Raw genomic sequence first — 221,854 nt, forward strand, 5'->3', positions numbered from 1 at the left:
GTCACCGCCGAGGCCGGCCGAAAGGAATCCCATGTCCTCGCCAGCGCCTGAGCACTTCACCGTCCCCGTGGTCGACATCTCCCCCTACGTGCGGGAAGGGCCGGAGGCGGAACGCCGCAGGGTCGCACAGGAGATCGACGATGCCTGCTCCAGCGTGGGCTTCATCCAGGTCCTGGGCCACACGATCCCGGACTCGGCGATCGCCGGCCTGGCCTCGGCGATGGACGCCTTCTTCGCCCTGCCCCTTGAGACGAAGAAGACCTACCGCGTCACGGGCGCCAACCGCGGCTACAGCCCGCCCGAGAGCGAGTCCCTGAGCCTGAGCCTCGGCGTCGAGCCGGCCGGCCGCATGAACGACTTCTTCGAGGCGTTCAACGTCGGCGTGGAGGCACGCTCCTTCGCCGCGCTGGACCTGTCGGAGGAGGACTACGGGATCAACGTGTGGCCCGAGATCGGCGGTTTCACCGAGGCCGTCCAGGCCTACTTCGACCACGCCGGCCGGGTCGCACGCACTCTTACCCGGATCTTCGCCGACGCCCTCCGCCTGGATCCCGGATTCTTCGCCCGGCTCACCGGCCACTCCATCGACGTGCTGCGTATGAACAACTACGCCCTGCCGGAAGGAACGATCACCCTCGACGGCGACCTCATCGGGATGGGGGAGCACACCGACTACGGGATCGTCACCGTCCTGTGGGCCGACCAGGTTGCAGGCCTCCAGGTCCTCGGCCGGGACGAACGCTGGCACGATGTCGCGCCGGCCGACGGCGCTCTGCTGGTCAACCTCGGCGACCTCACGGCCCGGCTCACCAACGACCGGTGGATGTCGACCCTGCACCGCGTCAAGCCCCCCATCGTGGACGGCACGATCAAGCGCCGCCGCTCAGCCGCCTTCTTCCACGACGGCAACCCCGACGCCGTCATCGAGACGCTGGCCAGTCACCATGACGCCTCCGGGCTGGCCTACGAACCGATCACGGTCCGGGACCACATCAAGGCCAAGCTGGCCGGGTCACGGCAGGGCAAGAAGAACCTCGCCGCGGTACGCGAAGCCGCACGCGTCCTGGCCGCCGCCCGCACCCAGCCCTAGAACCGCGGCACAATGGCGTCACCATGCCTCTTACGCTCCAGCGAATCCCCTTGCCGGGATTCCTCGGCACGGCGAGCATGCTCGTCGCCGCGCTCGCGCTGTCCATGTCCGGCGGGCAGAGCCACTATCTCGCTTTCGGTGCCTCCCTCGGCGCGGGCGGCGTGATACTCGCCTGGCTGGGCTTCACCGCGCGCCGGATCGGATGGATCGCCTGGGCAGCCACCGCCGCGCTGGGCACGGCCGGACTGTTCCTCAGCCTGCTGGTGGTCCGCGAGACCGTCTGCTGCATGTTCGGTTACCATCGCGGGACGGGCTACCCATGGGGATGGCTGGACAGCGGCGCATCCGCGGAGACCATGGAGATGATCGAGACACTGCGGGCCGACCCCGGCCGGCTGGAGAAGACGGTCGACTGGCCGAAGGTCTTGCTCGACGGGTTGTTCTGGTGGCACGTCGCCGTGGTGGTCGTCGCGCCGGTCGCACGGGTCCTTCAACGCACCGCGCTACTTTACGATGTAGATCACGACTAGCACTGTCCTGTGCAAAGCGTCACGCGGGGCGGTGGAAGGTGGCGCGCCAGCGGTGGCGCTCGCCGTCCCGGAGGTCCTCGATCTCCCCGGTCACCAGCCCGTCCGTCGCGAACGCCGCGATCTCCGACGGGGTCAGCGGCCACGGCGGCGCGAACACCGGCCCGCCTTCCTCCCTCCCCGAGGCGATCACCAGCAACGTGCCCCCGGTCCGTACGAACTCCGCGACCCGGGCGATGGCCTCGGCGTGCAGCTCCTCCGGCAGAGCCTGCACGGTCATGATCTCGACGACCAGGTCGAAGGCGTGCCGCCACTCGGCGGGCGGATTCAGCAGGTCGGCAACCTGGTAGCGCACCGCGCTCTCCGGAAAACGCTCCTGCGCCAGCCGCACGGCCGATGCGCTCACGTCGAACGCCACCGTCTCGTAGCCGAGCCCCGCTACGTATTCGGCGTCGTCCCCCAGCCCGGCCCCCACGACCAGTGCCCGCCCCCGCCCGGCGGCGTACTCGGAGGCCCACCCGGTCAGCAGGACGTGCGGCGACCGCGAGTCCCACGGCACGATCGCCTCCCCGGTCGCCGACTCGGCGTACAGCCGCTCGAACCAACCCACCGCATCTCCCGCGGCCAGCGACTCGGCAGCCAGCCTGATGGCGTCCTCGTCCGGATCCTTCCCCGGCATCCCCGCCCCCAGCAAGATCCCGTACGGCTCGCCACGTTCCGCTTTCGCGGCCAGTTCTACCAGATTGACCCGGTCACCCAGCGGGCCGACCAGCTCGCGCTGCGCGAACGGGTGCTCGTGCACATAGCCCTTGCGCCGCAGCGCCACATCGAACAGCGGCAGCAGGACGCACACGCCGCGCGAGGGGTGCGGACAGGGTAGTTCAGTGTGCAACCACTTGAGCTCGCCCGCCCGGCCCGCGACCGCCAGGTCGACGACGTCCAGCGCCGTGGCGGTCCGGCCGAGCAGCGTGCTCGCGGACGCGATGACGGCCTGGCGCTCGTGCTCCATGGCGGCGCGCCACTCGGAAGCCGGGAGCTCGCGCAGCCGGTAGAGCTTCAGGACGGGCGAGAAGCCGCCGCGGCCCAGCAGCCAATGGCTGATCACGATCCCCAGCCGGCGCTCGATCCGGCCGTCCACCTGTGACACCATTCCCGAAGGCGCGGACGCAGCATGATCGGCGGTGCTCCACGGTCGCTCGCCGAACAGCTCCTCGTCGTCGGGATGAATGTCGGCAAAAGCCTGGACCTTCACGCGCCTCAGCAGGCCATCGTGCTGGATCTTCCACAGAAAGCTCTCATGGACGTCCAGGGCACCGCCTCGGTGGGCGAACGCCGCGACGTACCGGGACAAGTGCCACTCGAAAGCGGACTGGATGGAGGCCTCGGCACGTGAGGCGGCGGCTATGCGTTCCGCACCGACCAGAGAGCGCGTCTCGGCCCGGAGCGCGCGCCGTAGCGGCCTGCACGCCTTCCGCAGATCCTCGTTCCCGGGTGCGTGGTCGAGGAGCAGTGCGACGGCCCAGTGCTCGTACGGTCGCCACCGCTTGATCGCCAGCAGTTCCCTGACGATGAGTGCGTGCAGGTCCAGCTCGCTCATGGCCATGACCAAGGGCAGTCCCAGCATGAGATCCGGCCTGCGGCCCCTTCTCAGACTGGCGTGCACGGTGGCCCGGCGCCCACCAGCAGCATCGTCTCGACGGTCCCCAGAGTCCCGCTGACCAGGACTGCGCCGGCACCGGCACCCACGATCGCGACCACGCCGATGACCAGCTTCGCGGGTTGCGACAGCAGGCCGGACGGGTCCAGAGCCAGCCGGAGCCGTAACACGTTCCATCGAGTCAGCCGCATGCCCAGCCCTCACCCGCGAAATGATCAGGTAGGCACCTTATGCGTGAAACGAGTCCTTCGCCATCCGCCGCAACCTGGTCTCGTCGATGTCGTGCCCGAGGCCGGACTGCGTCAAGGGGACGGCGATGACGCCGGCGTTCGCGCCGACGATCGGCGTGACGATCTGGTTCTGGCGGGGCGGCTGCGTGACGTCGCACGGCAGCGTGCACCCGGGCAGGCTGGCGACCGCCACCGTCGCCGCCCTGGCCAGCCCGGCCCCCTGGCCTCCCGTGCACTGGATGTCCCAGCCGGCCGCCGCCGCGCGGTCGTGCGCGCGGCGGGCCTCGGTCAGCGACGGGAACGCGGTCGGCCGCAGCAGCAGCACACGGGCCGCCCGCAGCGTCAGATAGTCATCCAGCTCGGCGGTCGAGCCGAGCTCGACCGCGACCGACGCGGCCACCTGGTCCTGCAGCGAGGCATGCGTGTAGGCGTCGCCCGCGGCGAAGGGCCGCTCGATCACCTCCAGCCCGTAGGAGTCGAGCGCGACGAGTTGTTCGAGGTCGGTGTAGGCGTTGCCGCAGTCGACGGCCAGGGTCAGCGCGGGGTACGCCTGCCGCACGGCCCGCACCGGCTCGACGTCCCACCCGGGCCGGATGTCCAGCGTGACGTGTCCGTACCCGGCGCAGACCTGCTGGTTGACCCGGCTCACGAGGCTCTCGGGCGACGGGTCGGGCGCCAGGCGCACGGTGGCCATGAGCGAGGTGCGGGTGCCGCCGATGGCCTCCGCGAGCGGGACCCCGCGCATCCTGGTCCACAGGTCCCAGCAGGCCATGTCCACCGCGGAGTCGCCGCTCGGCACGGTGTCGGGATGCTCCCAGTCGACGCCGATGATCAGGGCGGCCAGCGTCTCCTCGAGCCTCGACCACGTCTTGGGCTGGGGGGACAGCGCCTCGCCCCAGCCGGTCATGCCACCGTGGTCGGTGAGCTTCACGAGCAGGGTCTCCGACCTCCTGCCGAACGGCAGGACCACCCGGAAGACCTCAAGCTCCCGCACTCGCGGCATGTACCCCCCTTTTATGACGCGGTCCCCTCCATAGTGCCTGCTGACGGGGAACGGACCAAACGCGGGGCCAGGACCAGGGCCAGGACGGCGAGCGCGACGGTGAACAGCAGGCCGGCCGCGTAGGACTCGCCGGTGGCGGTGAACAGGGCGCCGCTGACCGCGACCGCGACCACGGTGAACACCGACTCGCCGACGCCCACGGCCGCGCTGTTCTGGCCTTCCTCGCCCGCCTTCGACATCTCCAGCACCAGCACGGACACCGTCGGGTGCAGCGCGCCGATGCCGAGCCCGGCCACGGCCATGGCCACGTACGCGACCGCGATCGGCACCGCGTCCACCAGCACGAGCGTCACCAGCGCCAGCCCAAGCGCGATCATGGTGGCGCCGCCGCGGACGGCGGTCATGTGGCCGATCCGGCCCCGGCCCTTGATCCAGGAGCCGGTGGACCAGCCGAGGGCGCCGATCGTGAGCACGACGCCCGCCCCGGTGGCGCTGAGCCCGCGCTCGTTGATCAGCATGAGCGGGATGAGGATGTTGGCCGCCGTGAGCGAGCCGAACGCGAGGCCGCGCAGCACGGGCGCGGTCGGCAGGCCGGGCGCGGCCCGGAGCGAGCCGGGCAGCAGCAGCTTGGGCAGGGCCACGGCCAGCAGGACGACGCCGGCCGCGAGGAGGGGCAGGCCGGCGAGCTTCAGCGCGCTGCCGTACTGGATGAGCGCGGCGGCGACGGCGGTCAGCGTGGCCCAGACGAGTTTGCGGCCCAGGCTGCGGTCGCCCGAGTCGGGGGCCGGCTCGCCGGTGCCGGTTCCCAGGTCGCGGCCGGCGGTGCCGCGCCAGAGCAGCAGCGCCGACGGGACGACGATCAGCGAGGCGCCGAGGAAGATCCACCGCCAGTCGGCGTTCTCGACCACGAATCCGGCGATCGCGGGCCCCACCATGGACGGCACCACCCAGGCGGCCGAGAACAGGGCGAACACCTTGGGATGCAGGGCGCCCGGATAGATCCGGGCGACCAGCACGTACAGCGCCACCTGGGTCAGCCCGGTCCCGAGCCCCTGCACGAACCGGCCCGCGACGAACACCTCCATGGTCGGCGCGAACCCGGCCAGCAGCAGCCCGGCCACGAAGGCCACCACGCCGGCCGAGATCGGCCGCACCGGGCCCCGCCGGTCGCTCCACCGCCCGCCCAGCACCGTCGCGATCACGCTGGCCGCCAGGGTGGCGCTGAAGGCCAGGTTGTACAGGTGCATGCCGCGCAGCTCGCGGGCCACGACGGGCATGGCCGTGGCCACCGCCATCGCCTCGAACGCCAGCAACGTGACGATGGCCACCAGCCCGAAGCTCAGCGCGCGGTACGGGGCCGACACCACGCCCGCGGTTTCCGATCGTTCAACAGTCGTCGTCATGCCGCGCAGGCTATGGCGGACTCGCAGGTCAGCACATCGGGCGCGGGTCCTAGGCGCGCTCGGCCATTGGACCTAGATCAGCGCCTGGGCATGCGTGCCTCGATGCCGTCGAGCAGCAGCTCCAGGCCGTACCGGAAGCGGTCCTCGCCGTCGCCGGCGATCAGGTCGTCGATGAATTCGCGCAGGTGCGGGAACCTCGCCACCGGCAGCGTCCGGTAGTAGTCGGCGATCTGGCCGGCAAAGGCCTCGAAGTACTCCCCCGGGTCCGTCAGCCCTGCCGCCCGCATGCGCGCCCAGTGCAGGGAGCCCTCGTAGGCATCGCCGACGATGTACAGCGAGAGCCGGTCCACCGCCAGCGACGCGTCCCGCGGCGGCATCCCGGCCTCGATGAGCAGCCCGAAGAGGAACTCTCCCGCGCGGAGGGAGTTCTCCCCCGTCGGGATGTTGGCCAGCGCGGCCCTGGCCACGTCGCCGTGCACGCCGAACACGCGGTGCACTTCCATGGCGTACGCGCGCAGCTGCTCCTTCCACCGCAAGGGGTCGCGCTCGGGCAAATCGATCTCGCCGAGCACCCGGTCGTAGACCAGCTCCAGCAGTTCGTCCTTGTTGGCCACGTGCGCGTACAGCGAGGCGGGACCCGTGTCGAGCTCCTGGGCGACGCGTCTCATGCTCAGCGCGTCGAACCCCTCGGCGTCCAGGATCCGCAGCCCGGCCTCGACGATGAGGTCCTGGCTCAGCTGCCGCTTGACCTGCGCCTGCTTGCGCGGCGTGCGCCATGGAGGCACCGGCACGCCTCCGGCTTCCGTTCGATCCGGCTTCAGTCCATCCGCACCCATACGAACACTGTACTTGACACGAACGCCGTTCGCCCTTAAAACAGTGTTCGTAACGAACACTGTTCGTCCATAGAACACCGTTTGTAAGGGAGTCCCCATGACAGTCACCGCCTCCGCGGCGACGACCGAGGTCCAGCCCTACCGCTGGCGCTGGATCGCGTTGTTCGTGATCCTGGCCGCCGAGGTCATGGACCTGCTCGACGCGCTCGTGACCACGATCGCCGCACCCACCATCCAGCAGGAGCTCGGCGGCTCCGAAAGCCTCGTGCAGTGGCTGGGCGCCGGCTACACGCTGGCCATGGCCATCGGCCTGATCACCGGTGGCCGGCTCGGCGACCTGTACGGCAGGAAGCGCATGTTCCTGATCGGCGCGTTGGGCTTCACCGCCGCCTCGCTGCTGTGCGGCATCGCCGTCAACCCCGCCATGCTGGTCGGCAGCCGGGTGTTGCAGGGCCTGTTCGGCGCCGTGATGATCCCGCAGGGGCTCGGCCTGATCAAGGAGATGTTCCCGCCACGCGAGATCGGCAAGGCGTTCGGCATGTTCGGCCCGGTCATGGCCATCTCGTCCGTCGGCGGCCCCGTCCTGGCCGGCTGGCTGGTCGACGCCGACTTCTTCGGCACCGGCTGGCGCATGATCTTCCTGATCAACCTGCCGATCGGCCTGGCCGCCGCGCTGGCCGCGATGCGGTTCCTGCCCGAGTTCCGGCTCTCGAACGCGACCAGGCTCGACCTCGGCGGCGTCGCCCTGGTCTCGGCGGCCGCGTTCCTGCTGATCTACCCGCTCATCCAGGGCCGCGAGCTGGGCTGGCCCGCGTGGACGTTCGTGTCGATGGCCGCCTCGGTGGTGTTGTTCGCGGTGTTCGGCCGCTACGAGTCGCGCCGCGTCAAGGCCGGCAAGGACCCGCTGGTCACGCCCGGCCTGTTCCGCAAGCGCGCCTTCACCGGCGGGCTGGTGGCCGGGCTGGCGTTCTTCTCCGGCCTGATGGGCTTCGGCCTGGTCTTCAGCCTCTACACCCAGCTGGGCCTGGGCTTCACGCCGCTCCAGGCCGGCCTCGCCGGGCTGCCGCAGGCCGTGGGCGGCGTGCTGGGCTTCGGCATCGCGATGTCCGGCCTGCAGGAGAAGCTCGGCCGGGGGCTGCTGCAGATCGGCGCCATCGTGATGGCGGTGGGCGCGGCCGCGCTCGCGGTGACCATCCACCTCGCCGGGCTCGACGTCACCGCCTGGCAGCTGGCCCCCGGGCTCGGCCTGGTCGGCATCGGGATGGGCCTGACCATGGCGCCGTTCTTCGACATCGTGCTGGCCGGCGTCGAACCGCACGAGTCAGGCTCGGCCTCGGGCACGCTGACCGCGACACAGCAGCTCGGCGGCGCGTTCGGCACCGCCGTCCTGGGCACGATCTTCTTCAACCTGCTCGCCCGCGAGTGGGGGTTCGGCTCGGCCATGCAGGTGACCGTGTGGGTCGAGGTAGGGCTGCTGGCCCTGACCTTCGCCCTGTCGTTCCTCTTGCCGCGGTCCGCGCGAGCGGCTTGACGATCATCGTACGGGGCCTCTATGAGGGGATGTGGCGTTCGGCCCACCGTCCGATGTCACGCCTCTCGATGGCGGCGGCCATCAGGTCGGGGAACGCGTCGGGGGTGCAGGCGAACGCCGGCACCCCCATGGCGGCCAGTGCGGCGGCGTTCTCGTGGTCGTAGAACGGCGCGCCCTCGTCGGACAGCGCCAGCAGCACGATCACCTGGACGCCGGCCTGCGTCATCGCGGCCACCCGGCGCAGCATCTCCTCCCGGACGCCGCCCTCGTACAGGTCGCTGATCAGGATGAAGATCGAGTCGGCCGGGCGGCCGATGAGCCCCTGGCAGTAGGCGATGGCCCGGTTGATGTCGGTGCCGCCGCCGAGCTGCGTGCCGAACAGCAGCTCCACCGGATCGTGCAGCTGGTCGGTGAGATCCACCACGGCCGTGTCGAACACCACGAGCGACGTCTTCAGCGACCGCGTCGACGCCAGCACCGCCCCGAACACGCTCGAATACACCACCGAGGCCGCCATCGACCCGCTCTGGTCGATGCACAGCACCACCTCGCGCTGCACCGATCGCTGACGGCGGGCGTAGCCGACGAGCCGCGACGGGATGACGGTGTTCCGCTCCGGCAGGTAGTTCTTGAGGTTCGCCCGGATCGTCCGGTTCCAGTCGATGTCGGCCACCCGCTTGGGGCGGTGCGTCCTGGCCGCGCGGTCCAGCGCGCCCGTCACGGCCGCCCTGGTCTTCTGCGCGAGCCTGCGTTCCAGCTCCTCCACCACCTTGCGCACGACCGCCCGGGCCGACTCGCGGGCCTGGTCGGGCATGACCCGGTTGAGCGCGAGCAGGGTGCCGACCAGGTGCACGTCAGGCTCCACGGCCTCGAGCATCTCGGGCTCCAGCAGGAGCCTGGTGAGGTTCAGCCGCTCGATGGCGTCCTTCTGCATGACCTGGACGACCGTGGAGGGGAAGTACGTGCGGATGTCGCCCAGCCAGCGGGCCACCCGCGGCGCGGACGCGCCCAGCCCGCCTTCCCTGCCGTCCTGCTCGTAGACGGCCCCCAGCGCCGCGTCCATCTGCGCGTCGGCGCCCCGCAGGCCGAACCCGGTGCCGTCGGCGTCCCCGCCGCCCAGCACCAGCCGCCACCGGCGCATCCGCTCGTCCGTCCCCTCCACGGCTCCGGCCGCCTCCTCCGGTCCCCGCGTGGCCGCGCTCATCCGCCCGCCTTCCCGCCCGCTCTCCCGATGATCGACAGCACGGTCGCGGCGGCCGCCGCCGCGCGCCGCTCGTCCACGTCCTGTGTCCCCCACTCCTTCGTCCGCCCCGGCGAGCGCAGGCGCTCGCCGACGGCCCGGCGCTCCGGCGCGGCGAAGCTCCCGAACGTACGGCGCAGCAGCGGCAGCACGTCGGTGAACTGATCGCCGGACAGCCCCGTCAGCCAGCCGTCGACCAGGCCGAGCAGACGCGGGTCGTGCACCAGCAGGAGCCCGCCCCCGGCCAGGAACCCCTCGACCCAGGCCGCCGCCCTGGCCGGGGTCTGGCCGCGGGACATCGCCCTGGACATGCGGTCACCGGCGTCGTCGAGCTCGCCGGAGTCCAGCAGGATCCTGGTCAGCCGGCCCTCGATGAGGCCGTGCAGGTCCGGCCGGTCGCTGATGCCCCGCAGGGTCGCCAGCCACCGGTCCCGCTGCGCCGCCCCGCCCTCGGCGGGGACGTCGGCATCGGCCGGGGACTCGCTGAGCAGGGCGACGGCCGCGTGCACCGCGTCCACGTGATTGAGCACGTCCGCCGCCGCGTCGTCGTCCAGCCCCGTCACCGCCACCGGCAGCCCGACGCGGATCCGGTCCAGCATCGACCGCACGATCACGGCCAGCCCCTCGGCCGAGGTGCCGCGGACGTCGCCGTACCGGTGGGCGCGGACCATCGCGGGCAGCGCCGCCATCAGGTGCGTGACGTCGGTGTCCAGCGCCGCCTTGGCCGACAGGGCCGCCAGCACCTCCGGCAGCGCCTGCGGCAGGTCGGCCAGCAGGCACTGCTCGACCAGCGACGTCAGGTCCGCCAGCGCCGCCGCCTGCGCCCCCGCCAGATCCCCGGCCCGCCGCGCGGCGGCGGCGACCACGGTCGTGCCGAGGGCGGCGTGCTCGATGAGCGCGAGATCGTGCTCGGGCCGCCACCGCAGCGTCCACGTCTCCCTGAACGTGCCCTTGCCGCGGGCCTGCCCCGGAGTGCCCCAGTCCACCCCGAGCAGCCGCAGCCGGTGCAGCAGGTGACTGCGGTCGAGGTCGAGCGGTTTGCGCAGGTCGAGGTCGATCTCGCGGTCGAGCGCCTCGGGCTTGAGCTTCAGCCGCCGCTGCTCGTCACGCAGGTCACGCTGGAGCGGCACCATCGGCGTGCCGTCGCTGACGTGGCCGAGCCGGTCGCCGACGACCATGCGCCGCTGGATCAGCTCCACGGCCAGGTCGTCACCCTCGCACAACACGGCCCTGGCCGCCTCGGTGACCTCGCCGAGCCCGGCCAGGGGGCGGCCGCGCAGGGCGGCCAGGCTGCCGGCGAGGCGTACGGACTCGATGACGTGCGCGGACGACACCGCCAGGCCCTCGTCGCGGAGCACGGCGGCCGCCGCGGCGAGCCACCGCTCCACGGGGCGGTCGGGGGCGGTGAACAGATGGTGGTACCAGCCGGGCGAGGTGATGCCCGCCCCGTAGCCGCTCCGGGAGGCCAGCCGCCCGTACGTCCACGGCACCCACGTCAGCTCGGCCTTCACCTTGGGCAGCCCGCGCAGTGCGGCGTTGTCGGCGGCGGCGGACGGCAGGGGGCCGGTCAGCGCGGGGACGTGCCAGGCGCCGCAGATCACCGCGATCCGCGTGTGGCCCTGCTTGAGCGCCGCGCGGAGGGTCTTGCGCATGTACGCCTCGCGCCTGGCCTCCCGCTCGTCCGGCTCGTAGCCCTCGCGTACGGCGGCCATGGCCTCGGCGACCGCGTCGAACGGCGGGTCGTCGCGGTGCTCGACGACGTCCTCCCACCAGCGTTCCGGGTCGTCGTATCCGGCGGCCGCGGCGAGCGAGCCGATGGGGTCGGCCTGCATGTCGGATTTTTCCCCATCATCGCGGTCATCGGCGAGCGTGTGTGCCGCGGGCAGGTCGCAGAAGCGCACCGGGATGCCGGCGGCGGTGCCGTACAGGATGGCCTGCCATTCCGGCGAGAACCCGGCGAACGGCCAGAAGGCGGCCCGCGCGGGCGCACCCGGCACGTGGGCGAGCAGCGCGACCGGCGGTTCCAGGTCCGGGGCGAGCCGGACGAGCGCGTCGGCCTCGGGCGGACCCTCGATGAGGATCGTGTCGGGCCGCAACCGCTCCAGTTCCGCCCGCACGGCCCGCGCCGAGCCCGGCCCGTGATGCCGCACCCCCAGAACGTGAACACTCATGAGATGTCGCGGCAGGCGCGGTAGAAGTCCCGCCAGTCGGAGCGCTCGCGGACCACGGTCTCCAGGTATTCCCGCCACACCACCCGGTCCGACACCGGCTCCTGCACCACCGCCCCCACGATCCCGGCGGCCACGTCGGCCGGGCGCAGGACCCCGTCGCCGAAGTGGGCGGCCAGCGCGATGCCGTTGGTGAGCACCGAGATCGCCTCGGCCGTGGACAGGGTGCCGCTCGGCGACTTGAGCTTGGTGCGCCCGTCCTCGGTGACGCCCATGCGCAGCTCCCGGAAGACCGTCACCACACGCCGGATCTCGGCCGCTCCCGTCGTCGTCTCCGGCAGCTCCAGCGACCGCCCGAGCTGGCCGACCCGCCGCGCCACGATGTCCACCTCCTCCTCGGCGGTGGCCGGCACCGGCAGCACGACGGTGTTGAAGCGGCGGCGCAGCGCGCTGGACAGCTCGTTGACGCCCCGGTCGCGGTCGTTGGCGGTGGCGATGACGTTGAAGCCGCGCTGGGCCTGCACCTCCCGGTTGAGCTCGGGGATCGGCAGCGTCTTCTCCGACAGGACGGTGATCAGGGCGTCCTGTACGTCGGACGGCATGCGGGTCAGCTCCTCGACCCGGGCGATGCGGCCCTCGGCCATGGCGCGCATGACGGGCGACGGGGTCAGCGCCTCCATCGACGGGCCCTCGGCCAGCAGCCTGGCGTAGTTCCAGCCGTACCGGATGGCCTCCTCGGCGGTGCCTGCCGTGCCCTGCACGAGCAGCGTGGAGTCGCCGCTGACGGCGGCGGCCAGGTGCTCCGACAGCCACGTCTTGGCGGTGCCGGGCACGCCGAGCAGCAGCAGCGCGCGGTCGGTCGCCAGGGTGGCGACGGCCACCTCGACGATGCGGCGGGCGCCGACGTATTTGGGGGTGACGAGGTCGCCGTCGCCCAGGATGTAGGTGGTGACGGCCCACGGCGACAGCTTCCACCCCGGCGGCCTGGGCCGGTCGTCGTCCTTGGCGAGGAGGGCCAGCTCCTCGGCGTACTGGTCTTCCGCGTGCGGACGCAGAACGGTCATCGGGTCTCCTCAGGCAAGAACAGCTCCTTGTGCATGTCGGCGCGGAAGCGCAGCAGCGCGGCGACCTGCTGGATGGGCTCGACCGGCGAATAGCTCTCGGCCAGCGGGAACAGGGCCGGGTCGATGTGCTCGCCGGCCAGCTTGACCAGCTCGCCGAGGTTCCACGGCTGCGTCGTGGCCACCTTCACGATCTTGCGGAGGACGGCCGTAGCCAGGCCCTCGCGCCAGTGGGACGACACGCCGCCCAGGACCATGATGAGCTGGCTGTCCAGGTCGTGCTCGCGGACGAAGCCTGCGGCGAGCTCCTGCTGCTCGTCAGGCGGGAGCGACTCCAGAAGGTCCGCGATCGGGTCCCAGCCGAACATCGCCCGCGCCCACTCCGGGTCCTTCTGCAGCACGGCGGCGCGTACCCAGGCGGTCTTCACATCGGCGTCCCAGTCGGGGATCTTCATCTTGAGCAGCCGGGCGGCCGGCCGGCCCCACACCGACAGCGGGGCGCGGGCGATGATCTGCTGGAGCCACCAGGCCCGCTCGCCGAAGCCTCTGGGCGGTTTGGGCCGGACGCCATCGCGTTCCATCGCCTTGTCGCATGCGCCGGGGGCCTCGATGGTGATGGAGTTCCCGGCGATGGTCACGAACGTCCGCACCCGTTCGGCCATGCGCTGGGACAGGCGCGAGCCGGGGAGGCGGGTGAGGAGGTTGGCGGCGGCCTGGCGCACCTCTCTGCGGCGGTCGTCCAGCGCCGACTCCAGGAACGGCTCGTCGTCCATGCTCAGCCCGTCGGCCAGCACCTCCACGAACTCGGCGCGGTCGTCCGGCGTCTCGCGCTCCCACGTGCTCTCCAGCAACTGCCTGGCCTGGGCCGGGTCGGCCGCCCTGAGCGCTTTGAGATGTGCCCGCCGGTCGGCCGCGCCGCCCAGCTCCCACGTCTCCCCCGTCGGCTCCTCCAGGAGGTACGCCCACGCGGGGTTCCGCCCGGCCAGCCACCTGCCGCGCCGGCCCGCCAGCACGCCCAGGCAGACCCGGATCGAGCGGTCGCGGCGGCCGCGTTCGAGCAGGTCGGGCAGCACGTACGCGGGCACCCTGCGGCCGGTCCCCGCCGCCGCGGTCAGCCACTCCGTCAGCAACCTTTCGTGCTCGCCGCCCATGATCCTGACCAGCCGATCGGCCGCGCGCCCGGCGACGGCGGGGCGCTCCTCCCCGGGCGCCGGCTCCGGCGGCGCGGCCTCGTCCGGCCGTCGCCCGGCCCGCCGCCTGGCCACCTCGACGGCCGCGTCCTCGAGCAGCACGCCGTGGTACGGCCTGCGGTCGGTGCCCACGAGCGCCGCGGACGCCAGCTCCTCCCAGGTGCTCATCGCAGGATCACCGCCGTTCCTTCGTCGTCCCACGTGGTGAGGGGGCGCAGCCCCTGTGGGGTCCATTCGGCGGCCACCGTGAGCGGGTGTCCGCCCGAGACGGCGATCAGCCGCCATGGGTCACGGCACCGGGGGTGAAGCGGGAGACCTCCGAGTGAGGTCCGCTCGGGAACCACCCCGGCCAGGACGAGGGGCCAGGACTCGGTCCACGGATCCCCGGACAGCGCCCCGGCCACCTCGTCGAGCGCCTCCTCCGGCGACACGCCCGGGGGGACGGTCGCGGGGACCGTGCCGTTGCGTGCGGCGACCAGGGCGCGCAGCGGCGCCGCACCCGGATAGAAGGTCACGTCGGCGTCGATGGTGGTGCCGGTGACCAGGGAGGCGTCCAATGGCTGGCCCTGGGGGGCGAAGGAAAGGATCAGGGCCGGTCGGCCGGTGCGGCGCGCGCGGAGCCACACCCGGCGCGCCGTCAGCCGGTCCTGCGCCTCGTCGCGGCTGCCCAGCACGTCCCACTGGTCGCGCACCACGGGCCCGGCCAGCACCTCTTCCCTGGTGACGGGGAAGCCTGCGCGGATCAGGACCGTCTCGGCGAGCGTGGCGGGCAGCTCGGCCCGCCGACGGTAGGCGACGGCGAGCAGATTGATCATGGCGTATTCCTCCAGCAGCCGCCCCGGCCAGTCGTCCTCCGCCCGCACCCGCGCCAGCCGGGAGACGACGCCCGCGACCCCGGGAGCCTGGGCGTCGATGAGGCGCTTGGCCAGGCCCTCCCACTCAGGCTCACCGGCCCCGGCGAGGCCCTGGCGCACCTGGTCGGCCAGCCAGCGCTCCAGCTCGGCCAGGCCGGCGGCGACCCGCGCATGGCGTACGGACTCCGGACGCGAGGCACCGGCCCGCTCCGTCCCGTCGACGCCGGGCCGTCCGGAGCCTGCGACGTCCTGCTCGCCGGAAACACCGGCATCGTCGTTCCCGTTCGCGCGGGCGGCCTCCAGCCGGGCCGCCGCCTTGGCCGCGCGCTCGGCGCGGGACTCCAGCCACTCCGTCACCCACTGCGGCGCCGCCGCCGCCTCGGGCACGCCGTCGCCGGACCACATGAGCAGCAGTCCCAGCGCGTGCTTGCATGGGAACTTCCGGCTTGGGCAGCTGCACCGGTACGCGGGTTCGGTCAGGTCGACGCACGCCAAATAGGGCGTGGCCCCGCTGCCCTTGCACTCGCCGTACAGGACCGTGCCCGTCGCGCCCCGCGACGACCATTTCCCGGGCGCCGCCACGCCCTGGGCCGCCTTCTGGGAGGAGGCGTCGGGGGCGAGGGCGAGCACCTGATCACGGCTCAACCTTGCGATCACCTGCCGCAGACTAGCCAGCCCGACCGACATTTCGCCGCGAGTCCTGAGATCTCGCGCCAGGCCGTCCGACCGGGCCCCTCACGGGGAGGGCGCGCGGGAACCGCCGAGGTTCCCGGCCCACGACGACCCCGCCTGTCCGGACATATTCGTCCGGACATATCCATCTAAACTCTCCTAGGTGGAGCTGAAGACCTACCCCAACGGCCCGTCCGTCCAGGTGCCCGACGAGGCCGCGGCCCTGGCCAGCCCGCTGGAGGGCCAGCTCGTCCTCGACGGCACCCGCTTCCTCCGCCGGGACGTCACCGGCGCCCCGATCGCCTTCGTCGAACGCCCGCCCGTCGCCGCGGCACTCGACCTCCTCCCCCACCCGGAGGGTGGCTGGTTCCGCGAGACGTGGCGATCGGCGGTGACCTTCCAGCCGGACGGGTACGAGGGACCGCGCGCCAGCGCCACCGGCATCTACTTCCTCCTGAACCCGGGCGAGGAGTCGGTGCCGCACCTGGTCAAGTCGGACGAGGTCTGGCTGTGGCACCGCGGCGGCCCGCTGAGCCTGACGATCGGGGACGCCACGGTCACGCTGGGGCCGGGGGTGGAGGACGGCGAGGTGCCGCAGGCGATCGTCCCCGGCGGGGTCCGGCAGTCGGCCCGCCCGGCGGGCGCCGAGCCGGTGCTGGTGAGCTGCATCGTGTCCCCGGGCTTCGATTTCGCCGATTTCACCGCATAGGCGGGTCTGTGAGGCGGGGCGGTTTCACCGAGCCGCCGAAGGGCAGCCCGTGTGGCCATGAAAGCAAAAGAATGGACGGTGCGCATCGAGCTGACCGAGGACGGCGACGACACTGCGGCGCGGGCGGCTCTCACCACCGGCGACGGCACGGAAATCACCGGGAACGGACGCGCCCGGCGCAACCCGTCCGACCCCATGGTGCCCGAGATCGGGGACGAGCTGGCGGCCTCACGCGCCCTGGCTGACCTGGCCGAACACCTCGCGGTCATCACTCAGAGGGACATCGCGGGCTCGGCGGACGCCCCCGCCCCGATCCGCTCGTGGTAAAGACACGCATTTAACGAATAATGAAATTCCGCACTTTTACTAATGGGCGCTAATTGCTAAATTGACGACCACGGTTGCGTTCGAGGAGACATTCGCTCCCGCTCGACCACGGCGCGGCGTCGCCCGCACCGGCGTGATCACCGCAAAGTCGCTGAGGTAACGTCGGCACTCTCCCCACCCGATCAAGGAGAGTCGCATGGTCCGCAAAGCCGTGATCCCGGTGGCCGGCCTGGGCACCCGGCTGCTTCCCCTGACCAAGGCCTTGCCCAAGGAGATGCTGCCCATCGGCGACAAGCCGGTCATCGAGCACACCATCCGCGAGCTCGTGGACTCCGGCATCGACGAGATCACCATCGTCACCTCAGCCCGCAAGGACCTCGTCCAGAAGCACTTCGCCCCCGACGCCGACCTGGAGCTGCAGCTGCGCGCGGCCGGCAAGGACGACCTGGCCGACGCGGTGGCCGAGCTGTCGTCGCTGGCCCACATCACGTACCTGTACCAGAACGGCCCGTACGGCAACGGCACGCCCGTGCTCAACGCCGCCCGCGTCATCGGCGACGAGCCGTTCATGGTGCTGTGGGCCGACGACGTGTTCGTGGCCGAGGTGCCGCGCGCCAAGCAGCTCAAAAGCGCGTACGAGGCCACTCAGGCCCCTGTCCTGGCCCTGATGCCGATGGCGGTCGAGGACGCCTCCCGCTACGGCGTGCCGATCGTGGAGGAGGACCTCGGCGGCGGCCGGCTGCGCATCTCGGGCCTGATGGAGAAGCCGTCCCCGGAGGAGGCCCCCTCCCGGTACGCCGCCATCGGCGGGTACGTCGTCACCCCCGGCGTCGTCGAGGAGCTCGAGGCCGCGACGCGCCGCTGGCACGACAAGCCCGAGGGCGAGATCTACCTCACCGACGCCCTGCACCGCCACGCCGCCGGGCACCCGGTGTACGGGCAGGTCATCGACGGCACCTGGTGGGACACGGGCTCGCCGCTCGACTACCTCAAGGCCCAGTTCGCCGCGGCCCTCGCCGACCCGGCCTACGGCCCGGAGCTGCGCAGACTGGCCTTGGAGGGCTAGCGTCGTGTCCGGAGAACCTATGAGGAGGCCACCGATGAGCCGTCAGATCGTTTCCGTCGTGGGTGGCAAGGAGGCCGCCACCGCGACCGCATATGAGTCGACCAACCCCGCCCGGCCGGGCGAGGTCGTGGCCCGGGTCGGCCTGGCCGACGCCGGCGCGTTCGCCGCCGCCTGCCGCACGGCCAAGGAGGCCCAGCGCGAATGGGCCAGGGTGCCCGCGCCCGTGCGCGGCCGGGTGATCGCCTCCATCGGGCGGCTGGTCGAGGCCAACACCGAGCGGCTGGCCCGCCTGGTGACCGAGGAGATCGGCAAGCCGTACGCCGAGTCCCTGGGCGAGGTCAGGGAGATCGTGGACACCTGCGACTTCTTCCTCGGCGAGGGCCGCCGGCTGTACGGGCAGACGGTGCCGTCCGAGATGCCGGACAAGAACCTGTTCACCTTCCGCAACCCGGTCGGCGTGGCGGCGGTCGTCACCGCGGGCAACTTCCCGGTGGCCGTGCCGTCGTGGTACCTGGTCCCGGCCCTGCTGTGCGGCAACGCCGTCGTCTGGAAGCCCGCCGAGTACGCCGCCGCCTCCGCGCACGCCATGTTCCAGCTGTTCACGGCGGCGGGGCTGCCCGACGGCGTGCTGAACGTCGTCTTCGCCGACGGCGCCGAGACCTTCCGCGGCCTGGAGCTGGCGCTGGAGGAAGGCAACGTGCACAAGGTCGGGTTCACCGGCTCCAGCGCGGTCGGCAGCAAGATCGGCGAGCTGACCGGGCGGCACCTCCAGTCGGCCTGCCTGGAGCTGGGCGGCAAGAACCCGATGGTGATCATGCCGGACGCGGATCTGGACCTCGCGGTGGAGGGCGCGCTGTTCTCCGGCTTCGGCACCGCCGGCCAGCGCTGCACCAGCCTCGGCACGGTCATCGTGCACGAGGACGTCCACGACGCGTTCGTGGAGCGGTTCGCCCGGGCGCTGGCCGGAGCCAGGATCGGCGACCCGGCGCAGGACGTGCTGGCCGGGCCGCTGCTGGACCAGAAGTTCGCCGACCGCTACGAGGAGTACCTGACCTGGCTCCAGCCCCACCACACGGTCGTGTCAGGAAAAATCGGAAAGATCACCAAGGACAACCCGCGCGGCGACTTCGACGGCGACAGTATCCATGGCGGGGGCCTCTACTACCACCCGGTCGTCGTGGACGGCGTGCGGCCCGGCGACCGGCTGTTCATGGAGGAGACGTTCGGCCCGATCGTGGGCGTGACCGCGTTCCGCACCCTCGACGAGGCCGTCGAGCTGGCCAACCTGCCCGGCTACGGCCTGTCGAGCTCGATCTACACCACGAACCCGAAGCACGCCTTCCGCTTCCGCGAGGGCGTCTCGGCCGGCATGGTCAGCGTCAACAACTCCACGTCGGGCGCGGAGGCGCACCTCCCGTTCGGCGGCAACGGCAAGTCGGGCAACGGCAGCCGCCAGTCCGGCATGTGGGTGCTCGACCAGTTCACCCGCTGGCAGGCGATGAACTGGGACCACTCCGGCCGCCTGCAGAAGGCGCAGATGGACGTCGCCGAGATCGTCCCCGATCTCGGCTTCCGCCTCGCCTGACGCACCCCGCCGCGAGCGTCGCGGCCGGCGCGAAGGGCTGTCAGGCAAGAGAGAGGGGCGCCGCCCGTGCGAGCCGGGTGGCGCCCCTGTCATCAGCCTTACCAGCCGCGGGAGTGCGGTCAGACCAGGCCGGCCTTCTCCAGCGCCGAGCAGCAGGTGTTCACCAGCAGGCGGGTGACGACGTACGGGTCGACGTTGGCGTTCGGGCGGCGGTCCTCGATGTAGCCCTTCTTCTCCAGCTCGACCTGCCACGGGATGCGCACGGAGGCGCCGCGGTCGGAGACGCCGTAGCTGTACTTGTTCCACGGGGCGGTCTCGTGGGCGCCGGTCAGGCGGGCCTCGACGCCGGCACCGTACTGGGTGATGTGCTCCAGCGGCTTGTCGCCCTCACCGAGTGCCTCGCAGGCGGTGATGATGGCGTCGTAGCCCTCACGCATGGCCTTGGTGGAGAAGTTGGTGTGCGCGCCGGCGCCGTTCCAGTCGCCGCGGGCGGGCTTGGCGTCGAGCGTGGCCTCCACGCCGAACTCCTCGGCCGTGCGGTAGAGCAGCCAGCGGGCCACCCACAGGTGGTCGGCGACGTCGAGCGGGCTCGCCGGGCCGACCTGGAACTCCCACTGGCCGGGCATGACCTCGGCGTTGATGCCGGAGATCGCCAGGCCGGCGGCGAGGCAGCGGTCGAGGTGCAGCTCGACGATCTCACGGCCGAAGATGGCGTCGGCGCCGACACCGCAGTAGTACGGGCCCTGCGGGGCGGGGAAGCCGCCCTCGGGGAAGCCGAGCGGGCGGCTGCCCTTGAAGAAGGTGTACTCCTGCTCGATGCCGAACCAGGACTCCTGGTCGGCGAACTGCTCGGCGATCGGGCGCAGCAGGGCGCGGGTGTTGCTGACGTGCGGGTCGCCGTTGATCTCCTCGACCTCGGCCAGGACGAGCACGTTGTCGCCGCCGCGGATCGGGTCGGGGCAGGTGAACACCGGGCGGAGCACGCGGTCCGACGAGTGACCCTCGGCCTGGTTGGTGCTGGAGCCGTCGAAGCCCCAGACCGGCGGCTCAGCCCCGTCGGCAAGGATCTTGGTCTTCGAGCGCAGAAGAGCCGTGGGCTCGGTGCCGTCGATCCAGATGTACTCAGCCTTGTAGCTCACAGCGATCCTTTCAGGGTGTTTCACAGCCACGCCGAGTCTTATGGACGGCCGTTTCCCGGTTTTTGCCCGCATGTGAACGCCGTGTTAATCAGACGGTCTTTGCCAAGCCAAATGCAGGTCCGGGCATCACCCTTCGCGTACCACGCCGTCGCCCTCGACGGTCAGCGCGGCGTTCGGCCCGCCCCCGCCGCAGTCCGGGCCGTTGGGATAGCGCAGGCGCGGGGTGACGTCGATCGCGCGCTCCAGGACCGGCTCCCCGCCGGCGTCCAGCAGCGCCAACCGTACCCGCACCGGCCGCTCGGGCAACCCGGGCACGTCGCCGAACGCGTGCTTCCCGCCGTCCGGGACCGAGGTCGCCGAGCATGTGTCCCCCGCGCAGGTCTCCGTCACGGTCCGGCTGGTCGGCTGCAGTTCGACGCGGGCCTCCTCGCAGCCGCCGTCCCAGCACACCTCCATCGAGGCGGACACGGCCTGGGCCGCCAGCGGTCCCTTGATCTGCACCCCCACTCCGACCGGCGTGCCGATGAGCGTGCACTCCTTGACGGACGAACATGCCGTGAGCAGGGCACAGACGATGGCGAACCAGGCGATCCGATGCATAACCCCTAAGACGTGGGTCAGAGATTCAGGGTTCACGGCGCCATGCGACCATGTCACTCAGGGGGATTGCTCATGCACGATCTGTGGTTCGGCGCATTCCTGTCACCCGAGGCCGAAGGCCGGGACCGGCTGCTGCGCCAGGTCACGCTGGCCGACCGGCTCGGCCTCGATCTGATCGGTGTCCAGGACCATCCCTACCAGGCGGGATTCCTCGACACCTGGACGCTGCTGCCGGCGATCGCCGCGCGCACCCGGCGGATCCGGCTGGTGCCCGACGTGGTCAACCTGCCGCTGCGGCCGCCCGCCGTGCTGGCCAGAGCCGCCGCCTCGCTCGACCTGCTCAGCGGCGGCCGGGTGGAGCTGGGGCTGGGCGCGGGCGCGTTCTGGGACGCGATCGCGGCGATGGGGGGACGCCGGTTGTCCCCGGCCGCGTCGATCGAGGCGCTGGCCGAGGCGATCACGGTGCTGCGGGCGCTGTGGACGCCGGGCGACCCCGTGGTGTTCGAGGGCGACCACTACCGGCTCGGCGGGGCGCGGCCCGGGCCGTTCCCCGCGCATCCGATCGGCATCTGGATCGGCGCGATCAAGCGCAGGATGCTGGAGCTGACCGGGCGGATGGGCGACGGCTGGCTGTCGTCGTCCTTCTACAGCCCGCCGGAGGCGGTGGCCGCGCAGGCGAAGGTGCTCGACGCGGCGGCCGCGGACGCGGGACGCGACCCGGTGGAGATCCGCAAGGTCTACAACATCGGCGGCACGTTCGCGCCGCTGCCCGGGCCGGGGTTCCTCGACGGTCCCCCCGCGCTGTGGGCCGAGCAGCTCACCGAGCTGGCGCTGGAGGTCGGCATGACCGGGTTCGTGCTCGCGCCGGGGCCGGAGGCCGAGCGGGACCTTCGGACGTTCGCCGCGGAGGTCGCGCCCGCCGTACGCGAGGCCGTGGCCAGGGAGCGGGGGCGGCCCGCGCCGGAGCCGGCCGAGCGGCCGGTCACGCTCGCCGACCTGGACGAGGCGGGCCGGCCCCGCGCGCCCAGGCGGGACCCCGCGGCGCTCACGCCGGAGCAGCGGCGGCTCGGGCGCCACCTGGTGGAGGTGCATGACGGCTACCGGCACGAGATGCGGCAGGTCCAGGACGCGATCGAGCAGGTCGCCGAGCTGCGCGAGAGCATCGACCGGCTGTCCGCGCGGCAGAACCAGTGGACGCTGGGCACGTACTGCGCGACGTTCTGCCGGCTGCTGACCGTGCACCACACGACCGAGGACGAGGCCATGTTCCCGGCCGTCCTGGAGGCCGACCCCACGCTGGCACCGGTGATCAAGAAGCTGGAGCAGGAGCACGAGGTCATCGCCGAGCTGCTGGCCCGGCTCGACGAGGCGTGCGTGCGGCTGCTGCGCGACCCGGCCGGGATCGAACTGGTCAGGGCGCGCGCGGACCGGCTGGCGGCCGTTCTGGCGTCGCACTTCGCCTATGAGGAGGAGGAACTGGTGGAGCCGATCGGCCGGCTCGGAGTGCGTGTCTGATGGACGTCTCCCCCCTGGTGTGGTGGCTGACGATCAGCGGGATCCTCGCGCTGCTGCTCCTCGACTTCTTCTTCCACGTACGCCGGGCGCACGCCCCCTCGCTGCGCGAGGCGTCGGTCTGGTCCGCCCTGTACGTCGGCATCGCCCTGGTGTTCGGCGCGGGCGTGTGGATCTTCGGTGGCGCCGATCCCGGGACGGAGTATTTCGCCGGCTACGTCACGGAGAAGGCGTTGTCGGTCGACAACCTCTTCGTCTTCCTGGTGATCATGTCGAGCTTCAAGGTGCCGCGCGCCGACCAGCAGAAGGCGCTGCTGTTCGGCATCGTCTTCTCGCTGCTGGCCAGGAGCGGTTTCATCCTGCTCGGCGCGGCCCTGATCAATTCCTTCAGCTGGGCGTTCTACGTGTTCGGCCTCATCCTGCTGGTCACCGCGGGCAACCTGCTCAAGCCCGAGAGCGAGGAGAGCCACCAGCCGGACAACGTCATGGTCCGCCTGGCCCGCCGGCTCTTCCCGGCCACCGACACGTACGACGGCGACAAGCTGTTCACCGTCCAGGACGGCAAGCGGGTCATGACGCCGATGCTGCTCGTCATGATCGCCATCGGCGGGACCGACATCCTGTTCGCCCTCGACTCCATCCCGGCCATCTTCGGCCTCACCCAGAACGTCTACCTGGTCTTCACCGCCACCGCCTTCTCCCTGCTGGGCCTGCGGCAGCTCTACTTCCTCATCGACGACCTGCTCGACCGGCTGATCTACCTGGCCTACGGGCTGGCCGTCATCCTCGGCTTCATCGGCGTCAAGCTCGTCCTGCACGCGCTGCACGAGAACAACGTGCCGTTCGTCAACGACGGCGAGCCCGTGCCGGTCACCGAGATCAGCACGGGCCTGTCCCTGTCGGTGATCGTCGGCGTGCTGGTGATCACCGTGATCGCCTCGCTGACCAGCGCCAAAGGCCGCGCGCAGAACACCGTGTCGGCCGCGCGGCGGCACGCCCAGCACTACCTGGAGGTCGAGCACGATCCGGCGCTGCGCGAGGAGCTGTTCGGGAAGTTGTGCGCCGAGGAGCAGCAGCTCAGGAAGCTGCCGGAGAAATACCGCAGGCGCATTCGCGAGGAGGAGAAGCTGATGGCGCTGCTGCGCAAGGTCCACGAGGAGCACGACCGGGACTGCTGAGAGCCCCGGTCGCGCCACCTGTCACGTACGCCCGTCGCGCCCGTTGCCGTCGTAGCCGAGCAGCCGCATGGCGGTGTCCGGGTCCATCGCCGCGGCCAGGAGCTGGGCCCGGGCGTGGGCCTCGTCCCGCTCGCGTTCGGCCTTGGCCTGCGCCGCGCGTACCCCCTTGATCGCGACCAGCGCCAGCCCGGCGCCCACGATGACCGCGACGATCACCACGAACAGCAGGAACAGCAGCCCCGGCGAGGCCACCATGCCGGAGGCCGCCGTGTTGGCGCCGTTGCCGCCCGCGCCCGTCACGGCCAGCGCGGCGATGATGGACAGGGCCACGAGCCCGAGCAGGCTGGCGATGACCAGCCACACCCTCCCCGCGGTCCGCTTCCGCGCGGGCAGCGGCGGCGCGGCCGCCGCCTCGACCACGACGGGCACCGGCGAGGGCGTCTGCGGAGGCGCCGGCGTCGCCGTGTTGGGCGCCCACGGCATGAACTCTGGCCGGTCGGCCGAGTCGGCGGCCGGTGTGACCGCCGTGGGCGGCGGCGCGATCACCGGCGTCGGCGGCGGCTCGATGGTCACCACCTGCGGCCCCGGATGGACGGCCTTGACGCCGGCGCCGCTGAAGGCCACCACCGGCTCGACGTCCTGCTCCACGGCACCGGGCAGCTCGCGCTCGATGCGGCTGTGCTCCTTGTGCGCCCTGGCCGCGTCCCGGTGGTAGTCCTCCAGTTCGTGGTAGAGCTCGTCGGAGGCGTAGATCGTGCCGTCGATGAGCGGTCCCGGCTCCCTGCGGATGATCGCCACCACGTCGTCGCCGTTGAGCGTCTTGTGCGTCTCCAGCGCGTGGGCCACGCAGAGCACCTCGCGGCGGTGCTCCTGCAGCAGCTGCTCGGTCTTCTCCAGCAGCCGCACCAGGTTGAACTCGATCCGCTCCCCCAGCACGTCGGGGGTCAGGTCGGGCTCGCGCTTGGCCGGATCGCGCTCGGTGATGCCGATGCCGCCGCTGCCGGGGATGCGCTTGCGCATGGCCTTGCCGCCCATGATCTCCAGCTCCTGGAGCGCGGGCAGCGAGGTGACGCCGGAGCCCATGCCCCAGTACGACTCCATCATCGCGGTGAGGTACGTCGCCGAGAACAGGTCGCCGGACACGCCGGAGGAGTTGTCCTCGCCGAAGAACATCCGCTCCCCGGCCAGCGACGCCAGCGAGACCATGATGTCGGCCTCGTGCTCCGACTTCCACCGGGTGAACTGGTCCTCGGGCTTGATCGAGGCGACCATGCCCAGGTAGTCGGCGCCCTTCTCGATGGTGGCGATGTCGATCTCGAGGTGGAAGCGGGTCACGTACGCCACGACCGCGTGGCAGGCCTCGTGGACGGCCACGGCATGCCGCTCGCGCTCGATGTACTCGACGTCCTCGGGCGGGCCGAGCTGCTTGAGCCGCTTGGCGCGCAGCACGTCCGACCAGGTGATGATCTCGCGACCGTCGCGGATGGCGGTGATCAGCGACTCGTTGACCAGGTCCTTGATCGTGGCGCCGGTGGCGTACGGGGTGATCGTGGCCAGCTTGTCGACCTGGTCGGCGGTGAGCTCGTGGTCGACCTTGTCGAAGTAGCCCTGGTACGTGCGCACCCGCCCGGCCTTGGACGGGTAGCCGACCTTGTAGATGCGGTCGATGCGGCCGGGCCGCAGCAGCGCCTCGTCGAGCGCGTCAGGCCGGTTGGTGGCCATCATGACGAGGATGCGGTACTTGGGCGGCGGCTTGGGCCGCATCCCGAGCAGCCGCCTGACCAGGCGGTTGAAGAACCCGCGCGGCTTCTTGAGCCCGGACAGCTCGGTGAGCAGCGCCTGCAGCGTGCCGGGGTCGCCGCTGCCCATCATGCCGCCGCCCATCATGAAGCGGTTACGCCGGCCAGGCTCCTCCCCGTCCTCGCGCCGGGCGCGGAAGGCCAGCACCTGGCGGGTCTCCTCGGACAGGTAGTTGAGCCCGTGGCAGCCGGCGTACCCGGACAGGCCGGAGAAGCCGCCGCCCGGCACGTTGGGGCCCTGCTGGGCGAGCCGGCCGCGCTTGCCGAGCGAGTCGGCCTCGTCGAAGAAGACGATCACGCCGCCGTACCGGAGCGCCAGCTTGCGCAGCTTCCTGAACAGGCTTTTCACCTTGAGGATGCCGATGCCCATGAACATGTTCGTGAACGCGCCCGGATCCACGAACACGTACGGCTTGCCGGTCTCACCGGCCACGGCCTCGGCCATGAGGGTCTTGCCGGTGCCCGGCGGACCCCACAGCAGCAGGCCGCTGGGGACGTACCCGCCGCGATTCTCGATCTCGTCGGGCCGCTCCAGGAAGACGATGTTCTCCCGGACGCGCTCGACCACGTGGTCCTGACCCCACACGTCGTGGAAGCGGGTCTTGATGTCGTCGGGGAAGTAGGTCTCGACGCCGCCCCTGGACAGGAACCAGAACAGGCCCACGAACTGGATGATGACGAAGAAGAACAGGAAGACGATCTGCAGGAAGAACGGCAGCGCCTGCCAGATCAGCGCGGGCACCTGGAACAACGCCTGGAACGGGCTGATGTCCAGCACCGCCCCCAGCACCAGGGCGGTCAGCACGACGAAGAACGCGATCTTGAACGCCCGCGAGAGCCGGTATCTCGTCCAGTCGTCGAAGCGCCGGTGCGCCCAGCGCTCGGAGCCGCCGAAGATTTTCTGGCTCCACAAGCGGTGGTAGGCCGACCAGTGCTCGCTGACGAGGAAGTGCAGCTGGCGAACGAGCTCGACGCCGATCAGCCAGAAGATCCACTGGTAGTCCCTCGCGATGACCAGTGCCGCCTCGGGGAAGGGGGTGATGCCCTCGTAGTCGGCCATCATCTTCCACGTGAGGATGAAGTAGGCCGCCACCAGGGCGATGAGGAATTTGCTCCGATCCCAGAACTGCATCTTCTTCCTGGTCACGGATTCGGGATCAGAGGGCCCGCTGCCGGGGGCACGCAGCCCTTCATGGTGAATGGTCGTGGTCAATGGTGCTCCCTCATCCAGGCAGCCGGAGCAGCTTGAAAGAACTCGCGATCTTGTCGAACTCGCCGGCGCGCTTCCTGTAGCAGACGGACTGGCAGCCGATGAGCATGACGGAGACCGTGGTGCCCTTCCCGTCGAGGATGGCGGTGTGGTCGAACGTCTGGACGTCGTTGCCGATCTGGTAGTTGAAGCGGACCCGGACCCCCCGGGCGCCGTTGTCCAGGTTCAGGACCTCGTCGTTGAGGAGCTCGAAGTTCTGGAAGGTGGGCTGCCGGCCGGTGGTCATCGCCTGCTGCAGGTAGAGCTGTCGGACCTGCTCGGTGACGGGGAAGAGGAAGTCGCGCAGCCGGTTGAGCGAGATCACGTCCCGCTGTTCCTCGGTGAGCTGATGAACGGTGGCGTAGACGAAGGGATCCGCCGACCCCAGCAGGTGGCTGACCGACGGTTCCGCGGACTGGTCGAAGGCCGCCGACCAGACCCGCTGTGCCCGCAGCTGCGCCGCCTGCGAGCTTGGGTGGTCGCCGGACAGATACATCTCGATCTCGCTCGCGTTGAGCTGTGTGAACGACGACGGCACCTTGAAGTAGGTGGTGCCCGCCCGATCACGCACGTAGGTGAACTCCGGCTGCCCGCACGCAGACAGCATGAAGATCGCGACCATGAGCGCGACCAAAGCCCGTGTCTTTTTCACCAGGGCTTACCTCCGCTTTACGGACCAACGGAGTTGTTGTGCCCGCTTTCAGGAGGAATGAGCCCGATGTACGGTGGAAAATCTTGACCAAATCTTGCTCGTTCATTGGCTCGACTTGTTACAGATCGAAAACGGCTGCCGCTCGGGGCCCGCGGCGCCTCCGTACAACGTTCATGCAACCCCCATTGGTTCATCCCAGGAAGTAGCGAAAGATATGAGGATCCCTAGCGACACCCGGAGCGTGCGATGACAGAACCCGCCATGGAGATCGTCGACTCCTTCGGCATCATGGCCGAGCGCCAGTTCGCCGACGTCTGGTCCAGGACGGTCCTGTCGGTCAAGGAGCGCCGGCTGCTCCTCCTCGGGCTGCTCGTCGGCCAGGGCCTCGACGAGATGACGGAGGTCCAGCTCGACACCGCCCTGCGCGCCGGCGACCTCACCGAGACGGAGCTGCGCGAGGTGGTCGTCTTCCTGACCCACTACGCGGGCTGGGCACGGGGGTCGAGGCTGAACGACCAGGTGGAGAACCTGATCGACCGGGTCAGGCAGGCTCGATCCGGTAGAGCGGACCCCGCAGGCTGAGCGCGTAGAGCTCGCCGTCGTGCCCCTGGCCGAATGACGACAACTGCTGCACCTCGCCGACCTCGGCCGCCTTCTCCAGCTCGTCGACGGGCGCGGCCTTGATCCACCCGGCGCAGAAGTCCCCGTACATGAACTGTCCCCGCAGCCAGGGGATCTTCTCGCCGCGGTAGACGTATCCGGCGATCACCGAGCAGTTGCCGCCTTCTTTCAGCGGGTAGACGATCACGGGGTCGACCAGCTCGCGCCCCTTCCCGTCGCGGAAGGGCTTGTCGCCCTCGCGCAGGTTCCACCCGTAGTTCTCGCCGCCCTCGGAGCCTGCGGGCTGGTAGTCGACCTCCTCCCACGCGTTCTGCCCGACGTCGCCGATCCACAGGTCGCCGGTCTCGCGGTCGAAGGTGAACCGCCAGGGGTTGCGCAGGCCGTACGCCCAGATCTCGGTCTTGGCGCCCTCCTTGCCGACGAACGGGTTGTCCTCCGGCACCGCGTACGGCCGGCCGCCCCGCGGGTCGATGCGCAGGATCTTGCCGAGCAGCGTGCCGAGGTCCTGGCCGTTGCCCTCGGGGTCGCCCCCGCTGCCGCCGTCGCCCAGCGCGATGTAGAGGTAGCCGTCGGGGCCGAAGGAGAGCTGGCCGCCGTTGTGGTTGGCGAACGGCTGGTCCTGGGTGAGCACGTCGCGCCGGCCTGTCGCCTTGGCGCCGTCGTAGGCCCACTCGGTGACGTGGGTGTCGCCCTGGGCGTCGGTCCAGTCGAGGTAGACCCACCGGCCGGACGGGTGGAACGCCACGCCCAGCAGGCCCTGTTCGTTGCCGTCGCTCACCTCGCGGGACAGGTCGATGACCGTCTTGCCGTCGGAGGCGCGCAGCCTGCCCGTCTGCTCGGCGACGTAGAGCCGGTCGTCGCCCTTGCGCACGGCGAACGCCACCGGCTGCTCGAAGTCGCCGATCTTCTCGAACCGCAGCTCGCCGCGCTCGGCCGGGGTCGTCTCAGGCGCTGTCTCAGGCGCTGTCTCAGGCGCTGTCTCCGGCGTGGTGGGCGGCGGGGCGGCGGCTGTCGTCTCCGGGCCATAGGTCGCGGACCCCCGGAGCTCCGCGGAACAGGCGGTGACGGCCGCGAGGGATAAGAGCACAGCCACGACGAGACGCACGCCGTTCATCCTGCCATGGGCGCCGATGAGAAAACTGCGAAATGGACTGCCGGTACGGTCGTGACCCGGCAGGACAGTGGGCCGGCAGGCTGATGAGCAGGCTTCTTCTCGGTAGGGTCAGAGCATGCCAACCGCAATGATCACCGGTGCCACCGCCGGCATCGGCGCCGCCTTCGCCCGGCGCCTGGCCGCCGAGGCGTACTCGCTCGTCCTGGTGTCGCGGGACGCGAGCCGGCTCGCCGAGGCCGCCGACCAGCTCAAGCTCAGGTACGGCGTGAGCGTCGAGGTGCTGCCCGCGGACCTCGCGACCGACGACGGGATCGCCGAGGTCGAGTCCCGGATCCGCGACGGCGTCGACCTGCTGGTGAACAATGCCGGATTCGGCCACGCGGGCCGCTTCCCCGACGTTCCGGTCGAGGACGAGGTCCGCATGCTCAAAGTGCACTGCGAGGCGGTGCTCAGGCTGACGCTGGCCGCGCTGCCCGGGATGCGCGAGCGCGACCGGGGCGCGATCGTCAACGTGGCGTCGGTGGCGGCGTTCTTCACGCGCGGCACCTACAGCGCGTCCAAGGCGTGGGTGGTGAACTTCAGCGAGTCGGCCGCGGCCGAGGTGGGCAACCCACGCATCAAGATCATGGCGTTGTGCCCGGGGTTCGTGCGGACCGAGTTCCACCAGCGGGCCTCGATGGACACCTCCGGCATCCCCGGGTTCCTGTGGCTCAAGGCCGACGACGTGGTGCGGGAGGCGCTGCGCGACCTGGCGCTGGGCAAGCGGGTGTCGGTGCCGGACCTGCGGTACAAGGCCATCGTGGCGATCGGCCGGCTGGTGCCGCGCAATCTCCAGAGCCTGGTGTCGGGCCGGCTCGGCCGCTGAGGCGCACGGGCTGGAACAAGGGCGGGCCCCCACCGCGGGAGGGGGTCGCGGTGGGGGCCCAACGGCCGTGAGCTGGGCTCACGGCCGGGATCCGGGGGCCGGGATCAGCGGTTGGCCTCGTGGCCGATCGCCAGGCCGGAGGCCGGGTCGAAGAAGTGCAGGTTGTGCGTGTCGAGGACCAGGTCGATGTTCTGGCCGGGGCGGACGTGGCTGCGGGCGTTGACCCGGGCGGTCCACAGGGACTTGTCGCCCACCAGCGGCAGCGCCGCCTCCTCGTCGTCGCCCGTGTCGGCGGCGGCGACGGTGTCCTTGTGCTCGACCGGCGGGGCGTCGATCAGGAACAGCACGTTGATCTCGGAACCCAGCTCCTCGGTGACCTCCGCCTTGACCGGCAGCGTGGCCCAGCCGTTGGCGTGGGTGCCGGCGGAGCTGGCGTCCTCGAAGTCGGACGGGCGGATGCCGAGGATGATCTTCTTGCCGATGTACTGGTCGAGGCCCGGCTTGTCGGTGAAGGTGGAGTCGGGGATCGACAGCTTGACGTCGGCGAAGGTGACCGCGGCGCCGCCGTCGCGGACGAGCTCGGCGGTGACGAAGTTCATCGAGGGCGAGCCCATGAATCCGGCCACGAACAGGTTGACCGGCTTGTCGAACAGGTTCTGCGGGGTGTCGACCTGCTGGAGCAGGCCGTCGCGCAGCACGCAGACGCGGTCGCCGAGGGTCATGGCCTCGACCTGGTCGTGGGTGACGTAGACCGTCGTGACGCCGAGGCGCTCGTGCAGCGTGTTGAGCGAGGCGCGCATGGAGACGCGGAGCTTGGCGTCAAGGTTGGACAGCGGCTCGTCCATGAGGAAGGCCTGCGGCTCACGGACGATGGCGCGGCCCATCGCGACACGCTGGCGCTGACCACCGGACAGGGCGGCCGGCTTGCGCTTGAGGTACGTCTCGAGGCCGAGCATCTTGGCGGCGTCGTTGACCCGCTTCTGGATCTCCGCCTTGGGCATCTTGCGGAGCTTGAGGCCGAAGGCGAGGTTCTCCTCGACCGTCATGTGTGGGTAGAGCGCGTAGTTCTGGAAGACCATCGCGATGTCGCGGTCCTTGGGCGGCAGGTGGTTGACCACCTTGTCGCCGATGGAGATCTCGCCGCCGCTGATGTCCTCCAGGCCGGCGATCATCCGGAGCGCGGTCGACTTACCGCAACCGGAGGGACCGACCAGCACCATGAACTCGCCATCCCTGATCTCAAGGTTGAGCCCGTTCACGGCCTTTACGCCACCGGCGTAGATCTTGTCGACGTTCGTCAGAACGATGGATGCCATGACATTCCTTCGCGCTCCAGGGCGGTGGCCCGGATGTTGGTACGGTCTTCCCACTCACGTGGATACGTTTTCAAGCATCTCACCCGAAACGGACATCGGTGTCAAGGGTTACAGCGTGACCAGCCGTTGTCGGCGCGCGAGGCTTCCCGCTCGGCGGAAAACATGATGGAATCGTTTCCATGGAGAAGAGGGCGACGATCAAGGATGTGGCCGAGGCGGCCGGCGTGGGCGTCGCGACCGTGTCCAGGGTGCTCTCGGGCGGCTCGGCCAGCCCGCGGACCAGGGATCGTGTGCTGGCCGTCGCCGCGCAGCTCGACTACCGCCCCAGCGCGCTCGGCCGCAACCTGCGCCAGCGCCGCACCGGCGGCATGGGGCTGTTCGTCCCCGACCTGACCGACACCTTCTACGGCCAGCTGGCGGAGGGCGTGCTGGCCTGCGCCCGCTCGGCCGGCGAGCCGGTTCTGCTCGGCTCCACGGGCGGCGACCCGGAGCAGGAGTCCGAGCTGATCGGCATGCTGCTGGAGCAGAGCGTGGACCGCCTCATCGCCGTCCCGTCGGGCGACGCCGACACCTGGGCCCCGGCGATCCGCGCGGGCATGACCGTGGTCTTCGCCGACCGCCTCCCCTCCCCGGCGGTCCAGGACGAACCCGGGGCGGCCGCCGTGGACGACCTCATGTTCCTGGACGGCCTCCCCGCGGCCCCGCGGGTCCGCCCGCTGGACGCGCCGTCCGTGGTGGCCGACGACCGGGCCGGCATCCGTACGGCCGTCCGTTATCTGAGAGGCCTGGGCCACAAGCGCATCGCCTTCCTCGGCGGTCCCGGCCACGACCGGCGGGTGGCGGCCTTCAGGGAGGCGGTGGGGGCGCCGGTGGACGAGGAACTGGTGGTGTTCGGCACCGGCAGCCGCGACTCGGCCTACGCCGCTGCCTCCGGCCTCTTCCAGAGCCGCCCGGACCTGTCGGCCGTGGTGGCCGGGGGGAACGTGCTCGGGGAGGCGGCCGTGCTGGCGGCCAGAGAGCTGGATCTGCGGGTGCCGCGGGATGTGTCGCTGGTGATGTACGACGACGTGCCGTGGGCCGAGCTGTGCGCTCCTCCCCTGACGGTGATCGCCCAGCCCGGGCGGGACATGGGATACCGGGCGGCGGAGCTGGTGCTGCGCTCCGGGGGCCGCAGACCCCGGAGCGTGGTCCTGCCGACCGAGCTGATCATCAGAGGCAGCTGCGGCCCGCACCGCTAGGCGTACTGACCGGCTCGACGCCGGGGATCGTGCCCGCGCCTTGCAAGAGCTCGGCGCGAAGGCCGGTGTCGGGGGACGTCCGACAGGTCAGTGAGTCCCACCGGCCGCCGGCACCCCGGTGTAGCGGCGGGGCAGGATCATGACCGGGTTGTCGTCGAGGATCACGTCCGGCGGCCCGAACCGCGCCGCGACCTCCCGGATCTCCGGCTCGTCCAGCATCAGCAGCCGGCCCCGGTCGATGAACAGCTCCCCGTCGACCCACACGGTGGGCCGGTCGACCTGGCAGTCGCAGTGCGCGAAGCCGGGCCCCGTCTTGACCGGCGCCCCGTCGGTCAGCCCGTCGATGCCACAGTAGAAGGCCCCGGCGTGCTTCTCCCGCTCGAACTGCGTCCCGCCGGCCACCCGCACCTTCGGGTTCAGCCCGATCAGGCCGTGCCGCATGTAGTAGCCGCCGGGCGCGTACCGCCGCAGCTGCGCCGCCGCGGCCCCGCCTTCGATCTTGCGGACCAGGTTGCCTTCGAGGGTGATGCGCAGCGGCTCCTCCGGTACGCCGGTGACCGTGCTGTCCTCGATGACCACGACGCCCTCGGTGTCGTCCGGCCAGAAGTTGGCGCCCCCGTACGGGAAGGGCCGCCAGTCCCCCGGCCGCATCGCCCCCGGGTCGGGATCGAACGCCGGCCCCGAGAACGTCACGTCCGTCCCTCGCTCGGACGTGACCCGGATCGACCGGGCCGCCGACATCTGCCGCAACGCCCGCAGCAGCAGCGCGTAGAAGACCTCGGCGGGAAGCCGGCCGCCGGTCAGCAGCGCCCCGGCGGTGGCGGTCATGTGCAGGGACAGCCAGCGCGAGGAGCGCGCCTTGATCTGGTCGAAGAAGAGAGGCGCCGTGTGCACCTCGCCCCACCAGGTGCCGCTGATCACGACGTCCGCCTCCCGGAACGCGGCCGTCTCGATGTCGAGCGGCGCCTCCCTGTCCCACCCTCCGGGACTGAACGGCGGCACCGACAGGATGCGCACGTCGGCGTCCCGGTACGCGGCCGCCGCGGCGATCGCCTGGACGACGACCGGGTCGACGGTGTGCTCCATGAGCAGCAGCACCCGCTCGCCCGGCCGCAGCCCTACGTACTCGTACAGGTTGCGGACCCCGGGCATCAACTCGACGATCGAGTACGGCGCCGCGGCCGGCTCGGCGACGTAACTGAAGGGCGATCCTGCGTACGGATTGATCGTCATGTGAGTGCTCCCTGAGGGACGTCAGGCAACGTGCGCGCTACATCGATACCCCGCCGGAAATCGCATACCGTAATGACACGATCACCGTTCGGCAATCGTCGGTCCCATCGAGCGGGCCGTGCCGAGGCCGTCCCGTCCTGGAACGCGTGCTCAAGGTGCCGGGACAGACGGGGAGTTCATCTCGGCGTCAGCATCCTCGCCCATGAGCCGCCTCGCCGTCGCGCGGCCGCCGACGCCGCCGGGCTGAGGCTGCGCAGCATGGCCGTCGCACCGGGACTCACCCGCACGAACGTGCTCACCGGCGGTGCCAACAGCGGCAGAGGACGACTGTATGCGACCGTCACACGCCTGCTCGTGCGCGCGGCTTTCCGTCCCACCCCGGACGGGGCGAAGACCTCCCTGTACGCGGCGACCGTGCCGGACCTGCCCGGGGGCTGCTACATCGTTCCCGACGGGCCGCTGCAACTGCGTGGCGAGCCCATGCGTCGCACTCGTGAGCGCGCCATCCGCGACGCCGGCACAGCCGATCGCCTGTGGCGGCTCTCCGAAGGCCTCACCGGCGTCACGTACGACCTGTCCGCCGCCACGGGGACACGCCTGCCGTAGCGGCGGGCTGAAGCCCTTTCGGCCTCGGCGACACGCCTTGACTCAAAGGAGCTTTTCGACGGCCGCCGTGATCGAGGGGTCTTCCGGGGTGACGCCGGGGCGGAAGCGGGCCACCACCCTGCCTTCCCCGTCCACCAGGAACTTCTCGAAGTTCCACTGGATGTCGCCGGCCTCGCCGTCCCCGTCCGCGGCCTGCGTCAGCTCCGCGTACAGCGGATGCCGGTACGGGCCGTTGACGTCCGTCTTCTCCAGGAGCGGGAAGTCCACGCCGTACGTCGTCGCGCAGAACTGCTGGATCTCCTCCGCCGAGCCCGGCTCCTGCCCGGCGAACTGGTTGCAGGGAACGCCGACCACCGTGAGGCCACGCGGGCCGTACTCCTCCTGCAGCTTGACCAGGCCGGCGTACTGCGGGGTCAGGCCGCATCGGGAGGCGACGTTGACGATCAGGGCGGCCTTGCCGGACGTCAGCTCACCGAGGGTCGTGGGGGCGTCCGTGAGGGTGCGGAGCGGGATGTCGCTGAGGCTCATGGTCCGACCCTACAGAACCCCGCCGGGAGCCCCAGGCCGAGAAATGTGACTTTGTCCACATTTCTCGGACAAAACCGCTGAATAACCGAATATTGGGATCTTTGCCAATGATCTACTTTTTCATGGTCAATTCGCAATGAAAGGTGTCTATCGGGCAGGGTGGCGCGGTCCATATCCCCCTTCGAAAGGGAATCCGCATGCCCATGCTCCGCCGTACCGGCGTCCTGGTCCTGACCGCCACCCTCGTGGCGGCAGGCGGCGCCTCGGCCGCACAGGCGCAGAGCTCCCAGACGAGCACAAGTAGCAAGAACAAGTCGATCGCCAAGTCCCTGGTGGCGGCGCGCGGCTGGAACACGGCCCAGTTCAGGTGTCTGGTCAAGCTCTGGGCCCGCGAGAGCGGGTGGAACCACCGCGCCGGCAACCGCTCCTCGGGCGCCTACGGCATCCCGCAGGCGCTCCCCGCCCACAAGATGGCCTCATCCGGCCGCGACTGGCGTACGAACCCCCGCACCCAGATCAGATGGGGTCTCGGATACATCAAGCAGCGGTACGGCTCGCCGTGTCGCGCGTGGGCGCACTTCCAATCCCACCGCTGGTACTGAGTCAAACCCCAGGCTTGCCCGGTCTTTCTGGCAAGGGCCCACCATATGAGCGGCGGGCACGGCAATCGCGGTCCAGCGGGCCGGCCTTTTATCCGCAACGATCACACAAATACCTGTCCTTCGCGTGTCGAGACGTATGACTCACGGTGACAGCCCGTAATAGGAATCGTGCTAAAGGACACGTCGCGGAGCCCTCCGGGCCGCCCAGCACGATCGGGCGGAGCAAGATCCCGGAGGGCCGCGCGGACCCTCCTCGTCCGAGCCACGGACGCGGACCGGCAAGGGCGCCGAAAGCCGAAGGCTGTGCGCCCTGTCCGCACGCGACCCGACAGCGAGGATCGTTGTGAACAGCAAACGCGCACTCAGCAGCACGCTCATATCCGTCACCGCGTTCACCGGCATGGTGACGACCGCCTGGGCGGAGTCGGCCCCGCCGGTGAAGACCCGGGTCTGGACGACATCGACGCAACCGGAGCTCCCGGCCATCCGGCCGGCCAACAAGAACAAGAAGATCGCGCTGGGCCACGTCGTCCAGCGCTCCTGGACCCTCAGGGAATTCCACTGCCTGGACAACCTGTGGACCAGGGAAAGCAATTGGAACCACCGCGCGCTCAACCGTTCGTCGGGCGCGTACGGCATCCCGCAGGCGCTGCCCGCGGGCAAGATGCGCGGCGCGGGCCACGACTGGAGGTCCAACCCGGAGACGCAGATCCGGTGGGGCCTGGCCTACATCAAGGGGAGGTACGGCAGGCCGTGCGGAGCCTGGGGGCATTGGAGGTCGCACAACTGGTATTGACGACCAGGACGGCCGGGAGGGCGTCCGTCACCGGGTGCCCTCCCTGCGCGCCGCGTGCGCCACGATGGCCTGGATGAGCAGCTCGAGCCCGAACTCGAACTCGGCCTCGTCGTCGCACTCGTCCAGCAGCGGCGCCAGCGAGCTGACCTGGGGGAACAACGCGGGATCGACGCCTTCGGCGATGATCGCCCTGGGGTGGACGGGCGGGAACGAGGGCGTGACGCCGACCTCGCGCAGCAGCGAGCCCACGATGTACGCGATGAACATCCGCAACATCCTGACCGCGTCCGCCCCGTCGAACCCGGCACTGCGCAGCGTGGCCAGCGCCCGCTCGACGGGCAGCAGGCCGGCTGTGGAGTGGAGCTGGCGGCTGACGACCAGCATGGTCGAGCGCGGATAATGGTGGGCGATCTGCCGGAACGCCCGCGCCTGCATCCGCACCCGGTCGGTCCAGTGCGCGCCGGGTTCGTCGGTGAACTCGATCTTGCTGAGCACCGCCTCCGCCACGCCGTTGAGCAGGGCGTCCTTGCTGGGCACGTGGTTGTAGAGGGACATCACGCCGACGCCCAGCTCGGCCGCGAGGCGCCGCATGGAGACCGCGTCGGCGCCTTCGCGCTCGATGAGGTCGATGGCCGCGGCGACGATCCGGCCTCGCGAGAGGGGCTCCGTGGGCATAGCTCATTCTATTGACCGACGTACACCGTACGTGCAAATCTCAACAGGTGGACGTACGGTGTACGTAACCCCCGCGGAGGTCCGATGTCGACCCACGAGCTCTACACCATCCCCGCCGGCCTCTCCACCTGGGACGTCGAAACAGCCGGCGCCAGCCGGTTCACCTGGGAGTACGACGACGGCAGAGATCGCATGCTGGCCCTCTACCAGAAGGGCAAGGACAAACAGTGGGACTCCACCAAGCGCATCGACTGGGATCTTGAAGTCGATCCGTACAACGTGCTCGGAGTCCCCGACCAGACGATCGCCATCTACGGCACCCCGCTGTGGGAGCGGATGAGCGAGAAGACCCGCCAGGACGTGCGGCTGCACAGCGCGGCCTGGCAGTTCTCCCAGTTCCTGCACGGTGAGCAGGGTGCGATGATCTGCTCGGCCAAAATCGTGGAGTCGGTCCCCGACCTGGACTCGAAGTTCTACGCCGCCACGCAGACGATGGACGAGGCCCGCCACGCCGAGACGTACGCCCGGTTCCTGCAGGAGAAGGTGGGCCTGGCGTACCCGATCAACGAGCATCTCAAGGCGCTGCTGGACAGCACGCTGACGGACTCGCGCTGGGACATGCCGTACCTCGGCATGCAGGTCCTCATCGAGGGGCTGGCGCTGGCGGCGTTCGGGGTCATGCGCGACATCACGACCAAGCCGCTGCCCAAACAGATCCTCGCGTACGTGATGCAGGACGAGGCCCGGCACGTCGCCTTCGGCCGGATGGCGCTGCGCGACTACTACCGCGACCTGTCGGAGTCGGAGCTGCGCGAGCGCGAGGACTTCGTCATCGAGGGCTGCTACCTGATGCGCGACCGGCTGCGCGGCCGGGAGACCTGGGAGAACCTGGGCCTGTCGAAGCCCGAGGTCGAGGAGGCCATGGAGGCCACGGACAAGTCGGAGTACCTGCGGCTGTTCCGGTCCCTGCTGTTCAGCAGGATCGTGCCGTGCGTCAAGGACATCGGGCTGTGGAGCCCGCGGCTGCAGCAGGCGTACGCGGATATGGGCGTGCTGGAGATGGCGGGCCAGTCCTTGGAGGCGCTCATGAAGCAGGACGAGGACATCGCCGACCGGCTCGACGCGGAGCGCTTCGCGCAGGAGGAAGCCGAGCGGCACGCCGAGGTGGCCGACACGATCGCCACGGGCTCGTCCGGCTAGTTCCCGAGCGCGACGGCGCCCGGTTTGGGCAGACTTGCTTTCCGTGCGGCCACTACTCAGCTATCGCGATGCCGTGTCCCTGCTCGGCGGCGGGAGCGCGCTCACCGACGTCCTGGACAAGGCGTCGTCCATGGCGCTGTTCGGGCTGGGCGGCATCGACCTGTTCGACGCCCGCGCCGAGGCGGTGCGGCTGGGGGACGGGCTGATCCGCCGGCTGCGTGATCAGGTCAAGGGCCTGAGCCGGTACGACAGGACGCAGCGGCTGGCGGCGGCGCATGCGGTCATCGTGGTCAGCGCGTTCCTCGAGGTGCTCGGCGAGGCGGAGGTGCTGCCGGAGCTGACCCGTGAGGACCAGGAACGGCTGACCGGGGTCGACGCCGACTACCTCGGCAATCTGATCGGCGTGGATCTGCCCATGCCGGCGCCACAGCGCCCGCATGAGCACGTGATCCATGCCGTGAGGCGCCGCTACGTGGCGTTCGCCGAGCCGCTGATTTCTCACCTCTCCGGGCTGGCGTGCTGGGACAGGATGAACGAGACCGAGCGGGACGCGCTGTTCCGCGACTTACCGGAGCGGGCCGTGCGCCGCTACCAGGAGCTGTTCCTCCGGCTCATGGCCGACTTCCCGGAGGTCGCGTGCTGGTCCAATGTCGTGGACCACCAGGCGACCCGGGCGGAGGTCAGGGGTCTCGCGCGGAGCCTGACGGGGCTTCAGGAGCAGCTGTCCGGAATAGTCTCCGCCCGCGGACCGTCCGACCGCCTGAGTGCGCTGATCCAGGCGAACCGGGCCGCGCTCAGCCGCCCGATCACCGCCTCGGCCGACAAGCCGTCGGGGCTGACGATCCCCCTGCTGGACCAGGGTTACATCGATCCGGGTTTCCGCCTGTTCCCGCCGGAGCACGGCCGCACGGTGATCTCGGAGGAGTCGTGGGCGGAGCTCGCCCGCCGCGACGACCTGGCGGCTTTCCTGTCCGGCCACCTCACCTTGCCCCAAGCCACGGACGCGCCACTCGTGGTGCTGGGCCACCCGGGCGCCGGCAAGTCGGTGCTCACCCGCGTGCTCGCCGCCCGCCTCCCGGCCGGCCAGTTCCTTCCTCTGAGGGTGGAGCTGCGCGGCGTCCCCGCGGACGCCGACGTGCTGGGGCAGATCGAGCACGGCATCAAGGACGCCCTGGACGAGGCGATGTCCTGGCCGGAGCTGGTCCACGCCGCGCAGGGGGCGCTCCCGGTCGTCATGCTCGACGGCTTCGACGAGCTGCTCCAGGCGACCGGGGTGAACCAGACCGACTACCTCGAACGGGTCGCCCGCTTCCAGCGCCGGCAGGCCGAGCGGGGCCGGGCGCTCGCCGTCATCGTCACGTCGCGCACGGCGGTGGCGGACCGGGGGCGGATTCCCGACGAGTCGATCGTGCTGCGCCTCGAGCCGTTCGACGAGGACCAGGTACGCCAGTGGACCGCCATCTGGAATCACCACAACCACGGATATTTCCTGCAACACGGCCTTCAGCCGCTGCTCGTCGAGCATCTCCTGGCCGTACCGGATCTCGCAGGGCAACCGCTGCTCCTGCTCATGCTGGCGTTGTACGACACGGACGCCAACGCGCTGGCGAGCGTGCGCGAGCAGTTGCACGAAGCGGAGCTGTACGAGCGGCTGCTGCACGGCTTCGCCACCCGCGAGGTGCTCAAGACCGCTGAGGACCTCTCGGACACCGAGCTGTCACGGGCGGTGGAAGACGAGCTGCTGCGGCTCTCGATCACGGCGTTCGCCATGTTCAACCGGGGCCTCCAATGGGTCAGGGAGCATGACCTGGACGTCGATCTGCGGGCACTGCTCCCCCAGCCCGACAGGACATCCCAGCAGCACGGCCTCCGACGCGTTCTGACGCGCGCCGAGCTCGTGATCGGCGGCTTCTTCTTCGTGCACACGACCAAAGCGCTGCGGGAGGAGCGGCTCAAGGCGTACGAGTACCTGCACGCCACGTTCGGCGAATACCTGGTCGCCCGCCTGGTCGTCCGCGAACTCGCCGACATGGCGGAGGAATTGGCCTTCGCCGCCTCACGCAACCGCCCCACGAAACCCGACGAGGCGTTCCTCCACGCCCTGCTCTCCTTCGCGGCCCTGCCCGGCCGCAGCCCCATCGTGAAATTCCTGGATTTCGGCATCATGAAGGCCGTTCCGGCGGAGCGGCGCGTCTTGCTGAGGCGTCACCTGTGCGAGCTGTTCTCGACGTCCCTCATGCCCAGGCCGGGGTCGGTCTACGACGCCTACCAGCCGGCGGCCATGGAGATCACGGCCCGGTGCGCCGCCTACAGCGCCAACCTGCTCCTCCTCGCGGTCCTCTCGGACCACCAGCCGATTCGGGGCACCGAGCTGTTCGCCATCGACCAGCCGGAGCAGGCGAACGAGCTGTGGCGGCGCATCTCCCGCCTGTGGCATTCCCAGCTCAGCAGGGCCGAGTGGAGCGCGCTGACGAGAACCCTCCGGGTCCGTCACTTCCCTCAGGACGGGACCAGGATGATGGTGGTCGAGCTCGACCATGGCGACGTCTTCAGACTGAGCGACCTCGCCTTCTTCACCTGGCCAGGCAGTCCCGCGGCGGCATATCCGTACGCGATGGCGGCCGAGGGCGACGGTTCGCTGTCCCGGTGGATGCGAGAGATCGCCTTTCGCGACGACACGTCGCTCGGGCATCTCCTCCTCGATCTGGTGCCCTACGCGGTGAACATCGACGACACGCTCGACGCGTATCCCGAGTCCCCGGTCGCCGACCTGCTGGCGGTGATGCTCGACCCCACGCCGACGTCGGAGGCCTACGAACGGGCCCTGGGCAACGCTCCCAACGTGAGGTACTTCGACCGGCTGCTGAGGCAACTGGAGCTGGACTGCCACGAGTTGCCCGCAAATGACGTGCTGCGCTTCCTGATGGCCGCCGGGCCGTGGTCCGCCGTTCACCGTTTGGAACGTGTCCTCGGGAACGTCGCGGACCGCCCCGGCGTCGATGAGCGGCTTCTCGGCGAAGTGGTCGCCCTGTTGCGGAGGCGTCCCTAGGGACGGCCCCGAAACAGCGTGTCGTCAGCTGTGGAAGCGGCGGTGCAGCTCGCGGACCTGGTCGGCCAGCTCCGGCACCGGGCCCTCCACCGCCACCCCGGGCGCGACGTCGTTGATCGGCAGCGTGCGCACGGGCGGCGGGGGCACGCCCAGCTCGGACAGCCAGGAGGCGAGCTGCGCCGACGAGGCGACGTACACGATCCGCCCCAATCCCACCCAGGCATGGGCGGCCGCGCACATCGGGCAGTGCTCGCCGGAGGTGTAGACGGTGGCGGCGGCCCGCTCCTCGGGCGTCAGGTGCTCCGCCGACCAGCGGGCCAGCGCGAACTCCGGATGCCGGGTGCGGTCGCCGGAGGCCACGTGGTTGTGGTCCTCGCCGAGAACGGCGCCGTCGCCGGAGACGAGCATGGAGCCGAACGGCTCGTCGCCCGCCTCCAGCGCCCGCGTGGCGAGCTCGACGCAGCGCCGCAGGTGCGACATGTCGGTTTTGTCGATCATCAGTCCCGCATTCTAGACCCGTGCCGACGCGCCAGGATGAACATTCCCGCACACAGCCCGACGAAGGTAAAGATCCACCGGAAGTGCATGATTCTTCACGTTTCCCCACGTCACATACGGGAAACGCACCCTCGCGCCACAGAAAATGGGTTGATCTAGCGTATTAGCCTAGAGGAGATGCCTCCCGATACGAACAAATCTCGCCGTCCCCTGCTGTCCTCCAACTCCTTGTGGCGGATGAAGTCCTACCTCCGCCCGTACGTCGCCAGATTGGTCTTCATCTGGCTGACCGCGCTCGCCGGCATCCCCGCCGGCCTGGCCCTCCCCCTCATCAGCAAGGAAGTCATCGACGGCCCCGTGCATCACGGGGACTCCGGCGCGCTCCTCCCCCTCGGGCTCCTGGCGATCGGCGTCGGCGTGGTCGAGGCCCTGCTGACCTGGCTCAGGCGGTGGGCCCAGGTCAAGCCGGTGCTCGGCCTGGAGACCGCCATCCGCGACGACCTGTACGAGCACCTGCAGCGCCTGCCCATGAGCTTCCACGGCGAGTGGCAGTCGGGCCAGCTGTTATCACGGGCCACGACGGACCTGTCCACGATCAGGCGCTTCCTCGGCTTCGGCATGCTGTTCCTGGTCATGAACATCCTGCAGCTGATCATCGTGACCGTGCTGCTGCTGAACATGTACTGGCCGCTCGGGCTGCTGGTGCTGGCCTCGGCCGTGCCGATCGTGTGGTTGTCGATGCGGTTCGAGAAGCGCTACATCAAGATCTCCCGCCGGGTGCAGGACGAGCAGGGCGACCTCGCCACGCTCGTCGAGGAGTCCGCGATCGGCATCCGGACGATCAAGGCGTTCGGCCGCCGGCACCACGTCTACGACCGCTACGACGACGGCGCGCTGAAGGTGTTCGGCACGTCGATGGACAAGGCGCGCCTGTCGGCGAAGTTCTTCTCCTTCCTCGAAGTCATCCCCAACGTCACGCTGGCCCTGGTGCTGCTGCTCGGCGCGCTGGCCGTCGGCTCCGGCGGGCTGACGCTGGGCGCGCTGGTCGCGTTCACCACGCTGATGCTGCAGCTCGTGTGGCCGATCGCGAGCCTCGGCTACATCCTGGCCATGGGCCAGGAGGCCATGACCTCCGCCGACCGCGTCATGGAGGTCATGGACACGGCGCCGTCCATCGAGGGCGGGACCGGCACGATCGAGCGGCCGCGCGGCTACCTGCGCTTCGAGGGCGTCGGGTTCCGCTTCCCCGGCGCCGACCGGCCTGTGCTGCGCGACGTCTGGCTGGACGTGCGCCCCGGCGAGACGGTGGCCGTCGTCGGCGCGACCGGCGCCGGCAAGACCACGCTGACCGCGCTGGTGCCCCGGCTGCTCGACCCCACCGAGGGCCGCGTCACGATCGACGGGCACGACGTGCGCGAACTGAAGCTGACGACGCTGCGGTCGGTGGTGGCCACGGCGTTCGAGGAGCCGACGCTGTTCTCGATGAGCGTGCGCGAGAACCTCACCCTGGGCCGGCGCGACGCCGGCGAGGAGGAGCTGGCCGACGCCATCCAGACGGCGCAGGCCATGTTCGTGTACGACCTGCCGTGGGGCCTCGACACCCGCATCGGCGAGCAGGGCCTGTCCCTGTCCGGCGGCCAGCGCCAGCGCCTGGCCCTGGCCAGGGCCGTGCTCAGCAAACCGCGGATCCTCGTGCTCGACGACACCCTGTCCGCGCTCGACGTGGAGACCGAGGCGCTGGTGGAGGAGGCGCTGCGGCACGTGCTGCGCGACGCCACCGGCATCGTGGTCGCCCACCGCGCCTCCACCGTGCTGCTGGCCGACAAGGTGGCGCTGCTGCGCGACGGCACGATCACGCACGTCGGGCAGCACCACGAGCTGCTGGCCGAGGTGCCCGAATACCGGGAGCTGCTGGCCCAGGACGCCGACTTCGACGACGCCTCGGAAGGAGCGCTGCGATGACCACCACCGTGAGGTCCTGGCGCGGCGTCGCCTCGGAGGATCAGGACGAGCTGCCGGAGAAGGTCTCCGTCCTGCTGCGGGAGCGCTCCCGGCGGCTGCTCGGCGCCCTGCTCAAGCCGTACCGCAAGCCGATCGCGCTGCTGGTGACGATCATCGTGGTGTCGCAGGCGGCCGGGCTGTCCATCCCCTTCCTGGTCTCCGTCGGCATCGACGAGGGCATCCCGCCGCTCACCCGCGGCGAGGGGCCGGTGATCCTGGTGACCGTGGTCGGGGTGATCCTGGCCGCGGCCGCCACGCAGGCGCTGACCAGGCAGGCGTTCCTGCGGCTGTCCGGGAAGATCGGCCAGAGCGTGCTGCTGGAGCTGCGCAGGAGGGTGTTCGATCACTTCCAGCGGCTGTCGCTGAGCTTCCACGAGCAGTACACCTCCGGCCGTGTCATCTCGCGGCTGACCTCGGACATCGAGTCCATCGCCGAGCTGCTGCAGTCGGGGTTCGACGCGCTGGTCAGGGCCGTGCTGACCATGGTGGGCACGGCTGTGCTGCTGCTGGTGCTGGACGTGCACCTGGGCCTGATGGCGCTGATTCCGCTGCCGCTGCTGCTGCTGTTCACCCGATGGTTCCGGCGGCAGTCGACGCTCGTCTACCGGCGTACGCGCGAGTCGGTGGCCCTGATGATCGTGCACTTCGTGGAGTCGATGACCGGCATCCGCGCGGTGCAGGCCTTCCGCAGGGAGCCGCGCAACCAGGAGATCTTCAAGCAGCTCAACGACGACTACCGGGGCGCGAACGCGGGCGGCATGCGGCTCGGCGCGACGTTCATGACCGGCATCAAGCTGATCGGCAACCTGACGGTCGGCGGGGTGCTGCTCTACGGCGGCTGGCTGGCGCTGCAGGGCGAGGTCAAGGTCGGCGTGCTGGCCGCGTTCCTGCTGTACCTGCGCCAGTTCTACGAGCCGATGCAGGAGGTCAGCCAGTTCTACAACACGCTGCAGTCGGCGAGCGCGGGCCTGGAGAAGCTGTCCGGCGTGCTGGAGGAGGAGCCGTCGGTCCCGGAGCCGCGCACGCCGCAGCCGCTGCCGCGGGGCCGGGCGCGCGGCAAGGTGCGCTTCGAGAACGTCAGGTTCGCCTACGTCGAGGAGATGCCGATCCTGCCGGGGCTCGACGTGACGATCCCGGCCGGGCAGAGCGTGGCGCTGGTCGGGGCGACGGGCGCGGGCAAGACGACGCTGGCCAAGCTGATCTCCCGCTTCTACGACCCCACCGACGGCCGCGTCCTGCTCGACGGCGTGGACCTGCGCACGCTGGACGAGCCGACGCTGCGCCAGGCCGTGGTCATGGTGACGCAGGAGAACTTCCTGTTCAGCGGCACGGTCGCGGACAACATCAGGTTCGGCCGGCCCGACGCGAGCGACCGGCAGGTGCGTGAGGCGGCCAAGGCGATCGGCGCGCACGAGTTCGTCGCGGGCCTGCCCGACGGGTACGACACCGAGGTCGGCAAGCGCGGCGGCCGCATGTCCGCCGGTCAGCGCCAGCTGGTCGCGTTCGCGCGGGCGTTCCTCGCCGATCCCGCGGTGCTGATCCTGGACGAGGCGACCTCCAGCCTGGACGTGCCGAGCGAGCGCCTGGTGCAGCGTGCGCTGCGGACGATCCTGGCCGACCGCACGGCGCTGATCATCGCACACCGGCTGTCGACGGTGGAGATCGCCGATCGTGTGCTGGTCATGGAGCGCGGCCAGATCGTCGAGGACGGGCCGCCGGACCAGCTCATCGCCGCCTCGGGCCGCTTCGCCGGCCTGCACCAGGCCTGGCTGGACAGCCTCAGCTAGTGATGCGGGTGTGCCGCGGCGGTGAGGTTCGCCCACAGCTCGTAGGCGACGAACACCGCCACCGGCACCCCGATCGCCACCAGCAGCCGGCCGGGCAGGTGTGTCCGCTCGACGGGCACGCTGTCCGGCTCCGGCAGCGGTGCGAGGTACGGCTCGGGCTCGGGTTCCGGCCCGGGCACGAGCTCGGGATGGCGAGCCAGATACCCGGACGGGAACGACGTCACGTGGTAAGCGCCGCAGCCGGGGCAACAGGCCCCCGACCAGGGCGGCTGCACCACCACTCCCCGACTGAGCCAGATCTGCGTCTCGTTGCCGTACGCGTCGCCGAGAGTGCGGACGACGAAGTCCTCCTCCCACACGTGCAGGCAGCGCAGGCATTCGAAAGGCCATGTCACCCGGGTTTCGAACCCTTCGGGCACGTGGACCACCCCCGACCGAGGATCGCCGTTCGACCCGAGTGTCCGTCCGGTCTCCGAGACCCGGCAAGACGCTCTTGTGACACTTTCCGCTAGGGAATGCTCACCCTCAGTCAGGTTAGCCGTCAGTAAAATCGCCGCGGCACCGGGCTGAGCAGCGGGGTCGGATCGGGCGCCGCCGGTTTCTCCGGCGGGATCAGTTCAGGATGGCGCGACAGAAAGCCTTCGGGGAACGTGGTGGCGTCCTGGCAGCCGCAGCGCGGGCAGATGGCGCCCGGCGAGGGCGGCGGCACGGGCAGCCCGTTGCGCAGCCAGACCTCCCCCGCGTTGCCGTGCTCATCATCGGCATGCCTGACCAGGTATTCCTCTTCCCACACGTGCCAGCAGCCGCGGCACTCGAAAGGCACGATCCTGCGTTCCTCTTCCACCGAGGTCACCCCCTTGTTACCGAGTTTCCGCCCGTCTGGCGGAATCTCGCAAGCTGACTCACCGAACGGTGAAGACAAAGGTCAGAGCGCCCACGACCACGCTGAGCGTGCCCAGCCAGGCGAAGACCGCGTCGAGTCCGGCGTCCAGGGGCCTGCCGCCGTGCAGCGCCGCCTGTACCCGCCGGAATCGGGTTCGCGTCCTGATGAGCAGCACGCCGCCGCAGAGCGCGGAGAGCGCGAAGGCCATGACGGCCGGCAGCGGCAGACCGCTCCTGACCGACAGCCCGGCCGCGCCGAGCCCGCCGGTGGACAGCGCCACGGCCGTACGCACCCAGGCCAGCCTCGTCCGCTCGCTCTGCAACCCACGATCCCAGACCTCCTCTTCAGGGGCCATCCTCACCCCCTCACAGTGAGAGGACGATGAGAACGAGGGCGATGACCGCGACGGCCGCCACGCCGTAGCCGAAGACGGCCGCGAGCGCGGGCGGCGGCAGCGGCGCCTGGTCGCGCAGCGCCCGCTGGATGTTGCGCCAGCGCGGGTAGGCCATGCCCGCGGCCAGCGCGGACAGCGAGACGAGGAAGACCGCCAGTGTTGTGCGGATCCACGGTACGAACACGTCGGACGGCACGGCGGCCATGGCCACCCCACCCGCGCTGAGCGCCAGCGCCGTGCTCAGCCAGGTGAGGAATGTGCGTTCGTTGGCCAAGGTGAAACGCGGGTCGGGTTCCATAACAAGGACGGTAATTCGTCCATATTTCCCCTAGAGAAGGCGGGATTGCCTATTCTGCCGGGGACGGGATCCGCCACTCAGCCGGTGCAGGCCTTGGTCACCTTCTCCACGTAGGCGGCCGACTCGGCGGTGACCTTCTGCGCCGCGTCGACGGCGTCGTTGACGTCGTTGACCGTGATGCCGCTCAAGGTCTTCGCGAAGTCTTCCGAGGCCTGCTTGATCGTGGTGTTGGCGGCCTTGTCGGCCACATCGTTGAGCTTGGTGGCGGCGTTGTCCAGGGCCTTGTCCATGGCCTGGGGGTCGTTGGTCAGCTTGGTGATCTCCGCGCCCAGCTCGGTGACGATCTTCGGTGCCTCCAGGCACGCCTGGGCCTTGTCGATGGTCTGGTTGACCTCACCGCACCCGGCGGCGAAAACGCTGATGGCGAAAAGTGCGAGGGGCACGAACCGGCTCTTGTGGAGTCGCATGCCTCGACCCTACCCAACCGCCTCGGCCTACGGACTTTCCCGGGAACGGCGCGCCGCCGGCGACATGACGGCCGAGGTCCAGGCCACCTGACCAGGGCTCATATGGAGATCTATATCGATCGATTCCCGATATCGCTATTAGACATCACCTGATCGCATCTGCTTTGCTCCTGCCCTCTGACAGCCGACAGCAAGGTTTTGACATGCGATACCACCGCACCCGGCGTCTCGCGGCCGGCTTGGCGATCTCGCTCATGTCCGTGGGCGCCCTCGGCACGGTACCGGCCTCGGCCACGACCGTGGCGGCGGCGCCGGCGGTCTCCAGCGAGGCCCCGGTCAGTGTCAGGCTCAGTGTCAGGAAGGAACTGCGCGCGCTGGAGAAGTCCTTCAAGGGCCGCATCGGCGCGTACGCCGTCGACACCGCCACCGGCAAGACCGTGACGTACCGGGCGGGCGAGCGCTTCCCTTTCCTGTCCACGTTCAAGGCCATGGCGTGCGCGGCCGTGCTGCACAAGGCCCGCACCTCCGAGCCCGGCCTGATGGACAAGGTGATCCGCTGGAGGGCGGACGAGGTGCTGGACCATTCCCCGGTGACCAAGAAGCACGTCAAGGACGGGCTGACCGTCGCCAAGCTGTGCGAGGCGACCATCACGCTGAGCGACAACACCGCGGGCAACCTGATTCTGAAGCAGGCCGGCGGCCCTGCGGGTCTGACCAGGTACTTCCGGTCGCTTAAGGACCCGATCTCCCGCCTGGACCGCTATGAGCCCGGACTCAACGACTGGACACCCAAGGACAAGCGCGACACCACCACCCCGGCGGCCATCGCCCGCGACCTGCGCCTGCTCAGCGTCGGGAACGCCCTGCACGCCAAGGACCGGGAACAGTTCAACGCCTGGCTGATCGCCACCAAGACCGGTGACGCCCGCATCCGGGCAGGCGTGCCCAAGACCTGGACGATCGGCGACAAGACCGGCACCAACTCCACGGGATTCGGCGGCGGGAACGACATCGCCGTCATCTGGCCCGGGAAGGGCGCCGCCCCCATCGTCATGGCGATCTACACCAACCGCACCCCCGGCCTCGCCACCGACGAGAAGACGATCGCGAAGACCGCCACGATCTTGGCCCGCGGGCTCGGCAAGCTCTGATGTCGCGTCGGGGGACGAAAATCGCAGGACTCGCCGCCGTGGGCACGGCGGCGGGCGTGCTCGTGGCCGGGATCACGGTCCCGGCCGTCGGGGGCGCGGGCTTCGGGCTCGTGGCGGCGACCCGCGAGGTCGATCTCAGGCCGGTCGACCTCGCGGAGCCGCCGCCCGCCGAGGTCACGATCGTGCGGGATGCCCGGGGGAAGGAGATCGCGCGGTTCTACGAGGAGTACCGCGAGGTCGTCGGCTTCGACCAGATCGCCGAGGTCATGAAGACGGCGATCGTCGCGATCGAGGACTATCGCTTCTACGAGCACGGCGCGATCGACATCGAGGGCACGCTCCGCGCGTTCGCCACGAACCTGCAGGCCGGCAAGGTGAGCCAGGGCGGATCGAGCATCACCCAGCAGTACGTCAAGCAGGTGCTGCTCAACTCGGCCGGCACCGACCAGGAGCGGAACGCGGCGGTGGAGGCCAGCTACGCGCGCAAGCTGAACGAGCTGCGCTACGCCCTGGGGGTGGAGAAGAAGTACACCAAGGGCCAGATTCTCGAGAAATATCTGAACATCGCCTACTTCGGCGCCGGCGCCTACGGGGTGGAGGCCGCGGCCAAGCGCTTCTTCGGCGTCAGCGCGGCCGACCTCACGCTGCCGCAGGCCGCGACGCTGGCGGGGGCCGTGCAGGATCCCAACGCCACGGACCCGAACCTCGGCAGGAAGCACCGGGAGCGGCTCCTGAACCGCCGCAACGTCGTGTTGAACCGGATGGCCGAGCTAGGCGAGATCACCACTGCGGAGGCGGGGAAGGCCAAGGCCGCCAAGCTCGGCTACAAGGGCACGAAGCTCCCCGGTGGCTGTGAATCCAGCAAATATCCCTACTTCTGCCTGTACGTCCGCCACGAGATCCTCAGCAATCCCGACTTCGGCAAGACCGCCGCGGCCCGCCTGGCGACGTTGAACCGCGGCGGCCTGACCATCGGGACCACGATCGACCCGGCCATGCAGGCGGCCGCGGACCGGGCGATCAGGAAGTACGTGCACGCCTCGGACGCCCCGGTCGCCGCCCAGGCCCTGGTCCAGCCGGGCACCGGCGCGATCAAGGCCATGGCCGCCAGCAAGCCGTACGGGGGTCGCAAGGCGCGCGGCGAGATCTCGTACAACGTCGTCGCGGACGCCGCCCACGGCGGCGGCGTCGGCTTCCAGGCCGGTTCGACGTTCAAGACCTTCACCCTGATCAGCGCACTGGAGCAGGGCATGAAGCTCGACGACGGCCTCACGGCAGGCGCCGGCTACCGGGCGCCGGGCTACGCGGCGTTCAAGAACTGCAAGGGCGAGAACATCGGCGATCCCACGCACACGGTCACCAACGACGAGGGCTCTCCGGGGTGGAAGACGCTGCGGACCGGCACGTGGGGGTCGGTGAACACGTTCTTCATGGAGCTGGGGCAGCGGGTCGGACTCTGTGAGACCGTCACCACGGCCAAGTCGCTGGGCATTCACCGCTCGGACGGACGGAAGCTGCAGGAGTACGAGACGTTCACGCTCGGGATCAACGAGATGGACCCGGTGACGGTGGCGGGCGCGTACGCGGCGATCGGGGCGCGCGGGAAGTACTGCGCGCCGATGGCGATCACCCGGATCACTGACCGCGATGGGAACACCACCCGTTACCGGCCGAAATGCCGCCAGTCCCTCGACCCGGCGGTGGCGGACGCGACGGCCGACGTGCTGTCCGGCGTCTTCACCGAGGGCACGATGCGCGACGTCGGCGGGATCGGGCGCGACGCGGCCGGCAAGACCGGCACCACCGACGATTACGCGACCGCCTGGTTCGCCGGCTTCACGCCGGATCTGGCGGGGGCGGTGAGCATCGGGGATCCGCGCGGCTCACAGACGCACAAGCTGGCCGGGGTGACGATCGGGGGGCGGTACTTCGGGATCGTGGCCGGGGCCACCCTTCCCGGACCGATCTGGAAGGACACGATGGTGGGCGCGCTGAGGAAGGTGCCGCCGTCGTCGTTCACGCCGATCGACTCGGCACGGTTCGGGGGTTGCGGCGACGGCTGCCGCCCACAGCCCCGAAACACCGACGCCGGTCCCGAGACCGAGCCTGAAGCCGGAGGAGACGGCGGCGCCCAGGATTCGGATGTCGACCCGGACGGCGACCAGTAGACCGGCGAACACCATCTACTGTCCCTGGCACGACGCTGGAAGAATCACCCTGATGGAGCAGACGGCCGATCCCAGCGGAGTGACGAACATCCGGGCATCCGCCCCGAAGCCGGAGCCGGCCTTGGTGCGCATGCGGATCCATGAGCATCGCCCGGTGCCGGCCCGGCTGTGCGGCACGGTGCTCTACTCGGACCAGGTGTACTGGCGGCATCAGGGGCCGCGCCGCTACTTCTGGCTCGTCGAAGAGGACCTGCAACTGGTCTACGAACCGTTCGGCTGGCGTGACGAGTGGTATGTGGACGTGGTGTCCGTCGAGCGCTCGAGCCACGACGACGGATCACCCCTGTTCACCGTGCATGACCGCTGTCTGGACTTCGTGGTCGAGGGCATGGGCCCCACCTACCGGGCCCTGGACCTCGACGAGGCCGGCCAGGCCCTGCTGGAGGGGACCCTCGCCCCGGAGGAGCTGGCACGGGCGCTCTCGGCGGCGCAACGCTTCGTCGACTCCTACCTGCACCGGGGCGCCGCCTTCCCGCCTCCACCGATCACGTCGTTGTTCTCCGCCGATCATCGGTATCCAGGATGGCGCGAAAGCGGCATCTGCGGAGATCGCGCGTAGGGCCGGCACCGTGCGCGCCATGGACGGTGTCGCCGCCTGCCGCCCGGAGCCCACGGCACGTAGCGCCCCTTGCGGAGGACCTTGCCGTTGACTCCGGGCGGCCGGTTCACAGCTTGGCGAAGCAAGGACCGTCGAAGGTGTACGACTGCGCCGTCGGCCCCGTGAAGAAGTCCTTGACGATCGAGACACCGGTCGGGGCCTTGTCGTCCACCTTGTTGATCAAGGTTTGGCGGAAGGTCGCCGCGTTGGCGTCGTCGGCGAAGTTGCCGGCCTCTGGTGGCAGCATGCCCTCGTAGTCGACCGTCTTCAGGGTCTTCACCGCCGCCAGCAGGCCCTTCCTGCTCACGTCCCCGCTGGCGACCATCTTGTCCAGGGCCGCCTTCAGCGGATACGCCCACGCCCACCCCGACGTGTACCCGTCGTTGGCCGACACGTTCGGGAACGCCTCCCGGATGGCCTGGTGGCCGGGGGTGTCGGCGCCCCACGGCTTGCCGGGGGCCGACTGCTCGTACAACGCCTTGAGGGCGGGGGCGGCCGGGGACTTCAGCAGGGCCGGGTTCCAGGTGGGGCCGGTGCCGATGAAGCGGCCCTTGTAGCCGGCCGCGGCGGCCTGGCCGATGATCGTGGCGGCGTCCGCCGGCCCGGTCGTGAGGATGACGAGGTCGGGCTTGTTCTTGGTGATCTCGGTGATCGCGCGGCCCTGCTCGTTCGCGCCCGTCGGGGTCTCCACGCTGGTGAACTCCAGGCCGTTGCGCTCGGCGGCGATCTTGGCGCCGGCGGCGGCGTCCGCGCCGTAGTCGCCGGCCAGGTGGACGGCCATGACCGACTTCGGCTTGTACGCGTCCATCGCGTAGTCCACCGAGTTCATGGCCTCGACGCAGTAGTTGGCCCCGGTCTCGACGATCACGTCCTCGAACTCCCAGGCAGAGGTCCACGAGGCGGGGGCGGCGACGATGTCGTTGGCCTTGAGGTCGGCGATGATGGCGGCGGTCGTGGGTGAGCCGAGCGTCTGGGCCAGGCCGAGCACCTGGTCCTTGATCTCGTTGTAGACCTGCCGGTGCACCTCCGGGTTGTACTTGTTGTCCCGGACGTAGCGGGTCACGTCCACCTCGTACTTGCCGCCGACGCCGCCCGCCTTGTTGACCCGGGCCCAGAACGCCTTCTGCGCGTCCGTGATCGGCACGGCCAGCGCGGCGAACGGCCCCGAGGTCAGGTCGGAGATCGTGCCGAGGTAGATGCAGCCCTTGTTCCGGTCGACCGCGCTGGGACAGGGCTCCGCGGTGACACCTGGCGCCTGGGCGCCTGCCTTGCTGCCCTCGTCGTCCCCCCGGAAGACGCCGCATGAGGACAGAAGGGCCACCAACGCGGTGAACGCCACCACATTGCGACTCTTCATGAAAAATCCTCTCTCAGTAAGAAAAAGGCCAGGACTTCCAGTAGTTGCGGATCCGAATCCACAGACCGAACAGGCCGCGCGGCTCGAAGATGAGGAACAGCACGATCAGCAGCCCGTACATCACGGTCTCGACCTGGAACACGTTGGGAGTCTGCGTGGTGTCGCCGCTGACGAACGGCACCAGCGAGGGCAGCGACCTGGTGAGGGGCTGCAACAGCGAGATGAACAGCGCGCCCGCGATCGATCCCGACACGGTGGCGACGCCGCCGATCAGGACCATGGCGATGAACTGGACGGACATGAGCAGGCTGAACGAGCCCGGCTCGACGTACCCGGAGATCGTGTAGAGCAGGGCACCGGCGCAGCCCGCGTAGAAGGAGCTGATGCCGAAGGCCAGGACCTTGTAGCGGGTCAGCGGCACTCCGATGACCTCGGCGGCGATGTCGCGGTCGCGGACGGCGGCGAAGGCGCGGCCGATGCGCGAGCGGGCCAGGTTACGGGCCGCGACGGCGAAGACGATCAGCAAGGCCAGCATGAGCGTGTACAGCATCTGTTCCTTGGTGCCGAGCGGGCCGTCCGCGTCCAGGCGTACGTCGAACAGTTGCGGGACCGCCGCGTCCCGGCCCACGCCGGGGCCGCCGGTCAGCTCCTTCCACTCCTTGAAGATGTGCTCGCCGAGGAAGACCAGGCCGAGCGTGACGACGGCCAGGTAGAGGCCGCGCAGGCGGGTGGCCAGCGGCGCGACCAGCACCCCGGCCGCGGCGGCCACGAGCCCGGCGGCGGGCAGCCAGATCCAGATCTGGGTGATCCCGTAGCCGAGCCACCGGCCGTCGACGGGGCCGGACAGGGCGGCGGCCGTGTAGGCGCCGATGGCGACGAAGAAGGCGTGGCCGAGGGAGACCTGGCCGGCGTACCCGGTGACGATGTTGAGCCCGATCGCCCCGATGGCCATGACGTACGCAGCCGCCAGCACCTCGAGCGACCGGTCCTGCAGCAGCACCGCCAGCGCGAACGCGAGCACGACCAGCATCCCGGTCACCACCCGCTTGGTCCGCGTGTCGAGCAGCGCCATGTCCTGGGCGTAGGAGGTGTAGAGCAGCGGCCGGCCGCGGACCTTACGAGACCGGCCGGTCGGTATGTCGGGGGCGGCCGGGGCCGCGGCGGAACGCGTCGTCTCGGTCATACCCGTTCGACCTCCCGGGTCCCGAACAGGCCGTACGGCCTGACCAGCAGCACGATCAGCATCACCACGTACGGCGAGACGACCGCGAAGTTCTGTCCCAGCCAAGGCGCGAACTCCCCCTGGTACGACTGGAACAGCGACTCCACCACGCCCACGACCAGCCCGCCCACGACGGCGCCGCCGAGCGAGTCGAGCCCGCCCACGATGATCGCCGGCAGCGCCTTCAACGCGACCACCCAGGTCAGCTGCTCGATCCCCTGCCCGGTGCCGACGAACATCCCGGCGATCGCCGCCAGGAATCCGGCCAGCCCCCACGACAGCGCGAACACCATGCCGACGGAGATCCCCTGGGCCAGCGCGGTCTCCTGGTCGAAGGCGGCCGCCCGCATGGCGAGCCCGTACTTCGTGTAGCGGAAGAAGGCGAACAGCAGCGTCACCAGCACGGCCGTCACCAGCAGCATGGCCAGCCAGCGCGACTGCACGACCAGCGGCCCGAGGGAGACCTGCGTGAACCCCCACGGATCGCCCATCTGCCGCACATCGCGCCCGATGAAGGCGTTGACCACCACCCGCACCACCACGTCGATGCCCAGCGTGATGATCGCCACGACGAAGACCGGCCGCCCCACCATGGGCCGGATCGCCACCCGCTCGATCCCCAGCGCGACGAGGGCGATGAGCAGCGCGGACAGCAGCACGGCGGCGTAGAACCCGGTCACCTCGGCCAGGTAGCTCACCGCGACGGCCCCGGCCAGCATGAGCGCGGGCTGGGCGAAGCTGATCACCCGCGTGGCCTTGTAGATGATCACGAATCCGAGCGCGAGCAGCGCGTACACCGAGCCGTTGCCCAGGCCCCTGATGACCGTCTCCAGCAGCCCCTTCACCGGGCGTACATCCCTTCCACCAGGTCCTCGAACAGCTTGGCGATGGCGCTGCGCTTGACCTTCTGGGTGGCGGTCAGCTCGCCGTCCTCGTGGTCGAGCTCCTTGGGCAGGAACGCGAACCGCTTGACCTGCTCGACCGACGCGAACCGGGTGTTGACCTCGTCGACGATCTCCCGGACGAGCTCCCGCGTCTCCGGCTTGTCCGACAGGTCGCGGTAGGTCGTGTACGGCAGCCCGCGCCGCCGCGCCCACTCCCCCACCGTGTCCGGCTCGATCCCGATCAGCGCCACCAGGTACGGCCGCTGGTCCCCGATGACCACGGCCTCCTTGAGGTACGGCGACGCCTTCAGCGCGTTCTCGATCTCGCTGGGCGCGATGTTCTTGCCGCCCGCCGTGATGATGATGTCCTTCATCCGGTCGGTGATCCGCACGTGCGTGCCGTCCACCCACTCCCCCACGTCGCCGGTGTGCAGCCAGCCGTCGGGATCGAGCACGTCGGCGGTGGCGCGCGGGTTGCGCCAATAGCCGGCGAAGGTGCCCGGGTGCCTGGTCATGATCTCGCCGGTGGCCGCGTCTATCTTCAGCTCGATGCCGGGGTGCGGCTCGCCGACCGTGCCGAGGCGCACCCGTCCTGGGCGGTTGGCGGTGGCGATCGCGGTGTTCTCGCTCATGCCGTACACCTCGTGCATGGGGATGCCGATCCCCATGTAGAACTTGAGCACGTCGGGCGCGATGGGCGCCGCGCCGGAGGCGGCGTAGCGGACCCGCCGCATGCCGAGCCGCTCGCGCAGCGCGCGATAGCAGAAGACCCACCCGATCGTGTACGCCAGCCGCGTCCCGAACGTGTGCGTGCCGCCGGTGCGCACCAGCGCGTCGCCGATCCGGTCGGCGGCCCGCAGCCAGTACCGGGTGATCGCGCGTTTGAGCGGCGAGGCGGACTCCAGCTTGATGGTGACCTGGGCGAGGACCTTCTCCCAGATGCGCGGCACCCCGAACAGGATCGTCGGCTGTACCTCGCGCAGGTTGGCCTGGACGGTGTCGATGGACTCGGCGAAGTTCACCTGCACGCCGGCCGCCGCGTTGAACCACACGGTGAACGCGCGCTCGGCGACGTGGCACAGCGGCAGGTACGACAGCGCGAGGTCGCGTTCGGAGGGCGGCGGCGAGGTGAAGCCGCCGCCGGTGACGAGCGTGTCGATCGCGAACTCGACGTTGCCGACGGTGAGCATGACCCCCTTGGGCGGCCCGGTGGTGCCGGAGGTGTAGATGAGCGTCATCACGTCCTCGGGCGCCGCCTCGGCCATGCGGCGCTCCACCGCGCCCGGGTGCTCGGCCCGGTGCTCGGCGCCCAGGGCGAGCAGTTCGGGCCAGGACATGAGGACGTCGTCGTCGTAGCGGCCGCGGATGCCGCGCGGCTCCATGTACACGATGCGCCGCAGGCCGGGGCACTCGTCGCGGACGGCCAGGGCTTTGTCGACCTGCTCCTGGTCCTCGGCGATGAGGATCGCGGCGCCGGAGTCGGCCAGCAGGTACGCGACCTCGGCGGGCGGGTTGGTCGGGTACAGGCCGACCGTGATGCCGCGCACGGCCACCGTGCCCAGGTCGCCGTACAGCCACTCGGGGCGGTTCTCGGAGTGGATCGCCACCCGGTCGCCCGGCTCGACGCCCAGCGCGAGCAGGGCGTGCGCGACCAGCTCGACCTGCGTCCAGTACGCCGCCCAGGTGACCTCCTGCCAGATCCCGAAGTCCTTGTGCCGCATCGCGACGGCGTGCGGTGTCGTCCTGGCCCGCTCACGCACCCTGTCCGCGATCATGAGGCCTCCTTCGCCGGCCTCGTGGAAATGATGGCCTCACTGCGTCCGGCCATGGGCCCCTCCCAGGTACGCCTCGATCACCTTGGGGTCCTGCTGCACCTCGGCCGGGCCGCCGAGCGCGACCGGGCGGCCGAAGTCCAGCACCAGCACCCGGTCGGCCAGGTCCATGACCAGGCCCATGTCGTGCTCCACCAGGACGACGGGGATGCCCAGCTCGTCCCGGATGTCCAGCACGAACCTGGCCATGTCCTCGGTCTCCTCCAGGTTCATGCCGGCCACCGGCTCGTCGAGCAGCAGCAGCCGCGGCTCCATGGCGAGGGCCCGGCCCAGCTCGACCCGCTTCTGGATCCCGTACGGGAGCAGCCGTACGGGGTGGCGGCGCCAGGCCTCCAGCTCCAGGAAGTCGATGATGTCCTCGACCTGGGCGCGGGCGGCCAGCTCCGCGCGCCGGGCGGGGCCGTACCACAGGAGGGCCGAGAACGCGCCGTAGCGGAAGTGGTGGTGGCGGCCGAGCATGAGGTTGTCCAGGACGGTGAGGTTGTGGAACAGCTCGACGTTCTGGAACGTCCTGGCCAGGCCCATGGCGGCGATCTCGTGCGGCCGCCTGCGCAGCAGGTCCTCGCCCAGGAACGTGACGCGGCCGCGCTGGGGCCGGTAGACGCCGGAGAGCACGTTGAAGATCGAGGTCTTCCCTGCGCCGTTCGGCCCGATGATCGCCAGCAGCTCGGCCTGGCCCACCTCGAAGGAGACCCCGTCCACGGCCTTGACGCCGGCGAAGCTCAGGTGCACGTCCTCGAACGTCAGGAGAGCCATCGTTTCCTCCGCTTGTAGTGCTTGATCTCGCGGAAGGACCGGACGGCCCCGAGGTAGAACTCCTTGATGTCCTCGTCGGCGAGCAGCTCCTTCGCCGGCTTGTCCATGACGATCTTCCCGGTCTCCATGACATAGCCGTGGGAGGCGATGGACAGGGCCATGGTGGCGTTCTGCTCGACGAGCAGGACCGTGGTGCCCTGCCGGTTGATCTCGACGATGAGGTCGCGCACCTGGCCGACCAGCGACGGGGCCAGGCCGAGGCTCGGCTCGTCGAGCAGCAGGTACTTGGGGCCGGCCATGAGTGCGCGGCCGACGGCCAGCATCTGCTGCTCGCCGCCGGACAGATAGCCGGCCACGCTCCTGCGCCGCTCGCGCAGCAGCGGGAACAGCGTGTAGACGCGGTCCAGGTGGGAGGCGGCCGCGGTGTGGCCGCCGACCTTGAGGTTCTCCTCGACGGTCAGTTCGCTGAGGATGCGGCGGCCCTCCATCACCTGGCTGACCCCGCGCCGGACGATCTGGGCGGGCTTGAGGTGGTGGATGGGCTCGCCCTCCAGCGTGACCACGCCCTTGGTGATCTCGCCGTCGTGCACGTCGAGCAGCCCGGACAGGGCACGCAGCAGCGTGGTCTTGCCCGCGCCGTTTGCGCCGAGCAGGGCCACGATCGAGCCCGGGGGAACACGGAGGCTCACCCCGCGCAGCACGAGCATCACGTCGTCGTAGACGACCTCGAGGTTGCGTACCTCCAGCACGTCGCGGCTCCCGAGCAGTGTGTCCTACATCACTCTTCCCCGATGACCACAATGTCCACGCTCGCCTGACAGCCGACAAGGGGCTGGCCGAAATTAGGTGGGTGCACTGGCCCTAGGATTTCCGTTATGGCAATGTGCGAACATCTTTCCAAGGCCGGCGACCCTGCGGCACGGACGCCGGAAGGCTGCGAGGAGTGCCTGGCCGTCGGCGGCCGGTGGGTCCACCTACGGCGCTGCCTGGAGTGCGGCCACGTCGGCTGTTGCGACTCCTCACCCGCCAAGCACGCCTCCGCCCACTACCGCGCCACCGAGCATCCGGTGATCCAGTCGTTCGAGCGCGGCGAGGACTGGCGGTGGTGCTTCGTGGACAGCCAGATGGGCTGAGGCCTCAGCGCTCCAGCATGGCCTCCTCGAAGTCGAGCTGGGCCATCACCTCGCGGAGCACCTCGTCGTCGAGGCGGCGCTCGTCGCGCAGGCGCACGAAGACCTCGCGCTCGGCCTGAAGCATGTCGCGGCGCAGGCGCCGGTAGAGTGCGCTCGGGGTCTCCGCGCCGCCCTGGCCGGCCCCGCCGCCCAGGCGCTCCCACGCGCTCAGCGACCGCCGCCAGGACTTCTCCCTGAGCTGGTCGATGACCTGCTTCTGGATCTCGTCCGGCTCGCCGTCCCGCTCGCCGACCAGCCGCTCCAGCTCGGCCAGGCCGGCCTCCAGCGCCGCCTGCTGGGCCGCCGCCTCGGCCAGGCGGTCCTGGTATTCCTCCTGCTCGCTCGACACGCGCAGCCGCCTGATCAGCGCGGGGAACGTGGTGCCCTGGATGAGCAGCGTGCCGATCACGGTCGTGAACGTCAGGAACAGCAGCAGGGCGCGGTCGCGCGGGGGGACCTCCGGCGGGATGGCGAACGCCGCCGCCAGCGACACCACGCCGCGCATGCCCGCCCAGCTCAGGATCACCGAGTCCTGCGTGGTGGGCGGCGCCTGCGAGGTGGGCCTGGACATCAGCCGGATCACCGAGCCGGCCGCGAACACCCAGGCGAACCTGCTGGCGATCGTCACGCCGAGCACCGCGGCGGCGTATCCGGCGACCGCCCACGCACTGTAACCGCCGATGCCATCGATCACGGTCACCAGTTGCAACCCGATCAGCGCGAACACGATCGTCTCGAGGAGGAAGTCCGTGACCTTCCACACCGCGCTCGACACCAGCCGCGTGCCGAACCCGCGCAGGTGCATGCGGTGTCCCAGGTAGAGCCCGACGATCACTACCGCGATCACGCCGGAGGCGTGCACGGACTCCGCCGCGGCGAAGGCGGCGAACGGGATCAGCAGCATCACCGTGTTCTCGACCAGCGAGTCACGCGTGTGCTGGAACAGCCAGGCGAGCGCGAACGCCAGCGCCAGCCCGATCGCCACGCCGCCCACCGCCGCGATCAGGAACGTGCCCACGCTGCCGAGCAGGTCCACGGTGCCGCCTACGAACACCCCGATCGCCACCCGGTACGCCGTCAGCGCCGTGGCGTCGTTGAACAGGCTCTCGCCGATCAGGATCGTCAACGCCCTGCGCGGCAACCCCAGCCGCCGCCCCACCGCGACGGCGGCCACGGCGTCAGGGGGCGCGATGATGGCGCCGAGCGCGAACGCCAGCGCCAGCGGCAGGGCCGGCACCAGCAGGTGCACGACCAGCCCGACCACCGCCGTGGTGAACAGCACCAGCCCGATCGACAGCAGCAGCACGGCCCGCTTGACGTCGCGCAGCCGCAGGTAGGAGCTGTCGAGGGCGGCCGAGTAGAGCAGCGGCGGCAGGAACACGTACAGTGCCAGCTCCGGGTTCAGCGGCACCGCCGGCACCAGTGGCGAGACCAGCAGGCCGGCGGCCACCAGCAGCAGCGGGGCCGGCCAGCCCTTGCGCCGCGCCACGGCGGCGACCGCGATGGCGCCGGCGGCCACCAGCAGCAGTTGCAGACCCAGGGTTGGACTCACCGGCGCTCCTTCTACCTCGGCCGATCACCTACCTCGCCGAGAGCGTACCCGGCGCGCCGAGGTGGAGCATCACCACTCCCTGCGGTCGCTCCTCTGGTGGTAGTCCGGCTGCTCGGGGCGCAGGCGCTCGCCCGTGGAGAACATGGGGTCCCCCTGGTACGTCCGGGGCAGGTTCGGGTCCGGCTGCTGCTGCTGCGGCTGGTACTGCTCTTGGTACTGCTCCTGGCGGCCGAGCGCCAGCAGCGGGTCCACCGGGTTGGGCTGCTGCTGCTGGGGCTGCTGGTAGGCGGCGTAGTCGTCCCTGGCGGGCGGCTGCTGTTGCTGGGGGGCCGCGCGGCGGCGGCCCGCGCCCGGGATGCCGTGCATGGGAGTGCCCAGGCCCGCGCCGCTCTGGTTGCCCTGCTGGGGCTGCGGCTGGGGCTGCTGGGGCTGCGCGTAGGCGGCGGCCTCCTGGCGGCGCGAGAAGGGATCCGACGCGTAGGGGTCGGAGGGGTGGGGATCGGGCCGGTGCTGGGGGGGCGTGTAGGAGTCGGAGACCGGGGAGGCCGCGTAGGGGTCAGAGACCGGGGAGGCCGCGTAGGAGTCGGAGACCGGGGAGGCCGCGTAGGGGTCAGAGACCGGGGAGGCCGCGTAGGAGTCGGCTGCCTGGGAGGCCCCGTAGGGGTCAGAGACCGGGGAGGCCCCGTAGGGGTCGGCGGCCTGGGAGGGGAAGCCGAGCGGGTCGGTGCTCAGCGGCGGCTGGTGGCGCTGGTCGGCGCCCGGGAACTGGTAGACGGGCGCTTTGTCGGCGTACTGGGGGCCGCTGAACAGGTCGGACTGCTGCGGCTGCTGCTGCTGGTACTGCGAGGGCTCCGCGGTGTACTGCGGGCCGCTGAAGGAGTCCCCGTTGTACTGGGGCTGCGGCGTGCTGGGATCGACGTACTGAGGGCCGGTGAAAGGCCCGCGATCGCCGTACGCGGGGGTCGCGTCCCTGGGGGCCGTGGTCTCGCCGTACGAGGCGACGAGCTTGTCCTGGGGCGCCGGGCCCCTGGCCACGAGGACGTCGTTCGGGGACAGCGCGGCCGTGGGCCGGTCGTCGACCGGCTGCTGCTGGTGGTTCTGCTGCGGCGCGGCCTGCGGGCGCTGGTATTGACCGGTGCCCGGGATGACCTCGGTGCCCGGATCGTGCGCGGGCACGGCGGGCTGCTCGCCCGTGGCCTCCGCGAAGCCCTCGTCGAGGGTGTCGAGCAGCCGGCCGACGTCCTCCATCGGCATGCGGAAGCTCGCTGTGCACATCTCCCCCCGCCACAGGCTGAGCACCAACGTGCCCTCGTGCCACGTGACCCGGAGACACCGCTCCTGACCTCGTGCATCGAAGAAGACTTCGCCGAACGACGGCAACGGGACAACTTCCGACATGGCAGACATACTGCGATAACCAGCCTTTATTCGTCCACTCAACCCCGGAAAACCCTGCAGAACCGGCCTTCCCATATACACCGTGAATCCCTCCGGTCACACACGGGAAGATCGTGTTTGACCAGTTGGAGTCCCGATCGTCCAGTGTGCCATGCGCGCCACCGAAAGGATTCGGGAACGCCGGGATGTACATGGCCGATCACACCGCGTTCGGCACGGCGACCCGGAAAATGCGGGTAGCGTTTACTGCCGTGCCGGACTCCCATCTCCCGCCAGTGGACTCACTTCTCGACGTCGCGGTCGGCGCTCTCGGAGGGAGCGAACGGCAGGGCCAGATCACGATGGTCCGCGCCGTGCAGAAGGCGATCGACGACGAGGAGCATCTGGCCGTCCAGGCGGGCACGGGCACCGGCAAGTCGCTGGCGTACCTCGTGCCGTCGATCCGTCACGCGATGGACAGCGACAAGCCGGTCGTGATCTCCACGGCCACCATCGCGCTCCAGCGCCAGCTGGTCGACCGCGACCTGCCCAGGCTCGCCGAGGCCCTGAGCAAGGAGCTGCCGCACGAGCCGACGTTCGCGATACTGAAGGGCCGCCGCAACTATCTGTGCCGCTACAAGGCCACGGCGGGCTGGCCCGAGGAGGACGAGCAGGACCAGCTGTTCGACCCGCGCGAGGTGAGCGCGACCGGCCGCATGGTGCAGCGCATCCAGGAGTGGGCCGAGGAGACCGAGACCGGCGACCGCGACGAGCTGGTGCCGGGCGTGAGCGAGCAGGCGTGGCGGCAGTTCTCGGTGAGCGCGCAGGAGTGCCTGGGCGCCAACCGCTGCCCCAGCGGGGCCGAGTGCTTCGCCGAGCTGGCCCGGGCCCGTGCGGCTGAGGTGGACGTGGTGGTGACCAACCACGCGCTGCTGGCCATCGACGCCATGGGCGACCTGCCGGTGCTGCCCGAGCACGAGGTCGTGGTCGTGGACGAGGCGCACGAACTGGTCGACCGGGTCACGTCGGTGGTGACCGGCGAGCTGTCGGAGCTGACGGTGTCGCTGGCGGTGCGCCGGGTGGGCAGGCTGATCGAGCAGACGGTCGCCGACCAGCTCCAGGAGGCCGGCGAGGACCTCAAGGCGCTGCTGGCCGCCGCCCCGCCGGGCCGCATCGACGAGCTGCCCCAGGTGCTCGGCCTGACGCTGCAGCTGATCCGCGACACGGCCTGGCGGTGCGTCACGGCGCTGGGGCCGCGCAACGCCGACAAGGACGACCCGGACAAGGCGGGGCAGCGCAAGGCCGCGTTCACGGCGCTGGACGAGGTGCACGACACGGCGGTGCGCATGCTGGAGGCGTACGGGCACGCCTCCGAGGCCGATCGGGCGGAGGTCGTGTGGCTCGACGCGGGCACCGACCGGCGCCCGCCCATGCTGCGGGTGGCGCCGCTGACCGTCAGCGGCATGCTGCGCGACAAGCTGTTCGGCGAGCGCACGGTGGTCCTCACCTCCGCCACGCTGGCCCTGGGCGGCACCTTCGACGCGCTGGCCGCGCAGTGGGGGCTCGGCGACAGCAAGGAGTGGCAGGGCATCGACGTCGGCTCGCCGTTCGACCACCCCAAAGCCGGGATCCTGTACGTCGCCAAGCACCTGCCACAGCCGGGACGCGACGGGCTGCCGCAGCAATATCTGGACGAGATCACCGAGTTGATCGAGGCGGCGGGCGGGCGCACGCTGGGGCTGTTCTCGTCGATGCGCGCGGCCAAGGCGGCCACGGAGGCGCTGCGGGACCGGCTGGACGTGCCGCTGCTGTGCCAGGGGGACGACTCGACGATGCTGCTGGTCAAGCAGTTCGCCGAGGACGAGCCGACCTGCCTGTTCGGCACGCTGTCGCTGTGGCAGGGCGTGGACGTGCCGGGGCCGTCGCTGCGGCTGGTCATCATCGACCGGGTGCCGTTCCCGCGCCCGGACGACCCGCTGACGTCGGCCCGGCAGCGGCACGTGGCGGCCAGGGGCGGCAACGGGTTCATGGCGGTGGCCGCCAACCACGCGGCCCTGCTGCTGGCCCAGGGGGCCGGCCGGCTGCTGCGCGCCCAGGACGACAAGGGCGTGATCGCGGTTCTGGATCCCCGCCTGGCCACGGCCCGCTACAGCGGCTTCCTCATGGGCTCCCTCCCGCCGTTCTGGCGCACCACGGACCCGGCCATCCCCCGGGCGGCGCTGAAGCGCCTGGCGGCCGAGTCGGCCGGCTGAACCACGCGCCGGCCGCGGGCGTACCGGGCCTGCGGGCGACCGGGACGCTGGTGGAGCTTCCGGTCAGGTGACGGAAGCTCAGACGTCTACGCCCACGGGGTGAGCTCAGGGCGTTTGGGGGACAGACCGTCACCGGAGGAAACGCCCTGGAGACGGCGCGCCACCCATGGGACCAGGTGCTCGCGGATCCACTGGGCGTCCTCGCGCCGGCGCGCCCGCGGATCGACCGTCCGCTCCGGCCAGTCCTTGCGCCAGTCCTCGAACGGCACCCCCAGCACGTCCAGCACCCGCGCCGCCACCAGCCGGTGCCCGTCCTCGTTCATGTGCAGCCGGTCGGCGCTCCACGCCCGCCAGTCCCGCAGCCCCTGCATGGACCACTGGTCGACGAGGCGGCACCCGTACAGGTCGGCGATGGACCGGACGTGCAGGTAGAAGATCGCGAAGCGGCCGCGCAGGCGCCGCATCAGGGGCGTGTCACGCGGGTCCACGCCGGTGAACAGCAGCACGTCCGCGCCTCCGGCACGCAGGTCGCGTACGGCCCGCGCGACCTTCTTGGCCATCACGTCGGGATCGCTGCCCGGTCTGAGCAGGTCGTTGCCCCCGGCGCAGAAGCTGACCAGGTCGGGCGCCATCTCGACGGCCAGCGGCACCTGCTCGGCGACGATCTGGTCGATGAGCTTGCCGCGGACGGCCAGATTGGCGTAGCGGAAGGACGGGTCGTCGGCGGCGAGCCGCTCGGCCACCCGGTCGGCCCAGCCACGGTAGTGCCCGTTGGCTCCGGGGTCGTTCAGTCCCTCGGTGAAACTGTCGCCGAGGGCGACGAAGGACTTGTAGTGCCTCATGAGGTGGTCTTCATCTCCGCGATCGCGTGCAGCGCAAGGACGTATGACTGTAGTCCGAAGCCCGCGATGGTGCCCGTCGCCACCCCGGCGACGACGGAGGTATGGCGAAACTCTTCCCTGGCGGCCGGGTTGGTGATGTGCACCTCGATCAGCGGCGCCCTGCGCTGGGCGATGGCGTCACGCAGGGCGTAGGAGTAGTGGGTGAACGCGGCCGGGTTGAGCACCACAGGGACGCGGCCGTCGGCGGCCTCGTGCAGCCAGCCGATCATCTCGGCCTCGTCGTCGGTCTGGCGCACCTCGACGTGCTCGCCGAGCCTGCGGCCGGTGTCGCGGCACAGCTCGGCCAGGTCCTCGAACGTCTCGGCGCCGTAGACGTCGGGCTCGCGGGTGCCGAGCCTGCGCAGGTTGGGGCCGTTGAGCACGAGGATCATGCCGAGATCTCCTTGTACGCGGCTTCGAGCAGCTCTTCGGAAGGGTCTTCGAGGCGGCCGGGCTTGGCCAGGTCGTCGAGCACGACGAACCGCTGCTTGGCGCCGCGGTTCTTCTTGTCCAGCCGCATGTGGTCGCGCAGCCGCGGCCAGGCGTCGGCGCGGTAGGAGATCGGCAGGCCGACGCCGGTGAGAATCGAGCGGGTGCGGCCGACGAGATCGGCCCGCCCCGAGAGCCGCGACAGCTCGGCGGCGTAGACCATGCCGATGGCGACGGCCTCGCCGTGGCGGATCTCGTAGTGTTCGTCGCGCTCGATGGCGTGGGCGAGTGTGTGGCCGTAGTTGAGGATCTCGCGCAGCCCCGCCTCGCGCAGGTCGGCGCCCACGACGTCGGCCTTGACCCGGATCTTGCGTTCGATCAGCTCGCGGGTGTGGGGGCCGTCGGGGCGGGTGGCCGCTTCGGGATCCTCCTCGATGAGCCGGAGGATCTCGGGGTCGGCGATGAAGCCGCCCTTGATGATCTCGGCCAGGCCCGCCACGTAGTCCTGTCTCGGCATGCCGCCGAGCGTGGACAGCTCGCACAGCACGCCCGCGGGCGGCAGGAACGTGCCGACGAGGTTTTTCCCCTCGGGCGTGTCGATGCCGTTCTTGCCGCCGACCGCCGCGTCGACCATGGCCAGGAGCGTCGTGGGCGCGAGCACGACCTGCACGCCGCGCAGCCACGTGCCGGCCACGAACCCGGCCAGGTCGGTCGTCGCTCCCCCGCCCACGCCGACGACCGCGTCGGAGCGGGTCACGCCGTGGCGGCCGAGCGCGGACCACAGCCCGGCGGCCACCTCGACGGTCTTGGCCTGCTCGCCGTCCGGCACGGGCAGCTCGACCACCTCGTAGCCGCTCCCCGACAGCGCCGCGCAGACCGGGCGGGAGAGCTCCGGCAGACTCTCCGGGTGGATCACCGCGACCGTGCGCACGCCGGGCTTGAACAGCGTGGTCAGCTCGGCCAGCACGCCGGTGCCCACCACCACGTCGTACGGGCTGTCGCCGCGTACAGTGATCCTGGTCGCGTCCGTCATGCGGGCAGCCCCTTCACGATCTCGTCGGCGAGCTCTTCGGGCTCCCGCTTGTCCGTCACGACGGTGGCCGCGGCCAGCTTTTCGTAGACCGGCCGCCGCTCCTCCATGAGCTTCTTCAGCCGGCTGCGCGGATTGAGCACGAGCAGCGGCCGGGCCGAGGCGAGCCCGACCCGCTGGACCGCGTCCGCCAGCCCCACCTGCAGGTAGACCACGTGGTGGCCGGCGAGCAGGGCCTGGGTCTCCTCGTTGAGTACGGCGCCGCCGCCCAGGGACAGGACGCCGTCGTGCTCGGCCAGCGCCCGGCGCACGGCCTCGTGCTCCAGCTCGCGGAAGCGGGCCTCGCCGTCCTCGACGAAGATGTCGGAGACGGGCTTGCCCGCCACGGCCTCCACGTCGGCGTCGGTGTCGCGGAACCCGACGCCGAGCCGCTCGGCGAGCAGCCGCCCGACGGTGGTCTTACCGGAACCCGGAGGGCCGATCAGCACGGCTGTGGTCATTTGATCACCATGGAAGAGAGGTAGCCGGACAGGTTACGGGCGACCTCCTCGACGGAGTCGCCGCCGAACTTCTCGAGCGCCACGTCGGCCAGCACCAGCGCGACCATGGCCTCGGCCACGATCCCGGCCGCCGGGACGGCGCACACGTCGGAGCGCTCGTGGTGGGCCTTGGCCGCCTCACCGGTCTTGACGTCGATCGTGGCCAGCGCCCTGGGGACCGTGGAGATCGGCTTCATGGCGGCGCTGACACGCAGGATCTCGCCGTTGGTCATGCCGCCCTCGACGCCGCCCGCGCGGTTGGTGATGCGCCTGACGCCGTCCTCGGCGGTGTATTCGATCTCGTCGTGGGCGCGGGAGCCGGGCCTGCGCGCGGTCTCGAAGCCGTCGCCGACCGCGACGCCCTTGATCGCCTGGATGCCCATGAGCGCGGCGGCGAGCCTGGAGTCGAGCCTGCGGTCCCAGTGCGTGTAGCTGCCCAAGCCGGGCGGCAGGCCGTAGGCGAGGACCTCGACGACCCCGCCCAGCGTGTCACCGTCCTTGTGGGCCTTGTCGATCACCTCGACCATGGCGGTGCTGCCCGCGGGGTCGTGGCACCGCACCGGGTCCTCGTCGATCCTCGCCAGGTCGCCGGGGCCGGGCAGGTCTTCGGCCGGGGTCCTGGCGCCGCCGATCTCGGTGACGTGGCTGACGATGTCGACGCCGAGCGCCTGCTTGAGGAAGCGCCTGGCGACCTCGCCGAGCGCGACGCGGGCCGCGGTCTCGCGGGCGCTGGCCCGGTCGAGCACCTGCCTGGCGTCGTCGAACCCGTATTTCTGCATGCCCGCCAGGTCGGCGTGGCCCGGGCGCGGGCGCGACCTGGGCGCGTTGCGCGCCAGGCCCTCCAGCTCGGCCGGGTCGACCGGGTCGGCCGCCATGACCTTCTCCCACTTGGGCCACTCGGTGTTGCCCACACGGATCGCGACCGGGCTTCCCGTGGTCCGCCCGTGGCGTACGCCGCCGACGATCGTGACCTTGTCCTCCTCGAACTTCATCCGGGCGCCGCGGCCATAGCCGAGACGACGGCGGCGCAGGGCCTCGTCGATCGCGGCCGTGGTCACCTCGACCCCGGCCGGCAGGCCTTCCAGGATGGCGACGAGTTCGGGTCCGTGGGATTCTCCGGCGGTCAACCAGCGCAACATGCGTCCAGTCTTCCATGTGCGGCCTAGTGAGATGTCCCGCGTTCACTGGTCGAGACACAGCACGGTGAACGCGCCCAGCAGCATGAACGGCCCGAACGGGAACTGCGTGCGCCGGGTGCCGCGGCCGGTCGCCAGCAGGGCCAGGCCGTAGAGCGCGCCGAGCAACTGCCCGCAGAAGGCCGCCACGACCCACGCCTGCCAGCCCAGCGCCGCCCCCGCCATGCCGATGAGCCCGGCCAGCTTGACGTCGCCGAGCCCCATCGCGTCCGGCCTGATGAACCAGAGCAGCCCGTAGATCGCGGCCAGCGCCGCCCCTCCGGCCACCGCCCTGGGCAGCTCTCCCGTGGGCAGGAGGGCCAGGGCCATGATCGGGTACGCGGGCAGCGTGATCGCGTCGGGCAGCGTGGTCGTACGCCAGTCGATGACGGCCAGGGCGGTGCCGATGACGGCGAACGGCACGTACGGCAGGCCGATCCGCCAGGCGACGAGCGCGGTCACGGCGGCGGTCACCAGCTCGGCCATCGGCGGCCAGGCGGGCTCCGGCGCCCCGTCGTAGGAGTCGGCCAGCGCCCTGATGCGGTGTCCGCAGACCAGTCCGGCCAGCGCCATGAGTGCGACCACGAGCCGACCCTAGTCCGGGCCCCGGCTCGCCCGCGGGCGAGCGACGGACCCGGCATGACCGCCCCCGACCGGCCCTCTCCGCTCGTAGGATGGGCGGTCTTTCACGCGTGCGGCCGACGGCCTTCACCGGAGTGGTCTGCGGAGCTTTGTTCCAGACGGTCCGGGTGCTCTCGCCCGTACCCGCCGAAAGCAGGCCTATTGCGGCGGGCGTGCCCCATCACGGACACTTCCCGCGTGGACAGGGATCGGTTCGCCAGGATCGCGGTCGTCATCGCGACTTTCGTGCTCGCCCCCGTGTTGCTGGAGATGCTGGCCTGGTACATCGAGGGCGAGGACTACAACCTGTCCCGCGCGATCACCGTCCTGGCCGTGGTCTGCGGGCTCGCGCTGGTCGCGCTCGTGGCCGGCCGGATCCGGGGCAGGCTGCCGGTGATGCTGGTCGGCGCGATGACGGTGACCGCGGGCGGCGGGCTGGTGCTGGGGTTCGTCGCCGGGTTCGGCCCCGTCCTGTGGAACCGGGCCCTGTCCGGCGAGCTGCTCGGCCTGTCGATGATCGGGATCGCCGCGTTCACCGCGCTCACCGGCGTCTATCTGCTGCTGCTGTTTCGCCGCGGCCTCTACGTGCCGCACCTCGAGGCCACCGCCGTGCCGTCGCCGACCACCACGAAACGTAAGGTCATCGGCGAGTCGGAGATCCTCATCCGCACCCAGCCGGACATCAGCCACGCCTTGGAGAAGGCGCTCGGCAGCTGCGTGTCCGTGATCGACCAGGAGGACCTGCACTTCGTGGCGTTCTTCGGGCCCGGGGGCTGCGCGTTCTACACCGACGTGCTCGACGACGCCGACCTGCGGCACTTCTTCCACGAAACCACGCCGGAGGAGCGGCGGACCACGTATCTGAGGCTCGGCCGCCAGCTCGACTGGCTCGGCAACCGGCTCGACACACACCTGCGGTCGATGGAAAGTGGCACGGTGATCCGGACGGTGCTGGACGTCGAACGCGGCGCCCTCTACCACTACTGGGTCGACCACGGCCGCTATGTCATCGGCGTCACCCTCGACCAGCGCAAGGTCGGGGTCGCCGACGACAAGATGGCCAAGTTAGTGGACCTGATCCGCGGGCATTTCACGCTCCCGCCGATCAACCAGCGGAGCCGGCCCGAGCCGGGCGCCGGCACCAACGTCCGCGCGATCAGGAAAGACCAGGCGTGGCCCGAATCGGGCTCCTGATCCTCGTCCTGCTCGCGGGCTGGGCACGGCACGGCTCACCGGGGTCAGCGGCCTGGAGACGTCGGAGACGTACCTGCTGGCCAGCCAGCTGCTGCTGGCCGTCGGCCTGTACGGGAGCACGTACGACATCGACCGGCCGAGGCGCGCGCCCACACCCGGCTGATCGTGGCCGCGGTCACGGTCGGGGTGGTGCTGAAGGCGGCGTTCATCGCGGGGATCCTCTAGCTGTTCACCGGCGATCCGCTCGCGCTGGTGCTCGCGGTCGCGGTGGCGCGGATCGACCCGCTGTCCGTCGCGTCCGTCATGGGCGACTCGTGGCTGTCACCCAAGGCCCGCACGATCCTGGCGGCGTGGGCGTCGTTCGACGATCCGGTGACGGTCGTCCTGTCGGTGTACGCGGCCGAGCCGGCCTTCTCCGGCGGCGGGATCACCGTGTCCCACCTGGCGAACCTGGGGTGGAACGCGTTGTTCGCCGCGGTCGCGTACCTGGTGTGGCGGCTGGTGCGGCACGGCCCGGCCTGGCTGATCAGCCTGACGGCCGCCGCCGTGCTTGTGGGCGCGTGGACGTTCCTGATGCTGGGGCCGGCGATCACCGGGCGGCCGACACCTGGGAACGCCGCCGCTCGGCCGTTCCCTGACCGCTTCGCCGCCGGGAAGGGGCGGTGTGGCCGCTTCGGCGCGCGGAGGGGCGGCTTGTCCAGGTCAGCGCCGGGAGAACCAGCGGCGCCTGCGTACCGGCTCCACCCGGGCCACGGTGGCGCCCTCCAGCCGGTCCACGGTGCCGGACTCGACCGCCGCCAGCGCCTCCAGCACCGCGCCCTCGATCACGAACTGCACGGGCCCGGCCACGTCCACCACGACCGCCGCCGCCTGCTCCTGCACGGCGGCCCGGCACACCTCGAGCGTGGTGGCCTGGATCGGCCGGGCGTCCGGCCGCCACCGGGCCAGCGCCTCCGTACTGGTGAACGCGAGCACCGCCTCCCGGCCGTCCTGCCCGACGAGCTTGGGCAGGGCCATCTCGCTCTCCTTCTCCTGCCGCAGCCCGTGCGCGCCGACCTCGGACTCGGTCAGCAGTGCGACCACGGGGACGAGCAGCCTGGCGCCGCTGAGGGCGTTCAGCACGTGGGTGGCGTCGGCCGTGCCCGCCTGGTAGGCGGCGAGCGCGGCGGCCACGGCGGGGGCGGCGCCGCCGTCGTCGTTCGGGTCGAGGGGTTGCGGAATGCTCGGCACAGCGTCCGAGACTACCTGCGCCGCGGCTCGACCGTTCACGAGCCGCCTCCCGCGGCACCGGGGCGGAACAGCCAGGCGGGGACGGGCTGGCGACGTGACCGGTAGGCGCGGGCGATGGCGTCGCGGCCGCGCTCGGCGCCGTCCGGGGTGATGCGGTAGTAGCGGCGGCGCGGGCGCCCCTCCTCCACGTGGGTCTCGGGGTCCTCCCACCTGCTCTCCACCCAGCCGATCCGCTCCAGCCTGGCCAGGATGGGATAGACCGTGCCGCTCGGCATCCCCGCCAGCTCGCACAGCTCCAGCCCGTAGCGTTCACGCGCCGGATCCTCCAGGAGAGCGCGCAGGAGTGCCTGGGTCGGCATGGTCATCCTCGGGTCGCCGCTCTTCATAACTCGTACTCTACATAGGTAGAACATTGCCAAGAGGTCACATTGTCGGTGCGAGACGCTACACAGGGTCGCGTGCGAATCGGCCGCCTTCCCCTCGACGAACAGCTCGCCGCCGTGCCCGCCGTGCTCCAGACCAACCCGGCCCTCGTCGCCGTGCTGCGCGGGGCACGCACGCTCGATCTGCCCGGCTGGTGGGTCGCGGCGGGCGCGGTCGTGCAAACGATCTGGAACTACGTGACCGGCCGCGACCCGCAGCATGGCGTCAGGGACTACGACCTGATCTATCACGACCCCTCAGACCTCTCGTGGGAGGCCGAGGACGCGGTGATCACGACCGGGCGGGAGGTGTTCGGGGACGTGCCGGTGGAGATTCGCAATGAGGCGCGCGTTCATCTGTGGTACGAAAAACGCTTCGGCGTCCCCTGCCCGCCGTACGACAGCGCGGAGGACGCCATCGACTCCTTCCCGGCCACGACCTGCAGTCTCGGGGTACGGATCACAGCGTCGGGCGGATGGAAGCTCTACGCGCCCTACGGCGTCGCCGACGCGTTCAACCTGGTCGTACGGCCCAATCCCCGGCAGGCTCCGCGGCACGTCTACGAGGCGAAGGTGGCGCGCTGGAGCTCCGCCTGGCCCGAGTTGACCGTGCTCCCCTGGCCCTGACGGCTAACCGAGGTCGGAGATCGCCGCGACCGGGCCGCCGCCCGACGGGCCCTGGTGGACGGCTGCCACCGAGACGAAGACCGCCGGGTCACCCGTGACGGACGCCGCCACACCGCCCACGGCCGCCTTGATCTGGCGGTGCCAGTGCACGTCGGAGTCGTCCAGCATGATGTTGCGCCGTCCCCGCACCCGGCCCGACGGGTCGGCCTCGCACTTCATGAAGACGTTCACCAGGCGGCCGTCGAGATCGGACGGGTGCGGGCGGTCGGGGAGCGGGAGACCGGAGTCCCTGATGGCCTCCCAGATGCCGTCGGCGTCCAGGGCGTCCCTCATGACGCTGTGACCGATGCGGTAGCGGCCGCCGACCCCCCGTACGTTGCCCACCAGCACGATCTGTGCCCGATCCAGCTCCACCCCGGACGAGCAGGACGCCACAGACGAGTACAACGACAGGTCCTTGTGGATCTGCTCGGCGCCGGGCATGTCGATCTCGCCGAGCGCCACGGCGATGCCGAGGGCGGTGGTGGAGTTGGACAGGTCCATGGAGGGACCGGTCTCCTCGATGGCGGTGTCCTGGCCGCGGCTCTTGGCGTCGGTGATGGTGGCCAGCGTGAGCAGCGGCGTCTTGGTCTGCACGTAGTGGACGTCGCGCGGGTCGTCGATTCCGGCGATCTTCATGGCCTCCCGCACCCCGGCGGCGACCTTCTCCACCATGGCGGGCCGGCCGATGTCCTCGGGGAGGATGACCTCGCTCATGGCCACCCCGACCGACAGGCGGGGCTCCTCGGTGGCGGGGGCGTCGGCGGTGGTGGCGAAGATCGTGGCGTGCGGGCTGAGGATGCCGTCGGTGCCGCCCGACCACACCAGCGGCACGCTCTCCGGCGCCGGATGCCCGTGCTCGGTCAGCACCTCGCGGAAGGCTCGGTCGGCGAGGATGCGGGTGTAGTCGTTGACGCCGCCGTTGCCCTCGGTCTTGCCGATGACGGCGAGCACGCGGTGCGCCTCGATCACGCCGTCGGCGATGAGCCGCGACAGCCCCGAGGCGTCGGTGACGCTCTCGATCGGCACCTTGCGCACCTCGATCGGCTCCGGCATGTGACCACCCTTTTCTCTCGACACCCCTGGCGACGCTAACCGAGCCGGCCTGCGGGTTCATGAGCAAGCTTTGCCCATGAACGCCGCAGGTCATGTCAAAGTACGCTCAGCTCCTGCGCCGCAGCCCGTTCCACGGGCGTCGCCGTCGCCGGCTCTGCCGTGGCAGCGCTGCGCTTTCTCACAGCCGAGATCACTTCTAGCCTGGTACGGAGAACCGGTACCACTACGCTCGCAGACTCATGGAAGCGGTTGCCCGCGACAAAGCGGTCAGGCCGGGATCGCCAAGACCGTGGAGGAGCTTCGGGAGATGGCCGGCGGCGAGGCGTGAGGAGCGTCCACTTCGACCCAGACGAATGGGAGGACTTCCTGTACCGGCTGCGTGCGGCGGCGGCCGGCCGCATCGGACCCGGCCTCCGCTCCCTCACCAGAAGCAATCCCCACATAGCCTGATCGCGTGATTCGCGAAGCACAGGTCAACGGGATCAAGCTCATCTACCGGGAGGAAGGCGACCCCGCCACTCCCCCGCTGCTGCTCCTCCACGGCCGCAGGGCCGATCACAACGATTGGAACGGCATCACCCAGCACTTCTCGGCCCGCCACCACGTGCTCGTCCCCGACCTGCGGGGACACGGGGCCAGCGACCACCCGGGCGAGTACCCGCTGCCGGAGATGGCCGAGGACGTCGCGGGGCTGCTCGATCATGTGGGCGCCGGGCGGGTCACGGTGATCGGGCACTCGCTGGGCGGCATGGTCGCCTACCAACTGGCCGTGAACCATCCCGGCCGCGTCGAACGGCTCGTCCTGGAGGACGTGCCGCCGCCGCTGCCGCTCAAGGACCGGGCGCCCGTCGTGGAGGACGACTCCACCGGGTTCGACTGGCGGATGGTGCATGACACCGAGCGGCAGTTCCTCGATCCCGATCCGGGCTGGCTGGAGGGGTTGAGCCGGATCACCGCGCCGACGCTGGTGCTCTCGGGCGGGGCGGCGAGCCCGTTCGACGCCACGGGGACGGCCGCGCGGATCCCGGGGGCCAGGCTGGTGACGATCGAGGCGGGGCATCTCATCCACGTCACCGAACGCAAGGCGTTCCTGCGGGCGGTCGACGACTTCCTGGACGTCTGAGCGGCCGTCCCCGGCACCTCGTTAACGTGCGTGTCACGTGTGCGGGCCAGGGTAGAGCCGTGGTCGACATGGACGTACGTGAGCGCTTGAGCAGGCTGCGGCTGATGGGGCCGCCGATCGGCCAGTGCGCCGTCGGCGCCGCGCTCGCCTGGCTCGTGGCCAAGGACCTGCTCGGGCACAGCCGCCCGTTCTTCGCGCCCATCGCGGTCGTCGTGTGCATCGGCGTGGGGCTCGGGCAGCGGCTGCGCCGGGTGGTGGAGCTGGTCGTCGGGGTCAGCCTCGGCGTCGGGGTCGGCGACCTGCTGGTGTCGTGGATCGGCTCGGGCGCCTGGCAGATCGCGCTGGTGGTGGCGCTGGCCATGGTGGTCGCGGTGGTGCTGGACAGCGGTTCGCTGATCGTGCTCCAGGCCGGGTCCTCGGCGGTGCTCGTGGCCACCCTGCTGCCGCCGACCGGCACGGGCGGGATCGACCGGATGCTGGACGCCCTGGTCGGCGGCCTGATGGGGCTGGCCGCGGTGGCGCTGCTGCCGGCCAGCCCGAAGGCGCTGGCGACGCGGCACGCGATGGGGATGTTCGACGCGCTGGCCGGCGCCCTGCGGGCGATCGCGGAGGCCATCGAGAAGTCGGACTCGGCCCTGGCCGCCGAGGCGCTGGAGGCGGCGCGGGGCAGCCAGACGAGTGTGGAGGAGTTCAAGCAGGCGCTGGAGACCAGCCGGGAGATCGCCACCATCTCGCCGCTGTACCGGCACCGCCGTACCAGGCTGGGAGGATACGAGAAGGCCGCCGTGCCGCTCGACCACGCGCTGCGGAACTCCCGGGTGCTGGCCAGGCGGGCCATCGTGGCGCTCGACGGCTCCAGCGGGCTGCCGCCCTGGCTGCCCGGGACGCTGCGGGCGCTGGCCGACGCGACGACGCTGCTCAGGGACGACCTGGCCGCCGGGCGCTCGCCCGAGCGGGCCGGCGCGGCGATCATGGCGGTGGCCTCTCGGCAGAGCGCCGAGCGGTGGGGATTCTCGGCGGACGTCATGATCGCGCAGGTCCGGTCGATCACGGTGGACTTGCTGCAGGCCACCGGCACCGAACGCGAGGAGGCCGTGGCCGCCTTGCCCCCGCTGGACGTCTCCGGAGAAAGGGAGTCATCCGGGGGAACGTGACCGCAATGTCATATAGATCCGTCAAGGTGGAAAGGTGCGAACCAGGCTCAGCGATCATGTAAAGGAACGACTGGGCACGTTCGGTCTCATGGTCCCGTCCATCGCGCAGTGCGCGGTGGGCGCCGCGCTGGCCTGGATCATCGCCATGGAGCTTCTCGGCCACCCGCGGCCGTTCTTCGCTCCGATCTCCGTGCTGATCTGCGTGGGCGTCGGCCTCGGGCAGCGGCTGCGCCGGGTCGTCGAGCTGGTCGTCGGCGTCAGCCTCGGGGTGGGCATCGGCGACCTGCTGGTGTCCTGGATCGGCTCGGGCCCGTGGCAGCTCGCGCTGGTGGTCGCGCTGGCGATGTCCGTGGCGGGACTGCTGGACAGCGGCGCCCTGTTCGTGGCGCAGGCCGGGTCGTCGGCGGTGCTGGTGGCCACGCTCGTGCCCACCGAGGGCGCCGGGGGTCTGGATCGTATGGCCGACGCGCTGACCGGCGGCGTCATCGGGATCGCGGCGGTGGCGCTGATGCCCGCGAGCCCGTTCGCGATCGCGGCCAAGCACCTGTCCGGGGTGCTGGACGCACTGTCCACGGTGCTGGAGCGGGCCGCGGAGGCCATCGAGAAGCGCGACATGGACCTCGCGGCCGAGGCGCTGGAGGAGGCGCGGGGCACGCAGGCGGCGGTGGAGGAGTTCGAGAAGGCACTGGAGACCAGCAAGGAGATCACCACGATCTCGCCGCTGCACTGGCACCGGCGGGCCCGCCTGGCCCGGTACGAGACCGCCGCCGTGCCCGTCGACCTGGCGCTGCGCAACGCCCGGGTGCTGAGCAGGCGCACGCTGGCCTCGCTCGGCGAGGCGAGCCCGCCGCCGGCCGCGCTGGCCGAGGCGATGCGCGAGGTGTCGGAGGCGGCCCTGCTGCTGCAACTGGAGCTGGGGGCCGAGCGGGAGCCGACGCTGGCGCGGCAGGCGCTGCTGGCGGTGGCGGCGCGGGAGCGGCCCGAGGAGCTGGGCTTCTCGGCGCACGTGATCATCGCGCAGCTGCGGTCCGTCGTCGTGGATCTGCTGCAGGCGACGGGGATGGAACATGAGGACGCCACGGCCGCGCTGACGCCGCTCGACAAGCCCGACGATGAGTGAGGCGTCAGGATGACGGGATGAAGGTCCGCAGGACGTCGGCGATCTCGTCGGCTTCGGAGAGTTTGCCGGAGGCGACGGCGATGACGAGGTCATAGGCCTCGTCATCGTCGGCGGGATCGAGCTCGACACCGTTCTTGGCGAGGAAGACGTAGGCGAGGAGCCAGCCCGCCCGCTTGTTGCCATCCACAAAGGGGTGGTTGGCGACCACGGAGTGGAGAAGGGAGGCGGCTTTCACGAACAGGTCAGGGTAGGCGTCCTGCCCGAAAAGAGAGGTTTGGGGCCGAAGGAGAGCGGCCTGGAGGAGTCCGAGGTCGCGAACCTCGATGGGGCCGCCCACCGCCGCACGGGCCACCCGCAGTCCTTGTTCCAGGCTGATATAGCGCGTCACTCGCCCAGCCTCCGTAGCAGGTCGGCGAATCGCCGCGCCCCCTTCTCCGCGAGAGCGTCGGTGAGCTCGTCGTCCGAGACCCGTTGGAGATAGTCGTCGATCGCGTGTAGCGCGACTTGCTGCATGCTTCGCCCTTCCACCTCCGCACGCTTGCGAAGGGCCTCGGTCTGCTCGTCACTCAAGCGAAGGGTCATAGCCATACTCCGCATGCTAGGTCCGAGGCGGTATCACCGCGATACCGCATGCAGAACTTTACCCTATGTGACCGCCCGATGACCTACCGCAGGACGAGGTGGGAGAAGGAGCCGTCCATCGGGTCGAAGGTCAAAGTGGGATATCAGGACGAGAGATGCTTGAGCCGGGTCACCGCCTCGTCGATGACCTCGTCCTTCTTGCAGAAGGCGAACCTGACGAAGTGCCTGCCGCGCTCGGCGTGGTCGTAGAAGACCTGGGTCGGGATGGCCACCACCCCGGCCAGCTCAGGCAGCCGGCGCGTCAGCTCCAGCCCGTCGGTGAACCCGAGCGGCCTGATGTCGGTCTGCACGAAGTACGTGCCGGAGGGCTTGAGGACCTCGAACCCGGCCGCCGCCAGCCCCTCCATGAGCCGGTCGCGCTTGTCCTGGAGCCCGGCGCGCAGCGCGGACACCCACTCCAGCTCGTGCCGCAGCCCGTACGCGACCGCGAGCTGCCACGGCGCGCTCGCCGTGAACGTGAGGAACTGCTTGACCGTCTGCACCGCCGCGACCAGCGGCGCGGGGGCGCACACCCACCCAGTCTTCCAGCCGGTGACCGAGAACGTCTTCCCGGCGGAGGAGATCATCACGGTGCGCTCGCGCATGCCCGGCAGCGTGGCCAGCGGGATGTGCTCGACCCCGTCGAACGTCAGGTGCTCGTACACCTCGTCGGTGATCGCCACCAGGTCGCGCTCCCGGCAGAGCTCGGCGATGACGGTCAGCTCCTCCCGGGTGAACACGGTCCCGGTGGGGTTGTGCGGCGAGTTGACCAGGATGGCGCGGGTGCGCGGCGTGACGGCGGCGCGCAGCTCCTCAGGGTCGAAGGTGAAGCGGCCGGCGACCGGCCGCATCGTCACCACCACCAGCCGGGCCTGGGCCAGCGCGATCGAGGCGGCGTAGGAGTCGTAGTAGGGCTCGAACGCGATCACCTCGTCGCCCGGCTCGCACAGCGCCAGCACGCTCGCGGCGACGGCCTCGGTGGCGCCCACCGTGACGAGGACCTCGCGCGCCGGGTCGTAGGACAGCCCGTAGTGCTCGGCCCGGTGCTCGGAGATCGCGCGGCGCAGCTCGGGCATCCCGGGCCCCGGAGGGTACTGGTTGGCGCCCACGGTGATCGCCTGGATCGCGTGATCCAGCATCGCCGCCGGCCCGTCGGTGTCGGGGAAGCCCTGGCCGAGATTGATCGATCCGGTCTGCACGGCGAGCGCGCTCATCTCCGCGAAGATCGTCGTACCGAAGGCGCGCATCCTGGACACAAGTGGTTCCGTCACGCCATCAGACTTTAGTCTCGTCCCTGTGATCATTCGGGTCGTGCTCGCCCTAGCCCTGTCCGCGCCCCCTGTCATGACCTCCCCCGCGCCGGGGCGGCGCGACTGCCCGGTCGCCATGCCACCCCGTACGACCTGCGGTTTCCTCGTCGTCCCCGAGCGCAGGGACACCCCGGACAGGAAGATCAAGGTCGGCTACGCCGTCCGCCACTCGATCGCCGAGGACCGCAAGCCCGACCCGGTCGTCTACATGAGCGGCGGCCCCGGGTCGGCGTCGATCCAGCTCACGGGCTTCCTGAGCCAGATGTTCCCGGACCGCGACGTGGTGACGGTGGAGCAGCGCGGCGGGAAGTACTCCGAGCCGACGCTGGGCTGCCCCGAGACGGCCGCGGCGCTGCTCGGCCAGTTGCGCCGGCCGCCCGCCGACGTGGCGGCGGCGGCCGTCGAGTGCCGCGACCGGCTCGCGCGGCAGGGTGTCGACCTGCGGGGCTACAACACGAAGGAGATCGTGGCCGACGTCGTCGCGCTGCGCCGCGAGCTGCGGTACGCGTCGTGGAACCTGTTCGGAGTCAGCTACTCGACCAGGGTCATGCTCGACGTGGCCGCGGCCGACCCGGAGGGCACGCGGTCCGTGGTGCTGGACTCGTTCCTGCCGGAGAGCGTCAACTGGTACGACGACGCCGACCGGAACCTGGCCGGCACGCTGGCCATGCTCGGCGTCGAGGACGGCTTCGACGCCATGCGCGCCCGGCTCAACGCCTCCCCGGCGCGGGTGCCGGCCACCGACCCGCTGCTCGGCCGGGCGTTCACGGCGCGGATGAGCGGCGACGACGTGGCCACGATCATGGCGGAGGCGCTGCACGAGGCGGACGTGTCCGCTGTGGCACCGGCACTCCTGCCCGCGCTGACCCGGGGGCACGACGAACTACTGCGCCCGCTGGCGGACGCCGCGGGCGAGGGGCTGATATCGCACGAGTTCGGGCTCTACCACGCGGTGCAGTGCCAGGACGAGGTCCCGTTCAACACCTTCACCACCAAATCCCGACTTTTCACCATAAATGCTGATAAAGCGGTGTGTGATGCGTGGCGGCTCCCCAAGTCGCAGCCGGTCGGCGCCGCGCCCAAGGCCCCGGTCCTCGCGCTCGGCGGCCAGTACGACCCCACCACCCCGCCCAGGACCAGCCGGCCCGCCGCCGAGGCGCTGCCGGACGGCCGCTTCACGGAGATCCCGCGGGCCGCCCACGCCGTGTTCCTGTCCAGCGAGTGCGCCCGCCGGAAGATCGCCGAGTTCGTCGCCGGCCCCACCCCCGGCACGGCCGCACCCTGCCTGGACGCCCGCGGCGGGCTCGGTGACCTGCATGTGACCGGGGCGCCGTACCGGATCTCCCGTACGCCCTGGCTGGCCGCGCCGTTCGCGTTGTTCGCGCTCGCGGCCCTGGTCCAGCTCGTGTCGGCGGCGCTGAAGGGCAGGGCGACGGCGGCGTTCGGCGGCCTGGCGGGCGTGGCGTTCGCCGGGCTGGTGGCCCAGTCCGTGTACGGCCTGGCGACCAGGAACGAGACCGCCCTGGCCGTCGGCGTCCCCGGCATGATCGTGCCGTACACGTGGGTCGCGGTCGCCTCGGCGGTCCTCACCGCGGCGGTTCTCCTCCGCCGCCGCAGATGGCCACAAATCACTGCAACCCTCATCAGCGGCGGATTCCTCGTATGGTGGTTCACCTGGTTTCTATAACGCGCATCCGAGAGCTCGACGCCCTCCGCGGCTTCGCGGTGGGCGGCATCATGCTGGTCAACACCTGGCAGCACACGCCGCACGAGCCGCCGAACCAGCTGGACGCGACCATCGAGGCGCTGTTCCAGAGCCGGTTCTACCCGATCTTCTCGTTGCTGTTCGGGATCAGCTTCATGTTGTTCCTGCGCGGCAACAGCCGGTGGGCCCTGCTGAGCAGGCTGTTCTGGCTGTTCTGTCTCGGGATGGTCCAGCACACGTTCTACGAGGGCGAGGTGCTGACCGACTACGCCTTCTACGGGGCGGCGGTGCTGCTGCCGGCCTCGTTCATGGCCCCCGGCTGGCCCCAGCTGGTGCTGGGGGCGGCGGCGATCGTGTGGGCGCTGCTGGTCGGCGGCGGGCCGCTGCTGATCCCCGGGCTGTTCCTGGTCGGCATGGCGCTGTGGGAGCTGCGGCCGCCCCGGTCGCTGCTGCTGCCGGGGTTCGCGGTCGCGGCGGTGGGCACGGCGGTGCTGACCGCCGCCACCTGGACCCTCACGGACAGAGACTGGATCCTCTACAGCGTGGCCGCGCTGGCGGGCGCGGCGGCGTACGCGCTGGGGTTGCTGGTCCTGCTGCGGCCGTGGCTGTCGGCGGTGCTGGAGCCCCTGGGCAGGATGGCGCTGACGAACTACGTGTCGGGGACCGTGGTCATCGCCGTGGCCCTGCCGCTGCTGGAGTCCGACCCGACCCGCTGGTCCGTGGTGGCGCTGGCGGCGGCGACCGTGGGCGTGCAGGTGCTGGCCAGCCGATGGTGGCTGGCGAGGTTCCGGTACGGCCCGCTCGAGTGGATTTGGCGGTGCCTGACCTGGTTTCGACCTGTGCCCAACCGGTTAGAGTCGGGCCGTGACCACAATCGCCCTCTGCCAGATGCCGGTGTCTCCTGACCCGTCGACGAACCTCAAGAGGGCCAAGGAGGCGCTCTCCCGAGCCGAAGGGGCCGACCTCGCGATCTTCCCCGAGGCCACGCTCACCCGCTACGGCCGGCGCATCACGAGCCTGGCCGAGCCGCTGGAGGGACCCTTCGTGTCGGGCCTGGCCGAGGCGGCGCGCGAGCACGGCCTGGCGGTGATCGCCGGCGTGTTCGAGCCGGGCTCCGGCCGGCCGGACGACCGGGTGCACAACACGGCCGTGGCCATCGACGAGCACGGCGCGATCAAGGCGGCGTACCGGAAGATCCACCTGTTCGACTCGTTCGGCGCGAAGGAGTCCGACCTGGTCGCGCCCGGTGCCGAGCCCGCGGTCGTGGAGCTGGCCGGGGTGCGGGTCGGGATGATCACCTGCTACGACGTGCGCTTCCCCGAGCTGGCCAGGGCGCTGGTCGACAAGGGGGCGGAGCTGTTCGCGGTGATCGCCGCCTGGGGCTCGGGCCCGCTGAAGGAAGATCACTGGGTGACCCTGGTGAGGGCGCGGGCCCTGGAGAACACCATGTGGACCGCGGCCGTCGGCCAGGCGCCCAATCCGGCCGAGTCGCCGGATGGCTACGGCGTGGGCCGCAGCATGCTGGTGGACCCGCTGGGCGTGATCCGCGCCGACCTGGGCACCGCTCCCGGCGTGCAGGTCGTGCGGGTGGACCACGAGTGGACCGCCACCGCCCGCGCCACGCTGCCGTGCCTCGAACATCGGGTTCTCTGACCTTCAACCGATCGTAAAGTAGGACCGTGAGCGGAACGCAGATGCAGAAGGTGGTCCCGCCGCGTCTGCTCGTGCCATACCTGTCGGGCAAGCGCACGGTGATCTCCGGTTACGTCTACCGAGTGCAGGAATGCATCAGGCTGACCACGCCCGAGGCGCTCTACTGGGGGCTCGATCTGTCCTTCGACGGATCGGAGTTGTTCCCCGAGGTGCCCGAGCTCTACGTCATGCGCTGGTACGCCCGCGACGTCGACACCTACGCGGTGCCGTACGGACCGCACATGGGCGGCGACTGGAGTGACGCGCCCCCGTTCGCCGGCAACGGTTTCACGACCTCGACCGACCACGTGGTGCCGCAGTTCCACACCGTTCCGATGCCGATCCCGGCCGGGGCGGAGATCGTCCACGTCACCAAGGACGGCGAGCGGCCCTTCGCCCAATACGACGGTCTGACCTGGCGGCCCGCCGCATGAGCACGCGAACCGTCGAACACAGCCGAGTCTCGCTCAGGCGACCGACGAAGGAGGGCGCATGAGCGAGCGTAGCGAGCGAACCGATAAACACAGCCGAGTCTCGCTCAGGCGACCGACGAAGGAGGGCGCATGAGCGAGGAGATTACGCCGGTCGCCTCCGGCTTCGTGGCGCGCTTCGGCGAGCGGACCCTGCCTGCCGCGGTCGGGCCGGACAACAACGACGTGATGTTGTTCAGCGAGGTCGAGCTGGAGGGGTTCGAGCCGGCGGCCGGCTACTGGCGGCGCCGGGTGGCCAGGTCCGAGGTGGAGTGGCTGGTGCTGATCCGGACGGTGGGGGCGTTCGGCGGCGAGCCGTGCATCGTGCTGGACGAGGACGAGGACGGGCTGCACATCGCCTACACCGGGCACAGCGGGATGAAAGCGGAGGCACTGGGCTACTGGATGGTGGACCACGGCGCGTACGAGGTCGTGGTGCCCCGCGAGGAGGTCTTCTCCATCCGGGTGGAGCGGATCCCGGTCCCCTAGTCAACCGGAGCTCCCTTCGGGTGTCTCTGGAATGTGATCGAAACAGCGACCATGGCGCAGCCGTCGTTCGCCGAGCTGTTCGCCGCCCAGTACCACTCGCTGGTGCGGCTGGCCGGACTGCTCGGCGCCGACGACCCCGAGGACATCGCCCAGGAGGCGTTCGCCCGGCTGCACACCAGACGGCTGCGTGACGACGGGGCCGCGCTGGCCTATCTGCGCGCGACCGTCTGCAACCTGACCCGCAACCGTCTGCGGCACCTCAGGCTCGTCCGGCTGCGCCGTCCCGACCCCCCTGAACCGGCTCGCAGCAGCGAGCATGACGTGCTCGTGGCCGAGGAGCACAAGGAACTGCTCGCCGCCGTGGACCGTCTGCCGCGCCGCCAGCGCGAGGCCCTGGTCCTGCGTTACTGGCTGGACCTTTCCGAACGCGAGATCGCCGACGCCATGGGCGTGTCGCCCGGATCGGTGAAGACGCACGCCAGCAGGGCACTGGCCGCCCTCGGCAGGGCGCTCAAAGAGGAGGACGCGTGAACGACCTGGAAGAGCGTCTGCGGGCCGCGCTGGACGCCCGCGCCCAGACCTTCGAGGCGAGCCCGCACGCGTGGGCGCGCGTGCGGGCCCGCCGCCCACGGCGGCACCGGGGCCGCCTGTTGCTGGCCGCGCTGCCGATGGCGCTGCTGGCCGTGTTCGTTCCCGTCCTGCTCAACGGGGGCCTGGGCAGGAACACCGCGACCGACCCCGACGCCGTCTACCAGCGGCTCATGCGGGATCGCACGGCCGTCGGCGAGCGGCTGACCGTGGACGACCCGGCCGGGGGCGGGCCGCTGCGGATCTGGTTCGCCAAGGCCAAGCTGGGCTACCCCGAGGTCTGCTACGCCGTGGAACGGGCCGCGGGCGAGCCCTATGGCGGGTGCTCCGACGTACGGGAGCAGTTCCCAGGAGGGTTCGACGTCTCGTTCATGGGGAGCACGCTGCGCGACGGAGCGGCGACCGCGATGGACTGGGGGGTGGCCTCGAAGGACGTCGGCGCGGTCGCCGGGGTCACGAAGTCAGGGCAGAAGATCACGGGCACGCTCGTGACCCCGGCGGGGGCGCCGTACCAGATCTGGACGGTGACCTACCCGGCCCAGGACGCGATGACCATGGTCGAGTACGCCGACGAGCAGGGCAGGAGCCTGGGCAAGACGTCGCGCGACATGCTGTCGGAGCCGCTGGAACCGGCGATGGGCGCGGTCGCGGAGCTGGCCGACGGCGTCGTCGCGCGGCCGCACCGGACGAAGGACGGCGTTGAGCTGGACTGGCTGCGGCACGGCGCCCGCGTCGCCGGATCCCTGGTCAGCACGCGGGACGCGCCGGTGTCCCTGAGTGTGAACGACGACGTGGTCACCGGCTACGCCCGTCAGGACGTGACCAGGATCGACGTGTCCTTCCAGGCCGGGACCAAGGCCACCTTGGAGACGCGGCCCGATCCGTGGAACCTGGGCGTCGTGCTGTTCGCCGGAGCGAACCCGGCGGGCGCCCCGTACAAGGGCTATACCGCGGTCGCCTACGACGCGTCCGGCAAGGAGGTCTGGCGCCACGAGGAGCTGGACCAAGCGCGACGCCAGGAGGGCGCCCAGGCGATCGGCCCCGTCATGTCCCTCCCCGGCACCGAGAACTCCGGCCGGCCGGTGCGTGTCTGGTTCGTCAAGCACACCGGCAGCCCGGTCGCGATGTGCGCGTCCGGAGGCGTCTCCGCGGGCAGTGAGAATGCGACCTGGTGTGCCTTCGCCGAGGAGGGCTCGTTCCCCGTCCAGGCGGTCATCAGCTACCTGCCGGAGCCTGGGAACATCACCCACTACGGACCCGCCCGCGACGATTGGGAGTGGGTGGAGGCGGTGCTCTCCGACGGGCGGCGGGTACGCGCCGAGTTCCTGCGGGGCGAGGGCGCCCCGCAGCGGGTCTGGCACGTCTCGGTGCCGCTCGGCGCCCAGGTCGCGGGCTACACCCTGAAGGTGCGGGGCCAGGCGGCCAGGCCGATCCCGGGCGTCACGAAGGCCTGCGGCAGGAAGGTCGCGTCGTCCGAGTCCGACCGGCTGGCCCTGTCCGAAGGCGTCGCCGCGTACCTGAGCGGAGCGTGCCTGGCCTTCTGGGAGGACGGCGAGATGGTGCCGTCCCTGCCTGGTCCGGTTCCGGGCGGGAAGCTGGGCGATCTGCTCGACGCTCGGCGCCCGGCGTACTGGAGCCACGGCGATCGCGCCTGGTACGGCTACGCGCCGGCGGGCACGGCCAAGGTCGTGATCACCTTTACCGCCGGCGCGAGCGCCACGGCCCAGGCCGTGGCCGATCCCTGGGGGCAGGGCGTGACGCTGTTCGCGGGCCGGACGCCTAAGGGGGCCGACTTCGGAGAGGGGGCGGTCCTCAAGGGCTACGGCGCCGACGGCAACGAGCTGTGGAGCAGCCGCTAGGAGCCCAGCCGCCGGTAGCGGGCCCGGCGGGCCGCGAGACGGTCCGCCGGGCTCAGCTCCAGCAGCTTCGCGATTTCGTACTCCAGGGCCCGCCCCACCCGCTCGCAGAACTGCCTGGGCTCGTAGGCGGCGTCGGGCAGCTCCGGGATCACCCGGTCCACGATGCCGTCGCTGCGCAGGTCGGTGGCGCGGATGCGCTGTGCCTGGGCGATCTCGGGCGCGAAGTCGACCGAGCGGTAGAGGATCGCGGAGGCGCCCTCCGGCGGCAGCGGCGACAGCCAGGCATGCTGCGCGCACAGCACCCGGTCGGCGGGCAGCAGGGCCAGCGCCGCGCCGCCCGCGCCCTCGCCGAGCAGCAGGCAGACGGTCGGCGCGTCGAGCATGACGAGCTCGGCCAGGCAGCGGGCGATCTCGGCGGCGAGCCCGCCCTCCTCGGCCGCCTTCGACAGGTCGGCACCCGCCGTGTCGATCACGGTGACGAGGGGCAGGCCCAGCTCGGCGGCCAGCCGCATGCCGCGCCTGGCCACGCGCAGCCCGGCCGGGCCGAGCGGCGAGTTGGCGCGCTGGACCCGCCGGTCCTGGCCGAGCACCACGGCCGGCGCGCTGCCGAACTTGGCCAGCGCGAGCAGCAGCCCGGGCTCGTTGTCCCCCGTCCCGGTGCCGCTGAGCGGGGTCAGGTCGGTGGCGGCGAGCTTGAGCAGCGCGCGGACGCCGGGGCGGTCGTCGCGGCGGGAGCGGGTGATCGCCTCCCACGCCTCCACCGGCCGCAGGTCCTCCTCAGGGGGCGGGCCTGCCTCGATGGCGGACCTGTCGGCGGCCAGCACGGCCAGCGCCCTGATCGCGACCGCGCGCAGGTCCCCGGCCGACACCACGGCGTCGAACAGCCCCTTGCGGTGGAGGTTCTCCGCGACCTGCACACCCTCGGGAAAGGGATAGCCGTGCAGGGCCTCGAACACGCGCGGCCCCAGGAAGCCGATCAGCGCCTGCGGCTCGGCGGCCGTGACGTGCCCGAGCGATCCCCACGAGGCGAGGACCCCGCCCGTGGTCGGGTGCCGCACGTACACGAGATAGGGCAGGCCGACCGCCCGATGCTCCTGGATGGCGGCGGTGATCTTCACCATCTGGACGAACGCGAGTGCGCCCTCCTGCATGCGCGTGCCGCCCGAGGCCGGCGCGGCCAGCAGCGGCAGCCGCTCGCGGGTGGCCCGCTCGATCGCCGACACGGTCCGCTCGGCCGCCGCCACCCCGATCGAGCCCGCCATGAACGAGAACTCGCACGCCGCGACGGCCACCCTGCGCCCGTCGAGCAGCCCTTCTCCGGTGATCACCGCCTCGTCGTAGCCGGACTTGGCCCGCGCGGCGGTCAGCTCGTCGGCGTAGGAGGAACCGGGCTCGGCCGGGTCGGCGGGCGGCGCGTCCCACGACTTCCACGACCCCCGATCGAGGACCGTTTCGATCAGTGTGCGCGCGTCCGGACGGCTCACTATCGCTCCCTAGATGTCAGCCAACATGGCAATGGTGACGCACGAGTTGTTCTTGGCCGAGCCAGGCTGCGATAGATGTCCTCGCTTCGCTGCGGATCCATCCCAGCGCGCTCGTCGGTGCCACGCAATGCGGATCATCGTTCGCGTTCCTCCAGCCAGGCCAGCACCGCGTCGCCGTCCTGGCCGAGCATCGGCGGCGCGGTGTGCTCCGCCCCGTCCAGCCCGTCGAAGCGCAGCGGTGGTCCCGGCAGCTCGATGCGGCCGAGCACCGGGTGCTCCACCTCCACGACCAGGCCCTGAGAGCGGGTCTGGTCCCAGGTGTAGACCTCGTCGATCGACCTGATCGCGCCCGCCGGGACGCCGGCCTCGCCCAGCCTGGCCAGCCAGTGGGCGCGGCCGTGGGCGGCCAGGGCCTTCTCCATGTCGGCGATCAGTTCGTCGCGGTGCGCGCGCCGGTCCTTGTTCGTGGCGTAGCGGGGCGCCTCGGGGTCGATGCCGAGCAGCGTGGCGACCTTGCGCCACTGGCCCTCGTTGGCGGCGGCGATCTGCAGCATGCCGTCGGCGCAGCGGAAGGAGCCGTACGGGGTGATGGAGGCGTGGTGGTTGCCGCTCGCGGCCGGCACCTGGCCGCCCACCGTCCAGGCGGTGCCGTGGTAGGCGTGCACGCCGGTGACGGCGGCCAGCAGCGACGTGCGTACGACGCGGCCCTTGCCGGTGTGCGCGCGCTCGTAGAGCGCGGCGGCCACGCCGTAGGCGCCGTGGATGCCGGCGAGCAGGTCGGAGATGGAGGCGCCGACGCGGTAGGGCTCGTCGGGCGAGGGGCCGGTCAGCGACATCAGGCCGGCCTCGCCCTGGGCGATCTGGTCGTAGCCGGGCCGTCCCCCCTCGGGGCCGTCGTGGCCGAAGCCGGTGATCGACAGGATGACCAGGCGCGGGTTGAGCTCGTGCAGCCGTTCGACGGAGAAGCCGAGGCGGTCGAGCACGCCGGTGCGGAAGTTCTCGACGAGGACGTCGCTCTGGCGGACGAGGCGCTCGATGAGCCCCTTGCCCTCGGGGGATTTCAGGTCGACGGCGATGGACTGCTTGTTGCGGTTGGCCGCCAAGAAATAGGTCGAAATATCGTGATCTGGGCCGACGAACGGCGGGCCCCAGCCGCGCGACTCGTCGCCCCCGTCCGGGTGCTCCACCTTGATCACCCGCGCGCCGAGGTCGCCCAGCATCTGCGCCGCATGGGGTCCCGCCAGGGCTCTGGACAGGTCCAGTACGACGATCTCGCCGAGGGGTCCGAGCACGGTCAACCTCCTGCTTGCATTTCGGGGCGAAAGAACATTCTCTCAGTTGCCCGTCCCCCGTCATCTACCCTGGGTCGGTGAATTCGCCGGCCGACCGCATCAGGAACCTGCGGCCCTCCTGCGGCCCGGTCCGCCTGGTGGCGGTGGACGGACCCGCCGGGTCGGGCAAGACGACGTTCGCGAAGCGGCTGGCGGCGGCGCTCGGCTGCCAGGTGGTCCACAGCGACGACTTCCCCGTGCCGTGGGAGGAAGGCCCCGGCGGCTGGTTCCACGCGCTGGAGTCTCAGGTGCTCCGGCCGCTCCAGGACGGTCAGCCCGGAAGTTTTCGCAGGTATGACTGGGTGCGCGGCGAATACGCCGAACACGTGACCGTGCCCGCCGCGCCGGTCCTCGTGATCGAGGGCGTCGGCACGGCCCGCGCCTCGGCCGCCCGGCTGCTGGCGTTCACCGTCTGGGTGGAGGCTCCTGAGGCGGTGCGCTTCGCCCGCGTGCTGGAGCGGGACGGCCCGGAGCTGGAGCCGCGGTGGCGGGAGTGGTTCGCGGCGGAGAAGGCGTGGTTCGACGAGGACCGCACCCGGGATCGCGCCGATTTGATCGTCGAAACGTGAACCCGGCCGCCTCCTGTCCCGACTGAGCAGGGTGACGGGAGGACGACGATGACCGATGAACTGCTGGTGGTGCGCGCCCAGCTGGGCGAGCACGCGGCGGTCGCCCGGCTGGTGCGCGAATGGCACGAGCCGGTGTGGACGTACGTGCGGCGCATGCTCGGCGCCGAGCGGGCCGACGACGTGGCCCAGGAGATCTGGCTGGCCGTGCTGCGCGGGCTGCCCCGGCTGCGCGAGCCCGCCAGGTTCGCGCCGTGGCTGTTCACCATCGCCAGGCGGGCGGTGACCGACCGGCTGCGGGCGGAGTACGCCAGGGCGGAGCGCGTACAGGAGGCCGAGCCCGTCGTGGAGGATCCGGTGGAGGCCGTGATCGACCGCGCCGAGCTGATCGCGGCGCTGTCGGAGCTGCCGGTGGCCGAGCGGGAGATCCTCGTCCTGCACTACCTGGAGGACCTGTCGGTGGAGGACTGCGCGCAGATCTGCGGCGTCCCGGAGGGCACGGTCAAGTCCAGGCTCAGCCGGGCCCGTCGCCACCTGAGGGAGAGGGGAACGATCCATGACCGATGAGGAGCCCCGCGTGTCGGCGGAGGAGATGATCGCACGGCTGGAGCCGGCGCTGTCGCCGTGGAAGCGTGCGCGCGGCGTCGCGGCGCTGGTGGCAGGCGTGGCCGGGACGGTGTTCGTGACCGCGCTGTGGTGGGGGGAGCCGGTGCCGCTGCCGGGCCGCACCCAGCTGGCCTTCGGGCTGTTCACCCTGTTCTGCCTGGCCTGGGCGTGTTACGGGGGCTGGCTGCTGGCGCGCCGGACGCCGCTGTTCGCGACCGACCGGGTGGTGGCCGGGTGGCTCGCCCTGGCGGCGTCCACAGCCACGACCGCGCTGATGGTCGCGGTGACCGAGCGGCCGGTGGCCGGGCTGGTGGGCGGCGGCACGTTCGTCGCGGTCTCGGCCGTGCTGACCGTACACGCTCACGCCCGCCGCGCGGCGCTGCTGCGCCGCGCGCGGGAGCTCAGGGGCCGAGATGGGTGACGTCGTTGAACCGGACGAGCTCGGACCGGCCGCCTCCGGTGCGCCAGACGGAGATGCCGGCGTTCAGCACGGGGGCGAATTCGAGCACGGCCGCCAGTTCCGGGTCGGGGCTGCCCGCGATGACGTGGCGCAGCCCCAGCACCACCGAGTCGTGGGCGACGATCAGCACCCGCCGCCCGTCCGCGCGCCCGTCCAGATCCGCCAGGAATTCCCTGAGCCTGGCCACGACGTCCGCCAGGGACTCGCCGCCGGGCGGCCGGAAGGCGTAGGCGCCCGCGGCCTCGCGCCGCGCCATCTCCTCGGGGAACCGCTCTTGGATCGCGGCCAGGTTGTAGTGCGCGAACTCCCCCGCCTCCTGGTCTCTGAGCCGCTCGTCGACGGTGACCGGGAGCGGATCGACGCCCCACGCGTCCTGGGCGAGCTTCCAGGTGTCGAGCGCGCGCAGGTAGGGCGAGCACCACACCGCCTCGGGTGCCTCGCCGCCGGGCAGCGACGCCAGCAGCCGGCCGAGCGCCGCCGCCTGCGTCCTGCCCAGCTCGGTCAAGGTCACCACGTCATCGCCGCGCTCGTAGACCAATGGCGTCTCGCCCGCCTGACGGTGGGCGAGGTTGGCCTCGCTCTCGCCGTGCCTGACCGCGATGATCATGGAGGGTCCCATGCGGACATCTTCACATGCGTGCGCTCGCGTGCCCCCTGACGAGGTCCTCGACTCGCGCGCGGAGGGCGAGGAAATCAGGGGTCCGCTTGAGGGCCAGCTCCCGGTGGCCGGCGATGGGCACCGGGAGCTCGGCCGCCACCCGGCCGGGGTCGGAGGTGAGGACGATCACGCGGCGCCCGAGCAGCACGGCCTCCTCGACGTCATGGGTGACCATGAGCACGGTGGCGCCGGTGTCCCGCCAGACTTGGTGCAGGAAGACCTGCATGTCCTCCTTCGTCTGCACGTCGAGGGCACCGAACGGCTCGTCGAGCAGCAGCACGGACGGCTCGCAGGCCAGCGCGCGGGCGATCGCCACCCGCTGCCGCTGGCCGCCCGACAGCTGCCGGGGCAGGGCTCGGGCGAGCGGCAGCAGGCCGACCTCGGACAGGTACCATTCGACGCGGCGGGCGCGCTCAGCGGCGGGCAGGGGCAGCAGCCGCAGGCCGAACCCGACGTTCTCGGCGACCGTGAGGAACGGGAACAACGCCCCCGACTGGAACACCAGTCCCCGCTCGGGTCCCGGGCCGCTCACCGGGTCGCCGTCGAGCTCGATCGAGCCGCCGGTGACCGGCTCCAGCCCGGCGATCATGCCGAGCAGCGTGGACTTGCCGGAGCCGCTGGCCCCCACGATGCACACGAAGTCGCCGGGCTCCACCGCCAGGCTGATCCCGTCGAGCACGCGCCGGCCGCCGTACTCCTTGACGACATCACGCAGGACGAGCGTCATGCCGCCCACCTCCCCACGCGCGCACGGGCGAGTCGCAGGCCGACGTCGATGGCCAGGCCGATCACGCCGATCACGACGAGCACCGCGAAGATGCGGTCGGTCTGGAGGAAGCGCTGGGCGCGGACGATGCGGTAACCGAGCCCGGACTCGGCGGCGATGAGCTCGGCGACGACCACGAAGTTCCAAGCCGCGGCCGCGTTGACGCGCATCGCGTCGAGCATGCCGGGCAACGCGTACGGCCAGACGACCTTGCGCAGCACCTCACCGCCGGTCGCCCCGAGCGTGGCGGCGGCCCTGCGCAGCTCGCCCGGCACGGTACGGACCGCGTCGGCCGTCATGAGCGTGTTGAAGAACACCACGCCGATGACCAGGATCGCGATCTTGGATGGCTCGCCGAGGCCGAGCCAGATGATCAGCAGCGGGATGAACGCGGAGGCGGGCATGTACCTCAGCAGTCCGATCATCGGCTCCAGCAGCGCCAGGGCGACCTGAGACGTGCCCATGGCCATCCCGAGCGGCACCGAGATCGCCACCGCCAGCCCGAACCCCGCGCCCACCCTGCCCAGGCTGGCGGCGGCGTCGGACAGGAGCTGCCCGCTCGCCGCCATCTCCGCGAACGCCTGTGCCACGGCGGCGGGCGAGGGCAGGAACGTGGGATCCACGACGCCGATGGAGCTGACCACCGCCCAGAGCGACAGCGGCCCCAGCACCGCCAGGGCCCGCAACCCCCACCGGGCCCGCGCGGGCAGGGCCCGCTGTCGCGGCCGGACGCGGCGGGCGCGTTTGGGGAGCGGCGGCCAGCCGGCGCGGTCTCCTGGCCGCCGCTCGCTCACAGGGGCCGCGACGGGGGCGCCACGCGGTCCTGTCATGATGACGCCCCCTGGACGAAGCGGCCGTCCAGGAGGCCGTCCAGCGGCGGTTCCGCGTCGGCGAGGCCGGATTCGGCGAGGAAGGCGGCGATCTCCTTGGCTTGCTTCTCCAGGCTCCCGGAGCTGAACGCCTGCAGGTTGTCGGCCAGGGAGAAGATCGTGGTCCCGGCGTCGTAGTCGGCGTAGTCCTGCTCGCTCACCCCGGCCCGCTTCGCCATGATCGTACGGGCCTCCGCCTTGTTGGCCCCGATCCAGGCCAGCGTGTCGAACCAGGTCTTCACCAGCCCCTGCACGACCTCGGGCCGGGACGAGACGAGCTCCCGCGACACCACCAGATGGTCCGGAATCGCCCCGGGGAAGTCCTTGGAGGTGGCGATGGCCGTGGACCCCGGCAGCTCCAGCGCCGTCGTCGTGAACGGCGCGAACACCCCGACCGCGTCCACCTGCCCCGCCTTGAACGCGGCCGCCGCCGCGTCCGTGGGCAGCGGCTTGAACGTGATGTCGGCCGGCGTGAGCCCCGCCTTGCGCAGCGCGAGCAGCAGCAGGTAGTGGTCCACGGTCCCCTGCTCGGCCGCGACGGTCTTGCCCTTGAGCTGCGCCACCGACGTGATGCCCGGCCTGGCGATGATCTGGTCGTTTCCGGTGGAGTTGTCGTTCACCAGCACGACGGTCTGCTTGGCCCCGCCGGAGACCGAGGCGAGCGTGTCGTTGAGAGTCTGGCTGTTGGCGTCGATGTTGCCGGTCGCGAGCGCGGTGAGGCTGTCGGTGTAGCTGTCGAAGTACTTCAGCTCGACCTGGACGCCGTTCTTGGCGAACAGCCCCTTCTCCTGGGCGACCTGCCAGGGGAACCAGCCCGGCCAGGCGGAGAAGCCGAGGGTGACGGCCTTTCCGCCGCCGGACGGGCTGGGCGCGGCGGGGCCGCCGCCGCAGGCCGCGCAGAGGGCCAGCAGGGCGGCCAGCAGGGCGGCGATCAGGAGCCGTCGGGTCATGACGCGGTCTCCGTTCTGTTCTTCGGCAGGTGGCCGGAGCGGACCAGGCAGCCGAGCGCGTCGCAGATGACGCGGGTGGCGATCAGTGAGGTGATGTCGGCGTTGTCGTACGGCGGGCTGCACTCGACCACCTCGATCCCGGCCAGCGGCGCCGCGTCGGCGATGAGCTGGATGAACTTGAGCACCTCGCGCGGCAGGAATCCGCCCGGCTCCGGCCACCCGGTGCCCGGCACGAAGGCGGCGTCCAGGCAGTCCACGTCGAACGACAGCCACACCGCCTCGGCGTTCCGCCAGGCCACCTCCAGCGCCTTCTCGGCGGCGGCCTCGATACCCATCTCGACGCAGTCGGTGACCGTCATGATCGTGGTGCCGCGCTCACGCCCGACCTTCACGCCGGGTCTGGGCGCCTGCCAGCCGCCGATGCCGATCTGCACGAGGTTCTGCGCGGGCACGTTCGGGATGTCGGTGGCGTGGAACCACGGCGTGGTGTGCATGCGCTCGTCGAGGTCGGTCTCCTGGGTGTCGACGTGCCGGTCGAAATGGATGATCCCGAGGTTGCCGGACAGGTGCTCGGCGACGCCGCGTACCGTCGGGTATCCGATCGAGTGGTCGCCGCCCAGGACGACGGGGAAGGCGCCGCTGGTGTACACGTGGGAGACGGCCTTGGAGATCTGGTCGAAGGTCTTCTCGATGTTGCCGGGGATCGTGAAGACGTCGCCGAGGTCGGCGATCGTGATCGACTCGCGCAGGTCCACGCCCAGCTCGAAGCTGTACGGGCCGTACAGCGCGGAGATGCGGCGGATGCCCTGCGGCCCGAACCGGGTGCCGGGACGGTACGTCGTGCCGCCGTCGAACGGCGCGCCCAGCACCGCCACGTCGTAGTCGCCGCAGGTGCGCACGTCCTCGACGTACGGGGCCTTGAGGAAGGTGTTGATGCCGGCGAAGTGCGGCAGCTCGCCGCGCGAGAAGGTCGGGATGCGCCGGTCCACGATGGAGTCCGCGCCCTGCAGGCCCAGCTCCAGGCCGCGGGCCACCTCGCGGTCCCAGGCCGTGGTGGGCAGCTCGGCCTCGCGTTCGACGGCGAAGCGGGCCTCGGGTCCGTAGTCCTCATGGAGTTTGCGGGGGTGCCAGTGCATTCGAGCTCCGAATGATCGTTGCCCGGCCGGCAGGCCAGCCAGGCAGTGGCTGTCCTCCCGGGCTTTTGTCCCGCCGTGGAGCGGCCGTGTCAAGCCGCCTGCGCCTCTTGGACCAGACCCGTGCACCGGCGGAACCCTAGGCGCGCCTCACGCTCTCGGTGAGTCCCCCTCAGTGCACTCCTGCCGTGTTTCCCTGCTGTTAAGAGCCTGTTCCAGTCGGCTTACCCGCCCCTGGTCCCAGGCTGGGCCGGTGGCTGCTCGTAGGGTGACCCCATGACTTCTGTAGCAGTCCTCGGAACCGGGATCATGGGCGCTCCCATGGCCCGCAACATGGCCAAGGCGGGCCTGCGGGTCAGGGTGTGGAACCGTACCAAGGAGAAGGCGCGGCCTCTGGAGGCCGACGGCGCGGTGGTCGCGGACTCGCCGGCCGAGGCGGTCGAGGGCGCGGACGTGATCGTCACGATGCTGAGCGACGGCGACGCGGTGCGCGCGGCGATGTCCGCCGCCGTCCCCGGGCTCAGGCCTGGGCACGTGTGGGCGCAGATGAGCACGGTCGGCGTGGCGGCCGTCGAAGGGCTGGCGGCGCTGGCGGCCGAGCACGGGCTGACGTTCGTGGACGCGCCGGTGCAGGGCACCCGGCAACCGGCCGAGCAGGGCAAGCTGGTCGTCCTCGCGGCCGGTCCGCAGGCGGCGAGGCCCGCGCTGGAGCCGGTGTTCGACGCGGTCGGGCAGCGTACGCTCTGGCTCGGCGAGGACGGGGCGGACGGCACGGCCTCCAAGCTGAAGCTGGCCGCCGTGAGCTACGCCATCTCGCTCACCGCCGTCGTGGCCGAGGCCCTCGCCCTGGCCAAGGGCCTCGGCCTGGACCCCGACCTGGTCCGCCAGGTGATCAGCGGCGGGCCGCTGGACAACGTCTACTTCCAGGGCAAGGCCAAGGCGATCATGGAGGGGGACTTCACACCCAGCTTCACGGTCTCCAACGCGGAGAAGGACACCCGGCTGATCACGCAGGCGGGCGAGTCGGCCGGGGTCAGGCTGGACGTGGCGGCGGCGGCCGGGGAGCGGTTCCGGCGGGCGGAGTCCCTGGGGCACGGCGACGAGGACATGGCGGCCACCTATTTCGCGAGCTTCGACAAGGGATAGCCGGCCTCGGCCCGTGACCGTGCGCCGGCACCTTGGCCAGGGCCTCGGCCAGGTGCGTGGCGGCGGGGCCGCCCGCGAGGTGCACGGGCGTGATCGCGGCCGTCCTGGCGGTCAGCGCGGCCGGCGGGGACAGGTGCAGGTCCACGGGATCGACGTCGGCGATCACGGGCGCCTGCGGGTTGGGCACGGTCAGCACCACGCCGTCCGGCCCGGCGGCCGGCGCCTCGCCCAGGCTGCCCGCGACCTTGGCGTGCGGGCGTCGGTGCAGGGATGGCCGGTGGCGAGCCCGGCCAGAGCGACACCCACGATCGTCTCCCTTTCCAGCGGAAATGGAGACCATCATGGCAGCCGGATCTCGGCCGCTCAATTCGCGAGCTCCGACCAGGCGTAGGCGCTAGAGTCGCAGCACGCCGCCTTCCTACGGGGAGGATTGGAGGTGAGCCCGGGTGTACTGCCGGAATTGACAGGAGCCCGGGCTCGCGCTTGTCAGGTGACTTTCCGTGCGCGGTCGGGTACAGTAAGGGCATCGCCGCCCTCCTGCGGGGGGATGGAAGTGGGCCCGGGTGGACCGCCGGACGACGGAAGCCCGGGCTTCGCGCTTTTCAGCGAGCGTCGATGTGGCGCACCGGCAAGTCGGCGTTTATCTGGCTCCAGAATCTCTCATCACCACGCTCGGCAAGCGACTTCGCGCCCGCCATGATGTCCGGCAGCCACAGCAGGGGTTCCACCTCGGGGTGGCGCCACGACAGCCGTAGCCTGGGCGGTATCGCATGGCGACCTTTGAGGATGACGACCATTTCGTGATCCCGTCGATCGAGTTCGCTGTGACGGCGCTCGAAGACCACATCGTCCACATGGTGATTGCCCAGCTCCCACAGAAGGCATTCCATGCACTTCCGACGTGCTCGCTCCTGACGCTTCGGGTCAAGGCCGGTTCCGGCGACGATGATGCCAAGCGGCCGCAGAGCCGCCACAGCCTCGATGAGCTGTGCGCGGCGCTTGTCGTTCTCGTCACGCCAGTGCAACCGCAACTGACCTCGCAGCAGCAGTGCGCGAAGCTCGGCGCGATAGCGGTCGGCCTGGTGTGAGCAACCAGCACCGCCGCCATCAGATACACACCGCGCCCGAGCAGCATGGACTCATCGACGTAAGCAGAAAACGGGGGGTTCACGGGAGATCATGCTAGTCCTCACGAAGAGTGATTAACTCCTCACAATTCGTCCACCTCAGCCGTCGCCCGTCCGCCCGAAAGCTTCGCGAATCCCGGTCCCCGGTCGAAGAAGCGGTTCGCCGGAGGCCGCAGGGTGGCGCGGAGCTCGGCCGTGCCCTGCTCGTCGATGCGGTCCCCGTCCAGGACGACCCCGTAGTCCCCGAGGGCGCCCGCGATCGACACCTTCCCGTCGCGCACGTCGGCCGCCACCGCCCGCGGATCCCGGTCGTACGGGGAGCCCCAGCCGCCTCCCCCGGTGGTGCGGATGCGGATGACCTCGCCGGCCTGGACCAGGTGGTCGTCCACCAGGCCCTCCATCTCCTTGCCGGCGATCTCCACCCGGAACGGCCGCCCGGCCAGCCCGCCGTTGACGCCCCAGCAGGACAGGATCGAGCGGTCGGCGATGGACATGTACGAGGCGTCCCGGAGCATCCTGATGTGCTTGTCGTAACCCAGACCGCCCCGGAACATGCCGGGCCCGCCCGAGTCGCAGGCCAGCGCGAGCCGCTCCACGCGGAACGGCCAGCGGCTCTCGGCGAACTCGACCGGGATGTTGCGCGAGTCGGGCACCACGTGGATGGTGTCCTCGCCGTCGGCGTACCAGCGCCCGCCGGAGCCACCGCCCAGGACCTCCCGCATGAGGTACGGCTGCCCGTCGGCGTCCGTGCCGTACACGCCGGTGTAGCGGATCGTCTCCTGGTCGGCGGGCATCCGGCCGCCGGTGGCCTTGGCCAGGACGCCGGCGAGCACGCCGAGCAGGCGCAGGATGACGAACGTGCGGGCGTTCGTGGGCGCCGGGAAGATCGGCGTGAGCAGCGTGCCCTTCTCCGGGAAGATCATCTTGATGAGAGGCACGACGCCCTCGTTGACGTCCAGCTCCGCCATCCGCTCCGGCGTGTCGGCCAGGTTGCGCAGCACCGGGGCGAGCCACTTCTTCAGGAACACCCCGTCGGCGTAGTCGCCCGCGTGGTTGATCGGGCCCTTGGCCTGCGGCGAGGTTCCGGTGAAGTCGATCGTCAAAGGCGACTCGGCCGCGTGGTCGACGGTGAGCGTGATGCGCTGGGTGTGCAGGCGGGGTTCGTCCACGCCGTCGTGCTCGGCGTAGTCCTCCCACGTGTACGTCCCCTCGGGGATCTTCGCCAGCAGCTCCTTGCGGAACGTCTCCGTGGTCTTGGAGATGATCGCGTCGAAGCATTCCTCGACGGCCTGTTTGCCGTACCGCTCGAACAGCTCGCCCAGCCGCCGCGCCCCCATCAGGCAGGCCGAGCACTCCGCGTCCAGGTCCCCGGCCAGCGAGTCGGGCATGCGCGAGTTGCGGGTCATGATGCGCAGCGCGGTCTCGTTCGGCACGCCCTCGTCCCACAGCTTGATCGGCGGGACCATCAGGCCTTCCTCGTACACCGAGCGGGCGTGCGAGGGCATGGAGCCGGGCACGGCGCCGCCGATGTCGTCGTGGTGGCCGAACGCCTGCACGAAGGCGACGACGGAACCCTCGTGGAACACCGGCACGGTCACGCACAGGTCCGGCAGGTGGCCGATGCCGCCCTCGGAGAGGTAGACGTCGTTGTGGAAGTAGACGTCGCCCGGTTTCATCGTCTCGATCGGGAAGTCGCGCACGATCGGCTGGACGAGCGCGCTGTAGGAGCGGCCGGTCAGCTTGCGCAGGCGGGCGTCGTGGATGCCGGCGCGGAAGTCGTGCGCGTCGCGGATCATCGGCGAGCGGGCCGTGCGCGCGATCGCGGTCTCGACCTCCTTCTCGACCGAGGCCAGGGTGCCTTCGACGATCTCGATGAGGATGGGATCAGTCGTGCTCATTGGTCGCTCACCAGTTCCTCATTCGCTCCGCGGAGCCCCTCCTCCGTCGGGTCTCCACTCCTCTCACTGCGTCGGGTTCGCTCCCCGCTCATTGGTCGCTCACCGGCTCCGCCTTGACCTCCACGTTTCCGTACTCGTCCACGGTGGCGGTGAAGCCGGGATGGATGGGGATCGTCGAGCCGTACTCCTCGATGACCGCCGGGCCCCTGACCGTGGCGCCGGCGCCGAGCGCGGCCCGCTGGTGGATCGGGGTGTCGCGGGTCTCGTCGAAGTGCACGGGCCGGACGGAGGTGGCTCCGTCGCCGGGCTTGTCCAGAGGGCGAAGGGCCGGGCGGGTGATGGGGCCGATGCCGGAGACGCGCAGGTTCACCCATTCGACACCGTGGCGGGGGTCGTCGCGGTAGGCGTACCCGTACAGCTTCTCGTGCGCCTCGTGGAAACGGTCGACCACCTCGGCCTGCCAGTCGGCGTCGATCTCGCCGACCGGGGCCGGGACGCGCACCTCGTAGCCCTGGCCGTAGTAGCGCAGGTCGGCGCTGCGGACGTACACCGGGTCGTCGAAGCCCTCGCGGTCCAGCGCCTCCCCCGCCTGATGCTCCAGGTCGTGGAAGATCTCGACGGCCTTGCCGAGGGACAGGTCGCGGGTGACGTACGTGCGGACGTAGTCGTTCTTGACGTCCACCGTGAGCAGACCGAACGCTGAAACGTTCCCGGGGTCGCGCGGGATGACGACGGACGGCAGACCGAGGATGTCGATCAGCCGGCACGCCAGCAGCGGCCCGGACCCGCCGAACGTCACCAGCGGGAAGTCCCGCACGTCCAGTCCGCGCTTGACGGTGAGCTGCCGGATCGCATTGCTCTGGTTGAACGCGCTGATCTCCAGGATGCCGGTCGCGGTGCGCTCGGGGGTGAGGCCGAGCTTGTCGGCCAGCGCCTCGATGCCGCTGCGGGCGGCGTCGGCGTCCAGCGGGATCTCCCCGCCGAGCAGGTGCGGCGGGATCCGGCCGAGGAACACGTGCGCGTCGGTGACCGTCACCTCCGTCCCGCCCTTGCCGTAGCAGAGCGGGCCGGGGTCGGCGCCGGCCGACTTGGGGCCGACCTTGAGCGTGCCCTCCGGCGAGATCCAGGCGATCGAGCCGCCGCCCGCGCCGACGGTGATGATGTCGATCATCGGGATCTTGCACGGGTAGCGGCCGACCGAGCCCTCGGTGGTGATGGACGGCTCGCCGTCGATCACCACGGCCACGTCGGTCGAGGTGCCGCCGCCGTCCAGCGTGATCACCGACTTGTGCCCGGCAGTGGAGGCGATGAGCGCCGCGCCGAGCGCACCGGCCGCCGGTCCTGACAGGACGGTGGTGATCGGCTGGTTGACGACCTCGCGGGCCGACAGGATGCCGCCGTTGGACTTCATGACCGAGAACGGGCGGCCCAGGCGGGTGGACAGGTTCGCGAGATAGCCGCGCATGGCCGGCTTGACGGCGGCGTCGACGAGGGTGGTGACCGAGCGTTCGTACTCGCGGTATTCGCGCAGCACGTCGCTCGACAGCGAGATCACCGCATCCGGGTGCTCGCGCCACAGCACCTCGCGCATGCGCCGTTCGTGCTCGGGGTTGGCGTACGAGTGCAGGAAGCACACGCCGATCGCGGTGATGCCCTTGGCGCGGAACCAGCGGGCCACCTCGGCGGCCTGCTCCTCCGAGAACGGCCACACCTCGTTGCCCAGGTGGTCCAGCCGCCCCCCGACGGTCTTCACCCGGTGCACGGGAACGATCCTGGGCGGCTTGACCCAGAAGTAGGAGTTGCCGTAACCGTCGGGCACGCTCTGCCTGGCGATCTCCAGGATGAACTCGAAACCCTCGGTCGTGATGAACCCGAGGCTCCCGAGCCGGTCCTCGAGCAGCTGGTTCGTGGCCACCGTGGTGCCGTGCACGATCCCGCCGACGTCGAGCTCACCCAGCTTCGCGATGCCCGCGAGGAAGCCGTCCGCCGGGTTCGCGGGGGTCGAGGGGGTCTTGGTGGTGAGGATCTCACCGGTCTGCTCGTCCACCGCTACCACGTCGGTGAACGTGCCTCCGGTGTCCACTCCGATACGGACGCTACGCATGGCTCCTCAGCTTCGGCGTCGGCCGAGCACTTCGTCGATGACTCGGGGGGCGTTCTGGGTGCCGACGTAGGCCGCCAGGCGCACCACCATCTCCTGGGACCTGGCCAGCTCGGCCTCCACCCTCGCCTTCCCCGACTGCCCGGCCTGCACCCCGAAATATGCTCCGATGATGGTACCGATCACCCCCGCCACGCCAGCGAAAAGCGCGGCGAATTCCCCAGTGGCGAACACGGCGGCGCCGAAGGCGATCAGGATCGCGACGATGCCCACCACCACGACGAAGAAGCCGTAACGCCATCGGGTGGCGTCGGCCTGGGCCGCCGTGAGGTCATCCTGCTTCATCATCGCGTCAAGCGACGCCGGTGGTTTATCGGTTACCACAGTTCCTCCTGAAACCTCAGGGGGAAAATGTCCCACGAGGTCATAGAACAAGCCAAGCCACTAAGCTGGCGGCCCGTGACTGAATCGTCTGCCTTGTCTGCCGTGCCCTCTGGTGCCAGGGATGCCGTACTGAAGTTCTACTTCGGCCCCATGGACTGCGGGAAGTCCACCCTCGCGCTCCAGCTGAACTACAACCACGGACGGCAGGGCCGGCGGGGCCTGGTGCTGACCAAGCACGACCGCTCGGGCGGACCCAAGGTCACCAGCCGGATCGGGCTCGGGCTGGAGGCCGTCGAGGTGGAGGACTCCCTCGATCTCGTACGGCTGGTCACCGCGCACGACCGTATCGACTACCTGATCTGCGACGAGGCGTGCTTCTACACGGTCGAGCAGATCGAGCAGCTCGCCGACCTGGTGGACGAGCACGGCGTGGACGTGTACGCGTTCGGTCTGGCCTCCGACTTCCGATCCGTGATGTTCCCGGCCGCGCAGCGGCTGTTCGAGCTGGCCGACGAGGTGTGCCGGCTGCAGGTCGAGGTGCTGTGCTGGTGCGGGCGGCCCGGGCAGCTGAACGCCAGGGTGGTGGGCGGGGTGATGGTGCGGACCGGCGAGCAGGTGGTGATCGGCGACACCGCCGCCTCGCCCGTCCGCTACCAGGTGCTCTGCCGCCGCCATCACCGCTCCGGCCGGCTCGGCGAAGGCTCGGCGCCCTGAATCGCGGCGCGGGCTCAGGGCACCAGGCGGTCCAGCAGGTCCCTGAGCAGCCGCGCCTCGTCTTCCGGCAGCCCGGCCAGGAACGCCTCTTCCGCCCCGTCCACGGCCCGCGTGGCCCCGTCCAGGGTTTCGCGGCCGTGCTCGGTCAGCTCCACGAGGTTCTTTCGCCGGTCGCCGGGGTCCGGCCGGCGACCCACCAGCTTCTTCCGCTCGAGCCCGTCCACCAGGCCGACCATCGTCGTCCGGTCGACCCGCAGCCGCTGGGCCACCTCCAGCTGCGACAGCGGCTCCGGCCCGCCGAGCGCCGACAGCACGGCGAACTCGCGCCCGTCGATGCCGTGCGGCTCCAGCGCCGGACCCGTCAGCTCCGCCAGGCGCAGGTTGGCGTGCTTGAGCAGGTAACCAAGGCGACGAGGTCTCGACACACCACGATTCTCGCATCGCGCGGACGGCCGGCGGCTCAGACGGCGCAGTAGCCGTCGTCGTCGCACCCCTCCGCCGGGGCCGCGAGCTGCGTGATCGGTTTCTGCCCGGTGCGTTCGGCCACCTCGTCGATCGCGGCCGCGAACGCCTCCTCCGGCTGCGCGCCCGACACCGCGTACTTCTCCTCGAACAGGAACAGCGGGACCCCGGTGATCCCCAGCGCCCGCGCCCTGCCGAGCTGCTCGCGCACCTGCTCGGCGCCCTCGCCCGAGTCCCGCACCCCGGTCTCGGCCGCCAGCTTGGCCAGGACCTCGGGGTCGGCGACGTTCAGCCCCTCGCTGAAGTACGCGCGGAACAGCCGCTCGGCCATCTCGCCGCCGAGCCCCTGACGGGTGGCCACTTCGATGAGGCGGTGCGCCTCGAACGTGTTGGCGCTCACGGCCTTGTCCTGGTCCATGTCCAGGCCGTCGGCAGCGGCGATGCCGGTGACCCGCTGGACCATCTGCCGGGCGTTCGGCCCGAACTTGTCCTCCAGATACGAGATCAGCGGCTCAGCCTCCGCCGGAGCGTCGGGATTGAGCTGGTACGGCCGCATCGTCACGTCGATGGTGCCGCCCTTGGCCCGGAACCGCTCGGCGGCCCTGACAAACCTGACATGCCCGATGTAGCACCAAGGGCACGCGACGTCGGAGAAAATCTCAACCTTCATGCCCCACCACAACCCCGGGCCGCCGCCGGGGATTCCTCAGCCCGCGGCGAGTTCCTCCAGCCGGTACGGCAGGTACGCCGAGTCGTCCACCAGCGCCGACGCACCGCGCCACCACCCGAACCACTCGCCGCTGCGCCACATCCAGTCCACCCGCTCGATGGCGGCCACCACGTCGCCGACCGTCTCCCAGCGCTCGCCGAGCTGCTCGCGGGTGGCGCCGTGACGGATGGCCCAGGCCCGCAGGATGCCCACGGCGCCGGCGGGCACCTCGCGGGCATAAGGGTCGGGGTGCTCCCCCGGCAGCCGGTGCGGGCCGAGCCCGGCCGCCACGCCCCAGCTCCACTGCGCCTCGGCGGGCCGGGAGTAGCGCAGGGAGTGGAAGTCGAGGTTGGAGCCCAGATCCTCGTCGGGCCGCCTGGTGACGACCGCGTCGAGCCGCCCGCCTGCGTCGAAGTGGACCACGATCCGCTGCCCCGGCTTCACCCCCGGCGGCAGCTCGAACCGGTCCTCGGCCTGCCAGGAGTTGAGATCGACCTGGGCGGCGGGCTTGCCCCACAGCTGGTCGGCGGCGTCGTCGGAGACCCACGCGGCGAGCATCTCCAGCGCGGTCAGATCGGTCCACGGCTCGATCGCGACGGCCGTGCGCACCACCTCGTCGGGCGCGGGCAGCTTGCCGCCCCTGGACCGCGTCCACCAGTCGGCGCCCAGCTCGCGGGTGCCGACCAGCAGCGCGGCGATGGCGGCCAGCTCAGCCGACCGCCTGGTGAGCGACGCGCCCAGCGCCAGCTCCAGTGTGCGGTCGGTTCGGTCGTCACCGAGCACGGGGCGTACGTCCGCGATCAGGATGTCGGCGGTCGGACGCTCCTCGCCCAGTAGGTTGCGTACGATTCTCCTGGCTTCGGTTCGTGCGTCTTCCGCATGTGCCTGCCGCATAACGCCACGTTACGCCGGTAGATCCTTTTCCGCGAGAGCCCTGATCGCCGCACCGGCCGACGTCAGGACCGATGGCGCCGGGAGGTTCGGCCGAAGAGCCAGCCCACGGCGACGCCTGTGAGCGCGACGCCCGCTCCCATGCCGAACGACGCCAGCATCACCCACGGCCGCGTCTCGGTGTGCGGTTTGGCGGGCCGCTCGTAGACGGCACCAGCCCCACCGGCCTTGGCCGGCGAGCCGAGGTCCTCCCCCGCCGGCGCCCCGGAAGCAGGGGTCGCCGGCACAGCGGTCACACCCTGGGCCGGAGACGTCGGGGCGACAGGAGCGGCCGGCATCGAAGCGGCATCTGGGGTGTGCAGGTAGTCCCCGATGGCGGTGAAGAACTCACCTGCCGTCCGTTTGGCCACCGAGCCGAGCATGCGCTGACCGACCCCGCCGATCATCCCGCCGATCACCGCGTCGGCGTCGTAGTCGACTCTGGTCCCGCCGTCGATCTCGCTCAGCCGTATCTGGACGCTCGCGTCAACCGTTCCCGGCGCGCCCTGCCCACGCGCCTTGAGCGTGAAACTCTCGGGCGCGAGCGGATCGGTCAACGCGACCTCCCCCTGATAGACACCCTTGATGGACGCGACCCCCGCGTTGACCGTCATCTTGTAGGTGTCCGCTCCCACCGCCTCCAGCCGCTCGCAGCCGGGGATGGTCCGCACCAGAACCGCCGGGTCCTGGAGCGCCGTCCACACTCGATCTCTCTTAGCAGGGATCACAGCACTGCCCGCCACTTTCATTCCGCCACTCTAAGAGGTCCAATCGAAATGATCTAGAGCCCTGCCCCGTGGCGTCGCCAGTCGTTGATCTTCTCGTGAAGGAGGGCGATCAGCTGCCGTGAAAAATCCAGATGAAGGGGGGGCGATAGACCACGCCTTATTGCCGATTACGGCAAAGGCGAGTGGATGAAGACGGAGCACGTGCTCTGCAACTCGAAGGGGAAATGCCCTTCGCATGGTCCACTGGTTCAGGAATCTCACCAGCAGCAAGAACGCCGAATACGAGTTCCCTGCCGCCGGCCATGCTCGACGAGAGGTGGGGCCGCACCCGGAGCGCTTACTACCCCTCACGGTCGGGACGGCCCGCTCTTCGAAATCACGGACGGCACTCCCTCGATCAGGTGGGTGGTCGGCTACCACCCGCCCGGTCCGCTCACTCCCAACGTCGGCACATCGCTGATCGCCTTCCGGGAGTGGGCGACGGACCGGCTCTTCCATGAACGACTGGTCGATGGAGAAGAACATGCCATGGCCGGCTTCAAACATGAGAAGGCGCTGATCGACCGCGAGGTGTAAGGCTTGCGGCATCGCCTGCGGCCAAGGGCCTGCAGAGAAATAACTCGTAGCGTTCCGGGTCTGCGGTCGATGGTCTGATATGAGCGTGTCGGCAGAGACCGTGGAGATGTTGACGGCGAAGCTTGAGGCGATCTTGCCGCATCTGGATGAGCTTCCCGAACTGACGGTTCCGGCTCTCGGTGCGGCAGTGAGGAGAGGGCGTGGATTGGCGGACAGGCGAAGGGCTCATCGGATGCGATGAGCCGGACGAGGTCGATATGGCTTTCGATCGAGGCGAGCCGTACGTTGGGGTAGCCGTCATTGGACTGGCGCTCAATGTCCTCGATGTCGACGTCGTCGCGCCCCGCGCCATCCGCGCCCTCTCCTCGGACGCCCGCGAGACACGTGGTCAAGGCCTGACCGCGCTCTCCCATATGGCTCGGCTGAACGGAAAAGTTGATGCCGTCTCGGTCGAGATGCTCAGGGCGCTGCTCAAGGATCCCGAATACCGGGAAATCGCAGCGAACTACGCCACGGACATATGGATTTACGTGCCGCACCGTGATGTTCCGATGTGGCTGCGCTGGTGGTCGTACAAGTTCGTGATCAGACACAGGCTCGCGATCTGGTGGTGGAGCATCCACCGCCGCGGGTGACTCCGCCGGGCGGGGTACACGGAATCAACCGGACGGGGGACGCCCCGGCCCGCCTTCTCCCGGCATCCTCGATACCCGGCAACCAGCACACACAGGGCGATGTGACCAAGATCGCATCGCAATGCTCTACAGCTTGTAGTACTACTGAAGGTAGATGAACTACAGCTTGTAGAGCTCAGGAGTCGGCGGGGATGATGGACGCACTTGACCTGGCACGGTGGCAGTTCGGGGTCACCACCGTGTACCACTTTCTGTTCGTGCCCCTGACCATCGGTTTGGGGATCTTCGTGGCCGGCCTGCAGACGGCCTGGCACCGTACGGGGAAAGAGCAGTACCTGAAGCTCACGAAGTTCTTCGGGAAGCTGTTCCTGATCAACTTCGCCATGGGCGTGGTGACCGGCATCGTGCAGGAGTTCCAGTTCGGCATGAACTGGAGTGAGTACTCCACGTTCGTCGGGGACGTCTTCGGGGCGCCGCTGGCGATGGAGGCGCTGCTGGCCTTCTTCATGGAGTCCACGTTCCTGGGGCTGTGGATCTTCGGGTGGGACAAGCTGCCGAAGAGGGTGCACCTGGCGTGCATCTGGGCGGCCGCCATCGGGTCCAACCTGTCGGCGTACTTCATCCTCGCGGCGAACGCCTGGATGAAGCACCCGGTCGGGTACGAGGTCGTGGACGGCAAGGCCAGGATGACGGACCTGTGGGCGGTGCTGACGAACTCGACCGCGCTGGCCCAGGTGCCGCACGTGATCGGGGCGGCGTTCATCGTGGCGGGCGGGTTCGTGCTGGCCGTGTGCGGCTACTGGATGATCAGGAAGAACGCGCCCATGTGGCGCAGCGCGGCACGGGCGGCGCTGGTGATGACGGCCATCGCGGGGGCGGTCGTCGCGGGCACCGGCGACATGTCGGGCAAGCTGCTGTACGAGCAGCAGCCCATGAAGCTGGCCTCCGCCGAGGGCCTGGAGCACGACACCGCGGGCGCCGGGTTCAGCCTGGTCCCCGGCATCGAGATCCCGTACGTCCTCAGCTTCCTCGCCACCAACGACCCCACCGCCACCGTCCAGGGCACCGAGGACCTGCAGCGCCGCTTCGAGCAGGAGTTCGGCCCCGGCGACTACCGCCCGGACCAGGCGGTCGTGTTCTGGTCGTTCCGGGTCATGATCTACTTCGGGATGGCCACGGTGGGCCTGTCGGTGCTGGGCCTCTGGCTGACCCGCCGCAAGCGCGGGTTCCCGAGGTGGCTGTCGCGGGCGTTCGTGCTCGCCCTGCCGCTGCCGCTGGCCGCGATCATCGCCGGATGGCTGCTGAGCGAGATCGGCCGCCAGCCGTGGACGGTCGCGGGCGAGCTCCTGACCGCCTCAAGCGTGTCGCCCGGCGTGACGCTGACCGAGGTGGCGATCTCACTGACGATCTTCACGCTGCTGTACGGCGCGCTCACGGTGGCCGAGGCGGTGCTGCTGACCAGGCACGTACGCGCGGGCGTCGAGGACCCCGCGCCCGTCCCCGCGGCCGAACGGCGCGAGCCGTCGCTGATGTACTGAGAGGCCCACGACCATGATCGATCTTTGGTTCGTCATCATCGCCTTCCTCTGGACCGGCTATTTCGTGCTGGAGGGCTTCGACTTCGGCGTCGGCCTGCTGGCGCCGGTCGTCAGCAGGAGCCCCGCCGAGCAGCGGCAGAGCCTGCAGACCATCGGCCCGGTGTGGGACGGCAACGAGGTGTGGCTGATCACGGCGGTCGGCGCCATGTTCGCCGCGTTCCCCGCCTGGTACGCGGGCGTCTTCAGCACGTTCTACCTGCAGGTCACCCTCATCCTGGTCGGCCTGATCGTGCGCGGCGTCGGCCTGGAGTGGCGCGGCAAGGTGCGCAACACGCTCTGGTGCGACCTGGGCATCATGGTGGGCAGCGGGCTGCCGGCGTTCCTGTGGGGCGCGATCTTCGCCGACCTGCTGTTCGACAGCGCGCCCGCGGCCGTGCTGGGCGGAGCGTTCACGCTGGCGGTGTGCGCGCTGCACGGCGCCGTCTTCCTGACGCTCAAGACCACCGGCCCCGTACGCCGCCGCGCCCGCGCCGCGGCCATGACGGCGAGCGCGGCGGCGATCCCGCTGGCCGTGTTCGCGCTGTCGAAGCTCGGCACGTTCCCGGCGCTGGCCGCCATGGCGGCGCTTGCCGCGGCGACCGCCCTGATCTGGCGGCGCAGGGAGGGCTGGGCGTTCGCGGCCACGGCCGCGAGCATCGTCCTGGCCACGCTGGCGGTGTTCATGGAGCTGCGGCAGCAGCCGCTGCCCGGCCTCACGCTGGCGGAGGCCGCGTCCGGGTCGTACACGCTGACGATGCTGAGCTGGATCGGACTGATCACGCTTCCGTTCATCCTGGTCTACCAGGGGTGGACGTATTGGGTGTTCAGGAAGCGCGTCCACGTGGCCCCGTCCGCTAATTAGCGGGCGCGCCGCCGAGGTAGAGCTTGCCGAGGCGCGGGTCGGCGGCCAGTTCCCTGGCCGGCCCGGTGATGTGGACGCGGCCGAGGTCGAGCACGCAGCCGACGTCGGCCATCTCCAGGGCCCGGCGCGCGTTCTGCTCCACCAGCAGCACGGCGACGCCGGTCCGGCGCATGAGGTCGATCTGGTCGAAGACCACCTGGGTGTTGCGCGGGTCGAGCCCCATAGAGGGCTCGTCCAGCAGCACCACCTTCGGCTCCAGCATGAGCGCGCGGGCGAACTCGACCTGCTTCTGCTGCCCGCCGGACAGCAGTCCGGCCATGCTCCCCCACCGCTCGGCCACGACCGGGAACAACTCCTTGACCACCTCGATGCGCTTGTTGAGCCGGGCCTGGTCGCGGACGGTGAAACCGCCGAGCCGGACGTTCTCGGCCACGGTCATCTCGCGGAACACGCTGTGACCCTGCAGCACGTGCGACAGGCCGAGCCCGAGCAGGCGCTGCGGGGACAGCCCCGTCACGTCCCGCCCGGCCAGGACGACGCGCCCGGACCGGGGCGTGAGCAGCCCGCTGGCGACCTTGAGCGCGGTGGACTTGCCGGCGCCGTTGGGGCCGACGAGGCAGACGACCTCGCCGGCGCGGACGGTCACGCTCAGGCCGCGCAGGACCAGCGCGGCCCTGCCGTACCCGGCCTCGACTTCTTCCAGAGCGAGGACCACCTCAGACACCTAGATACGCCTCCAGCACCTTGGGGTCGTTCCGCACCGCGGACGGCGGGCCCTCGGCGATGGGCGCGCCCCGGTCGAAGACGATGACGTGGTCGCACATGCCCATCACCATGTCCATGTTGTGCTCGACGACGAGGAACGTGCGGCCCTCGGCGTTGAGGTCGCGGACGAGCGAGACGATCCGGTCGATCAGCGCCGGGTTGACGCCGCCCGCGGGCTCGTCGAGCAGCACCAGCTCCGGCTCGGCCATGAGCACCGCGGCCAGCTCCAGGAGCTTCTGCTGGCCGTAGGACAGGTCCCGGGCCTCGGCCTCCTCCAGGTGCTCGATGCCCATCCGGCGCAGCCAGTGCCGGGCCCGCTCGACCTCTCGCTTGTCCCGCAGCCCCGCCAGCAGCTCGCGCAGGCGGGTGCGGCGGACGGCGACGAGCATGTTCTCCAGCACGGTCAGGCGCGGAAAGATCCGGCAGAGCTGGAAGGTGCGGCCGATGCCGGCGTGCGCGATGCGGTGCGGCGAGTGGCGGGTGATGTCGCGGTCGCGGTAGAGCACCCGGCCCGAGTCCGGCCTGATCATGCCGGTGATCAGGTTGAAGAACGTGGTCTTGCCGGACCCGTTCGGCCCGATCAGGCCGTTGATCTTGCCTTCGCGCAGCTTGACCGTGGCGCCGTCCACGGCCAGCACGCCGCCGAACGACTTGCTCAGCCCTTCGGTACGCAGCGAGCTCGCTGTGTCACTCATGGGGCCACCCCCTGGAGCCGCTGCTCGGCCGTCTCGTCCGGGATGGAGGGCCCTGCCCGTCTCCTCCGGAACCTGGCCAGAATGCCGTCCGGCATGAACAGCACGACCAGCACGAGCAGAAGACCGGTCGCGGTCAGGTGGATCTGCGTCTCGCCCAGCGCGATCAGGAAGTATTCGCCGGCCGGCGCCACGATGAGCGCGCCGAGCAGCGGCCCGAACAGATGACGGACGCCGCCGAGCAGGCTCATCAGCACCATGTACGAGCCGATCAGGATGGAGAAGACGAAGATCGGGTCGAGGCTGCCGAACCACATCGCGTAGAGCCCGCCGGCCAGCGCCACGAACAGGGCGGACAGGGCGAACGCCGTCACCTTGTACGCCGCCGTCGGCACGCCCAGCGACTCTGCCTTGTCCTCGTCCTCCCTGATCGCCCGCAGCCCCGCGCCGAAGCGGGAACGGGAGACGTACCACCAGGAGGCCAGCGCGATGCCGAGCAGCGCCAGGAACAGGTAGAAGAACACCATGTGCGTCTCGCCGCGGTGCAGGTCGGGGAAGGGTGAGGGGATCTGCAGGCCGGTGGAGCCGCCGGTGAGCGAGCGCCAGCCCTGCACGACGAGGTTCATCATGGACACGAGCGCGATCGACACGATGACGAACGACGCCCCGCGCACCCGGACCGCCGCGATGCCGACGGCCACCGCGAACACCGTGACCAGCAGCGCCGACGCGAGCAGCGCCACGACCCACGGCACCCCGGCCCGCACGACGAGCAGCCCGGTGCCGTACGCGCCGAGACCGAAGAACGCCGAGTGGCCGAGCGAGACGTAGCCGGTGAAGCCGCCCAGGAGGTTCCAGGACGTGGCCATGGCGGCGTACATGACCGTGAGCGCTCCCGCGTACACGAGGTAGTAGTTGGGCACCAGGAACGGATAGGCGATCGCCAGCGCGGCGACCACCAGCGGGAGCCCTCTAGAAGCGATGTGCAAGCCGGCCTCCGAAGAACCCCTGGGGGCGCACGAGCAGGGCCAGGAAGAGGAAGACGTAGAACATCATCGTGGCCCAGGTGGCGTCCACGGTGACCAGCACGAGCCCCTCGACCACGCCCAGCAGGACGGCCGCGAGCGCCGCGCCGACCACGCTGCCCAATCCCCCGACCACGATGATGGCCATGAGCTTGCCGATCCACACCCAGTGCGAGGCAGGGAAGAACGGTGTGATCAGCGCCAGCACGGTGCCGCCCACGGCCGCGGTGGCCAGGCCCACGCCGAATCCGTAGCCGGCGACGCGCTCGGTCTGGATGCCGACGAGCCTGGCCGCCTCCCGGTGCTGGATCGTGGCCCGGAGCGACTGGCCGAACCTGCTCTTGATCAGCACCGCGAACAGCACGACCAGGGTGATCGCCGCCACCCAGAACGCGATGATCTTGTCGTACGGCAGGTGCACGCCCGCGATCGTCAGGGACCGGGTGGCGTACTCCATGCTGATCGACTTGTACGAGCCGGTGTAGAACGTGCCGAGCAGCCCTTCGATCGTCAGCGCGATGCCGAACGTCAGCAGCACCGACATCATCGCCAGGTTCTCCGGCGCCAGCCGCGCGATGAGCAGCCGCTGCACCGCCACGCCCAGCACGAAGAACAACGGCACGGTGATCGGCAGCGCCAGGAACGGGTCGGCGCCGGACACGGTGTGCACGGTGTAGGTCAGGTAGGCGGCCAGGAACAGGAACGCCGGGTGCGCCACCATGACCACCCGCATCACGCCGAAGTACAGCGACAGGCCCGAGGCGAGCAGGGCGTAGAGGCCGCCCGTCAGCACGCCCAGGGCCAGTCCCTGCAGGAGCAGGCTCACCATTCCTTCTTCGGGTAGACGATGTCGGCGGTCTTGGCGCTCTCCGGCAGGACGATCTGGACCTTGCCGTCGACGTACTGCTGGATCATGTGCGCCTGCTCGGGCCTGCCTGCGTCGTCGAACGACAGCGGCCCCACGACCGTGTCGAACGTGCCCTGCCTGATGTGGTCAGCCAGTTTGTCCTGGCATTCCTTGGTGGCGTCGACGCACTTGACCGCGTTCACGGCCGACTCGACGATCTGGCCCACGGTGTAGCCGTTGGCGATGTCCTCGTTGGCCTCGCCCTTGAACATCTCCTTGTAGCGCTTGACCATGTCCTGGTTGCCGGGGAACGTGGCGGTCGCCGACCAGCCGACCGGCGAGAGGATGTGCTCGGCCGCCCCCTTCACCGCGCCGGGGAACTCGGGCAGCGTCGGCCCCGTCGAGAACGCCGCCAGCTTCGGCTGCACCTTGAGCTCCTGCAGCGCCCGCACCAGGCCGACCGAGTCCTCGAACTGCGTGCCGCCCACGACGATGTCCGGCTTCGCGGCGGCGATCTTGGCGGCGATGGGCGAGAAGTCGGTGGTCTCCGGCGGGTAGACCTCGTCGACGACGGTCTTGATCCCGGCCGCGGCGAGCTTGTCGCGCAGCCCGTACGCGGTGCCCTGGGCGAACGGGTCGTCCAGGCTCGCGTACGCCGCCGTCTTGGGCTTCTGGTCGGCCGGCAGCTTCGTGATGTACTCGGCCAGATAGTTGTAGTGGTCGCCGGCGATCGCCGGCGCCGCGTAGAACAACCGCTTGAAGCCCTGCTCGAAGACCTCCTTGGCGGCCCCGGCCGGCTCCACGAACAACATGTTGTACGACTCGGCGACCTTCGCCGCGGGAATCACGAGCCGCGAGGAGAACGGCCCGAACACCAGGTTGACCTTGTCCTGGGTGATGAGGGATTCATAGTCGGAGCTGACCCGGTTGGGGTCGGAGGCGTCGTCACGGAAGATCAGCTCGACCTTCCTGCCCAGCAGGCCGCCCTTGGCGTTCACCATGTCGGCCCAGACCTGGTAGCCCTCCTGGATGCCCTTGCCGGGCTCGGAGAAGTCACCGGTGAGCGGGAGCGAGATACCGATCTTCACCGGCCCCGTCTGCTGACCCGGCGACTGGGCGCCCCCGGGCTCGTCGGTCTTCGCACAGGCGGTCAGCCCTAAAGCGCATATCGAGATGATCGCCAGGCCCTTGAGAACTCTTGCCATCGAGGGAACCCCCGTCGGGAGAGGTGCCACGTAAGCGCTTTCGGAAGCGCTTTCGGTTACGATTGCACGGGATTCAGCCCCGGACAAGGGGGCCGAATAAGGGGGTTCGTATGGCCCATCGCCCACCCCGCCTCGTCGACGTCGCCAAGGCCGCCGGGGTCTCGCTGGCCACCGCCTCGCGCGCCATGACGGGCAGCACCGGGGTCAGCGCGCAACTCGCGGCGCACGTGCAGGCGGTCGCCTCCCAGGTCGGTTACGTGCCCAACAGCCACGCGCGGGCGCTGGCCGGCGGGCAGGCCTCCATGGTCGGGCTGATCGTGCACGACGTCGGCGACCCGTACTTCGGCGAGATCGCCCGGGGCGTGCTGCGCGAGACCGAGAGCCTCGGCTACCTGGCGCTGATCAGCCAGACCGAGCGCGACCCGGGCGCGGAGCTGGCCAGGATCCGCGCGTTGCGCGCCCACCGGGTGACCAGGATCGTGCTGGCGGGCTCCGGCTACATCGAGGCGGCGACCGAGGTGGACATCGCGGCCGAGGTGCGCTCGTACACCGCGGCGGGCGGCCGGGTGGCGGTGATCGGCCGCCACCACCTGCCGGTGGACGCGGTGCTGCCCGACAACGCCGGCGGCGGGGCCACGCTCATGCGGCACCTGCTCGACCTGGGCCACCGCCGGCTGGGCGTGCTGGGCGGCCCGGCGAACCTGACCACGGTCGAGGACCGCCTGTCGGGGCTGCGCACGGCGTTCGGCGAGGCCGGGCTCGACTGGCGCGCGGTCCCGGTCGTGCACGGGGATTTCACCAGGGAGGGCGGCGCGGCGGCCACCGCGCGGCTGATGCGCGCCCATCCCGGCCTGACGGCGGTCGTCGCGCTGAACGACCCGATGGCGGTCGGCGCGCTGTCATGGCTGCTGAACCACGGGCGCCGGGTGCCGGAGGAGATCTCGGTGGCCGGCTTCGACGACGTGCCGACCGCCCGCGACGTCTACCCCGCGCTCACGACGATCAGGCTGCCCATGGTCGGCATGGGCAAACAGGCCCTGGAGCTGGTGCTCAAGCCGCCCGCCTCGCGCCCGCGCCGCCGCCGCACGCGCCACGAGTTGGTGGTCCGTGCCTCCACCGCGCCGCCGCCGCCCTCTTGACAGACCTCACCCCCGGGTTACGATCCGCTGGCACGTAAGCGCTTTCGGAAGCGGTTGCGAACCAGGGGAGTTCCCGATGACAGCCCTTCGCCACGTCACGGTCGCGCTCGTCCTCATGCTGACGGCGTTAGCCGCGCCTCCCGCCTCGGCGCTCGCCGAGCCGACCCCGATCGACGATCCCATCCCTGAAAAGCCCACTCCGTCCGCCCTCACGCTGACGCTGGAGGAGTTCGCCTCCTTCCCGAAGACCGAGCCCATCCCCGAGCCGACCGACCAGCGGCTGGTCCGCTGGGCCAGGATCAACTACCTGGGCGAGCTGCCCGACGGCTCGCGCCGCCTGTACGTCAACGACCTCAACGGCAAGCTGTACATGCTCGGCAGGAACGGCGGCCAGCCGCGGGAGTACCTGGACGTCGGCGCCACGTTCGCGCCCGACTTCATCTCGGGCCGCGGCCTCGGCAGCGGCTTCGGCTTCACCGCCTTCCACCCGGACTTCGCCAGGAACGGCAAGCTCTACACCGTCCACACCGAGTGGGGCGACGCGCTCACCACCAAGACCCCCGACCTGCCGCCGCAGCCCGGCGTCAGGTTCCACGGCGTGATCACCGAGTGGACCGCCACCGACCCGAGGGCCGCCACGTTCTCCGGCACCCGCAGAGAGGTGCTGCGGCTCGGCTTCTCCGGCCAGATCCACGGCATCCAGCAGATCGACTTCAACCCGGCGGCCCGCCGCGGGAGCCCGGACTACGGCCTGCTCTACGTCGCCGCCGGTGACGGCGGGCGCGGCGTGAGCAGCGACGACCCGCAGAACCTCGCCGTCCCGCACGGCAAGATCCTGCGCATCGACCCGCTCGGCACGAACGGCGCCAACGGCCGGTACGGCATCCCCGCCGCCAACCCGTTCACCGGCCGGCCGGGCGCGCTCGGCGAGATCTACGCCTACGGCATGCGCGACCCGCACCGCTTCAGCTGGGACTCTCAGGCCGGCAACCGCCTGTTCCTCGGCCACATCGGCGAGCACGCCATCGAGGCCGTCTACGACGTCGGCGCCGGGGACAACCTGGGCTGGAGCGAGCGCGAGGGCTCGTTCCTGTTCAACAAGGCCGACCGCTGCCACCTGTACACACTGCCGGACAACGACGCCGAGTTCGGCTACACGTACCCGGTGGCCGCCTACGACCACGACCCGCCTCCCGGACACTCCTGCACGTCCGACAGCGGCCACGCGGTCGTCGGCGGGTTCGTCTACCGCGGGCAGCAGCTTCCGCTGCTGCGCGGCAAGTACCTGTTCGGCGACATCGTCGACGGCCAGGTGTTCTTCACCGTCGCCGCCGAGATGCGGGAGCAGACCGGCCGCCGGGCCACCATCCACAAGCCCCTCCTCGTGGACGCGACGGGCAAGCGGGTGACCATGCAGGACCTGGCCGGCAGCTCCCGGGTGGACCTGCGCTTCGGCCGGGACTCGGCCGGCGAGTTGTACGTCCTGTCGAAGGCCAACGGCAAGATCTGGAAGATCACGAAGGCCCAGCAGGCGCTGCCCGACGTGGTGACGAGCCTGCGCGACGACGTGATGGCGGCGTACGACTTCGACCACCCGCTGCCCGGCGACCCGGCGCAGGAGCAGGACCAGGGCCTGTCGGGCACGAACATCGCGCTGGTCAACGGCGGCGCCGCCATGCGGGTGGCCGACCGCGCCTACCGGGGCAGCAAGAACGCGCTCCAGACCCGCCAGGTCGAGCCCGCCACGACGGGCAACGACGACTGGAAGGCCGGGATCTACGGCGAGAACGGCGTGCCGACCCTGCGGGCGTTCAACGGCGTCCAGGGCGTGACCATCATGGGCTGGTTCAAGATGCTGGGGACGGGCCCCGCCCTGAACTCCAACACCGAGAACCCGGCCGACTTCTTCAACGCGATCGGCCTGGCGGGGGTGCTCAGCGGCAACTCGCAGGGCCACGACGTCAGGGCGCTGCTGGAGCTGATCACCGTGAACGGCGAGCTGCGAGTGGTGGCGCTGGCCCGCCGCGTGGACGGCAGCAGCTCCCAGACGTTCGCCGCCAACCGCCCCTGGCAGGAGATCCTGCCGAAGGGCCGATGGGTGTTCCTCGCCGCGACGTTCGACTTCGACACCGCGACGATGAAGCTCTACCGGAACGGACGGCCGCTCGACGGCTTCACCACCGTCGCCGGCGACCCGTGGGGCGTCGAGGGCGATCCCGAGCCGGACGTCACGTCGGCGACCGACCCGAGAGGCATCAAGATCGGCGGCAGCTTCCCGCAGAACACCAGGGAGCAGAACCCGTGCGACTGCCGCATGGACGGGCTGATGTTCCTCGACCGGGTGGCGGCCCCGGGTGAGATCCGAGCCCAGTACGAGCGGCTGCGTTAGCCGATGACCCGCATCTTCATGGTCCTGTGGTCGGTCTGGTGAAGATCGCCGCCGAGCCGCTCCCTGAGCAGGTCCAGCACCGGGCGGCTGGAAAGGACCGCCCACAGGTTGCCGACGAGATGCGGGTCCTTCTCGGGGGCGGCGTCCATCCAGGCCTTCTTGCCGGCCGGGGTCCTGAACGTCGTGACGACGAACTCGCCGTCCGGGGTCGTGCAGTATCCGGTGCGGATGTCGGCCGCGTTGACCTGCATGCGCGGCTTGCAGCCCACCCGTGCGGAAAGCTGCTCGACCGTGAGGGGGGCGGCGTTGGCCTGCCCGCCCGCGGCGACGGAGCCGCCGCCGCTCCCATAGCCCGGGGAGCAGGCGGCGACCAGCCCGGCCAGCAGCACCAGCGCGGCCAGGCGTGGATGTGTCGTCATGAGTCCCGCCGAACGGGGGTCAGTTGGGCTTGGGCGTCATCGAGACGCGGTGGTCCGTCAGGTGCAGGTCGCCGTTGAGCGTCGGCTTGAGCACCTCCAGCACCTCAAGCGGCCCCAGGACGGTCCACTTTGGGCCGACCAGGTGGGGGTTGTACTCGGGTGCCCGGTCCATCCACTCGTCCTTGAGCTTCTCCGTCTTGAACGTGTTGACGAAGAACTCACCTTCCTTGGTCTTGCAGTACGCCGTGCGGATTTCGGTGGCATCGACCTGCATCTTCGGCTTGCAACCGACCTTGGTGGAGAGCTGCTCGACGGTCTGGGGGGTGGCCTGCTGAACGTTCCCCGCCGCGGCATAGCCACTGTCCTTCCCGATGTTCTGGGAACAACCAGTGACCAGCCCGGCCAGCAGCGCGAAAGCGGCCAGACGTGGAATTGTCGTCATGTGCGGAGGTACGCAGGGCCTACCGCGCCGGTTCAGTGGCAGACCGTCCCGATTTCAGCGCAGGACGACGCAGCCCCGCGCGGCCAGTCTGCCGAGCACTCCGGGGTCGCCGTCGAGCTTGTTCCACCGCAGGTCGAGCTTCTCCAGGGCGGGCAGCTCGGCCAGGCTCTCCGGCAGCTCCCGCAGCCGGTTGTTCCGCAGGTCGAGGTGGGTGAGGCGGGGCGGCATCGCGTACGGGAGCTCGCGGAGGCGGTTGTCGCGCAGGTCCAGCACGCGCAGTTCGCCGAGCCCGGCGATGGAGTCGGGCAACCCGGCCAGCCGGTTGCCCTGGAGATGAAGCTCGCGCAGCCGGGCCAGGCCGCCGATCGGCTCGGGGAGCGTCTCCAGCCGGTTGTTGTAGAGCCGCAGCTCCACCAGCGCGGCCATGGAGCCGATCGTGCCGGGGAGACGGGTGAGGCGGTTGTCGGTCAGGTTGAGGTAGGCGAGCCGGTCCAGGCGCCCGATCGTGTCCGGGACCTCCGTGAACAGGTTGTCGCTCAGGTAGAGGTAGTCGGTGAGGTGCAGGTCGCCGACTTCGGGCGGGATCTCGGTGAGCCGGTTGTGGCCGAGGTCGAGCATGCGCAGCCGGGTCAGGCCGCCGATGGCCGCGGGGATCTCGGTCAGCTCGTTCTCGGCCAGGTTGAGTGATTCGAGCCCGGTCAGCTTCCACAGCGCGCCGGGCACGCCGGTCAGGCCGTTCCCGCCGGCGGCCAGGTGCCGCAGGGGCGCGGGCAACCGGTCGGGAAGGGCGGGGATCTGGTTGCCGTACAGGAAGAGGGTCTCCAGGTGCGGCGGGCAGCTCGGGAAGGACGTCAGCCGGTTGCCGTCCAGGTGCAGCGTGCGCAGCGCGGTGAGCCCGGACAGGTCGGGCAAGCTTCGCAGGCCGTTGCCGTCCAGCCGCAGCTCCTCCAGCGCGGCCAGCCCGGCGACCCAGGCGGGCACCTCGGGGATCTCGTTCCACGCCAGGTCGATCAGCCGGACGTCGCCGGGGACGGCGGGGAAGGCGGTCAAGCCGCTGCCGGGCGCACGCATGGCGCCGATCATCTCACGCACGCCCCACACCACCGCGGCTCTCCCGGCTGCCGTCTCGGTGCGACCAGACGCCCGCCCCCAACCTCGTCGCCGACGCCGTCAAAATCCTCGACGTGCCCGCCGGTGGCAAGCGCCCGCAGCCGGCCAGGGGGGTGGGCGGTCGCGCCGGGCGGCCGGGGTCAGGTCCCGGACGCGGACCGCAGGTCGAAGAGGTCGGAGGGGGAGATCGGCATGCGGTCGATCTCGATGCCCTCGGCGTCCTCGATGGCCGAGGCGATGACGGCCGAGACCGGGATGACGCCGGCCTCGCCCGCCCCCTTGATTCCCAGCGGGTTGAGCGGCGACGGCGTCTCCAGGTGGCCGGTCTCGATGTGCGGGATCTCGGTGGCGTACGGCATCAGGAAGTCCATGAAGGAGGCGTTGACGAGCTGCCCGTGCGAGTCGTACGCCATCCGCTCGTAGAGAGCGCCGCCGATGCCCTGCGCCACTCCCCCGTGGATCTGACCCTCCACGATCATGGGATTGATCAGCCGCCCGCAGTCGTGCACCACCGCATACCGGACGATCTTGATCTCGGCGGTGACCGGGTCGGTCTCCACGATGGCCGCGTGCATGCCCGCCGCGAACGTCGACCTGATGGGCGAGTAGTAGTCGCGCCCCTCCAGTCCAGGCTCCTCGCCCTCGGCGACCGGCGGCCGGTCCGGGGAGGCGGTGCCGGAGAACTGGGTGGCCTTGGCGGCCTCCTCGTCGAAGGCGTACCGGAGCGGGTTGGACAGGACCGCGACCGTGGACAGCGGGATGGAGGCGGCCGGCGCGCCGGCGACGTGCACCATCCCCTCGGTGATCTGCAGGTCGGCCGGGTCCGCCTCCAGCGCGTCGGCGGCGATCCGCAGCGCCTTCTGCCGCACTTTCCTGCAGGCCAGGGCGATGGCGTTGCCGCTGACGACGGCGGCGCGGGAGGCGAACGTGCCGACCGCGTACCCGAACCTGCGCGTGTCGCCGGTGACCACGCTGACCCGCTCGATGGGCACGCCGAGCTCGGTGGCGGCGATCTGGGCGAACACCGTCTCGTGTCCCTGGCCCTGGGAGGTGAGTCCCGTGGACACGTGCACGCGGCCGTCGGAGGTCACCTGCACGTGTCCGCCCTCGTACGGGCCGACCCCGGTGCCCTCGACGTAGCACCCGATCCCGATCCCCCTGCCCGGCCTCCGTTCGTGGTCGTCCCAGCCGATCAGCTCCTTCACCAGGCGGAGCATCTCGGGGTAGTTCCCGCTGTCGTAGATCAGCGGCCGCCCGTCCTGGAAGGTCATCCCCTGGTCGTACGGGAACTCGCCGGGCTGGATGAAGTTGGCCGCGCGCACCTCGGTCCGGTCCTTGCCCAGGTACCGGGCGATCTTGTCCATGGTGCGCTCCATGCAGAACACGCCCTGGGGACGGCCCGCGCCCCGATAGGGCGTGACCTGCACGGTGTTGGTGTAGACGGCGCTGAACTCGACCCGGTAGGAACCGATCTTGTACGGCCCGAGCAGCTGGGTGGAGGTGACGATCGGCACGATGATCCCGTACGGCGTGTAGGCGCCGTGGTCGTGCAGGATCGTCACGTCGAGCCCGAGGACGCGCCCGTCGTCGTCGAACCCGGCCCGGACGTACTGGACCTGGCCGCGCTCGTGCGCGGAGGAGATGAAGTGCTCCCTGCGGTCCTCGGTCCACTTGATCTCGCGGCCGAGCGTCATGGCCGCCCACGGCACGAGGATCTCCTCCGGCCACGGGTGCACGATCTTGACGCCGAACCCGCCGCCGACGTCGGGAGCGATCACCTCGACCTGCGGCAGGGGCAGGCCGAGCGTGGCGGCCACGGCCATGCGGACGCTGGTCGAGGTCTGGGTGCTGGAGTAGACGCGCAGGTCGCGGCCGTCCCAGCGGGCGTACACGCCGCGGCCTTCGAGCGGCATGCTCGCGCTGCGCTCGATGTCGAGCCGGAAGGCCAGGGTGTGCGGCGCGGTCTCGATGGCCTCCCGCGCGCCGCGCCCGTCCGCGCCGGCGACCTCCTGGACGAGATGCGCGCCGACGTTGCCGGGCACGTCCTCGTGGACGAGCTGGGCGCCCTGGACGGCCTCCTCCAGGCCGACGACCGGCTTGAGCGGCTCGTAGTCGACCTCGATGAGCGCGCAGGCGTCCTCGGCGGCGTACCTGTCGGCGGCCACCACCATCACGATCGGCTCGCCCACGTGCCTGACGACGTCCCTGGCCAGGGGGTACGCGGTGCGCCCGTGGGTGAGCGCCGGGTGCGGGATGAGCAGCGGCAGCGGCCGCCCCACCCGCTCGGGCAGGTCCTCGTAGGTGTAGATCGCGACGAGCCCTTCCACGTCGAGCGCCGGCCCGACGTCGATGTCGCGGATGCGGGCGTGCGCGTGCGGCGAGCGCACGAAGGCGGCGGCGAGGGCGTCGCGCCCCAGGTCGTCGAGGAAGCGGCCGTTCCCGGTGAGCAGCCTGGGGTCCTCCCGCCGCGCCACGGACTCCCCGAACAGCCTCGTCGTCATGCTTCCTCCGCCAGCAGCTCGGCGGCCCGGTGGACGGCCTTGACGATGTTCTGGTAGCCGGTGCACCGGCACAGGTTGCCGGAGATGCCCTCGAGGACCTCCTCGTCCGTCGGCGCCGGGTTCTCCTCGAGCAGGGCGGTCACCGTGCACAGGAACCCGGGCGTGCAGAAGCCGCACTGCAGTCCGTGGCACTCGGCGAACGCACGCTGCACGGGCGAGAGCCCGTCCGCCCCCGCCAGGCCCTCGACGGTGGTGATCTCGCGGCCGTCCACGGTGACGGCGAACGTCAGGCACGAGCGTACGGGCTGCCCGTCGAGCAGCACGGTGCAGCAGCCGCAGACGCCGTGCTCGCAGCCGACGTGGGTGCCGGTCAGGCCGATGTCGTGCCGCAGGCAGTCGGACAGCAGCCGCCGGGCCGGGACGCTCACCCGCCTGGCGGTCCCGTTCACGACGAGCGTGATCTCATGCTCCACCGGTCTCCGCCTCCCTGGCCGCGTTCCGCACCGCCCGCTCGGCCAGCACCCCGACCAGGTGCCGGCGGTAGGCGGCCGACGCGTGGATGTCGCCGTCGGGCTCGCTCGCGTCCTGCGCGAGCCGCGCCACGATCCCGTCGAGCTCGTGGACGCGGCACCGCCCTGTCTCCTCGCTCACGTCCACGACCACCGGCACCGGCCCCACCCCGATGCAGGCGATCCGGGCGGCGGTGACGAACGCGTCCTCGTCCAGCGTGACCACCGCGCAGACGCCGGCCAGCGCGTAGTCGCCGTGCCTGCGGGCGACCTCCTCGAACGCCGCTCCCGTCCTCGGCCCCAATGCCGGGAAAAATGCTGACACGGCCAGCTCGTCTGGCTGGACGGCCGACTCCATGGGCCCGGTGAAGAAGTCGCGTGCGCTCACGTCGCGTACCGCCGCGCCCGGCGGCATGCCGTCCGCGGGCGCCGCGGCGCCGCCGTCCCAGCGGGCGACCCGGACGGACCCGCCGAGGACGGCCAGCACGGCGGGCAGCTCGGCGGCCGGGTCGGCGTGCACGAGGCTGCCGACCACGGTCCCGCGGTTCCTGATCACCGGGTGGGCGACCAGTTTGAGCGCTTTGGTGAGCAGCGGATGCGCCCCGGCCCGCGCCACCTCGGAATGCCGGGCCAGCGCCCCCGCGCGGACTCCCGCCTCGGTGCGCTCGAATCCGCCCAGCGACGCCACCCGGTTGATGTCGACGAGATGCTCGGGCGCGGCCAGCCGCATGTTGAGCATCGGGATGAGGCTCTGCCCTCCGGCCAGCACCTTGCCCCGGACCTCGGCGAGGATCTGGAGGGCCGCGCCGAGGTCGCGCGGGGCGTGGTACTCGAACGGCGGCGGCTTCACCCGGCCTCGCTCCTGGCCGGTTCCGGGGTCCGGCCGGCGATGGCCCGCAGCAGGTGGTAGCCGCCCAGCACGACGATGGTGCCGAGCGCGATGCCCTCCAGCGTGAAGTCACCGCCGATGAAGTGGCTCACGGGTCCGATGGCCAGGATGATGCCCGCGCCGATCGGGACCATGTTGACCGGGTCGGCGAAGTCCACGCGGTTCTCGATCCAGATCTTCGCGCCGAGCAGCCCGATCATCCCGTACAGGATGACGGTGACGCCGCCGAGCACGCCGCCCGGCGTGGCCGCGACCAGCGCCCCGAACTTGGGACAGAGGCCGAACAGGATCGCGATGATCCCGGCGATGTAGTAGGCGGCGGTCGAGTAGACCTTGGTCGCCGCCATGACGCCGATGTTCTCGGCATAGGTCGTGGTGGGCGAGCCGCCGACCGCGCTGGTCACCATGGTCCCGACGCCGTCGGCGAGCACCGCCCGCCCGACATAGGGGTCCACGTCCGTCTTCGTCATCTCGCCCACGGCCTTGACGTGCCCGATGTTCTCGGCGATGAGCGCGATGACCGCGGGCAGCACCAGCAGCACGGCCGAGAACCGGAAGTCGGGGGCGTGGAAGCTCGGCACTCCGAACCAGTCGGCCTTGGCCACGCCGTCGAAATTCACCCGATCGTGCGGGAACGCCGTGGCCACGCAGTACGTGCCCTCGGCCGTGCAGGCGTTCCCGGCCGCGTCCAGCAGGTTCTGGCCGGGCAGCACGGAGGTGATCGGCCCGGCCGTCTTGTCGAGCACCCACGACAGCACGAACCCGGCGACGAGCCCGATCAGCACCCCGATCCGGCCGATGAACCCCTTGAACAGCACGATCACCAGGAAGGTGATCAGCATCGTGATGAGCGCGACCCAGTGATCCTGCGGCCAGTAGACGTCCGCCACCACGAACGCCAGCCCGAACCCGATCAGCATGACGACCGCGCCGGTGACCACGGGCGGGAAGACCCGGTGGATGATCTGCACGCCGAGGAAGTGGATGGCCAGCCCGGCCAGCGCCAGCACGAACCCGGCGACCAGGATCGCGCCCGTCACGATCGCGTCCGCGCCCGCCGTGTCGCCCCCGGCCACCGCCCTGATGGCGAACACGCCGCCCACGAACGACGCGCTGGTGCCGAGATAGCTGGGCACCTTGCCCTTGACGATCAGCAGGAACAGGATCGTCGCGACGCCGGACATCATCACGGCGACGTTCGGATCCAGCCCCATGACGATGGGGAAGACGAACGTCGCGCCGAACATCGCGATCACGTGCTGTGCGCCGAACCCCACCATTCTGGGCCAGCTCAGGCGCTCGTCGGGCCTGACGACCTCGCCGGGCGTCAGGTTCTTGCCGTCACCGTGTTTGGTCCATCCCAAAGTCATGAGAGCCCCTTATGTGCCGGCCTGCGCCCATTGCCGAGCAGAGCTTGGGGCTGTGACGGATGTCCTCGCTTCGCTGCGCATCCATCACAGCACACCTTCCGTTGCGGGCACATTAGGCCCGCGCGAACACTCCTACACGGGCATGATCTGCCAAATCTACGACGACCACCAGTGAAACCTCGCGCACATGTGAGCTCTAGGCGACGTGAATCGAGAACCCGTCCCCGCTCACGACCTGCCCTGCCCTGATTTTTGCGGTCTTGCGCAGCTCCACCTCGCCGTCCACGAGCACCATGCCCTCGGCGATCAGCTGCTTGGCCATGCCGCCCGTCTCCGTGACCCCGCAGTATTTCAGCAGGTCGCACAGCGGGATGTAGTCGGAGCGCAGTTCGAAATCCAGATCCACGAGGCCCCAGCCTAGATGCCCCGCATCCGCAGCACGTGCAGGGCCAGGGTCAGATTGAGCCGCAAGTGCGGGTCGTCGGTGAAGCTGCCGAGCAGGCGCTCCAGCTTTCCGATCCGGTAGCGCAGCGTGTTGTAGTGGAAGTGCAGCCGCCTGGCGGTCTCCGCCACGTTGAGATTCGTCTCCAGGAGCACCTGCAGGGTGCGCCGGAGGTCGGAGTTCTCGGCGTCGTCGTCGGTGGCCAGCGGCCCGAGCGTCTCGCGGACGAACGCGTGCAGCTCGTCGGTGTCGTTGACCAGCGACAGCAGCCGGTAGACGCCGAGCTGGTCGAAGTGGGCGACCGCGCCCGGCCCGTGCAGCTGGCGGCCCACCCTGGCCGCCTTCAACGCCTGCGAGTACGCCTCCGGCAGCGTCTCCGCCCCCGGGCTGGGCCGGGACGTGCCGGTCGAGAACGTCGCGGGCGGCACGTCGGCGAAGGCGGAGGCCGCGTCCTTGGCCACGCGTACGGCGTCGATCGAGGCGTCGACCACGGCCACCACCTCGTGGGAGAACCCCGCCACGGCCCCGCGCGGGTCGTGCCGCCTGATCGCGGCCGTCCAGCACGCGACGAGGCGGTCCTGGGCGCTGCGCTCGTCGCCGTCGGGGTCGAGCTCGGCCACGAGCACGGTCACCGGCCGGGCCAGGTCCCACCCGAACGCCCTGGCGCGGGCTGTGACCCGCTCGGCCGTGCCCGCCCTGCCGGTGAGCACGTCGCGCAGGAAGTCGGCGCGGTACTTGCTCTCGACGGCGTTGACCGCCTCCTGCCGGGTGACGACCAGCGCGGCGACGGTGGCGGCGCGTTCGAGGATGCCGACGTCGCTGTCCCTGATCGCCCCCGGCGCGCTGTAGGCGACGATCCTGCCGTGGTGGTGCCCGCCGGCCAGCACCGGCACCGAGGCGAACTCCCGCCCCCGCCCGGATGTGCGGGTGGGCGAGGTGGGCGGCCCTTCGCGGGAGATCGACTCGCGCAGCACCGCGACGTGTCCGGCGGGCCCGGCGGTGGCCAGCACGTGGCCCGCGCCGTCCACGGCCGCGACCGACACGTCGAGCAGCTGCGCCACCTCGGCGGTGACCTCGTTGAGCCCGCCGCCGGCCAGCACGACCTGCACCAGCGCCCGGTGCGCCTCCTCGGCGCGGGCCAGCACGGCGGCCTGGCGGTTGAGGATGTCCGTGAGCACCTGGTTGAGGATGTCGTCGAAGCCGACGTCGTTCGGCAGCAGGATGAGCGGGAAGCCGAGCCGGTCGGCCTGCTCGACCATCTCGGCGGGCAGCTCGTCGACGTACCGGCCGAGCTTGATCGCCAGTGCGGCCAGCCCGCGCTCGTCCAGGTCGGCCACGAGCCGGCCGAGCGACTGCGGCGTGTTGCGCAGCGGGTAGCCGGTGGTGAGCAACAGCTCGTGCGGCTTGACCCAGGCCAGGATGTCGGGGACCTCCATGACGTTGAGGCGCTGGACGATGCGGCCGAGCCCGCTCTCGCCGGCGATGAGCCTGGCTTCGGCGAGGGTCGACACGCCGAGCACCTCTCCGACGGACACGCCGTGAATGATTGTTCCGGTGCTGGCGAGACGGACGGGGGGCTCCATGAGCAGATTGTGACCCGGGAAGCGGTCTGTCAGGAAGAGCCAACCTTCCCGCTGACTGTTGGCAAATTTCTCCGTACGGAGGGTTCGCGGCCCCGTCTACGGTCAGGTCCAAGGTCGGTTGGGAGGTCCGGTGACGGTCAGTACTCACGCGCGGCGTACCCGCATCCATGTCACGGGCGCGGCCAGCACGGCGGTACGGCCCGTCCTGGAGTCGCCCCGCCGCCCCGCCCGGGTGCTCGCCGTGTTCCCCGCGGGCGTGTATCTGGAGGTCAGGACAGAGCTGGAGCCTTCGGTGATCGCCGTCATCACGGGCGAGGCCACCAGGCTGCCCAACTCGGTGCTGCTGGCGGGCCCGCTGCCGCACGTGACGGTGGGTGATGACGCGGCGGTGGGCGATCGCTCGGTCGAGCTCGGGTCGCTGATCCTGCGCGTGCGCCGCTGGTGGGATCCCGCTCCGCCGCCGACGCCGATCGACCGCGGACGCCTGGCCGGCGCCGGCGCGATCCTGGCCAGGCCCGCGGAGCCGGCGCCCGGCCTTGCGGGCAACGGCGCGGTGGCCTCGCTCGCCGCCGCCTGCGCGGAAGGGTGGCTGCTGGGGGCCGTGTCGGCGGCCGAGCAGCTCGTCGGGCTCGGGCCCGGGCTCACGCCGAGCGGCGACGACGTGCTGGCCGGGCTGCTGGTGACGTTGCGGCGCCTGGGCACGGCGACCGGCACGGAGCGGGCGGTGTGGCTGGCGGACTGGCTGGCGGCGGCCGTGACGTTCGACGCGCGTACGCGTACCACTCCCCTGTCGGCCACGCTCCTGCACTGCGCGGCCAGGGGCGAGGCGAGCCCCGAGCTGATCGCGGTGCTGCGCGGCGTCGCGGGCGAGCAGGCGCTGGAGCCGGCGCTGCGCCGGCTGCGCCGCCTCGGGCACACCTCGGGCGCCGACCTCGCGCAGGGCGTCGCCATCGGCGTCGGCGCCGTCATCGCCCTGGGCGGGGCGCGGTGAGCGCCGAGGTGGTGCTGGTCCGCAAGGGGGCGTACCACGACTCGGTCCAGCTCATGCGGGTCAGCCGGGCGCTGACGGAGATGCCGGGCGTCACGGCGGCCATGGTCGCGATGGGGACCGGCCTCAACGTCTCCGTCATCAGCGACCTCGGCTTCGACGTCCCCGAAACCGGCCCCGGCGACCTGCTGATCGCCGTCCGGGCCGACGATCCGGAAGCCGCCGTCGCCGAGGCGGATCGGCAGCTGACCACGCTCCAGCGGCCGGGCGCCGCGACCGGGCAGCCCCCGCTGACCACCCGCTCGGCGGCCGCCAGGGAGCCGGCCGACCTGGTCCTGGTGTCGGTGCCGGGCGAGCACGCCTTCTCCGAGGCGTACGACGCCGTCATGGCCGGGCTGCCCGTCATGATCTTCAGTGACGGCGTCCCCGTCGCGCTGGAGCGGCGGCTGAAGGAGCTGGCCGGGGAGCGGGACGTCCTGGTCATGGGCCCCGACTGCGGCACCGCCTCGATCGGGGGCGTGGGCCTCGGCTTCGCGAACGTCCTCGCCCCGGGCCCCGTCGGCGTGGTCGCCGCGTCGGGCACCGGCGCGCAGCAGGTGACGTCGCTGCTCGACTGGGCGGGCACGGGTGTCAGCCACATCCTGGGCGTGGGCGGCAGGGACCTGTCGGCCGAGGTCGGCGGGCTGTCGACGCTGCGCGCGCTGCGCCTGCTGGACGAGGACCCGGCCACCGAGCTGATCGTGCTCGTCTCCAAGCCGCCCGACCCGGAGGTGGCGCGGGCGGTGGAGGAGGCCGTGGCCGGGCTGCGCACGCCGGTGGTGCGGGCCCTGCTCCCCGCGCCGGACTCGGGCGCGTCAAAGGGCGCCGACCTCACGGAGGCGGCGGAGCAGGCACTGCGCGCGCTCGGCGAGCCCGTACCCGAGTGGCCGTCCTGGCGCGGGACACCACGGGACGGCGCGAGGAAGACGATGAAGGGCATCTACTCCGGGGGGACGCTCTGCTTGGAGGCCGCCGCGGTCGCCGGGCAGGGCGACTTCGTCGACTACGGCGACGACGCGTACACCAGGGGACGCGCGCACCCCATGATCGACCCGACGCTGCGCGTGGAGGCGCTGGCCCGCGCCCAGGAGATGGACGTGGTGCTCATGGACGTCGTGCTGGGCCACAGCGCGGACCCCGACCCCGCCGCGGCGCTCGCGCCCGCCCTCGCCCGCACCCCCGCCGCCGTCGTGGTCGCCCTCGTCGGCACGCAGGGCGACCCGCAGGACCTGCACCGCCAGGCCGCCGTACTCCGCCAGGCGGGCGCGGCCGTGTTCCTGTCCAACGCCCAGGCGGCCCGGCACGCCAGGAGCCTCCTATGAGCCCGCTCTCCGCCCCGTCCCGCGTGATCACCACCGGCGCCGGACTGCTCGACGAGGCGCTGGCCGCGCAGGCCGTGCCGACGACCCCGGTGGACTGGCGCCCGCCCCTGCCCGGCACCGCGGAGGCGCTGGTCAAGGTGCTGGCCGATCCGCGCAGGCAGGCCGCCAACGAGCTGGCCGCGCGCCGGCTGACCACCGCGCGGCCGCACCTGATCGGCGTGCGGCGGGCGTCGGAGGTGCTGCCCGAGGGCACGTTCCTGCACGCGGGCCCGCCGATCACCTGGGAGCGCGCGTCGGGCCCGATGCGCGGCGCGCTCATCGGCGCGATGCTGCTGGAGGGCCTGGCCGGCGACGAGCGCGACGCCTCCGCCAAGCTGGCGCGGGGCGAGATCGTGCTGCGGCCGTGCCACGAGCACGCCGCCGTGGGGCCGATGGCGGGCGTGGTGAGCCCGTCCATGTGGCTGTTCGAGGTGCACGACGAGGAGCACGGCGGCACCGCCTACTGCTCGCTCAACGAGGGCCTGGGCAAGGTCCTCAGGTACGGCGCGTACGGGCCCGAGGTGCTGGACCGGCTGCGCTGGATGGACGCGGTGCTCGGCCCCGCGCTGGCCGCGACCCTGGAGCGGACGGGCCCGATCGACCTGCGCTCGCTGATCGCGCAGGCCCTGCAGATGGGCGACGAGCTGCACAACCGCAACCGGGCCGCCACCTCCCTGCTGCTGCGCGAGCTGGCCCCGGCCGTGGTCGAGGCCGCCCCGGGCGGCGCCGCGCAGGTGCTGCGCTTCATCAACGGCAACGACCACTTCTTCCTGAACGCCGGCATGGCCGCGGCCAAGGTGAGCACGGACGCCGCCCGCGACATCCCCGGCTCGACCATGGTCGTCGCCATGGCCAGGAACGGCACCGACTTCGGCGTCCAGGTGTCGGGTCTCGGCGGACGCTGGTTCACCGGCCCGGCCGGCGTGCCCGACGGGCTCTACCTGGGCACGTACGGCCCCGATGACGCCAACCCCGACATCGGCGACTCCACGATCACCGAGACGTCGGGCCTGGGCGGCTTCGCGATGGCGGCGTCCCCGGCCATCGTGCGCTTCGTGGGCGGCGAGGTGGCCGACGCGGTGCGGGCCACCCGGTCCATGTACGAGATCACGCTCGCCGAGCACCCCGCCTACCAGATCCCCGGTCTCGGCTTCCGCGGCACGCCTGTCGGCATCGACGTCACGCTCGTGGCCAGGACCGGGCTGCTGCCCGTGGTCAACACCGGCATCGCCGGACGCGTGGCGGGAACGGGGCAGGTGGGGGCGGGGCTGGTCAAGCCTCCCGCCGAGGCTTTCACCAGCACCTTGCCGGCGCTGGCGGACGCGGTTAGTGATCCATTTGAATAGCGGCATATCCGCACGTCAGTGACGCTGTAAAGCGGACGCTGGCTTCCATTGTGCATTCCCCGCCGATATCGTAACGAACCTCATAATCTGCAAGTAGCGTGAAGACGCACGTGACGGATGAGAAAGATGGGGGCGGGAAGATGGCAGCCGACCGCTTGCTCGGCGGGCCGGGCCAGGAGGGAGACGCCCCAGTGGGCGCTCCGCAGGCCCAGGGCCGCCTCATAGGCAGGCGTTACCGGCTCATGTCACCTGTCGGCAGAGGCGGCATGGGCATGGTGTGGCACGCCCACGACGTCCTGCTCGACCGGGACGTGGCGGTCAAGGAGCTGATCCTCCCGTTCGGGCTCGACCACGCGGGCACGCAGGTGGCGCACCGGCGCATGCTGCGCGAGGCCAGGTCGGCCGCGCGGCTCCAGCATCCCGGCATCGTGACCGTCCACGACGTGGTCGAGGAGGACGGCCGTCCGTGGATCGTGATGGAGCTGGTCCGCGCCTGGTCCCTCGAGCAGGCGGTACGCCAGAGCGGGCCGCTCCCCGTGATCCAGGCCGCCGAGATCGGCATCCGCGTGCTCGACGCGCTCATGCACGCCCACGCCGCCGGCATCCTGCACCGCGACATCAAGCCCGGCAACGTGCTGCTGACCCAGGACCGGGTGGTGCTGACCGACTTCGGCATCGCGGCCATCGAGGGCGACGTGAACATCACGCAGACCGGGCTGCTCATGGGGTCGCCGGCGTACATCCCGCCGGAGCGGCTGTCCGGGCAGCCGATCACGCAGGCGGCCGACCTGTGGTCGTTCGGCGCGACGCTGTACGCCGCCGTCGAGGGGCGGCCCCCGTACGAGGGGCCCGACCCGGTCGCGGTGCTCGGCTCGGTGCTCACGCAGGAGCCGATCACGCCGCAACGGTCCGGATCGCTGGCGCCGGTGATCGAGGGCCTGCTGCGCAAGAACCCCGCCGAGCGGCTGACGGCCGCGCAGGTCATCGAGATGCTCGAGACGGTGCTGCGCGTGCACGGCTCGCCCCGGCCGCGCAAGCCGGAGGCGCTGCCCAGCCCGGCCGACCCGGCGCCTGCCGGCCTGCTGCCGCCGTTGGAGACGCCCTCGGGGCCGATGCCGTCGCGGATCGTGGAGACGCCCTCGGGGCCGATACGCGTGCCGTACAACCCGCTGACCAGCCCCTCGGGCGGCCACTCGATGCCGTACGACGGTCTTTCCACACCGTCCGGCAGCCACCGGACCGACCAGTTGCCGCAGCCGCCCGCGTTCGGCGGCCCGTCGCCGCTCGCGAGCCCGTCGGGGCCGCTCGCGAGCCCGTCGGGGCCGCTCGCGAGCCCGTCGGGGCCCTTCGCGAGCCCGTCGGGGCCGCACCGGATGCCGGCCAGAGACCTGTACGACGACCTGGACAACCCCACGGGACCTCGCCCGCAGCCGATCCTGCCGCTGACCACGGACAGCCGCGCGTCCGCCTCCACCTCGGCCCCGTGGCCGCTGGCCTCTCCCGACGACCTGCGCGAGCAGTCGCGCGACCTGGCGCACGACACCGGCCACAACCGCCTGTCCACGCTGCCGAGCGCGACCCCGCGCACGGGCAAGAGCAGGCGCAGGGCGGAGGAGGACGACGGCGCCTGGGTGCGCGACGGGCGCCCCACGCCGCTGACGATCATCAGCGCGCTGCTGGGGGTGGCCGTCGTCGTCGGCGCCGTGTGGATCATCGTGTCGGGCGGCGGCTCTTCCGAGGTGGCCCCGATCACGCAGTCCGCCACGGTCGCCCCCACGCCCCGGAAGGCCCAGCCCGCCGCCGCCGCGCCCGACGGCTACAAGCAGCACACTCCGGCCGGATTCTCCGCGGCGGTCCCCCAGGACTGGAAGCTGGCCACGTCGGGCGGTGTGGCCACGTTCACCGGGCCGAAGGACTCCGGGCTGCGGATCCTCGTCGAGGACGTGACCCCGCAGGCCGACGGCGGGCTGTCGGAGCTCGGCCGGCAGGAGGCCGACGGCGGCATGGAGAGCTACATCCAGGTGCAGCTGCAGGCGGTGGACTTCCGCGGCTGGAAGGCGGCGGACTGGGAGTACACGTACACCACCGCCAACGACGTCCCCATGCACGCGCTGACCAGGTACGTCACGATCGACGACGTCACCGCTTTCAAGATCACGTTCGACATGCCCGAGCTCAAGTGGGACGACCAGGCCGACACGCGGAAGGTGTTCCTGGACACCTTCAGGAAGACCACCTGACACCAGGGTATTGCACCGGTCGTTCCAAAACGTGCTAGCGTGCGGGACATGGCGCGACCGAGGAAGTTCGAGGAGGACCGGGCGGTCGAGGCGGCCATGCGCGCCTTCTGGGAGGCGGGCTACGAGGCCACCTCGACACAGGACCTGTGCGCGGCCACCGGACTCGGGCGCAGCAGCATCTACAACACCTTCGCCAGCAAGCGCGACCTGTTCCGGAAGGCGCTGCGGCGCTACATGGACGAGCGCAACGCCGTGCTCGCCGAGCTGATGGACGGCGACCTGCCGGCGAAGGAGAAGGTCCGGACCGTGTTGTGGTGGGCGGTCGAGCCCGAGCCGGACGATCCGATCGGCTGCCTGGTGGTCAACTCGACGATCGAGCTGGCGCCGCGCGACCCGGAGATCGCCGAGTTGCTGCGGCGCGACAACGACCTCCGGCTGCGGCTGATGCGCTCGGCCATCGAGGCCGGCCGCGCCCGGGGCGAGATCGGCGCGGACAAGGACCCCTCGTCTCTGGCGCGGTTCGTCGTCGCCACGGTCAGCGGGCTGCGCGTGATGGGACGCGGCGGCGCCGACCGGGCCGCGCTCGAGTCCGTCGCGCGCACCGCGCTGGACGCGTTCTGATTTTTTCGCGCCCACGTTTTGAACTGATCAATCTAAAACTGTGGAGGGAGTCCGCCATGCCGTTGGCGGTGTACATACTGGGATTCTCGATCTTCGCTCAGGGCACGTCGGAGCTCATGCTGGCCGGGCTGCTCCCCGAGCTGTCCGCCGACTTGGGCGTGTCCGTGCCGCAGGCCGGGCTGCTGATCTCGGCGTTCGCGATGGGGATGCTGGTGGGCGCGCCGGTCCTGGCCGTCGTCACCTTGCGCTGGCCGCGCCGTACGGCGCTGCTGACGTTCCTCGCCGTCTTCGCGCTGTCGCACGTCGCCGGCGCGCTGACGTCCAGCTACGGCACGCTGTTCACCACGAGGGTCGTCGGCGCCTTCGTGTACGCCGGCTTCTGGGCCGTGGCCGCGAGCACCGCGATCGGCCTGGTGCCCGCGAACGCCCGCGGCAAGGCGATGAGCGTGCTCGCCGGCGGGCTGACGGTCGCCACCATCATCGGCCTGTCCCTCGGCACGGTCATCGGCCAGCACCTCGGATGGCGGGCGGCGTTCTGGGCGGTGGCCGGCCTGTCGGCGCTCGCCGGCGCGGGCGTCCTCGCCACCATCCCGGGCGGCAGGCCCGGGACCGCCGCCGGCGACGTGCGGGAAGGCCCCAGCCTCGCCGTCGAACTGCGCGCCATGACCAGCCCCGGGCTCTGGCTCTCCTACAGCACCACCGCACTCACCACGGGCGCCCTCCTGGTCTCCTTCAGCTACTTGAGCGTGCTGCTCGTCGACACCACCGGGCTGGACCCCGCCTGGGTGCCCGCCGTCCTGGCCCTCTACGGCGCCGGCTCGCTGATCGGCATCACGATCGGCGGCAGGACCGCCGACGCCCGCCCGTTCCGCTCCCTGTACGCCGGGATCGCCGGCCTCGTCGCCGCCTCGGCCGCACTGGCGCCGGCCGCGCCGATCCCGCTCCTCGCCATCCCCCTGATCTTCCTGCTCGGCGCGTTCGGCTTCGCCACCAACCCCGCGCTCAACACCCGCGTCTTCGCCCTGGCCAAGAACGCCCCCACGCTCGCCGCCGCGGTGAACGTCTCCTCGTTCAACCTCGGCATCACCGCCGGCCCGTGGCTGGGCGGCCTGTCCATCGGCGCGGGACTCGGCTACCCGTCGGTGGCCTGGATCGGCGCCGCGATCGGCGTGCTCTCCCTCGCCACGGTGGCGCTCGCCGCGCGCCTGAGCCGTACGGGCTCCACCGTCCCGGAGCCCGCCCGAACCGGTGAGATACGGTCGGCCTCATGAAGCTGGCGAGCATCCACTTTTACCCCATCAAGTCCACGGCGGGTCATGATGTTCACGAGGCCGAGGTCCAGCCCTGGGGGCTGGCCGGCGACAGGCGCTACCTGATCACCGACGAGCGCGGCGTGATCCTCACCGCCCGTGAGGAGCCGCGGCTCCTGGCCTGCCTGGCCACGCTCGACGGCGGCACGCTCACCTTGACCGGCCCCCACGCCGCGCCGCTGCGGGTCGTCCCGGACGTCTCGATGGCCACGGTGGACGTGTGGGGCACGCCGGTGGAGATGACCGATTGCGGGGACGACGCGGCCCGCTGGCTGTCGGAGCTGGCGGGGCGGCCGGTCCGGCTCAAGTGGCTCGACGACCCCACCCGCCGCCCGGTCGATCCCGCGTACGGCCGCCCGGAGGACCGCGTCAGCCTGGCCGACGGCTATCCGCTCCTGCTCACCTCCACGGCCTCGCTCGACCGGCTGAACGACTGGATCGTCGAGGGCGCGCTGGAGCGCGGTGAGGAGGCGCCGGCGCCGCTGCCGATGCACCGGTTCCGGCCGAACGTGGTGGTGGAGGGCGCCGGCGTGCCGTTCGCGGAGGACGAGTGGAAGCGGGTGCGGATCGGCGAGGTGGACTTCCGGGTGACCAAGGGGTGTGACCGGTGTGTGCTCACCACCGTTGACACCGCCACGTACACGAAGGGCAAGGAGCCCATCAGGACGCTCGCCCGGCATCGCAAGTGGGACGGCAAGGTGTGGTTCGGCATCAACCTGATCCCGGACGGAGTCGGCCGGATCACCGTGGGCGATTCAGTCACCATTCTCTGAAATATCGCGACCGGGGGGCGTCGGGGAGCGGCGGTAACGTCGCGGAACGTCCGTAAAACACGGCCTTCCCGAGGGAAAAGGGTGGCCGTCCCCTTTGGGGCGATGTTGGGGGCTATGGGAGACTTCACAGGTGACCAGCACCCCCACAAAGCCCGCTGTCTCGCCTTCTGACCGGATCCGGATCATCCAACGCCGCACCTTGGGCGTGCTGTCCGCGGCGCAGATCGTTGGCGGTGTGGGGGTCGCCGTGGGGCTGGCGCTCAGCTCGGTCGTGGTCGACGAGTTGTCGGGCTCCACGGTGATCAGCGGCTTCGCGGGGACGGCCACCGTGCTCGGCGCGGCGCTGCTGGCCCTGCCGACGGCCAAGGCGTCCGGCAGGGGCGGGCGACGCGCGGGGCTGGCGCTCGCGTACGTGGCGGCGCTGACCGGCTGCGCGATCTCGGTGGTCGCGATCAGCCTGCGGACGTGGCCGCTGCTGCTGCTCGGGTTGGTGCTGGTGGGCGGCGGCAGCGCCGGCGGCCTGGCGGCACGCTACTCGGCGACGGACCTGTCGCCGAAGGGACACGCGGCCAGGCACCTGTCCCTGGTCGTCTGGGCCGCCACGATCGGCTCCGTCGCCGGCCCCAACCTGGCCAAGCCCGCCGACCAGATCGGCATGCGGCTCGGGCTGGTGGAGAAGGCGGGACCGTTCGCGTTCGCGGCGCTCGCCTTCGCCCTGGCGCTGGTCGTCATCATCGCCTTCCTGCGCCCCGACCCCCTCACGCTGGCCCGCGGCCTGAACGGCGCCGAGGATCCCGGGCCCGGGCGCAACCGCACGATCAGGACAGCCTGGCATACCCTGCGCACCACGCCGATGGCCCGCCGGGCGCTGGTCATGATCGCGGTCAGTCACACGGCGATGGTGTCCGTCATGTCGATGACCCCGGTCAAACTCCACCACGACGGCTCGAACCTGGACGTCATCGGCCTCGTCATCAGCCTGCACATCGCGGGCATGTACATGCTGTCCCCGGTCGTCGGGTGGCTGGCCGACAAGGCGGGCAAGGTTCCCGTGCTGCTGCTCGGCATGGGCCTGCTGCTGGCCGCCGCCGCGCTGGCCGGCACGGCCGGGCATCGGGTGTGGCAGGTGACGACGGCGCTGGTGCTGCTCGGGCTGGGATGGTCCTGCGGCCTGGTCGCCGGCTCCGCCCTGGTCACGGAGTCGGTCCCCATCGAGCGCCGCCCCGCCGTCCAAGGGTTGTCCGACCTGTTGATGAACGTCTGCGGCGCCACGGGCACGATCGTCGCGGGCGCCATCGTCGGCATGCTCTCGTACGGCGCGCTGGGCCTGGTCGTCGGCATCATGGTCGCCCTGGCCGCCTTCTGGCTCGCCACCGCCCGCCCCCACCCTTAGCCCCCGCCGGAAAGTGCGCCGGCGGTGGACGGCCGACGCGGCGAGCACGTCAGCGGCGGCGCGTCCCGGCGCCGATCATTCGGGCCGGTCATTCGGGCCGGTCATTCGGGCCGGTCATTCGGGCCGGTCATTCGGGCCGGTCATTTGGCGTCGGCGTAGCAGGTGACCGCGACCGCCTCCATGGGAAACCGCACCGGCGTCCGCCCGAACAGCAGCCTGCTGGCCTCCTCCGCCGCCGCCGACACGGCCCCCATCACCTCCTCGGCCTGCTCAAGGGGACAGTGCACCATCACCTCGTCATGCTGGAAGAACACCAGCCGCGCCGGCTCCGGCAACAACCCGCGCAACACCGCGAGCAGCGCCAAGGCCCACTCCGCCGCGGTCCCCTGCACCACGAAGTTGCGCGTGAACCGCCCCCGGTCCCGCGCCGCGCGCCCGCCCTCGGGACCCGACACCAGCTCCCTCCACCGGGACGACGGCGGCGGGCTGGTGCGGCCGAGCCAGGACCGGACGAGCCGCCCCTCCTCCCCCGCCTTGGCCGCGTCCTCCACGAACTGGTACGCCCGGGGAAACCGCTGCCGCATCACCGCCAGCAGCTTGGGCGCGTCGCCGCTGGTGCCGCCGTACATGGCGGACAGCATCGCGATCTTGGCGTTGTCCCGCTCCCCGCCGAAGGACTGCGCCAGCGCCGAGTACAGATCGATCTCCCCGGCGGCTCCGGCCAGCCCTGCGTCCCCGGCCATCGCGGCCAGCACCCGCGGCTCGAGCTGCGCGGCGTCGGCGACGATCAGCACCCACCCGTCGTCGGCGACCACCACCCGCCGCATCACCTTGGGGATCTGCAGCGCTCCTCCGCCGCTGGTGGCCCACCGCCCGGACACGACCCCGCCCACCACGTATTCGGCCCGGAACCGCCCGCCCCGCACCCACTGGTCGGCCCACACCCATCCGTGGAAGCTGAAGAGCCGGGCCAGCTCCTTGTACGCCAGCAGCGGCGCCACGGCCGGATGATCGACCTGCTTCAGCTCCCACGACCGGGTGGTCTTCAGCGCCACCCCGGCCCCCTTGAACGCCTTGACGAGCTGCTGCACGGAGTCCGGATTGACCGGATGCCCGAACGCCGCCGTCACCTCGTCGGCCAGCGCCTGCAGCTTGGCGGGCCGCATGCCGTGCACGGGCCGCGGACCGAGCAGCTCGGTCAGCAGCGCGTCGTGCACGTCCCTGCGCCACGGCATCCCGTCGTACGACATCTCGGCCGCGACCAGCGCCCCCGCGGACTCGGCCGCGACCAGCAGCCGGAACCTCCCCGGCTCCGGCAGCGCCTCGATCCGCCGCAGCTGGCCGGCCAGCACCTCGGCCACCGCCTCCGCCCCGAGCGGCTCGGGCGCGAACAGCGTGTCCGGCGCGCTCGGCTGCTCCTCGGGCACGGGCAGCCCGTGCAGCCGGGCGTGGGCGGCCCTGGCCGTGCGGCTCTCGCCGTAGCGGCCTTCGTACGCCAGCAGCAGCCCCTCGGTGAGGGCGACGTCGTGGCAGCGCGAGACCCGCACGCCGGCCCGCAGCAGCGCCGGGTAGGTCTCCCTCGTGTCGGCCCACACCCATCGCGGCCGATCGGCCGCCTCGATCTCCCGCACGGTCCCCGCCAGATCGGAGGTACGGCGAGCCGTCCCTCCGACCGGCAGCACCGTCTCTCCGGCGACCACGACATACACGTGGCAAGCGTGACAGACGGCTACGACAAACTGATGCGCACCTCGTCCTCCACGGGCGGCTCCAGCTCCTGCGCCAGGCATCCGGTGGCGGCCAGGCACCGCAGCGTCAGCTCGCCCGGCGTGACCGACACGTGCAGGAACTGCTTGAAGAACGGCGGAGTGTCCCAGTCGGACAGCTCGGACAGGTACCGGTGGAACACCTTGTCCACGGGCAACCTGAGCGGCCACGGCCAGGCGCCGAGCAGCCGCGCCGCCCACCGCATCCGGCGGGTGACCTCGACGGGCCCTTCGGGGGTGCGGACGGGCTGGTTCCTGATCTGCTCCGACATGATGCACACGGCCTCCTCGGGCCGCAGGTAGAGCCACTTCATGCGGAGCCTGCGGGCGTACAGCTGGCTGTAGAACGACAGCGAGTCGCCGCGCAGCGGGTAGCAGCGGAAGTCGTCCTCGTGCACCCCCGCCACGTCGACCCGCCGGATGGTGTGCGTGGCGTGCATGAACGCCCCGCCTCCGCCCGCCACGACGTACTGGATCACCCGCTCGCCCACCTTGACCGGATAGCGCTGGTAGTTGTGCACGTCTCCGCCGATGGCCGCGACGTACCGGTGCGCCGGGTCGCGGACGATGTCGTCAATCGTGCCGCCTTCCTCCAGCGGTGACGGCTTGTACGCGTTCGCGGTGTAGATGGGCTTGCCGGTCACGAGGATCTTCGGCCGCGGGTCGAGCGAGACGCGGCGCAGCCAGGCGGTCTGGCCCTTGTCGATCACGTTCCTGATGCCGGTGTCCACGCCCACGATGAGCAGGCTGTCACTCTCGATCACCCAGTACGGCCCCGGCTGCGTGGCCTGCTGCGACGGCTTGCCCCTGAGCGAGCGCGCCTCGGCCAGCCGCGCCTCGTCGATCGTCTCCGGCTTGCGCCACAGCAGCCCGCGCGGCCCGCGGTCCGGCTTCGGCTTGAGCGGCGGCGCGTCGCAGAAGACCCGCATGAACCCGCCGAGCCCGTCGTACCAGTCGTGGTTGCCGGGGATCGCGTAGATGGGAGCGTCATAGTCCTTGTACGGGCGGAAGAACTTGTCGCCGTACTCGTTGCCCGATCCCGTCGGATAGATGACGTCACTGGCGACGATGGCGAACGACGTCCCTTCGCCGGCTTTCAGCATTCCGGGCACGACGGCGTACTGGGAGGCGTCGCCCTCGCCGGTATCGCCGAGCAGAAGGAAACTGAAATTTCCATCAACGGGCGGCTTGATACGAAATTCCGGGTCAATCCCACGTACTTCCTGAGCCGCCACCCAGCGCGCCCGGACCTCCCCTGACGGATCTCCGAACAACCCGGCGAGGATCTCGTTGCGCGAGCGCCACAGCGTGGCTAAATTCAGCCAGCTGAACCCGTGGCCGTCCGGTTTGAGCTGGGCGAACGTACCAGTCTGCGCACAGGCCCACCCGGCCCCCGCCTCCGACACCCGTGAGGAAAGCTCTTTTCCGCGCTCGGCCGCGACTTCCGTCATGACCACATCTTTACCGCGATCAACCATTTGCGCACCCTGAACTCTCCGTACTGCATAGAACACAGAAGGTTCACAATGGTGTAACCTCATCCCCCCAAACAAGCGGTTGGGACACCGAAGGGAGGACGCCGGCACCGGCCCCGGCAAGGCCTCACACATGCGTCTCCGCCTGCTCCAACGAGCCGACGCCAGAAGGGAAGAACACCGGTCCGAACCCTGACGGCGGTCCGCCTGCCGGCGAACCACCCGTCTGTGTCCCGCCACGCGGGAGTCCGTTCCCTGTCCGGCCTGAAGGCCGGAGTATCCACGGAGAAGTCCGATGACGCGTAACAGCCCGGACGATGCGACCAGAAAGGGCACCCCGGACGCGCGGGCCATCGAGGGCCTGCTGGCCTATGCCACGGCGCGGCCCCGGTGGGGAAGCTCGGCGCTCAACACCGTGAGCGAGGCCATCGCGAGGAGCCGGATCCTGGCCGAGGAACGCCCCGGAGAGCACACAGAGCTGCTGGCACGCTGCCTGCTCACGGCGGCCAGGCTGCTGCTCAAGCGGCGCCGGGCCGCGGAGGCGCTGCCGCCGGCCCAGGAGGCGGTGGAACTCACCCGGGCGACGGGCGGCGCCCCGCTGGTGGTCTCGCTGCACTGCCTGGCCGCCGTGCTGGAGGGCCTCCACCGCTACAGCGAGGCCGCCGCGGCGCTGGCGGAGGCAGAGCGGATCACCAGGCCACCGGACGAATGAGCCGTCCCGGGACCGCGTTCACCGTGGGAACGGATCGACGCCGCTACCTCCCCGGAACCGGGATCAGCACGCCGGGGTTGAGTATCCCGGCCGGGTCGAGCCGGGCCTTGACCGCCTGCAGGACGGCGACGCCGACCGGGCCGAGCTCGGCGGCGTAGGCCTCCCGGTGGTCGCGGCCCACTCCGTGGTGGTGGCTGATCGTGCCGCCCGCCTCGACGATGGCCGCGTTCGCCGCCGTCTTGGCCCGCTCCCATTGGGCGACCGGGTCGTCCTCCTGCGGGGCCACGACGGTGAAGTACAGCGACGCGCCGGTCTCGTACACGTGCGAGACGTGGCACATGACCAGTGGCGGCGGAGCTGTGCCGAGCGCGCCGAGCAGGGACAGCCGCACCGCGTCGTAGAGCCGCGGCAGATTCGCCCAGAACCCGGCCGTCTCCAGAGTCTCGACGGTGGCGCCGGCCGCGAGCAGCGAGTCGCGCAGGTACGGCGCCGAGAACCGCCCGCGCTCCCACACCTCCCCCGGCTCCTCGCCCAGGGGTTCCCCGCCCATCCGCGTGAGCACGGCGCGGGCCGCGACCCGGCGGCCGGCCGCCGGCGGCCCCTCGTAGCCCGCGATCAGCAGGCACCCCGAGCCGCCGCTGGAGCCGATCGCGTCCGGCTTGGCCAGGCCGATCACCGTCTCGGTCTCGTCGGACAGCCTCAGCACGGCCGGAAGCGGCCCTTCCTGGGCGAGGGCCCGCATGGCCGCCGTTCCCGCCGCGAACGACGCGAACCGCCACCCCTCGTAGATCCGTTCGGCGGGGGCGCGGCGCACGCGGAGCCGCAGCGACGTGATGACGCCGAAGACGCCCTCGGAGCCGAGGACGAGCTGCCGCAGGTCGGGCCCGGCCGCCGACTTGGGCGCCCGGCCGAGGTCGAGGGTGCCCGACGGCGTGGCGACGGTGAGGCCGACGACCATGTCGTCGAAGCGGCCGTACCCGGCGGAGGCCTGGCCGCTGGAGCGGGCCGCGGCGAAGCCGCCGAGCGTGGCGTACTCGAAGGACTGCGGGAAGTGCCCCAGGGTCAGCCCGTGCGCGGCGAGCAGCCGCTCTGCGTCGGGAGCCCGCACGCCCGGCTCGAACTCGGCCACCATCGACTCGGCGTCCACCGACCGCAGCCGGTCGAGCCGGGCCAGGTCGAGCGCGATCACGCCCGTGAAGCCGGCGCGGGAAGCCGCGAGCCCGCCCACCACCGAGGTCCCGCCGCCGAAGGGCACGACCGCGATCCGCTCCCGCGCGCACAGCCCCAGCAGCCCGGCCACCTCCTCGTGCGAGCCGGGCAGCACCACCGCGTCGGGCGCGTCGGAGCCGTCTCCGGCGCGCATGCGCAGCAGGTCGGGGGTGGACTTGCCGCGCGTGTGCCGTACGCGGGCCTCGTGCGAGGTCAGCACGTGCTCGGCGCCGGTGATCGCGGCGAGCCCATCGAGCGATGAAGACGGCAGGCCGACCGGTGGAAGCCGCACGGACTCCAGCGTGGCCGCTGGGCCCCGCGGGGCGCGGACGCCCAGGAGGTCATGGAGCAGCTCGCGCACCTTCGCGGGCAGCTCGCGAGCCTTGGCGGGGTCACCCCAGCCCGACCACAGCATCGGTTCTCTAGCCACGCTTACACTGTGACATATGACGTCGATTCGTCACAATGACGGCGTTCTGGACGCCGCACAGGACTGCGTACTCGCCTACGGCGTGCGCAGGACGACGCTCACGGACGTGGCCCGCCGGGCGGGCGTGTCCCGGATGACGATCTACCGCCGCTGGCCCGACGTGCGCACCCTGGTCGCCGACGTGATGACCAGGGAGTGGGTACGCGTCGTCGCCGGCCTGGACATGTCCGACCCGGTACGCGCGGTCGTCGCCGGGGTCCGGGGGCTGCGCGAGCACCCGCTCTGGCGGAAGATCGTGGAAGCGGATCCCGAGCTGCTCTTGCCCTATCTGCTCGACCGGCGGGGCGCCACCCACGAGGCCGTGCTGGAGGTCCTGGAGCGGGACCTCGGCGACCCGCGCAAGGCCAGGGCTGTGCTGCTGGTGGCGCAGTCGTTCCTGCTGTCGGCGCCCACCATGCTCGACCCCGTGACGCTGGACGAGCTCGACGCCGAGCTCGCCGCCCTTTTGGAGGCCTATCTTGGACAACTCGCTTAACGCCCGCCGCCGCGCCCGCGAGCTGCGCCAGGTCGCCGAGGAACGCGTGGACGTGCTGGTCGTGGGCCTCGGCGCGACCGGGGCGGGCGCGGCGCTCGACGCCGCCTCGCGCGGGCTGAGCGTGGCCGCGATCGACGCGCACGACCTGGCGTTCGGCACGTCCAGGTGGAGCTCGAAGATGATCCACGGCGGGCTGCGCTATCTGGCCAGGGGGCAGGTGGGCGTCGCCTACGAGAGCGCGGTCGAGCGCGGGATCCTGCTGCGCAGGACGGCTCCGCACCTGGTGAAGGCGCACCCGTACGTGCTGCCGCTGACCCCGGAGGTCTCCCGGCGCCAGGCGGCGCTGATCATGACGGGCTACCGGCTCGGCGACGCCCTGCGGGCCGCCGCGCGCACGCCGCGCCGCCTGCTGCCGGGTCCCGCGCGGCTCGGCGCGGCCAGGGCCCACACGCTGGCGCCCGTGGTGCGCGCCGACGGCCTGCGCGGCGCGCTGCTGTCGTGGGACGGCCGGCTGCTCGACGACGCCCGCCTCGTGGTCGCGATCGCCAGGACCGCCGCCGCGCACGGCGCCCGCGTGCTGACCCGCTGCCGCGCGCTGCGGCTCTCGGACCGGGGCGCGACGGTGCGCGACGAGCTGACCGGCGAGGAGTTCGGCATCCGCGCCCGAGCGGTGATCAACGCGACCGGCGTGTGGGCGCGCTCCCTGGATCCCGAGGCCGATCTGCGCCCTTCCCGCGGCACCCACATCGTGCTGCGCCCCGGGACGCTGCCGGGGTTGATCGCCGGCCTGCACCTGCCCATACCGGGAGAGAACAACCGGTTCGCACTCGTTCTCCCCCAGCGCGACGGGCGCGTGTACGTCGGCCTGACGGACGAACCCTTGGAGGGACCGGTGCCCGACGTCCCCGAAGCACCCGAGGAGGACGTCAGAACGCTCCTGGAGGTACTGAACAGGGCTCTCGAGACCCAGGTGACCAGAGAGGCGGTTGCGGGCGCCTACGCGGGCCTCAGGCCCCTTCTGGCGGCCTCGGGGCGCACGGCGGACCTGTCGCGGAGGCACGTGGTGCTGTCCGGCGGCGGCATCGTCACGGTGATCGGGGGGAAGCTGACGACATATCGGCGCATGGCCGAGGACGCGGTGGATCGAGCGGTTTCGATTGGCAACCTCCCGGCGGGGCGGTGCCTCACCCGCAAGATCCCGCTCGCCGGGGCCGGCCCTCAGCCGTCCGGCGTGCCGGCGCCCCTCGCCGAGCGGTACGGCAGCGAGGCCCCTGCCGTGCACGAGCTCGTCAAGGCGTACCCGGAGGAGGTGGGGCTCGGCATCACCGAGGGCGAGCTCATGTGGTCGGTGGAGCACGAGGGCGCGCTCGACGAGGCCGACCTGCTCGACAGGCGGACCAGGATCGGCCTGATCAGAGAGGACAGGGACCGCGCTCTCCCCGCGACACGGGACGTTCTTGCCCGAACCCGCCACGCCTGAGCTCCCCGATCCGTTAGGTTAGTCTTACCTAATTCGACGGAGAAGGGGAGGGGCGTTGGCGAGGGGCTGCGAGCATCCTGTCGGGTGTCACACCGGGGAGGTGCCCACATTGGCCAGCGCCACCGTGGGAGCCCGGCTCTGGCTGCTCATCGAGTACACCGGCGCCTGGCCGACCCGCCTGGAAAGCTTCGAACTTCCTGAAAGAATCTCCGAACTCGTCCGCCGCGCGCTCGAACGAGGTATCAGGCCCCAGCTGATCCGCCGGCCCGGCAAGCGGACCCGCCCACGGGACCAGGGCATCCGTGTGCTACTGGCGTACGCCGCCGGGGAGCGCCCCTGGCTCGCGAGCAGCGTCGTCGCAGGTTCTGGCGATCTTGACCTGGACGCCTTCGTGGCCGGAGTGGTCCCGGAGTCCTGCATACTTGAAGACGAGCCGGTATTTCTGGTCTGCACGCACGCCAAGCGCAATGTGTGCTGCGCCCGCATTGGACTACCCCTCGCTCGATCGCTGGCCGAATCTCTGCCGGACAGAGTGTGGGAAACGTCACACGTTGGCGGCGATCGCTACGCCGCCAACCTCGTGTGCTTGCCACACGGAATTTTCTACGGCAGCATGTCTCAGGCTGCTGCACTGGCAGCGGCTAACGCGTACCGGTCGGGCGAGGTCATCCTCGACCGCTACCGGGGACGCGCAGGCATCCCTGAGCCATTGCAAGCCGTCGAGCACTTCGCCCGAGCCCATTCGGGAGAGTGCTCCGTCGGCGCGGTGGCCGTGGAATCCTCCAGGTCGGACGGTGACGTCACCGAAGCCATCGTGCGCTGCGGCGACGTCCGGTTCCAGGTTGTGGTTGAGCCATCGGCGTTCCAAGCGCCGTGTGGTACGGCTTGCGCCGAGACGATCACCACCTACCGGCTGGTTTCGCTGGACAGGCTCGCGCCTGTGCGGTATGCCACGCCCGCTCTCGCCTGAACAGGGAACATCACGGCCCGACGTTGCGTTGGAACAGTGACGCCAAAAGCGTCCAATGCGGCTCAATTACCGAAATACCTCTCACGAAGGTGGTTTTCCCATGTCTCAGGTACGTCGGCAGCTCGCCCGCCCGCGCCCCAGCTGGGGTTGGCAGGATGATGCCGCGTGCCGGGGTGAGGACCTCGTGCTCTTCTTCGGCCCCGATGGGGAGCGGCAGCCCGAGCGTGACGTACGTGAGCGGAAGGCCAAGGCGATCTGCGCCCAGTGCCCTGTCCGCAACGAGTGCCTTGACTACGCGCTGTCCCGGCCCGAGAAGTACGGCACGTGGGGCGGTCTCAACGAAGACGAGCGCGCTTCCGAGCGTCGCCGTCGCATGCGCCGCGCGGCCAGCGCCGGCATCTCCGCCGCCTGACAAACCCGGCAGCGTCACCATCATCGCGTGATCGAGCAGTTGTCCCGATGAACCGGAGCCTGGCCCTCCATGCGCAGGCTCCGGCGAACCCGGTCGGGACAACTGCCTGATCAGGTGGACTTTCCCCCACTCGACCCGGGCGGACATCTGGCGGTCATCGCCAGTTGCCGTACGTTCGGGGTCTCGTCATGTGCCCGCCCTAGGGTGCCGGGCATGAAACGCATCGCCATCCTGATGTGCGCGGGCGCCACGGCTCTCTCGCTGGCCGCTCCCGCCGCCGCCGATCCCGGGCGTCACGGCACGCAGCCCGGCTTCGGGCAGGCCACGCTGACCGGGTTCGCCTCGCTGCCCGCACTGACTTTCGTCCCCGGCAGCGAGCCGTCGGGATCGTCGCTGGGCACCGCGCCCGTCAACGGGGTCACCCCGCCCTTCCCCGGCCAGCCCGTGCAGGGATTCAGCGGCATCGTCCGCCGCCACGACGGCACCTTCGAGGCCCTGTCCGACAACGGCTTCGGCAACAAGGCCAACAGCGCCGACTTCCTGCTGCGGGTCCACCGGGTCAAGCCGGACTTCCGCACCAAGTCGGTCGACGTGCTCGGCGGGTTCAACCTGACCGACCCGCGCGGGCTGGTGCCGTTCCCGCTCACCAGGCAGGACCGGACGCTGACCGGCGCCGACTTCGACGTCGAGTCGATCGTGCGCACGATGGACGGGACGTACTGGATCGGCGACGAGTTCGGCCCGTTCCTGCTGCACTTCGACCGCAAGGGCCGGTTGATGGAGGCGCCGATCGAACTGCCCGGCGTCCGCGCGCCCGAGAACCCCAACCTGAACGGCGCGCAGCCCAACCTCGGCGGCAGCAAGGGCTTCGAGGGCATGGCCAGGTCCGTGGACGGCCGCCGCCTCTACCCGCTCCTGGAGGGCACCGTCGCCGGCGACCCGGCGGGGACGCTGCGGATGAACGAGTTCGACCTGCGCCGGCGGGCCTACACCGGGAAGCGGTGGACGTACCGGCTGGACTCGCCCTCGCACGCCATCGGCGACGCGATCGCCGTCGACGCCGACCGGTTCCTGATCATCGAGCGGGACAACCTGCAGGGCGACGCCGCCCAGGTCAAGCGCATCTACCTGGCCGACATGCGGGACAGGGACGGCGACGGCGCGCTCGACAAGACCCTGGTCGCCGACCTGCTGGACATCGCCGACCCGCGCGGCCTGGGCGGGGCTCCGGGGACGTTCAGGTTCCCGTTCCAGACGATCGAGGACGTCGTCATCCTTGACGACCGCACGCTCGGTGTGCTGGACGACAACAACTTCCCCTTCTCGAACGGCCGCACGCCGGGCAAGCCGGACGACAACGAGTTCATCACCATCCGCCTCACCCGCGGCCTCCAGGCCGACCCCAAGGTCTACCTGTAGCGTCCGCACCGGCCGGCCGGCGGCCCCGCCGTACGGGGCCGCGCCTGACCGAATGGCGCTGGTACGGCGCGCCCCGCGACTGACCCGCGTGACCGAAACCCTCGACGAACCGGACCGTAATCCGAAAAGTCACGCGGGCGGGTGGCCGGCGGAGGCGGCCGCTCAGACTATGAGGTCGTCGAATTCGCCGTCCTTGGCCCCGAGGACGAACGCGGTGATCTCCGCCTGGGTGTAGACCAGCGCGGGCCCTTCGGGAAAGCGTGAGTTACGCATGGCGATCTCCCCCGTGGGCAGGTTCGCGACCTCGACGCAGTTGCCGTTGGGGTTGCTCCACTTGCTCTTGCGCCAGACGACGGGAAGGCGGCCGGCGGGGGTTCCGTTCCGGAACTCGTGCATGGGGCAGCTCCTCGCGATCTTACGGATGCACGTGCATCCGCGTTTGCGAGGTGACAATACGGCAACACGTTGATCTCCATATACCGGACGACCAAAAATCCCGGTATGGAGTGGATCACAGGAGTTTCAGCAGCTCATGCGGAAATGAGCTGTTCCAGGAAGCGCCTCGTCTCCTTCGGTGTCTCGGCCTGGATGCTGAGCCGGTCCATGACCTCCATGTAGTGGTCGGAGTCGACGGGTTTGTCCAGGTAGAGGGCGCTGGTGAGCTGCTCCATGTAGACCACGTCGGGGAGCTCGCGCTCGGGGAATCGCAGGATGCTGAACGGGCCCCCGGCCGCCGCGTGGCCGCCGCGGTCGAACGGCATGACCTGGACGGTGACGTTCCGCTCGGCCGTGACGTCCAGCAGATGGGTGATCTGCTCCCGCATCGTCTCCGGACTGCCGAGCGTGCGGCGCACGACGGCCTCGTCGATCACCGCCCAGACCGTCAGCCCGCTCTCCAGGCGCTTCTGCCGGGTGGTGCGCAGGGACACGCGCCGGTCCATCTCCGCCCTCGTGGCCTTCTCGTGGGCCAGTTCGATGACGGCTCTGGCGTACGCGGGAGTCTGCAGCAGGCCGGGGACGAACTGGTTCTCGTAGGTGCGGATGCTGGACGCGGCGCCCTCCAGGCCGATGTAGACCTCGAACCAGTGGGGCAGCACGTCGCCGTACTTGTGCCACCAGCCGGGGGCGTTGGCCTGCCTGGCGAGGTCGAGGAGTGGCTGCCGCTCGGCGGGGTCCGTGACGCCGTACAGGGTGAGCAGGTCGGCCACGTCGCGCTGCTTGAAGCTGACCTGGCCGAGCTCCAGCCGGCTGATCTTGGCGTGAGATGCGCGAATCGAGTACCCCGCGTCCTCGCGCGAGATACCCTTGTCTGTACGGAGCCTTCGCAGCTGGGTTCCAAGCAGGATCCGCAGCACCGTCGGGCTTCCCGGTGCGTGACTGAAAAGCTTCCCTTCCGCGCTCTGTGCGCTCACTGCACCGCTCCTAGATCATCTGCACGTGCAGATGCGATTCGCATCCGTAAACTACGAAAAGTCTTGCATTGGCAAGTACTCCCCGTAAAGATGGGCATTGGATCACCAGACCGCGCTTCGGGGGCCAGAATGACGACTTTCGACGCTCGGCCGCAAGCCGCCATCGGTTCCCGGCCACCAGGATGGCTGACGACCATTCTGGTGGATGGTCGTGCCGGTGAATGCGACGCGGTGTTCCCCTTCCATCAGCGCACGGCGCTGGAGCCCGCCTGCGTGGCCACGGCCAGGCGGTTCGTCGATCAGACGCTCACCACGTGGGGCGTGTTCGAGGTCGCCTTCGACGCCCAGCTGGTGGTCTCCGAACTGGTGACCAACGCGATGCGGCACGGCGGCGGGGCGGCGCAGCTGCGGCTCGTGGTTCACCGGGCAGAGCTGGCGTGCGTGGTGACCGACCACAGCCAGACCGTGCCGGTGGCCGCCGCGCCCGACGTGTTCTCGGAGTACGGGCGGGGGCTGCGGCTGGTGGACGCCCTCTGCACCGCGTGGGGCTGGCTCGTCCCCGGCGGCCCCCGCAAGCTCGTCTGGGCCGTGCTCGCCGGCTGAGGTCCCCGGTCAGTCCCTCCCCAGCAGCTCCAGTACGTCGGCGTCGCTGAGCTGGTCGAACCGTGCGTACCACTGGCCCACCGCCCGGAAGTCGACGGGCGTCAGCAGCACCACCACCTCGTCGGCCTCCTGCCGCATGGATCTGACCGTGTCGCCGGCCCCGACCGGCACCGCCAGGGTCACCTTGGCGGGCTTGGCCGTGCCGACGGCCCTGAGCGCGGCCCGCGCGGTGCCGCCGGTGGCCAGGCCGTCGTCGACCACGATCACCTCCCTGCCCTCCAGCGCGGGCAGCGGGCGGTCGCCGCGGTACGCGCGCACCCGGCGGGCCAGCTCGCGCCGCTCCTCCTCCACCACGTCCGCGACCGACTCGGGCGTCATGCCGAGGCGGCGCAGCAGCGGCAGGTCGAACACCGGCTCGCCGCCCTCGGCGATCGCGCCGACGCCCAGCTCCGGCGCCGGCGGATAGCCGATCTTCCTGGTCACCAGGACGTCGAGGCCGGCGTCGAGGCGGCGCGCGATGGGCGCGGCCACCGCCACGCCGCCGCGGGGCAACGCGAGCACCACGGGGTCGTGCGCGTCCAGCAGCCGCTCGGCGAGCTTCGCCCCGGCCTCGGCCCGATCTGCGAAGAGCTCCATGACCTGTGCCTACCCAGCGGACCGGCTCTCCTCGCCTTCACGGGCTCGTTCCAGCGCCCTCGAAGAGGCCCGCCCGCGCCCGCCCTCACGACCATGTGGGCAGGTCGTCAGGGCGGGCGGGGCCTGGGATCGGCACAGCGTCAGGGGCGGTTTCTGCCCGAGCGGCGCATCTCCTTCGTGATCACCTTCCACTTGTTCATCTGCTCCTTGCGCAGGCGCGCGTCGGTCCTGGCGGCCATCCAGGCGGCCTCGCGCTGCAGCTTGCGCCAGCTCTCCAGCCGCCGCTCCGGCAACTCGCCGTTCTCCAGCGCCTCCAGCACCGCGCAGCCCGGCTCGCCGTTGTGCCCGCAGTCGCCGAACCTGCACCGTTCGGCCAGGGCCTCGATGTCGGAGAAGACGCGGTCGACGCCCTCCCCGATGTCGTAGAGCCCGATCCTGCGGATGCCGGGGGTGTCGATGACGAGCCCGCCGCCGGGCAACGTGATCAGCTCCCGGTGCACGGTGGTGTGCCGGCCGCGCCCGTCGGCGGCGCGTACCTGCTGGGTCTCCATGACGCCCTCCCCGGCGAGCGCGTTGACGAGGGTGGACTTGCCGGCCCCGGACGGCCCGAGGATGACGGCCGTACGGGAGCCGCCGAGGTAGGAGGCGGCCAGCTCCACCCCGTCCCCGAGCAGCGAGGACACGGCGTGCACGTCCACGCCGGGCGCGGCCACCCGCACGTCGGCGAGCAGGTCGTCGAGGCCGTCCTCGAACAGGTCGGACTTGGTGACGAGCACGACGGGCGTGCCGCCGGACTCCCAGGCCAGCGCGACGAGCCGCTCGATGCGGCCGAGGTCGGCGAAGTCGGTGGAGTGCATGGACGGCTCGGCCACGAACACGATGTCGACGTTGGCCGCGAGCACCTGGCCCTGGCCGTCGCCGGACAGGCCGCCGACCGAGTCGCGGCTCACACCGCCCCTGATGAAAGCGGTCGTCCTCGGCAGCACCTCGTCGAGCTCGTAGCGGCCTTCGGGCAGCAGCCTGAGTGCGGCCCAGTCCCCGACGCACGGCAGCGCGACGGGGTCGGCGGCGGACGCACGGCGGACGTGGGCGGCGTACTTGACGTGATGCTGGCCGTCGGCGGCGATCACCTCGGCGGCGCCGCGGTCGACGCGGGCCACGCGGGCGGGGATGGTTCCGGCAGGCAGCTCGGCGGCACGGAGATCTGTCCAGCCGAGCAGAGAAAGATCGTAAGACAACGGAATGAAACCTTTGATTCGAGAAGGAACCGGGCAGCGTCAGACGAGCGCCCGGAGGGGGACTGATGGCGCGCAGAACAAGACGACCCGCATAGTCCTCACCTCCTCGATCGTTTCCCGGGCAGACTCTACGCACCTGTCCCGGGCGATGCAATCCAATTGGCATGGCGTTTCGTTGAACCGCGGCATGCCGACTCCTCGTACCTCCTCCCGACGGACACGAGAAAGGGGAAATGATGCGAGCGAGCACGTATCCCCCGCCCTCGGCCGACGGAGCCGCCCCGATGGGCAAGCCGCGCTCACGCCACAGGATCCGGCACGTGCGACCGGATCGCGAGGCGCCCGACGACGACGTGGCAGTGTCCGAGCTTTACCGGGAGTATCACAGGCCGCTGCTAGGCTTCGTGATCCGGCTTACGGCGGGCGATCGGCAGTGGGCGGAAGACGTGGTTCAGGAGACCATGATCAGAGCCTGGCGGAGCGCTGACCAGTTCGACCCGAACGCGATATCGCTGATGCCCTGGTTAGCCACGGTCGCCAGACGTATCGTGATCGATGACCGGCGGCGCAGGGACGCCCGCCCCCAGGAGTCGGGTGACGGGCCGCTGGAGAGCATGCCCGTGCCGGACGAGATGGAGGGACTCCTGCACCAGGTGGTCGTGTCTGAGGCCCTGAAGGCGTTGTCCCCGGCCCATCGCGAGATCCTCAACGAGACGATCCTGCGAGACAGGTCGGTCAACGACGCCGCCGAGGCGCTCGGCATTCCGGTGGGGACCGTGAAGTCCCGAGTTTATTACGCCGTTCGCGCGCTGCGGATCGCGCTGGAGGAGAGGGGGGTGACGGCGTGACATCGAGAGTCGAGCACACGGACGTGGGCGCGTATGCGCTCGGCCTGCTCGATGACGAGGACAAGGAAGCGTTCGAGGCCCATCTTCTCTTCTGCGCCCCCTGCCGCTCCGAACTTACGGAGCTGGCCGGGGTGGCCAGCGTGCTGAACGGTCTAGGTGGTCCCATTGAGGACGAGCACCCGCCGTCGCCGGCCCCGGCGATCGACATGGTGCGGCACAGAAAGGCGGCGCACAGGAAGAGGCGCAAGGGGACGTTCGTGATCGGAATGGCGGCCGCGGTCACGCTGGTGGCCGGTGGGCTCACCGTCGGCACGCAGCTCAGCGGGGGCGACCCGCAGCAGGCCGCCCAAGGGCAGTCCAATCCCATGGGCGAGCACATGGGCCCGGCCGAGCAGTTCTACGCCGACGGCCGGCCCCTTGAGGGCAAGGGCGTCGACGGGGTCACCGGCGGGGTCGTGGTGGAGTCCAAGGGATGGGGCACGCACGCGGCGCTCAAGCTGGCCGGCGTCAAAGGGCCGCTGGAGTGTGAGCTGATCTCTGTTGACAAGTCGGGTGAGCGCCGGGTGATGACCGGGTGGTCCGTGCCTCCAGCCGGGTACGGAGTGCCGGGGTCTCCCGATCCGCTCTACATGCACGGGGGCAGCGCGACGTCGTTGAAGGACATCGACCACTTCGAGGTGGTGACCTCGGAGGGGAAGAAGCTGCTCACCATTCAGGTCTGACTCGCGGCCTTGGAAGCCCTCCCACCGCTGGTGGGAGGGCTTTTTTTCTGTCCTGTGGCGGCTCGGGGGAAATTTCTCGCATCCGGATTGAACCTCGGCGGGCCCGCTCGCGTACTGCTTGCCGTATCGATCGGAATATCCGGCCCTTTACGAGGTTTCGCCATGTCTATCCGGAAATTCGCCGCTCCTGGTGGTGCGGTGCTCGCGGCCGCCCTGCTGGCCGCTCCGGCGCCGGCGTACGCGTCCGGCGACGAGGTGTACCTCGCGGCGGGGCTGCGCGGCGCGAACGAGGTGGGAGCCGCGGGCGACGCCGACGGGCAGTCGACGGTCGTGCTCCGGATCAGCGGGGACGAGGTCACGTATGCCGCCCGGTGGCACAGAATCGGCACGCCGGTCGCCGCCCGCGTCCACGCGGGTGCCAGGGGTGCCGAGGGCGAGGCGCGGCTGGAGTTCTTCGCCGGCCCGCTGCCCGGGACCGTGCTCGGCATGACCGGCACCGTGCGGGCCGACCCCGAGCTGATCAAGGCGCTCGTGACCGACCCCGGCGGCTTCTACGCCAACCTGCCCGACGCCGCCCACCCCAGGGGCGCGGTACGCGGCCAGTTCCACCGTCTCAACCGGCCGATCGACCTCAACGGCGTCCTGCACGGCAGCGACCAGGCCACGCTGTCGGCACGGGCCGGGAACGCGCCGGTGGCGGCCGAGGCGGCCGCGGAGAGCGGCGGCGACCGGGACGGGCAGGCCACCTGGTGGCTCCACCCCGCCGGCTCCTCCATCGCCTACACCGCCCACTGGTCGGGGCTCGCCCCGGTGACCGGCGGGCAGGTGCGCGAGGGCGCCATCGGGCCCGTGACGGCGGACCTGTTCGCGGGCGCCCTTCCGGAGAACGCGACCGGCGTCGCGGGGGTGACGCCGGTCCCGGCCAAGGTCGCCGAGCGGATCGCCGGGAGCCCGGGCCGCTACCACGCGACCCTGCGGACGGCCGAGTCCGACCGCGGCGCCGTACGGGGACGGCTCGGCGGCGAGCCGTTCACCCACCCGCGCGCGCTCACGGCGGAGGTGTCGCGCGGCGAGCAGATCTACACCTGCGCCCAGCAGCCGTCGGGCGGCCACGCCTTCGCCCAGCTCGGTGTGTCGGCCAAGCTCCGGCGCGGGATCGACCACTCGTTCGTGACGCCGGGCTCGGGCCCGCCGCAGTGGATCGCCCCCGACGGCAGCGCGGTGCGCGGCACCGTGGTCACCCGCGTCCCCAATGGCGCGGGCAACATCCCCGAGCTGGTGCTGGACGCCGCCCAGGCGGGCGCGGACACGGGCCTGCTCGCCCATGCCACCCAGATACTCCGGCTCAGCACCACCGGCGGCGTCGCCCCCGCGGGGTCCTGCGAGCCCGGCGCCGAAGCCAGGGTCGCGTACGGGGCCGACTACGTCTTCCTCGGCTGAGGCTCGCCGGGGGGCGACTCGGTCCCGTCCCCCGGCGAGCCGTTCCCGGCCGACGCGGCGACCAGTCCTCCGGGTCCCGCGCCCGGCCACCGCGACGGGGTACTCCGGCCCACCCCGCCGCGACGAACGCCCCGCCGCACACGGGAGCCCGTGCGGCGGGGCGTTCTGTCACGCGAGACCGAGGCGGCGCCGCACGTCGGCGCGGTGCCGTACGGCGACGTGCGGGTCCGAGGGCGTCACCCTGGAGGCCGTCGGCCCCGTGCGATGGGTGGCGTCCCCACTCGGCCCCGCCGTGAAGAACCTGTCCTCGAGGCAGCTCTAGAGGCCGGGAGCCGGGAACTGGGCGGTGAGCTCGCTGACCTCGTGGTGGACGCGGCTGATGACGTCCTCGGCGTCGCCCTTGGCGAGGGCGGTGACGACCTCGTCCATCCAGGCGCCGATCTGCCGCATCTCGGCCTCACCCATCCCCCGCGACGTGACGGACGGCGTGCCGATGCGGATGCCCGACGGGTCGAACGGCTTGCGCGTGTCGAACGGCACCGTGTTGTAGTTGGTCTCCAGCCCCGCGCGGTCGAGCGCCTGGGCGGCCGGCTTGCCGCCGATGCCCTTGGGCGTGAGGTCGAGCAGGATCAGGTGGTTGTCGGTGCCGCCGGACACCAGGTCGAACCCGCGGGAGGCGAGCTCGTCGGCCAGGGCCTTGGCGTTGGCGACGACCTGGTGCGCGTAGTCGCGGAAGGACGGCTGGGCGGCCTCGTGGAGCGCGACGGCGATGGCGGCGGTGGTGTGGTTGTGGGGGCCGCCCTGCAGGCCGGGGAAGACGGCCTTGTTGAGCGCCGTGGCGTGCTCGTCGCTGGTGGCCATGAGCATGGCACCGCGCGGGCCGCGCAGCGTCTTGTGGGTGGTCGTGGAGATCACGTCGGCGTGGCCGACGGGTGACGGGTGCGCGCCGCCCGCGACCAGGCCCGCGATGTGGGCGATGTCGGCGGCCAGCACGGCCCCGACCTCGCGGGCGATCGAGGCGAAGCCCTCGAAGTCGATGGTGCGCGGGATCGCGGTGCCGCCGCAGAAGATCAGCTTCGGCCGGTGCTCCAGCGCGAGCTGCCTGACCTCGTCGAGGTCGATGCGGCCGGTGTCCTTGCGTACGCCGTAGCGGACCGGGTTGAACCACTTGCCGGTGGCCGAGACCGACCAGCCGTGCGTGAGGTGGCCGCCGAACGGCAGGCCCATGCCCATCACGGTGTCGCCGGGCTGCAGGAACGCCATGTAGACGGCGAGGTTGGCGGGCGAGCCGGAGTAGGGCTGGACGTTGGCGTGGTTGACGCCGAACAGCGACTTGGCGCGCTCGATGGCCAGAGTCTCGACCTGGTCGATGACCTGCTGGCCCTCGTAGTAACGCTTGCCCGCGTAGCCCTCGGAGTATTTGTTCGTCAAGACGGTGCCGGTGGCCTCCAGCACAGCCTTGGAGACGTAGTTTTCCGACGCGATGAGCTTGACCGTGTCGGCCTGGCGACGCTCTTCCGCCTTGATGAGCTCGGCGATCTGCGGGTCGACGCTAGCGAGAGAACTCATGACTCTCCTGTCATCGTTGACAACCTGCGAAGACCCAGGCGCACGGCCTCCGCTCCTTTCGCTCCCCGGTGGTCGATCCCACCCAATGCGCCAGTCGCGTCTCGCTCTAGACGATAGCGGATCCCGCCGGACGTCACTCCTTGCTGAGCAGCACGTTCATGGAGCGGTGGTACGGCTCACGCCCGGCCAGAGCCGATCGACCTCGGCGTTCAGGATGGCTCCGATGAGCACCGCCAGCGCCGTGATGTAGAGCCACAGCAGCAGCGCGATGGGCGCCGCCAGCGAGCCGTACACGGAGACGGGCGAGAACCAGGCGGCCAGCACGGCACGCAGCACCGCCGCGCAGACGATCCACAGGAAGAGCGCCAGGATGGCGCCGGGCAGCTCGCGGTACCACTTGGTCCGCACCGGCACGCTGACGTGGTAGAGGACGGTCAGGAACAGCACGGAGCCGACGACCACGACGGGCCAGTAGAGTATGTCGATCATGATGCCGTACTCGCCCGGCAGCGCGTCCTTGAGCAGCGTCGGGCCGACGATCAGGATCGGCATGACGATGATGCCGATGAGCAGGCCCACGACGTAGAGGCCGAACGACATGAGCCTGGTGCGGATGATTCCGCGTTCCTCGCCCAGGCCGTAGGCGACGGAGATGAGGTCCACGTACACGTAGAGGGCTCTGGAGCCGGACCAGAGCGACAGCAGGAAACCCAGCGAGATGATCGACACCTTGCCGGCGTCGTCGCTGAGCACGTCGGCGATGAGCGGCTTGACCACTGTCGTTATGGCGTCGTCGGTGAACAGCACACCCGCCTGTTCGATCACCCAGTCGTTGACCTGCTTGACCACGACGGGGCCCAGCCACGCGCCGAGCTTGCCCAGCACGCCGATCAGGCCCAGCACGAAAGGGGGCAGCGACAGCAGCGCGAAGAAGGCCGCCTCGCCGGCCAGCCCCGTCACCCGGTAGGTGACGCCGGCGTTCGCGGCCGCGCGAACGATCGCCCACGACTTCGTGTCGAGCACCCAGCTCAGCCTCGCCCGGGCGTTGGAGACCAGCCCTCTCTTCGGCCGGGGGGGCGCATCAGTGGACGTCATGGCACCCAACGTATTCGCAGTGACTCTTCCGGACAGCTTACGTCCCTGCGCCTGCCCTAGTCGTCGTCGACGATGCGGGCGCCCAGCGGAAGAAGGGAGACCGGGATCATCTTGATGTTCGCGACGCCCATCGGGATGCCGATGATGGAGATGAACAGCGGGATCGAGGTGACGACGTGGCCGATGGCCAGCCAGATGCCGGCGACCACGCACCAGATGACGTTGCCGAGGAGGGAGAACGCCCCCGCGTCGGGGTCGCGGACGACGGTCCGGCCGAAGGGCCACAGCGCGTACGCGGCGATCCTGAACGAGGCGATGCCGAACGGGATGGTGACGATGAGGATGCAGCAGATGATCCCGGCCAGCGCGTATCCCATCGCGAGCCAGATCCCGGCGAACACCAGCCAGATGACATTAAGAATCGTCCGCATGCTTACAGCATGTCACCGCTCGTGCCGCTTGCGTCCCTGATTTCACCCTGATCTGGGACCCCGGCCCTTCCCCGGGGGACCGGCGAACGCCTGGGCGATCTCCATCCAGGCCCGCGCCGGCTCGCCGTCCAGCTCCAGTGCGGCGTCGGACAGGTGCAGGCGCTGGGTGACGACCAGGCAGAAGCCGAGGATCGGCCCGCGCACCACGGAGACCGCCTCCGGCGGGCCCGCCGTCCACGTGCTCCCGTCCGGCATGGCCAGTTCCACGCGCACCGGCTCGGCCGGCTCGGGCAGGCCGCGCACGGCGAAGCTGTACGGCCGGGCCCGGAACCCGATCATGGCGACGTGCCGCAGCCGGGCCGTCGGCTCCCTGACGACGCCGAGCGCGTCGGCGACGTCCTGGCCGTGCGCCCAGGTCTCCATCAGCCGCGCGGTGACGAAGGACGCGGCCGACATCGGCGGCCCGAACCACGGCACCCGGTCGCGGGCGTCCACCGCGGCGAACGCCTCGAGGCTGCGGCCGCGGGCGGCGCGGAACCACTCGCGCAGCTCGGCCGGCGGCATCCCGCGCGCCTCCAGGACGGGGTCGTCGACCGAGCGGAATCCTGCCAGCGCGGCGTGGAAGCCCTCGGGGTCGCTGACCGCCCGGGCGGCGGCGGCGTCGAACCACGCCAGATGGCTCACCTGGTCGCGGATGGCCCATCCCTCGGCGGGTGTGGCCAGTTCCCAGTCCGCGTCCCGCAGCGGCTGCAGCAGCGCCTCGAAGGACGCGGTCTCGGCCCGGAGGTCGCCGAGCAACTCGGCCATGAGATCCACGGGCGCCAGCCTAACCCGAATAAGGTTCTAGGAGAATAATGGCGGTGTGATCTGCGAGAGCTGCAAGGACAGACGGCACGAGGACTGCCGCGGCGGCTCCTGGTGTGATTGTCAGCACAAAACGGAGGCACAACCCAAGGACTCGAAGCTCGGCTGGCGGCGCCAAGGCTGAAGACGCAGGCTTAAGGCTGAAAACCCGGGCTCAGAGCGGACAGTCCCACACTCTGGACCAGTCTTGGACATCCCGGACCGCCAAGGTATCGTCGAAGCATGCCAGCGGACCCCATGCTCGTCGGTCGACGCCACGTCGACCTTCTGCGTGTCCGCAGTGCCATCTGTTGCGACGCCCACTGACCCCGTTTTTCTCTGCCGCAGAGCGCGTCGCAAGCCTCCTGAACTTTCCTGCCCCTCGATGACGAGGCCCGGAGGAATCGTGCGCGCGCCCATGATCCGAAGGACGCGCAATGAGCACCCCTGCCAGCCGCACTCCTGCCAGCCGGCACCACAAGCGCCCGCGCGGCGAAGGCCAGTGGGCTCTCGGTTACCGTGAGCCGCTCAACAAGAACGAAGAGAACAAGAAGAACGACGACGGCCTCAACGTCCGCCAGCGCATCATCGACATCTACTCCAAGCGTGGCTTCGACTCGATCGACCCCGCCGACCTACGTGGCCGCATGCGCTGGTACGGCCTTTACACCCAGCGCAAGCCCGGCATCGACGGGGGCAAGACGGCGATCCTCGATCCGGAGGAGCTCGACGACCGCTACTTCATGCTGCGCGTGCGCATCGACGGCGGCCAGCTCGATCTGGCGCAGCTGCGCACGATCGCGGACATCTCCAACGAGTACGGCCGCGGCACCGCAGACCTGACCGACCGCCAGAACGTCCAGCTGCACTGGATCGAGATCGAGTCGGTGCCCGACATCTGGGAGCGGCTGGAGGCCGTGGGCCTGTCGACCACGGAGGCCTGCGGCGACACGCCGCGCGTGATCCTGGGCTGTCCGCTGGCGGGGATCGACTCCGACGAGGTGATCGACGCCACCGAGCAGATCCACGAGGTCCAGGAACGGGTCGTCGGCAACCCGGCGTACTCGAACCTGCCTCGCAAGTTCAAGTCGGCGGTGAGCGGCTGCCCGGCGCACTGCACGGTGCACGAGATCAACGACATCGCGTTCGTCGGCGTGGTCAACGAGCAGGGCGAGGCCGGCTACGACCTGTGGGTGGGCGGCGGCCTGTCCACGAACCCGATGCTCGGCAAGCGCATCGGCGTGTTCGTCAAGCCGGAGCAGGTGGCCGACGTCTACGAGGGCGTGGTCGGGATCTTCCGCGACTACGGCTACCGGAGGCTGCGGCACCGGGCGCGGATCAAGTTCCTGGTCAACGACTGGGGCGTGGAGAAGTTCCGCGAGATCCTCGAGACCGAATACCTGAAGGCGCCGCTGCCCGACGGGCCGGCCCCCGAGCAGCCGCGCGGCAGCCGCCGCGACCACGTGGGCGTCTTCCCGCAGAAGAACGGCGGCTTCTACGTCGGCTTCGCGCCCAAGGTGGGCCGCCTCGACGGCGACAAGCTGCACAAGATCGCCGACATCGCCGAGCGCCACGGCTCCGGCCGGGTGCGGACCACGGTCGAGCAGAAGATGGTGATCCTGGACGTCGCCGCGGACCAGGTCGACTCGATCGTGGCCGAGCTGGAGGCCAACGACCTGCAGGTCAGGCCGTCCACGTTCCGGCGGCAGACGATGGCGTGCACCGGCATCGAGTACTGCAAGCTGGCCATCGTCGAGACCAAGGCCACCGCCGCCCACCTCATCGACGAGCTGGAGCGCCGGCTGCCGGACTTCCAGGAGCCGCTGACCATCAACGTCAACGGCTGCCCCAACTCCTGCGCCCGCATCCAGGTCGCCGACATCGGGCTCAAGGGCCAGCTGGTGGTGGACGAGAACGGCGACCAGGTGGAGGGCTTCCAGGTCCACCTGGGCGGCTCGCTCGGCGTCAACCCCGGCTTCGGCCGGAAGGTGCGCGGTCTGAAGACCACCGCCATGGCGCTGCCCGACTACGTGGAGCGCGTGGTGAAGAACTACGACGCCCAGAAGAAGGAAGGCGAGTCGTTCGCCGACTGGGTGCAGCGAGCGGACGAGGCGGACCTGAAATGACCACGCGAGCGGTTCCGTTCCACTGCCCGTACTGCGGCGACGAGGACCTCGAACCTTATGAGAGTGACGGCGGCTGGTACTGCCGAGCCTGCGCTCGTGCCTTCAAGCTGAAATTTCTTGGAATCGGAGTGAAGATATGACGCTGGTGGACATCGAGGTCGGTCTGAGAGAGCAGCGCGGCACGCTCGACCTGCAGGACATCGTCGAGTCGGCCGCCACGTTCCTGGAGGGCGCCCCCGCTCGCGAGATCATCCGCTGGGCGGCGGCGACGTTCGGGGACCGGCTCTGCCTGACGTCGTCAATGAGCGACGCCCTCCTCATCGACCTGGTGAGCAGGGTCAAGCCCGGCGTGGACGTGCTGTTCATCGACACCGGCTACCACTTCGCCGAGACGATCGGCACGCGGGACGCGGTGCGCCAGGTGTACGACGTCAACGTGATCGACATCAAGTCGTCGCGGACGGTCGCGGAGCAGGATCGCGACCTCGGCCCGCGGCTGTTCGGCCGCAACCCGGACCTGTGCTGCTACCTGCGCAAGGTGGAGCCGCTGAACCGGGCGCTGGAGCCGTACCTGGCGTGGGTCTCCGGCATCCGCCGCGACGAGTCGTCCAGCCGGACGAACACCAAGGTCGTCGAGTGGGACGCCAAGCGGCAGATGGTCAAGGTCAACCCGATCGCGGCCTGGACCCAGGAGGACGTCGACAACTACATCGCCGACAACGGGGTGCTGATCAACCCGTTGCACTATGACAACTACCCCTCGATCGGCTGCGCGCCGTGCACGCGGCAGGTCGCGGAGGGAGAGGATCCGCGCAGCGGGCGCTGGGCGGGCCTGGGGAAGGTCGAATGCGGCATTCACCTGTGATCCCCAGGAGGGGACCCGTTCCGCTGGCAGGCGGGACGGCCCCCGGTGGCGTGCCACTGGTGGCGGTGGCGCACGGGTCGCGAGACCCGCGTGCCGCCGCCACCGTGGCCGCGCTGCTCGACCAGGTCCCTTTGGACGTCCGCGTCGCGTACCTGGATCACTGCGCTCCCACGCTCTCCCAGGCCCTGGACGGCCTGGAGGAGGCGGTGGTGCTGCCGCTGCTGCTCACCGAGGCCTACCACAGCCGGGTGGACCTGCCGGCGGCGCTGAACGAGGTGCGGGCGCGTTCGCCGCGCCTGCGCATGCACTACGGCACCACGCTTGGCCCGCATCCGCTGTTGATCGCCGCGCTGGAGCGGCGGCTGGCCGAGGCGGGCGTGCGGCCGGGAGACCCGGACACGGCGGTGGTGCTGGTGTCGGCGGGTTCGAGCGACGCCAGAGCCAACGCGGTGATCTCGGGGCTGGCGCGGGAGTGGCGGCGGGCCGGCTGGTGGACGGTCAAGGCCGCCTACGCCTCGGCCGCCGACCCGTCCCCCGAGCGGGCGGTGGCGGAGCTGGTACGCGCGGGGGCGCCGCGCGTCGTCGTCGCCCCGTACCTGCTGGCGCCCGGCTACTTCGCCGACAAGGTGCGGCGCACGACGCTGGAGGCGGGCGCCGCGGTCGTGGCCGACGTGCTGGGGCCCGCGCCGGAGCTCGTCGGCGTGCTGCTGGAGCGGTACGCCGCGGCGCAGCGGCAGCCGGTGTCGCTCGCGGTCTAGCGGCGCACGACGATTGCTTGAGGACCGGGAACGTTCGTCAGTAGCCGCGCCCGAGATCCCGGTGCTGGTCGCGCATCTGCCGGCGCAGCTCGCGGCCCTCGGCCCGCAACTGCCGGCCGAGCTGCCGCCAGTCCTCACCGTGCATCTGCCGCCAGTGCTCGCGCCAGACCGCGAAGCCGCGCTTCAGCGGCTGCGCCTGGGAGTCGCCGAGCACCTTGACGTCGCCCATCACGGCGTACGCGTGCACCCGCACCACGGGGACGTTCATGCCGGGCGCCGCCTCCAGCACGTCCACCTTCTTGTCGCCCATGATCGCCATCCCGTCGAGGTCCACGTTGACCCCGTCGGGTACGATGATCTTCACGTCGCCCATCACGGAGACGGCCGTGATGTCGACCACGTCCATGCGCACCTCGGCCTCGCGCAGGTCCAGCACGACGTCGCCCATCACGGCGACGGCACCGAGCTCCTGGTCGATCCGCCACTTCCCGCGGCGCTTGGAGTCGCCCATGATGCCCACGAACCAGCGCCGCTTCCTGCCCTCACGAGCGGGCACTGGCGGCCGGGCTCCGGCGGGCACGGCGCCGGAGGCGGGCAGGTCCTGGGTGAGCATCGCGAGCTCGGCGTGCGTGGTGGCGGTATAGGCGGCCTCCGTGCGGTCGGTCAACTCGGCCAGCGTGAGCCTGCCCTCCACCGAGGCGACACGGAGCTGCTCGACGACGGCCTCACGCTCGGCGTCCGACGCGCGGACCTCACCGGGATCACTCATACTCGCAACATATCTCGAATTCGCCGGGATGAAGCTCCTCCTTCTGGAGGAGAAGTGTCATAGCCGTTGTATGCACATTTGTCATGGTCGTTGAACCCCGGCGAGGCGTGGGCGCGTACCAGTCGATGACATGGCCCTAGCTTGGCCCGGGGCGCGGCCGGACCAAGCTAGGGTCCGTGTCATGCATGAGGAACAGCTCTACCGCGCGGCGTTGAACGGCGAGACCGATACCGTGGGCAAGTTGCTGGCCGGCGGCGCCGACCCCGACAGAGGCGACGAGGAGGGGCTGCCGCTGTGCGCGGCGGCCGCCTGGGACCGGTACGACACCGCGAAGACGCTGCTGACATCCGGCGCCGACGTCAACGCACGGGAGTCCGGCGGCTGGACGGCGCTTCACTGGGCCGCCGCCAACGGCCAGGCCGCCACCGCCGAGCTGCTGATCGAGGCCGGCGCCGACCTGGACGCGGCCAACGACGACGGCGACACCCCGCTCACGCTGGCCGCCAGGCGCGGCGCGCTGGGCGTGACGCAACGCCTGCTGCGGGCGGGCGCCGACCCCGCGAAGTTCGACGGCGACGGCGACACGCCGACCGACATCGCAGTCGACTGGGTCGGCGTGCACCTGGAGAGCGCGCTGCTCGACCAGATCGAGCAGGAGGGCTGGGAGTACGTCGTGAGCCGCCAGCACGCCAAGGACGGCACCGAGCTGGTCACCGTGACCGGCCGCGCGCCGGACGGCTCCGAGACCGAGGAGGTCCAGGCGCAGCGGGGCCACGCGGCCGTCGCGACCCTGCTGGAGGAGGCGTCCGGGATCTACACGCCGGTGGAGCAGCTCGTGGCACGGGCCGTGGCGCACCGCGACGTCGACGAGGACGCCGAGACCTGGTGGGTCGTCGCCGACACGCTGCGCAGGCGGGGCGACGAGGGGACGTACGAGGCCCTGGCCAGGCTGTGTGTGAGCGAGGACGCCAGGGAGCGGGAGTTCGGCGTGGACGCGATCGCCCAGTTCGGGGTCACCGAGGACGACAAGCCGTATCTCGAGCGCACGCTGCCGCTGCTGCTGAAGATGGTCACCACGGAGGGCAACCCGCTGGTGCTGCGCTCGGTGCTGTCCGCGCTCGGCCACCAGGGCGACCCGCGGGCGCTGCCGGCGATCCTGGACGTCATCCGCCGCCCCGATCACAAGCGCACGATGACGGACCCGATCGCGCTGGCCGACGTGCTGCCGCCGGACCACGAAGAGGGCCTGGCGCTGCTGATCGAGATGACCGGGGACGACAACCCGGACGTGCGCGAATGGGCCACCCACGGGCTGGCGGGTCTGGAGGCCGACACGCCGCGCATCCGCGAGGCGCTGGCGGCCAGGCTGACGGACCCCAACCTGACCACGGTGGCCGAGGCCACGCACGGGCTCGCCGTCCGCGGCGACGATCGGGCCGCCCAGGGGGCGCAGCGGGTGCTGGCCGAGAGCGACGACGAGTACGCCAGAGACCTCGTCACGCAGCAATAGCGCCGGAGGGGGCCTCAGTCGCCGTTGAGCACGCGGGTCACCCAGTCCAGGGTGCCCGTGCGCAAGGCCTCCTCCGCCAGACGTTTACCCGTCGCGGTCGTGATGGCGGCGAGCGAGCTGTCGATCCAGCCCTGGACGTTCTGGTGCCCCTGCTCGCGGTATTCGACGGCCTGGATGAGGCACTCCAGCTTGTCGGCGTCCCGCGCGCAGACGGCCTCGACGCTGGCCTTCTCCTCGTACTCCGCCACCGCGTCACGCACCATGTCCGCCACCGGCTCCGTCACGGGCCGCACCTGGTCGGCGGTGACCTCCTCGTTGGACGCCGCCTTCAGGTAGCGCTTGCCGATGTACGGGATGTCGGTGATGCGCGTCTCCTGCGTGTCGTGGAACAGGGCCATGAACGCGGCCCGCTCCGGATGGCCGCCTTCGAGCCTGGCGATCACGGCGGCGATGATCGCCGCGCGGAACGAGTGCTCGGCCACGCTCTCCGGGTCGCGCACCCCGGCGACCAGCCACCCGGTCCGCTTGTAGCGCTTGAGCAGGCCGAACTCGTACAGCAGCCCCGCCAGCCCCGTCTCGTCGCCTGTCACGAGGACCCCCTCTCGTCATGCAGGGTCTAAGAGCTTAGACGACGGTCTCGGCGCGCGCCGGGCGACGGTCCCGGGGCCCCGCCTCCTGGACGCCGGCGGGGCTGGACGGCGACGTGGCATGTACCACAAATCCCGACAAATACCGCGTGGCCATTCCGGTGGCCGCGTCCGGCTGCGGCGGCTCAGTCGTCGATCGCCGCGTACGCCAAGGTCCAGAAGTCCTGGAACACGCGCGGCGGCAGCGGCGAGGCCAGGGCGCGCTGGGTGAGCAGGATGCCGACCAGGTCCTCGGCCGGGTCGGTGTACGCCTCGGTGCCGAGGCCACCGGTCCACCCGAAGCGGCCCGGGCCGACGGCCAGGTCGTCGCGACGCGCGTCGATCGCGAGGCCGAACCCCCAGCCGCCCGTCCCGAAGAACAGCTCGTTGCCGGCCTTCTGCGCGGGGGTGAGATGGTCGGTGGTCATCAGGCCGACCGCGGGCCTGGACAGGAGCCGGCCGCCGTCGTACCGGCCCTTGCGCAGCAGCACGCGGCAGAAGGCCAGGTAGTCGTCGGCGGTCGAGAGCAGGCTCGGGCCGCCGGCGCCCGAGGGGAAGTCCGGCGGACGGTCCCACTTGCCCTCCCGCGGCTCCGGGCGGCGTGTCAGCGCGCCGGTCAGCGGGTCGGCGGCGTACGGGACCGCGAGCCGGTCGAGCTTCTCCCGCGGCAGGTGGAAGCCGGTGTCGCGCATTCCCAGGGGCTCGAAGACGCGCTCGCGCAGGAACTCGGCGAACGGCCGCCCCGTGGCGCGGGCGATCAGCACCCCCAGCACGTCCGAGCCCGTGTGGTACATCCACGCCGTCCCCGGCTGGTGCACCAGCGGCAGCGCGCCCAGCCGTTTGATCCACTCGTCCGGGCCGAACGCGGGCCCGTCCGGGCCGATCCCCAGGCCGGCCTCGAGCATCGCCCGCTGGATCGGGCTCTCGTCCATCACCAGGCCGGCGCCCAGGCGGAAGGTCAGCAGGTCGCGTACCGTGATCGCACGCTCGGCGGGCACGGTGTCGTCGAGCGGCCCGTCGGGGCGGCGCAGGACGCGCGGCTCCGCCAGCTCGGGGAGCAGGCCGTCCACCGGGTCGTCCAGCCGCAGCCGGCGCTCCTCGACGAGGATCATGGTGGCGGCGGCGGTGATCGGCTTGATCATGGACGCCATGCGGAAGATCGTGTCCCGGCGCATCGGCGGGCCGCCGCCGAGCTCCAAGGTGCCGAGCGCCAGCACGTGCGTTTCGCCGCGCCGGTGCACCAGCGCGACCACCCCCGGCACGTCGCCGCCCGCCACGGCCTCGGCCAGCACCTCCCCCATCCGCTCCAGCCGCGCCCGCGACAGGCCTGCCTCACCCATGGGAACTCCTCTCCGTCGTCTCTCACCGAGGACAGACCGTCCGGGGTCGCCGGACTCATCGGCCACGAGCCGCCGCGATGAACCTGACGCCGCCCACCGGCGCCACCGACGCCGCGCACCGCACCGTCCTGCCACGCCGTCCGCCGTCCAGGCGCGGGCCGGCTGGAGCGGAGGGCGGCGTGGGATCAGGTGCGGAGCAGGTCAGGGACCTGAGAGGGCCGGGGCGGTCGTGAGGACGTCCCTGGCCAGGACCAGATCGCCGGCCAGCTCGGCCGGGAAGTCCGCCGGGTCCCCCCTGCCGCCCAGCAGGAAACAGAACTTCACCACGTCCGCGGTGATGTGGGTGTCCGGCTCCCCGGGCTCGCTGTCCTCCACGCCCAGCGGAAGCACCCACTCTCCCCCGCCCGGACCCGTCAGCGTCAGGTGCAGGGTGCGGCCGGCGCCGTTCAGCCCCGAGAGGAGCATCGTCCAGGGCAGCAGGCGGGCGCACAGGTCCGCGGTCGGCCGGATGTGCTCAGGGATCGGGTCCGGCAGGCGGATCTGGGCCGTCCTGGCGGCGTCGTCCGTGTGGACCCACGTCTCCAGGCACCTGGCCAGGATGTGGTCGCTCACCGGGACCTCCATGCCGTCCAGGGTGGCCGGCGTGGCGGCGGGCAGCCCGGCCAGGTGGCGGCAGAGCGCGTCGGCCTGGGCCCGCCAGTCCCGTCGCGTCTGCTCGGGGCTGCGCGCCCGCTCGTAGGTCTGGACGTCGCTCGTACGCCCCAGCGAGTCGGTCGCCCCGAGCGGCGGGCCCAGGACGGGGGCGCCCACGGAGGCGGCGAGGAGGCCGTCTTTGGCGGCCAGGTGGGCGACGAGTTCCTGCAGCGTCCATCCCTCGACGATGACGCGCGACCAGTCGTCGTCCACGGCCGAGGCCAGCAACGCGTCCATCGCGGCCACACGGCCCGCGTAGGGCTCCGCCCATGCGGCGGTGGGAGCCGCGGGCCTGCGCCGTGCCCGGGCCCCGGCCAGAAGCTGAGGGCGCAACGAATGGGCCGGCACCGCCGGGTCCTCCATCATCGCGTCCAGGTAGAGACGCTCGACGGGGTCCATCACACCTCTTCCTCCGCCAGCGCGTCCGCCAGCCGCCTCAGGGCCAGCCGGATGCGCGATTTGGCCGTGCCCTCGGGCACGCCCAGTTCTTCGCCGACCTGCCGATATGTTCTGCCCCCGAAGTAGGCTAACTCGACCGCCTGTCTGAGGCTGTCGGGCAGCGCCGTCACCGCCTGCCGCACGCGGGCGGCCTCGTCGGCGGCGAGCACGTTGTCCTCCAGCCTGGCGGGCTCACGCTCGAACAACCGGGGCCCCAGCACCGACACGCGCCGCCGCTCCTCGGCGCGCACGTGGTCGACCGCCCGGCGGTGCGCGATCGTCGCGAGCCAGGCCCGCAACGTGCCGCGATCCGGGTCGTAGGCCAGCGGCCGTTCCCAGAAGACCAGGAACACCTCCTGTGTGATGTCCTCCGCGATCACCCGGTCCCTGGTGACCCGCAGAGACAGGCCGAAGATCAGCGAGGAGAACCGATCGTAAACCTCTCCCAGTGCGGACTCATCGCCGCCGACCACCCGCTGGTGCAGCAGGCGGTCGTCGTACGGCGCCTCCACTGGCACCACACTCCCGTTGTAATCCGGACCAAGGCGGCCGATGCGCCGCGACCCGAGCATGACATTATTCGCCGGAAAAGTAGAGCCGGATGACTCGCGTGCCGCACTTTGTCGGTGTGCGATCCGCGGCGATAGGGTCGGAAGTCCACGATGGAGGGAGCACATAGTCATGGCCACCACCCGCACCGCCACCACGCAGTGGAAGGGCGCGCTGCTCGACGGGTCGGGCACCGTCTCGCTCGACAGCTCAGGCGTCGGCACGTTCGAGGTCTCGTGGCCCTCCAGGGCCGAGGCGGCGAACGGCAAGACGTCGCCGGAGGAGCTCATCGCGGCCGCCCACTCGTCGTGTTTCTCGATGGCGCTCTCACACGGCCTGGCCGGGGCCGGCACGCCGCCGGAGTCGCTGCAGACCAGCGCGGACGTGACGTTCCAGCCGGGTGAGGGCATCACGGGCATCGTGATCACGGTGAAGGGGCACGTCCCGGGGATCTCGGCCGAGCAGTTCCAGGAGGCCGCCGAGACCGCCAAGGCCAACTGCCCCGTCAGCAAGGCCCTCACGGGCACCACGATCACGCTGAAGGCCGAGCTCCTCTGACATTCCCTCCACCGGCCCCCGGCGTCGTCCGCGGCCGCCCCTCCCCCCGCTCCGTGAACGCGCACCCGGCGGATGACCGCCGGTGCCCGCGCGCCGGGCGGGAGTTCGGCGGGCCGGGGACGGGCGGCGCCGAGCCGAGAATGCGCAGGCCGGAGAGGGCCGGCGTGAGGCTGTCGGGTCATTGAGAGACCAAGAGCGGTTTCCCGTGCGACAATTGGGCCACATGCGCGAGGTCTGGCCGGGCGAGCCCTATCCACTCGGCGCAACCTGGGATGGCGTTGGCACCAGCTTTGCGGTGTTCTCCGAGGTCGCCGAGCGGGTTGAGCTGTGCCTTTTTCATGACGACGGTTCCGAGGAGCGCGTCGACCTGCCCGAGGTCGACGGCTTCGTCTGGCATGGCCACCTGCCGGGGATCGAGCCGGGACAGCGGTACGGCTTCCGCGTGCACGGCCCCTACGAGCCGTCGCAGGGGCACCGGTGCAACCCCGCCAAGCTGCTGCTCGACCCCTACGCCAAGGCCATCGACGGCGAGCTGACCTGGAACCAGGCGCTGTTCCCCTACTACTTCACCGATCCGGCCCGGCGCAACACCGAGGACAGCGCGCCCTACATGCCGAAGAACGTCGTCATCAACCCGTTCTTCGAGTGGGGCAACGACCGGTCGCCGCGCATCCCGTACCACCAGACCGTGATCTACGAGGCCCATGTGCGCGGGCTCACCATGCGGCATCCCGACGTGCCGCCCGACCTGCGGGGGACGTACGCCGGCGTGGGGCATCCGGCGATCATCGATCACCTGCTGTCGCTGGGGGTCACCGCGGTCGAGCTGATGCCGGTGCACCACTTCGTGCCCGAGCACTTCCTGGTGGCGCGCGGGCTGACCAACTACTGGGGCTACAACACCATGGCCTACCTGGCGCCCCACGGCGGCTACTCCAGCGCGGGCACGCGGGGGCAGCAGGTGCTGGAGTTCAAGGCCATGGTGCGGGCGCTGCACGAGGCCGGGATCGAGGTCATCCTCGACGTGGTCTACAACCACACGGCCGAGGGCGACCACATGGGGCCCACGCTGGGGTTCAGAGGCATCGACAACACGGCCTACTACCGGCTGCACGACGGCGACCGGCGCTACTACCTCGACTACACCGGGTGCGGCAACTCGCTCAACGTGCGCTCGCCGCACGCGCTGCAGCTGATCATGGACTCGCTGCGCTACTGGGTGCTGGAGATGCACGTCGACGGGTTCCGGTTCGACCTGGCGTCGGCGCTCGCGCGGGAGCTGCACGACGTGGACCGGCTGAGCGCGTTCTTCGACCTGATCCAGCAGGATCCGGTGATCTCTCAGGTCAAGCTGATCGCCGAGCCGTGGGATGTGGGGCCCGGGGGCTACCAGGTCGGAAATTTCCCGCCTTTGTGGACGGAGTGGAACGGCAAATACCGGGACATCGTGCGAGATTTCTGGAGGGGCACCCATTCCGCCCTGCCCGAGTTCGCCTCCCGCCTGACCGGCTCCGCCGACCTCTACGAGTCCTCGGGGCGCCGCCCGGTCGCCTCCATCAACTTCGTGACCTGCCACGACGGGTTCACGCTCTCCGACCTGGTGTCGTACGACCACAAGCACAACGAGGACAACGGCGAGGACAACCGCGACGGCACCAACGACAACCGCTCGTGGAACAGCGGGGCTGAGGGCCCCGTCGAGGACCCCGAGGTCGTCACGCTCCGCCGCCGCCAGCGCCGCAACTTCCTGGCCACGCTGTTCCTGTCGCAGGGTGTGCCGATGTTGTCCCACGGCGACGAGCTCGGCCGCACGCAGCGCGGCAACAACAACGCCTACTGCCAGGACAACGAGCTGGCCTGGGTGGACTGGTCCATGCTGCACACCGAGTCCGACCTGCTGGAGTTCGTCCGCGTGCTGTCGAAGCTGCGCCGCGAGCACCCGGTCTTCCAGCGCCGCCGCTTCTTCCACGGCCGCCACCCCGACAACGGCGCTCGCGACCTGGTCTGGCTCACGCCGGACGGGACGGAGATGACGGCGGGCGACTGGCACATCGGGTACGCCAAGTCGCTCATGGTCTACCTGAACGGCGAGGCGATCACCGAGCCGGGGCCGCGGGGCGAGCGGATCGTGGACGACTCGTTCCTGCTGCTGATCAACGCCCACCACGAGAACATGGCGTTCACGCTGCCCGGCGAGGAGTGCGGCGACGGGTGGCTGCCCGTCCTCGACACCAGCCACGACACGGTGGAGGACGCGTTCGCGGAGGAGGAGTGGCATGCGGGCGACCTGGTGGCCGTCACGGCCCGTTCGCTCCAGGTCCTCCGCCGGCCCCGCAAGTCCAGGTGATCAGAAGACGCGGGCGGCGCTGGCGCTGAGGAACACCAGCGCGAAGGTCGTCACCCCGGCCAGCCCGTGCAGCGTCACGGCCAGGACCGGGAACCCCGCCCCGCCCTTCTCGTGCCGCCCCGCCCCCAGCCACCGGGTGAACATCGCGAACCCCAGCAGCGCGGCCGCCGCCAGCCCCCCGAACGCCACCCACACCAGCACCCGGCTCCCCGTGACCAGCCCGGCGACCCAGCACACCAGCGCGGACACGGCCAGGGTCGGATGGGAGAGGATCAACGCCATCGGGAAACGGGTGACCTTGGCCCGGCGCGCGCCGCCTCCGGAGAGCCAGAGGTAGAGCAGGTACACCCCGGCGAGTGCGGCGATCGTCCACGTCCCGGCGGTGACCAGACCCACGGGCCCCTCCCTGTCAGTCCCCATCCCCTGTTGTCACGTTACGCAGACAGTCGCCGGTATGTCCCGGGATACACAAAAGCGCTATCCGTCCCTCAACGCGGCGACGTCGAGGTCATCTCCTCCATCCCAGCCGGACCCTGGAAGGAGCCCTCGACCGGCTCGGCGACTTGATCCTCCAGCGCCGAGGAAATGGAAGGTCAAGGGGAGTGTCGCCGTCGCGGATCCCGATGTGCCGAAGGCGAACGACACCCCGGTCCCGGCGGATCGCACGCCTCGCCGGCGGCCGTACGGCGCGGCGCGGCAGGCGAGGCAGCCGGCCATGCGCGGCGAGTGCGGCAGGAGGCGGTGGGGCGGGGCGGGCGGGCGTGGGTGGTTGTCGGTCGGGTGTGCCAAGGTAGAGGGGTGCGGCGCATATATCCCGACATACAGGACAACCCGGACATCGTGCAGGCGTACGCCTACCCTGATGGGCGGCCGTGGTTGCGGCTCAACATGGTCGCGAGCGCCGACGGCGCGGCCTGGCTCAAAGGGCGGTCCGGCGGGTTGTCGAGCAGCGGCGACAAGCGGATCTTCCAGATCCTGCGCGGGCTGGCCGACGTCGTGGTGGCGGGCGCCTCGACCGTGCGCAAGGAGGGCTACGGCCCGGTCAAGCCGCGCGAGTCGTGGACGGAGATCCGCGCGGGCCGGCCCGAGGTGCCGCCGATCGCGGTCATCACGCGCAGCCTCGGCTTCGATCTCGACAACGAGCTGTTCAGCGCCGACGCCATCAGCCGGACGATCGTGATCACCTGCGAGTCCGCGCCCCACGAGCGGCGCAAGGAGCTGGCCAGGCACGCCGACGTCATCGTGGCCGGGGAGGAGACCGTCGACATGTGCCTGGCCGTGGCGCAGTTGCACGAGCGCGGCCTGACCAGGATCCTGTGCGAGGGCGGGCCCCGGGTCAACGCCCAGCTCTCGGCCTGCGGACTGGTGGACGAGCTGTGCCTGTCGATCAGCCCGCTGCTGGTCGGGGGCGGCGCGGCGCGCATCCAGAACGGCGAGCCCGCCCAGGTCAGACTGGATCTCAGCCAGGTGCTGGAAGAGGAGGGGGTCCTCTTCTGCAGGTACACGAGGGAGCAGAGCCGATGAGCGAGCCGACAGAGCCCACCGAAGTGATCGAGCCGGCCGTGACGGGCGAAGAGCCGGAGCCGGTGCCCAATCTGCCGGTGCGGCCGCCGGTGCCACCCATGCTGGCCAAGCCGGTCAAGGCCATGCCGAAGCAGAACGGCACGCTGTTCTACGAGCCGAAGTGGGACGGTTTCCGCTGCATCGTGTTCCGCGACGGGGACGAGGTCTATCTGGGCAGCCGCAACGAGCGGCCGTTCACGCGCTACTTCCCCGAGCTGGTCGAGGCGGTGCGGGCCGAGCTGCCGGACAAGTGCGTGGTGGACGGCGAGATCGTGCTGCCCACGGGGTCGCAGCTCGACTTCGACGCGCTCCAGCAGCGCATCCACCCGGCCAAGTCGCGGGTGCAGATGCTGTCGGAGCGGACGCCGGCCCAGTTCATCGCGTTCGATCTCCTGGCGCTGGGCGACGAGTCGCTGATGGAGGAGCCGTTCTCGGAGCGCCGCGCACGGCTGGAGGGCATCTTCCCGGAGAAGGCCGGGTCCGTACGGCTGACCCCCGTCACGACCAGCGACGAGCAGGCGCAGGAGTGGTTCGAGACGTTCGAGGGCGCGGGGCTCGACGGCATCATCGTCAAGCCGGGCGACCAGCCGTACATCCCGGACAAGCGCACGATGTTCAAGGTCAAGCACGAGCGGACCGCCGACGTCGTGGTGTGCGGCTACCGGGAGCACAAGTCGGGCCCGATCGTGGGCTCGCTGCTGCTCGGCCTCTACGGCGACGACGGCAGGCTGCACCATGTGGGGGTGGCGGCGTCGTTCCCGATGGCGCGCAGGGCGGAGCTGGTGGAGGAGCTCAAGCCACTCGTCGCCGAGCTGAGCGAGCACCCCTGGGGACACTGGGCCGAGCAGGCGGCGGCCGGCATCGGCCAGCCGGCCGCCGGGCCCGCGACAGGCGGGCAGCGGGTGCCGGGCGCGGTGTCGCGGTGGAACGCCAAGAAGGACCTGTCGTTCATCCCGTTGCGGCCGGAGCGGGTGATGGAAGTGGCCTACGACCAGATGGAGGGCGACCGGTTCCGGCACACCGCGCACTTCCGGCGGTGGCGGCCGGACCGCACGCCGGAGTCGTGCACGTACGAGCAGTTGGAGCGTCCGGTTAGTTACAACCTCGACGATATCCTTGCCCGATAGAGAAATATCCCGTTATATCTCGACCTATGAGTACAGGGGATGAATTAAAGGCAGCGGTATCCGCCCGCCGCGATCTGGGGCCGGAGTTCGAGGACGCCATCGTGGAGTCGTTCCTCGACAAGATGGGCAAGGAGGTCGACCGGCGGGTGGACGAGCGCCTGGCCCAGGCCGCCCCGAAGGCGGCCGTCCGTGGAGGGCCGCCGCCTGACGGGCACCGGCTCGCACTGGCGATCGTCTCGCTCTCCCTCGGCACTCTGGCCACCCTGGCCCTCGTCTTCTCGGGGGAGGAGCGCGCGGGCTACCTGGTGTGGATCTGGATCGCGATCATCGTCGTGAACGTGGTGTTCAACGGCAGCCGGGGAAAGGGCTAGGCCAGCCAGATGAGTCCCGCGAAGCGGCCGCCCGGCTGCTCGCGGCGGTGGGAGTAGAGCTCTTCCGACTCGATCGTGCAGCGGGCGTCGTGGCGTACGTCCGCCAGCCCCGCCGCCTTGAGCTGGGCCTCGATGCCGGCCCGCAGGTCGAGCGCGGGCGTGCCCCACGACGTCGTGGACCACGTCCCGGGGACCTTCGACGCCACCTGTTCGCGCAGCGCGGCGGGCACTTCGTAGCAGCGGCCGCAGGCGCCGGGCCCCACCAGCGCGACCATCCTGCCCGGCGCGGCGCCCTTGGCGGCCATGGCCGCCACCAGGGCGGTGACGATGCCGGCCTCGGTGCCGGGCCGGCCGGAGTGCGCGGCGCCGACCATCCGGGCCTCCGGGTCGGCCACCAGCACCGCGGGGCAGTCGGCCCCGAGCGAGGCCAGCGCCAGCCCCGGCTCGGTGGTGAACACGCCGTCGAGCGGCGGCGGGTCGTCACCGAACGGCTCGCTCACGTACGCGACCTCCGCGCTGTGGATCTGGCGCATGAAGACGACGGCCCGCACTCCCAGCTCGGCCGCCACGCCCGCGCGGTTGGCGCGCACCGCCGCGGGGTCGTCGCCGACCAGGCCTCCGAGGTTGCGCGAGCCGTACGGCGGGGCGCTGACGCCTCCGTGCCGGTCGGTGATGGCGACGTGCACTCCAGGGGCCAGCTGCATAGGTAGATCCTAGAGTGCTGGGTGAAGCACCGATGGAAGGGATTGCCATGACCAGCCTCGCCGACCTGCACGCGCTGATGGCCCGCCTCGGACACCCGGTGGTCCAGGCGGCCGCCCCCTCCGGGCACGCCTTCGCGGACGGCGCGCCGTACCGGTACGAGATCCCCAGTGTGGAGGGGCCGGCCGTGCTGGAGGCCGTGGTGGCGGAGGCGGACCGGATGAATGTGCCGATCGCCAGGACGTCGCAGGGCAGCGGCGTGATGATGCTGACAGACGCCGAAATTTCCGAAATGGCGAGCATCGGGGCCGAACGCGGCATCGAGGTCAACCTGTTCCTGGGGCCACGGGCCGCCTGGGACACCGGCGGCCAGGCCAAGCTCACGCAGGCCGTGGGGGCGGCGGCGCGTGGCAACACGATGGTGGCGGCGTGCGTGGCGGACGCCCTGCGGGCCTGCTCGCTGGGCATCCGCAGCCTGCTCGTGGGCGACCTCGGCACGCTGGAGGTGCTGCGGGCGCTGAAGGAGGACGGCACGCTGCCGGCGAACCTGGTCCTGAAGACCTCCGTGCTGCTGCCCCTCACGAACGGCCCCACCGCCGCGATCCTGGAGCGGCTGGGCGCCACCACGGTCAACGTCGGCACCGATCTGACCGTGCCGCACCTGGCCGAGATCCGGGCCGCGACCCGGCTGCCGATCGACCTCTACCTGGAGGTGCCGGACGACCAGGGCGGGTTCGTACGCTTCTACGAGGCGGTGGAGATCGTCCGGGCCACCGCGCCCGTCTACCTGAAGATGGGACTGCGCAACGCGCCCAACATCTACCCGTCCGGCGGGCATCTGGGCGTGGTGCCGCGCGAGCTGGGCCGCGAGCGGGTCCGGCGGGCCGCGCTGGTGCAGCGGCTGATCGAGCAGCTCGGCCCCGAGCTGGCCAAGCTGCCCGCCCACGCGAGCCCATCCGACTTGGGCATCCCCGAGATCTAGGCTCCTCGGTCCCATAGCCGTGCACTGCTCCTGGGGATTCCTCAGGATCGCCAAGCCGATCAGAGACGCTACGCGTGCAGGCGGTGGACCGTCAGCGGGCCGCCGCCCCAGCGGCCGATCGCCTCCTCGTCGGCGAAGGCCAGGACCCGCATCATGTTGCCGCCGTCGCTGAGCTCCACGTTGCGCCGCAGCCGCGCGGTCAGGTCGGCGGGCAGCTTGGTGGTGCCGGCTTCGACGGTGTCGCCGTAGTGGGGCGCGAAGGCGACCCCGGCGAAGCCCGTACGGCCGAGCAGTGTGCGCACGGTCTCCGAGGAGTAGAACATCAGGTGGTTCTTGGTGAAGCCGCTCCACCCCGGCCCGTACGCCTTGAGCAGCAGCGACCTGGCGTTGACCGTCAGGATGAGCAGCACCCCGCCGGGCGCCAGCAGGCGGCGGAACTTCGCGAAGTCCTCCAGCGGCCTGGGCAGGTGCGCGAGCACCGACCAGAGCGTGATCACGTCGAAGCCGCCTTCGGCGATCTCCGGCACGTCCTCGGGCGCGCCGAAGTAGGTCCGCGCCCGGCTGAGCCGCTCGTTGGCCTGCTCCACGGACTCCGGCGACAGGTCGACCCCGCAGGCGTCGAACCCGCGCTGCTCGGCCAGTTCCAGGAACAGCCCGACGCCGGAGCCGAAGTCGAGCAGCCGCCGCTCCTTGCCTTCGTCGAACACCGGCGAGAACGCCTTCATGGTGAGGTCGTAGCGGCGTTGCCGGTTGGCGGCGTACGTGCCGGTCAGGAAGTTGCTGTAGCCGGTGGCGTACAGGTCGCCGAGCCGCTCGGGGCGGACGTTCGGATTGCGGTAGAGGAAGCCGCAGGAGGGACAGCGGACGACGAAGTAACGCCATCCGTTGCCGCCGGTCGGCTCGAACAGCGGCTGCTGGCGCGGCTCCCCGCACATCATGCAGCTGAGGAACTCCTCGATCTCGCCCAGCGGTCTCAGCCGCCGGTACTCCTCCTGTGACATGACCGGCGCACGCCTGATCAGCCACTTCCACTGCGCCTCGCGGATCAGCCGCTCGCCGGGCCGTACGTAAACGCGCTGACCCCACGGAACGCGGTCGTAACGGGAGCCGTACGCCAGACGGCCCAAAAGTCGTCGATATGCCATAGCCACCACCCTGCGAAGCGTCTTGCCCCGCACCCGAATGACTATGCGTCCACGTTCGGGCGCTTTACAGGCTCTTGGGCGACGAGGACAGCGCCGTCACCTACATGTCGGGAAATATGGCCTGATGTTAGCAAGCAAGCATATGCTTGGTGTCGTGCCTGAGTATCGCAATCTCATCGGCGGCGAGCTGATCGCCGCGGCCCGGACGATGGACTCGATCGACCCTTCCACCGGTGAGGTGTGGACACGGGTTCCGGCGAGCGGCCCCGCCGAGGCCGAGGCGGCCGTGACGGCGGCGCGCGCGGCGTTCCCCGCCTGGTCGGCGCTGCCCGCCCTGGCCAGGGCGCATTACCTGCGGAAGGTGTCGGAGGTCTTCGGCCGGCACGCCGAGGAGCTGGCCAAGCTGGAGACGCGCGACAACGGCCGGATCCTGCGGGACACGCTGAAGAAGGACCTGCCGGGAATGGCGTTCCTGTGGCAGCTGGCCGCCGGGCAGTGCCTGGACGCGGTCAAGGGTGACACCGTCATCCTCGGGCCGGACGCGCTGGGGCTGACGCGGCGGGAGCCGTACGGCGTGGTGGTCTGCATCATCCCGTGGAACTCCCCGATCTCGACGTTCTCGGCGAAGGCCGCATACGCGCTGGCGGCCGGCAACACGGTGATCGTCAAGCCGGCCGAGCAGGCGAGCGCGTCGGTGCTGCGGCTGGGCGAGCTGCTGGCCGGGGTGCTCCCGCCCGGGGTGCTCAACATCGTCAGCGGCATGGGAGAAGCGGTCGGGGACACGCTCGTACGGCACCGCGACGTCGGCAAGATCACCCTCACCGGCTCGACCGTCACCGGCCAGGCGATCACCCGGGCGTCCGCGGACGCGCTCAAGCCCATGATCTTCGAGCTGGGCGGCAAGTCGCCCAACATCGTCTTCCCTGACGCCGACCTGGACGCGGCCGCGCAGGGCGTCACCGTGAACTCCATCTACACCGGCAACGCCGGGCAGGTGTGCGTGGCCGGCTCCCGCATCCTCATCCACCGCTCGATCTGGGCCGGCATGCTCGGCCGGATCAAGGACGTCTGCGCGGGCCTGGTGCTGGACGACCCGCAGGACCTGCGTACCACGATGGGGCCGATCGTGTCGGCCGGGCAGTTCGAGCGCGTGACCTCGTACCTGGAGCTGGCCGAGAAGGAGGGCGCCAGGCCGGTCTTCGGCGGCCGCACCGGCGCCGACGTGGTGCCCCACCTGCCGGGCGGCTACTGGGTCGAGCCGACCCTCTACACGACGGAGGACAACTCGCTGCGCGTGTGCCAGGAGGAGATCTTCGGGCCGGTGGCGGTGGCGCTGCCGTTCGAGACGGACGAGGAGGCCCTGGAGATCGCCAACGACTCCCCGTACGGGCTGGCGGCCGGTGTCTGGACCCGCGACCTGGGCCGCGCGCACCGTTTCGTCCGGGACCTCCAGAGCGGCACCGTGTGGGTGAACACCTTCCGCCAGATGCCGCCGGGGCTGCCGTTCGGCGGCGTCAAGGACAGCGGGTACGGCCACGACTCGGTGCTCGAGTTCACCCGCGAAAAGGCGGCCATTATCCAGATCTAGTCGGATAGATTTACGCCTCATGAGCGAGGGGATCAAGGACCGCGCAGGGCTGTCCGAGGCGGCCGCCCAGTCGAGGGCGTCGGTGCTGCGCAGCCGCGCCGAATCGTACATCGCCCTGTCGCGGCACGAGGCCGCGATCGCGGACCTGACGGAGTCGATCGCCCTGGTGCCGGACAACGCCCGCGCCTGGCGGCTGCGCGGGGAGAGCCACCGCGTGATCGAGCGGTACGACGCCGCACTGGAGGACTTCGACGAGGCGCTGAAACTGGAGCCGGACAGCGCGTACGCCCTGGGCTCACGCGGCCAGACCTATGCCGCGATGGGGCGCCTGGAGGACGCCATGGCCGACTTCGACCACGCCCTCACCCTCTCCCCCGACTCCTTGTGGATCCTGGAGGCCAAGGCGGACGCCCTGGTGGACCTGGACCGGCTGGACGAGGCCCTGGACGAGCACGCCAAGATCATCGCCTTGAACGGCGAGCTGGCGTACTCCTGGGTGGCCCGGGGCGACCTGTACCAGCGCCTGCACCTGTACGCCGAGGCGATCGACGACTACACGAAGGCCCTGGAGCTCGACCCCGAGCACGTGCGGGCCCTCAGCAGGCGAGGCGAGGCCCTGCGCATGATGGACCGCTACGAGGACGCGCTGGCCGACCTGAACCGCGCCCTGGACCTCGACCCGGGCAACGACCGGGCGCTGGGGAGCCGGGGCGCGGTGCTGAGCGAGCTGGGCGACAACGAGGCGGCGCTGCGTGACCTGGACGGGGCGATCGAGCTCGACCCCGAATACATCTGGGCGTACCGGGTGCGGGGCGAGATCTACCAGGAGATGGAGCGCCACGAGGAGGCGGTGGCCGACTTCACCCAGGCCCTCCACCTGGAGTTCGGCGACTGAGGCACCAGGGTGTGAACAACCTTCCTACGCGGCCCCGGCGTTCGCGTGGAGCCAGTCCAGGGCGTCCGCGGCCGCGTGGAGGACCGAGATGTGCCCGTCGTCCGGATAAAGCCGGAGCTCGGCCCGAGGGCAGCGGCGGGCCAGCCACTCGCCGTGCGAGCTGGGCACGACGCGGTCCCGCTCGCCGTGCAGGAGCAGCACCGGCGCGGTCACGTCGGCGGGGTCGCAGCCCCAGGGGACGACGTAGGCGAGGTCGTCGCCGATCAGCCCGCCGGGGCCGTCCGCGAGGGCGGGGCCGACGACGCCGCCGAACCAGGACCACCCGCCCTCGAACGCCGCATGATCCTCCGGGGCGAACATCTCCGGGTCGTACTCGGCCGTCGCCTCGTGCCGCTCCTTCGCCGCGCGGCCCGCCACGGCGGCCCGCAGCGACGCCTCACCGGAACGCGACATGCCCGCGAACCAGTCGAGCCCCTCCGCGCCGTACGGGGCGATGCCCGCCACGCTCACCGCGGCCCGCACCCGGTCCGGGAACAGGGCGGCGCAGGCCAGCGCGTACGAGCCGCCGCCGGAATGCCCCATGACGGCGAACCTGGCGATGCCCAGCGCGTCGGCGACCCGCGGGACGTCGGCGGCGGTCGCGGCCAGGTCGCGGCCGGGGACCGGGGTGGAAGCGCCGTAGCCGGGGCGGTCGTACGACACCCAGCGGATGCCCAGGCGGCCGGAGACCGGGAACAGGGGCTCCGGGGGCGTGCCGATGTTGGGCGTGCCGTGGTGCCAGAAGACGACCAGCCGCTCGTCGGCGCCGTCCGGCCCCTTGTCGTAGACGTGCAGCGTCCGGCCGTCGCCGAGCCTTAGATCATGCTCCTTCATCACGCGGCGAGCCTAATGACCGTGAACCGGACATACCAGGGTCCGGCCGGGACCGGCCGGACCCTGGTGTCAGAGGGCGAGCAGGGCGCTGACCGGCAGGCGGCTGTCGGACAGCGGGCGGATGGCGATGCGGAGCAGCGCCAGCGCGTTGTCGTCGCCCGCGATGCGGTTGGCGCTGAGCCCGCCGCAGGACTGGCAGTGGTGGATGATCAGCCACTCCCCGTCCGGCCGGACGGTGACGCTGAACGCCGCCATCCGGCCCCGGCAGCCCGCCCGCCGATCCCCCGGAACGCGGTGGTCGACGTGCATGCTGGTCAGGCAGTGCGGGCAGTGGTTGCGATGCGCGGTGCCGGGCGCGGCCATCGGCACGTCCAGCCGGCACCCGACGCAGCGGAACGCGTCCACGGGTTCCCGGTGATGGGCGTTCTTGCGCCGTTGCGGCCTGTCCTGGCCTGGTTTCCTCCTGGGCATGTCACAGATCGCCGAACGCCTCGAGCGGGAACGGCGGCTGCGCGAGCGGGCGTACCGCCATGCGCATGAGGATGAGCTGGTTGTCGTCCCCGCTGATGGGGTTGGACGTCAGCTCACCGCACCGGGTGCAGCGATGGATGATCATCCAGTCGCCGGTGCGGAGGACCGCGATCGAGATCGGGATCATCCGCGACCGGCACTCCGACGGGCCGCCCTCCACCCGGTCGAGCACGTGCTGCGAGTGCAGGCAGCTCGGGCAGTGGTTGCGGCGCGTGCCGTCCGGTGCGGTCGCCGTCACGGTCAGGCCGCAGCGTACGCACGGGAAGGTCTCGGTGTTGACGATGGAACGAGGTTTGCCGTTGGTGGACAACCTGGGAACTCCTTGCCGAAAACGAATGTGATGAACACAGCAAGGGAGAGTGCGCCGAGCGGGCCACGTGATGGGACGCGGGCACGCTGGTGCCGCAGGCGGTCCGGCCTGTCAGGGGTGATGCTTCACGATGGTCGATGTGACGCTATCGGAAGCGGGGATCGCCGGCGGAACCTCGAGGCGCACGGGGCTCGGTGCCAGACATAAATCCACTCCTTCAGGGGAGCGCATGGTCCCCTCGTTCGATCCGGTCACGTGCGAGGGTAACGGCACGGACCGGCGTGCCACCAATGGTTTTCTTGACTAAAGTGTCGCTTTAGTCAAAAGAAAGGGTGGCGATGGCGAAGAACGGGGTGCGGGCGGCGAAGGCGGCGGCCACGCGGGCGCGGATGCTGGCGGCGGCCAGGTCGTTGTTCGTGGCGCGCGGCTACACCGCCACGACCATGCGGTCCATCGCGGACGAGGCCGGCGTGGCCGTGCAGACGATGTACTTCACGTTCGCCACCAAACGGGCCGTCCTGTCGGAGCTGCTGGACGCGGAGGTGGCGGGCGACACCGCGCCGGTCGCCACCCTGGAGCGCCCCTGGGTGGCCGAGGCCCTCGCGGCGCCGCCGACGGAGCTGATCGAGCTGCTGGTCACGGGCACGGCGCGGATTCACGCGCGGGTGGTGCCGGTCCTGGAGGTGGTCCGCTCAGCGGCGGCCGTGGACCCGGACATCGCCGGGCTGTGGCGGACCAACATCGCGCAACGGCACACGGTGCTGACGGTCTTCGCGGGGGCGCTGGCCGCCAAGGCCGCCCTGCGCGCCAACCCCGCCAGGGCCGCCGAGACCATGCTGGCCACCCTCGCCCCGGAGTGCTACCACCTGCTCGTCCACGAGCGCGGCTGGAGCCGGGACGACTGGGAGCGGTGGGCCGCCGACTCGCTCGTACGGCAACTTCTTGTTGACTGAAGTGACGCTCTAGTGGTTTTGTGGAGCGTGACTTCAGCCTCTTCCACGCCTGATCGGTTCAGCGCCGCGGGTCCGGCGAAGGTTCTGGTGGCAGGCGGGTACGGCGCCGTCGGGGTCCACGTCGTCGAGACCGTGGCGGGGTGGTTTCCCGGGCGGGTCGTTCCCGCGGGCCGCGACCTGGCCAGGGCCGCGCGGCTGGCCGGCACGCTCGGGGCGGCGGGAGGCGGGGCCGCCCGGGTGGACGTCGCCGACGCCGCCGGGTTCGCGCGCGTGCTGGAGGAGCACGCCATCGGCGTGGTCGTGTTGTGCGTGGAGCCGCCCGACGCGACGATCGCGCGGCTCTGCCTGAGCCGGGGCGTGCACCTGGTCGACGTGGGCGCGTCCGACGCCCTGCTCGCCCAGGTGGAGGAGCTGGAGCCGGCGAACGCGACCGCGGTGCTCAGCGTCGGCGTGGCCCCCGGCCTGACGAACCTGCTGGCCCGCCGCGCCTGCGACGTGCTCGGCGGCGCGGAGCGGATCGATCTGACCGTGCTGCTCGGGGCGGGCGAGCGTCACGGCGCCGACGCCGTGCGGTGGACGGTCGCCCAGCTGGCCGCCCACGCGGAGGGCTCGCCGCTGCGGGTGGCCCTGCCGGGTTTCGGGGCGCGGACCGCCCACCCGTTTCCCTTCTCCGACCAGCACAGCCTGCGCCGTACGCTGGGCGTGCCGCTGGTGACGACCCGGCTGTGCCTGGACTCGGCGCCGCTCACCGGCGCCTTGTTCGCGATGCGGAGGGCCGCACGCCACGCGGGGGTGCGGCGGGCGCTTACGGGCGTGCTCTCCCGGGTCCACCTGGGCGACGACCGGTTCGCCGTACGCGCGGACGCCTACCTGGGCGGCAAGCACGTGGCCTACGCGCTGGCGGGGCGCGCGCAGAGCCGCTACACCGCTCTCGTGGCCGCCCACGTGACCCGCGCCCTGCTCGGTGGCGGCCTTCCGCCGGGGGTGCACCACCTCGACCAGCTTCCTGCCTTGGCGTCCATTCCGGAGGACCTGGGGCTTGTCGTGGAGGACGCACTGGAGATCGACCGAATGAGCTTCTAGATTCGGATTCATGGGCATCGGGCTGACCGAGGAACACCAGGCACTGGCCGTCTCCGTACGCGGGCAGGCGGAGCGGAGTGCGGACCACGCGGCCCTGGCAGGGCAGGGCCTGCTGGGGCTGCATCTGGGCGAGGAGCGGGGCGGGCAGGGGTACGGGCTGCTGGAGTTGTGCGTCGCACTGGAGGCCCTGGCCGAGCGGCGCGTGCCGGGCCCCTACCTGCCGACCGTGCTGGCGTCGGCCGCCCTCGCCCGCTCCGGCGGCCCTTGGGGGCACCTGATCGCCGCCCTCGCCGACGGCTCCATGACCGCGACCGTGGCCCTCCCCACCGCCCTTCCGCTCGCCGCCGATCCGGCCTCCGCCGGCGCGCCGGCCGGGGGCGATGGGCCGCCGATCAGTGCCGCGGCTCTCGCCCTGGGCTCGGCCGGCGCCGGTCTCTTCCTCCTGCCGGTGGGCGGCGGCGCGTGGGCGGTGCTCGACCGGGACGACGTCACCGCCGAGCCCGTCGAGGGTGTCGATCCCGACCGGGCGCTCTGCTCCGTGACACCGTGCCGTCCCCTCCCCGCCGGCCGGATGTTCGTCGGCGCGCCGGTACGGGAGATCGCCGCGGTGCTGCTCGGCGCGGACGCGTGCGGGGTCGCGGCGTGGGCGGTCGCGACGGCGGCCCGCTACGCGAAGGTACGCGAGCAGTTCGGCCGCCCGATCGGGCAGTTCCAGGGCGTCAAGCACCGGGTGGCCGCCGCCTTGGTGGCGTTGGAGCAGGCCCGCGCCGCCGTCTGGGACGCCGCCAGAGCCCTCGGCGCGAGCGCGCCCGTCGCCGGTGACGGGTCGCTGCCTGACGAGACGCGGCTGGCCGTGGCCGTGGCGGCGGTGCTGGGGCCCGATGCGGCGGTGCGGTGTGCGGCGGACACGATCCAGGTGCTGGGCGGCATCGGCTACACCTTCGAGCACGACGCCCACCGCTACTACCGCCGCGCCCTGTCCGACCGCATGCTGGCCGGCGACCCGGGCCCCTGGGCCGAGGAGGTGGCCGGGCTGGCGGTGGCCGGCACGCGGCGGGCGATGGAGCCGGATCTCCCGGAGGAGGCCGCACCGCTCAGGGACGCGATCAAGGCGGAGGCGGAGTCGCTGCGGGCCGGGGAGCCCGCGGCCAGGCGGGCCCGGTTCGCCAGAGAGGGCTGGATCATGCCGTACCTGCCCAGGCCCTGGGGCAGGGACGCCTCTCCGCTCGAACAGGTGATCATCCACCAGGAGTTCCGCGACCTCGAACGCCCGAACCTCGGCATCGCGGCCTGGGCGGTCCCCTCCATCGTCACGTACGGCACCCGCGAGCAGCAGGAACGTTTCCTGCCGGGAACGTTCGCCGGCGAGATCGTGTGGTGCCAGCTGTTCAGCGAGCCCGGCGCGGGCTCCGACCTGGCCGGGCTGGCGACGAAGGCCGTGAAGGTGGAGGGCGGCTGGTCGCTGAGCGGCCAGAAAGTGTGGACGTCTCTGGCGCAGTACGCCCATTGGGGCATCTGCCTCGCCCGCACCTCTCCTGGAAAGCCGAAGCACCACGGCATCTCGTACTTCCTGGTGGACATGTCATCCCCCGGCATCACGATCAGGCCGCTCAAGGAGATCAACGGGGACGAGATCTTCAACGAGGTGTTCCTGGACGACGTCTTCGTACCGGACAACCTGGTCGTCGGCGAGGTCGATCAGGGCTGGCGGGTGGCCCGCGACACGCTGTCCCACGAACGCGTCGCGCTCGGCGACTCCTGGGGACCCGGCTCGCGGCACACCGACATGGTCGCGCTCGTCGCCCGCCTGCCCCCGCTCCGGCAGGCGCAGCGCGAGCAGGCGGGACGCCTGTGGGCGGAGGGCCAGGCGATCTCGGCGCTCGGCCTGCGCGTGACGCTCTCCCAGTTGTCCGGCGCCGACCCTGGCGCCGCCTCCAGCGTCCGCAAGCTGCTCGGCATGCGGCACGCGCAGGCGATCTCGGAGTTCTGCTGGTCCCTGGCCCCGGCGGACTCGTACTGGAACCGCATGATTCTCACCACTCGCGCGTTCACGATCGGTGGCGGCACCACGGAGGTGCAGCTCAACGTCATCGCCGAGCGGGCGCTGGGGCTGCCGCGGGATCCGTGATCAGCTCTTGGGATAGTACGGGGCCGCCAGGTGCGCGTACACGATCGTGTTCTCGCGGTAGCTGTGCGCCTGCCGGTCGAACGCCCCGCCGCAGGTCACCAGCCGCAGACCCGGGTAGGCGAGCTTGCCGTACACCTTCTTGGCGGGGAAGCGCGCCTTCGGCGTGTGCTCGACCTTGTCGACCACGAAGACGGCCACGGAGCGGTCGGCACGCAGCACCTGCACCTGGTCGCCGCGCTTGACGTCCTTGAGGCGGGCGAAGACGGCCGGTCCGCTCCTGGTGTCGAGATGCCCGGTGATCACGGCGGCGCCGCGCTGGCCGGGGACGGGGCCGTAGCGGTACCAGCCGGCCAGGTTCGGGGAGTCGAGCGGCGGGTTCTGGATGCCGCCGCCCGCGTCCAGACCCAGCTCCATGAGCGGGGCGGACACGCCGATGGACGGGATGTAGACGGCCGTGGGCCGGGCCGCCCGCATGGGCTTGGCGACCTTGGTGAGCGGCAGGCCGGTGACCGGTGCCGGCTCCCGGCGTACGGTCGCGACCGGCGCCGCCTCGGGCTCGCCGCCCACGATGCCGCTCAGCCCGAGCCCGATCAAGCTCACCCCGCCCAAGGTGACCACGCCCGCCAGGGCCAGGACCAGCCGGTTCCCTGGGACCCGCGCCACCCTAGACGGCACGCTCGCGGCGCCGTACCGCGAACCCGGTCAGGCCGGCCCCGGTCAGCAGCGCGACCCCGCCCAGCGCGAACGGCCACACCGCGCCGTCCGGCGCGAGCCCGCCCCCGCCGGTCTCCGGATGGCCCTTCGGCACCCTGTGCTCGTGCTCGCCCGCCGGCCGCCACGGATCCTGGGACTCCTCGGGGCCAGGTGCGGAGGGCCAGGGCTCCTCCGGCTCGGCTTCGCCCGGCCGGGACTCATGGGGCTCGCTCGACTCGCCGTCGCCGGGCGTGGGGAGGCCTGGCAAGGGGCTGTCGTCGCAGAGGATCGGCAGGGGAAGAAGGCATGTGGGTAAAGCACCCGGCACTTGAGGGCCCGATTGGGCGGAGGCGGTGCCGATGCCCGTCGCCAGGCTGACTCCGCCGACCATGAAGGCCGTCACCGCTCCCGCGGCCGCGAGACGTCGCACTCTTGCCATTGAGGCTCCCGAATCCGTCGGTTGTCGCCCCCGATGTTCCAGAGAGCCTTGCGAACTATTGGACCGAGAGTCAAGTAAAGTGACCGAAGTGAAACAGACGGATACGGAGGGTTTGGGTTCGGGCCGTCGTGGCAGGGGTTACCCCCAGAGGGGGGAAAATCCAAATGAGCAATCCACAACAGCCTGAACTGCGGAGATCAGGCAAGGCGGTGACCGATTCCAAGTCCGCGGACGCCGTACGCGAGACCAAGAAGGCGGCCAAGCGCGCCGCCCGCCCGCACGGAACCGACAAGGGCCGCAAAGGCGGCGGCAAGGGCGGCGGAGTGCCACCCGAACAGCAGCCGAAGCACCCCGGGTGAGCGCGACGTGAGGGGAAGCCTGCAGTACATCGGGAACGCCACCACACTGATCCGCTACAACGGCTTCACGCTGCTGACGGATCCCAACTTCCTGCACCGGGGCCAGCGGGCGTACCTGGGCTACGGCATGAGCTCGCGCCGCCTGCGCGACCCCGCCGTCGAGATCGAGGAGTTGCCGGCGCTGGACGCGGTGGTGCTGTCCCATATGCACGGCGACCACTGGGACCGGGTCGCCCGCCGCGGCCTGGACAGGGAGACGCCGATCGTCACCACCACCGCGGCGGCCCGCAGCCTGCGCCGCTGGGGGTTCCGCCGGAGCGTGGGGCTGGAGAAGTTCGAGCAGCACGAGCTGCACGGCCCTCAGGGCAGTGTGATCATCACCGCGCTGCCCGCCAGGCACGCGCCGGGCCCGGCGGAGGCGCTGCTGCCGCCCGTGATCGGCACGATGGTGGAGTTCTGCAACCGGGACGAGCGCGTGGAGCTGCGCCTGCACATCAGCGGCGACACCCTGCTCGACCGCCGGCTGGACGCCATCCCGATCCGCTTCCCCGAGATCGACCTGGCCATCGTCCACCTGGGCGGCACCAGGTTGTTCGGCTTCCTGCTCGTCACGATGGACGGCGAGCAGGGAGCCTCCTGGGTGGATCTGATCAACCCGCGTACCGTCGTGCCGGTGCACTACGACGACTACGCCGTCTTCAGCTCTCCGCTCGATGACTTCCGGAACCACGTCGAGCGGGCCGGCCTGGCCGACCGGGTGGTTTACCTGGACAGGGGCGAGACCCGGGAACTGGCACCGCACCGCCTCGTCCGCCACTGATCCGCCGAGGCGGCACTCCGGGACGCGCCGCTACTGGCCGGGCGGCACGTTCCTGGCGCGGCTCGGCTGGACGCGCATCGGCTCCCCAGGCATCTTCGGGTAGTTGGGCGGATAGGGCATGTCCCCGCGCTCGTCCTTGGCGTAGAGCTCCAGAAGGGGCTCGATCGAGTACGGCCGGTCGTCGATGGCCGCGTGCACGTCGCCCACCTCGGCGAAGCGGGCGGGCACCGTGCGGATGTCGAAGTCGCGCGGATCGGCGTCCGCCAGCTCGTCCCAGGTCAGCGGCGTCGAGACGGGCGCGTGCGGCTTGGCCCTGATGGAGTAGGCGCTGGCCACCGTGCGGTCGCGGGCGTTCTGGTTGAAGTCGATGAAGACCCGCTCCCCCCGCTCCTCCTTCCACCACGCCGTCGTCACCAGGCTCGGGTCACGCTCCTCGACCGCCCTGGCCAGGGCGATGCCGGCGTGGCGGACCTCGATGAAGTCCCAGCGCGGCTCGATGCGCACGGCGATGTGCACGCCGCGGTTGCCCGAGGTCTTCACGAACCCGTCCATCCCCAGCTCGCCCAGCACCTCCCTGGTGAGGAAGGCGGCCTTGCGCGCCGCGTCGAACTCCAGGCCGGGCTGCGGGTCCAGGTCGACGCGCAACTCGTCGGGATGCTCGACGTCGGCGGCCCGCACCTGCCAGGGGTGGAAGTCGATGGTGCCCAGGTTGGCGCAGTAGGCGAGCGCGGCCACCTCGGTGACCCGGAGGGACTGCGCCGTCCGGCCGCTGGGGAAGGTGACAGTGACGGACTGGAGCCACTCGGGGTGCTTCGGCGGCATCCGCTTCTGGTAGATCGCCTCGGTCTGCACGCCGTCGGGGTGGCGCTTGATGTTGGTCGGCCGGTCCCTGAGCGCCCGCAAGGCGCCCTCGCCGACGCTCACGTAGTATTCGACCAGTTCACGCTTGGTTGCGCCGATCTCCGGAAAATACACCTTGTCGGGGTTGGTGACCTTGACGGTCCGCTCCCCCACCTCGAGCTCTATGAACGGCGATGCCATGCCCCCGAACCTACTCCTTCCCACGCGAGGGAGCGCCGTCGCCAGGCGAGGGAGCGCCGTCGTCCGAGCCCGCCTCACGCAGTGAGGCCATGACAGTGAGGCCATGGACAGTGAGGCCATGGACAGTGAGGCCATGGACAGGGTGGGCCCGCCCCGGAGCCGCCTCGGTGGCGGGACCGAGGGCTCGACGGGGCGGGCCTGAAGATCGTCCGGCGCCGTTCCGGGCGCTGGCGCGCCACCCGGCCGGCCGTGCTGATCCCCAGCGGCGCCAGCACGGGCGTGGGCTGTGCCGCTTCCGTGGGATCCGCGGACGATCTCACCCCTTGGCAGGAGGCGATGACACCCCCTTGCCTACAAAGACGCAAATTCTCCCCAGAATGGATGCTTCACCCTGTGGAGATCTCTTTTTGCCGGATCTCGTACGCTGGACTCATGGAAAAGGTCGTCAAGAGCGAGGCCGAGTGGCGGACCCGGCTTTCCCCGGAGGAGTTCCACGTCCTCAGGGAGGCCGGAACCGAGCGCCCGTTCACGGGCGAGTACGTCGACACCAAGACCGAGGGCGTCTACTCGTGCCGCGCCTGCGGGGCCGAGTTGTTCCGGTCCGACACGAAGTTCGAGTCGCACTGCGGGTGGCCGAGCTTCTTCGCCCCGTCCGACTCCGACGCGGTGACGCTGATCGAGGATCGCAGTCACGGGATGACCCGGACCGAGGTGCGGTGCGCGCGGTGCGAGTCGCATCTGGGGCACGTGTTCCACGGTGAGGGTTACCCGACTCCGACCGACGATCGTTATTGCATCAACTCGGTCTCGCTGCGACTCGAACCCAAGGCGTGATCGGCCGGCGACAGCGCGTACCAGTCACTGTCCACGGGTAAAACCCGGGCGTGCGGTTCATCCATCTCCGCCACCGGTGGGTGACGATCGAGACCATTGGTCGCGTCGTGACCCAGCGGTGCGAGGTGTGCGCCAGGACGCGCGTACGGGTGCGATGAACCGCTCAGTCCGGCGCCGGGTGGGTGACGCTGCAACTCCGGTCCGAGGGACCGAGGATGTTGGCGAGCACCGGGTTGCCGTTCTCGCCGAACCTGGCCTGCACGAACACCACGGGCCTGGCCACGCCGGCGGCTTTCAGGTATTCGAGGCCGCGCTTGCACAGCGTTATGGCCTCGCGGGAGTTGTGCGCCGTCTCCGACAAATCCGTATAGATCCGCAAATATCCGCCGATGGTGCGGATGTCCTTGAGGCGTTTCATCGCCTTGTCGTCCGGGCCCCAGCGTGTACGGAAATACTCCGCCGCCCGCCGGTCCGTGTGCGCCGAGGGCCCGTCGGCGCGGTAGCCGTCGGTGTCGTCCATGCCGGGCACCATCAGCTCCGCCTCCTCCGGCGGCGCGGCCCCCTCGACCACGTTGGGGTCGGCGGTCTCCTCGGGCACAGGCTTCGCCGTCTCCTCGGTCTCCTTGGGCACGGCCTGCTGGACCTCGCGCGCCTCGGCCTCAGCGCTCGCCTTCGGGGCGGCCGCCCCCGCCCGGCCGGGCAGCGCCGAGGCGTGCTGCTCCGGCTCGGGGCGGATCTGCTGCCCCGACGCGCCCGGCTGCGCCGCCGGCCGGGAGGCCGTAGGCTCCCCGCCGAAGGCGCCGTTCACGCCCAGCAACCCGGCCACCCCGCCGGCCAGCGCCAGCGCTCCCAGCGCCAGACCCCGTCTCCCGGCACGACGACGCCGGGCGCGCCGCGAACGCCCCGCCGCGTGCCGGCCGGCCGGGCGCCGCCTGCGCCCCGGACTGCCACCGGATGTATCCACCCCGCCCTCCTTGCCGTCTTGGAACGTGCCACCGCATGTCGCGCCCAACGAACAAGGGATTTCCCTGATTGTGACAAAGGGGATAGATCACTTCAGTTGGATGGCCAACTTGGGCCGGATTCGCGCCGCACCCACCGCCACCACGGCAGGCGGGCTCAAGGGCGAGCACCCGGATCCGGTCACGGAGGAGGCGTCTGGTGGCGGCTCGGCCCGGCATGGGGCGGCTACGAGCCGATCCCGGGCGTGCGACGCCGCGCGCCCGGCTTCTACGGCTGAGGACCCGCTACGGCAGGGCGGCGACGATCTCGCGCACGGGCTTGCGGGCGCCGGTGTAGAACGGGATCTCGACGCGGGTGTGCCGGCGGGCCTGCGCGCCCCGCAGCGTACGCATCAGGTCCACGATCCGGTGCAGCTCGTCGGCCTCGAACGCGAGCATCCACTCGTAGTCATTGAGCGAGAAGCAGGACACGGTGTTGGCCCGCACGTCGGGATAGTCGCGCGCCATCCTGCCGTGCTCGGCCAGCATCGCCCGCCGCTCGGAGTCCTCCAGCAGATACCACTCATAGGAGCGGACGAACGGGTAGACGCTCACATAGGCCCGCGCCTCCTCCTCGGCGAGGAAGGCCGGGATGTGCGACTTGTTGAACTCGGCCGGCCGGTGCAGCGCCATCGCCGACCAGACGGGCCTGCTGTGCCGGCCCAGCGCGGTGCGGCGGAACCTGGCATAGACGTCCTGCAGGTCCTCCGGCGTGGGCGCGTGCCACCAGAACATGAAGTCGGCGTCGGCCCGCAGCCCGGACACGTCGTAGACCCCCCTGGTCACGACGTCCTTCCCGGCGGCCTGCTCCAGCAGCTCCTCGACCTCGCCCGTCAGGCCGTCGCGGTCGACGGGACACGGCTCGGTGGCCTGGAAGACCGACCACATCGTGTAACGGATCACCTGGTTGAGATCGCGGGCCTTGGGCCGCGGGGCTCCCTCTGTCATGGTGCCTATTCTCCTCGCTGGGACAGGTGGTCCAGAATCCGGGCGGCCGCCGTACGGGCGGTGCCGACGCAGGCCGGGATGCCGAGGCCGTCGTAGGCGGCGCCGCAGACCGCCAGCCCCGGCTGCACGGCCACGGCCGCGCGCACCCGCGCCACCCGGTCCAGGTGGCCCACGTTGTACTGCGGCAGCCCGCCTCCCCAGCGGCTGACCCTGGTGTCGACCGGCAGCCCGCGCACGCCCATCACGTCACTCATCTCGGCCATGGCCAGCGACACGAGCTCGGGGTCGTCGCGCTGGAGCAGGTGCTCCTCGCCGATCCTGCCGATCGAGCAGCGCAGGATCAGCAGGTCCTTGGCCAGGTGGGGCCACTTCACCGAGCTGAACGTGACCGCCTTGACCGGCCGCCCCTCGACGGGCGGCACCAGGTAGCCGCTGCGCCCGGGCGGCTCGGGGAAGGCGTCCAGCGGGTACGCGAGCGTGACGATGGCCATGCTGGCGTACTCGATCCTGGCCAGTTCGCCCGCCGCCTTGGGCGCCTCGGCCTTGAGCAGCCGGGCGGCGGCGGGGCCAGGGACGGCCACGATCACCGCGTCGGCCTCGACGGTCTCGGGCCTCGGCACCGGACCGGTCACCAGCCGCCAGCCCCGCTCGGTCCGCAGCAGCTCGCGTACGGTGACGCCGGTCCTGATGTCGGCGCCCGACGCCTTGGCGACCGCGTCGGGGAGGGCGCCGACGCCGCCTCGCAGCGAGGTGAAGACCGGCCCGGCGTCCTTGGGCGTCTCCTCGACGAGGTGCCTGACCCCGGCCAGCAGCGAGCGCTCTGAGCGGGCCACGGCCGCCACGCGGGGCATCGTGGCCTCCAGCGACAGCATGTCGGAACGGCCCGCGTACACGCCGCCGAGCAGCGGCTCGACGAGGCGCTCCACGACCTCGCCGCCCATCCTGGCGCGGATGTAGGCGGCCACGGACACGTCGGTGCGCACGAGCGTGGGGGGCAGGATCTGGTCGAGCGGCACGCGCAGCAGGCCGCCCGGCGAGATGAGGCCGGACCTGGCCAGCTCCACCAGGTCGGCGGGCACCCCCATGACCTGGCCCTTGGGCATCGGGCGCAGCGCGCCCCTGGTGTAGATGGCCGACTGCGTGGTGCCGGGGAACACCAGGTCGTCGCCGAGCCCGACCGCCCTGGCCAGTTCCGTGCCCTCGGGCCGCCTGGCCAGCATGGCCTCCGCACCGGCGTCGACGGTCACCCCGGCGACCTCCGAGGCGTGCAGCTTGCCGCCGATGCGCGGGCTCGCCTCCAGCACCGTGACCTTGACCCGCTCGTCCGCGCCCTGGCGGAGGTACCAAGCGGCGGCGAGACCGGAGATCCCTCCGCCGACCACGACGACGTGCGCCCTGTTCCCTTCCACGCCTCCAGACGCTACCGCCTCATCGGCTCGGCCAGCCGCGCGGGGCCGTGACGGCCGCGAGGGAGTGCCGTCGCCTGGAGGCCATGAACACAGTGACCGTAACGTGATTCGTGCCGTCAAACCACAGTTGTCCGCAACCCGTCATAGGGGCATGAGGAGATTCCGGTACGGCATCGCACTCTCCGCCGCGTGCGCGGCCCTGCTCCTGAGCGGCTGCGGCGGTGGCGGCAACAGTCTCGAGTCCTTGGACGAATCGGCCGGCGGCGCGCCCGCGATGGCCCCGTCCGCCGCCGCCGCTCCGGAGCAGGACGCCCAGAAGCGGTCCACATCGCAGCAGGCCGGCCGGGACGGCCTCGTCTCGGACGTCAAGGTGACCCAGCAGAACCGGCAGGTCATCTACACCGGCAGCATGAGCGTGCGGGTCAAGCAGGTCGCCACCGCCGTCGACCAGGCCAAGCAGATCGTGACCGCGGCGGGCGGCTACCTGTCCAAGGAGGAGAGCAGCTCGGCCAGCGAATCCCGGGACACGGCCACGCTGGAGTTCAAGATCCCGCCGAACGCGTACGGCGGGACGCTGGGCCGGCTCGGCAAGGAGCTCGGCATGAAGATCTCCATGAACCAGGCCACCCAGGACGTCACGCTGCAGGTGGCCGACGTCAACAGCCGGCTGAAGTCGGCGGAGCAGTCGCTCGAGTCGCTGCGCTCGCTGCTGAAGCGAGCCGACACGATCGGGCAGGTGCTGCAGGTGGAGCGGGAGATCTCCGCCCGCGAGGCGGACCTGGAGTCGCTGCAGGCGCAGCAGAAGGAGCTGGCCACCCAGGTCTCCATGGCGACGCTGACGCTCCGGCTGCTCGGACCCGTCGCCGTCGAGGAGGAGCCGGACGAGGAGCCCGCCGGGTTCCTCGGCGGGCTCAAGAGTGGGTGGAACGCGCTGGTCTCGACCGTGAAGGTGCTGCTCACGGTGCTGGGAGCGGTGCTGCCGTGGCTGGTCGCCTCGCTGCCTCTGGTGGCGCTGCTGGTCTATCTGGTGCGCCGCGACCGCGCCCGGCGCCCCGGGGTGACCCCGCCCCCGCCGGGCCCGCGTCCCGGCGACCCCGGCCCGGAGACGGCCTGACCCGCCACCGGCTGGGAACGCGGGAGGGTCAGGCTCCGGGGCCCGGCTCGTGGACGAGGTCGGTCAGGCGCTTGAGCTGGTCGGGGTCGGTCGAGGGGAGCACGCCGTGCCCCAGGTTGAACACGTGCCCCTCGGCCGCGCGGCCCCGACGCAGCACCTCGCGGGCCTTGCGCTCCACGACCTCCCAGGGCGCCAGCAGGATCGCCGGGTCCAGGTTGCCCTGCAGCGCCCTGCCGGGACCGACGCGGCGGGCCGCCTCGTCCAGCGGCACCCGCCAGTCGACGCCCACCACGTCGGCCCCGGCCTCGCCGAGCACGCCCAGCAGTTCGCCGGTGCCGACGCCGAAGTGGATGCGCGGCACGCCCGCGACGCCCTCGAAGATCCGCCGGGTGTGCGGCAGGATGAACTCCCGGTAGTCGTCCGGGGCCACCGCCCCCACCCACGAGTCGAAGAGCTGCACGGCCGAGGCGCCCGCCGCGATCTGGATGCGCAGGTGCTCCAGGACGATGCCGGACAGCCGCTCCATGAGCGTGTGCCACAACTCCGGGGCGCCGTACATCATGGCCTTGGTCCGGTCGTGGTTCTTGGACGGGCCACCCTCGATCAGGTAGGAGCCCAGTGTGAACGGCGCCCCGGCGAACCCGATCAGCGGCGTGCCGCCCAGCTCGCCGGTCAGCGCCCTGATGGACTCGGTGACGTACGGGACGTCGCCGGGCTCCAGCGGCCGCAGCGCGTCGACGCCCTTGGCGTCGCGGATGGGGTCGGCGACCACGGGGCCGACGCCCGGCTTGATGTCGAGGTCGACGCCGATGGCCTTGAGCGGCACCACGATGTCGCTGAAGAAGATGGCCGCGTCCACGCCGTAGCGGCGGACCGGCTGCAGGGTGATCTCGACGATCATGTCCGGAGTGGCGCACGCCGTGAGCATCGGCACGCCCTCGCGCACCTTGAGGTATTCGGGCAGCGACCGCCCTGCCTGGCGCATGTACCAGACCGGGGTGTGCGGGACGGGCTGGCGGCGGCAGGCACGCAGGAACGCTGAGTCGGCGAGGGTCACCCATCAAGGGTGCCATGTCCGGGCACCGGTCCGTTCATCGGAGCGAGGTGTCGGAAAAACATGCATTGGGCGGACCAAATCATGATCAGATAGCAGGATGAAGGTTTACCGGTCTGCTCGGCGTCGGAGTCGCACACGGGTCGAACACACCCCATGGCGGACCAGAAGGCCGGTCTCGAGTGGACCAAATGTTCGTCAAGCCACCGCGCGGCACCGATTCAGCGACCACTTTCGGGACACGCCGAGCGCGTTGCGGGGAAATGTCAGCGGCTCGTGCCAACGTCGGAGCCTAGACCCGAAGAAAGGCCCCGTTGCGATGACCGCGTTGTGGAGTTCCCCAGAGCGCCGCAGTGAGCGCTGCGCTTCCTGCGCTGGTGAGCGGCCGTTCGAGCAGCCACCGTGCGTCGACGGACACGGGCCGGGTGAGTGCCCGGACTGGGCCTGCGTCGAGTGCGGGCACGCGATCATGCTCGGCTCGGCCGAGTCCACCCGACCGGTTCGCCAGCTGGTTACGGCTGCAGCTTGATCACGAAGGATGAGCACCCCTGTGGTCCCCTTCCGTCCGACTTCGACCTACGCTTCGGCTATGACATTCGGTGACCAGCCACCGCCTCCAGCGGCGTTCATGCGCGCGGCGGAGAGCCTGCGGTCGTCCGAGGTCAGGCCGGAGATCGAGCTGGAGGACCTGCCCGCGCCCCAGCGGCTGGCCCCCTACTCGGCCGCGATCGGCGCGTCGGTCTACCGCGACGACGACGAGCTCGCGGTGGGCAGGCTCATCCTGCTCTACGACCCCGACGGCCAGCGCGGCTGGGAGGGCCCGTTCCGGCTGGTGGCGTACGTCAGGGCCGACATGGAGCCGGAGATCACCTCGGACCCGCTGCTCGGGCCCGTGGCGTGGAGCTGGCTGACCGAGGCGCTGGAGGCGCACCAAGCCGACTACTCCGCCGCTGGCGGTACCGTGACAAGAGCCGTGTCAGAGGGGTTCGGCAACAAGGCCGAAGACCCGGTCACGACCGAGCTCGAGCTGCGGGCGTCCTGGTCACCCGCTGAGGAGGATCTCTCCGGCCATGTCGCCGCCTGGTGCGACCTCATGTGCCTGGCGGCGGGGATCCCTCCGCTCCCGCCGGACGTGGCCGCGCTGCCCCGCCGACGAGATGATCCGGAGAGTGACCGAACGAAGTGAGGGCACCAGTCAATACAGCACCAGCGTCATGAGGCCGGTGAGCTCATGACAGAAGAACGAACCGTCGAGCCGCTGCTCGAGCCGCGCGAAGGCATCCCGCCGGTGATCGAGGACGCGGACGGTTTCGCCATGGTCGTGGAGAGGTTCGCGGCGGGGAGCGGCCCGGTGGCGGTCGACGCCGAGCGCGCCTCGGGCTACCGCTACGGCAACCGCGCCTACCTGGTGCAGTTGCGCCGCGCCGGGGCGGGGACCGCGTTGATCGACCCGATCGCCTGTCCCGACCTGTCCGCACTGGACGCCGCCGTGGCCGACGCGGAGATCGTGCTGCACGCCGCCTCGCAGGATCTGCCCTGCCTGCTGGAGGTGGGGTTCCGGCCGCGGGAGATGTTCGACACCGAGCTGGCGGGGCGGCTCCTCGGCTATGAGCGGGTGGGGCTCGGCACGATGGTCGAGACCGTGCTCGGGCTGCGGCTGGAGAAGGGCCACTCGGCCGCCGACTGGTCGACCCGGCCGCTGCCGGAGGACTGGCTTCGGTACGCCGCGCTCGACGTGGAGGTGCTGGTCGAGCTGCGTGACGCGCTCCACGGGGAGCTCGTCGACAGCGGGAAGCTGGAGTGGGCGCGCGAGGAGTTCACCGCCGTGCTCGACACGCCGCCGCCGGTGCCGCGGTCGGATCCGTGGCGGCGCACGTCGGGCATTCACAAGGTACGCAACGTGCGGGCGCTGGCGATCGTGCGCGAGCTGTGGACCATGCGCGACCGGATCGCCCGCGAGGCCGATCTGGCGCCCGGCCGTGTGCTTCCCGATGCGGCGATCATCAGCGCCGCGATGGAAGGGCCCCGTACCAAGAAGGCCTTGACCGAAATTTCGGCTTTCACCGGGCGAAGTGCGCGCCGCCACATGAGCGACTGGCTCGCCGCCGTGGGCAGGGCCCGTAACCTGCCCGACAGCCAGCTCCCCGCGCCCAGCACTCCGGGTGACGGGCCGCCGCCGCCCAACCGCTGGGCCGACCGCGACCCGGCCGCCGCCAAACGCCTGGCCGCGGCCCGTGCCGTGGTGGCCGCGCTGGCCGACGAGCACCACATGCCCACGGAGAACCTCCTGCAGCCGGACGCGGTGCGCCGGCTGACGTGGGAGCCGCCCGAGGAGATCAACGACGAGACCGTGACGGCCCGGCTGCGCGCGCTCGGCGCCCGCGAGTGGCAGCTCACCCTCGCCGCCCAGCCCATCGCCAAGGCTCTGGCGCGGCTCGAGGTCCGGGGCGAACTCTAGCCCTCGCGGGGCCGGTTCCGGGCTGGGCGGTGTGCGGGTGGCGGGGGTGCCGAGCCCCCGGTCGGGGTGGTGGGCTCGTAGGGTTTGGGGTGGTTAGGGGAGGCGCTACTTGACGCCTCCGGCTGGACGGCCGTACGGTTCGGGAAAGCGCTTTCCCCATGTTGTCCTGAAGGGATCCTCAATGAGCGTGCGCACCATCGGCGTCGTGATGAACGGCGTCACCGGACGGATGGGCTACCGCCAGCACCTGGTCCGTTCTGTCCTGGCCATCAACGAGCAGGGCGGTGTGACGCTCTCGGACGGCAGCCGGGTCAAGATCAAGCCAGTCCTGGTCGGCCGAAACGCCGATAAATTGGCAGATATTGCGTCGAAGCACGGAATTTCGGATTTCACCACCGACCTCGACGCCGCCCTCGCCGACGACGACAACCTGATCTACTTCGACGCCCAGGTGACCAGCGCCCGCGTCAAGGCCGCGCTGAAGGCCATCGAGGCGGGCAAGCACATCTACGCGGAGAAGCCGACGGCCGAGTCGGTCCAGGAGGCGGTCGCGCTGGCCGAGGCCGCGACGGCCAAGGGTGTCAAGAACGGCGTCGTGCAGGACAAGCTGTTCCTGCCCGGCCTGCTCAAGCTGAAGCGGCTGATCGACGGCGGCTTCTTCGGCCGGATCCTGTCGGTGCGCGGCGAGTTCGGCTACTGGGTGTTCGAGGGCGACTGGCAGGAGGCGCAGCGCCCCTCGTGGAACTACCGGGCCGAGGACGGCGGCGGCATCGTGCTCGACATGTTCCCGCACTGGCACTACGTGCTGGAGAACCTGTTCGGCCGGGTCGAGTCGGTCTACGCCCGCGCCGTGACGCACATCCCCTCGCGGGTGGACGAGCAGGGCAACACGTACCAGGCGACCGCCGACGACGCCGCGTACGGGGTCTTCGAGCTCGAAGGCGGCATCGTCGCGCAGATCAACTCCTCGTGGACCGTGCGCGTGAACCGGGACGAGCTGGTCGAGTTCCAGGTGGACGGCACGCACGGCAGCGCCGTCGCGGGTCTGCGCAACTGCCGCGCCCAGCATCGCTCGGCCACCCCCAAGCCGGTCTGGAACCCCGACCTGCCGGTCACGGCGCGCTTCCGTGACGACTGGCAGGAGGTGCCGGACAACGGCGAGTTCGACAACGGGTTCAAGATCCAGTGGGAGGCGTTCGTCCGCCACGTCCTGGAGGACGCGCCGTTCCCGAACGACTTCGCCTCGGGCGCCCGCGGCGTCCAGCTCGCCGAGCTGGGCCTGCGCTCGAACGCCGAGGGCCGCAGGATCGAGGTGCCGGGGCTGTGATGATCGACCTGCCCGGCATCGGCGCGTACACGCTGCGGGAGCGGACGGCCTGGCCCGTGCCGGCGACCCCGGCGACGAGCCGCATCGTGTACGCGGCCGCCCACGTGGTGGCCGACCCGCTCGGCGACAACACGCCGGGCTCCCCCGCCGCCGTGGACTGGGACGCCACCCTCCGCTTCCGTCACCACCTGTGGTCGCACGGCCTGCGGATCGCCGACGCCATGGACACCGCGCAGCGCAACATGGGCCTGGACTGGGCGGCGACCAAGGAGCTCATCCGGCGCAGCGCCGCCGAGGCCCGTACGGTCGGCGACCCGGCGACGCTGGTGGCCTGCGGCGCGGGCACCGACCACGCGCCGGGGGCCGCCGACCTGAACACGATCACCGCCGCGTACGCCGAGCAGATCGAGACCGTGCAGCAGGCCGGCGCCGGGGTGATCGTCATGGCGTCGCGGCAGCTCGGCAAGGTCGCGACCGGGCCGCAGGACTACCACCAGGTGTACGGCAAGCTCTTCGGCCTGGCCGACCGCCCGGTGATCCTGCACTGGCTGGGCGAGATGTTCGACCCGCAGCTGGCCGGCTACTGGGGCTCGCGCGACGTGGCGGCGGCGACCGAGTCCTTCTTGGAGCTGATCCACGCCCACGCCTCGATGGTGGACGGCGTGAAGGTGTCGCTGCTGGACGAGGAGCACGAGGTGGGCCTGCGGGCCGCGCTCCCCGAGGGCGTCAAGCTCTACACGGGCGACGACTTCAACTACCCGTCGCTCATCAAGAGCGGCTCACACGCGCTGCTCGGCATCTTCGACGCCATCGCGCCGGCGGCCGCGGCGGCTCTGCACGCTCTCGACGCGGGGGACCTGGATCGCTACGACGAGATCCTCGCCCCGACCGTCCCACTGTCGCGGAAGATCTTCGAGACGCCGACGTACAACTACAAGACCGGCATCGTCTTCCTGGCCTGGCTGAACGGCCACCAGGACGCGTTCGCCATGGTCAACGGCGCCCAGTCGGCCCGCTCGCTGGTGCACCTGTCGGAGGTGTTCCGCCTGGCCGACCAGGCCGGGCTGCTGTCCGACCAGGAGCTGGCGGTGCGCCGGATGAAGGCCCTGCTGGCGGTGAACGGGCTGTGACTCTTTCACTGAACCAGTGGACGACCCGGTGCTGGTCGGTGGCGGAGGCCGTGGACGGGTGCGTGCGGCACGGCCTGGAGGCGATCGGGCTGTGGCGGCAGAACGTCGCCGACCAGGGTCTGGCGGAGAGCGTCAAGCTGGTGCGGGACGCCGGGCTGCGCGTGTCCTCGCTGTGCCGTGGCGGCTTCCTCACCACCAGCGGTGAGGCGTTCGCCGAAGCGCTCGACGACAACCGCCGTGCCATCGACGAGGCGGCCGAACTGGAGGCGGCCTGCCTGGTGATGGTGGTGGGCGGCCTGCCCGGTGTGCGGCCGGGCGAGCCACTGGCCGCGGGCGCGTCGCGCGATCTGGCGGGCGCGCGGGAGCGGGTGGCCGAGGCTCTGTCGGAGCTGGCGCCGTACGCCGGGGAGCGGGGCGTCAAGCTGGCTCTGGAGCCGCTGCACCCGATCTACTGCCCGGACCGGGCGGTCCTGTCCACGCTCGGACAGGCGCTCGACCTGAGCCTGGCGTATCCGGAGGAGCAGGTCGGCGTGGTGGTGGACACCTTCCACGTGTGGTGGGACCCGAGGGTGTTCGAGGACATCGCGCGCGCGGGCCGCCGGATCGCCTCCTACCAGGTGTGCGACTACCTGCACCCGCTGCCGGAGGACGTGCTGCTCGGGCGGGGCATGATGGGCGACGGCGTGATCGACTTCAAGCCCATCACACAGGCCGTCCTGGCCGCCGGGTACTCCGGCGACGTCGAGGTGGAGATCTTCAACGCCGACGTCTGGGCCGCCGACCCGGACGAGGTGATGGCCACGATGAAGGCCCGCTACGACGAGGTCGTGCTGCCGTAGCGGAGGGCGGCGGCTCAGATGAGCCGCCGCTCCATCGCTGCGGGAGGGCTACGCCGGTTTGTCCCAGCTCAGCAGGTAGCGGCGCAGCAGCAGGCGGCGGAAGCGGCAGCCGGGCAGCATCCTGTGCGCCTCCCGGGCGATCTGGCCCCAGGACATGACGGGGTCCATGGCCGGCACGCCTCCCGGTCCGCGCTTGCCGCCGTGGAAAAGCGTGAGCACGTGCGAGACCGCTTGACCGGCGAGACGGATGATCCAGTCCCGGGGCGTGCGGTCCTTCCCGAGTCCGATGATCACCAGCCGCCCGCCCGGTGCCAGCAGCCGTTCCAGCGCGTTCATGGCCTCGCGGAAGTCCGCGTGGTGGATGACGGCGACGGCGGTGATGAGGTCGTACTTGCCCTCGGGTAACTGCCCCTTCGGGTCGTCGAGGTAGTCGGCCTCGAGGAAGGTGACGTTGTCCAGGTCGCCGTGGTGCCGCCGGGCCATCGCGATCGCGTCGGCGGAACGGTCCACGCCGGTCACGGTCGGTACGCGGGCGGCCAGCTTGCTCGCCAGCAGCCCGTCGCCGCACCCGACGTCGAGTGCCCGCTCGCAGCCCTCGGGCACGAGCGTCAGGACGAGCCGCTGGTAGTGAACATTGTGATTCCAGTACACCTCGGGCATTGGATCACAATAGCGACACGGTGCCCGCCGCGCCGTTCACTTCGATCTGCCGGCCCGTGGTGATGCGCCGGGTGGCGTCGGGGACGCCGACGACGGCCGGGATGCCGTACTCGCGGGCCACCACGGCGCCGTGCGACATCGCGCCGCCCATCTCCATCACCAGCCCGCCCGCCGTCAGGAACAGCGGGGTCCAGCCGGGGTCGGTCGACGGGCAGACGAGGATCTCTCCCGGCTCCAGGTGCGCGCCGACCGGGTCGAGCACCACCCTGGCCACGCCGGTGACGGTGCCCGCCGAGGCCGCGGTGCCGATCAGCGCGCCGTCCGTGGCGGCGGTCGCGAGCGCCTCGGGTTCGGTTCCGTCGGACAGCAGCACCCTGGGCACGTGCCTGCGGCGCGACTCCTGCTCGTACGCCGCCCGCCGCTCCGCCACCAGCTCCCGCAGGTCGCCCCCGCCCAGCGCGGCCCTGGCCTCCCGCAGGTCGAGGAAGAACACGTCCGTGGCCGAGTCCAGCACGCCGAGGCCCGCCAGGTGCCCGCCGACCGCGAACATGCTGTGCCGGACTGCGGCGAGTGTCTTGACCAGGTAGAACTTGGGCAGCTCGCGCAGGCCGGCGAACTCCCTGGTGCGCCGCAGCCCGAACCGCACCACGGCCCCCCGCCAGCGGCCCCTGCGCCGGGCCCGCGCCACCACGTGCGCGATCGCGGCCTCCGCCTGCCCGGCGCCCTTGGCGAACAGCGCGGCGGGCGCGAGGTCGGCGCCGCCGTCCATGCGCAGGTAGTTGACCAGCACGCCGAGGATGTGCGCGGGCTCCTCGGACCAGCGGGGCACGCCCAGGTCGATCTCCGCGACGCCGCGGTGGCCGTACTTGTCCAGGAACGCGGTGATCTCGCGCTGCGCGACGGGCGGGAGCCGGCCCTCCTGGTAGCGGCGGACGAGTTCGGAGACCGGGTGCTCCTTGAACGGCTCCGGCTCGATGCGGATGGCCAGATCCCACAGCTCCAGGTCCATCTCCGTGGTCGGGTTGTGGGGGAGGCTACGCAGCACGTCCTGCATCTCGGCCAGCGGCATGCCCGACAACTTGGCCGCCAGCGCGAACAGGCCGTAGCCGGTGATCACGATCGGCATGATCGAGATGATGACCGGGAACGTGCCGGAGAGCATGCGCTCGGCGTGGTCGAGCCGCTGCGCGGGGGTGGCCGAGTCCGGCACCCGGAGCCGCTTGTCGAGCTCGTCGCCGAGCCGGGCGGCGTACGCGAGGGCCTGGTCCGGCCTGGTCAGCGCCGTCAGGACGCGGGACGGGAGGTGGACCCGGCGGGCGAAGCGGCCGAAGGCGCGCAGGAAGGGGCGGCGAGAGGCATGCGTCAGCGACAGGCGCGGGTCCTCGAACAGCCGCTCCATGACGGTCGCGGTGCGGGCCTCGCCCAGCGCCAGCAGGCGCGGGAGGATGACGCGGCCCGGGCGGCTGCGTACGGCGGTGGTCAGGTCGGCCCACACCCGCTGCCCCGAGACCGACACGAACGGCGCGCCGTCGAGCGGGTCGGCGGGTGCGAAGCCGGCCAGGCCCGCTCCCCCGGCGCTGATCAGCCGGAACGCCGAGAGCCCCATCGGCGTGAGCGGCCCCATGACGCCCTGGACGACGTTGATCGAGAAGTAGACCCGCAGGCCCGGCCGGGTCCGCTCGGGCAGCGGGTAGAGCGTGGTGATCGGCCTGGCCTGGGTGAGCCAGATCGTGCCGTCGCCGTCGATGGCCCACTCGGTGTCCTGGGGGGCGCCGTAGTGGTCCTCGACGCGGGCGCCCAGCTCGGCCAGCCGGAGCACCTGGTCGTCGGTCAGGCAGAGTCCGTCGTACGCCGTCTCGACGCGCTCGGTGCCGCCGCCGGGCAGCGACCGGATGGCCAGCCGCTTGTCGCCGGCGTGGCGTTCGAGGATCTCGCCGCCGTACACGACGAAGCGGTCGGGGTTGACCGCGCCGGAGACGACGGCCTCGCCGAGCCCGGGACTGGCGTCGATGACGGCCTCCCGCCGCCGGCCCGTGACCGGATCGGCGGTGAACATCACCCCGGCGACCTGCGCGTCCACCATGACCTGGACGACCACGGCGAGGCGTACGGCGGCGTGGTCGATCCCGTTGGACTCGCGGTAGGCGACGGCGCGGTCGGTCCACAACGACGCCCAGCAGCGGCGCACGGCGTCCACGACCGCCTCGGCGCCCACCATGTTGAGGTAGGTGTCCTGCTGCCCGGCGAAGCTGGCGAACGGCAGGTCCTCGGCCGTGGCCGACGAGCGCACCGCCACGGGGACGTCGTCGCCGAGCGCGGCGTAGTGCTTGACGATGGCCTCGTGGACGGCGTCCGGCACGGGGGCCTGAAGCAGGTACCGCCTGGCACGCTCGGCGAGCCCGTCGCCGCTGGTCTCCAGCCCGGCCGCGACCTGGCCGTACGCCTCCGTGGTCAGCACCCAGCCGGGCGGGACGGGCAGTCCGGCCCTGATCAGCTCGCCGAGGTTGGCGGCCTTGCCGCCCACCTCGGCGAGCATCCCGGCGTCGATCTCGGAGAAGTCCAGTGCCGTCTTCATCGAATGCACCCCTGCCGTTCAGCGTCCTGTCATCCAGTCTCACGCTTTCCGGCCCAGAATTCAACATGTGATGAACTAAATCAGCGGCACGCCGTCCAGATCCCATGCGGGGTCGATCGCCACCCGCAGCGCCGCCAGCGCCGTCGGCCCCACGTCGACGAGCCGGGGTGCGGCGAGCCGGCGCCCGGCCAGGTCCTGGCCGAGGCGGTGGGCGATCACGAACACCGTGCGCTCCTCGTCCGACGTGCCGCCATGGCCGCCCTCGTCCACGTGCCCGTGGTCCGTGGTGACCAGCACGGTCCAGCGCTCCTCCGGATACGCCGGCCGGGCGCGGATCGCGTCGAGCAGGCGGCCCAGGTATGCGTCCTGAGACTGGAGGGCGGCGGCGTACTCGGGGCAGTGCGGGCCGAGGTCGTGGGCCACCTCGTCGGTGTCGCCGAGGTACACGAACACGGCGTCGGGGTCCTCCTCCGCCAGGTGCCGCTCGGCCGCGCCGGCGATCCGCTTGTCGCACTCGGCCCAGCCGACCGTGTAACCGTCCAGCACGAAACGGCGATCGATGGCCGGGCCGAAGGCGCCGTGCTCGTCGAGCGCCGCCCAGGAGAAGAACGCGGCGGTCTCGAGGTCAGGCCGGACATTCTTCGCACGAGTCAGGAAGTCCGGAAATTTCTGGAACTGGGAGCCGACGAAACCGTTGTCCACGACGCCGTGTTTGTCGGGCCAGACCCCGGTCGCGATGGACGACCAGCCCGGGCCGGAGTCCGTGCGGGAGCTGATGACCCGGCCGCCGTCGCCCGGCTCGGGCGTCTTCGGGACGACCTCGCCGGGCGACTCGGTACGCGGCGCGTCGTCCACGCCGTAGGGGAGCATGCTGGTGCCGTACGCACCGGCCGACATCAATGCGGTCAGCACAGGGGCGCCCGAGGCGGAGAGCAGGTCGAACCGCAGCCCGTCCATGCCGACGACGAGCACCTTGCTGCTGGAGGGGTAAGACATCCCCCTATCTAAGCGGTGAAACGCCGCACCCAGTCAGCCGCCCCGGGCAGGATCTCCTCGACGGGCGCCACCTGCGGATACCACGTGCGCTCCCACTCCAGCGACACCCATCCGGCGTACCCGGCGGCGCGCAGCAGCTCGCCCGCCTCCTCCAGCGGCACGGACCCGGTCCCCATGGGCACCGGCGTGGTGTCCTGCGCCGAGACCGCGTCCTTGACCTGGACATACGACAGGTACGGGCCGAGCGCGGCGAGCGAGTCGGCCGGCGGCTCGCCGTGCCGCCACGGGTGCAGCAGGTCCCAGATCGCGCCCGTGGTCTCGGGGCAGCCCGCCTCGGCGAGCAGCCGGCCCACGGCCGCGCAGGTGGCCATGCTGTCGTGGGTCTCGACGAGCACGCGGCGGCCGAGCGCGGCGGCCGTACCGGAGACCGCCTTGAGCCTGCGGGCGCCGACGGCCGGGTCCTCGCCGCGCGGGAACACCCGCACCCCGGGCGCGCCCAGGTCGGCGGCCAGCCGCAGGTCGGCGAGGAGCGCCCCGACGACCGGCTCGTCCGGCCCCGGCTCGCAGATCCCGGCATAGCCGGCCAGGGCGGAGATCTCCAGACCCGCGCGCTCCACCCGCTCCCGCACCGAGCGCCGCTCCGCCGCGTCCAGACCGGCGTGCACGCCGGTGTCCGGATGCAGGCGTAGCTCCAGCCCCGCGCAGCCGTGCCCGGTCGCGATCTCGATCGCCCGGTCGAGCCCTTCGCCGGGCATCCCCAGCGTGCTGACCGACAGCCTCACACCAGCCTCCGTACGCTCTCCCGCAGGACGACCTCGCCGGCGACCTGCTCGACCACCACCGCGTCGTCCTCGCCCAGCGCCAGCTCCAGCGCCCGCGCTCCCATGTCCTTCAACGGCAGCCGCACGGTGGTCAGCGCCGGAACGTGATCACGGAGAGTGACGATGTCGTCGAAACCGGCCACCGACACGTCCTCCGGCACCCGGATTCCGTGCTCCCGGCAGGCCGCCAGCGCGCCGACGGCCATCACGTCGTTGACCGCGAACACGCACGTCGTGTCCTCGCGCACCTGCTGGGCCGCCGCGTAGCCGCCGTCGCGGTCGAACGGCCCGTGGATCACGTGCGGGGCAGGCAGCCCCAGCTCCTTCAGCGCCCCGGCGAAGCCCGCGCAGCGGTCGGCCGCGGTCACCAGGTGCGGCGGCCCGGCCAGGACCGCGAAGCGCGTGTGCCCGAGACCGGCCAGCGCCCGTGCCAGCTCCGCCGCGCCTTCCCGGTTGGCCGGGGCGACGGTGTCCACGCCGAGCAGGTCCTGGCCGACGCAGGCCGCCCGGCCGCCGCCCGACTGATATCTGGCCAGTTCGTCGCGGAGCCGGCCGGTGACGGCGGGATCGGCCACCCGGGAGCCGACCAGCAGCACGGCCCGCACGCGCTGGGCGTTGAGCGTGGCGACGTACGCGATCTCCTGCTCCGGGTCGCGATGCGTGGTGCCGACCACGACCAGCAGGCCCTCGGTGGCCGCCGCCCGCATCGCCCCGTCGGCCAGGGCCGCGAAGTAGGGGTCCGTCAGGTCGTGCACGACGATGCCGATGACGTTGCCGGCCCCGCGGGCCAGCGTCTGGGCCGCGATGTTGGCACGGTAACCCAGCTCGTCGGCGGCCTGCTCGACGCGGGCCCGCAGGGCCGCGCCCACCTGGCGGGTGCTGCCGTTGAGCACCCGCGAGGCGGTCGCGAGCGAGACGCCCGCCTGCCTGGCGACGTCCTCAAGCGTGACCACGAGACCTCCCCGGAAAGCGGTTTCCAAGTGTGCCAGAACAACACCCGAATCCGCATCCTCGCATGCCGCCGCCCTCGGACGACAGAACGCCCCCGCTTCCGGGACGGACGCCTCATCCCCAGGGGCCTCCTACCAGGGGAAGAGGATGTCCAGCAGGCCCTTCTGCTCCTGCTGCGTCGGGGTCGGCACGGGCGCCTGGGTCGCGGGCGCCTGCGTGGTCTGCTGGGCGGTGGGCTGCTGGGCGGGCGGCTTGGTCTCCGGCCTGCTCGACGGCTGGACGGGCTCCGTGTCGGTGTCCTGGTTCTGGTCCCTGGTGGGTCTGTTGCTGGACTTCGCGGTCGGCTCGCCGATGCGCGTACGCGTGGGACGCGCGGACGGCTCGCGCGTCGGACGCGTCCGCTGGGGCTCTGTGGTGGGCTTTGCGGACTCGGTGTCGGCCGGCTCGTCGGTGGCCGAATCCGTGGGCTCGGCGCTGTCCTCTTCCGCCGGGGTGTCCTCGGGGGCCGCGCTCTCGGACGGCGTGGTCACCTCGCCGGCGCTGGCGCACCGGCCGCCGGAGCACGGGTCGTCGGACGAGGTGCCGGTGAGGATGAACCCGGCCCCGACGCCGACCAGCACCACCGCGGCGGCCGCCACCAGCAGCTTCCTGGTACGGCGCCGCACCTCGCGGTCGCCGCCCCCGGAGCCGCCGGACCGCCTGCCGTCCGGCTCGTCCGTCCATCCCGAGCCGAGGAAGCCGCGCTTCGGCCGCTCCTCCTCACGGTCGTCGAACCGGTCGTCGAACGCGGGCTCATAGCCCTTGTCGAGCGGGAGGTACGGGCTCTCACCCTCCTCGACGCGGTGCGGCCCGCTGTGCTCGGCCATCGTCTCGTGCGACGCCGCGCCCAGCATGTCGGGCGGCCTGCTGGGGTCGCCCAGCACGTCGTGCGGGTCGCCGTGAGCACCGAGCACGTCATGCGAGCCGGCCGAGCCGAAGTCGTGGACCCCGCCGTGGCCGCTCAGCACGTCATGGGAGGTCACCGGGGGGTCGTCGAGCACGTCGCGCAGGCCGTCGCCCAGCAACTGCGGCTCACCGACACCGGTCGGCGAGTCCTTGTCGGGCGGGAGGATGTAGGTCTCATTGCCGACGACCTGGATGGCGGGTTGCTCATCGGTGTCGTCGGTGCTCCACCGCGGGGACAGCACGTCGCCCGTCATCTCCGGGTTTAACGACCTACCCTGCCCGTCCTCATATGGCCTGTCGTTCTCGTCGCGCGCCACGATGGAACCTCTCTCATATTTATTCGGACCGCGCCCCTTCCTAGCAGACTCGACCACCACTTGTCCGGAAATTTCACACGTTTCCCTAAAATCACTCTCCGTAACATTCGTCAATCCAGCGTTTGTGCGCCCCTCCGAGGGGGTATCCTCCAGCCTCCGCCCTAGCCGGTCAGGCCGTCGAGCAGAGCGCCGAGCGCGGACTTCACCCGCGCGGCCTCCACTCCGCACTCCCTGATCCGATGGGCCAGCAGCGGGGCGGCCAGGGGCGCCAGAAGGGCGTCCGCCAGACAATAGGCGTCGGCGTCCGGGCGCAGCCGGGCGACCAGCATCGACAGGTGGCCGTGGTAGGCGTCGTACGCGCCGCCGAACCTGGCGAACGGCCCCGCCGTCTCCGCCATGAGCAGCAGGTCGAGCTGCTCGACGGTCCGGTCCGCGAGCGCCTCCAGGAACGCGCGTGCCCGGGCGGCCGGGTCCGCGCCGGGCCCCAGCGGCGGCGGCCCCTCGATGAACGCCGACTGGAACTCGCGCTCGCGCCGGTCGATCAGCGCGTACGCCAGCCCGGAACGATCCCCGAAGCGCCGGTAGAGCGTGCCCACGCCCACTCCGGCCGCCGCGGCCACCTCCGCCATCGACAACCCGCGCACCCCCTGGGCGGCGACGATGGCCTCGGCGGCGGCGAGGATCTTCGCGCGGTTGCGTGCCGCGTCGGTGCGCTCGCGCCTCACGCCCCGATCTCCACCCTCGCGCCGTCCCGGGCCCTCTTTCACGATCCCCATCTTGGCATCGGTTGCATGCGGAATACGTTCCGCTTATGGTCTTATGCGGAACTTATTCCGGATAAGCGTGGAGGATCGCATGACACGCAAGGTGGCCCTGGTCACGGGCGGGAGCAGGGGGATCGGTGCGGCCGTCGCGCGGCGGCTGGCGGACGACGGGTTCGACGTGGCGATCACGTACCTGAGCGCGGGCGACCGGGCCGCCACGGTGGTCAAGGAGGCCGAGACGGCCGGAGGGCGGGCGCTCGCCGTGCGGGCCGCGGCCGAGGACGCCGGCGCGCTGGTCGAGGCGGTGGAGCGGACGGTGCGCGAGCTGGGGCGGCTGGACGTGCTGGTGAGCAACGCCGGAATCGCGCCGTACGGGCCGCTGGAGGACGTGACGCTCGACGAGGTGGACCGGCTGCTGGCCGTGCACGCCCGCGCGTCGTTCGTGCTCGCCCAGGCGGCGGCGCGGCACATGGGGCGGGGCGGCAGGATCGTCCTCATCGGCAGCAGCCTGGCCGAGCGCGTGCCGTATCCCGGCTGGACGGCGTACGCGATGAGCAAGTCCGCGCTGATCGGCCTCGCCAGGGGCCTGGCCAGGGACCTGGGGCCGCGCGGCATCACCGCCAACCTCGTCAACCCCGGCTCCACGGACACCGACATGAACCCGGCCGGCGCGCCGGAGGCGGACGACGAGCGGCGCTACACGGCGCTCGGCACGTACTGCTCCCCCGGCGACATCGCCGCCGCCGTCGCCCACCTGGCCGGGGAGGGCGGCCGCCACATCACGGGCGCCTCGATCGCCGTCGACGCGGGCGTCACGGCCTGAGCAGGGTCACAGGCACGGGTTGGTGCCGTCGACCACCTTGTCCTTGAGCGAGTCCGGGATCGCCGACACCACGCGCACACCGGGCCAGTCCTTGCCGATGACGAGCTGGACGATCGGGCCGTCGGGCAGCTTTTCGACCTTGGACTTGTACGGCTGGGTATTGAGCGGCTTGACCTTGCCCGCCACCGGGGTCCGCTTGTCCTTCGACAACCGGGCGGCCACCGCTTCAGCGTGGGCCGGGCCGTCCTGGGCGTCCTTCTTGGCGTAGCGGATCGCAGTGGCGCCGGTCGTGGGGGCGTTCCCGATCTCGATGACCGCGAAGCCCTGGGCGGCCAGCTCGTCGGCCACCTGGGTGGCCTTGCCGTCCTCGCCGGTGCCGTTGAGCACCTGGACCCGCACCTGCCCGTGCTCGATCTTCGGCACCGTGGACTTGCCGGGGGTGGGGGCAGCGGTGGGCTCGTCGTCGTTGCGCACGGCCTCGAAGAAGTTCTTGGCGGCCGGCTGGGCGAACTGCACCCGGTTCTTGTCCGGCGGGTACGCCTCGACCGGCACCGTGATGCCCTTGAGCTCCTTGGCCGTCAGCCCTTTGAGGCTGTTGGCGATCTCCAGCATCCGGTCGAGGGACAGGCCGCTGTCCACGGTGACCGCGGCGGTGGCCGACCGCAGGAAGGCGTCGAGCTTGGCGGGGTTGGTGAGCAGGCCGCCGTCGGTGACCTTCTTCAGCACCTGGGTGAGGAACACCTGCTGGCGCTGGATCCGGCTCAGGTCGCTGCCGTCGCCCAGCGCGTAGCGGGTGCGGACGTAGCCCAGAGCCTGCTCGCCGTTGACCACGTGCCTGCCCGCGCCGAGCACCAGCTTCGCCTTGGGGTCGTTGACCGCCTTCGGCAGGCAGATCTCGATCCCTTCAAGGGCGTCGATGATGCCCTTGAAGCCGGTGAAGTCGACCTTCACGAAGTGGTTGATCTTGATGTTGGTGAGCGACTCCAAGGTCTTGATCGTGCAGTTGATGCCGCCGTCGTTGAAGGCGGAGTTGATCTGGCTGATCCCACCCGGGAGGACGGCGCCGTTCCGGCCCTGGCACGGCGGGATCAGAACCATGGAGTCGCGCGGAAAGCTGATCATGGTGGCCTTGTCCCGGTTCGGGGAGATGTGCAGCATCATGATCGTGTCGGTGCGCTCCCCCTCCCCTTGCGACCTGGGGCCGTACTTCTTGTTGTCCCCCTCGCGGGAGTCGGAGCCGACGAGCAGCACGTTGAGCGCCCCGGTCTCGGGCGGGCGCGTCGCGCCGACGTTGATCACCTCGCGGTCGATGCCGCTCTCGATGCTGCGGTAGTAGGCGTACGCGCCGAGGGTGACGGCCACGAGCACGAGTGTCAGCGCCACGCTCACCCACCCGAGGGGCGTCAGCGGGTTCCTGCGCGGGCGTGGCTCGTGCGACCCCGGCCTGCGGGGCATGGGAACGACGCGAGGGTCGCGAACCGCATGACCGGGCCGCACTCTCATGTGATCCACCCCTCGTTTCATGATCGCGAAGCATAATCACGAACCCGAATTCGCGATGACATATCAGAATTTTTCGTCGAGCCCCCACTCGCTAGTTCGCCTATCTACAGGCGCCCCGACTATGACCTTTCGGCCACTTCTTCGTTACCTCGGGCACCACTACAGGGAGTGACGCCATGATGACGGTCATGCTGCTGACCGAGATGGCCCCTCATCCGGGTGCCCAGGAGCTGGCCGGCCTCCGTACCAGGGCGAGATCCGCGCGGCGTGTCGCGCTCGTCGCGCTCATCGCCTTCATCGCGCTGCTGGCCACCGTCCAGGTGCTCGCCGACCGGACCTCCGCCAGGGAGCAGACGCTCCCCCTGGCCGCGCTGTCCCTCGCGGTCTTCGCCGCCGCCCTGCCCACGCTGGCGATCACCCAGTACGTCTGGGGCGCCCGCGCCCGCCGCGTCCGCCGCCGGGAACACGAGCTGTACGCCGCCACCCGCTCCGGCCTGGCGCGGCCGCTGAGCCGGCTGGGGATCGCGGCGGGCTGGGCGGTGACGCTGCTGCTCGGCTGCACGGCGCCACGCTTCTTCCGCGCGGCGGCCCGGCACACTATCGCCGACACTCTGGGCCTGGTCGCCGAGGCGATCGTGCTCACCGGTTTCGCGGCGGGTGTGTGCTTCCTCCTTTGGTGGGCACGGGACACGATGGGGATGCTGGCGCGTGCCTGGCGCTCGGGAGGATCACCTGGCGATCCGTGGGATCCCGGCTCCGGCGCGCGTCCGCGAAGGGGCGCGGCGCTCTGGACCGGCGCGGCGGTAGCGGTAGCCGCCCTGGTCGGAGCCCGCGCCCATCTCTGGGAACCCACCACGGGCGTCGTCTACGGGCTGCTCACGGCGGCCCTCGTCTGCGGGGTAGTTACCGACGAGTAGCATGGGCGCGGAACCCTTCCACCAATGAGGAGCGAATCCGTGCCTTCCTCTCGTGACGTCGTGTTCGTGGACGGCGTGCGCACGCCTTTCGGCAGGTCAGGGCCGAAGGGACTGTATGCGGAGACCCGCGCCGACGACCTGGTCGTCCGCGTCATCCGCGAGCTCATCAGGCGAAACCCCAATCTGCCCCCGGAGCGCGTGGACGAGGTCGCCATCGCCGCGACCACGCAGATCGGCGACCAGGGCCTGACCATCGGCCGGGCGGCGGCCGTGCTGGCCGGGCTGCCCAAGACCGTGCCCGGCTACGCGATCGACCGCATGTGCGCGGGCGCGATGACCGCGGTCACCACGGTCGCGGGCGGCATCGCGTTCGGCGCGTACGACGTCGCCATCGCGGGCGGCGTGGAGCACATGGGCCGCCACCCCATGGGCGAGGGCGTCGACCCGAACCCGCGCTTCCTGTCGGAGAAGCTGGTCGACCCGAGCGCGCTGGTCATGGGCATGACGGCGGAGAACCTGCACGACCGCTACCCCGCGATCGGCAAGGAGCGGGCCGACGCGTACGCGGTGCTGTCGCAGGAGAAGGCGGCCAAGGCGTACGCCGACGGCAAGATCCAGCCCGACCTGGTGCCGACCGCGATCAGGACCGCGGAGAAGGGCTGGGGGCTGGCCGCCGAGGACGAGGCCCCGCGCCCCGGCACCACGATGGAAGGGCTGAGCGGCCTCAAGACGCCGTTCCGGCCGCACGGCAGGGTCACGGCGGGCAACTCCTCCGGGATCAACGACGGCGCCACGGGCTGCATCGTGGCCGCCCGGGACGCGGCCGCGGAGCTGGGCCTCGCGCCGAAGATGCGGCTGGTGTCGTACGCGTTCGCGGGCGTCGACCCCGAGGTCATGGGCGTGGGGCCGATCCCGTCCACGGAGCGGGCGCTGCGGCTGGCCGGTCTGGACGTCTCCGACATCGGGCTGTTCGAGATCAATGAGGCGTTCGCCGTGCAGGTGCTGGCGTTCCTCGACCACTTCGGGATCGCCGACGACGATCCCCGAGTGAACCCCTACGGCGGCGCGATCGCCTACGGCCACCCGCTCGCCTCCTCGGGCGTGCGGCTGATGACGCAGCTCGCGCGGCAGTTCGGCGAGCGTCCCGACGTGCGTTACGGCATGACGACGATGTGCGTCGGCATGGGCATGGGCGGCACTGTGATCTGGGAGAACGTGGCGTGAACAATATGGACAACTGGCGGGCGCTGCTCAGCGAGCGCAACTCCGACGAGGTCGTCACCAAGGCACTGGTGCGCGACGTGCAGCTTCCGTACGGCGCGGGCACGATGGCGCTGATCACGCTGGACAACGGCTTCGACCACACCAAGCCGAACACGTTCGGCCCGCACGGCCTGTTCGCGCTCAACGGGGCGCTGTCGGAGATCGCCGAACGCTCCGACCTGGCCGCGGTGGGCGTGACGGGCAAGCCGTTCATCTTCGCCGTCGGCGCCGACCTCAAGGGCGCGGCCCAGGTGGCCTCACGCGAGGAGGCCCTGGCCATCGGGGCGCTCGGCCACCACGTGTTCCGCCGGCTGGGCGAGCTGCCGATCCCGTCGTTCGCGTTCGTCAACGGCGCGGCCATGGGTGGCGGTCTGGAGGTGGCGCTGCACTGCACGTACCGGACGATCTCCTCCGGGGTGCCGGCCGTGGCGCTGCCGGAGTGCTTCCTCGGCCTGGTGCCGGGCTGGGGCGGAACGCAGCTGCTGCCGCGCCTGATCGGCCCGGCGAAGGCGATCAAGCTGATCGTCGAGAACCCGCTGTCGCAGAACCGCATGATCAAGGGCAAGGACGCGTTCGGGCTGGGCGTCGCCGACGCGATGTTCGAGCCGGCCGACTTCCTGGAGGAGTCGCTGCGCTGGGCCGCCCGCGTGCTCAACGGCGAGGTGAGCGTCGAGCGCGCCGCCCACGACGGCTGGGAGAAGGCCGTCGCCGACGGGCGCTTCCTGGTGGACATGAAGCTGCGCGGCGCCTCCCCCGCCCCCTACCGGGCGCTCGACCTGATCGCCCAGGCCGAGACCGCCACCCGCGACGAGGGCTTCGCCGCCGAGGACGAGGCGCTGGCCGACCTGCTGATGGGCGACGAGCTGCGGGCCGGGCTCTACTCCTTCGACCTGGTGCAGCGCCGCGCCAAGCGGCCCGCGGGCGCGCCGGACGCGTCGCTGGCGCGGAAGGTCACCAAGGTCGGCATCGTGGGCGCCGGGCTGATGGCCTCGCAGATGGCGCTGCTGTTCGCGCGCCGCCTCGAGGTCCCGGTCGTCATGACCGACCTCGACCAGGCCAGGCTCGACAAGGGCGTGGAGTACGTACGGGCCGAGGTCGGCAAGCTCCGCGCCAAGGGCCGCGTCAGCCAGGACCAGGCCAACCGGCTCACGGCCCTGGTGACCGGCTCGCTGACCAAGGACGCCTTCGCCGACGCCGACTTCGTGATCGAGGCCGTGTTCGAGGACATGGCGGTCAAGAAGCAGGTGTTCGCCGAGGTCGAGGCCGTCGTGCAGCCGGGCTGCGTGCTCGCCACGAACACCTCCTCGCTGTCCCTGACCGAGATGGGCGCCGAGCTGAGGCACCCCGAGCGGCTGGTCGGGTTCCACTTCTTCAACCCGGTCGCCGTCATGCCGCTGCTGGAGATCATCAAGGGCGCCGCGACGGACGACGCCACGCTGGCCACCGCGTTCGCGGTGGGCAAGTCGCTGAAGAAGTCGTCGGTGCTGGTCAAGGACGCTCCGGCGTTCGTGGTCAACCGGCTGCTGACCTGCTTCATGGGCGAGGTCGTCGCGGCCGTGGACGAGGGCACGCCGCTGGAGACGGCCGAGCACGCGCTCGACGGGCTCGGGCTGCCGATGACGCCGTTCGCGCTGCTGCAGCTCGTCGGCCCGGCCGTGGGCCTGCACGTGGCCGAGACGCTGCACGCGGCGTTCCCCGGCCGCTTCGGCGTCTCGGAGAACATGGCCAAGCTGGTCGCCGCGGGCAAGCCGGGTGTGTACCGGCCGGACTTCACCCTCGACCCGGAGGCGGTGGCACTCTTCGCGGGCGGCACGTCTCCGTCCACCGCCGAGCAGGTACGCGAGCGTGTGCTCAAGGCGCTGGCCGAGGAGATCCGCATCATGCTCGACGAGGGCGTGGTCGCGGCGGCGCAGGACATCGACCTGTGCATGATCCTCGGCGCGGGCTGGCCGTTCCATCTGGGCGGCATCACGCCTTATCTGGACAGGACCGGCATCGCCCAGCCCCGGTTCCTTCCTCCGGGTGTGGCCTCGCTCCCCGCGTGATTTTACGGGGGCCCTACCCGGGCCCCCGTCTTTCATGACCTCCGCCGCCGTAGCGTTTGGTGCCGCACGACGAACGGAGAGTAACCATGAAGCGAACGATCGGTATGATCGCGCTGTGCGCGGCGTTCCTGGCATGCTCGTCCCCCGCGCAGGCGGCGCGTCCTCCCAAGGCAACACTGAAGATCATCATCGCGGTGAAGGACCAGCCGGCGAGGGGCGCCACGCTCCACTGCAACCCCGACGGCGGCAACCACCCCAACCCGAAAGCGGCCTGCGACCTGCTGCGCCAGGTCGGCGGCGACCTCAACAAGATCCACGTCCCGAAGAACGCGGCGTGCGGCAATGAGGTCGAGCCGTACGTCGTGGTGATCACGGGCCAGTGGCACGGCAAGAAGGTGCGGTGGGACAAGGGCTACCGCAACGGCTGCGCGATGAAGGCCGCGGGCGGGAAGCTCCTCTCTTCCTGACCGCACGAGGGGTGGGCTCCCGCCCACCCCTCAGCGGGGCTGTTTCACCGGCGGCGCCGCGGTCCTGCTGTGCCGGTAGCCGTAGCCGAAGTAGAAGACCACGCCGATGACCATCCAGATCACGAACCGCAGCCAGGTCTCCACCGGCAGGTTGAGCATCAGGTAGAGGCAGGCCAGCACGGACAGGATCGGCAGCACCGGCACGAGCGGGGCGCGGAAGGCCCGGGGAAGGTCCGGCCGGGTGCGCCTGAGCACCATCACCCCGATCGAGACCACCACGAACGCGAACAGCGTGCCGATGTTCACCAGCTCGGCCAGCTCCCCGAACGACACGAATCCGGCCAGCGCCATCGTCACCACGCCGATCACCAGGGTGAGCCTGGCCGGCGTGCCGAACTTGGGGTGCACCTTCGCCAGCCCGCGCGGCATCAGCCCGTCGCGGGACATCGCGAACAACACCCGGGTCTGGCCCAGCAGCAGCACGAGGACCACGGTGGTCAGGCCGGCGATCGCGCCCACGCTGATGATCGCGGCCAGCCATGGGTGGCCGACCGAGGTGAAGGCGTCCGACAACGGCGCCGCCGTGCTCAACTGGCTGTACTTCTGCATGCCGACGACGACCAGGGAGACGGCGACGTACAGGAACGTGCAGATCGCCAGCGAGCCGAGGATGCCGCGGGGCACGTCCCGCTGCGGCTGGATGGTCTCCTCGGCGGCGGTGGCCACGATGTCGAAGCCGATGAAGGCGAAGAACACGATCGCCGCGGCGGAGAAGATGCCGATCACGCCGAACGCGACGGGCGAGATCCCGAACAGCACCTGGATCAGCGGCGCGTTCAGCCCTCCCACGCGGGGCGTGGCCTCCGCCGCGGGGATGAAGGGCGTGTAGTTGGCGGCCTTGACGAAGAACAGCCCGGCGACGATGACCAGCAGCACCACCGCGACCTTGGTGATCACCAGGATGAGGTTGACGCGGGAGGAGAGCTTGATGCCGGCGACCAGGATCGCGGTGAGGATGGCGATGATGAGGACGGCGGGGACGTTCACCACGGGATCGTCGCCGGCGATCGACGCCGGCAGGGGGATGCCGATGGAGGTCAGCATCGAGGCGAAGTAGCCGGACCAGCCGACCGCCACCACGGCCGCGGCCAGCGCCAGCTCCAGCAGCAGGTCCCAGCCGATCACCCAGGCGGGGAACTCGCCCAGGGTGGCGAAGGAGAAGGTGTACGCCGATCCCGCCACCGGGATCGTGGAGGCGAACTCGGCGTAGCACAGGGCCGCCAGCCCGCAGACGATGCCCGCGACGACGAACGAGAGCGCCACCGCCGGGCCCGCCACCTCCTTCGCGACCTGTCCGGTGAGCACGAAGATCCCGGTGCCGATGATCACGCCGATGCCGAAGACCGTGAGGTCCACGGCGGTCAGGCGTTTACGCAGCTGATGCTCGGGGTCTTCGGTGTCGCGGATCGACTGTTCGACGGTCTTCGTGCGAAAGATGTCCACGGCCGGTGATCCTTCCCATACCCTCAGCGATCATGCCTTTTTTCTGGGCGGTTCGAGGCCCTCCCTATGGTTTTCCTGCAGTTGGGTAGCACGCTGGAATCATGTTCAATGGTCTGCTCGATACCCTTGCCGGGCAAGACCTCGGCGTGGTGCTGGCACTCCTGCTGGTGTTCCTGACGCTGGACGCCTCGGTCGGAGTCGGCCTGGTCACGCCGGGCGACGGCCTGCTGCTCGTCGCGGGCGCCACCGCCGACAGCCCGCCGGAGGCGCTGGCGCTGATCGGCGCGGGCGTGCTGGCGTGCTTCGCGGGTGCCTCGGGCGGCCACTTCCTCGGCCGCCGCTACGGGAGCCGGCTGCGGCACAGCAGGCTGGGGCGGCGGATCGGCGAGGCGCGGTGGGCGCGGGCGGAGCGGTTGTTCGAGCGCAAGGGCTGGGCGCTGGCGCTGGCGTATTTCCTGCCGGTGCTGCACGCGCTCACTCCCGCCGTGGCGGGCACGGTCGGGATGTCCTACCGCAGGTTCATGCCGTGGGCGATGGCCGGCAGCGCGGCCTGGGTGAGCGCGTACGTCACGCTCGGCGCGGTCGCGGGCGGCGTGGTGCGCCAGCGGGCCGAATGGCTGCTGCCGGTCGCGGCCGCGGCGGTGATCGCCGTGCTGGGGATCTCCGCCGCGGTCCGCAGGATCGTCAACGGCGGGCCGGCTCCACGTGGGAGGTCCGCTTCGCGACCGCCTCGGTGATCTGGCGGGCGAGGTCCTGGCCCGTCAGCCCGACCCGGCCGAGGATCGCGGCCCGCTTGGCGTGGCCGAGGAACTCCTGCGGGATGCCGTAGGTGCGCACGGGCACGTCGACGTCGGCGTCGCGCAGCAGCCGGGCCACGGCGTCGCCCACGCCGCCGACGCGGCCGTTGTCCTCCACGACGGCCACCAGCTTGTGCGCGCTCGCGGCCAGCGTGAGCGCCTCGTCCAGCGGCTTGACCCAGCGCGGGTCGACCACGGTGGCCGCGATGCCCTGGGCGTCGAGCAGGACGGCCGCGTCCAGGCAGACCTGCGCCATCGGCCCGACGCCGACCAGCAGCACGTCGGGCTCCCCTTCGGGGGCGCGCAGCAGGTCCATCTCGCCCAGCTTGCCGACCGGCTCGACGGACTCGGCGACCGGTCCCTTGGGGAAACGCAGCACGGTGGGGCCGTCGGTGACCTCCACGGCCTCGCGCAGCAACTCGGTCACCCGGTCGCCGTCGCGCGGCACCGCGATCCTGAGCCCGGGCACGACCTGGAGGATGGACAGGTCCCACATGCCGTTGTGGCTGGCGCCGTCGTCGCCCGTGACGCCCGCCCGGTCGAGCACGACCGTGACCGGCAGCCGGTGCAGGGCGACGTCCATGAGGAGCTGGTCGAAGGCCCGGTTGAGGAACGTGGCGTAGACGGCCACGACCGGGTGCAGGCCGCCGAGCGCCAGCCCGGCGGCGCTGGTCAGCGCGTGCTGCTCGGCGATGCCGACGTCGTAGATGCGGTCGGGGAAGGCGTCGGCGAACGCGTTGAGCCCCGTCGGGTGCAGCATGGCCGCGGTGATCGCGACCAGGTCCTCGCGCTCCTTGCCGAGCCTGACGAGCTCCTCGCTGAACACGTTGGTCCAGATGCGCGGCTTGGGCTTCTCCGTGCCGGTGGCCCGGTCGAAGGCGCCGGGCGAGTGGAACTGGTCCTCGTCGTGGTTTTCCGCGGGGGTGTAGCCGCGGCCCTTCTGGGTGAGCGCGTGCACGATGACCGGGCCGCGGAAGTCGCGGGCCTTGCGCAGGGCGGCCTCCATGGCCTGCTCGTCGTGACCGTCGACGGGGCCGAGGTATTTCAGCCCGAGGTCCTCGAACATGACCTGCGGGGCCAGCACGTCCTTGACGCCCTTCTTGAAGCCGTGCAGGGCGTCGTAGACCACCGGAACGTTGCCCAGCTTGTCCTTGACGTAGTCGAGGAAGTCCTCATAGCGGCGGTTGACCCGCAGCGAGGACAGATGGGAGGCCAGGCCGCCGATGGTGGGCGAGTAGGAGCGGCCGTTGTCGTTGACCACGATGACGAGCGGCAGGTCCTTGCCCGCGGCGATGTTGTTGAGCGCCTCCCAGGCCATGCCGCCGGTCAGGGCGCCGTCGCCGATCACCGCGACGACCGTGCGGTCGCGCTCACCGCGCAGCTTGAACGCCTTGGCCAGGCCGTCGGCGTAGGACAGCGCGGTCGAGGCGTGGGAGTTTTCCACGAAGTCGTGCTCGGACTCGGCCTGGCTCGGGTAGCCCGACAGGCCGCCCTCCTGCTTGAGCGCCGCGAACCCGCCGGCCCGGCCGGTGAGCACCTTGTGCACGTACGCCTGGTGGCCGGTGTCCCAGATGATCGGGTCGCGCGGGGAGTCGAAGACCCGGTGGACGGCGATGGTGAGCTCCACCACGCCCAGGTTGGGGCCCAGGTGACCGCCGAACCTCGCGCAGGAGTCGACGAGCAGGTCACGGATCTCCCCTGCGAGCCCAGGCAGCTCCTCGACAGCGAGCCGTTTGACGTCGTGCGGTCCCTTGACCGAGCCCAGCAACCCGCTCACGGATCCGGCTCCCCTCTGCTCTTGTTCGCCGACTCCCCGAGTCTAGTTCGCGGAGGCCCCACTGACTCCATCGAGTCAAATGCACCCACATATGTCCGATCTTGACCTAGTCTTTCGATACCTATGAACTCCGTCCCCATAAGCAAGCTCGCGGCACTCGTGGCCGCCCTGCTGGCGCTCGCCCTGGCAGCGGCCGGTCTGGTGCTCGTGCTCGCCGACGTGGCCACGACTTCGACGGAGCCGCCGTTCAACGAGGCCCAGCAGATCGCCTCGCCGCCGGTCAAGGCCGCCGACCAGAAGCGGAAGGGTGTGCCCGGCAAGGCGCTGGCGACGGCCAACCGGCTGTACAAGACCGGGCGGCTGGCCGACATCAACTGCTCGCCCGGCGAGCTGCCGGCCGGCAGCATGATCGCCTACCGGCGTTTCCTCACCCGCGTGACCACCTGCCTGAACAGGGCCTGGGGGGCGCAGTTCCGCAAGGCCGGGATGCCCTTCGCCAAGCCGCGGCTGCGCATCATCACCAGCAAGGTGAAGACGCCCTGCGGCGCGTGGAACGCGGGCGCGGACGGCGTCTACTGCTCCACGGACCGCACGATGTACCTGATGATCAGCCGGGACCAGCTGCGCAACCCGTTCCCGCTGGGCATCACGCGGCTGATCGCCCACGAGTACGGGCACCACATCCAGCAGATCTCCGGCATCTGGAACTACTACTGGCTGGCCAGGGCGGGCGCGAGCAAGTCCCAGCGGCTCAAGCTGTCGCGCCAGTCCGAGCTGCAGGCCGAGTGCTTCTCGTCGGTCTTCATGAGCACGATGCGGGACTCGCCGCTGGTCACGGCCGCGGACTGGGCGTACACGGTGGACTGGTTCAGGAGGAACGGCGCCAAGGGCTGGCCGCAGAACGACCACGGCAAGGGGCCGACGCAGGCGGCGTGGATGACGCGCGGCTTCAATCGGGGCGCTCCCGGCTCGTGCAACACGTGGGCCGCAGCCTCACGGAACGTCAACTGACGCCACGCTTTAATGTTCCTTTACCTGGAGCTCCCTCTTTACTAGGGTGCCTTCCCATGCGTATCCCCCGATTGGCGCTCATGGCGGGCGCCCTGGCTACCGTGCTGTTCGCCGGCACGGCTCATGCGGCAACCTCGGCCCCGGCGTACAAGCCGGTTCTGGCCAAGAGCCCGATCTACAAGACGGGCAAGCTGGGCCTTGGCACCTGCGAGGAGCCGAAGGTCCAGTCCGGGAGCTTGGACGAGGTCAGGTCCTATCTGGACGTCGTGCTCGACTGCCTCAACGCCGCCTGGGAGCCCAAGGTCAAGAAGGCCGGCTTCGCCTTCGCCAAGCCCGCGCTCCAGGTGATCGACAAGCCCGGCGCGGCGACCGGCTGCGGCAAATACCCGGCGGACGCGCAGGCGATCTACTGCTCGCTCAACAAGAAGATCACCTTCCTGGTCTCGCCCAACGTGGTCGAGGAGCCGGGCGACCTGATCCTCATGGCGGTCCTCGCCCACGAGTACGGCCACCACATCCAGCAGCTCACGGGCATGTTCAAGGCCAGGACGACCTACAACGGCAAGAACGCCGCCCGCGTGCTGGACGAGACGCGCCGCCTGGAGTTGCAGGCCGAGTGCCTGTCCGGGGTCTTCATGGGCAACGTGTGGCACTCGCTCAACCGCCGCCAGGGGGAGTTCGACTACCTCGTGAAGCACGGCGGCACAGGCTTCGACCTGTCGGTCATCGGCGTGAAGGTGGAGAACTGGGGCGAGAAGACGCACGGCAGCGCCGCCAACATCGGGCGCTGGCTCAAGCGCGGCTTCGACACCGAGTCCGCAGGCGGTTGCAACACCTGGAAGGCGCCGAAGTCCCAGGTCTCGTAGGACAGATCCCGACATATTGATCTATGATCCGCGATCGTGCGCACTCCTCTCGTGGCGGTGGCCATGTGCATGGTCGCGGGTCTTCTCTTGTCCGGCCCCGCCTGGGCCGCGCCCGGCACCGCGCAGACCGGGCTGTCGGACGTGATGGGCGGTGACCAGCCCCGCCTGACGTGCGCCATCCCCGCGATCCGGGTGGGGGCCGTGGTCTCGCTCAGGTCCTTCCACCGGGCGATGGCCAGGTGCGCCGACCGCTTCTGGTCCGGCAGGTTCGCGGCCGCCGGGCTGCCGTACAGCCCGCCCGAGGTGACGGTCACGACCGGCACGGACTCCATCTGCGGAAAGATCACCAGCAGCGGCGCCCACTACTGCCCGGAGCAGCGCACGATCGTCATCCGGATCATGAAGCATGACCTGCGGGACCCGTTCAGGATGAACATCGCGCACTCCGTCGCCCACGAGTGGGGGCACCACGTGCAGCAGCTCACCGGCGTGCTGGGCGCGCAGAGCGCGCTGTACTGGCCGGCCTCCGACAAGGCGCGCGCGCTGCTCAGCCATCGGCTGGAGATGCAGGCCGAGTGCTTCGCCGGCGTCTTCTACAGCGCCACGCTGGAGTCGATCGATCCCGGGATCGAGTGGGAGGAGTGGATCGACGCGGTGCGGCAGGCGGAGGAGAGCGAGATCCACGGCAAGCCGAAGAACCTGGCGTTCTGGCAGGACCGCGGCTACCGGGGCGGCGCCACGGGCTTCTGCAACACGTGGACGGCGAACAAGACCAAGGTCACCTGAACCCGTCCCCGCCGGCCGCCTTCGACGGCACTCTGCGGGGCTCAGATGCTGGCGCGGGCCAGGACCTCGAGGGGATCGGCGAGGACGTGGGCGAAGGCGAGCTCGGCGGCACCGACCAGCGTGGCGGCGTCCCCGAGCGCCGACGTGCGCAACCGCAGGCGCTCCCGCTGCGGCCCCATGGCGTGCAGGGTTAGTTGTGTACGCACCTGCGCCGCCGACCCCAGGTAGACCTCCCGCAGCATCCCCCCGAAGATGACCATTTCGGGATTGAAGATGTTGACGAGGTTCGCCACGCCCATCCCCAGCCAGTCGCCGATCCTGCTGAGCGCCTCCTGCGCCACGATGTCCCCCCGGTCGGCGGCCTCCACCACGGCCCGCACCGCGTCGCGGCCATGCTGCCCGGCGCCGAACCGGCCGGCGGATTCCAGCAGGGCCCGCTCCCCCACCTCGGCTTCCAGGCAACCGTGCGAGCCGCAGCCGCAGGCGCGCCCGCCGGGGTTGACGACCATGTGGCCGACCTCGCCGCCGTAGCCGTCGTGGCCGCCCAGCAGGTGGCCGCCCGCGATGATCCCGCCGCCGATGCCCACGTCGCCGTGCAGGTAGATGAGGTCCCTGACGGCGACGCCGACACCGCGGCTGTGCTCGGCGAGAGCGGCCAGGTTGGCGTCGTTGCCCACGCTGACCGGCAGCCCCAGGCCGAGCCTGCGGCCCAGCTCCTCGCCGAACGGCACCTCCTCGGCCTTCAGGTTGGGCCCGAACATGACCACGCCGTCGGCCTTGCGCACGCCCCCGGACACGGCCGCGGCCGCGCCGACGCAGACCGTGTCGTCCCTGGTCTTGCGGCGCATCTGGCGGGCGAACCCGGCCAGCGCGCCGGTCAGCTCGTCCAGCTCGAACGCGCCGCGCTCGCGCGTGGCCTCCCGGCGGTCGAGGATGACCCCGCCCAGCCCGACGCGGGCGACGGCGAGCCGGTCCGGGCCGACGTCGAAGGCGAACACGTAGACCCGCGCCGACTCCGGGCGCACCACGAGCGAGGGCCGGCCGGCGCGGCCCGTCTCACGCGGCAGCTCCTCACGCACCAGCCCGGCGGCGGTGAGGTCGGAGGTCAGCGCCATGATCGTGCTGCGGTTGAGCCCCATCTTGGAGGTCAGCTCGGCACGCGAGATCGGCCCGCCCAGGTGGACGTGGCGGAGCAGCGCGCCGAGGTTGTGGCGCCTGATGTCCTCCTGTGAGGGGCCGGCACGCATCGTCT

217 protein-coding genes and 2 riboswitches (1 of these 219 running past the window's edge) are annotated in these 221,854 nt (G+C 71.0%); of the genes, 102 read left to right on the top strand and 115 right to left on the bottom strand.

The window, feature by feature from the left end; genetic code table 11:
• The 3 genes in view from ACIBX3_RS06455 to ACIBX3_RS06465 are tightly spaced (at most 23 nt apart) and all read left to right on the top strand, a layout consistent with a single transcriptional unit that may run on beyond the window.
• Positions 1-51 carry the end of a hypothetical protein gene (locus tag ACIBX3_RS06455; RefSeq protein ID WP_397113784.1) on the top strand. The gene continues 114 nt to the left of window position 1, outside the view, so 51 of the gene's 165 nt are visible here — the last part of the coding sequence; the start codon falls outside the window, past its left edge; the stop codon is at positions 49-51.
• Positions 32-1,090, top strand: coding sequence for an isopenicillin N synthase family dioxygenase (locus ACIBX3_RS06460; RefSeq protein ID WP_397113786.1), 1,059 nt, complete (start codon positions 32-34; stop codon positions 1,088-1,090). Before ACIBX3_RS06455 ends, ACIBX3_RS06460 begins: the two co-directional genes overlap by 20 nt.
• A gap of 23 nt (positions 1,091-1,113) precedes the next feature.
• Positions 1,114-1,620, top strand: coding sequence for a hypothetical protein (locus ACIBX3_RS06465; RefSeq protein WP_397113787.1), 507 nt, complete (start codon positions 1,114-1,116; stop codon positions 1,618-1,620).
• A gap of 19 nt (positions 1,621-1,639) precedes the next feature.
• Here the strand turns inward: ACIBX3_RS06465 and ACIBX3_RS06470 are convergent, their stop codons facing one another.
• The 5 genes from ACIBX3_RS06470 to ACIBX3_RS06490 form a co-directional block, all read right to left on the bottom strand.
• A complete protein-coding gene (locus ACIBX3_RS06470) occupies positions 1,640-3,241 on the bottom strand; it encodes a class I SAM-dependent methyltransferase (protein WP_397113789.1) in 1,602 nt (533 codons plus the stop codon).
• Between the two features lie 23 nt (positions 3,242-3,264).
• Positions 3,265-3,465: a hypothetical protein gene (locus ACIBX3_RS06475; RefSeq protein ID WP_397113791.1), complete on the bottom strand. Its 201-nt coding sequence runs from the start codon at positions 3,463-3,465 to the stop codon at positions 3,265-3,267.
• Between the two features lie 37 nt (positions 3,466-3,502).
• The gene (locus ACIBX3_RS06480; RefSeq protein ID WP_397113792.1) at positions 3,503-4,507 is read right to left on the bottom strand and encodes an enolase C-terminal domain-like protein; all 1,005 of its coding nucleotides are present in this window, start codon (positions 4,505-4,507) and stop codon (positions 3,503-3,505) included.
• Between the two features lie 11 nt (positions 4,508-4,518).
• Positions 4,519-5,910 carry an MFS transporter gene (locus ACIBX3_RS06485; protein ID WP_397113794.1) on the bottom strand — a complete coding sequence of 464 codons (1,392 nt, stop codon included), beginning with the start codon at positions 5,908-5,910 and terminating at the stop codon, positions 4,519-4,521.
• Positions 5,911-5,987: 77 nt separating this feature from the next.
• Positions 5,988-6,746, bottom strand: coding sequence for a TetR/AcrR family transcriptional regulator (locus tag ACIBX3_RS06490; RefSeq protein ID WP_397113796.1), 759 nt, complete (start codon positions 6,744-6,746; stop codon positions 5,988-5,990).
• Between the two features lie 97 nt (positions 6,747-6,843).
• On the opposite strand from ACIBX3_RS06490, the gene ACIBX3_RS06495 reads away from it, so the two are divergent.
• Positions 6,844-8,277 (top strand): DHA2 family efflux MFS transporter permease subunit, encoded by a 1,434-nt coding sequence (locus ACIBX3_RS06495; protein WP_397113798.1) that lies wholly within the window; start codon positions 6,844-6,846, stop codon positions 8,275-8,277.
• A gap of 19 nt (positions 8,278-8,296) precedes the next feature.
• On the opposite strand, the gene ACIBX3_RS06500 is transcribed toward ACIBX3_RS06495, so the two are convergent.
• The 5 genes from ACIBX3_RS06500 to ACIBX3_RS06520 are packed head-to-tail and all read right to left on the bottom strand — an operon-like array spanning position 8,297 to position 15,447.
• Positions 8,297-9,481, bottom strand: a complete 1,185-nt coding sequence (locus tag ACIBX3_RS06500; RefSeq protein WP_397113800.1) for a VWA domain-containing protein — start codon at positions 9,479-9,481, stop codon at positions 8,297-8,299.
• Positions 9,478-11,688 (bottom strand): DUF5682 family protein, encoded by a 2,211-nt coding sequence (locus ACIBX3_RS06505; RefSeq protein WP_397113802.1) that lies wholly within the window; start codon positions 11,686-11,688, stop codon positions 9,478-9,480. Before ACIBX3_RS06505 ends, ACIBX3_RS06500 begins: the two co-directional genes overlap by 4 nt.
• Positions 11,685-12,749 carry an AAA family ATPase gene (locus ACIBX3_RS06510; RefSeq protein ID WP_397113804.1) on the bottom strand — a complete coding sequence of 355 codons (1,065 nt, stop codon included), beginning with the start codon at positions 12,747-12,749 and terminating at the stop codon, positions 11,685-11,687. Before ACIBX3_RS06510 ends, ACIBX3_RS06505 begins: the two co-directional genes overlap by 4 nt.
• A complete protein-coding gene (locus ACIBX3_RS06515; RefSeq protein ID WP_397113805.1) occupies positions 12,746-14,104 on the bottom strand; it encodes a DUF5691 domain-containing protein in 1,359 nt (452 codons plus the stop codon). Before ACIBX3_RS06515 ends, ACIBX3_RS06510 begins: the two co-directional genes overlap by 4 nt.
• The gene (locus ACIBX3_RS06520) at positions 14,101-15,447 is read right to left on the bottom strand and encodes an SWIM zinc finger domain-containing protein (RefSeq protein WP_397113807.1); all 1,347 of its coding nucleotides are present in this window, start codon (positions 15,445-15,447) and stop codon (positions 14,101-14,103) included. The genes ACIBX3_RS06515 and ACIBX3_RS06520 overlap by 4 nt, the downstream gene beginning before the upstream one ends.
• A gap of 178 nt (positions 15,448-15,625) precedes the next feature.
• Between ACIBX3_RS06520 and ACIBX3_RS06525 the strand changes: the two genes are divergently transcribed.
• The 4 genes from ACIBX3_RS06525 to ACIBX3_RS06540 all read left to right on the top strand — a co-directional run bounded on the left by ACIBX3_RS06525 (position 15,626) and on the right by ACIBX3_RS06540 (position 19,149).
• Positions 15,626-16,171: a cupin domain-containing protein gene (locus tag ACIBX3_RS06525; RefSeq protein ID WP_397113809.1), complete on the top strand. Its 546-nt coding sequence runs from the start codon at positions 15,626-15,628 to the stop codon at positions 16,169-16,171.
• A 57-nt stretch (positions 16,172-16,228) separates the two neighbouring features.
• Positions 16,229-16,498 (top strand): DUF1876 domain-containing protein, encoded by a 270-nt coding sequence (locus ACIBX3_RS06530; protein WP_397113811.1) that lies wholly within the window; start codon positions 16,229-16,231, stop codon positions 16,496-16,498.
• Positions 16,499-16,694: 196 nt separating this feature from the next.
• Entirely contained in the window at positions 16,695-17,564 is an 870-nt protein-coding gene (locus ACIBX3_RS06535; protein ID WP_397113813.1) for a UTP--glucose-1-phosphate uridylyltransferase, read from the top strand.
• Between the two features lie 34 nt (positions 17,565-17,598).
• The gene (locus ACIBX3_RS06540) at positions 17,599-19,149 is read left to right on the top strand and encodes an aldehyde dehydrogenase family protein (protein WP_397113815.1); all 1,551 of its coding nucleotides are present in this window, start codon (positions 17,599-17,601) and stop codon (positions 19,147-19,149) included.
• Between the two features lie 119 nt (positions 19,150-19,268).
• Here the strand turns inward: ACIBX3_RS06540 and glnII are convergent, their stop codons facing one another.
• Both glnII and ACIBX3_RS06550 read right to left on the bottom strand, forming a co-directional pair.
• Entirely contained in the window at positions 19,269-20,288 is a 1,020-nt protein-coding gene (glnII, locus tag ACIBX3_RS06545) for a glutamine synthetase (protein WP_397113817.1), read from the bottom strand.
• 126 nt (positions 20,289-20,414) lie between these two features.
• Positions 20,415-20,888 carry a hypothetical protein gene (locus tag ACIBX3_RS06550; RefSeq protein WP_397113819.1) on the bottom strand — a complete coding sequence of 158 codons (474 nt, stop codon included), beginning with the start codon at positions 20,886-20,888 and terminating at the stop codon, positions 20,415-20,417.
• 72 nt (positions 20,889-20,960) lie between these two features.
• On the opposite strand from ACIBX3_RS06550, the gene ACIBX3_RS06555 reads away from it, so the two are divergent.
• Together ACIBX3_RS06555 and ACIBX3_RS06560 are read left to right on the top strand one after the other, a co-directional pair.
• Positions 20,961-22,403, top strand: coding sequence for an LLM class flavin-dependent oxidoreductase (locus tag ACIBX3_RS06555; RefSeq protein ID WP_397113821.1), 1,443 nt, complete (start codon positions 20,961-20,963; stop codon positions 22,401-22,403).
• Complete coding sequence (locus ACIBX3_RS06560) at positions 22,403-23,578, top strand: TerC family protein (RefSeq protein ID WP_397113823.1); 1,176 nt, start codon at positions 22,403-22,405, stop codon at positions 23,576-23,578. The genes ACIBX3_RS06555 and ACIBX3_RS06560 overlap by 1 nt, the downstream gene beginning before the upstream one ends.
• 21 nt (positions 23,579-23,599) lie before the next feature.
• On the opposite strand, the gene ACIBX3_RS06565 is transcribed toward ACIBX3_RS06560, so the two are convergent.
• Both ACIBX3_RS06565 and ACIBX3_RS06570 read right to left on the bottom strand, forming a co-directional pair.
• The gene (locus ACIBX3_RS06565; RefSeq protein WP_397113825.1) at positions 23,600-26,590 is read right to left on the bottom strand and encodes an AAA family ATPase; all 2,991 of its coding nucleotides are present in this window, start codon (positions 26,588-26,590) and stop codon (positions 23,600-23,602) included.
• Positions 26,591-26,600: 10 nt separating this feature from the next.
• Entirely contained in the window at positions 26,601-27,278 is a 678-nt protein-coding gene (locus ACIBX3_RS06570; RefSeq protein ID WP_397113827.1) for a lipoprotein, read from the bottom strand.
• A 246-nt stretch (positions 27,279-27,524) separates the two neighbouring features.
• Here ACIBX3_RS06570 and ACIBX3_RS06575 point away from each other — a divergent pair, with 246 nt between their 5' ends.
• Complete coding sequence (locus tag ACIBX3_RS06575; RefSeq protein WP_397113829.1) at positions 27,525-27,860, top strand: carboxymuconolactone decarboxylase family protein; 336 nt, start codon at positions 27,525-27,527, stop codon at positions 27,858-27,860.
• Here ACIBX3_RS06575 and ACIBX3_RS06580 read toward each other — a convergent pair.
• Positions 27,820-29,004: a PQQ-dependent sugar dehydrogenase gene (locus ACIBX3_RS06580; protein ID WP_397113831.1), complete on the bottom strand. Its 1,185-nt coding sequence runs from the start codon at positions 29,002-29,004 to the stop codon at positions 27,820-27,822. The genes ACIBX3_RS06575 and ACIBX3_RS06580 overlap by 41 nt on opposite strands.
• A 124-nt stretch (positions 29,005-29,128) precedes the next feature.
• Between ACIBX3_RS06580 and ACIBX3_RS06585 the strand changes: the two genes are divergently transcribed.
• Positions 29,129-29,878 carry an SDR family NAD(P)-dependent oxidoreductase gene (locus tag ACIBX3_RS06585; RefSeq protein WP_397113833.1) on the top strand — a complete coding sequence of 250 codons (750 nt, stop codon included), beginning with the start codon at positions 29,129-29,131 and terminating at the stop codon, positions 29,876-29,878.
• 104 nt (positions 29,879-29,982) lie between these two features.
• Here the strand turns inward: ACIBX3_RS06585 and ACIBX3_RS06590 are convergent, their stop codons facing one another.
• The gene (locus tag ACIBX3_RS06590) at positions 29,983-31,194 is read right to left on the bottom strand and encodes an ABC transporter ATP-binding protein (protein ID WP_397113835.1); all 1,212 of its coding nucleotides are present in this window, start codon (positions 31,192-31,194) and stop codon (positions 29,983-29,985) included.
• Positions 31,195-31,373: 179 nt separating this feature from the next.
• On the opposite strand from ACIBX3_RS06590, the gene ACIBX3_RS06595 reads away from it, so the two are divergent.
• Complete coding sequence (locus tag ACIBX3_RS06595; RefSeq protein ID WP_397113837.1) at positions 31,374-32,432, top strand: LacI family DNA-binding transcriptional regulator; 1,059 nt, start codon at positions 31,374-31,376, stop codon at positions 32,430-32,432.
• Between the two features lie 87 nt (positions 32,433-32,519).
• Here the strand turns inward: ACIBX3_RS06595 and ACIBX3_RS06600 are convergent, their stop codons facing one another.
• Positions 32,520-33,665 (bottom strand): hypothetical protein, encoded by a 1,146-nt coding sequence (locus tag ACIBX3_RS06600; RefSeq protein WP_397113838.1) that lies wholly within the window; start codon positions 33,663-33,665, stop codon positions 32,520-32,522.
• Positions 33,666-33,923: 258 nt separating this feature from the next.
• Here ACIBX3_RS06600 and ACIBX3_RS06605 point away from each other — a divergent pair, with 258 nt between their 5' ends.
• Positions 33,924-34,271 (top strand): hypothetical protein, encoded by a 348-nt coding sequence (locus ACIBX3_RS06605; RefSeq protein ID WP_397113840.1) that lies wholly within the window; start codon positions 33,924-33,926, stop codon positions 34,269-34,271.
• Positions 34,272-34,313: 42 nt separating this feature from the next.
• Here ACIBX3_RS06605 and ACIBX3_RS06610 read toward each other — a convergent pair whose 3' ends face one another.
• Positions 34,314-34,799: a glutathione peroxidase gene (locus ACIBX3_RS06610; protein WP_397113842.1), complete on the bottom strand. Its 486-nt coding sequence runs from the start codon at positions 34,797-34,799 to the stop codon at positions 34,314-34,316.
• 197 nt (positions 34,800-34,996) lie between these two features.
• On the opposite strand from ACIBX3_RS06610, the gene ACIBX3_RS06615 reads away from it, so the two are divergent.
• Both ACIBX3_RS06615 and ACIBX3_RS06620 read left to right on the top strand, forming a co-directional pair.
• A complete protein-coding gene (locus ACIBX3_RS06615) occupies positions 34,997-35,401 on the top strand; it encodes a transglycosylase SLT domain-containing protein (protein ID WP_397113844.1) in 405 nt (134 codons plus the stop codon).
• Positions 35,402-35,744: 343 nt separating this feature from the next.
• Positions 35,745-36,197 carry a transglycosylase SLT domain-containing protein gene (locus tag ACIBX3_RS06620; RefSeq protein ID WP_397113846.1) on the top strand — a complete coding sequence of 151 codons (453 nt, stop codon included), beginning with the start codon at positions 35,745-35,747 and terminating at the stop codon, positions 36,195-36,197.
• Positions 36,198-36,224: 27 nt separating this feature from the next.
• Here ACIBX3_RS06620 and ACIBX3_RS06625 read toward each other — a convergent pair whose 3' ends face one another.
• A complete protein-coding gene (locus tag ACIBX3_RS06625; RefSeq protein ID WP_397113848.1) occupies positions 36,225-36,872 on the bottom strand; it encodes a TetR/AcrR family transcriptional regulator C-terminal domain-containing protein in 648 nt (215 codons plus the stop codon).
• Between the two features lie 84 nt (positions 36,873-36,956).
• Between ACIBX3_RS06625 and ACIBX3_RS06630 the strand changes: the two genes are divergently transcribed.
• Positions 36,957-38,072, top strand: coding sequence for a ferritin-like domain-containing protein (locus tag ACIBX3_RS06630; protein ID WP_397113850.1), 1,116 nt, complete (start codon positions 36,957-36,959; stop codon positions 38,070-38,072).
• 43 nt (positions 38,073-38,115) lie between these two features.
• Positions 38,116-41,121 (top strand): NACHT domain-containing protein, encoded by a 3,006-nt coding sequence (locus tag ACIBX3_RS06635; RefSeq protein ID WP_397113851.1) that lies wholly within the window; start codon positions 38,116-38,118, stop codon positions 41,119-41,121.
• A 24-nt stretch (positions 41,122-41,145) separates the two neighbouring features.
• Here the strand turns inward: ACIBX3_RS06635 and ACIBX3_RS06640 are convergent, their stop codons facing one another.
• Positions 41,146-41,619: a nucleoside deaminase gene (locus ACIBX3_RS06640; RefSeq protein WP_397113853.1), complete on the bottom strand. Its 474-nt coding sequence runs from the start codon at positions 41,617-41,619 to the stop codon at positions 41,146-41,148.
• A 177-nt stretch (positions 41,620-41,796) separates the two neighbouring features.
• Between ACIBX3_RS06640 and ACIBX3_RS06645 the strand changes: the two genes are divergently transcribed.
• Both ACIBX3_RS06645 and ACIBX3_RS06650 read left to right on the top strand, forming a co-directional pair.
• Complete coding sequence (locus tag ACIBX3_RS06645; RefSeq protein WP_397113855.1) at positions 41,797-43,581, top strand: ABC transporter ATP-binding protein; 1,785 nt, start codon at positions 41,797-41,799, stop codon at positions 43,579-43,581.
• Positions 43,578-45,407 carry an ABC transporter ATP-binding protein gene (locus ACIBX3_RS06650; RefSeq protein WP_397113858.1) on the top strand — a complete coding sequence of 610 codons (1,830 nt, stop codon included), beginning with the start codon at positions 43,578-43,580 and terminating at the stop codon, positions 45,405-45,407. Before ACIBX3_RS06645 ends, ACIBX3_RS06650 begins: the two co-directional genes overlap by 4 nt.
• Here ACIBX3_RS06650 and ACIBX3_RS06655 read toward each other — a convergent pair.
• The 5 genes from ACIBX3_RS06655 to ACIBX3_RS06675 all read right to left on the bottom strand — a co-directional run bounded on the left by ACIBX3_RS06655 (position 45,404) and on the right by ACIBX3_RS06675 (position 47,449).
• Entirely contained in the window at positions 45,404-45,826 is a 423-nt protein-coding gene (locus ACIBX3_RS06655; RefSeq protein ID WP_397113860.1) for a hypothetical protein, read from the bottom strand. The two genes, ACIBX3_RS06650 and ACIBX3_RS06655, sit on opposite strands and share 4 nt — an antisense overlap.
• Before the next feature lie 122 nt (positions 45,827-45,948).
• A complete protein-coding gene (locus ACIBX3_RS06660; RefSeq protein WP_397113862.1) occupies positions 45,949-46,251 on the bottom strand; it encodes a hypothetical protein in 303 nt (100 codons plus the stop codon).
• Between the two features lie 58 nt (positions 46,252-46,309).
• Positions 46,310-46,645, bottom strand: a complete 336-nt coding sequence (locus tag ACIBX3_RS06665) for a DUF202 domain-containing protein (protein ID WP_397113864.1) — start codon at positions 46,643-46,645, stop codon at positions 46,310-46,312.
• 10 nt (positions 46,646-46,655) lie between these two features.
• Positions 46,656-46,982, bottom strand: a complete 327-nt coding sequence (locus ACIBX3_RS06670; RefSeq protein ID WP_397113866.1) for a YidH family protein — start codon at positions 46,980-46,982, stop codon at positions 46,656-46,658.
• A gap of 77 nt (positions 46,983-47,059) precedes the next feature.
• Complete coding sequence (locus ACIBX3_RS06675) at positions 47,060-47,449, bottom strand: hypothetical protein (protein ID WP_397113868.1); 390 nt, start codon at positions 47,447-47,449, stop codon at positions 47,060-47,062.
• Between the two features lie 203 nt (positions 47,450-47,652).
• Between ACIBX3_RS06675 and bla the strand changes: the two genes are divergently transcribed.
• The 3 genes from bla to ACIBX3_RS06690 are packed head-to-tail and all read left to right on the top strand — an operon-like array spanning position 47,653 to position 51,387.
• Positions 47,653-48,600 carry a class A beta-lactamase gene (gene bla / locus ACIBX3_RS06680; protein WP_397113870.1) on the top strand — a complete coding sequence of 316 codons (948 nt, stop codon included), beginning with the start codon at positions 47,653-47,655 and terminating at the stop codon, positions 48,598-48,600.
• A gap of 38 nt (positions 48,601-48,638) precedes the next feature.
• Positions 48,639-50,768, top strand: a complete 2,130-nt coding sequence (locus ACIBX3_RS06685) for a transglycosylase domain-containing protein (RefSeq protein WP_397113872.1) — start codon at positions 48,639-48,641, stop codon at positions 50,766-50,768.
• A 52-nt stretch (positions 50,769-50,820) separates the two neighbouring features.
• A complete protein-coding gene (locus ACIBX3_RS06690) occupies positions 50,821-51,387 on the top strand; it encodes a hypothetical protein (protein WP_397113874.1) in 567 nt (188 codons plus the stop codon).
• Between the two features lie 106 nt (positions 51,388-51,493).
• On the opposite strand, the gene ACIBX3_RS06695 is transcribed toward ACIBX3_RS06690, so the two are convergent.
• Genes ACIBX3_RS06695 through ACIBX3_RS06720 form a run of 6 tightly spaced genes read right to left on the bottom strand, consistent with a single transcriptional unit; the run spans position 51,494 to position 58,226 of the window.
• Entirely contained in the window at positions 51,494-52,783 is a 1,290-nt protein-coding gene (locus ACIBX3_RS06695) for an ABC transporter substrate-binding protein (RefSeq protein WP_397113876.1), read from the bottom strand.
• A 13-nt stretch (positions 52,784-52,796) separates the two neighbouring features.
• Positions 52,797-53,966 (bottom strand): branched-chain amino acid ABC transporter permease, encoded by a 1,170-nt coding sequence (locus ACIBX3_RS06700; protein WP_397113878.1) that lies wholly within the window; start codon positions 53,964-53,966, stop codon positions 52,797-52,799.
• Positions 53,963-54,850: a branched-chain amino acid ABC transporter permease gene (locus ACIBX3_RS06705; protein ID WP_397113880.1), complete on the bottom strand. Its 888-nt coding sequence runs from the start codon at positions 54,848-54,850 to the stop codon at positions 53,963-53,965. Before ACIBX3_RS06705 ends, ACIBX3_RS06700 begins: the two co-directional genes overlap by 4 nt.
• Positions 54,847-56,664, bottom strand: a complete 1,818-nt coding sequence (locus ACIBX3_RS06710; RefSeq protein ID WP_397113882.1) for an AMP-dependent synthetase/ligase — start codon at positions 56,662-56,664, stop codon at positions 54,847-54,849. The genes ACIBX3_RS06705 and ACIBX3_RS06710 overlap by 4 nt, the downstream gene beginning before the upstream one ends.
• 36 nt (positions 56,665-56,700) lie before the next feature.
• Positions 56,701-57,477, bottom strand: coding sequence for an ABC transporter ATP-binding protein (locus tag ACIBX3_RS06715; RefSeq protein ID WP_397113884.1), 777 nt, complete (start codon positions 57,475-57,477; stop codon positions 56,701-56,703).
• Positions 57,465-58,226, bottom strand: a complete 762-nt coding sequence (locus ACIBX3_RS06720; RefSeq protein WP_397113886.1) for an ABC transporter ATP-binding protein — start codon at positions 58,224-58,226, stop codon at positions 57,465-57,467. Before ACIBX3_RS06720 ends, ACIBX3_RS06715 begins: the two co-directional genes overlap by 13 nt.
• A 132-nt stretch (positions 58,227-58,358) precedes the next feature.
• On the opposite strand from ACIBX3_RS06720, the gene ACIBX3_RS06725 reads away from it, so the two are divergent.
• Entirely contained in the window at positions 58,359-58,610 is a 252-nt protein-coding gene (locus tag ACIBX3_RS06725; protein ID WP_397113888.1) for a UBP-type zinc finger domain-containing protein, read from the top strand.
• 4 nt (positions 58,611-58,614) lie between these two features.
• Here ACIBX3_RS06725 and ACIBX3_RS06730 read toward each other — a convergent pair whose 3' ends face one another.
• Together ACIBX3_RS06730 and ACIBX3_RS06735 are read right to left on the bottom strand one after the other, a co-directional pair.
• A complete protein-coding gene (locus ACIBX3_RS06730) occupies positions 58,615-60,201 on the bottom strand; it encodes a Na+/H+ antiporter (protein WP_397113890.1) in 1,587 nt (528 codons plus the stop codon).
• Between the two features lie 69 nt (positions 60,202-60,270).
• Positions 60,271-61,599 carry a hypothetical protein gene (locus ACIBX3_RS06735; protein WP_397113892.1) on the bottom strand — a complete coding sequence of 443 codons (1,329 nt, stop codon included), beginning with the start codon at positions 61,597-61,599 and terminating at the stop codon, positions 60,271-60,273.
• 230 nt (positions 61,600-61,829) lie between these two features.
• Between ACIBX3_RS06735 and ACIBX3_RS06740 the strand changes: the two genes are divergently transcribed.
• Positions 61,830-63,830 carry an ATP-dependent DNA helicase gene (locus tag ACIBX3_RS06740; RefSeq protein WP_397114982.1) on the top strand — a complete coding sequence of 667 codons (2,001 nt, stop codon included), beginning with the start codon at positions 61,830-61,832 and terminating at the stop codon, positions 63,828-63,830.
• A gap of 86 nt (positions 63,831-63,916) precedes the next feature.
• Here ACIBX3_RS06740 and ACIBX3_RS06745 read toward each other — a convergent pair whose 3' ends face one another.
• The 6 genes from ACIBX3_RS06745 to ACIBX3_RS06770 are packed head-to-tail and all read right to left on the bottom strand — an operon-like array spanning position 63,917 to position 68,469.
• A complete protein-coding gene (locus ACIBX3_RS06745; RefSeq protein ID WP_397113894.1) occupies positions 63,917-64,672 on the bottom strand; it encodes an SGNH/GDSL hydrolase family protein in 756 nt (251 codons plus the stop codon).
• Positions 64,669-65,103: a type II 3-dehydroquinate dehydratase gene (gene aroQ, locus ACIBX3_RS06750; protein WP_397113896.1), complete on the bottom strand. Its 435-nt coding sequence runs from the start codon at positions 65,101-65,103 to the stop codon at positions 64,669-64,671. Before aroQ ends, ACIBX3_RS06745 begins: the two co-directional genes overlap by 4 nt.
• Complete coding sequence (gene aroB, locus ACIBX3_RS06755) at positions 65,100-66,173, bottom strand: 3-dehydroquinate synthase (RefSeq protein WP_397113898.1); 1,074 nt, start codon at positions 66,171-66,173, stop codon at positions 65,100-65,102. Before aroB ends, aroQ begins: the two co-directional genes overlap by 4 nt.
• Positions 66,170-66,670, bottom strand: a complete 501-nt coding sequence (locus ACIBX3_RS06760; protein WP_397113900.1) for a shikimate kinase — start codon at positions 66,668-66,670, stop codon at positions 66,170-66,172. Before ACIBX3_RS06760 ends, aroB begins: the two co-directional genes overlap by 4 nt.
• The gene (aroC, locus tag ACIBX3_RS06765; RefSeq protein ID WP_397113902.1) at positions 66,667-67,848 is read right to left on the bottom strand and encodes a chorismate synthase; all 1,182 of its coding nucleotides are present in this window, start codon (positions 67,846-67,848) and stop codon (positions 66,667-66,669) included. The genes ACIBX3_RS06760 and aroC overlap by 4 nt, the downstream gene beginning before the upstream one ends.
• Positions 67,849-67,890: 42 nt before the next feature.
• The gene (locus ACIBX3_RS06770; RefSeq protein ID WP_397113904.1) at positions 67,891-68,469 is read right to left on the bottom strand and encodes a prepilin peptidase; all 579 of its coding nucleotides are present in this window, start codon (positions 68,467-68,469) and stop codon (positions 67,891-67,893) included.
• 234 nt (positions 68,470-68,703) lie between these two features.
• On the opposite strand from ACIBX3_RS06770, the gene ACIBX3_RS06775 reads away from it, so the two are divergent.
• Complete coding sequence (locus ACIBX3_RS06775) at positions 68,704-69,699, top strand: hypothetical protein (RefSeq protein ID WP_397113906.1); 996 nt, start codon at positions 68,704-68,706, stop codon at positions 69,697-69,699.
• 221 nt (positions 69,700-69,920) lie between these two features.
• Here ACIBX3_RS06775 and ACIBX3_RS06780 read toward each other — a convergent pair whose 3' ends face one another.
• The 3 genes from ACIBX3_RS06780 to ACIBX3_RS06790 form a co-directional block, all read right to left on the bottom strand.
• The gene (locus ACIBX3_RS06780; RefSeq protein WP_397113908.1) at positions 69,921-70,292 is read right to left on the bottom strand and encodes a hypothetical protein; all 372 of its coding nucleotides are present in this window, start codon (positions 70,290-70,292) and stop codon (positions 69,921-69,923) included.
• Positions 70,293-70,401: 109 nt separating this feature from the next.
• Positions 70,402-70,929 carry an SseB family protein gene (locus ACIBX3_RS06785; RefSeq protein WP_397113909.1) on the bottom strand — a complete coding sequence of 176 codons (528 nt, stop codon included), beginning with the start codon at positions 70,927-70,929 and terminating at the stop codon, positions 70,402-70,404.
• A 35-nt stretch (positions 70,930-70,964) separates the two neighbouring features.
• On the bottom strand, positions 70,965-71,315 hold the full coding sequence (locus tag ACIBX3_RS06790; protein WP_397113911.1) for a PadR family transcriptional regulator: 351 nt from the start codon (positions 71,313-71,315) through the stop codon (positions 70,965-70,967).
• Positions 71,316-71,387: 72 nt separating this feature from the next.
• Here ACIBX3_RS06790 and ACIBX3_RS06795 point away from each other — a divergent pair, with 72 nt between their 5' ends.
• The gene (locus ACIBX3_RS06795) at positions 71,388-71,978 is read left to right on the top strand and encodes a nucleotidyltransferase family protein (RefSeq protein WP_397113913.1); all 591 of its coding nucleotides are present in this window, start codon (positions 71,388-71,390) and stop codon (positions 71,976-71,978) included.
• Between the two features lie 3 nt (positions 71,979-71,981).
• Here the strand turns inward: ACIBX3_RS06795 and ACIBX3_RS06800 are convergent, their stop codons facing one another.
• Positions 71,982-73,073, bottom strand: coding sequence for a ring-opening amidohydrolase (locus tag ACIBX3_RS06800; protein ID WP_397113915.1), 1,092 nt, complete (start codon positions 73,071-73,073; stop codon positions 71,982-71,984).
• A 454-nt stretch (positions 73,074-73,527) separates the two neighbouring features.
• Here ACIBX3_RS06800 and ACIBX3_RS06805 point away from each other — a divergent pair, with 454 nt between their 5' ends.
• From ACIBX3_RS06805 to ACIBX3_RS06815, 3 genes are all read left to right on the top strand, one after another.
• Complete coding sequence (locus ACIBX3_RS06805) at positions 73,528-74,196, top strand: alpha/beta fold hydrolase (protein WP_397113917.1); 669 nt, start codon at positions 73,528-73,530, stop codon at positions 74,194-74,196.
• 68 nt (positions 74,197-74,264) lie between these two features.
• Positions 74,265-75,350, top strand: a complete 1,086-nt coding sequence (locus ACIBX3_RS06810; RefSeq protein ID WP_397114984.1) for an aromatic acid exporter family protein — start codon at positions 74,265-74,267, stop codon at positions 75,348-75,350.
• A 34-nt stretch (positions 75,351-75,384) separates the two neighbouring features.
• Positions 75,385-76,470 carry an aromatic acid exporter family protein gene (locus tag ACIBX3_RS06815; protein ID WP_397113919.1) on the top strand — a complete coding sequence of 362 codons (1,086 nt, stop codon included), beginning with the start codon at positions 75,385-75,387 and terminating at the stop codon, positions 76,468-76,470.
• 4 nt (positions 76,471-76,474) lie between these two features.
• Here the strand turns inward: ACIBX3_RS06815 and ACIBX3_RS06820 are convergent, their stop codons facing one another.
• From ACIBX3_RS06820 to ACIBX3_RS06830, 3 genes are all read right to left on the bottom strand, one after another.
• Positions 76,475-76,822, bottom strand: coding sequence for a type II toxin-antitoxin system death-on-curing family toxin (locus ACIBX3_RS06820; protein WP_397113921.1), 348 nt, complete (start codon positions 76,820-76,822; stop codon positions 76,475-76,477).
• 32 nt (positions 76,823-76,854) lie between these two features.
• Positions 76,855-77,058, bottom strand: a complete 204-nt coding sequence (locus ACIBX3_RS06825) for a CopG family transcriptional regulator (RefSeq protein ID WP_397113923.1) — start codon at positions 77,056-77,058, stop codon at positions 76,855-76,857.
• A 137-nt stretch (positions 77,059-77,195) separates the two neighbouring features.
• Positions 77,196-78,362, bottom strand: a complete 1,167-nt coding sequence (locus ACIBX3_RS06830) for a pyridoxal phosphate-dependent aminotransferase (protein ID WP_397113925.1) — start codon at positions 78,360-78,362, stop codon at positions 77,196-77,198.
• 25 nt (positions 78,363-78,387) lie between these two features.
• On the opposite strand from ACIBX3_RS06830, the gene ACIBX3_RS06835 reads away from it, so the two are divergent.
• The 7 genes from ACIBX3_RS06835 to ACIBX3_RS06865 all read left to right on the top strand — a co-directional run bounded on the left by ACIBX3_RS06835 (position 78,388) and on the right by ACIBX3_RS06865 (position 85,204).
• Entirely contained in the window at positions 78,388-80,088 is a 1,701-nt protein-coding gene (locus ACIBX3_RS06835; protein WP_397113927.1) for an alpha/beta hydrolase, read from the top strand.
• Positions 80,064-81,011 (top strand): DUF418 domain-containing protein, encoded by a 948-nt coding sequence (locus ACIBX3_RS06840; protein ID WP_397113929.1) that lies wholly within the window; start codon positions 80,064-80,066, stop codon positions 81,009-81,011. Before ACIBX3_RS06835 ends, ACIBX3_RS06840 begins: the two co-directional genes overlap by 25 nt.
• Positions 80,971-81,759: a carbon-nitrogen hydrolase family protein gene (locus tag ACIBX3_RS06845; RefSeq protein ID WP_397113931.1), complete on the top strand. Its 789-nt coding sequence runs from the start codon at positions 80,971-80,973 to the stop codon at positions 81,757-81,759. Before ACIBX3_RS06840 ends, ACIBX3_RS06845 begins: the two co-directional genes overlap by 41 nt.
• 26 nt (positions 81,760-81,785) lie before the next feature.
• Positions 81,786-82,232, top strand: a complete 447-nt coding sequence (locus tag ACIBX3_RS06850) for a hypothetical protein (protein WP_397113933.1) — start codon at positions 81,786-81,788, stop codon at positions 82,230-82,232.
• 129 nt (positions 82,233-82,361) lie between these two features.
• Positions 82,362-82,757 (top strand): hypothetical protein, encoded by a 396-nt coding sequence (locus ACIBX3_RS06855; protein ID WP_397113935.1) that lies wholly within the window; start codon positions 82,362-82,364, stop codon positions 82,755-82,757.
• Between the two features lie 33 nt (positions 82,758-82,790).
• The gene (locus ACIBX3_RS06860; RefSeq protein ID WP_397113937.1) at positions 82,791-83,288 is read left to right on the top strand and encodes a sigma-70 family RNA polymerase sigma factor; all 498 of its coding nucleotides are present in this window, start codon (positions 82,791-82,793) and stop codon (positions 83,286-83,288) included.
• Entirely contained in the window at positions 83,285-85,204 is a 1,920-nt protein-coding gene (locus tag ACIBX3_RS06865) for a hypothetical protein (protein ID WP_397113939.1), read from the top strand. The genes ACIBX3_RS06860 and ACIBX3_RS06865 overlap by 4 nt, the downstream gene beginning before the upstream one ends.
• Here ACIBX3_RS06865 and ACIBX3_RS06870 read toward each other — a convergent pair.
• Complete coding sequence (locus tag ACIBX3_RS06870; protein ID WP_397113941.1) at positions 85,201-86,688, bottom strand: carboxyl transferase domain-containing protein; 1,488 nt, start codon at positions 86,686-86,688, stop codon at positions 85,201-85,203. The two genes, ACIBX3_RS06865 and ACIBX3_RS06870, sit on opposite strands and share 4 nt — an antisense overlap.
• Positions 86,689-86,822: 134 nt before the next feature.
• The gene (locus ACIBX3_RS06875; protein ID WP_397113943.1) at positions 86,823-87,980 is read right to left on the bottom strand and encodes a CaiB/BaiF CoA transferase family protein; all 1,158 of its coding nucleotides are present in this window, start codon (positions 87,978-87,980) and stop codon (positions 86,823-86,825) included.
• A gap of 77 nt (positions 87,981-88,057) precedes the next feature.
• Between ACIBX3_RS06875 and ACIBX3_RS06880 the strand changes: the two genes are divergently transcribed.
• From ACIBX3_RS06880 to ACIBX3_RS06890, 3 genes are read left to right on the top strand one after another with little or no spacing between them, the layout of a single operon-like run.
• Positions 88,058-88,588 carry a uridine kinase gene (locus tag ACIBX3_RS06880; RefSeq protein ID WP_397113945.1) on the top strand — a complete coding sequence of 177 codons (531 nt, stop codon included), beginning with the start codon at positions 88,058-88,060 and terminating at the stop codon, positions 88,586-88,588.
• Between the two features lie 48 nt (positions 88,589-88,636).
• Positions 88,637-89,152: an RNA polymerase sigma factor gene (locus ACIBX3_RS06885; RefSeq protein ID WP_397113947.1), complete on the top strand. Its 516-nt coding sequence runs from the start codon at positions 88,637-88,639 to the stop codon at positions 89,150-89,152.
• A complete protein-coding gene (locus ACIBX3_RS06890; RefSeq protein WP_397113949.1) occupies positions 89,142-89,612 on the top strand; it encodes a hypothetical protein in 471 nt (156 codons plus the stop codon). The genes ACIBX3_RS06885 and ACIBX3_RS06890 overlap by 11 nt, the downstream gene beginning before the upstream one ends.
• On the opposite strand, the gene ACIBX3_RS06895 is transcribed toward ACIBX3_RS06890, so the two are convergent.
• The 5 genes from ACIBX3_RS06895 to ACIBX3_RS06915 are packed head-to-tail and all read right to left on the bottom strand — an operon-like array spanning position 89,593 to position 94,030.
• Positions 89,593-90,270, bottom strand: a complete 678-nt coding sequence (locus ACIBX3_RS06895) for a histidine phosphatase family protein (protein WP_397113951.1) — start codon at positions 90,268-90,270, stop codon at positions 89,593-89,595. The genes ACIBX3_RS06890 and ACIBX3_RS06895 overlap by 20 nt on opposite strands.
• A gap of 10 nt (positions 90,271-90,280) precedes the next feature.
• Positions 90,281-91,036 (bottom strand): ABC transporter ATP-binding protein, encoded by a 756-nt coding sequence (locus ACIBX3_RS06900; RefSeq protein WP_397113953.1) that lies wholly within the window; start codon positions 91,034-91,036, stop codon positions 90,281-90,283.
• Positions 91,033-91,905, bottom strand: coding sequence for an ABC transporter permease (locus tag ACIBX3_RS06905; protein ID WP_397113955.1), 873 nt, complete (start codon positions 91,903-91,905; stop codon positions 91,033-91,035). Before ACIBX3_RS06905 ends, ACIBX3_RS06900 begins: the two co-directional genes overlap by 4 nt.
• Positions 91,902-92,894 carry an ABC transporter substrate-binding protein gene (locus ACIBX3_RS06910; RefSeq protein WP_397113957.1) on the bottom strand — a complete coding sequence of 331 codons (993 nt, stop codon included), beginning with the start codon at positions 92,892-92,894 and terminating at the stop codon, positions 91,902-91,904. Before ACIBX3_RS06910 ends, ACIBX3_RS06905 begins: the two co-directional genes overlap by 4 nt.
• Positions 92,891-94,030 (bottom strand): agmatinase family protein, encoded by a 1,140-nt coding sequence (locus ACIBX3_RS06915; protein WP_397113959.1) that lies wholly within the window; start codon positions 94,028-94,030, stop codon positions 92,891-92,893. Before ACIBX3_RS06915 ends, ACIBX3_RS06910 begins: the two co-directional genes overlap by 4 nt.
• A gap of 52 nt (positions 94,031-94,082) precedes the next feature.
• Positions 94,083-94,181: riboswitch (guanidine-I (ykkC/yxkD leader) on the bottom strand.
• 122 nt (positions 94,182-94,303) lie between these two features.
• On the opposite strand from ACIBX3_RS06915, the gene ACIBX3_RS06920 reads away from it, so the two are divergent.
• Entirely contained in the window at positions 94,304-95,173 is an 870-nt protein-coding gene (locus tag ACIBX3_RS06920) for an NAD(P)-dependent oxidoreductase (protein WP_397113961.1), read from the top strand.
• 13 nt (positions 95,174-95,186) lie between these two features.
• Positions 95,187-95,564, top strand: a complete 378-nt coding sequence (locus tag ACIBX3_RS06925) for a hypothetical protein (RefSeq protein WP_397113963.1) — start codon at positions 95,187-95,189, stop codon at positions 95,562-95,564.
• Between the two features lie 211 nt (positions 95,565-95,775).
• On the opposite strand, the gene ACIBX3_RS06930 is transcribed toward ACIBX3_RS06925, so the two are convergent.
• Positions 95,776-95,901, bottom strand: coding sequence for a hypothetical protein (locus ACIBX3_RS06930; protein WP_397113965.1), 126 nt, complete (start codon positions 95,899-95,901; stop codon positions 95,776-95,778).
• 42 nt (positions 95,902-95,943) lie between these two features.
• Between ACIBX3_RS06930 and ACIBX3_RS06935 the strand changes: the two genes are divergently transcribed.
• Positions 95,944-96,261 carry a hypothetical protein gene (locus tag ACIBX3_RS06935; RefSeq protein ID WP_397113967.1) on the top strand — a complete coding sequence of 106 codons (318 nt, stop codon included), beginning with the start codon at positions 95,944-95,946 and terminating at the stop codon, positions 96,259-96,261.
• 122 nt (positions 96,262-96,383) lie between these two features.
• Here ACIBX3_RS06935 and ACIBX3_RS06940 read toward each other — a convergent pair whose 3' ends face one another.
• The 3 genes from ACIBX3_RS06940 to ACIBX3_RS06950 form a co-directional block, all read right to left on the bottom strand.
• A complete protein-coding gene (locus ACIBX3_RS06940) occupies positions 96,384-98,198 on the bottom strand; it encodes a hydantoinase B/oxoprolinase family protein (RefSeq protein WP_397113969.1) in 1,815 nt (604 codons plus the stop codon).
• A gap of 88 nt (positions 98,199-98,286) precedes the next feature.
• Positions 98,287-100,302 (bottom strand): hydantoinase/oxoprolinase family protein, encoded by a 2,016-nt coding sequence (locus ACIBX3_RS06945; RefSeq protein ID WP_397113971.1) that lies wholly within the window; start codon positions 100,300-100,302, stop codon positions 98,287-98,289.
• 6 nt (positions 100,303-100,308) lie between these two features.
• A complete protein-coding gene (locus ACIBX3_RS06950; RefSeq protein WP_397113972.1) occupies positions 100,309-100,734 on the bottom strand; it encodes a hypothetical protein in 426 nt (141 codons plus the stop codon).
• 24 nt (positions 100,735-100,758) lie between these two features.
• Here ACIBX3_RS06950 and ACIBX3_RS06955 point away from each other — a divergent pair, with 24 nt between their 5' ends.
• On the top strand, positions 100,759-101,397 hold the full coding sequence (locus ACIBX3_RS06955) for a thymidine kinase (protein WP_397113974.1): 639 nt from the start codon (positions 100,759-100,761) through the stop codon (positions 101,395-101,397).
• A gap of 14 nt (positions 101,398-101,411) precedes the next feature.
• Here the strand turns inward: ACIBX3_RS06955 and ACIBX3_RS06960 are convergent, their stop codons facing one another.
• The 4 genes from ACIBX3_RS06960 to ACIBX3_RS06975 all read right to left on the bottom strand — a co-directional run bounded on the left by ACIBX3_RS06960 (position 101,412) and on the right by ACIBX3_RS06975 (position 104,202).
• The gene (locus ACIBX3_RS06960; protein WP_397113976.1) at positions 101,412-101,822 is read right to left on the bottom strand and encodes a MarR family winged helix-turn-helix transcriptional regulator; all 411 of its coding nucleotides are present in this window, start codon (positions 101,820-101,822) and stop codon (positions 101,412-101,414) included.
• A gap of 35 nt (positions 101,823-101,857) precedes the next feature.
• On the bottom strand, positions 101,858-102,529 hold the full coding sequence (locus ACIBX3_RS06965; protein ID WP_397113978.1) for a DsbA family protein: 672 nt from the start codon (positions 102,527-102,529) through the stop codon (positions 101,858-101,860).
• A gap of 36 nt (positions 102,530-102,565) precedes the next feature.
• Positions 102,566-103,462 (bottom strand): hypothetical protein, encoded by an 897-nt coding sequence (locus ACIBX3_RS06970; protein WP_397113980.1) that lies wholly within the window; start codon positions 103,460-103,462, stop codon positions 102,566-102,568.
• Between the two features lie 62 nt (positions 103,463-103,524).
• Positions 103,525-104,202 carry a carbon monoxide dehydrogenase subunit G gene (locus ACIBX3_RS06975; protein WP_397113981.1) on the bottom strand — a complete coding sequence of 226 codons (678 nt, stop codon included), beginning with the start codon at positions 104,200-104,202 and terminating at the stop codon, positions 103,525-103,527.
• A 429-nt stretch (positions 104,203-104,631) separates the two neighbouring features.
• Between ACIBX3_RS06975 and ACIBX3_RS06980 the strand changes: the two genes are divergently transcribed.
• From ACIBX3_RS06980 to cydB, 4 genes are all read left to right on the top strand, one after another.
• Complete coding sequence (locus ACIBX3_RS06980) at positions 104,632-104,802, top strand: hypothetical protein (RefSeq protein ID WP_397113982.1); 171 nt, start codon at positions 104,632-104,634, stop codon at positions 104,800-104,802.
• A gap of 200 nt (positions 104,803-105,002) precedes the next feature.
• On the top strand, positions 105,003-105,437 hold the full coding sequence (locus ACIBX3_RS06985; protein ID WP_397113984.1) for a hypothetical protein: 435 nt from the start codon (positions 105,003-105,005) through the stop codon (positions 105,435-105,437).
• A gap of 194 nt (positions 105,438-105,631) precedes the next feature.
• Entirely contained in the window at positions 105,632-106,975 is a 1,344-nt protein-coding gene (locus ACIBX3_RS06990) for a cytochrome ubiquinol oxidase subunit I (protein ID WP_397114985.1), read from the top strand.
• Positions 106,976-106,988: 13 nt separating this feature from the next.
• A complete protein-coding gene (gene cydB, locus ACIBX3_RS06995; RefSeq protein ID WP_397113986.1) occupies positions 106,989-107,876 on the top strand; it encodes a cytochrome d ubiquinol oxidase subunit II in 888 nt (295 codons plus the stop codon).
• On the opposite strand, the gene ACIBX3_RS07000 is transcribed toward cydB, so the two are convergent.
• Genes ACIBX3_RS07000 through ACIBX3_RS07020 form a run of 5 tightly spaced genes read right to left on the bottom strand, consistent with a single transcriptional unit; the run spans position 107,869 to position 112,410 of the window.
• Positions 107,869-108,600: an ABC transporter ATP-binding protein gene (locus ACIBX3_RS07000; RefSeq protein ID WP_397113988.1), complete on the bottom strand. Its 732-nt coding sequence runs from the start codon at positions 108,598-108,600 to the stop codon at positions 107,869-107,871. The two genes, cydB and ACIBX3_RS07000, sit on opposite strands and share 8 nt — an antisense overlap.
• Positions 108,593-109,336 carry an ABC transporter ATP-binding protein gene (locus tag ACIBX3_RS07005; protein WP_397113990.1) on the bottom strand — a complete coding sequence of 248 codons (744 nt, stop codon included), beginning with the start codon at positions 109,334-109,336 and terminating at the stop codon, positions 108,593-108,595. Before ACIBX3_RS07005 ends, ACIBX3_RS07000 begins: the two co-directional genes overlap by 8 nt.
• The gene (locus ACIBX3_RS07010; protein ID WP_397113992.1) at positions 109,333-110,322 is read right to left on the bottom strand and encodes a branched-chain amino acid ABC transporter permease; all 990 of its coding nucleotides are present in this window, start codon (positions 110,320-110,322) and stop codon (positions 109,333-109,335) included. The genes ACIBX3_RS07005 and ACIBX3_RS07010 overlap by 4 nt, the downstream gene beginning before the upstream one ends.
• A complete protein-coding gene (locus tag ACIBX3_RS07015) occupies positions 110,306-111,184 on the bottom strand; it encodes a branched-chain amino acid ABC transporter permease (RefSeq protein ID WP_397113994.1) in 879 nt (292 codons plus the stop codon). Before ACIBX3_RS07015 ends, ACIBX3_RS07010 begins: the two co-directional genes overlap by 17 nt.
• Positions 111,181-112,410 (bottom strand): amino acid ABC transporter substrate-binding protein, encoded by a 1,230-nt coding sequence (locus ACIBX3_RS07020; RefSeq protein WP_397113996.1) that lies wholly within the window; start codon positions 112,408-112,410, stop codon positions 111,181-111,183. Before ACIBX3_RS07020 ends, ACIBX3_RS07015 begins: the two co-directional genes overlap by 4 nt.
• A 110-nt stretch (positions 112,411-112,520) precedes the next feature.
• Between ACIBX3_RS07020 and ACIBX3_RS07025 the strand changes: the two genes are divergently transcribed.
• Together ACIBX3_RS07025 and ACIBX3_RS07030 are read left to right on the top strand one after the other, a co-directional pair.
• Positions 112,521-113,549, top strand: a complete 1,029-nt coding sequence (locus ACIBX3_RS07025; RefSeq protein ID WP_397113998.1) for a LacI family DNA-binding transcriptional regulator — start codon at positions 112,521-112,523, stop codon at positions 113,547-113,549.
• A gap of 76 nt (positions 113,550-113,625) precedes the next feature.
• A complete protein-coding gene (locus ACIBX3_RS07030) occupies positions 113,626-115,938 on the top strand; it encodes a PQQ-dependent sugar dehydrogenase (RefSeq protein ID WP_397114000.1) in 2,313 nt (770 codons plus the stop codon).
• Here the strand turns inward: ACIBX3_RS07030 and ACIBX3_RS07035 are convergent.
• The 9 genes from ACIBX3_RS07035 to ACIBX3_RS07075 form a co-directional block, all read right to left on the bottom strand.
• Positions 115,935-116,357, bottom strand: coding sequence for a hypothetical protein (locus ACIBX3_RS07035; protein ID WP_397114002.1), 423 nt, complete (start codon positions 116,355-116,357; stop codon positions 115,935-115,937). The genes ACIBX3_RS07030 and ACIBX3_RS07035 overlap by 4 nt on opposite strands.
• A 19-nt stretch (positions 116,358-116,376) precedes the next feature.
• A complete protein-coding gene (locus tag ACIBX3_RS07040; RefSeq protein WP_397114004.1) occupies positions 116,377-116,799 on the bottom strand; it encodes a hypothetical protein in 423 nt (140 codons plus the stop codon).
• A gap of 54 nt (positions 116,800-116,853) precedes the next feature.
• A complete protein-coding gene (locus tag ACIBX3_RS07045; protein WP_397114987.1) occupies positions 116,854-117,882 on the bottom strand; it encodes a leucine-rich repeat domain-containing protein in 1,029 nt (342 codons plus the stop codon).
• 167 nt (positions 117,883-118,049) lie between these two features.
• Positions 118,050-120,410, bottom strand: coding sequence for an aerobic carbon-monoxide dehydrogenase large subunit (gene cutA, locus ACIBX3_RS07050; RefSeq protein WP_397114006.1), 2,361 nt, complete (start codon positions 120,408-120,410; stop codon positions 118,050-118,052).
• Positions 120,407-120,883 carry a (2Fe-2S)-binding protein gene (locus ACIBX3_RS07055; protein ID WP_397114008.1) on the bottom strand — a complete coding sequence of 159 codons (477 nt, stop codon included), beginning with the start codon at positions 120,881-120,883 and terminating at the stop codon, positions 120,407-120,409. Before ACIBX3_RS07055 ends, cutA begins: the two co-directional genes overlap by 4 nt.
• Entirely contained in the window at positions 120,873-121,769 is an 897-nt protein-coding gene (locus ACIBX3_RS07060) for an FAD binding domain-containing protein (RefSeq protein WP_397114010.1), read from the bottom strand. The genes ACIBX3_RS07055 and ACIBX3_RS07060 overlap by 11 nt, the downstream gene beginning before the upstream one ends.
• On the bottom strand, positions 121,766-123,178 hold the full coding sequence (locus ACIBX3_RS07065) for a uracil-xanthine permease family protein (protein ID WP_397114012.1): 1,413 nt from the start codon (positions 123,176-123,178) through the stop codon (positions 121,766-121,768). The genes ACIBX3_RS07060 and ACIBX3_RS07065 overlap by 4 nt, the downstream gene beginning before the upstream one ends.
• Before the next feature lie 196 nt (positions 123,179-123,374).
• Positions 123,375-123,584, bottom strand: a complete 210-nt coding sequence (locus ACIBX3_RS07070; protein WP_397114014.1) for an RNA-binding S4 domain-containing protein — start codon at positions 123,582-123,584, stop codon at positions 123,375-123,377.
• 11 nt (positions 123,585-123,595) lie between these two features.
• Positions 123,596-125,203, bottom strand: coding sequence for a PucR family transcriptional regulator (locus ACIBX3_RS07075; protein WP_397114016.1), 1,608 nt, complete (start codon positions 125,201-125,203; stop codon positions 123,596-123,598).
• A gap of 130 nt (positions 125,204-125,333) precedes the next feature.
• Here ACIBX3_RS07075 and ACIBX3_RS07080 point away from each other — a divergent pair, with 130 nt between their 5' ends.
• The 8 genes from ACIBX3_RS07080 to ACIBX3_RS07115 all read left to right on the top strand — a co-directional run bounded on the left by ACIBX3_RS07080 (position 125,334) and on the right by ACIBX3_RS07115 (position 135,274).
• Entirely contained in the window at positions 125,334-126,194 is an 861-nt protein-coding gene (locus tag ACIBX3_RS07080; protein ID WP_397114017.1) for a DUF2877 domain-containing protein, read from the top strand.
• Entirely contained in the window at positions 126,191-127,552 is a 1,362-nt protein-coding gene (locus ACIBX3_RS07085; RefSeq protein ID WP_397114019.1) for an FdrA family protein, read from the top strand. Before ACIBX3_RS07080 ends, ACIBX3_RS07085 begins: the two co-directional genes overlap by 4 nt.
• Positions 127,549-128,937 carry a DUF1116 domain-containing protein gene (locus tag ACIBX3_RS07090; protein ID WP_397114021.1) on the top strand — a complete coding sequence of 463 codons (1,389 nt, stop codon included), beginning with the start codon at positions 127,549-127,551 and terminating at the stop codon, positions 128,935-128,937. Before ACIBX3_RS07085 ends, ACIBX3_RS07090 begins: the two co-directional genes overlap by 4 nt.
• 140 nt (positions 128,938-129,077) lie before the next feature.
• Entirely contained in the window at positions 129,078-131,177 is a 2,100-nt protein-coding gene (locus ACIBX3_RS07095) for a protein kinase (protein ID WP_397114023.1), read from the top strand.
• 48 nt (positions 131,178-131,225) lie between these two features.
• On the top strand, positions 131,226-131,798 hold the full coding sequence (locus tag ACIBX3_RS07100) for a TetR/AcrR family transcriptional regulator (protein ID WP_397114025.1): 573 nt from the start codon (positions 131,226-131,228) through the stop codon (positions 131,796-131,798).
• A gap of 56 nt (positions 131,799-131,854) precedes the next feature.
• Positions 131,855-133,069, top strand: coding sequence for a Cmx/CmrA family chloramphenicol efflux MFS transporter (locus tag ACIBX3_RS07105; protein ID WP_397114027.1), 1,215 nt, complete (start codon positions 131,855-131,857; stop codon positions 133,067-133,069).
• Positions 133,066-133,881, top strand: coding sequence for an MOSC domain-containing protein (locus ACIBX3_RS07110; protein ID WP_397114029.1), 816 nt, complete (start codon positions 133,066-133,068; stop codon positions 133,879-133,881). The genes ACIBX3_RS07105 and ACIBX3_RS07110 overlap by 4 nt, the downstream gene beginning before the upstream one ends.
• A gap of 130 nt (positions 133,882-134,011) precedes the next feature.
• On the top strand, positions 134,012-135,274 hold the full coding sequence (locus ACIBX3_RS07115) for an MFS transporter (RefSeq protein WP_397114031.1): 1,263 nt from the start codon (positions 134,012-134,014) through the stop codon (positions 135,272-135,274).
• Between the two features lie 140 nt (positions 135,275-135,414).
• Here ACIBX3_RS07115 and ACIBX3_RS07120 read toward each other — a convergent pair whose 3' ends face one another.
• Both ACIBX3_RS07120 and ACIBX3_RS07125 read right to left on the bottom strand, forming a co-directional pair.
• Positions 135,415-136,983 carry a bifunctional 3'-5' exonuclease/DNA polymerase gene (locus ACIBX3_RS07120; RefSeq protein WP_397114033.1) on the bottom strand — a complete coding sequence of 523 codons (1,569 nt, stop codon included), beginning with the start codon at positions 136,981-136,983 and terminating at the stop codon, positions 135,415-135,417.
• Between the two features lie 20 nt (positions 136,984-137,003).
• A complete protein-coding gene (locus ACIBX3_RS07125; RefSeq protein WP_397114035.1) occupies positions 137,004-138,491 on the bottom strand; it encodes a metallophosphoesterase family protein in 1,488 nt (495 codons plus the stop codon).
• Positions 138,492-138,810: 319 nt separating this feature from the next.
• Here ACIBX3_RS07125 and ACIBX3_RS07130 point away from each other — a divergent pair, with 319 nt between their 5' ends.
• On the top strand, positions 138,811-139,227 hold the full coding sequence (locus ACIBX3_RS07130; protein ID WP_397114037.1) for a hypothetical protein: 417 nt from the start codon (positions 138,811-138,813) through the stop codon (positions 139,225-139,227).
• A gap of 43 nt (positions 139,228-139,270) precedes the next feature.
• Here the strand turns inward: ACIBX3_RS07130 and ACIBX3_RS07135 are convergent, their stop codons facing one another.
• Entirely contained in the window at positions 139,271-140,851 is a 1,581-nt protein-coding gene (locus ACIBX3_RS07135; protein WP_397114989.1) for an FAD-binding oxidoreductase, read from the bottom strand.
• A 31-nt stretch (positions 140,852-140,882) separates the two neighbouring features.
• Here ACIBX3_RS07135 and ACIBX3_RS07140 point away from each other — a divergent pair, with 31 nt between their 5' ends.
• From ACIBX3_RS07140 to ACIBX3_RS07160, 5 genes are all read left to right on the top strand, one after another.
• The gene (locus ACIBX3_RS07140; protein ID WP_397114039.1) at positions 140,883-141,401 is read left to right on the top strand and encodes a TetR/AcrR family transcriptional regulator; all 519 of its coding nucleotides are present in this window, start codon (positions 140,883-140,885) and stop codon (positions 141,399-141,401) included.
• A complete protein-coding gene (locus tag ACIBX3_RS07145; RefSeq protein WP_397114041.1) occupies positions 141,385-142,881 on the top strand; it encodes a glycerol-3-phosphate dehydrogenase/oxidase in 1,497 nt (498 codons plus the stop codon). The genes ACIBX3_RS07140 and ACIBX3_RS07145 overlap by 17 nt, the downstream gene beginning before the upstream one ends.
• Positions 142,882-142,981: 100 nt before the next feature.
• Positions 142,982-143,851 carry a sucrase ferredoxin gene (locus ACIBX3_RS07150; protein ID WP_397114043.1) on the top strand — a complete coding sequence of 290 codons (870 nt, stop codon included), beginning with the start codon at positions 142,982-142,984 and terminating at the stop codon, positions 143,849-143,851.
• A gap of 100 nt (positions 143,852-143,951) precedes the next feature.
• Entirely contained in the window at positions 143,952-144,263 is a 312-nt protein-coding gene (locus ACIBX3_RS07155) for a WhiB family transcriptional regulator (RefSeq protein ID WP_080036407.1), read from the top strand.
• Positions 144,264-144,476: 213 nt separating this feature from the next.
• Entirely contained in the window at positions 144,477-145,682 is a 1,206-nt protein-coding gene (locus tag ACIBX3_RS07160) for an esterase-like activity of phytase family protein (RefSeq protein ID WP_397114045.1), read from the top strand.
• 162 nt (positions 145,683-145,844) lie between these two features.
• Here ACIBX3_RS07160 and ACIBX3_RS07165 read toward each other — a convergent pair whose 3' ends face one another.
• Together ACIBX3_RS07165 and ACIBX3_RS07170 are read right to left on the bottom strand one after the other, a co-directional pair.
• Positions 145,845-146,078: a DUF397 domain-containing protein gene (locus ACIBX3_RS07165; protein WP_397114047.1), complete on the bottom strand. Its 234-nt coding sequence runs from the start codon at positions 146,076-146,078 to the stop codon at positions 145,845-145,847.
• Between the two features lie 134 nt (positions 146,079-146,212).
• Positions 146,213-147,094: a helix-turn-helix domain-containing protein gene (locus ACIBX3_RS07170; protein ID WP_397114049.1), complete on the bottom strand. Its 882-nt coding sequence runs from the start codon at positions 147,092-147,094 to the stop codon at positions 146,213-146,215.
• Positions 147,095-147,295: 201 nt separating this feature from the next.
• Between ACIBX3_RS07170 and ACIBX3_RS07175 the strand changes: the two genes are divergently transcribed.
• On the top strand, positions 147,296-147,697 hold the full coding sequence (locus ACIBX3_RS07175) for an ATP-binding protein (protein ID WP_397114051.1): 402 nt from the start codon (positions 147,296-147,298) through the stop codon (positions 147,695-147,697).
• Between the two features lie 9 nt (positions 147,698-147,706).
• On the opposite strand, the gene ACIBX3_RS07180 is transcribed toward ACIBX3_RS07175, so the two are convergent.
• Positions 147,707-148,333 (bottom strand): phosphoribosyltransferase, encoded by a 627-nt coding sequence (locus tag ACIBX3_RS07180; RefSeq protein ID WP_397114053.1) that lies wholly within the window; start codon positions 148,331-148,333, stop codon positions 147,707-147,709.
• Between the two features lie 140 nt (positions 148,334-148,473).
• The gene (gene rsgA, locus ACIBX3_RS07185; RefSeq protein ID WP_397114055.1) at positions 148,474-149,571 is read right to left on the bottom strand and encodes a ribosome small subunit-dependent GTPase A; all 1,098 of its coding nucleotides are present in this window, start codon (positions 149,569-149,571) and stop codon (positions 148,474-148,476) included.
• A 359-nt stretch (positions 149,572-149,930) separates the two neighbouring features.
• Between rsgA and ACIBX3_RS07190 the strand changes: the two genes are divergently transcribed.
• The 3 genes from ACIBX3_RS07190 to ACIBX3_RS07200 all read left to right on the top strand — a co-directional run bounded on the left by ACIBX3_RS07190 (position 149,931) and on the right by ACIBX3_RS07200 (position 152,581).
• Positions 149,931-150,419, top strand: a complete 489-nt coding sequence (locus tag ACIBX3_RS07190; RefSeq protein WP_397114991.1) for a sigma-70 family RNA polymerase sigma factor — start codon at positions 149,931-149,933, stop codon at positions 150,417-150,419.
• Positions 150,416-151,141 (top strand): anti-sigma factor family protein, encoded by a 726-nt coding sequence (locus ACIBX3_RS07195; RefSeq protein ID WP_397114057.1) that lies wholly within the window; start codon positions 150,416-150,418, stop codon positions 151,139-151,141. The genes ACIBX3_RS07190 and ACIBX3_RS07195 overlap by 4 nt, the downstream gene beginning before the upstream one ends.
• 162 nt (positions 151,142-151,303) lie before the next feature.
• Positions 151,304-152,581, top strand: a complete 1,278-nt coding sequence (locus ACIBX3_RS07200; protein ID WP_397114059.1) for a CHRD domain-containing protein — start codon at positions 151,304-151,306, stop codon at positions 152,579-152,581.
• A 318-nt stretch (positions 152,582-152,899) separates the two neighbouring features.
• Here the strand turns inward: ACIBX3_RS07200 and glyA are convergent, their stop codons facing one another.
• The 4 genes from glyA to ACIBX3_RS07220 all read right to left on the bottom strand — a co-directional run bounded on the left by glyA (position 152,900) and on the right by ACIBX3_RS07220 (position 156,492).
• A complete protein-coding gene (glyA, locus tag ACIBX3_RS07205) occupies positions 152,900-154,150 on the bottom strand; it encodes a serine hydroxymethyltransferase (protein ID WP_397114061.1) in 1,251 nt (416 codons plus the stop codon).
• Positions 154,151-154,175: 25 nt separating this feature from the next.
• Positions 154,176-154,258: riboswitch (ZMP/ZTP riboswitch) on the bottom strand.
• Between the two features lie 48 nt (positions 154,259-154,306).
• A complete protein-coding gene (locus ACIBX3_RS07210; RefSeq protein ID WP_397114063.1) occupies positions 154,307-155,245 on the bottom strand; it encodes a YihY/virulence factor BrkB family protein in 939 nt (312 codons plus the stop codon).
• Between the two features lie 56 nt (positions 155,246-155,301).
• Entirely contained in the window at positions 155,302-155,676 is a 375-nt protein-coding gene (locus tag ACIBX3_RS07215) for a YccF domain-containing protein (RefSeq protein ID WP_397114065.1), read from the bottom strand.
• 42 nt (positions 155,677-155,718) lie between these two features.
• Positions 155,719-156,492, bottom strand: coding sequence for a TIGR03084 family metal-binding protein (locus ACIBX3_RS07220; protein WP_397114067.1), 774 nt, complete (start codon positions 156,490-156,492; stop codon positions 155,719-155,721).
• Positions 156,493-156,762: 270 nt separating this feature from the next.
• On the opposite strand from ACIBX3_RS07220, the gene ACIBX3_RS07225 reads away from it, so the two are divergent.
• The 4 genes from ACIBX3_RS07225 to ACIBX3_RS07240 all read left to right on the top strand — a co-directional run bounded on the left by ACIBX3_RS07225 (position 156,763) and on the right by ACIBX3_RS07240 (position 160,268).
• Positions 156,763-156,846 (top strand): putative leader peptide, encoded by an 84-nt coding sequence (locus ACIBX3_RS07225; RefSeq protein ID WP_397114993.1) that lies wholly within the window; start codon positions 156,763-156,765, stop codon positions 156,844-156,846.
• A gap of 110 nt (positions 156,847-156,956) precedes the next feature.
• On the top strand, positions 156,957-158,645 hold the full coding sequence (locus ACIBX3_RS07230) for a nitrite/sulfite reductase (protein ID WP_397114069.1): 1,689 nt from the start codon (positions 156,957-156,959) through the stop codon (positions 158,643-158,645).
• 136 nt (positions 158,646-158,781) lie between these two features.
• On the top strand, positions 158,782-159,510 hold the full coding sequence (locus tag ACIBX3_RS07235) for a phosphoadenylyl-sulfate reductase (protein ID WP_397114071.1): 729 nt from the start codon (positions 158,782-158,784) through the stop codon (positions 159,508-159,510).
• The gene (locus tag ACIBX3_RS07240; RefSeq protein ID WP_397114073.1) at positions 159,492-160,268 is read left to right on the top strand and encodes a sirohydrochlorin chelatase; all 777 of its coding nucleotides are present in this window, start codon (positions 159,492-159,494) and stop codon (positions 160,266-160,268) included. Before ACIBX3_RS07235 ends, ACIBX3_RS07240 begins: the two co-directional genes overlap by 19 nt.
• A gap of 37 nt (positions 160,269-160,305) precedes the next feature.
• Here ACIBX3_RS07240 and ACIBX3_RS07245 read toward each other — a convergent pair whose 3' ends face one another.
• Entirely contained in the window at positions 160,306-161,037 is a 732-nt protein-coding gene (locus tag ACIBX3_RS07245; protein WP_397114075.1) for a DUF1707 domain-containing protein, read from the bottom strand.
• 181 nt (positions 161,038-161,218) lie between these two features.
• On the opposite strand from ACIBX3_RS07245, the gene ACIBX3_RS07250 reads away from it, so the two are divergent.
• A complete protein-coding gene (locus tag ACIBX3_RS07250; RefSeq protein WP_397114077.1) occupies positions 161,219-162,547 on the top strand; it encodes an ankyrin repeat domain-containing protein in 1,329 nt (442 codons plus the stop codon).
• Positions 162,548-162,561: 14 nt separating this feature from the next.
• Here the strand turns inward: ACIBX3_RS07250 and ACIBX3_RS07255 are convergent, their stop codons facing one another.
• The 4 genes from ACIBX3_RS07255 to ACIBX3_RS07270 all read right to left on the bottom strand — a co-directional run bounded on the left by ACIBX3_RS07255 (position 162,562) and on the right by ACIBX3_RS07270 (position 166,165).
• Positions 162,562-163,137, bottom strand: a complete 576-nt coding sequence (locus ACIBX3_RS07255; protein ID WP_397114079.1) for an HD family hydrolase — start codon at positions 163,135-163,137, stop codon at positions 162,562-162,564.
• Positions 163,138-163,319: 182 nt separating this feature from the next.
• On the bottom strand, positions 163,320-164,513 hold the full coding sequence (locus ACIBX3_RS07260; protein WP_397114081.1) for a serine hydrolase domain-containing protein: 1,194 nt from the start codon (positions 164,511-164,513) through the stop codon (positions 163,320-163,322).
• Positions 164,514-164,714: 201 nt separating this feature from the next.
• The gene (locus ACIBX3_RS07265; protein ID WP_397114083.1) at positions 164,715-165,605 is read right to left on the bottom strand and encodes a maleylpyruvate isomerase family mycothiol-dependent enzyme; all 891 of its coding nucleotides are present in this window, start codon (positions 165,603-165,605) and stop codon (positions 164,715-164,717) included.
• Positions 165,605-166,165 (bottom strand): sigma-70 family RNA polymerase sigma factor, encoded by a 561-nt coding sequence (locus tag ACIBX3_RS07270; RefSeq protein ID WP_397114085.1) that lies wholly within the window; start codon positions 166,163-166,165, stop codon positions 165,605-165,607. The genes ACIBX3_RS07265 and ACIBX3_RS07270 overlap by 1 nt, the downstream gene beginning before the upstream one ends.
• 160 nt (positions 166,166-166,325) lie before the next feature.
• Between ACIBX3_RS07270 and ACIBX3_RS07275 the strand changes: the two genes are divergently transcribed.
• Positions 166,326-166,751: an OsmC family protein gene (locus tag ACIBX3_RS07275; RefSeq protein WP_397114087.1), complete on the top strand. Its 426-nt coding sequence runs from the start codon at positions 166,326-166,328 to the stop codon at positions 166,749-166,751.
• A gap of 223 nt (positions 166,752-166,974) precedes the next feature.
• A complete protein-coding gene (gene glgX, locus ACIBX3_RS07280) occupies positions 166,975-169,098 on the top strand; it encodes a glycogen debranching protein GlgX (RefSeq protein WP_397114089.1) in 2,124 nt (707 codons plus the stop codon).
• Here glgX and ACIBX3_RS07285 read toward each other — a convergent pair whose 3' ends face one another.
• Positions 169,099-169,494 (bottom strand): hypothetical protein, encoded by a 396-nt coding sequence (locus ACIBX3_RS07285; protein ID WP_397114091.1) that lies wholly within the window; start codon positions 169,492-169,494, stop codon positions 169,099-169,101.
• A gap of 402 nt (positions 169,495-169,896) precedes the next feature.
• Between ACIBX3_RS07285 and ACIBX3_RS07290 the strand changes: the two genes are divergently transcribed.
• The 3 genes from ACIBX3_RS07290 to ACIBX3_RS07300 are packed head-to-tail and all read left to right on the top strand — an operon-like array spanning position 169,897 to position 172,159.
• Positions 169,897-170,622, top strand: coding sequence for a pyrimidine reductase family protein (locus ACIBX3_RS07290; RefSeq protein WP_397114093.1), 726 nt, complete (start codon positions 169,897-169,899; stop codon positions 170,620-170,622).
• Positions 170,619-171,788, top strand: a complete 1,170-nt coding sequence (locus ACIBX3_RS07295; RefSeq protein ID WP_397114095.1) for an ATP-dependent DNA ligase — start codon at positions 170,619-170,621, stop codon at positions 171,786-171,788. Before ACIBX3_RS07290 ends, ACIBX3_RS07295 begins: the two co-directional genes overlap by 4 nt.
• Before the next feature lie 26 nt (positions 171,789-171,814).
• Positions 171,815-172,159 (top strand): hypothetical protein, encoded by a 345-nt coding sequence (locus tag ACIBX3_RS07300; RefSeq protein ID WP_397114097.1) that lies wholly within the window; start codon positions 171,815-171,817, stop codon positions 172,157-172,159.
• Here the strand turns inward: ACIBX3_RS07300 and pgeF are convergent.
• Positions 172,156-172,863, bottom strand: a complete 708-nt coding sequence (pgeF, locus tag ACIBX3_RS07305; protein WP_397114099.1) for a peptidoglycan editing factor PgeF — start codon at positions 172,861-172,863, stop codon at positions 172,156-172,158. The two genes, ACIBX3_RS07300 and pgeF, sit on opposite strands and share 4 nt — an antisense overlap.
• A 47-nt stretch (positions 172,864-172,910) precedes the next feature.
• Here pgeF and ACIBX3_RS07310 point away from each other — a divergent pair, with 47 nt between their 5' ends.
• Positions 172,911-173,843 carry a hypothetical protein gene (locus ACIBX3_RS07310; protein ID WP_397114101.1) on the top strand — a complete coding sequence of 311 codons (933 nt, stop codon included), beginning with the start codon at positions 172,911-172,913 and terminating at the stop codon, positions 173,841-173,843.
• 68 nt (positions 173,844-173,911) lie between these two features.
• On the opposite strand, the gene ACIBX3_RS07315 is transcribed toward ACIBX3_RS07310, so the two are convergent.
• Positions 173,912-174,988 (bottom strand): class I SAM-dependent methyltransferase, encoded by a 1,077-nt coding sequence (locus tag ACIBX3_RS07315; protein WP_397114103.1) that lies wholly within the window; start codon positions 174,986-174,988, stop codon positions 173,912-173,914.
• A gap of 154 nt (positions 174,989-175,142) precedes the next feature.
• On the opposite strand from ACIBX3_RS07315, the gene ACIBX3_RS07320 reads away from it, so the two are divergent.
• Positions 175,143-176,576, top strand: a complete 1,434-nt coding sequence (locus tag ACIBX3_RS07320) for an aldehyde dehydrogenase family protein (RefSeq protein ID WP_397114105.1) — start codon at positions 175,143-175,145, stop codon at positions 176,574-176,576.
• Positions 176,577-176,595: 19 nt separating this feature from the next.
• The gene (locus ACIBX3_RS07325; RefSeq protein WP_397114107.1) at positions 176,596-177,471 is read left to right on the top strand and encodes a tetratricopeptide repeat protein; all 876 of its coding nucleotides are present in this window, start codon (positions 176,596-176,598) and stop codon (positions 177,469-177,471) included.
• 24 nt (positions 177,472-177,495) lie between these two features.
• On the opposite strand, the gene ACIBX3_RS07330 is transcribed toward ACIBX3_RS07325, so the two are convergent.
• The 3 genes from ACIBX3_RS07330 to ACIBX3_RS07340 all read right to left on the bottom strand — a co-directional run bounded on the left by ACIBX3_RS07330 (position 177,496) and on the right by ACIBX3_RS07340 (position 179,185).
• Positions 177,496-178,344, bottom strand: coding sequence for an alpha/beta fold hydrolase (locus tag ACIBX3_RS07330; RefSeq protein ID WP_397114995.1), 849 nt, complete (start codon positions 178,342-178,344; stop codon positions 177,496-177,498).
• 69 nt (positions 178,345-178,413) lie between these two features.
• Positions 178,414-178,815 carry an RNHCP domain-containing protein gene (locus ACIBX3_RS07335; RefSeq protein WP_397114109.1) on the bottom strand — a complete coding sequence of 134 codons (402 nt, stop codon included), beginning with the start codon at positions 178,813-178,815 and terminating at the stop codon, positions 178,414-178,416.
• A 1-nt stretch (position 178,816) separates the two neighbouring features.
• Positions 178,817-179,185, bottom strand: coding sequence for an RNHCP domain-containing protein (locus ACIBX3_RS07340; RefSeq protein ID WP_397114111.1), 369 nt, complete (start codon positions 179,183-179,185; stop codon positions 178,817-178,819).
• Between the two features lie 338 nt (positions 179,186-179,523).
• Between ACIBX3_RS07340 and ACIBX3_RS07345 the strand changes: the two genes are divergently transcribed.
• The 3 genes from ACIBX3_RS07345 (at position 179,524) to ACIBX3_RS07355 (ending at position 183,349) form a co-directional block, all read left to right on the top strand.
• A complete protein-coding gene (locus tag ACIBX3_RS07345; protein ID WP_397114113.1) occupies positions 179,524-180,138 on the top strand; it encodes a helix-turn-helix domain-containing protein in 615 nt (204 codons plus the stop codon).
• 87 nt (positions 180,139-180,225) lie between these two features.
• On the top strand, positions 180,226-181,221 hold the full coding sequence (locus ACIBX3_RS07350; protein ID WP_397114115.1) for a saccharopine dehydrogenase NADP-binding domain-containing protein: 996 nt from the start codon (positions 180,226-180,228) through the stop codon (positions 181,219-181,221).
• A gap of 10 nt (positions 181,222-181,231) precedes the next feature.
• The gene (locus ACIBX3_RS07355) at positions 181,232-183,349 is read left to right on the top strand and encodes an acyl-CoA dehydrogenase family protein (RefSeq protein ID WP_397114117.1); all 2,118 of its coding nucleotides are present in this window, start codon (positions 181,232-181,234) and stop codon (positions 183,347-183,349) included.
• On the opposite strand, the gene ACIBX3_RS07360 is transcribed toward ACIBX3_RS07355, so the two are convergent.
• Both ACIBX3_RS07360 and ACIBX3_RS07365 read right to left on the bottom strand, forming a co-directional pair.
• The gene (locus ACIBX3_RS07360; protein ID WP_397114119.1) at positions 183,350-184,012 is read right to left on the bottom strand and encodes a class F sortase; all 663 of its coding nucleotides are present in this window, start codon (positions 184,010-184,012) and stop codon (positions 183,350-183,352) included.
• A gap of 1 nt (position 184,013) precedes the next feature.
• A complete protein-coding gene (locus ACIBX3_RS07365) occupies positions 184,014-184,481 on the bottom strand; it encodes a hypothetical protein (RefSeq protein ID WP_397114121.1) in 468 nt (155 codons plus the stop codon).
• A gap of 164 nt (positions 184,482-184,645) precedes the next feature.
• Between ACIBX3_RS07365 and ACIBX3_RS07370 the strand changes: the two genes are divergently transcribed.
• Positions 184,646-184,840: a hypothetical protein gene (locus ACIBX3_RS07370; protein WP_397114123.1), complete on the top strand. Its 195-nt coding sequence runs from the start codon at positions 184,646-184,648 to the stop codon at positions 184,838-184,840.
• A gap of 7 nt (positions 184,841-184,847) precedes the next feature.
• Positions 184,848-185,660: an MBL fold metallo-hydrolase gene (locus ACIBX3_RS07375; RefSeq protein WP_397114125.1), complete on the top strand. Its 813-nt coding sequence runs from the start codon at positions 184,848-184,850 to the stop codon at positions 185,658-185,660.
• A 30-nt stretch (positions 185,661-185,690) separates the two neighbouring features.
• On the opposite strand, the gene ligD is transcribed toward ACIBX3_RS07375, so the two are convergent.
• Positions 185,691-186,701: a non-homologous end-joining DNA ligase gene (gene ligD, locus ACIBX3_RS07380; RefSeq protein WP_397114127.1), complete on the bottom strand. Its 1,011-nt coding sequence runs from the start codon at positions 186,699-186,701 to the stop codon at positions 185,691-185,693.
• 432 nt (positions 186,702-187,133) lie between these two features.
• Between ligD and msrB the strand changes: the two genes are divergently transcribed.
• Complete coding sequence (gene msrB, locus ACIBX3_RS07385) at positions 187,134-187,535, top strand: peptide-methionine (R)-S-oxide reductase MsrB (protein ID WP_397114129.1); 402 nt, start codon at positions 187,134-187,136, stop codon at positions 187,533-187,535.
• A gap of 163 nt (positions 187,536-187,698) precedes the next feature.
• On the opposite strand, the gene ACIBX3_RS07390 is transcribed toward msrB, so the two are convergent.
• From ACIBX3_RS07390 to hemG, 3 genes are all read right to left on the bottom strand, one after another.
• Positions 187,699-188,499 (bottom strand): hypothetical protein, encoded by an 801-nt coding sequence (locus ACIBX3_RS07390; RefSeq protein ID WP_397114131.1) that lies wholly within the window; start codon positions 188,497-188,499, stop codon positions 187,699-187,701.
• A 283-nt stretch (positions 188,500-188,782) separates the two neighbouring features.
• Positions 188,783-189,484 (bottom strand): hydrogen peroxide-dependent heme synthase, encoded by a 702-nt coding sequence (gene hemQ / locus ACIBX3_RS07395; protein WP_397114132.1) that lies wholly within the window; start codon positions 189,482-189,484, stop codon positions 188,783-188,785.
• A 5-nt stretch (positions 189,485-189,489) separates the two neighbouring features.
• Entirely contained in the window at positions 189,490-190,893 is a 1,404-nt protein-coding gene (gene hemG, locus ACIBX3_RS07400) for a protoporphyrinogen oxidase (RefSeq protein ID WP_397114134.1), read from the bottom strand.
• Between the two features lie 151 nt (positions 190,894-191,044).
• On the opposite strand from hemG, the gene ACIBX3_RS07405 reads away from it, so the two are divergent.
• Positions 191,045-192,007, top strand: coding sequence for a DUF4349 domain-containing protein (locus ACIBX3_RS07405; protein ID WP_397114136.1), 963 nt, complete (start codon positions 191,045-191,047; stop codon positions 192,005-192,007).
• A gap of 28 nt (positions 192,008-192,035) precedes the next feature.
• Here ACIBX3_RS07405 and hemE read toward each other — a convergent pair whose 3' ends face one another.
• Complete coding sequence (hemE, locus tag ACIBX3_RS07410) at positions 192,036-193,040, bottom strand: uroporphyrinogen decarboxylase (RefSeq protein WP_397114997.1); 1,005 nt, start codon at positions 193,038-193,040, stop codon at positions 192,036-192,038.
• 610 nt (positions 193,041-193,650) lie between these two features.
• Here hemE and ACIBX3_RS07415 point away from each other — a divergent pair.
• The 5 genes from ACIBX3_RS07415 (at position 193,651) to ACIBX3_RS07435 (ending at position 198,815) form a co-directional block, all read left to right on the top strand.
• Positions 193,651-194,247, top strand: a complete 597-nt coding sequence (locus tag ACIBX3_RS07415) for a DUF3000 domain-containing protein (protein ID WP_397114138.1) — start codon at positions 193,651-193,653, stop codon at positions 194,245-194,247.
• A gap of 45 nt (positions 194,248-194,292) precedes the next feature.
• Positions 194,293-195,519, top strand: a complete 1,227-nt coding sequence (locus ACIBX3_RS07420) for an HRDC domain-containing protein (protein ID WP_397114140.1) — start codon at positions 194,293-194,295, stop codon at positions 195,517-195,519.
• Positions 195,520-195,700: 181 nt separating this feature from the next.
• Positions 195,701-196,846, top strand: a complete 1,146-nt coding sequence (locus ACIBX3_RS07425; protein ID WP_397114142.1) for a Gfo/Idh/MocA family protein — start codon at positions 195,701-195,703, stop codon at positions 196,844-196,846.
• The gene (locus tag ACIBX3_RS07430; RefSeq protein ID WP_397114999.1) at positions 196,846-197,976 is read left to right on the top strand and encodes a dihydrodipicolinate synthase family protein; all 1,131 of its coding nucleotides are present in this window, start codon (positions 196,846-196,848) and stop codon (positions 197,974-197,976) included. Before ACIBX3_RS07425 ends, ACIBX3_RS07430 begins: the two co-directional genes overlap by 1 nt.
• Positions 197,973-198,815, top strand: coding sequence for a sugar phosphate isomerase/epimerase family protein (locus ACIBX3_RS07435; RefSeq protein WP_397114144.1), 843 nt, complete (start codon positions 197,973-197,975; stop codon positions 198,813-198,815). Before ACIBX3_RS07430 ends, ACIBX3_RS07435 begins: the two co-directional genes overlap by 4 nt.
• Positions 198,816-198,863: 48 nt before the next feature.
• Here the strand turns inward: ACIBX3_RS07435 and ACIBX3_RS07440 are convergent, their stop codons facing one another.
• The 7 genes from ACIBX3_RS07440 to ACIBX3_RS07470 form a co-directional block, all read right to left on the bottom strand.
• On the bottom strand, positions 198,864-199,475 hold the full coding sequence (locus ACIBX3_RS07440; RefSeq protein ID WP_397114146.1) for a class I SAM-dependent methyltransferase: 612 nt from the start codon (positions 199,473-199,475) through the stop codon (positions 198,864-198,866).
• 4 nt (positions 199,476-199,479) lie between these two features.
• Complete coding sequence (locus tag ACIBX3_RS07445) at positions 199,480-202,050, bottom strand: PEP/pyruvate-binding domain-containing protein (RefSeq protein WP_397114148.1); 2,571 nt, start codon at positions 202,048-202,050, stop codon at positions 199,480-199,482.
• A 75-nt stretch (positions 202,051-202,125) separates the two neighbouring features.
• Positions 202,126-203,046, bottom strand: coding sequence for an alkaline phosphatase family protein (locus ACIBX3_RS07450; RefSeq protein WP_397114150.1), 921 nt, complete (start codon positions 203,044-203,046; stop codon positions 202,126-202,128).
• An 8-nt stretch (positions 203,047-203,054) separates the two neighbouring features.
• Complete coding sequence (locus ACIBX3_RS07455) at positions 203,055-203,828, bottom strand: sugar phosphate isomerase/epimerase family protein (RefSeq protein WP_397114152.1); 774 nt, start codon at positions 203,826-203,828, stop codon at positions 203,055-203,057.
• Entirely contained in the window at positions 203,825-204,820 is a 996-nt protein-coding gene (locus ACIBX3_RS07460; protein ID WP_397114154.1) for a LacI family DNA-binding transcriptional regulator, read from the bottom strand. The genes ACIBX3_RS07455 and ACIBX3_RS07460 overlap by 4 nt, the downstream gene beginning before the upstream one ends.
• 129 nt (positions 204,821-204,949) lie before the next feature.
• Positions 204,950-206,017 (bottom strand): hypothetical protein, encoded by a 1,068-nt coding sequence (locus ACIBX3_RS07465; RefSeq protein ID WP_397114156.1) that lies wholly within the window; start codon positions 206,015-206,017, stop codon positions 204,950-204,952.
• A 224-nt stretch (positions 206,018-206,241) separates the two neighbouring features.
• Positions 206,242-206,805: a TetR/AcrR family transcriptional regulator gene (locus ACIBX3_RS07470; RefSeq protein WP_397114158.1), complete on the bottom strand. Its 564-nt coding sequence runs from the start codon at positions 206,803-206,805 to the stop codon at positions 206,242-206,244.
• A gap of 130 nt (positions 206,806-206,935) precedes the next feature.
• On the opposite strand from ACIBX3_RS07470, the gene ACIBX3_RS07475 reads away from it, so the two are divergent.
• Positions 206,936-207,667 carry an SDR family NAD(P)-dependent oxidoreductase gene (locus ACIBX3_RS07475; RefSeq protein WP_397114160.1) on the top strand — a complete coding sequence of 244 codons (732 nt, stop codon included), beginning with the start codon at positions 206,936-206,938 and terminating at the stop codon, positions 207,665-207,667.
• 6 nt (positions 207,668-207,673) lie between these two features.
• Here the strand turns inward: ACIBX3_RS07475 and ACIBX3_RS07480 are convergent, their stop codons facing one another.
• Positions 207,674-209,122 (bottom strand): LCP family protein, encoded by a 1,449-nt coding sequence (locus tag ACIBX3_RS07480; protein WP_397114162.1) that lies wholly within the window; start codon positions 209,120-209,122, stop codon positions 207,674-207,676.
• Positions 209,123-209,346: 224 nt separating this feature from the next.
• Here ACIBX3_RS07480 and ACIBX3_RS07485 point away from each other — a divergent pair, with 224 nt between their 5' ends.
• The 4 genes from ACIBX3_RS07485 to ACIBX3_RS07500 all read left to right on the top strand — a co-directional run bounded on the left by ACIBX3_RS07485 (position 209,347) and on the right by ACIBX3_RS07500 (position 213,862).
• Positions 209,347-210,087, top strand: a complete 741-nt coding sequence (locus ACIBX3_RS07485; RefSeq protein WP_397114164.1) for a hypothetical protein — start codon at positions 209,347-209,349, stop codon at positions 210,085-210,087.
• A gap of 24 nt (positions 210,088-210,111) precedes the next feature.
• The gene (locus tag ACIBX3_RS07490; RefSeq protein WP_397114166.1) at positions 210,112-211,311 is read left to right on the top strand and encodes a thiolase family protein; all 1,200 of its coding nucleotides are present in this window, start codon (positions 210,112-210,114) and stop codon (positions 211,309-211,311) included.
• Between the two features lie 5 nt (positions 211,312-211,316).
• Complete coding sequence (locus tag ACIBX3_RS07495) at positions 211,317-213,395, top strand: 3-hydroxyacyl-CoA dehydrogenase NAD-binding domain-containing protein (protein ID WP_397115001.1); 2,079 nt, start codon at positions 211,317-211,319, stop codon at positions 213,393-213,395.
• Positions 213,396-213,481: 86 nt separating this feature from the next.
• Positions 213,482-213,862, top strand: coding sequence for an SSI family serine proteinase inhibitor (locus ACIBX3_RS07500; RefSeq protein WP_397114168.1), 381 nt, complete (start codon positions 213,482-213,484; stop codon positions 213,860-213,862).
• 30 nt (positions 213,863-213,892) lie between these two features.
• Here ACIBX3_RS07500 and ACIBX3_RS07505 read toward each other — a convergent pair whose 3' ends face one another.
• The gene (locus ACIBX3_RS07505; RefSeq protein ID WP_397114170.1) at positions 213,893-215,365 is read right to left on the bottom strand and encodes an amino acid permease; all 1,473 of its coding nucleotides are present in this window, start codon (positions 215,363-215,365) and stop codon (positions 213,893-213,895) included.
• Positions 215,366-215,466: 101 nt separating this feature from the next.
• Between ACIBX3_RS07505 and ACIBX3_RS07510 the strand changes: the two genes are divergently transcribed.
• The gene (locus ACIBX3_RS07510) at positions 215,467-216,102 is read left to right on the top strand and encodes a DedA family protein (RefSeq protein WP_397114172.1); all 636 of its coding nucleotides are present in this window, start codon (positions 215,467-215,469) and stop codon (positions 216,100-216,102) included.
• On the opposite strand, the gene dxs is transcribed toward ACIBX3_RS07510, so the two are convergent.
• Entirely contained in the window at positions 216,050-217,930 is a 1,881-nt protein-coding gene (gene dxs, locus ACIBX3_RS07515) for a 1-deoxy-D-xylulose-5-phosphate synthase (RefSeq protein ID WP_397115003.1), read from the bottom strand. The genes ACIBX3_RS07510 and dxs overlap by 53 nt on opposite strands.
• A gap of 132 nt (positions 217,931-218,062) precedes the next feature.
• Between dxs and ACIBX3_RS07520 the strand changes: the two genes are divergently transcribed.
• From ACIBX3_RS07520 to ACIBX3_RS07530, 3 genes are read left to right on the top strand one after another with little or no spacing between them, the layout of a single operon-like run.
• The gene (locus ACIBX3_RS07520; RefSeq protein WP_397114174.1) at positions 218,063-218,950 is read left to right on the top strand and encodes a neutral zinc metallopeptidase; all 888 of its coding nucleotides are present in this window, start codon (positions 218,063-218,065) and stop codon (positions 218,948-218,950) included.
• Positions 218,951-219,006: 56 nt separating this feature from the next.
• Entirely contained in the window at positions 219,007-219,816 is an 810-nt protein-coding gene (locus ACIBX3_RS07525; RefSeq protein WP_397114176.1) for a neutral zinc metallopeptidase, read from the top strand.
• Between the two features lie 36 nt (positions 219,817-219,852).
• Positions 219,853-220,602, top strand: a complete 750-nt coding sequence (locus ACIBX3_RS07530; protein WP_397114178.1) for a neutral zinc metallopeptidase — start codon at positions 219,853-219,855, stop codon at positions 220,600-220,602.
• Positions 220,603-220,643: 41 nt separating this feature from the next.
• On the opposite strand, the gene ACIBX3_RS07535 is transcribed toward ACIBX3_RS07530, so the two are convergent.
• Positions 220,644-221,849 carry an ROK family protein gene (locus ACIBX3_RS07535; protein WP_397114180.1) on the bottom strand — a complete coding sequence of 402 codons (1,206 nt, stop codon included), beginning with the start codon at positions 221,847-221,849 and terminating at the stop codon, positions 220,644-220,646.
• Between the last annotated feature and the right edge of the window lie 5 nt (positions 221,850-221,854).

Source organism: Nonomuraea sp. NPDC049480 (genome assembly GCF_044465905.1).
Taxonomy (GTDB): Bacteria; Actinomycetota; Actinomycetes; order Streptosporangiales; family Streptosporangiaceae; genus Nonomuraea.

What these genes read in the sequence shown, in the direction of transcription:
- ACIBX3_RS06460 (WP_397113786.1), top strand. Translation starts at nt 32, where the DNA reads ATGTCCTCGCCAGCGCCTGAGCACTTCACCGTCCCCGTGGTCGACATC.
- ACIBX3_RS06465 (WP_397113787.1), top strand. Translation starts at nt 1,114, where the DNA reads ATGCCTCTTACGCTCCAGCGAATCCCCTTGCCGGGATTCCTCGGCACG.
- ACIBX3_RS06470 (WP_397113789.1), bottom strand. Translation starts at nt 3,241, where the DNA reads ATGCTGGGACTGCCCTTGGTCATGGCCATGAGCGAGCTGGACCTGCAC.
- ACIBX3_RS06475 (WP_397113791.1), bottom strand. Translation starts at nt 3,465, where the DNA reads ATGCGGCTGACTCGATGGAACGTGTTACGGCTCCGGCTGGCTCTGGAC.
- ACIBX3_RS06480 (WP_397113792.1), bottom strand. Translation starts at nt 4,507, where the DNA reads ATGCCGCGAGTGCGGGAGCTTGAGGTCTTCCGGGTGGTCCTGCCGTTC.
- ACIBX3_RS06485 (WP_397113794.1), bottom strand. Translation starts at nt 5,910, where the DNA reads ATGACGACGACTGTTGAACGATCGGAAACCGCGGGCGTGGTGTCGGCC.
- ACIBX3_RS06490 (WP_397113796.1), bottom strand. Translation starts at nt 6,746, where the DNA reads ATGGGTGCGGATGGACTGAAGCCGGATCGAACGGAAGCCGGAGGCGTG.
- ACIBX3_RS06495 (WP_397113798.1), top strand. Translation starts at nt 6,844, where the DNA reads ATGACAGTCACCGCCTCCGCGGCGACGACCGAGGTCCAGCCCTACCGC.
- ACIBX3_RS06500 (WP_397113800.1), bottom strand. Translation starts at nt 9,481, where the DNA reads ATGAGCGCGGCCACGCGGGGACCGGAGGAGGCGGCCGGAGCCGTGGAG.
- ACIBX3_RS06505 (WP_397113802.1), bottom strand. Translation starts at nt 11,688, where the DNA reads ATGAGTGTTCACGTTCTGGGGGTGCGGCATCACGGGCCGGGCTCGGCG.
- ACIBX3_RS06510 (WP_397113804.1), bottom strand. Translation starts at nt 12,749, where the DNA reads ATGACCGTTCTGCGTCCGCACGCGGAAGACCAGTACGCCGAGGAGCTG.
- ACIBX3_RS06515 (WP_397113805.1), bottom strand. Translation starts at nt 14,104, where the DNA reads ATGAGCACCTGGGAGGAGCTGGCGTCCGCGGCGCTCGTGGGCACCGAC.
- ACIBX3_RS06530 (WP_397113811.1), top strand. Translation starts at nt 16,229, where the DNA reads ATGAAAGCAAAAGAATGGACGGTGCGCATCGAGCTGACCGAGGACGGC.
- ACIBX3_RS06535 (WP_397113813.1), top strand. Translation starts at nt 16,695, where the DNA reads ATGGTCCGCAAAGCCGTGATCCCGGTGGCCGGCCTGGGCACCCGGCTG.
- ACIBX3_RS06540 (WP_397113815.1), top strand. Translation starts at nt 17,599, where the DNA reads ATGAGCCGTCAGATCGTTTCCGTCGTGGGTGGCAAGGAGGCCGCCACC.
- ACIBX3_RS06550 (WP_397113819.1), bottom strand. Translation starts at nt 20,888, where the DNA reads ATGCATCGGATCGCCTGGTTCGCCATCGTCTGTGCCCTGCTCACGGCA.
- ACIBX3_RS06555 (WP_397113821.1), top strand. Translation starts at nt 20,961, where the DNA reads ATGCACGATCTGTGGTTCGGCGCATTCCTGTCACCCGAGGCCGAAGGC.
- ACIBX3_RS06560 (WP_397113823.1), top strand. Translation starts at nt 22,403, where the DNA reads ATGGACGTCTCCCCCCTGGTGTGGTGGCTGACGATCAGCGGGATCCTC.
- ACIBX3_RS06575 (WP_397113829.1), top strand. Translation starts at nt 27,525, where the DNA reads ATGACAGAACCCGCCATGGAGATCGTCGACTCCTTCGGCATCATGGCC.
- ACIBX3_RS06585 (WP_397113833.1), top strand. Translation starts at nt 29,129, where the DNA reads ATGCCAACCGCAATGATCACCGGTGCCACCGCCGGCATCGGCGCCGCC.
- ACIBX3_RS06590 (WP_397113835.1), bottom strand. Translation starts at nt 31,194, where the DNA reads ATGGCATCCATCGTTCTGACGAACGTCGACAAGATCTACGCCGGTGGC.
- ACIBX3_RS06595 (WP_397113837.1), top strand. Translation starts at nt 31,374, where the DNA reads ATGGAGAAGAGGGCGACGATCAAGGATGTGGCCGAGGCGGCCGGCGTG.
- ACIBX3_RS06600 (WP_397113838.1), bottom strand. Translation starts at nt 33,665, where the DNA reads ATGACGATCAATCCGTACGCAGGATCGCCCTTCAGTTACGTCGCCGAG.
- ACIBX3_RS06605 (WP_397113840.1), top strand. Translation starts at nt 33,924, where the DNA reads ATGGCCGTCGCACCGGGACTCACCCGCACGAACGTGCTCACCGGCGGT.
- ACIBX3_RS06610 (WP_397113842.1), bottom strand. Translation starts at nt 34,799, where the DNA reads ATGAGCCTCAGCGACATCCCGCTCCGCACCCTCACGGACGCCCCCACG.
- ACIBX3_RS06615 (WP_397113844.1), top strand. Translation starts at nt 34,997, where the DNA reads ATGCCCATGCTCCGCCGTACCGGCGTCCTGGTCCTGACCGCCACCCTC.
- ACIBX3_RS06625 (WP_397113848.1), bottom strand. Translation starts at nt 36,872, where the DNA reads ATGCCCACGGAGCCCCTCTCGCGAGGCCGGATCGTCGCCGCGGCCATC.
- ACIBX3_RS06630 (WP_397113850.1), top strand. Translation starts at nt 36,957, where the DNA reads ATGTCGACCCACGAGCTCTACACCATCCCCGCCGGCCTCTCCACCTGG.
- ACIBX3_RS06640 (WP_397113853.1), bottom strand. Translation starts at nt 41,619, where the DNA reads ATGATCGACAAAACCGACATGTCGCACCTGCGGCGCTGCGTCGAGCTC.
- ACIBX3_RS06645 (WP_397113855.1), top strand. Translation starts at nt 41,797, where the DNA reads ATGCCTCCCGATACGAACAAATCTCGCCGTCCCCTGCTGTCCTCCAAC.
- ACIBX3_RS06650 (WP_397113858.1), top strand. Translation starts at nt 43,578, where the DNA reads ATGACCACCACCGTGAGGTCCTGGCGCGGCGTCGCCTCGGAGGATCAG.
- ACIBX3_RS06665 (WP_397113864.1), bottom strand. Translation starts at nt 46,645, where the DNA reads ATGGCCCCTGAAGAGGAGGTCTGGGATCGTGGGTTGCAGAGCGAGCGG.
- ACIBX3_RS06670 (WP_397113866.1), bottom strand. Translation starts at nt 46,982, where the DNA reads ATGGAACCCGACCCGCGTTTCACCTTGGCCAACGAACGCACATTCCTC.
- ACIBX3_RS06675 (WP_397113868.1), bottom strand. Translation starts at nt 47,449, where the DNA reads ATGCGACTCCACAAGAGCCGGTTCGTGCCCCTCGCACTTTTCGCCATC.
- bla (WP_397113870.1), top strand. Translation starts at nt 47,653, where the DNA reads ATGCGATACCACCGCACCCGGCGTCTCGCGGCCGGCTTGGCGATCTCG.
- ACIBX3_RS06690 (WP_397113874.1), top strand. Translation starts at nt 50,821, where the DNA reads ATGGAGCAGACGGCCGATCCCAGCGGAGTGACGAACATCCGGGCATCC.
- ACIBX3_RS06695 (WP_397113876.1), bottom strand. Translation starts at nt 52,783, where the DNA reads ATGAAGAGTCGCAATGTGGTGGCGTTCACCGCGTTGGTGGCCCTTCTG.
- ACIBX3_RS06700 (WP_397113878.1), bottom strand. Translation starts at nt 53,966, where the DNA reads ATGACCGAGACGACGCGTTCCGCCGCGGCCCCGGCCGCCCCCGACATA.
- ACIBX3_RS06710 (WP_397113882.1), bottom strand. Translation starts at nt 56,664, where the DNA reads ATGATCGCGGACAGGGTGCGTGAGCGGGCCAGGACGACACCGCACGCC.
- ACIBX3_RS06715 (WP_397113884.1), bottom strand. Translation starts at nt 57,477, where the DNA reads ATGGCTCTCCTGACGTTCGAGGACGTGCACCTGAGCTTCGCCGGCGTC.
- ACIBX3_RS06725 (WP_397113888.1), top strand. Translation starts at nt 58,359, where the DNA reads ATGTGCGAACATCTTTCCAAGGCCGGCGACCCTGCGGCACGGACGCCG.
- ACIBX3_RS06735 (WP_397113892.1), bottom strand. Translation starts at nt 61,599, where the DNA reads ATGTCGGAAGTTGTCCCGTTGCCGTCGTTCGGCGAAGTCTTCTTCGAT.
- ACIBX3_RS06740 (WP_397114982.1), top strand. Translation starts at nt 61,830, where the DNA reads ATGCGGGTAGCGTTTACTGCCGTGCCGGACTCCCATCTCCCGCCAGTG.
- ACIBX3_RS06745 (WP_397113894.1), bottom strand. Translation starts at nt 64,672, where the DNA reads ATGAGGCACTACAAGTCCTTCGTCGCCCTCGGCGACAGTTTCACCGAG.
- aroQ (WP_397113896.1), bottom strand. Translation starts at nt 65,103, where the DNA reads ATGATCCTCGTGCTCAACGGCCCCAACCTGCGCAGGCTCGGCACCCGC.
- aroB (WP_397113898.1), bottom strand. Translation starts at nt 66,173, where the DNA reads ATGACGGACGCGACCAGGATCACTGTACGCGGCGACAGCCCGTACGAC.
- ACIBX3_RS06760 (WP_397113900.1), bottom strand. Translation starts at nt 66,670, where the DNA reads ATGACCACAGCCGTGCTGATCGGCCCTCCGGGTTCCGGTAAGACCACC.
- aroC (WP_397113902.1), bottom strand. Translation starts at nt 67,848, where the DNA reads ATGTTGCGCTGGTTGACCGCCGGAGAATCCCACGGACCCGAACTCGTC.
- ACIBX3_RS06790 (WP_397113911.1), bottom strand. Translation starts at nt 71,315, where the DNA reads ATGAAGAGCGGCGACCCGAGGATGACCATGCCGACCCAGGCACTCCTG.
- ACIBX3_RS06800 (WP_397113915.1), bottom strand. Translation starts at nt 73,073, where the DNA reads ATGCCGGAGCCGATCGAGGTGCGCAAGGTGCCGATCGAGAGCGTCACC.
- ACIBX3_RS06810 (WP_397114984.1), top strand. Translation starts at nt 74,265, where the DNA reads ATGGACGTACGTGAGCGCTTGAGCAGGCTGCGGCTGATGGGGCCGCCG.
- ACIBX3_RS06825 (WP_397113923.1), bottom strand. Translation starts at nt 77,058, where the DNA reads ATGGCTATGACCCTTCGCTTGAGTGACGAGCAGACCGAGGCCCTTCGC.
- ACIBX3_RS06840 (WP_397113929.1), top strand. Translation starts at nt 80,064, where the DNA reads ATGGTGGTTCACCTGGTTTCTATAACGCGCATCCGAGAGCTCGACGCC.
- ACIBX3_RS06855 (WP_397113935.1), top strand. Translation starts at nt 82,362, where the DNA reads ATGAGCGAGGAGATTACGCCGGTCGCCTCCGGCTTCGTGGCGCGCTTC.
- ACIBX3_RS06885 (WP_397113947.1), top strand. Translation starts at nt 88,637, where the DNA reads ATGACCGATGAACTGCTGGTGGTGCGCGCCCAGCTGGGCGAGCACGCG.
- ACIBX3_RS06890 (WP_397113949.1), top strand. Translation starts at nt 89,142, where the DNA reads ATGACCGATGAGGAGCCCCGCGTGTCGGCGGAGGAGATGATCGCACGG.
- ACIBX3_RS06895 (WP_397113951.1), bottom strand. Translation starts at nt 90,270, where the DNA reads ATGGGACCCTCCATGATCATCGCGGTCAGGCACGGCGAGAGCGAGGCC.
- ACIBX3_RS06900 (WP_397113953.1), bottom strand. Translation starts at nt 91,036, where the DNA reads ATGACGCTCGTCCTGCGTGATGTCGTCAAGGAGTACGGCGGCCGGCGC.
- ACIBX3_RS06905 (WP_397113955.1), bottom strand. Translation starts at nt 91,905, where the DNA reads ATGACAGGACCGCGTGGCGCCCCCGTCGCGGCCCCTGTGAGCGAGCGG.
- ACIBX3_RS06910 (WP_397113957.1), bottom strand. Translation starts at nt 92,894, where the DNA reads ATGACCCGACGGCTCCTGATCGCCGCCCTGCTGGCCGCCCTGCTGGCC.
- ACIBX3_RS06915 (WP_397113959.1), bottom strand. Translation starts at nt 94,030, where the DNA reads ATGCACTGGCACCCCCGCAAACTCCATGAGGACTACGGACCCGAGGCC.
- ACIBX3_RS06920 (WP_397113961.1), top strand. Translation starts at nt 94,304, where the DNA reads ATGACTTCTGTAGCAGTCCTCGGAACCGGGATCATGGGCGCTCCCATG.
- ACIBX3_RS06935 (WP_397113967.1), top strand. Translation starts at nt 95,944, where the DNA reads ATGGCGACCTTTGAGGATGACGACCATTTCGTGATCCCGTCGATCGAG.
- ACIBX3_RS06940 (WP_397113969.1), bottom strand. Translation starts at nt 98,198, where the DNA reads ATGAGCACGACTGATCCCATCCTCATCGAGATCGTCGAAGGCACCCTG.
- ACIBX3_RS06945 (WP_397113971.1), bottom strand. Translation starts at nt 100,302, where the DNA reads ATGCGTAGCGTCCGTATCGGAGTGGACACCGGAGGCACGTTCACCGAC.
- ACIBX3_RS06965 (WP_397113978.1), bottom strand. Translation starts at nt 102,529, where the DNA reads ATGAAGGTTGAGATTTTCTCCGACGTCGCGTGCCCTTGGTGCTACATC.
- ACIBX3_RS06970 (WP_397113980.1), bottom strand. Translation starts at nt 103,462, where the DNA reads ATGCGGCAGGCACATGCGGAAGACGCACGAACCGAAGCCAGGAGAATC.
- ACIBX3_RS06990 (WP_397114985.1), top strand. Translation starts at nt 105,632, where the DNA reads ATGGACGCACTTGACCTGGCACGGTGGCAGTTCGGGGTCACCACCGTG.
- cydB (WP_397113986.1), top strand. Translation starts at nt 106,989, where the DNA reads ATGATCGATCTTTGGTTCGTCATCATCGCCTTCCTCTGGACCGGCTAT.
- ACIBX3_RS07005 (WP_397113990.1), bottom strand. Translation starts at nt 109,336, where the DNA reads ATGAGTGACACAGCGAGCTCGCTGCGTACCGAAGGGCTGAGCAAGTCG.
- ACIBX3_RS07020 (WP_397113996.1), bottom strand. Translation starts at nt 112,410, where the DNA reads ATGGCAAGAGTTCTCAAGGGCCTGGCGATCATCTCGATATGCGCTTTA.
- ACIBX3_RS07025 (WP_397113998.1), top strand. Translation starts at nt 112,521, where the DNA reads ATGGCCCATCGCCCACCCCGCCTCGTCGACGTCGCCAAGGCCGCCGGG.
- ACIBX3_RS07030 (WP_397114000.1), top strand. Translation starts at nt 113,626, where the DNA reads ATGACAGCCCTTCGCCACGTCACGGTCGCGCTCGTCCTCATGCTGACG.
- ACIBX3_RS07035 (WP_397114002.1), bottom strand. Translation starts at nt 116,357, where the DNA reads ATGACGACACATCCACGCCTGGCCGCGCTGGTGCTGCTGGCCGGGCTG.
- ACIBX3_RS07040 (WP_397114004.1), bottom strand. Translation starts at nt 116,799, where the DNA reads ATGACGACAATTCCACGTCTGGCCGCTTTCGCGCTGCTGGCCGGGCTG.
- ACIBX3_RS07045 (WP_397114987.1), bottom strand. Translation starts at nt 117,882, where the DNA reads ATGATCGGCGCCATGCGTGCGCCCGGCAGCGGCTTGACCGCCTTCCCC.
- cutA (WP_397114006.1), bottom strand. Translation starts at nt 120,410, where the DNA reads ATGACGACGAGGCTGTTCGGGGAGTCCGTGGCGCGGCGGGAGGACCCC.
- ACIBX3_RS07065 (WP_397114012.1), bottom strand. Translation starts at nt 123,178, where the DNA reads ATGACTTTGGGATGGACCAAACACGGTGACGGCAAGAACCTGACGCCC.
- ACIBX3_RS07075 (WP_397114016.1), bottom strand. Translation starts at nt 125,203, where the DNA reads ATGGAGCCCCCCGTCCGTCTCGCCAGCACCGGAACAATCATTCACGGC.
- ACIBX3_RS07090 (WP_397114021.1), top strand. Translation starts at nt 127,549, where the DNA reads ATGAGCCCGCTCTCCGCCCCGTCCCGCGTGATCACCACCGGCGCCGGA.
- ACIBX3_RS07095 (WP_397114023.1), top strand. Translation starts at nt 129,078, where the DNA reads ATGGCAGCCGACCGCTTGCTCGGCGGGCCGGGCCAGGAGGGAGACGCC.
- ACIBX3_RS07100 (WP_397114025.1), top strand. Translation starts at nt 131,226, where the DNA reads ATGGCGCGACCGAGGAAGTTCGAGGAGGACCGGGCGGTCGAGGCGGCC.
- ACIBX3_RS07105 (WP_397114027.1), top strand. Translation starts at nt 131,855, where the DNA reads ATGCCGTTGGCGGTGTACATACTGGGATTCTCGATCTTCGCTCAGGGC.
- ACIBX3_RS07110 (WP_397114029.1), top strand. Translation starts at nt 133,066, where the DNA reads ATGAAGCTGGCGAGCATCCACTTTTACCCCATCAAGTCCACGGCGGGT.
- ACIBX3_RS07125 (WP_397114035.1), bottom strand. Translation starts at nt 138,491, where the DNA reads ATGACGGAAGTCGCGGCCGAGCGCGGAAAAGAGCTTTCCTCACGGGTG.
- ACIBX3_RS07130 (WP_397114037.1), top strand. Translation starts at nt 138,811, where the DNA reads ATGACGCGTAACAGCCCGGACGATGCGACCAGAAAGGGCACCCCGGAC.
- ACIBX3_RS07135 (WP_397114989.1), bottom strand. Translation starts at nt 140,851, where the DNA reads ATGCTGTGGTCGGGCTGGGGTGACCCCGCCAAGGCTCGCGAGCTGCCC.
- ACIBX3_RS07140 (WP_397114039.1), top strand. Translation starts at nt 140,883, where the DNA reads ATGACGTCGATTCGTCACAATGACGGCGTTCTGGACGCCGCACAGGAC.
- ACIBX3_RS07155 (WP_080036407.1), top strand. Translation starts at nt 143,952, where the DNA reads ATGTCTCAGGTACGTCGGCAGCTCGCCCGCCCGCGCCCCAGCTGGGGT.
- ACIBX3_RS07160 (WP_397114045.1), top strand. Translation starts at nt 144,477, where the DNA reads ATGAAACGCATCGCCATCCTGATGTGCGCGGGCGCCACGGCTCTCTCG.
- ACIBX3_RS07165 (WP_397114047.1), bottom strand. Translation starts at nt 146,078, where the DNA reads ATGCACGAGTTCCGGAACGGAACCCCCGCCGGCCGCCTTCCCGTCGTC.
- ACIBX3_RS07180 (WP_397114053.1), bottom strand. Translation starts at nt 148,333, where the DNA reads ATGGAGCTCTTCGCAGATCGGGCCGAGGCCGGGGCGAAGCTCGCCGAG.
- ACIBX3_RS07200 (WP_397114059.1), top strand. Translation starts at nt 151,304, where the DNA reads ATGTCTATCCGGAAATTCGCCGCTCCTGGTGGTGCGGTGCTCGCGGCC.
- glyA (WP_397114061.1), bottom strand. Translation starts at nt 154,150, where the DNA reads ATGAGTTCTCTCGCTAGCGTCGACCCGCAGATCGCCGAGCTCATCAAG.
- ACIBX3_RS07210 (WP_397114063.1), bottom strand. Translation starts at nt 155,245, where the DNA reads ATGACGTCCACTGATGCGCCCCCCCGGCCGAAGAGAGGGCTGGTCTCC.
- ACIBX3_RS07215 (WP_397114065.1), bottom strand. Translation starts at nt 155,676, where the DNA reads ATGCGGACGATTCTTAATGTCATCTGGCTGGTGTTCGCCGGGATCTGG.
- ACIBX3_RS07225 (WP_397114993.1), top strand. Translation starts at nt 156,763, where the DNA reads ATGCCAGCGGACCCCATGCTCGTCGGTCGACGCCACGTCGACCTTCTG.
- ACIBX3_RS07230 (WP_397114069.1), top strand. Translation starts at nt 156,957, where the DNA reads ATGAGCACCCCTGCCAGCCGCACTCCTGCCAGCCGGCACCACAAGCGC.
- ACIBX3_RS07235 (WP_397114071.1), top strand. Translation starts at nt 158,782, where the DNA reads ATGACGCTGGTGGACATCGAGGTCGGTCTGAGAGAGCAGCGCGGCACG.
- ACIBX3_RS07240 (WP_397114073.1), top strand. Translation starts at nt 159,492, where the DNA reads ATGCGGCATTCACCTGTGATCCCCAGGAGGGGACCCGTTCCGCTGGCA.
- ACIBX3_RS07245 (WP_397114075.1), bottom strand. Translation starts at nt 161,037, where the DNA reads ATGAGTGATCCCGGTGAGGTCCGCGCGTCGGACGCCGAGCGTGAGGCC.
- ACIBX3_RS07250 (WP_397114077.1), top strand. Translation starts at nt 161,219, where the DNA reads ATGCATGAGGAACAGCTCTACCGCGCGGCGTTGAACGGCGAGACCGAT.
- ACIBX3_RS07260 (WP_397114081.1), bottom strand. Translation starts at nt 164,513, where the DNA reads ATGGGTGAGGCAGGCCTGTCGCGGGCGCGGCTGGAGCGGATGGGGGAG.
- ACIBX3_RS07265 (WP_397114083.1), bottom strand. Translation starts at nt 165,605, where the DNA reads ATGGACCCCGTCGAGCGTCTCTACCTGGACGCGATGATGGAGGACCCG.
- ACIBX3_RS07275 (WP_397114087.1), top strand. Translation starts at nt 166,326, where the DNA reads ATGGCCACCACCCGCACCGCCACCACGCAGTGGAAGGGCGCGCTGCTC.
- glgX (WP_397114089.1), top strand. Translation starts at nt 166,975, where the DNA reads ATGCGCGAGGTCTGGCCGGGCGAGCCCTATCCACTCGGCGCAACCTGG.
- ACIBX3_RS07295 (WP_397114095.1), top strand. Translation starts at nt 170,619, where the DNA reads ATGAGCGAGCCGACAGAGCCCACCGAAGTGATCGAGCCGGCCGTGACG.
- ACIBX3_RS07300 (WP_397114097.1), top strand. Translation starts at nt 171,815, where the DNA reads ATGAGTACAGGGGATGAATTAAAGGCAGCGGTATCCGCCCGCCGCGAT.
- pgeF (WP_397114099.1), bottom strand. Translation starts at nt 172,863, where the DNA reads ATGCAGCTGGCCCCTGGAGTGCACGTCGCCATCACCGACCGGCACGGA.
- ACIBX3_RS07310 (WP_397114101.1), top strand. Translation starts at nt 172,911, where the DNA reads ATGACCAGCCTCGCCGACCTGCACGCGCTGATGGCCCGCCTCGGACAC.
- ACIBX3_RS07315 (WP_397114103.1), bottom strand. Translation starts at nt 174,988, where the DNA reads ATGGCATATCGACGACTTTTGGGCCGTCTGGCGTACGGCTCCCGTTAC.
- ACIBX3_RS07325 (WP_397114107.1), top strand. Translation starts at nt 176,596, where the DNA reads ATGAGCGAGGGGATCAAGGACCGCGCAGGGCTGTCCGAGGCGGCCGCC.
- ACIBX3_RS07330 (WP_397114995.1), bottom strand. Translation starts at nt 178,344, where the DNA reads ATGAAGGAGCATGATCTAAGGCTCGGCGACGGCCGGACGCTGCACGTC.
- ACIBX3_RS07335 (WP_397114109.1), bottom strand. Translation starts at nt 178,815, where the DNA reads ATGCCCAGGAGGAAACCAGGCCAGGACAGGCCGCAACGGCGCAAGAAC.
- ACIBX3_RS07345 (WP_397114113.1), top strand. Translation starts at nt 179,524, where the DNA reads ATGGCGAAGAACGGGGTGCGGGCGGCGAAGGCGGCGGCCACGCGGGCG.
- ACIBX3_RS07355 (WP_397114117.1), top strand. Translation starts at nt 181,232, where the DNA reads ATGGGCATCGGGCTGACCGAGGAACACCAGGCACTGGCCGTCTCCGTA.
- ACIBX3_RS07365 (WP_397114121.1), bottom strand. Translation starts at nt 184,481, where the DNA reads ATGGCAAGAGTGCGACGTCTCGCGGCCGCGGGAGCGGTGACGGCCTTC.
- ACIBX3_RS07370 (WP_397114123.1), top strand. Translation starts at nt 184,646, where the DNA reads ATGAGCAATCCACAACAGCCTGAACTGCGGAGATCAGGCAAGGCGGTG.
- ligD (WP_397114127.1), bottom strand. Translation starts at nt 186,701, where the DNA reads ATGGCATCGCCGTTCATAGAGCTCGAGGTGGGGGAGCGGACCGTCAAG.
- msrB (WP_397114129.1), top strand. Translation starts at nt 187,134, where the DNA reads ATGGAAAAGGTCGTCAAGAGCGAGGCCGAGTGGCGGACCCGGCTTTCC.
- hemQ (WP_397114132.1), bottom strand. Translation starts at nt 189,484, where the DNA reads ATGACAGAGGGAGCCCCGCGGCCCAAGGCCCGCGATCTCAACCAGGTG.
- ACIBX3_RS07405 (WP_397114136.1), top strand. Translation starts at nt 191,045, where the DNA reads ATGAGGAGATTCCGGTACGGCATCGCACTCTCCGCCGCGTGCGCGGCC.
- ACIBX3_RS07415 (WP_397114138.1), top strand. Translation starts at nt 193,651, where the DNA reads ATGACATTCGGTGACCAGCCACCGCCTCCAGCGGCGTTCATGCGCGCG.
- ACIBX3_RS07420 (WP_397114140.1), top strand. Translation starts at nt 194,293, where the DNA reads ATGACAGAAGAACGAACCGTCGAGCCGCTGCTCGAGCCGCGCGAAGGC.
- ACIBX3_RS07425 (WP_397114142.1), top strand. Translation starts at nt 195,701, where the DNA reads ATGAGCGTGCGCACCATCGGCGTCGTGATGAACGGCGTCACCGGACGG.
- ACIBX3_RS07430 (WP_397114999.1), top strand. Translation starts at nt 196,846, where the DNA reads ATGATCGACCTGCCCGGCATCGGCGCGTACACGCTGCGGGAGCGGACG.
- ACIBX3_RS07440 (WP_397114146.1), bottom strand. Translation starts at nt 199,475, where the DNA reads ATGCCCGAGGTGTACTGGAATCACAATGTTCACTACCAGCGGCTCGTC.
- ACIBX3_RS07445 (WP_397114148.1), bottom strand. Translation starts at nt 202,050, where the DNA reads ATGAAGACGGCACTGGACTTCTCCGAGATCGACGCCGGGATGCTCGCC.
- ACIBX3_RS07450 (WP_397114150.1), bottom strand. Translation starts at nt 203,046, where the DNA reads ATGTCTTACCCCTCCAGCAGCAAGGTGCTCGTCGTCGGCATGGACGGG.
- ACIBX3_RS07465 (WP_397114156.1), bottom strand. Translation starts at nt 206,017, where the DNA reads ATGACGGGCGACGTGCTGTCCCCGCGGTGGAGCACCGACGACACCGAT.
- ACIBX3_RS07475 (WP_397114160.1), top strand. Translation starts at nt 206,936, where the DNA reads ATGACACGCAAGGTGGCCCTGGTCACGGGCGGGAGCAGGGGGATCGGT.
- ACIBX3_RS07480 (WP_397114162.1), bottom strand. Translation starts at nt 209,122, where the DNA reads ATGCCCCGCAGGCCGGGGTCGCACGAGCCACGCCCGCGCAGGAACCCG.
- ACIBX3_RS07485 (WP_397114164.1), top strand. Translation starts at nt 209,347, where the DNA reads ATGATGACGGTCATGCTGCTGACCGAGATGGCCCCTCATCCGGGTGCC.
- ACIBX3_RS07490 (WP_397114166.1), top strand. Translation starts at nt 210,112, where the DNA reads ATGAGGAGCGAATCCGTGCCTTCCTCTCGTGACGTCGTGTTCGTGGAC.
- ACIBX3_RS07495 (WP_397115001.1), top strand. Translation starts at nt 211,317, where the DNA reads ATGGACAACTGGCGGGCGCTGCTCAGCGAGCGCAACTCCGACGAGGTC.
- ACIBX3_RS07500 (WP_397114168.1), top strand. Translation starts at nt 213,482, where the DNA reads ATGAAGCGAACGATCGGTATGATCGCGCTGTGCGCGGCGTTCCTGGCA.
- ACIBX3_RS07510 (WP_397114172.1), top strand. Translation starts at nt 215,467, where the DNA reads ATGTTCAATGGTCTGCTCGATACCCTTGCCGGGCAAGACCTCGGCGTG.
- ACIBX3_RS07520 (WP_397114174.1), top strand. Translation starts at nt 218,063, where the DNA reads ATGAACTCCGTCCCCATAAGCAAGCTCGCGGCACTCGTGGCCGCCCTG.
- ACIBX3_RS07525 (WP_397114176.1), top strand. Translation starts at nt 219,007, where the DNA reads ATGCGTATCCCCCGATTGGCGCTCATGGCGGGCGCCCTGGCTACCGTG.
- ACIBX3_RS07535 (WP_397114180.1), bottom strand. Translation starts at nt 221,849, where the DNA reads ATGCGTGCCGGCCCCTCACAGGAGGACATCAGGCGCCACAACCTCGGC.